Below are 163,697 nucleotides of genomic sequence, written 5' to 3' on the forward strand. Positions count from 1 at the left end.
TAGTTTGAAAGCTCATTTGCTTTGCTAGCGATTTAACTTAATTAAAAGTTAAAATCTATTGTTTGCTTCATTTAAGAAGCTTGTTTCATTAACGTTGCTTGTTCAGTTTTCAAGGTTCATTGTGTTTCGTTTGTCGCGTCATCTCTTGGCGACTCACTTATAGTAACATCCGCTTGTTATATCCGTCAACACTTTTTCATAAGTTTTTAATAGAATCATGTTTAAATCAATCGGAAAGTGGGTAATAAATCATGTTCAAAACGTTGGTATCACTAATTTTATGCTTATTTCTAGTATTCATTTATTTTGATGAAAAAAGTAGTGTTTTGCCTGTATTTCAACTAACAGAAACCCCAGCCATCATCACAAAAGGTCAGTTTGGGAAGAGTGTAATCATAGAACTCAGTTATTCTCATAAAGGGATGGAAGAATGGGTTACAAACCTTAAAGAACCTTATCCACTTATTTTAGCGGATAGTGACTGGCTATTACGAAGTCCCGATTTAGTAAAAATATTAAGAGAAAAGAATATTCGAGTTGGGTTGCTTGGTTCGATGAGTGATGAATACGTAGATGAATCGCTCTTAAAAAAGCAGCTCGCTATTTACGAAAAAACCTTTTACAAAAAGCCTCTCTGGTTTGCGACCGCCGATTACAAAGTGGATAACGCTATGCAAACAGCTTTACATGAACTTGGTATTAACATAATTGCTCCAACAGAAACCTTTCCTATAGTAGAAAGTAAAATTCCTGAAGGTTCATTTGTAAGTATTCCTTTACATCGTGAGGAGAAGGTTTCCTTTGATGCCATTAATCAATTTATAAATGAGCATATTTTTGTTTCAATTGAGCAAAATATATTTGGTTATGAAATTTCTACAAAACGCTTTCCATAATATTTATGAATCTATTATATAAAAAACAAAGGCGGTCACAAAAGTTATATCTTTTGTGATCGCCTTTTCTATTTAAGCTTTTGCCGTAGTAGTCGATTCTTTTCTTGCTTTGCGGCGTTCTTCCAATTTTTTTCGATCTGCTTCTGATTGTGAATTATATTTTGGCAACATTAAAATTTGGTATGCATTAACTGCCACTAGTGGGAACAATAATAATGCAACATATACATCAATATTATCTTGGCGTCCCATTAAAGCGATAATCCACTCTAATGAAGTTACAACAACCATAAAGAACATTGTGGAGATTAATACATGTGGCTTTTGCGTCATTTTTATTTTCTTTACTGCTGTTAATATGGCCGCTCCGACTAAAACTACAAGTAAAAATCCATAAATCAACCAATCACCCATTGTACTAGCACCTGGGGCAAAGCGGAAAATAACAATGTCGACTAAAACAATAATGATCAATAACATCTGTATCCAATTCCATAGCGTTAATGATCTAAATATATTAACACCAACTTGATGTAACGTTAAATAAGCAAAAAACCCTGCTTGGGCCATCACACTCATCGTCATGCCTAAAACGATATTCCAAATAATCGCAGCCAAAAATTCTGAAATTTCCCCGTTAGCTAAATATGGTTGGTAAAAGTCCCAACGAATAATTAACGAGGCAACTGCATTAACTAAACCACCAATTAACAATGCCCAAAAAGCAAATTTAACCCAGTTTCTTATCGTCACGAACAAATTCCCCCATTTTTTAATATACTTGTATATTTTATCAATTCACTTTGAAAAAAGCGACCTCTACTAAAAGTTGTTACATATATTTTGTTAAATTGTGAACAATAATCGAAAGCGCTTAAGTGAAGAAAGGAAGGAAGAAATAGTGAAACGTTTAATGATACTTGCCTTTTCCATCATTCTAATTGCTGGTTGTAGCGATTCAAAAGCAACGACACTTTCGTACGACGAAGTAAAGAAAATTATGGTTGATGCTATTCAAACAGAAGATGGAAAAAAGGCAATCAGACAAATATTTGAAGATAAGAGCTTCCGGGAGCTACTTATTTTAAATACCGAGGAAGTGAAAAAAGCGACCGAGGAAACAATGCTGTCAAAAGAAGCCATGGATTTTTGGGTAAAAACATTTGAAGATCCTAAGTTTAAAGAAAATTTTGCAAAGAGTATGGAGGATCAACAAAAGGATTTAATGAAAAATCTATTAAATGATTCTGCTTATCAAGAAGCATTAACATCATTTTTTGGTCAGCCAGATATGCAAAAGCAACTGGAATCGATTATGAAAGGTGCTGTAATGCGCAAGGAGCTAGAAAAAGTAGTGACGGAAACAATTGAAAATCCTCTGATGCAATCAAAATGGGAGGAACTAATTAAGAAAAGCGGTGAAGGTTCGTCTGAAAAAGAATCCGGATCTGGTGGTGGTGGGTCAGAGAAAGAAAGTGGTGGAGAAAAAAGCGGTGGCGGATCATAATAAAACAACCAGTCGTTCCATTTTGGGACAACTGGTTGAAAATATACACTTATTTATTTAACGCCGAAATAATTTCTTCAGCAATTTTTAAGTAAATCTGACCTGTTGGATGATTATCTGCATAGATGGATGGCGCAAAATCTTCTTCTGTCCAATCTGGTTGACCTAATGGAATTTGGCCGAGTAACTTTGTACGTAATTCATCAGCCAGCTTTGGACCGCCGCCTTGGCCGAATACAAATTCCTTTTCACCAGTTTTGCTTTCGTACCAAGCCATATTTTCAATTACACCTAAAATTTCATGGTTAGTTTGTAATGCCATGGCACCTGCACGAGCAGCTACAAATGCTGCTGTTGGGTGTGGAGTTGTGACAACAATTTCTTTTGAAGCCGGTAACATCTGATGAATATCAAGTGCTACATCTCCTGTTCCTGGTGGTAAGTCTAATAGTAGATAATCCAACTCGCCCCACTCTACATCACGGAAGAACTGGTCTAGCACTTTTCCAAGCATTGGACCGCGCCATACGATTGGTGCATTGTTTTCTACGAAGAAGCCCATTGAAATAACTTTTACACCAAGTCGATCAACTGGATAAATACGATCATCTTTTACGACCGGCATTTCTGTTACACCCATCATATCTGGAACAGAGAAGCCATAAATATCCGCGTCGATTAAACCAACTTTTTTTCCTAAGCGTGCTAAAGCAACTGCCATGTTGACAGATACAGTAGATTTCCCTACGCCACCTTTACCGGAAGCGATTGAAATAAATTGTACACTTGATAATGGTGATAAAATATCTTGTGCTTGTGATTCCGTCGCTTGTCCACGGAATGATTGTAAAACTTCCGCCGGCAATTCTTCAAATCGAATTCCCACCGAAGCAGCGCCATTTTCTTTTAACACTTCTACAATCTTCATTTGAAGTGTCATTTGTTCCGGTGTATTTACTTTCGCAATTGCAATACGAACACTAACATGTTCTTTTTCTGCTTTAATAGAAACGTTTGTTACACCTTTTGTTTCTGCTAATGTTTTATGTAAAAACGGATCCTGTAATTCGCCCAATAGTTCTCGAACTTGTTGTTCATTTAGCATATCAAACACTCCCCTGAATGAAATATCCATTGTTAGTATATCATACTAGTCCCGTATTGCTATTACATGTTGCCTAGTCAAATTTTACATGTATATAATTTTCAATTCCACGCGCAATGGCAAATGCCATCTTATCCTGATAACTTTCGGATGCCAGCAAGTCCCTTTCTTCTTCATTGCTTAGAAAACCCGTTTCTACCAATACTGCAGGTATTTCCACCTTCTTTAACAAATAAACATTTTTAATCGATAAAGCTTCCCTGTCCGTATTTTCCATTGTGGTACGAATTGATTGTTGAACTGCCTGTGCAAGTGCTTCACTCTTTTCATGACCTTCATGGTGATAAAACACTTGGGCTCCTCTCCATTTACTATTTGGAATTGCATTTGCATGAATCGTAATAAATAAATCCGGCTCATGTGTTTCCACTAATGTTTCGCGTAAAAAAATGTCCTGCTTCTTACGCTCACGCAGTGTTGGAAACTTCTCATTTGGTGCATGTTCACTTAATACATCTCCATCTGTTGAACGCGTTAATACTACATCTGCCCCTAAACGTGTCAATTGACGAGCTACTTTTTTTGTAATTGCCAGTGTCACGTCTTTTTCGACAACCTCACCATTTGAAGCACCACCATCAATTCCTCCATGACCAGCATCCAATACAATTTTCAACCCGCCTAATGGCTCGGGTAAAAAAAATCGCCGGTCGGAAGCATTTGTTTCATATACAACGACTAGCATTGAACAAAAAATAACGAATACAAGTGCAAGCCAACGCTTCAAAAAAACACCGCCCTTTTTGCCTACTATACGCAAAAGGGGCGGTGTTTATTACCTCATCAATTTGCCATTAATTGATTTTGAAGAGTTGCATAAAATCCTTGAGCATTTATTAAAGAATCGTGATTACCTTGTTCTAAAATTTGTCCATCTTTAATTACAAGAATTTGATCGGCATTTTCTATCGTTTTTAAACGGTGTGCAATCACGAAGCTTGTACGGCCATTCATTAAATTGTTCAGTCCTTTTTGGATATGCACTTCCGTCATCGTATCAACGCTCGATGTTGCTTCATCTAAAATTAAAATATCCGGATCTTCCAAAATTGCACGTGCAATGGCGATAAGCTGACGCTGCCCTTGACTTAAGTTTAAGCCGCCACTGGATAATACCGTATCGTATTGCTCCGGCAAGTACTTTATAAAATTATGTGCATATGCAATTTTGGCTGCTTGTTCTACTTCTTCATCTGTAGCACTCAGCTTGCCGAAACGTATATTTTCACGTACTGTCCCTGAAAATAAGTACGTATCCTGTAACACTACCCCTACGTGATCCCGTACATTATTCATTTTATAATGTACAAGCGGCTCATCGTCCAATAGTATTCGTCCTCCTGTAGCATCGTAAAAGCGCGTTAATAATTGAATAATGGTCGTTTTCCCAGAGCCGGTAGGACCAACAATAGCAATCGTTTCCCCGGCTTTCGCTTTAAAATTAATGCCGCGCAGCACTGGCTTCCCTGATTCATAGGCGAATTCGACATTTTCAAATGTGACATCCCCCTTAAATCGGGATTTTTCTATGGCATGTTCGATATCTTCTATTTCCCTTACTTCATCTAATACTTCAAATACACGTTCCGAACCAGCAATTGCCGACTGGAATGTGTTTAATAAGTTTGATAGCTGATTGATCGGACGGAAAAATTGGCGTGTATACGTAACAAACGATGCAATGACCCCAATTGTAAGTCCGCTTGTTACGGCCATGACCGCACCTGTACCAATCACTAAACTTAACCCTAAGTTATTCATGAAGTTATTAACCGGTCCCATGAATCCAGAAATAATATCCGCGCGCATTGCAGAACCACGAAGTCTTTCGTTCGCTTCTTTGAATTCTACCAGTGTTGATTTTTCTTTACCGAAAAGTGTAATAATGTCTGCATTTGAGATTGTCTCTTCAATATAGCCATTTAAATTCCCCAGATCCCGTTGGCGTGCTTTATAATTTACACTGCTTCTTTTAATAATCTGTTTCGTAGCGTATACGATAAGCGGGATAATAATAAGTGTGACAAGTGCTAAACGCCAATCTAAATAAAATAGCGCAAATGCCGTACCTACAATCGTTAAAAAGCTCGATACAATTTGAATAACACTTTGTGACAATGCTGCATTTAAGTTTTCAATATCATTTGTCATTCGACTCATTAAATCACCCTGTTGCTTTTTATCATAAAAAGCTAATGGCAGTGACTGATATTGCTCAAAAAGCTGTTGACGTAAACGGCGAATCGTCTTTTGCGATACACGTATCATTACAAATGTTTGAATCCATGTAAGTACTGAGGATGCTATATACACTCCCGCTAAAATAAGTGCCATGCGAATTGTACCTGATATATCAAGCTTTACAATATAGTCATCAATCGTCTTCCCAATTAAAAATGGACCAACTAAACTTAAAATCGTACTTATAATGACAAAGATAACAACACTAATTAGTTCAACCTTTTGAATACGTAAATAACTCCATATACGGAGTAACGTCTCCTTTTGATTTTTCGGCTTTACAATCGGACCAGTAAACCGTCCTCCTGGATGTCCAATCGGATTTGGTGGTCTGCCTTGTTGTTTATTCACTTAAGGTCACCCCTTTTTCCGCTTGTGTTCTTGCCATTTCATTAAATAATTCGCTCGTCTTTAGTAATTGCTCATGCGTCCCTTTGGCAATTATCTTTCCGTCATCCATTAGGAAAATTTGATTGGCATGGCGAACTGAGGAAATTTTAGAAGAAACGATAAATTTAGTTGCCCCATCAAACTGTTCATCAATTGCCCGTTGTATGGCCTTTTCAGATATATTATCAACAGCACTCGTTACGTCATCCAAAACTAAAATATTTGGTTTGCGTATAAATGCACGTGCCATTGCCAGCCGCTGCTTTTGTCCACCCGATAAATTCGTTGCCCCTTGTGTTAGCACATGCTCTGTCCCTGCCTCAAGTCGATCAACAAACTCTTGCGCATTCGCTGTTTGCAGTGCTTGTAAAATTTGTTGCTCCGTTGCATCTGACTTTCCATAACGGAGGTTGTCAGCTATTGTTTTTGAAAACAATGTCGCTTTTTGAGGAGCAAAACCTATGGACTGGCGTAGATGTTCAAGCCCGTAATGTCCTATTGGTAGCCCATCAATTTTTATCACACCACTATCGACATCAAACAATCTTGGAATCATCTTGACCAAAGTGGATTTGCCGCTCCCAGTCATCCCAAGAATGCCAACCGTTTCACCGGCATTTACATGGAAACTGATGTTTTTAAGTACTGATTCTGTTCCTTTTAAATAAGAGAAGCTAACATTTTCAAAACTTACACTTCCTTGAATCTTTTTCGACTCGGATACTGAAGAATTCGTTAATTCAGTTTTTTCTTCTAACACTTCTACAATACGCCCTGCACTTGGAACTGCACGGGCAAGCTGTACAAGTACCATCGAAGAACTCATCAGCCCTTGCATAACCATCATTAAATAGTTGATAAAGGCTAAAATAACCCCAACTTGCAAGGTGTTATTATCAACCTTGATTGCCCCCATCCATAATGCTGCAACAATTCCCATATTTACGACAAACATCGTCAATGGGGCTAGCACACCGATAATTTGGTCTGCTGACATAGAACGTTGCATTAATTGTGTATTTATATCAGCAAACTGATCAATTTGATGATTTTTTCGGTTGTACGCCTTAATAACACGGATACCAGCTAGATTTTCCTGTACTTTCGTATTTACTACGTCAACTACCTTCTGAACTTTATGGAAAAGCTTACCTGACAATGCTGTGAAGTAATACATACAAAACGCTAAAATCGGGACTACTACTAATAAAATGGGGAACAGCTCCCGCGCTGTAAAGAATACAATTACAATAGCCCCGACAAACATCATTGGACCACGAACAAATATTTTAAGCAGCATCGTTAATGCACGTTGAAGCATTTCAATATCACTCGTTAAATTCGTAACAAGCTTTCCGAGCGTAAATTTATCTTTACTGCTATTTGAAAAATACGTAATTGTTTCATATAAATCCTGCCGAAGATCGGTAGAAAAGTTAACGGCTGTCCGGGATGCATAAATCGAACACCCTATACCGCCGATTAAGCCGATCAAGGATGTTGCTATCATTAAGCCAAACATTTCCACTATATATGTCGTATCATTTTGAGCGATCCCATCATCGATAATATGCTGTAATATTGTAGGCTGTAGTAAGTCCATACTTACCTCAATAACCATCATTATGGGAGCTATGATTGCAAAAAGTATATATGGCTTAATATATTTTGAGAGTTTCCATACTGCTTGCATTAACCAAGTTCACTTCCTTATGTTGTGAAAAATTATTCTGCTTCTGTTGCTTGTGCTTCTTCCAACAATTCATTCAACTGAAATAAGCCTACAAAATCATTCATAATTGCTTCTGTTGCTTTCAACTCTCCAGCAATGACAGGATGAATCGATTGCAATTCTGCAGACTCCAACTGTTGTTTCAATGTTGAACGTTTCATTTCGAGTTGGCGATAAAACTCTAGTGCACGTCCGCGACGGAATGTTTGAGCACCCTTTGAACGGCGATTACTTTGTTCCTCTTCTCCTCGATGTCTCCCTCTACCTTCTGATCTCATACTTTTCATCCCACCTTTTTTGAATACCATTGTATACCAATGTATACAAAAATACTACTACTACTACCGAATCATTTTGGAGGGGGGACCGCTTTCCAAATCCTTTTGTTTTGTTTGTCTATTAAAAATCGTTACTATGGAAAAAGACAGTTCATTAAAGGGGTAAATAAAATGAAAAACGTGACGAGCGATATTATTCAATTTAGAGGATCGCATTATGAGTTTGGTATATACCAAGGGAAACTTTTAAAGAACTCCCCTCTTTTTTATAATAGAGAAGAACTTTATAAACAATTAGATCATAAATTTTCTATAGATAAATCATATGTTAAGCAACTTTTAAACCGGTTTGGTCCAGGAATTGAAGAGGAAATAGAAGGTCTTGCTTTTGCACTTGGTTATAAAGAAGAACAGGCTTTACTTCATTATGGTGGCTATTATGCAGTAAATAAAAAAAGCGGCTGTTCTATTACGACAAATCCGCTTTATATGATTCGCAACTATGACAATGACCCCCAAAGTTATGATGGGCGTTTCGTGTTATATGCCCCAACTGACGGTGGCTACGCGACAATCGGACCTTCCATGCAAATTACTGGCCGTATGGATGGAATGAATGAAAAAGGACTGGCCGTTGGTTATAACTTTGTAAATACGAAGAACAGGGCGGATGGCTTTGTTTGCAATATGATTGGGCGACTCTTATTGGAACATTGCTCAAATGTTGCCGAGGGGATTTCATTATTAGAAAACATCCCCCATAAGCATTCATTTAATTATGTATTACTTGATGCGGAGCAATTTATGGTGGTGGTAGAAGCATCTCCGCGCAATGTTGCCGTTCGGGATGCAACAGCCTGCACGAACCACTTTAAAGTTCTGACAGAAGAAAATCGTTACCGAATGGAAGATTCTTTAGCGCGCGAACACATTATTTCGAATGCCCAGGCAAATTCACTCTCTTTTGAAAATGCGTTTAAGTTACTGAATGGTATCGAAAATGGTGTATTTGCAACAAAATACGGCGCATGGGATGGTACACTCCATACGATTGGCTATATACCAACTGAAGGTAAATGTATTTTCGCTTTAGGTGGAGATGCGTTGCCTGTAGTCATTGATTTTAATTCGTGGCTAAGCGGTAATCATTTGCCTCTTACAAAAATTAAAGGAAAACTTCATGCGACAAATGGCTTTGCGAATGAATAAGAACAAAAGCGCTAAAGCGCCCTCTTAGCCCCGAGTGGGCAAAACGCCACATCCATGTGGCATGCCCCCAATGATTCACGTCGTGTGGAGTAAACGTTTCACCACTTTCGACGTCGGGATCTAATGATGCGAGAGGCTGGCGCTTTAGCCTAAACTTTACAAGAGTTTATTTCAAAGTTATTCACAATGCGATATTTTATAGTTTCCTTAACAAAGAAAAACCCTTTCTCGGAACATGTCCTGAGAAAGGGTTTTGTAATTTCGCAAAATAGTAATCGTAAAGATTAACGTTTTGAGAACTGAGGTGCACGACGAGCGCCGCGTAAACCTGGTTTTTTACGTTCTTTCATACGAGAATCACGAGTTAAAAGACCTGCAGCTTTTAAAGCTGGACGGAAGTCTGGATCAACTTGTAATAATGCACGAGCGATACCGTGACGGATTGCTCCAGCTTGACCTGTGAATCCACCACCGTTTACGTTAACGTGAACGTCATAAGAACCTTTAGTTTCTGTAGCTACTAATGGTTGGTTGATAATTAAATGTAAAGTTTCGTATGGTAGGTAATCTGCAATTTCACGATTGTTGATTACTACTTTACCTTCGCCTGGTACTAAACGTACGCGAGCAGTTGAGCTTTTACGGCGACCTGTGCCGATGTATTGTACTTGTGCCAAAGTTATTTCCTCCTATTATAGTTTATTAACCACGTAGCTCGTAAGCTTCTGGTTTTTGTGCAGCATGTGGATGTTCAGAACCAGTGTAAACGTTCAGTTTAGTGAACATTTGACGACCTAAAGAGTTCTTTGGAAGCATACCCTTAATTGCTAATTCAAGCATTTGTGTTGGGTATTTTTCTTTCATTTCTCCAGCTGTACGTTGTTTTAAACCACCAGAGAATTGAGTGTGACGGTAGTAAATTTTCTTTTGTAATTTGTTACCTGTTAACTCAATTTTATCAGCGTTGATGATGATCACATGATCTCCTGTATCAACGTTTGGTGTGAAAGTTGGTTTATGTTTACCACGTAAGATAGAAGCTACTTCAGAAGCTAAACGACCTAATGTTTGGCCTTCTGCGTCAACTACTAACCATTTACGTTCTACTTCTTGACCTTTAGCCATGAAAGTTGTGCGCATGTTTGTATCCTCCTAATCGATATGAATTACCGTTATTTTTCATTATATACACTTTATAAGTTTCGGGGCTTATTATTGTGGTGGTAATGAAAATACCATACATCATCATATAATGTATCGCGTTTAAAGTCAAGATATTTAATTGAACACCTGGAGAGGTTGTTAATCCTTTTCACAAGGCTATTTCTCTCGTGTTTTTACAAAAATCATACAAATTTTTTTAGAAAATATATAAATTATTCATAAAAAACTTGTTCCAAATATAAACCATGCGCTGGGGCAGTCTTACCTGCCTGGGAACGATCCTTCGAAGCAATCATTTGGGATAAAGAACTTATTTCCCTTTTCCCCGTGCCTACCTCCCATAACGTACCCGCTATAATCCGTACCATATTGTACAGGAAGCCATTCCCGCTTATTGTCATATGCAATTCCTCACCATGCCAATTTAGCTCCAATGCATTGACTATACGCACCTTATCAATAACACTCGTATTCGCCGCGCAAAAACAACTAAAATCATGCTTCCCTATAATTGCCTGAGCCGCTTCTTGCATTGCTTCAACGTTTGGTTTTACTCCATTGGTCTCAACTGCATAATGACGTCTAAAAGGGCTTTGAATCATGCTGCAATCCCAAATATACCGGTAACGCTTACCTAGTACATCATAGCGTGCATGAAAATTATCCTTTACTTGCTCTACTTTCATTACTCGAATATCACGTGGTAACTGAACATTTAAAGCCTTTTGATATTTTTCTCTCGGAATGGATAAAGGTGTATCAAAGTGAATCACTTGGCCTGTAGCATGGACTCGCGCATCCGTACGTCCACTCGCTGTAATTTTCACCTGATTTCCTTTATGCATTGTAGCTAATACTTTTTCAATTTCAAGCTGGACTGTGCGCTCTCCCGGCTGAACTTGATAACCAGCAAATGCTGCACCGTCATAGCTTATCGTTGCTTTTAATCTGACCATCTCTATACCCCTTTTAACCTCTTAGCATCCATAGCAGGATCGCCATTATTACTAGTGCGACTAAAATAATCGTATCCTTCGCATGCCATTTCAACAAACGATATTTCGTACGCCCTTCTCCTCCGCGATAGCCACGTACTTCCATAGCCGTTGCAAGATCATCTGCCCGCTTAAATGCGCTTATAAACAACGGTACTAGCAATGGTACCACGGCCTTTAAACGATCCTTAATCGGACCAGCACTTAAATCGGAACCTCGTGCCATTTGGGCCTTCATAATTTTATCTGTTTCATCCATTAGTGTTGGGATGAAACGTAGTGAAATAGACATCATGAGTGCAAGTTCATGCACAGGAAGCTTTATCTTCTTAAATGGGTTTAACAGTACCTCTAAGCCATCAGTAATGGAAATAGGGGAAGTTGTTAGCGTTAAGATGGAAGTCATAAAGACAAGCATTAAAAAGCGCATTGAAATATACACACCTTGGCGTAGACCTTCTTCATAAATTTTCATAAAGCCAAGATCAACCAGTACAGGCCCTTCTCTTGTCATAAATAAATGCAATATGAGTGTAAAGAGCATTAAAAAAATAACCGGCTTTAATCCATTAATTAAAAAGTAAAGTCGAATTTTTGATAGCAAAATAACGATTAAGGTAAAGGCTAATAATATTCCATACGTCAACGTATTATTGGCAAAAAAGACAACAATAATAAATGCAAATACAAAGAGTAACTTTGAGCGTGGGTCTAGCTTATGAACAAATGAATTCCCCGGAATATATCGTCCAAAAATCATTTTCTCCATCATTGTCCTTCACGCCCCTTAAGAATCGCTTGTCCAATTTCAAATGCGAGTTCTTCTTCAGTTAAGCAAACTTTCGATAAGGATTTATCTATCATTTTTTCAATCTGTCGCTGGAAACGGACAATGCGTGGTGGTTCTAAACGAAATTGTGCAAGTGTCTTGATATCACCGAAAATGTCTCGTGGATCCCCATTTAACACACAGCGACCTTCATGCATGATGGCAATTGAATCTGCATAACGGGCTGCATCTTCCATACTATGTGTAACAAGAATAGTTGTTAAGCCACGTTGTTTATGTAACTCATAAAATAAGTCCATAATCTCCTTTTGCCCTCGTGGATCTAAACCCGCAGTAGGTTCGTCCAACACAATTACTTCCGGATCCATTGCTAAAACCCCTGCAATCGCCACTCGACGCATTTGTCCACCTGACAAATCAAACGGAGACTTTTCCAAAATTTCTTCCGGCAGTCCCACAAGCGAGATTAACTCACGTGCACGCTTTTCCGCTTCTTCCTCTGACACACCGAAATTCATCGGACCAAACATAATATCCTTTAATACAGTCTCCTCAAACAGCTGATGCTCGGGAAATTGAAAAACGATTCCAACCTTTTGCCGCACTGATTTCAAATCTTTCGCCTTTTTCCCTGCTTCAATTAACCGGTCTCCAATCTTTACTGAACCGCTCGATGGCTTTAATAACCCATTAAAATGAAGAAGGATCGTTGACTTACCTGAGCCGGTATGTCCAATAATGGCTTGAAACGTTCCACTTTTAATCGTTAAATCAACTTCATGTAATGCAAATTTTTCAAATGGTGTGCCTTTTGCATAGGCATAGCTTACTTGTTGAAGTTGGATGTCCATAAATCATTCACCAGCTCTTCTTCTGTCATATGTTGCCCTACAAGCTGAACTCCCTGTGCTTGTAATAGCTTAGTCATCTTCATGGCAAAAGGCATATCAAGACCAAACTGAAGAAGTTTATCCCCTAATGAAAAAATTTCTGCAGGAGTACCTTCTTCATATTTCTTACCATCGTTCATAAAAATAATGCGGTCTGCCAAAAGTGCCTCTTCCAAATCATGCGTAATCGCCAAAACGGTTAAGTCAATCTCTTTTCTTAATGTTTCAACAAGCGTCAACACTTCTTCACGGCCTTGAGGATCCAACATCGAAGTTGCTTCATCCAATATCAGAATTTGTGGATGCATTGCCAATGCCCCAGCAATCGCTACACGCTGCTTCTGCCCACCTGACAAATGATGTGGCTCATGATTAATGAATGTCTCCATCTTAACTTGTTGAAGGGCCTCTTGTACCCGCTGAACCATTTCTTTATGTGGTACACCATTATTTTCAAGAGAGAAAGCTACATCATCCTGCACAGTAGCACCAACAAACTGATTGTCCGGATTTTGAAAGACGATACCAATTTGCGAACGAATCTCCCATAAATTTTCTTCTGTTAATATATTATGTTTTATGCGGACTTCCCCTTGCTGAGGTAATAGTAGCCCGCTCATTAATTTTGCCATTGTCGATTTTCCAGAACCATTGTGACCAACTATTGCAATCCATTCGCCTTTGTTAATTGCAAAGGAGACGTCCTCTACAGCATTTCGTGCATCTGGTTCTTCGGGCGTATATGAAAATGTTACATGATTAAATGATAAAATCTCATTCATCTCGGCTATTCTCCCCTTTGCCTTGAATGTATTACACCTATATATTAGGTAGTTTAAATTTCCCAGGAAATTATACATATATAAAAATAAAGCACGTTCTCAAACAAGTTCAGCTTTATGCCACCTATTTAAACGTACTTTATGTTTGCATATGTATGAGGAACATAGGGACTCAATCCTAGTATTCCATAAATAAAAAAGCGCGCACCTCATTCAGAGAAATGCGCTTGTCGTTACATTTACAAAATTTACGGGTGCTCAAGCCCGGAAATTCATTGAATGAGGTGCGGAGAGCTAAACGAGACGCCAGTAGTTGACTACTCCGCTCATCATAACGCTCAGCTTAATTATTGTCGTATAAAATCACAAAACCTATGAAAAAAGAGGGGTGCATGGGTTCAACCGGTGAACCGGACACCCCTCTTCACCTATTTCGTCAGAATTAAACTAATTCGATAACTACTACTGGTGCGCCGTCTCCACGACGAGGACCTACTTTAAGAATACGAGTGTAACCACCTTGACGCTCCGCATAACGAGGTGCGATATCATCAAATAATTTTTGAAGTGCGAAAACAGTTTTTTCTTCTTCGCCTTCTCCAACTGTTACTAACTCACGACGGATGAATGCTGCCGCTTGACGACGAGCGTGTAAATCACCGCGTTTACCTAAAGTAATCATTTTCTCAACTGCTTTACGTGTTTCTTTAGCGCGCGCTTCAGTTGTTTCGATGCGCTCGTTGATGATTAAATCAGTAGCTAAGTCGCGTAGTAATGCTTTACGTTGAGAACTTGTACGACCAAGTTTTCTGTAACCCATGGACGTTTCCCTCCTTTTAAATATATCTGATCTAGCTAAATTTTATAATTATTCGCTTAGTCTTCTTTACGTAATCCTAAACCAAGCTCTTCTAACTTATGCTTAACTTCTTCAAGAGACTTACGACCAAGATTACGTACTTTCATCATATCGTCTTCAGACTTATTAGCTAACTCTAATACCGTATTGATACCAGCACGCTTTAAGCAGTTGTAAGAACGAACAGAAAGATCAAGTTCTTCGATAGTCATCTCTAATACTTTTTCTTTTTGATCTTCTTCTTTTTCGACCATGATTTCAGCAGTTTGTGCCTCGTTCGTCATGCCTACGAAGATATTTAAGTGTTCAGTTAAAATTTTCGCTCCAAGTGAAATCGCCTCTTTAGGACCGATGCTTCCATCTGTCCATACATCAAGTGATAACTTGTCGTAGTCAGAATTTTGTCCAACACGAGTGTTCTCTACTTGGAAGTTGACGCGTGAAACTGGAGTGTAAATAGAGTCGATCGGGATCACGCCGATAGGAAGATCCTCACGTTTGTTTTGATCAGCAGGAGTATAACCACGGCCGCGTTGTGCGTACATACGCATACGTAAATGACCGTTTTTTGCGATTGTTGCGATATATAAATCTGGGTTTAATATTTCTACATCACTGTCATGTGTAATGTCAGCTGCAGTAACCGATCCGTCACCCTTTACGTCAATCTCAATGACTTTTTCTTCGTCAGAGTAGATTTTTAAAGCTAGCTTTTTCACGTTTAAGATAATTGAAGCAACATCTTCTACAACGCCTTCTACAGTTGAGAATTCGTGTAATACGCCGTCAATTTGAATTGACGTTACAGCAGCTCCAGGTAATGAAGACAGAAGGATACGACGTAGAGAATTTCCCAAAGTATTACCATAACCACGTTCAAGCGGTTCTACAACAAACTTGCCGTATTTGGCATCTTCGCTAATCTCCACTGTTTCAATCTTTGGTTTTTCAATTTCGATCATTCCAATTTACCCTCCTTCAAAACATCTAATGTATAGGTTCTTATCATCATAGTTGTTAATCTGAGATAGACTATAAAATGCACAAGACTTTTGTACAAAGTAACATGATGTACATAGAAGTACGTAATTATACCTCTAAGCAGCACCCATTACACGCGACGACGTTTTGGCGGACGGCAACCGTTATGAGGAACTGGAGTAACGTCTTTAATAGCAGTTACTTCTAATCCAGCAGCTTGAAGTGCACGAACTGCAGCTTCACGACCAGAACCAGGACCTTTAACTGTTACTTCAATGCTTTTTAAACCATGTTCCATTGAAGTTTTAGCAGCTGTTTCAGCAGCCATTTGAGCTGCGAATGGAGTTGATTTACGTGAACCACGGAAACCTAAAGCACCAGCTGAAGACCAAGATAATGCGTTACCTTGCATATCAGTGATCGTTACGATTGTATTGTTAAATGTAGAACGGATGTGAGCAACACCAGATTCGATGTTCTTTTTCACACGACGTTTACGAGTTTGTTGTTTACGAGCCATGTTAAGAAGGAACCTCCTTTACTTAATTATTTTTTCTTGTTCGCTACTGTTTTACGAGGACCTTTACGCGTACGCGCATTGTTTTTCGTATTTTGACCACGAACAGGTAAACCACGACGGTGACGGATACCACGGTTTGAAGCGATTTCCATTAAACGTTTGATGTTTAAAGAAACTTCACGACGTAAGTCACCTTCTGTTTTGTATGAATCTAATTGTTCACGAATTTGGTTTAATTGATCTTCTGTTAAGTCTTTAACGCGAGTATTTTCGTCAATACCTGCACCTGCTAATACTTTTTGAGAAGTAGTTTTACCAATACCGTAAATGTAAGTTAATGAAATTACAACGCGTTTGTCGCGAGGAATATCAACACCAGCAATACGTGCCATTCGTTAGTGCACCTCCTTGATTAATTATCCTTGTTTTTGTTTGTGTTTAGGATTTTCACAGATTACCATTACTTTACCGCGTCGGCGAATTACTTTACATTTTTCGCAGATCGGTTTCACAGATGGTCTCACTTTCATCTAACCTAACCTCCTTAATAGTCCGGAGTGCAAAAGATTATTTAAAACGGTATGTGATACGACCGCGAGTTAAATCATAAGGAGATAACTCAATAGTAACCTTATCTCCAGGTAGGATACGGATAAAGTGCATACGAATCTTTCCAGAAACGTGTGCTAGCACAGTGTGCCCATTTTCTAATTCTACCTTAAACATCGCGTTTGGCAAAGTCTCAACAACTGTCCCTTCGACTTCAATTACATCGTCTTTCGCCATCTTCTCGTCTCCCTTCTATATGCTAATATCAAAAAACTCATGCGAGCTCTTGCAACTGTTTCTCCTGATTAAGAAGCAACTCGTTCCAACATATGTTTTGGATTGCATGAGAGATGTACAATAAGACGCTCGTCTGGTTTCGCTTCACACAATCCATGGAAACAGTATCCTTATTAAGGAACCGCATTCCTTATGTTAACACGATAGCCGGAATGTCTTGATGAGAGATTCAAACCCGTTACACAGATGCTTCCACGAAACCCATTATACGTTACAAAGATGTCATCACACGAATTTAGTGCTCAACCCTTATAGTATATACCGGGCATAATATGCTTTTGCAACTCTCAAAAAATTATGTTTCGTTGTTGCCTCCGCATGAATACCGCGGAAGCTGTCTAGCGCCCGGACGGATATCAGCTGCGGCTGCCCTGCAATAGAGCATCAAGATCAGCAAATACTTTAGAAATTTCTTGCTGTCCATTAATATTTTTAAGTACTCCCTTTGCTTCATAAAAATCAAGTAAAGGTTGTGCTTGGTTCATATTTACTTCAAGACGGTTTGTAACAGTTTCAGGATTATCGTCCGCACGTGTATATAACTCGCCGCCATCTTTATCACATTTGCCTTCCTCTTTTGGAGGATTGAACACTAAATGATACGATGTACCACAAGTCTTACATATACGACGTCCACTTAAACGTGCGATTAATTCTTCTTTTTCAACTTGAACATTAATTGTATGCTCAACTGGACGACCTAATTCATCAAGAATGCTATCTAAAGCTTCTGCTTGAGGAACTGTACGTGGGAATCCATCTAATAAGAATCCTTTTTCACAGTCATGTTGTGAAAGACGTTCACGAACAATACCAATCGTTACTTCATCCGGCACTAATGCGCCTTGATCCATAAACGATTTTGCCTTTAAACCTAATTCAGTACCATCTTTAATAGCGGCACGGAACATATCGCCTGTAGAAATATGAGGGATTGCGTACTTCTCAACAATTTTGTCAGCCTGAGTGCCTTTACCAGCACCTGGAAGACCCATTAAAACGATATTCATACGTAATGTTCCCCTTTACAACATAAGCCGGCAAGGAAACGTAAATGTTTCCTAGACCTGCATTATTTCATAAATCCTTTATAATGGCGTTTTACTAATTGAGACTCTAACTGTTTCATCGTTTCAAGTGCAACACCAACTACGATAATCATACTTGTTCCCCCGATTTGAGCCGAAGCTGGCAGGTTCATAAAGTTGATAAATAAAATTGGCATAATTGAAATAACTACTAGGAATAGAGCTCCAACAAATGTTAAACGATAAAGAACTTTTGTTAAGTAAGCTTGTGTGTCATTACCTGGGCGAATACCCGGAATATAAGCACCTTGCTTTTTCAAGTTATCTGCCACATTTTCCGGATTCACTTGAATGAATGCATAGAAATATGTGAAGGCGATAATTAACGCAACATAGATGATCATCCCAACAGGTTTAGTATAGTCAAACGTGTTAGTTATGAACGCAGTTACATTATTATCTCCAAAGAATGTTGCTAAAGTTTGTGGTGTAACAATAAACGCTATTGCAAAGATTACCGGAATAACCCCTGCAGCATTTACTTTTAACGGTAAATGCGTTTGCTGTGCCCCTACTTTAGGTGAATTCCCAGCAACTCGTTTTGCATATTGAATTGGAATTTTACGCAACGCTTGTTGAATATATATAACTCCAACTACAACAGCTAGTAGCACTAAAACTAGTAAAGCTAAGATAACAATATTAATAAATAATTGGTCTCCAGCTCCATCAATTTGTTGTGCATACACTTGGTTTACTGCGTTAGGAATCGCAGCTACGATACCAGCGAAGATAATGATTGAAATACCATTACCAACACCATATGCAGTAATTTGTTCAGATAACCACAGTAGGAATGCTGTACCTGCTGTTAACACAACAGAAATCGTTAAGTACGATTGAATACTAGTATCCGTAATCAATGATCCTCCATAAAATTGGTTAAAACCAAAACTCATAGCGAAAGACTGAATAAATGCTAGTACAATTGTGAAGTAACGAGTGAATTGAGCCAACTTACGTCGACCTACATCACCTTGTTTCGCCCATTCTGCAAACTTAGGAACGACATCCATTTGAAGTAACTGGACAATAATTGAGGCTGTAATGTATGGCATAATCCCCATCGCAAAGATAGAGAAGTTTGCTAATGCACCACCGCCAAACGTATTAAGGAAACCTACTAAGCTAAACTCATCAGTTGCCTTTAATACATCTGCGTTAACATTTGGTACCGGGATGAATGTCCCGATACGAAAAATGATTAACATTAATAGTGTGAAGATGATTTTATTTCGTATATCTCGAACGCGCATAAAGTTAGAGATTGTCTGAAACATTAGATCACCTCAGTTGTTCCGCCAGCGTTCTCGATTGCTTCTTTTGCAGAAGCTGAGAATTTGTGAGCTTTGACATTAAGCTTAACGCTTAACGTACCATGACCTAGAATCTTGATTCCAGCTTTTTCGTTGCTCACGATACCAGTTTCTAGTAATAATGCAGGTGTTACTTCTGCACCATCTTCAAAACGGTTTAACGCATCAAGGTTAACGATCGCGTATTCTTTACGGTTAATGTTCGTAAAGCCACGTTTAGGTAAACGACGGAAAAGTGGGTTTTGACCCCCTTCAAATCCTGGGCGAACGCCGCCGCCAGAACGAGCGTTTTGACCTTTATGACCTCTACCAGAAGTTTTACCGTTACCAGAACCGATACCACGACCAACGCGGTTACGTACTTTACGTGAACCTTCTGCTGGTTTTAACTCATGAAGTTTCATTTGGGTGGCACCTCCTTGTTCGTATAATTGAAATTAAATTTCTTTAACAGTAACTAAGTGAGCTACTTTTGTAATCATCCCACGGATAGCAGCATTATCTGCTTGTTCCACAGTTTGGTTTAATTTACGTAATCCTAAAGCCTCAACAACTTTACGTTGGTTTGGTTTAGTACCGATGACAGATTTATTAAGGGTAATTTGTAATTTAGCCATTATAATTCCCCCCCTTATCCTAATAACTCTTCCACTGATTTACCGCGTAGTTTTGCTACATCTTCTACACGTTTTAATTCAGTTAAACCTGCTACAGTTGCACGCACCATGTTAATTGGTGTGTTTGAACCAAGAGATTTTGAAAGAATATCAGTAATACCAGCTAGTTCTAGTACGGCACGTACTGGACCACCAGCGATAACTCCTGTACCAGGAGCTGCAGGTTTAATTAAGATTGAACCTGCACCGAAGCGACCTTGCACTAAGTGTGGAGTAGTTCCACCCACGCGTGGTACTTCGATTAAGTTTTTCTTCGCGTCTTCAACAGCCTTACGGATTGCATCTGGAACCTCTTGGGCTTTACCAGTACCAAATCCTACATGACCATTTTTATCTCCTACTACTACTAGAGCAGAGAAGCGGAAGCGACGACCACCTTTAACAACTTTAGCAACACGGTTAATTGTAACTACGCGTTCTTCAAGTTCTAATTTGTTTGCGTCAATGCGACTCATGAAGTATGTCCCTCCTTCTTATTAAAATTCTAAGCCGTTTTCACGTGCAGCTTCTGCTAAAGCTTTTACACGTCCGTGATATAAGTAACCGCTACGGTCAAATACTACTGTAGTAATATTTTTTTCAGCAGCGCGTTTAGCGATTGTTTCACCGATTTTAGCAGCAGCCTCAATGTTTGCGCTCATACCTTCGAAAGCTTTTTCTTGAGTATTAGCAGAAACTAAAGTTACGCCAGCTACATCGTCGATTAGTTGTGCATAAATGTTCTTGTTAGAACGGAATACGTTTAAACGTGGACGTTGTGCAGTACCCGAAATTTTAGAACGAACACGCCCATGACGTTTTTTACGAACTTGATTTTTATCTTGTTTCGTAATCACAGTGGTCACTCCTTTCAATTATTAATGCGATTTAAGCCGCATTATTTACCTGTTTTACCTTCTTTACGACGAACGAATTCGCCTTCGTAACGAATACCTTTACCTTTGTAAGGCTCTGGTGGACGAACGTCACGAATGTTAGATGCTAATGCACCAACACGCTCTTTAGAAATACCTTTTACGATAATCTTAGTGTTTGAAGGAACTTCGACCTCTAAACCTTCTTCAGGTGTGAACTCTACTGGATGAGAGTAACCTACGTTCAATACAAGCTTGTTGCCTTGTAATTGTGCACGGTAACCTACACCGATAAGTTCTAGAGAACGAGTGAATCCTTCAGAAACACCAGTTACCATATTAGCTAATAACGCACGAGTTGTACCGTGGTTAGTACGGTGTTCTTTAGAATCAGAAGGACGAACTACAGAAAGAATGTTGCCTTCTTGCTCGATTTTCATATCTTGGTTGAATTGACGAGTTAATTCGCCTTTAGGACCTTTAACAGTAACAACGTTGTCAGTACCGATTTCGATAGTTACGTTTGCAGGAACCTCGATAACTTTTTTACCTACGCGAGACATTTATATTGCACCTCCGTTCTTTTCTTACTAATTACCAAATGTATGCTAAGATTTCTCCGCCAACTTGTTTAGCGCGAGCTTCTTTGTCAGTTAATAAACCGTTTGAAGTAGATACTAAAGCGATACCAAGACCGTTTAATACTTTAGGTACTTCGTTTGTTTTAGCATATACACGTAAACCTGGTTTAGAAATACGTTTAAGACCAGTAATAACACGCTCGTTCTCTTTACCATATTTTAAGAAAATACGGATGATACCTTGCTTGTTGTCTTCTACATATTCTACATCACGTACGAAACCTTCACGCTTTAAAATTTCAGCGATCTCTTTCTTTACGTTAGAAGCAGGAACTTCTAACTTCTCGTGACGTACCATGTTCGCATTACGAATGCGTGTAAGCATATCTGCAATCGGATCAGTCATTGTCATGAAAATTTACCTCCTTCCCAAATTAGGGGATTACCAGCTGGCTTTTTTAACGCCAGGAATTTGTCCCTTATATGCAAGTTCACGGAAACAAATACGGCAAAGTTTAAATTTGCGGTATACAGAGTGTGGACGGCCACAGCGTTCACAACGTGTATATTCTTGAACTTTAAATTTTTGCGTGCGTTGTTGTTTAACGATCATTGATTTTTTTGCCACGTCTTCGCCCTCCTTATTTAATTACTTTTGGAACGGCATTCCGAACTGTGTTAATAACTCGCGAGCTTCTTCGTCAGAATTCGCAGTAGTTACGATCACGATGTCCATACCGCGTACTTTTGAAACTTTATCGTAATCGATTTCTGGGAAAATTAACTGCTCTTTAACACCTAATGTATAGTTACCGCGACCATCGAATGCTTTTTTAGAAACACCACGGAAGTCACGTACACGTGGAAGTGCAACAGAAATTAATTTATCCAGGAATTCATACATACGCTCACCGCGTAATGTAACTTTAGCACCAATCGCTTGACCTTCACGTAAACGGAAACCTGCGATAGATTTTTTCGCTTTAGTTACAACTGGTTTTTGACCAGTAATTGTTGTTAATTCTTCAACAGCTACATCAAGAGCTTTAGAGTTTTGAACTGCGTCACCAACACCCATGTTAATAACAATTTTGTCTACTTTAGGCACTTGCATTACTGATTTATATTCGAACTTGCTCATAAGAGCAGGTGATACTTCATTTAAATACTTTTCTTTTAGGCGGCTCATGTGTGTACCTCCCTTCTCATTTTACTTATTAGTCGATTACTACACCTGATTTTTTTGCAACACGAACTTTTTTGCCTTCTTTGATCTCAATACCTACGCGAGTCGGCTCGCCAGATTTAGGATCGATTAGCATTACGTTCGAAACGTGGATTGCAGCTTCTTGAGATACAATTCCACCTTGTGGGTTAAGCTGGTTAGGTTTAACGTGTTTCTTAACGATGTTTACACCTTCAACAAGAACGCGGTCTTGTTTAGGGAAAGCAGCTAAGATTACGCCTTCTTTACCTTTGTCTTTACCAGTATTTACTTTTACTTTGTCGCCCTTTTTAACATGCATTATGTGTCGCACCTCCTTGATTGGTACTGTCATGAAATTAAAGAACTTCTGGAGCTAAAGAAACGATTTTCATGAAGTTGCCATCACGTAATTCACGTGCAACTGGTCCGAAAATACGAGTTCCGCGTGGTGATTTATCATCTTTGATAATTACGCAAGCATTCTCATCAAATTTAATGTAAGTACCGTCTTTACGACGAGCACCTGATTTTGTGCGAACGATAACAGCCTTAACAACGTCGCCTTTCTTGACAACGCCACCTGGTGTTGCTTTCTTAACTGTACAAACAACGATATCACCGATGTTAGCAGTTTTACGTCCAGAACCACCAAGAACTTTAATTGTTAAAACTTCACGTGCACCTGAGTTGTCAGCAACTTTCATACGACTTTCTTGTTGAATCACTTAGGTTACCTCCCTTCGGAAATTTTATTTTATTCCGAAATGTGTTATTAAATAATAACCGCTTTTTCTACAACTTCAACTAAACGGAAGCGTTTAGTAGCTGATAGCGGGCGAGTTTCCATGATACGTACGATATCACCGATATTCGCAGTGTTTAGCTCATCATGAGCCTTAAACTTTTTCGAGTATTTTACACGCTTGCCATAAAGCTTATGCTTTTTATGAGTTTCAACTAATACAGAAATTGTTTTATCCATTTTGTCTGAAACGACACGGCCCGTGTAAACTTTGCGTTGGTTACGCTCAGTCATACATAAAACCCTCCTTTATCAGTTATTTGCACTGATTTCTCTTTCACGAATCACAGTTTTCATACGTGCGATCGCTTTGCGAACTTCACGGATGCGAGCTGTGTTTTCTAATTGACCAGTCGCCAATTGGAAGCGAAGGTTGAAAAGCTCTTCTTTCAGTGATTTTACTTTTAATTCAATTTCATTAGTGGCAAGGTCACGGATTTCATTAGCTTTCATTAGATTCACCACCAGTTTCTTGACGTTTTACAATCTTACATTTCACAGGAAGCTTGTGTGATGCTAAACGAAGTGCTTCACGTGCGATCTCTTCAGATACACCAGCGATTTCGAACATTACTTTTCCTGGTTTTACTACTGCTACCCAACCTTCAGGAGAACCTTTACCAGAACCCATTCGGACTTCTAGAGGCTTTTTCGTGTAAGGCTTATGTGGGAAGATTTTGATCCAAACTTTACCGCCACGTTTCATGTAACGAGTCATTGCGATACGAGCAGATTCGATTTGACGGTTAGTAATCCAAGATGCAGTTGTAGCTTGTAAGCCAAACTCACCAAAAGATACTTCTTTACCGCCCTTCGCTTCTCCACGCATGTTACCACGGTGTTCACGACGATATTTTACGCGTTTAGGTAATAACATTTTATTTGCCTCCTTCCACAGAGTTCTTTTTAGTAGGAAGGACTTCACCACGGTAGATCCAAACTTTTACGCCTAGTTTACCATAAGTAGTGTCTGCTTCAGCATGTGCATAATCAATGTCAGCACGTAATGTGTGAAGCGGAACAGTTCCTTCGCTATAGTGTTCAGCACGCGCGATGTCAGCGCCACCTAAACGACCAGATACTTGTGTTTTAATACCTTTTGCACCAGCGCGCATTGTGCGTTGGATTGATTGTTTTTGAGCACGACGGAATGATACGCGGTTCTCAAGTTGACGAGCGATGTTTTCAGCTACTAATTTAGCATCAAGATCTGCACGTTTAATTTCAATAATGTTAATATGCACACGTTTAGCAGTTAAATCAGTTAAATGTTTACGTAAGTTTTCAACTTCCGTACCACCTTTACCGATAACCATACCTGGTTTCGCAGTGTGAATAGTAATGTTTACGCGATTTGCAGCGCGTTCGATTTCTACTTTAGATACAGATGCATCTTTAAGTTTAGTTTCGATATATTTACGTACTTTGATATCTTCGTGTAATAAGTTTGCATAATCTTTCTCAGCGAACCACTTAGATTCCCAGTCACGAATAATACCAACACGTAGTCCTATTGGATGTACTTTTTGACCCACGGATTAAACCCCCTTCTTCTCAGATACCACAATAGTAATGTGGCTAGTACGTTTGTTAATTGCCGATGCACGACCTTGGGCACGTGGACGGAAACGTTTTAATGTTGGACCTTCATCAACAAAGATTTCAGATACAACTAAGTTATTAATATCTAACTCGTAGTTGTGTTCAGCGTTAGCGACTGCAGATTTTAATACTTTCTCAACGACTGGAGACGCCGCTTTTGGAGTATGACGTAAAATTGCAACTGCTTCACCAATTTGCTTGCCTCGAATTAAGTCTACTACTAGACGAACTTTACGAGGAGCGATACGAACTGTACGAGCGATAGCTTTAGCTTGTGTCATTAGGATTTACCTCCTCTCAAAATTAGCGTCTTGTTTTCTTGTCATCTGCACCGTGACCTTTATAAGTACGTGTCGGTGCGAACTCACCAAGTTTGTGACCTACCATATCTTCTGTCACGTATACAGGAACGTGTTTACGTCCATCATATACAGCGATTGTTAAACCGATGAAGTTTGGGAAGATAGTAGAACGGCGAGACCAAGTTTTAATAACTTGTTTTTTCTCAGAAGCCTCTTGTGCTTCCACCTTTTTCATTAGGTGGTCATCAACAAAAGGTCCTTTCTTTAAGCTGCGACCCATTTAGGAACCTCCCTCCGTGATACGACCACGGCTCTCGAACTGAACCGTAGTATTACCACTTTATTTTTTACGTCCGCGAATAATAAATTTAGATGATTTATTTTTCTTTTTACGAGTTTTGAAACCAAGAGTTGGTTTGCCCCATGGTGTCATTGGTGATTTACGTCCGATTGGAGAACGTCCTTCACCACCACCGTGTGGGTGATCGTTAGGGTTCATTACAGAACCACGAACTGTTGGGCGTTTACCTAACCAACGAGAACGACCTGCTTTACCGATGTTGATAAGTTCGTGTTGTTCGTTACCAACTTGACCGATTGTTGCACGGCAAGTAGCAAGAATTAAACGTACTTCACCAGATTGTAAGCGAACGATTACATACTTGTCTTCACGACCTAATACTTGCGCAGAAGTACCAGCTGAACGTACTAATTGTCCACCTTTACCAGGTTTCATTTCGATATTATGGATTGTTGTACCCATTGGAATGTTTGCTAATGGTAAAGCGTTACCTACTTTAATATCCGCTTCTGGACCTGAATAAATAGTTTGACCTACTTCAAGACCTTTCGGAGCTAAGATATAACGTTTTTCACCGTCAGCATAGTTAATTAAAGCGATGTTCGCAGAACGGTTTGGATCGTACTCGATTGTAGCAACGCGTCCTGGAATGCCGTCTTTAAGACGTTTAAAATCGATAACACGGTATTGTTTCTTGTGACCGCCACCGTGATGACGAACAGTAATTTTACCCTGGTTATTACGACCAGCTTTGCGTTTAGTTGGTTCTAATAAAGACTTTTCAGGTTTATTAGTAGTGATTTCAGCAAAGTCAGATGATGTCATGTTACGACGTCCATTTGAGGTTGGCTTATACTTTTTAATCGCCATTTGTTTTCCCTCCTTCTTAAAGGTTCTTTATAAATTAGAAATTAGATTTCGAATAATTCGATTTCTTTTGAATCAGCAGTTAATTTAACAATCGCTTTACGACGTTTGTTAGTGTATCCACCGAATTTACCAACGCGTTTGAACTTACCTTTGTAGTTCATAACGTTTACTTTCTCAACTTTAACGCCGAAGATTTCTTCAACAGCATCTTTAACTTGAGTTTTGTTAGCGCGAGTGTCTACTTCGAAAGTATACTTTTTCTCTGCCATAATTTCTGAAGAACGCTCAGTAATGACCGGACGTTTTAAGATATCACGTGCTTCCATTATCCAAGCACCTCCTCAACTTTTTTTACAGCATCTTGAGTGAATACAACTTTATCGTGACCTAATAAGTCTAATACGTTGATTCCTTCAGCTGTTAACACTGTAACACCAGGGATGTTACGAGCAGATAAAATAGCGTTTTCGTTAACTTCAGAAGTTACGAATAATGCTTTTTTGCTGATTTCTAGTGCAGCTAATACTGCTTTGAAATCTTTAGTTTTTGGTGCATCAAATGATAATGCATCAAGTACTACTAAGTTTTGCTCTAATACTTTCGTAGATAAAGCAGACTTAATCGCTAAGCGACGAACTTTCTTAGGTAGCTTGTAAGCGTAACTACGTGGAGTAGGACCGAATACAACACCACCGCCACGCCATTGTGGAGAGCGGATCGAACCTTGACGAGCACGACCAGTTCCTTTTTGACGCCATGGTTTACGACCACCACCAGCAACTGCTGAACGGTTTTTAACTTTGTGATTACCTTGACGTAGTGATGCGCGTTGTGCAACAACTGCGTCGAATAATACAGCTTCGTTTGGTGTGATTCCGAAAATCGCATCGTTTAATTCGATTTCACCAACTGAAGCACCTGTTTGACTAAGTACTGAAACCTTTGTCATTCCTGTTTCCTCCTTTCTTGAGAAAATTATTTAGATTTAATAGCAGTCTTAACTGTTACTAATGCTTTTTTAGAACCAGGAACATTACCTTTAACAAGTAGTAAGTTGCGCTCTGCATCAACCTTAACGATTTCAAGGTTTTGAATAGTAACAACTGTGCCACCCATTTGACCAGGTAATTTCTTTTGTTTGAATACGCGGTTCGGAGCTACTGGACCCATTGAACCTGGACGACGGTGATAACGAGAACCGTGAGACATAGGGCCGCGAGATTGACCATGACGTTTAATAACACCTTGGAAACCTTTACCTTTTGTTACACCTGTTACATCGATTACATCGCCTTCAGCGAAAATTTCTACCTTGACTTCTTGACCAACTTCGTAAGCTGCAGCATCTAAGTTGCGGAACTCACGGATGAAGCGCTTAGGAGCAGTGTTTGCTTTAGCTACGTGTCCTTGCTCTGGTTTGTTAGAAAGCTTAATACGCTTGTCTTCAAAACCAAATTGGATCGCTTCGTAACCATCAGTTTCAACAGTTTTCTTTTGTAAAACTACGTTTGGAGCAGCTTCGATAACTGTTACTGGGATTAAATCGCCGTTTTCAGCAAAGACTTGAGTCATGCCAATTTTTCTACCTAAGATTCCTTTAGTCATTTGTCACACCTCCTGTAAATTTTGAAAAAAAGATTTTATATTGTGTTTTTACCATTAAAGTTTGATTTCGATATCAACGCCAGATGGTAAATCAAGCTTCATTAACGCATCAACAGTTTGTGGTGTCGGGTTAACGATGTCGATAAGACGTTTGTGTGTGCGCATTTCAAATTGCTCACGAGAATCTTTGTACTTATGAACCGCACGTAAGATCGTGTATACAGATCTTTCAGTTGGTAGTGGGATCGGACCCGATACTCCAGCACCTGAACGTTTCGCAGTTTCAACGATTTTCTCAGCAGATTGATCAAGGATACGGTGATCATACGCTTTTAAACGAATACGAATTTTTTGTTTTGCCATTACTTTCCCTCCTTCTCGCCTATTTTCTAGACATTCTCCACGAAAATTTCTCCTACACACCGCCATGGCAAAGCGGCCGGGTGTGTCGGCAACCTCTCGCTTCATCGCAGTCAAAGACCAACATTCAACATTATATACAATAAAAAAGAAGTTCGCAAGTCTTTTAGCAAAATTCTTTTTAATAATGTTTCGTTCTTTAGTTTATTTAAATGCGTTCGCTCTTTTTGAGCCGTTTTCTAGTATATAAGAGTATTAACTTGAAAGCAACTATTATGAGTGTAAACTATTTTAAATAAAATATTCAGAAAATAAGTCGACTGTTTTTAATTAAAAAGAAGCCACCTTCATTTATTTGAAAGTGGCTACTTACTATAGGAAGAAAACGACTGCAATCCATCCAAAAATGATTTGCGGTATATTATAGAACATGAATGTCGGAACACACGTATCCCAAATGTGATTGTGCTGACCATCTACATTTAACCCTGCTGTCGGTCCTAGTGTTGAATCGGAAGCAGGTGAACCAGCATCTCCTAATACCCCTGCTGTTCCAATTAAACAAATAATCGCTAGTTCGCTTAAACCTAGTTCTAAGGCTATAGGAACAAAAATTGCCGCGATGATTGGTATCGTAGCAAATGAAGAACCAATTCCCATTGTTACGATTAAACCGACAATTAACATAGTTAAAACAGCAATACTTACATTTCCATTAAAAACGTCCATTGCTCCGGAAACTAATGTTCCAACATCTCCTGTTGCATTAATTACTGCTGAGAAACCGTTTGCCGAAATCATAACGAAACCGACAAATGCCATCATGCGCATTCCATCTGAAAGAACCTCATCAGCTTCTTTCATCTTCAAAGTTCCTGTTATATATAAAATCATGATTCCGGCAATCGAACCTATAATCATTGAATCTGTTATTACTTGTATTATAATAGAAGCAATTAATGCGATTACAGCAAATACTAAGTGTGATATTTTTACTTCTTTATTTAAGTTATTCGTTGCTTCTACTTTTACATCTTCATATTGTCTTGGTTTACGGTAAGCAATAAATGCACCGACTAACCCTACTGCCATCCCAACTGCTACGATGGCCATTGCTTTTGGAACATCATTTAAAGCGATATCCATTCCGGCTAAAGCCATTTGTTCCACAATAATATTCTGATATATTAAACCGAAACCTGCAGGAATGAACATATAGGGCATAATTAAACCAAATGTTAAGATACATGCAATTAAACGACGATCAATTTGCAGCATATTCATTATTTTAATCATTGGTGGGACAATTAATGGAATAAAAGCAATATGCACAGGAATTAGGTTTTGCGACATAATTGCCATTGCTAGTAATACTAAGAAGATTAGTGCTTTTGCAGCACCTTTCTTTTGTGAATCGCCATCACGCTGTACTATTTTTAAAATAGCATTTACTAGCACTTCTGGTATGCCTGTACGGGAAATGGCCAATGCAAAGCCTCCAAGTAGTGCATAGCTCAAAGCAATAGTTGCACCGCCTCCTAGCCCCCCTACAAAGGCATTTATTGTTTCCGTTAAATTTAATCCTCCAGCAAGGCCACCGATGATCGCCCCTACTGTTAAAGATAAAACGACATTTATACGCAGTAAGCTCAAAATAAGCATGACCCCTACCGCTATTAAAACAGCATTCATGTTGTACACTTCACTTTCGTCTGCTAAATTACTAATGTGTTAAAGTTACAAGAAATCTACTATTGAGTCAACGTTTTAGGACAAAATAAAACCGTCAATTAAGAAAAAAATGACGGTTTGAAGGATTATAAAGCTTGTTTAATTATTTTTTTGTAATAACTGATTGTTAATGAGGCAAATACAATATACATCACAATATATAAAGTCATTGTAATCAGGAGTGGTGTTGTCATTTCTGTACCGAATAAAAACCATCCCGATCTAACAGCAAAATAGCTGTGCAGTAAGCCAATAAGCAATGGAACACCAAAATTAAATAGCTGCTTCATCATAATGCCTTTTAATAATTCATCTTGTGTGAAACCAATTTTACGGAGAATCCTATATGATTCTGCCTCTTCATCTGCCTCAGACATTTGTTTAAAGTAAAGAATACTACCTGTTGCAAGTAAAAAAGCCAAGCCTAAAAATGCTGTTGTAAAAATTGTTGTACCGAAAAGATTTAAATTGTATTCAACCGTTGACCGCTGTGAACTTAATTTATTCACTGTACTGCCTTCATGAGATTTAAATAATACATTCGCACCTGTCTGTTTATAAAGCTTTTCCACCTGCTTATATGTTTCCTCATCGGCATTAGTTAAATTAATCGATGTTTGCTCTTGTGTTGAATAACCAATTGCGTATTCACTATTTAATCGTTGCAGCTGATTAAAAACACTATCCTCAACAATAACAATAAATCCACCTGCCGTAACCCGCCAAGCTAGTACAGCAGTATCATTCACTTCTTTAATACGTAACGGGATTTCACTTTCCTGATGTAAAAGAGTTAAGTCAATCGGTGCTTCAATTGGCATTATATTTGATTGAAAGCCGCTAAAGCCTGTAATAATAGCCTCTCCTTTGTTGAGCTGTACCTTAGAATTAAGCTGATGATAATCCGAAAGCGGAATTATTAAGGCATCTGATAATGTATTACCTTGAAACATACCTATTACATCACCTGAAAATATTGTAGCCAAATCAAATTGTGCACTTGTTAATCTAAACGTTTTTTGTTCAAATGCGATACCTTCCTGCTTAAGCGCCTGAATGAATGGTTTTTCACGCCCATCTACCGCTATATAATCAGCCGGCATCTCATCTTCTGCAGAACTACTAGCTGAATAATAGCTAATATACGAAAGTGTTGTAATCGCAAGAGACACCGCTGTTAGTACTGTAATAAGCGTTAATGATTTAGCATTGCCCTTCATACGATGCATTATTGGTGTGAGTGCCAGTACATCCGTTAAATTTAGATGACCCTTTTTTGTAAGACGGAATAAATTCAACAAAAATGCTACCGAAAAACGGAAAACAAGATATGTGCCGCCAATTGTAGTTGCTAAAATAATGACCATACTTAAAAATAAATTTGTCGTTTGCCCTGTAAACAACACAGTACTTCTATAATATCCATAAATAATTAAGCCGAGGCCAATCGCCCCCATCATCATCGGAAATACACTAAAGCTTTTTACCCGCTCATCGGCTTGCTTTGATGCATTAAATAAAGATAATAAGGTTGTTTTACGAACCATAAACGCCATTTGAACTAAAATAATAACTAATAAAACCCCAAATACCATCAAAGTATTTACAACCGCTACTTTACTAAAAGTCATTGTCACTACTGCATCAAATTGCAAAAGTTTCAGCAAAATCATTGCGAACAATCGTGAGCTCAGTAACCCTAATACCATTCCGATACTTACTGCTCCGATAAATAGTAATATATTTTCAAAAGCAATTAAGCGTGTTACAAGTCCTTTTGTCATACCAATAAGCTGGTATAGTCCGATTTCCTTGCTCCTGCGCTTAATGAATAAGTGATTGGCATACAGCACAAAGAATAACACAATAAAATACAGCATATACGAAGCAGCTTCAAAACCCGATGATGCTGTGCCGCTCACTTTTGTCGCTGCAATGATGGATTCATTGTATTGTAATGTTACAAAAGAGAAAAAAAGCGTCACACTAAAAATTAGTGCAAAAAAGTATAAATAATAGTGACGCATGTTTTTTTGCATGCTTTTAAAAACGAGCTGACTAAGCTTCACCTTGCTCACCGCCTAAAACACTTTGCGTATTTAAAATTTGCTGGAAAAATTCTGTGCGGGATTTATCGCCCTTATACAACTCTGTATAGATTTGACCATCCTTTAAAAACAGTACACGTGAACAGAAACTTGCCGCGACTGCATCATGTGTAACCATCATAATCGTTGCATTTTTTGCTTGATTAATTTCCGATAAATTATCGAGCAGCGCAGTAGCTGTTTTTGAATCAAGTGCTCCTGTTGGCTCGTCGGCAAATACTAACGAAGGATTAGATATCAGTGCACGCGCAGCAGATGTACGTTGTTTTTGACCACCTGAAATTTCATTCGGATATTTCGATAAAATATCCGAGATACCTAAAATGGAGACGAGATCCTGCAATCGTTTTTCTGCAGCCGCTTTTGGGATAGTACTAAGCGATAACGGTAATAGAATATTTTCCTTCACTGTTAATGTGTCGAGTAAGTTATAGTCCTGAAATATAAAACCGAGCTCATCGCGACGGAATTTTGCTAATGTACGCTCTTTCATCCCTTGTAACTTTTGCCCATTAATCTCCACAAATCCATCTGTCACTTGATCTATTGAACAAAGTACATTTAATAACGTTGTTTTCCCCGAACCTGAAGGACCCATAATGCCAACAAATTCACCTTTTTCAACTTCTAAGTCAATTCCTTTTAGTACTTCCTGTGCAAGCGAACGCTTACCATATGTTTTTCGAACTTTACGTGCGATTAGAATACTCATTGTCCCCATCCTTTCTTGATATGTTCATTTTACAAGTTCTGCCCTATTTAATCGTTTGATTTACATGACAAAAACGCTCGGTAAATGACAAGTTCGTCACATTCCAAGCGTTTTATGATAACTATTCGGCTTTGGGAAAGTAATTTTTACGGAAGTACCGATATTTTCGGTTGATTCAATTGTGAGAAGAACGTGCAGTGAGTCGGCTGCCTGCTTAGCTAAATACAACCCCATTCCCGTTGCCGCACTTGTTTCCCGACCAATAGTTCCAGTATAGGATTTACGGAAAACACGAGGCAAATCTTCACTTTTTATTCCGATTCCGTCATCTTGAATTTCCAATACAACTTGTTCATCTATCATACGTGCTAGTACCCTGATTTCTCCTCCGACGTCACTATACTTTACTGCATTGGATAAAATTTGCCGTACGATAAATCCAAACCACTTTGCATCAGATTGAACTGTCATCTTTTCAATATCAAGCTCTATAGCTATTTGTTTTTCAAAGCACCAGCTACGAAGTGCTTTTATTTCTTGTATAATAACACTTTTCACGTCAACTTTTTCGATTCGATTGTCGAGTTCGATTGTCATCAGACGGGTTGCATGGAGCTGTTGATCTAATAATAAGTAAAGACGTAGCCATTCATTTTCAATACGTTCCTTTAATTCGCTATCCTCAACTTTTTCCATCAATAATTGCATAGCAGTTAAAGGCGATTTCATTTCATGTACCCATGCTAAAAACTCATCCTGTCGTTCAAGTACTAGCAGCTTTTGCTCTTGCACTTGAGCACTCCTTCTTGCTAGTTGTTCTTCATACTCTTCATGAATAACTGCCATGTAATTACCCTTGCGTTTTGCATAGGCCTTCATCGTTTGTCTATCTTTCATAAAACGCCAGCTAAAATAAACAGTTACTAGTGCAAGCCATACAATGTTTACATAAAAAAAGGAAACACCTTCGAAACCTTTATCGACAAATATAATTAAATTTATGATTAGCTGAAGTACAGTAACAAACAGTATGCTCGAAAAGTATTGTCTTATAAACAGTGGAATCATGCATCCACCGCCATGTAGCCCAGCCCTTTTTTAGTAATAATGCCCCCTAAAAGTCCAATATCCTCTAAACGTTGCCTTAACCGGTTTACATTCACAGTTAATGTATTATCATTTACGAATCGTTCATCATCCCACAATTTACGCATCAATTCATCTCGAGAGACAATCTGTCCTCTAGCCTTTACTAGTACCTTTAAAATAAACAATTCATTTTTTGTTAGCTCAACACGTTCACCCATATAATGAACCATCGCACGATCATAATGGATTTCCGCTCCATTCCATTTCTCCACATCACTCTGTATTGTTTCCTGGTAGTTATAAGCCCGACGTAGTAATGCTTGTACTTTAGCAATTAAAACTTCTGTATGAAATGGTTTTTGCACAAAGTCATCAGCACCCATTTGCATAGCCATAACCATATCCATTGGGTGGTCACGTGAAGAAAGAAACAAAATAGGAACATTTGATACTGCCCGAATTTCGCGACACCAATGAAAGCCATCAAATGCCGGAAGTTGAATATCAATAATAACGAGCTGTGGTTCCTCTTTTTTAAAAGTCCCCATTATATGCTGGAAATCTTCTGGACCGATTACTTCTATATTCCACTGGGCAAACCGCTCACAAATTACATCAAAAATTGAAACATCGTCTTCAATTAGTAGTACTTTCATCCAATTCACTCCTTTTACCTACTACCATTATACAAAAACTAATACACCACTACTTCTAAACTTTGCTATAATCAATTCAATTACACCAGAAGAGGTGAAGCTATGGATATACGCCAAATCGAATACTTTGTGGAAGTAGCAAAACATTTAAGTTTTACAAAAGCAGCTACTACTTTGCATGTATCGCAGCCATCTATTAGTAAAGCAATTCAAAATTTTGAGGCTGAGCTTGGTGTTCCGTTATTTTACCGTTCATCAAAACAGCTCGAACTAACAGATGCCGGTCAAGCAGTCCTCATTAATTCGATGCAAGTGCTCGAATCCTTTCAAAACTTGCGCTCAGAACTAACCGATTTAATGCAACTAAAAAAGGGGCAAATTCGCATCGGCATTCCACCAATTGTCGGCGCAGAATTTTTCTCGAGATTAATTAGCTATTATAAGGAGCTTTACCCATACATTGAAATCTTATTAACTGAAGTAGGAACAAAGAGGATTCGGCAGGAAGTTGAATCAGGCGAGCTGGATATTGGCCTAGTATGTAGTGTGACATCGTCGAATGAAAATTTGGAAACAATTCGGTTTTTAAAAGATCCGCTACTTTTAATCGTACATGAAAGTAATCCACTGGCTCAAAAGAAAAAAGTACAACTAAGTGATTTAGCTAAAGAAAATTTTATTATATATCGGAAAGATTTTATTTTATACGACCGGATTATTGAGGAATGTTCAAAAAACGGCTTTTTCCCGATGATTGCATGCGAAACGACCCAAAAAGATTTTTTTATAGAAATGGTTCAGGCAAAGCTTGGCATCGCTTTACTTCCAGAAAAGCTTGCCGAAAAAATTCCTTACACATCCATAAAACGTATTCCCTTTCACGAGGAAGCAATTCATCTAGAACTCGGTATCACGTGGAAGAAAAATAAATACTTACCTTTTTCAGTACGCGAATTTATTAAACTTGCACATGAATATGTTTTACAATAAAACGGTTGCCTAGAAAAGTTCAAAATCTAGGCAACCGTTTTATAGTTTATTGGCATAATCATTTAACTGGGTAGACATTTCTTGAATTTCCTTCACAAAATCTGAAACTTGATGAATCGACTCTGTCTGTGAAGTACCAATACTGGAGATTTGAGCAATTGAATGGGCAATTTTTTGTGTTGCCTCATTAATTTGCGTCATCGTTTCTCTAATCTTTTGCGTAGATTCAATTGTCTCTTTTGAAAACTTACGGATTTCAGTTGCAACAACTTCAAAACCTTTTCCCTTTTCGCCTGCACGGGCAGCTTCGATAGCCGCATTTAAACCAAGCAAATTTGTTTGATCAGCCATCCGCTTCAATAACATTAGAATATCTGAAGTCTGTCGTACATTTTCTTCGGCTAGCTTAGATTGTACCAATAACTCATTTGCTGATTCTGTCAGTTTAGAAGAACCGTTCGCAATCTTACTAATTTGATTATTTGCCTGTGCTAAAGAACCGGTCATCGTGTTTGAGATTTCTATTAACTCGGTCTGTTTACGTACTTGTACTGCTATCCCACCAATTACCTTACCTGTTAGATCATGCAGTGGTGTAGCGGTGCCAATAAATTCAAAGCCATAAAAACCAGCAGGTATTACAGCCTCTAAACGGCTATTTTTCTTTAATGCAATCATTAATGGCTCTTCCATATGTAACTGTTGACCAACTTTTATTTTTAAGTTTATGTTTTTACCTGGAAAATACGCAACGAACTTTTCCAAATTGCATACGGCAATCGATAAATCGATTGGAATGGCTTTATTCATAACCTCTATCATTGAAATAAATGTCTCTAGTGATGTAATTTTATTTAACATTTCAAATCGCTTCTTTCATTATCTCTATATCGTGACTATTATACCACTTTTTTACTTTTAAATGTGTAGATTTTCCATTAATCTTTAACTAATAAACAAAAAAATACTGCTATTTCGTTAAAAATAGCAGTAACTCAGAAAATATTATGCGTTTACTTTTTGCTTTGCTTTTGCTTCAATGCGTTTTTTGTGTAAAATTGGCTCAGTATAACCGTTTGGCTGTTCGTAGCCTTTAAACACTAAATCGCTTGCTGCCTGGAAAGCTACAGATTCTTCATAGTTTACTGACATTGGCGTACATGACGGATCATCTGCATTTTGCTCATCTACTATTTTTGCCATGCGTCTTAATGTTTCTTCCACTTGCTCTTTTGTGCAAATACCGTGATGTAACCAGTTAGCAATATGCTGACTTGAAATACGTAAAGTTGCACGGTCTTCCATTAAGCCAACATTATTAATATCCGGCACTTTCGAGCAACCAACGCCATTCTCCACCCAACGTACCACATATCCTAAAATTCCTTGAGCATTGTTATCTAGCTCTTGCTGAATTTCTTCTGCTGTCCAGTCCGTATTTTCAGCAACCGGAATTTCTAAAATAGCATCTTGTAAATCTTCTGAAGTCGAAATACCTTTTTGAATGTCTTTTACATTTACTTCATGATAATGTGTGGCATGTAAGGTAGCTGCTGTAGGTGATGGTACCCATGCCGTATTCGCACCTGCTTGTGGATGATTAATCTTTTGCTCAATCATTTCCGCCATTAGATCTGGCATTGCCCACATTCCCTTACCAATTTGCGCACGACCTTGTAATCCCGTATTTAAACCAACGGCAACATTTGATTTTTCATAAGAAGTTAACCATGTAGATGTTTTCATTTCACCTTTGCGAATCATTGGTCCCGCTTCCATCGATGTATGAATTTCATCACCAGTCCGATCTAAGAAGCCTGTGTTAATGAATACAATACGATTTTTCACTTCACGGATACATGCTTTTAAGTTAAGAGACGTACGGCGTTCTTCATCCATTACACCAATCTTTAAAGTATGGCGTGACAGACCGATTAAATCTTCAATACGATCAAATAATTTATTAGCGAAAGCAACTTCTTTAGACCCATGCATTTTTGGTTTTACAATATAAATAGAGCCTTTTTGTGAGTTTTTAAATGGACCATTCCCTAGAATTTCATGCTTGGCAATTAAGCTCGTCAAAACCCCGTCCATAATTCCCTCAGGTACTTCGCCACCATCTTTATCGAGAATAGCTGGATTCGTCATTAAGTGACCCACGTTCCGAATAAACATTAATGAACGTCCATTTAAAGTAACTGTATCACCGTTTAAACCTGTATATTCACGGTCTGGATTTAAAGTACGCGTCACTGTTTTTGTACGTTTTTCAAATGTTGCCGATAAATCACCTTTCATTAAACCTAACCAATTTGAATATACTTCAACTTTATCTTCTGCATCTACTGCTGCAACAGAATCCTCACAGTCCATAATTGTTGTAATGGCAGACTCTAGGAAAATATCCTTTACACCAGCGGCATCATCTTTTCCTATTGGATGGTTACGGTCGATTTGAATCTCTATGTGTAAATCATTATTCTTAAGTAAAATTGCAGTTGGTTCTTCAGCAGTACCTTGGTAGCCAACTAATTTTTCCGGATTTGCTAATGTTGTTTTTTCGCCGTTATTTAATGTTACTCGTAATGTGCCTTCTACAATTGCATAATGAGTTGCTTCTTTATGTGAAGCACTATCTAATAACGGAACAGCCTGATTTAAGAAATTTTTTGCATACTCTATAACTTTGTTCCCGCGAATCGGATTATAGCCTTTCCCTGCAGTTGCACCATCTTCATCACTGATAACATTAGTCCCATATAATGCATCATAAAAACTTCCCCAACGTGCATTCGCTGCATTAATGGCGTAACGTGCATTACTTACCGGAACTACTAATTGTGGACCCGCTTGGAAAGCAATTTCTTCATCTACATTTTCTGTCTCTACACGGAAATCCTCAACCTTTGGCTCAACATAACCGATTTGCTCTAAGAAAGTTTTGTAACTAGCAAATTCAAAGTTTCCCTTGTTTTCTTTATGCCACTGATTAATTTTATCCTGCAATTGATCACGGTGTGCAAGTAACGCTTTATTTTCTGGTGCCAGCTCGTGAATTAGTTGATCAAAACCTTCCCAAAACGCTTGTTGCTCAACGCCACTGTCTGGTAACACCTGTTCATTAATAAACTGAAGCAATACGTCTGCTACTTGTAAATTCCCCACCTGTACATAATTTGTCATAAATATATCCCCCTTCATATCTAAAATTAAATAAGAATCCCCTGTTCTTGTTTTCATTATAATAGAAAGAGTGGGTATAAATGAAATACATAATTCGAATAAACATTATGCTTTTAAGTTATAATGCAAATAAAAAAACACCTTGCAAGCGTCCCTACAAGGTGTTTTAGAAATTAGCAATTAGCTAAAATTATTTTTGGATAGAAGCTACTACGCCAGCGCCTACAGTACGGCCACCCTCACGGATAGAGAACTTAGTACCTTCTTCTAAAGCGATTGGAGCGATTAGCTCTACAGTCATTTCGATGTTATCACCAGGCATAACCATTTCTACGCCTTCAGGTAACATACAAATACCAGTTACGTCAGTTGTACGGAAGTAGAACTGAGGACGGTAGTTAGAGAAGAATGGAGTATGACGTCCACCCTCTTCTTTTGATAAAACATAAACTTCAGCTTTGAAGTTTGTGTGTGGAGTAATTGAACCTGGTTTAGCTAATACTTGACCACGTTGGATATCTTCACGAGCAATACCACGTAGTAAAGCACCGATGTTGTCACCAGCTTCAGCGTAATCTAATAATTTACGGAACATTTCTACACCAGTTACAGTTGTAGTTTTAGCTTCTTCTTCGATACCGATAACTTCTACAACGTCACCAACTTTAACTTGACCACGTTCAACACGGCCAGTTGCAACTGTACCACGACCAGTAATAGAGAATACGTCCTCTACTGGCATCATGAATGGTTTGTCAGTTTGACGTTCTGGAGTTGGGATGTAGTTATCAACAGCGTCCATTAATTCAACGATTTTTTCTTCCCACTCTGGCTCTCCTTCAAGAGCTTTAAGAGCAGAACCTTTGATTACTGGAAGATCGTCGCCTGGGAAGTCGTACTCAGATAATAAGTCACGGATTTCCATTTCAACTAATTCTAATAATTCTTCGTCGTCTACCATATCACATTTGTTCATGAATACTACTAAGTAAGGAACACCTACTTGTTTAGAAAGTAAGATGTGCTCACGAGTTTGTGGCATTGGACCATCAGCAGCAGATACTACTAAGATACCGCCGTCCATTTGAGCAGCACCAGTGATCATGTTTTTAACATAGTCAGCGTGTCCTGGGCAGTCAACGTGTGCATAGTGACGAGTTTCAGTTTCATATTCAACGTGTGAAGTATTGATTGTGATACCGCGCTCTTTTTCTTCTGGAGCGTTATCGATGTCAGCGTAAGATTTAGCTTCTCCACCCATTTTTTTAGAAAGAACTGTTGCGATAGCAGCAGTTAATGTAGTTTTACCATGGTCAACGTGTCCGATTGTACCAACGTTAGCATGCGTTTTTGAACGGTCAAATTTTTCTTTAGCCATTAGAAAATGCCTCCTCAGAGATATGTTTTATTTTTTAAAATTTATTCTAAGATTGCTGACTATAAACGGGCCCCATCTATAGTCAGTCAATCATAGCTTACAAATTATTTATACTTGATGCAAGGTGAAATTTCAATTATTCACCTTTATTTTTTTTAACGATTTCTTCTGCAATTGATTTTGGTACTTCTTCATAGTGATCAAACACCATTGAGAATACACCGCGACCTTGAGTTGCAGAACGTAAAGTTGTAGCATATCCGAACATTTCAGATAGTGGAACCATAGCACGTACTACTTGTGAGTTACCACGAGCTTCCATACCCTCTACGCGACCGCGACGAGCAGTAATGTTACCCATAATATCACCAAGGTACTCTTCTGGAATTACAACTTCTACTTTCATCATTGGCTCTAAGATTACTGGGTTACATTTTTTAGCTGCTTCTTTAAGTGCCATAGATGCAGCGATTTTGAACGCCATTTCACTTGAGTCAACGTCATGGTAAGAACCGAATACTAATTTCGCTTTAATGTCGATTAGTGGGTAACCAGCTACTACACCGCGGTCAAGAGAGTCACGTAGACCCGCTTCTACTGCAGGGATGTATTCACGAGGTACAACACCACCAACGATAGCGTTTTCGAATTCGAAACCTTTACCCTCTTCGTTTGGAGAGAACTCGATCGTTACGTCACCGTATTGACCTCGACCACCAGATTGACGAGAGAATTTACCTTGAACTTTAGCTTCGCTACGGAATGTTTCACGGTAAGATACCATTGGAGCACCCACGTTAGCTTCAACTTTAAATTCACGTTTCATACGGTCAACTAAGATATCAAGGTGAAGTTCACCCATACCAGAGATGATCGTTTGTCCAGTTTCTGTGTCAGTGTGAGCACGGAAAGTTGGATCTTCTTCTTGTAATTTTTGTAAAGCTTGACCCATTTTATCTTGGTCAGCTTTTGATTTAGGCTCTACAGATAAAGAGATAACTGGCTCTGGGAAGTCCATTGACTCTAAGATAACAAGGTTTTTCTCGTCACATAGAGTATCACCTGTTGTAGTATCTTTAAGACCTACAGCTGCAGCGATATCACCAGCAAATACTTTAGCGATCTCTTCACGAGAGTTAGCGTGCATTTGTAGGATACGACCTACACGCTCACGTTTACCTTTAGAAGAGTTTTGTACGTAAGAACCTGCATCTAATGTACCTGAGTACACACGGAAGAATGTTAACTTACCTACGAATGGGTCAGTCATTACTTTGAATGCAAGAGCTGAGAATGGCTCTTCATCAGAAGAATGGCGGATGATTTCTTCTTCACCGTCAACATCTGTACCTTTAATTGCAGGAACGTCTGTTGGAGCTGGTAAGTAATCAACAGCAGCATCTAGCATTTTACGAACACCTTTGTGTTTGAATGCTGTACCACAAAGTACTGGGTAGAACTCTACCGCGATAGTAGCTTTACGGATAGCCGCTTTTAATTCTTCATTTGAAATTTCTTCGCCTTCTAAGTATTTTTCCATAAGCTCTTCATCAACACTTGCAACAGCGTCGATTAGCTTCTCACGGTACTCTTCAGCTTGTGCTTTATGAGATTCTGGAATCTCACCAACAGTTACATCAGTACCCTCTTCATTACCGTAGAACGTAGCGTTCATTTCGATTAAGTCGATGATAGCTGAGAACTCGTCTTCAGCACCGATTGGTAACTGGATTGGGTGAGCGTTCGCTTGTAAACGATCGTGTAAAGTTCCTACAGAATATAAGAAGTCTGCACCCATTTTATCCATTTTGTTGATGAATACGATACGAGGAACCCCGTACGTAGTAGCTTGACGCCATACTGTTTCAGTTTGAGGCTCAACACCAGATTGAGCATCTAATACTGTTACAGCACCATCAAGAACACGTAAAGAACGTTCTACTTCTACAGTGAAGTCTACGTGTCCAGGAGTATCGATGATGTTAATACGGTGACCGTTCCATTGAGCTGTTGTTGCAGCAGAAGTGATTGTGATACCACGCTCTTGTTCTTGCTCCATCCAGTCCATTTGAGAACCGCCATCGTGTGTTTCACCGATTTTATGAATCTTACCAGTGTAATAAAGGATACGCTCAGTTGTTGTTGTTTTACCAGCATCAATGTGAGCCATGATCCCAATATTACGTGTATTCTCTAGAGAGAATTCGCGTTTCATAGGAAATTTCTCCTTCCATATTGGGTTAGCTGTATAGGTGGTTAAAAAACCTAAGCTCTAGCAAGCTAGAGCATAGATCAAATTACCAACGGTAGTGAGCGAATGCTTTGTTCGCTTCTGCCATTTTGTGCATATCTTCACGTTTCTTAACTGAAGCACCTGTGTTGTTAGATGCATCTAAGATTTCGTTAGCTAAACGCTCTTCCATCGTTTTTTCTCCACGAAGACGAGCGTAGTTTACTAAATAACGTAAACCTAAAGTTGTACGACGTTCTGGACGAACTTCTACTGGTACTTGATAGTTAGAACCACCAACACGACGAGCACGTACTTCAAGTACAGGCATTACGTTGTTTAATGCAGCTTCAAATACTTCTAAAGCATTTTGACCCGAACGCTCTTGAACTAATTCAAAAGCTCCGTATAAAATCTTTTGAGAAGTACCTCTTTTACCATCAATCATCATTTTGTTGATTAAACGAGTTACTAGTTTTGAATTATAAATTGGATCTGGTAACACGTCACGTTTGGAAACAGGACCTTTACGAGGCATGTGTTTTCCTCCTTTCGAATCGTTGTTTATTTAAACTTAAATTATTTTTTTTCTTTTGGACGTTTAGTACCGTATTTAGAACGAGATTGTAAACGACCGTTAACACCAGCTGTATCAAGTGCACCACGAACGATGTGGTAACGTACTCCAGCTAAGTCTTTTACGCGTCCGCCACGGATAAGAACTACACTGTGTTCTTGTAAGTTGTGACCTTCACCTGGGATATACGCAGTAACCTCAAGTTGGTTAGTTAAGCGTACACGAGCATATTTACGTAAAGCCGAGTTCGGTTTACGTGGTGTCATTGTACCAACACGAGTACAAACTCCGCGTTTTTGAGGAGACTTAACGTCAGTTAAAGATTTTTTAAATGAGTTATATCCTTTGTTTAACGCTGGAGATTTTGATTTCGTGTTTTTAGATTGACGAGGCTTACGTACTAATTGGTTAATTGTAGGCATCGATTTGTCCTCCCTTCATTTTTTCCTTGTTTCAATACCACACATCCAGGTGGTTCATTTTTTGGGTAAAAACAAAGTCTTTGTGTATTTTACACAAAAACTACATCGCAGTAATCGCAACAACTGCAGCTCCAACATGAATGCCGCAAGCTTTACCAAGTTCTTTTCTTGAATCGACGTAATAAACTGGTACACCGATTTCTTTCGCGAGAAGAATGGCCGGATCGGTAACCCACTTGTCTGCATCGACTGCGACAAAAAGAGCTGATACTTGTCCAGCATACATTGCTTTCACTGCTTGCTTTATACCTATGATTGTTTTACTGGCCTGTTTTACTTGATCGTAAGACATTTACATATCCTCCTAAGTACAGACAGTTAACTATCAACCTTCAATATATTATCATTCCAAACTTATACTGTCAACCAATTTCTCATGAAAGAATATTGATTATTTGTTTGTTCGGGAATATTTATTAGAAAAACCCCGGCAGAGTGTGACCTCTACCGGAATCCATTGTTGATAGATTATTATTCCGCTGTTACAACGTCAGCTGAACCTTCTTGATCCATGCGAATTTGACGGTAACGTTGCATACCAGTACCAGCCGGAACTAGCTTACCGATAATTACGTTTTCCTTCAGACCTAGAAGTTCATCACGTTTACCTTTAATTGCAGCATCCGTTAACACACGAGTTGTTTCTTGGAATGATGCAGCAGATAAGAATGATTCTGTTTCAAGTGAAGCTTTTGTAATACCTAAAATGACTGGACGGCAAGTTGCTGGTGTTTTTCCGTTAAGAACGGCATCAACATTCGCCTCAGAGAATTGGTGAATATCAAGCAGTGAACCTGGTAATAGCTCTGTATCACCTGCTTCAATTACACGCACTTTACGAAGCATTTGGCGAACCATTACTTCGATATGCTTGTCACCGATTTCTACCCCTTGCATACGGTATACTTTTTGTACTTCTTTTAATAGATATTCTTGAACTGTCGATACGTCTTTAACTTTTAGTAATTGTTTAGGATCGATCGAACCTTCTGATAATGTTTGACCTGCAATAATTGTATCGCCTTCAGCTACCTTTAGGCGTGCATTATAAGGTGCTTGATATTTACGTGTTTCCACGTCACCTTGGATCGTAATTTCTTTTAGACCTTCACGAATTTCTTCGATTTCGATAACTGTACCAGTAATTTCAGAAATCACTGCCTGACCTTTCGGGTTACGAGCTTCAAAAATCTCTTGGATACGTGGAAGACCTTGTGTAATATCGTTACCTGCTACCCCACCTGTATGGAATGTACGCATTGTTAACTGTGTACCTGGTTCACCGATAGATTGAGCTGCGATAATACCTACCGCTTCACCAACTTCTACCTCTTCACCAGTAGCTAAGTTCATACCGTAACATTTTTTACATACGCCATGTTTTGTATTACATGTGAATGCTGAACGGATTGTAATTTCTTCGATGTTTGCATCTTCAATTGCACGAGCAACATCTTGTGTTACTAAACCATCACGCTCTACGATAACCGCTCCTGTTTCTGGGTGGCGAACTGTTTTCTTCACGTAACGACCAACAATACGTTCGTCTAACGCTTCGATCATTTCATTACCTTCCATTAAAGAACCGATTAATAAACCGCGATCTGTGCCACAGTCGTCTTCACGAACGATAACATCTTGGGCTACGTCAACTAAACGACGTGTTAAGTAACCTGAATCGGCAGTTTTTAGTGCTGTATCGGCAAGACCTTTACGCGCACCATGTGTAGAGATGAAGTATTCTAATACTGTTAAACCTTCACGGAATGAAGACTTGATTGGTAATTCGATAATTCGACCAGCCGGGTTGGCCATCAGACCACGCATACCTGCTAACTGAGTAAAGTTAGATGCATTACCACGGGCACCAGAGTCAGACATCATGAAGATTGGGTTTGTTTTTTGTAAAGATTTCATCAGCTTACCTTGAATTTCATCTTTGGCAGCTGTCCATACGTTAATAACACGGTTATAACGCTCTTCCTCTGTGATTAGACCACGGCGGAATTGGATCATTACTTTATCTACTTTACTTTGTGCTTCTTCTAAAATACCACCTTTATCAGGTAATACAACGATATCAGATACACCTACAGTAATACCTGCACGAGTAGAATATTTGAAACCTAAGTTTTTCATGCGGTCAAGCATCTTAGAAGTTTCTGTAATGTGGAATTCTTTAAATACTTCAGCAATGACATTACCTAAGAATTTTTTGCGGAATGGATCTACTACAGGAACATTCGTAAAGTGCTTCGCCAATATAGCACGACGTTGCGCTTCGATTTGTTCTGCTTCAGATAAATCTGCATATCCTTCAGTTGCTTCTATTTCTTTTAGTAATTCTTCATCAATTGTTAAATTTACGAAGTATTTCTCAGGCGTTTTTTGCTCTAAGTTAACTGAAGTTGGCTCATTAATATAAGGGAATGAGCTTGGTAAAATTTCATTGAAAATAACCTTACCTACAGTAGTTAATAAGAACATTTTATTTTGTTCTTCTGTAAATGTTGGGTTATTTAAAGAGCTCGCTTTAATCGCAATACGAGAATGTAAATGTACATGACCATTTTGGTAGGCAATTAACACTTCGTTTGAATCAAAGAATACAGAGCCTTCACCACGAGCACCTTCACGCTCAAGTGTTAAGTAATAGTTACCTAATACCATATCTTGAGATGGTGTTACTACTGGTTTCCCGTCTTTCGGGTTAAGGATGTTTTGAGCTGCCAACATAAGTAAACGAGCTTCCGCTTGTGCTTCAGCTGATAGTGGAACGTGCACGGCCATTTGGTCACCATCGAAGTCAGCGTTGTAAGCTGTACATACTAATGGGTGAAGACGGATTGCACGACCTTCTACTAATGTTGGTTCGAATGCTTGGATACCAAGACGGTGAAGCGTCGGTGCACGGTTAAGTAATACCGGATGCTCACGAATAACGTCTTCTAAAACGTCCCAAACTTCATTGTGTAAACGCTCAATTTTACGTTTTGCTGATTTAATGTTGTGTGCTAAGCCACGCTCAACTAGTTCTTTCATTACGAAAGGCTTGAATAATTCAATCGCCATTTCTTTTGGAAGACCACATTGATACATTTTTAAATTTGGACCTACTACGATAACCGAACGACCAGAATAGTCTACACGTTTACCAAGTAAGTTTTGACGGAAACGACCTTGTTTCCCTTTCAGCATGTGTGAAAGTGATTTTAAAGGACGGTTACCAGGACCTGTTACCGGACGACCACGACGACCATTATCGATTAATGCGTCGACCGCTTCTTGTAACATACGTTTTTCGTTTTGAACTATGATGCTTGGTGCACCAAGGTCAAGTAAACGTTTTAAACGGTTGTTACGGTTAATTACACGACGGTAAAGGTCATTTAAGTCAGAAGTGGCAAAACGACCACCATCTAATTGCACCATTGGACGAAGCTCTGGTGGAATTACCGGTAGTACATCTAAAATCATCCACTCCGGTTTGTTGCCAGAGTTACGGAATGACTCTACTACTTCAAGACGTTTAATTGCACGTGTACGGCGTTGCCCTTGTGCAGATTTTAACTCTTCTTTTAAAACTTGTGTTTCGTCTTCTAAATCGATCTTCTCTAAAAGACGTTTAATCGCTTCAGCACCCATTGCCGCTTCGAACTCGTTACCATACTTTTCACGGTATGCACGATATTCTTTTTCGGAAAGTAAGTCTTTATAGCCTAGAGACGTTTGACCTGTCTCGATTACTACATAAGAAGCGAAGTAAATTACTTCTTCCAGCGCACGTGGAGACATATCTAAAATAAGACCCATTCGGCTTGGAATACCTTTGAAGTACCAAATATGTGATACTGGTGCAGCAAGCTCAATGTGACCTTGACGCTCACGACGAACTTTTGCACGTGTAACTTCTACTCCACAACGGTCACAAACGACACCTTTGTATCGTACACGCTTATATTTACCACAGTGACATTCCCAGTCTTTTGTTGGTCCAAAAATACGTTCGCAAAATAGACCATCTTTTTCCGGTTTTAATGTACGGTAGTTAATTGTTTCTGGTTTTTTAACCTCTCCATATGACCAAGAACGGATCTTGTCAGGTGAAGCTAAACCAATTTTCATATATTCAAATTCATTAACATCGATCAAGGAGCCTACCTCCCTTTAGTTATAAGTCTTTCGTGACTTTATTGTAGCTCTGCACTTACAAATTTTCATATTAGGCCATAATGAAATTTGTATTTTCAAATAGTTATAAGAAAAATCGGGCAGGGCATATACCTGCCCGATTCAATTTGAAATTATTCAAATGATTCTACTGGGTCTTCTTCTTTATCATCAGATGGGCGTCCAGCTTCTGAAGCTGGTGGAGCTACTTCTTCCTCATCGTCAAGGTCGCGTAATTCTACTTCCTCGTCATTGATTGTAAGCATCTTCACATCCATACCTAATGATTGAAGTTCTTTAATTAATACTTTGAATGACTCTGGTACACCTGGTTCTGGAACACTTTCACCTTTTACAATAGCTTCGTATGTTTTCACACGACCTACAACGTCATCTGATTTTACAGTTAAAATCTCTTGTAACGTGTAAGCAGCACCGTATGCTTCAAGTGCCCAAACCTCCATCTCACCGAAGCGCTGACCACCGAATTGTGCTTTACCACCAAGCGGCTGTTGCGTTACTAATGAGTAAGGTCCAGTTGAACGTGCATGAAGTTTATCGTCAACCATGTGCGCTAGTTTAATCATATACATGACACCAACAGAAACACGGTTATCGAATGGCTCACCTGAACGTCCATCATACAGAATTGTTTTACCATCACGGTTCATACCAGCTTCTTCCATAGTTTCCCAAACATCGGCTTCGTTGGCACCATCGAATACTGGTGACGCCATATGAATACCTAAGTAACGAGAAGCCATACCTAAGTGTAGCTCAAGTACTTGTCCGATGTTCATACGTGAAGGTACCCCTAGTGGGTTAAGCATGATATCTACTGGTGTTCCGTCCGGCATGAACGGCATATCCTCTTCCGGTAAGATACGTGAAATTACACCTTTGTTACCGTGACGTCCGGCCATTTTGTCACCAACGCGGATTTTACGTTTTTGAACAATATAAGCACGAACTAATTGGTTTACACCTGGTGGTAATTCATCGCCGTCTTCACGGTTGAATACTTTTACATCTAAAATGATACCGCCAGCTCCGTGTGGAACACGTAGAGACGTATCACGTACTTCACGGGCTTTTTCACCGAAGATAGCATGTAATAAACGCTCTTCCGCAGTTAACTCTGTAACTCCTTTAGGCGTAACTTTACCTACTAGAATATCACCATCGCGAACTTCTGCACCTATACGGATAATTCCGCGGTCGTCCAAGTTACGAAGTGCATCTTCACCTACGTTTGGAATATCACGTGTGATTTCTTCAGGTCCAAGCTTTGTATCACGAGACTCTGATTCATATTCTTCAATATGAACAGAAGTATATACATCGTCTTTTACAAGGCGTTCGCTCATAATTACAGCATCCTCGTAGTTGAAGCCGTCCCATGTCATGAACGCAACAAGTACGTTTTGGCCAAGTGCTAATTCGCCTTTTTCCATTGAAGGACCATCAGCTAAAATATCACGAGGTTTTACACGGTCGCCAACTTTTACGATTGGGCGTTGGTTATAAGATGTACCTTGGTTAGAACGAATGAATTTTTGTAATTTATATTTAGTTAAGTCACCCTTAACTTCTTTACCATCTACTAACTCAATACGACGTACATGAATTGAACGTGCTTCTACATGTTCTACAATACCGTCATATTTTGCTACAACAGCAGCGCCTGAATCACGCGCGTCTACGTGCTCCATACCTGTACCAACGAATGGTGCATTAGGATATAGTAATGGAACAGCTTGGCGTTGCATGTTCGCTCCCATTAACGCACGGTTTGAGTCGTCGTTTTCTAAGAACGGGATACATGCTGTGGCAGCAGATACTACTTGTTTTGGTGATACATCCATATAGTCGATGCGATCTCTTGTAAATACTGTGTTATCGCCACGGAAACGTCCTACGACTTCTTCGTTAGCGAATGTACCATCATCATTTAAAATAGAGTTTGCTTGTGCAACTACATAGTTGTCTTCTTCGTCAGCCGTTAAATAGTGGATTTCTTTCGTTACAGCACCTGTTTCCGGATCAACACGGCGGTAAGGTGTTTCGATAAATCCAAATTTGTTAACTTTTGCGAATGAAGATAAAGAGTTAATAAGACCAATGTTTGGCCCCTCTGGTGTTTCGATTGGACACATACGCCCGTAGTGAGAGTAGTGAACGTCTCGTACTTCCATACCTGCACGCTCACGAGTTAAACCACCCGGTCCTAATGCAGATAGACGACGTTTGTGCGTCAACTCTGCCAACGGGTTTGTTTGGTCCATGAACTGAGATAATTGAGAGCTACCAAAGAACTCTTTAATTGATGCAATAACCGGACGAATATTGATTAACTGTTGCGGTACGATTGCTGCTGTATCATTAATTGACATACGCTCACGTACAACACGTTCCATACGAGATAAACCGATACGGAATTGGTTTTGTAATAACTCACCAACAGAACGTAAACGACGGTTACCTAAATGGTCAATATCATCTGTGTTACCAACGTCATATAATAAATTGAAGAAGTATGATACAGAAGCCAATACATCAGCTGGTGTAATATTTTTAACTTCTTCATCTACATAAGCGTTTGAAATAACATTAATTTCTTTTTGTGCTTCATCATTTGGTGCAAAGATTTTAACCGATTGAATCGTAATGTCATCTTCCAATACGCCACCAACTTGGTTTAACGTACGGAATCCTACACCACTTTCTAAATAAGGGATTAGCTTATCTAGATTACGACGGTCTAATAATGTACCTGCTTCAACAATAATTTCCCCTGTATCAGGATCTACTAATGTTTCTGCAATCGTTTGGTTGAATAAACGATTTTTGATGTGAAGCTTTTTGTTCATTTTGTAACGACCGACATTCGCTAAATCATAGCGTTTTGCATCAAAGAAGCGAGAATATAATAGATTCTTCGCAGATTCAACTGTCGGTGGTTCACCTGGACGTAAACGTTCATAGATTTCAAGAAGCGCCTTTTCAGTACCTTCTGTGTTATCCTTTTCTAACGTGTTACGTAAGTACTCATTGTCACCAATGATATCTAAAATTTCTTGGTCCGAGCCGAAACCTAATGCACGTAAAAGTACCGTTACTGGTAATTTACGTGTACGATCGATACGTACATAGACAACGTCTTTTGCATCTGTTTCATATTCTAGCCATGCACCACGGTTAGGAATAACTGTTGCGCCAAAGCCTTTTTTACCGTTTTTATCCGTTTTTTCGTGGAAGTATACACTTGGAGAACGAACTAACTGAGACACGATAACACGCTCAGCACCATTAATAATAAATGTGCCTGTTTCTGTCATTAACGGGAAATCACCCATAAAGACATCTTGCTCTTTAACTTCGTTTGTTTCTTTGTTGTGCAAACGTACTTTCACGCGCAGTGGCGCAGCATAAGTAACGTCACGTTCTTTACATTCGTCCACTTCATACTTAGGTTCACCTAAAGTATAGTCAACGAATTCTAATGAAAGATTACCTGTAAAATCCTCGATTGGAGAAATGTCGTGGAACATCTCGCGCAACCCTTCTTCAAGGAACCACTCATAAGATGCTGTTTGGATTTCGATTAAATTCGGAAGTTCCAGCACCTCACTAATACGCGCAAAGCTTCTACGCTGGCGGTGTTGTCCGTACTGAACTAGTTGACCTGTCAACTCATTCACCCCTCAATAAAGCGATAATAGGTCTTTGCAAAAACATACAAATGGTGTATGATTTCGAAAGACAAAAAGAAAACGAGACTTTTTTAAAACCTCATTTTCGGTTAAACTTAACTTATTCTTAGCAAGTATACCCGTAAATTTGATTAAATAATGCAAAAGGGCATACTACCTCAAAATAATAATTTTGCATTTTATTATGTTATCACACTCAATTTGTCAAGTCAATATTTGATATAGATCTTACTTATTTTTTTGCACGAATGATCCAATATCCTTTTTTCTTCTCAACAACATCTACTTCTGAAAACATTTCTTCTAAATGGCTCATTGTCGATGGAGCACCTTGCTTCTTCTGAATAACAATCCATAGCTCACCATTCTCCACAAGCAGCTCATATGCGCGGTCATAAAACTTAAAAACCGTTTCTTTTCCTGCACGGATTGGTGGATTTGTTAATACTGCCGCTACTTTTGAATTAGTATTTACAGCATCCAATCCATCACTTTCAAAAATACGTACATTTTGAACCCCGTTAAGTTGGGCATTTTTTTGAGACAAACTAACTGCACGCGAATTAATATCCATCATGAATACTTCACGGTCAAGTTTGTTTTTTGCAATCGACAATCCGATCGGTCCATAGCCACAGCCTACATCAAGTAAAACACCTTCAACTTCAGGCATTTCAAAAGCATCGATTAGCACACGGGAACCAAAATCTACTTCGCTTTTACTGAATACACCCGTATCCGTTTCGAATGTAAATATATTGCCTAATAAAGTGAATTTCCATTGGCGTGGTTTACTTTCAGATTGAGGCTTATTTGAATAATAATGTTCAGACATCGATACGCCCCCTTAGAAAAACACATTTGCGCCAAACAGTGCGAAATGCTGTCTTTTTTCCTTATGTGGATTTCTTCTAAAAATTATACATTCTCATCCACTAAAAGTTAAATAAAGAAAAGCCCGCCGCAAAATTGTGACGAGCTTTCCTTATTAAGCTAAGCAATAGGCATAGCTATTAAATATAGTTAAACTAAAATTATTTAACTTCTACTGAAGCGCCAACTTCTTCAAGTTTAGCTTTGATAGCTTCAGCGTCATCTTTAGAAACGCCTTCTTTAAGAGCTTTAGGAGCGTTGTCAACAACCTCTTTAGCTTCTTTTAAACCTAATCCAGTGATTTCACGAACCACTTTGATTACTTTGATTTTTTCTTGACCAGCAGATGTTAATACTACGTCAAATTCAGTTTTTTCTTCAGCTGCAGCAGCACCGCCAGCAACTACTGCTACTGGAGCAGCAGCTGTTACACCGAATTCTTCTTCGATTGCTTTTACTAAGTCGTTTAATTCTAGAACTGTCATAGCTTTGATAGCTTCTAAGATTTGCTCTTTGTTCATTTTAATTTCCTCCTATGGAATGTTTTATTAGTTTAGGCGATTTGCCTGATTGTTGAAGTTAAGAGGCTAATATTAAGCGCCTTGCTCTTCTTTTTGATCTGCAACAGCTTTTGTTGCAAGTGCGAAGTTGCGCACTGGAGCTTGAAGTACAGATAAAAGCATTGATAATAGACCTTCGCGAGATGGAAGTTCTGCAAGAGCTTTAACGTCTTCAACTGATGCCACAGTACCTTCGATGATACCAGCTTTAATTTCTAACGCTTCATTTTTCTTAGCGAATTCGTTAATAATTTTAGCAGGAGCTACTACGTCCTCGTTAGAGAATGCGATAGCATTTGGACCAGTTAAGAATTCATTAATTCCTTCTAAACCAGCAGTTTCAGCAGCACGACGAGATAAAGTATTTTTATATACTTTGAACTCAACACCAGCTTCACGTAATTGCTTACGTAATTCTGTTACTTGCGCTACAGTTAAACCACGGTAATCCACTACTACTATAGAAGCAGCAGCTGAGAATTTATCAGCGATTTCTTGAACTTGAACTTTTTTTGTTTCGATTGCTTTGCTCATGATGACACCTCCTATTAGAATGAGTCATTTATACCGACAAAGAAAAGCCTCTATATCAAAATAGACATAGAGGCTGAAAGTACATCATCTTAAAAAGAATCCGAACTCCGATGTCCTCGGTAGGCTCATTAAGTGCAATATTGGCACCCCTACTGTCTACGGTACAAATGGATGATTCACAACAGCATTCATCTTATCAAGTAAGAGATGCGTTGTCAACAAATTTTATTGAACGATTTTAAAAAATCGGAATGAATTATTTGATAGATACGTTAGCAGCGTCAACTTTTACAGCAGGACCCATTGTAGTTGTAACATTTACAGACTTCATGTAAGTACCTTTTGCTGCAGCTGGCTTAGCTTTTTGAACTACTTCAAAAACAGCTAAGAAGTTTTCTACTAATTTGTTTGTATCGAAAGAAACTTTACCGATTGGTGCGTGGATAATACCAGACTTTTCAGCACGGTATTCTACTTTACCAGCTTTAATTTCTTCGATAGCTTTTGTTACGTCAAATGTAACTGTACCTGTTTTAGGGTTTGGCATTAAACCTTTAGGACCTAATACACGACCTAATTTACCAACTTCACCCATCATGTCAGGAGTTGCAACGATTACATCGAAATCAAACCAACCTTGTTGGATTTTTTGGATGTATTCTGCATCGCCTACATAATCAGCACCAGCAGCTTCTGCTTCTTTAATTTTTTCGCCTTTAGCGAAAACTAAAACGCGTTGAGTTTTACCAGTACCGTGTGGTAATACTACTGCACCACGGATTTGTTGGTCATTCTTACGAGTGTCGATACCTAATTTGAATGCTACTTCTACAGTTGCATCAAAGTTTACTGAGCTTGTTTTTTGCGCTAATGCTACTGCTTCTTCAACAGAGTATAAAGTTGCGCGGTCGATTAATTTAGCTGCTTCTTGCAGTTTTTTACCTTTTTTAGCCATTATAATTTCCTCCTTGATTGTGGTTGTAACGGATTTGGACCTCCCACGAATAAAGGTTGCGCACTCATCAAACTAGTATCAGAGTGCAGCAACCTTCCAAAAAACAAAAACATCATCAAGTGTTGAAGATGGGATTAGTCTTCGATCGTAATGCCCATGCTTCGTGCAGTACCTTCAACCATTAACATAGCAGCTTCAACTGAAGCAGCGTTAAGGTCTGGCATTTTTTGTTCAGCGATTTCGCGAACTTTATCACGTTTAACCGTTGCAACTTTCTTACGGTTTGGTTCACCAGATCCAGATTGGATACCAGCCGCTACTTTAAGTAACACTGCTGCAGGTGGAGTTTTCGTAATGAAAGTAAATGAACGATCTTCGAATACTGAAATTTCAACTGGAATAATAAGACCAGCTTGATCAGCAGTACGAGCGTTAAATTCTTTACAGAATCCCATGATGTTAACACCTGCTTGACCTAATGCAGGACCAACCGGTGGCGCTGGGTTTGCTTTACCAGCAGGGATTTGAAGTTTTACAACTTTAATAACTTTTTTAGCCACGAGACACACCTCCTTAAGTCCGTGATGTGGTAATAGGGTTGCCCCTCCCACTCAATATCTGTTCGTCAGCTAAGCCGATAACATTAAAACTAATTAAAATCAAACATCATAAGTAAGACAGTCTGACCTATGAAATGATAACACTTTTAAATTGCTTAATCAAGTCTAAATAATTCTATATTTTTTGTACTTGGTTGAAATCTAGTTCCATCACTGTTTCGCGACCAAACATATCTACTAAAACTTTTAGTTTTGCTTTGTCTACATCTACTTCTTCTACGCGACCTTGGAAATGTGCAAAAGGTCCTTCAAGAACTTCGACAACCTCACCAACAGAAATTTCAACTTCACCTAATTGAGATTCGTTCATGCCCATTTGTGCAAGTAAACGTTCTGCTTCTTCCGGCAATAACGGCGTCGGTTTAACCCCACCGCCTGAAGAACCGATAAATCCAGTTACACCCGGTGTATTACGAACTACATACCAAGCGTCATCCGTCATAATCAATTCTACTAGAACATAACCTGGGAAGATTTTACGCATTACCGCTTTTTTCTTGCCGTCTTCTTTTACATCAATTTCCTCATGCTCGGCTACAATTACTCTGAAAATCTTATCTTGCATGCCCATTGTTTCAACACGTTTTTCAAGATTAGCTTTCACTCGATTTTCATAACCAGAATACGTATGAACTACATACCAATTTTTCTCCATATAGGTAGGACTAAATCGTCCGTCCCTCCTTTACATTATTGTGTTAAGGTTATATTTCCCCGTTCACAAAACTTCAATAATCTATTTCTTTAAACAAGCTATTAGATATTTTTTAACAAATGAAAAAACCCGTTATTTGAAATTGACGGGCTATTTCGAAATATTAACATGATATAGCTTATAGAGACAAGAACCAACGCAATAATTCTGAGATTCCTAAATCAGTCACCGTAAAGAATAATGCCATAACGATAACTGTTGAAATTACTACTACTGTATATTTCGTTAACTCTTTGCTTTTTGGCCAGCTTGTTTTACGCATTTCCGAGCCGACTTCTTGAAAAAAGTTTGTTACCTTACTCATTTTTGCCCAACCCCCGAACAACGAATTAATCTATTTTTTATTTATAACGTTTGTTTATGCGTTGTATGCTCATTGCAATGCGAGCAAAATTTCTTCAATTCTAAGCGCTCGGTCGCTCCATCTTTTTTCGGAACGCTGTAGTTTCTTGAACCACATTTTTCACAGCTTAAAACGACTTTCTTTGCCATGTATATCACCTTTTCGGCAGTTTGTCCTTTAAAGACTAACACCTAAATTTCCCACTGTCAATAAAGGCTGTCAGTGTTTAAGTTATTTCTTTTAGTTCAAGATGCCGCTCCAATTTACGCTTTACCCGTTGCAGAGCATTGTCGATTGATTTAACATGGCGGTTCAATTCTTCAGAAATTTCATTGTAGGATTGACCCTCTAGATAGCGGACCAATACTTGCTGCTCAAGCTCACTTAATACCTCTCCCATCTTCTGTTCGAGATAAACGTAGTCTTCACGGTTAATCATCAAATACTCTGGATCATCAGAAATCGGACTCGTAATAATATCCATTAATGTCCGCTCGGATTCTTCATCATAAATCGGCTTATCCAAGGACACATAAGAATTTAGAGGGATATGCTTTTGACGTGTAGCCGTTTTAATCGCTGTAATAATTTGCCTTGTTATGCACAGCTCAGCAAATGCACGGAACGAAGCAAGCTTATCCTCTTTAAAATCCCGGATGGCCTTATATAATCCAATCATACCCTCTTGAATAATATCTTCTTTATCGGCCCCAATTAAAAAATATGACCGTGCTTTTGCTTTAACGAAAAGCCGGTATTTCGAAATCAAAAAATCTAACGCATCTGTATTGCCTAGATGCACTTGCTCCACAAGCCCTTCATCTGTCAAACGTTCTAAATGCAGTACCATTTGTAACTTCTCACTTTTAAGCAACGAAAATCACCTCAGCTACGCTAGAATTATTAGGAATAGTATAACTTAATTGGAAATTGCGGGCAAACTATTACTTAATCCCTCGTCTCCACTTTTCAAATTGTAGTTCTACTTCTTTCGATAATTTAATTCTTGAGGCTGGCTTTTCGTCAGTCGATTCTTTTACTTTGGAGGAGATTTTCGACTGAATGATTTGCATCTCAATTTCAAGCTCACGTGCGGACTTCCTTAAAGCTCCGTGACCGAATACGACATTTTGCTCTGTCATATCGGAAGTTGCCACATGGATTTGAATTTTACGCCCTTTCAACTCGGTTGAAAGCTTTTCAATGCGCTCATCTGCTGTTTCGTTTTTACGCGTGTAGATTACTTCCACAGCATGCTGAATATAAAGCTGCTCTGTGCCTGGTACAAGATGTGCGTCAAACACAACAATCACACGCCAACCTGTATGTGCTTTATATTCAGCCATTCTTTCAATTAAGCGATCGCGCGCATCTTCAAAATGAGGTTCACGCAATGGACGCAACTCACTCCATGCGCCTATCATGTTATAGCCGTCTACTAGCAAGATGTTTTGCATAACCTCATCCGTTAGCTTCTTGTCGTTTACGGTACACTTCATACATAAGCAGTGCTGCTGCTACGGAAGCGTTCAATGATGTAACATGACCAACCATTGGTAAGTGATATAAGAAATCACATTTATCTTTTAAAAGACGGCTCATCCCTTTACCTTCACTACCAATAATTAATGCAAGCGGTAATGTTGCATCCATTTTACGATAATCGGCCGAACCTTTAGCATCTGTTCCCGCAATCCAAACGCCACGCTCTTTTAACTCGTCCACAGTCTGAGCCAAATTTGTTACACGCACAACAGGCACATGCTCGATAGCGCCTGTTGAAGCTTTTGCAACAACCGCTGTTAAACCGACGGCACGACGCTTCGGTATAATGATACCATGTGCACCGATTGCATCTGCTGTTCTCATAATCGACCCTAAGTTATGAGGATCCTCTAGCTCATCTAAAATAAGGAAAAATGGATCTTCATTTTTAACTTTCGCTACTTCAAATAAATCATCGAGTTCTGCATAGTCATATGCTGCAACAGATGCAACAATCCCCTGATGATTTTCTGCCAGTTTATCTACTTTTTGCTTTGGTACAAATTGAACCAACACACCCTGCTCTTTCGCTAAGTCCATTAATTCCTGTACCCCGGTTTTCTTAACACCTTCAGCAATCCATAATTTATTGATTTCACGACCCGCACGAAGCGCTTCCAATACTGGGTTTTTCCCGGCAATCATTTCTCCGATTACTTCCTCTTGAGCAGTCTGCGGGTTTTCCTGTTGTTTTTTATCGTGAGCTTTAAAGGTATCCGCTTTTTTGTCGCGACTTTTTCCATCTCGCGGCTTACGACCTTGTTGTCTTTTTTCTGCCATAGTTACTCTCCTTTTGATTGTTCTACAATTTCTATTGCGTAATCTATAATTTCATTTGCTCGGGCATGCTCTTTGCTTAAAAACAAATAGCCTAAAACGGCTTCAAAGCCTGAACTATTTCGATATGTGCGCACATCTGTATTTTTGGGAACAGAACCTGATTTTGCATTGCGTCCTCTACGGAAAACTGCTTGTTCTTCTTCGGTCAAATAATTTTCATCAATCATACGATGTACGATGTTTGACTGAGACTTGGCAGAAACATATTTTGTCGCTTCTTTATGCAATGTATTTGGCTTTGCGCGACCAGATAAAATTAAATATTCACGAATTCTTTGTTCAAGCACGGCGTCCCCCATATAGGCGAGCGCCAGTGCATTTAGCTGTATGACATCATGTGGTGTTAAGTTTTGCATCTATTGTCCTCGTTTCCAGCGTGTTCCTTGACGAGTATCTTCCAGCACAATATCCATACTTAACAATTGGTCACGAATTTCATCTGATCGTGCAAAATCTCTGTTTTTACGAGCTTGGTTACGTTCTTCAATTAATGCTTCTATCTCTTCGTCCAATAAACCAGCTTCAATTTTTACTTTAATTCCCAATACTTCCCCAATTGCATCAAACATACTTAATATCGCTTGCAACACTTCTTTATCTGTATTGGTTTCTTTTAAATAAACATTGGCAATATGCGATAGTTCAAACAATGCCGAAATCGCATTTGCTGTGTTGAAGTCATCATTCATCGCATTTTCAAAATCAAGTTTCACTTGATTAATTTTCTCAAGCCATTGTTCGCTGTCGTCGCCTAAGCTTGCCGATAATGCCAAACGGTGCTCAACATTTGCATAAGAGGTACGAATACGATCCAATCCGTTTTTCGCCGCTTCCACTAAATCTTGCGCAAAGTTGATTGGGTGACGATAATGCACCGACAACATAAAGAAACGTAGTACTTGCGGATCGATTTGCTGACGGATATCATGCACCAATATAAAGTTGCCGAGGGATTTTGACATCTTTTCATTATCAATATTAATATAGCCGTTATGCATCCAATAACGTGCAAATGTTTTATCGTTATGTGCTTCTGACTGCGCAATTTCATTTTCATGGTGAGGGAATGTTAAATCCTGACCACCTGCGTGAATATCGATTGTATCACCTAAATGCTCACGCGCCATAACAGAACATTCAATATGCCAACCTGGGCGCCCTTCTCCCCACGGTGAATTCCACTTTATTTCCCCTATTTTTGCTGCTTTCCATAAAGCAAAATCTAGCGGGTCTTCTTTCTTTTCGCCTGCTTCAATACGAGCCCCTACCTTTAAATCATCGATTGATTGATGGCTTAACTTTCCATAGCCATCGAATTTACGCGTACGATAATAAACATCGCCTTGAGATTCATATGCATAACCCTTCTCGATTAGCACTTTAATAAATTCAATAATATCGTCCATATGCTCTGTTACACGTGGATGGGCATCCGCTTTTTGGCAACCCAATGCAGTAATGTCTTCAAAATAAGCAGCAATGAAACGGTCTGTTAAAGCCGACGTCTCTTCTCCTAGCTCGTTGGCAGCTTTAATAATTTTGTCATCAACATCGGTAAAATTCGATACGAATTTTACTTCATAGCCTGCATACTGGAAATAGCGTCGTACCGTATCATATACGATGACTGGACGTGAATTTCCAATATGAATGTAATTGTATACAGTAGGGCCGCATACATACATTTTCACTTTGCCATCCTCTAATGGAATAAAAGGCTCTTTTTGTCTCGTTAATGTATTGAAGATTTGAATACTCATTTTGCCGCTCCTTTTTATATATGTTCTTTTTTTAATTAACTGCTCACTTTTTATTTCTACAAAAAAAGCGTCTCCATCACCTAGTTGAAGGTGACAGAGACGCTATACGCGCGGTTCCACTCTGGTTGAAAAAATATAAATACAATACTTTTTCCGCTTGAAAGTCCTATAACGGGGACAAATCGATTTAACCTACTACAATTTCAGTTAAATACTCAAAGGTGCATTTCAGCTTTGCCTTGACCTAGATCACTTTCAGCCGGTGATGATCCTCTCTAATAAGGTATGCGCCGCGTACTTCTCCTTCTCAACGCGCTAACAATATATACAATTTAAATTCATTTTACATTTATTTTCTGAAAAATCAATCATTAAAACTATTCTTAGAATAATTACTCAGCAAACTTCTCGACACGAGCAATTGTTTTTTCTTTGCCGATTAAAGCAATAGAATTTGGCAATTCTGGACCATGTGTTTGACCAGTCGTCACAACACGGATTGGCATAAACAGATTTTTGCCTTTTACACCTGTTTCTTTTTGCACAGCTTTAATCGCCGCTTTAATCGAATCTGCATCAAAGGATTCTAAAGCTTCTAATTGAGTTTTAAATGAAGCCATAACAGCTGGCACTGTCTCACCTGCTAATACCTCATTTGCTTCTTCATCATATGCAATTTCTTCTGTGAAAAATAGGCTCGATAATTCTACAATTTCTGCCCCGAAGCTCATTTGCTCATGGTAAAGCGCGATTAAATCAGAAGCCCATACAAATTGCTCTTCTGATAGCTCTTCTGGAAGTAAGCCTGCTTTTTGTAAGTGTGGTAATGCTAGAGCAACCACCTCTTCACCAGACATTTTTTTAATATATTGATTGTTCATCCAAGTAAGCTTTGTTTTATCAAACATAGATGGTGATTTTGATAAACGTTTTTCATCAAAAAGCTTAACAAGTTCATCGTGAGAGAAGATTTCCTCTTCTCCTTCTGGAGACCAGCCTAGTAATGCAAAGAAGTTAAACATTGCTTCCGGTAAAAAACCAAGTTCTTTATATTGAGTAACAAATTGAATAATCGATTCATCGCGTTTTGATAATTTTTTGCGTTCCTCATTTACAATTAATGTCATATGGCCATATTGTGGGTATTCCCAACCGAAGGCATCAAAGATCATCATTTGTTTTGGCGTATTCGATAAATGCTCTTCCCCTCGGAATACATGCGAAATTTCCATAAAATGATCATCTAATACGACAGCATAGTTGTATGTTGGAATTCCATTTGCCTTCACAAGAACCCAGTCACCGATATCCTTTGATTCAAATGATACTTCACCGCGCACTAAATCAACGAAGTTATATGTTACATCTGCTGGTACACGCATACGAATTGTATATTGTTCGCCCGCTGCTTCTTTTGCTGCAACTTCATCTGATGTTAAGTGACGGCATTTTCCGCCATACATTGGAGCAGCAATACCCTTCGCTTTTTGAGCGTCACGCTCTGCTTCCAGCTCTTCTGATGTACAGAAACATTTATATGCTTGACCAGATTCTAACATCTTTTCTGCATGTTCTTTATAAATATCCAGGCGCTCCATTTGGCGATATGGCGCATAAGGACCACCAATATCTACTGACTCATCTGGTGTAATACCCAACCAACGCAGGTTATCAAGTTGAGAAGCTTCTCCACCTTCTACATTACGCTCGATATCTGTATCTTCAATACGTACTACAAAAGTTCCGTTATGATGTTTTGCATATAAATAGTTAAATAAAGCTGTACGTGCGCCACCGATATGTAAAAATCCTGTTGGCGATGGTGCATAACGAACTCGTACTGTTTTCGTCATAATATTGCCTCCTAATTTTAGCGTTAAAACGCTCGACCATTTTCAATATAAAAAGTATACATTTTTTTATATGTGTAAGAAAGGACATTATATTGCACTATACTTTCACAATAAGTGTCTTTTTAAACCTTGTCCATTCTACCACTGTCAGATAGTAAGTTAAAGTAGCATGTGTCAATTTTGACACCCGTTGCTGCCTTAAGCTTTCACTAAAAGAATTGTTGCCATTGCCGCAATACCTTCTTCACGACCAACAAACCCCAATTTCTCAGTTGTTGTTGCTTTTACATTTACTTGTGAAGGCTCTGCGTTTAATAATTGTGCGATACGGTTTTGCATTTGCGAAATATATGGAGCCATTTTTGGACGTTGGGCCATAATCGTGCAATCTACATTGCCTAATTTATAGCCATGTTTTTCAACTATTTCCCAGATGTATTCAAGTAACTTCGCTGAATCTGCATCTTTCCACTCAGGATCTGTATCAGGGAAGTGACGACCAATATCCCCTTCACCAATTGCCCCCAATGCTGCATCAGTCACCGTATGCAAAAGTACATCAGCATCTGAATGGCCTACCAAACCACGCTCATGCGGAATTGTAATCCCACCTAAAATTAATGGACGTCCCTCTGCAAATTCATGAACGTCAAATCCTTGTCCAATTCGAAACATAACAATGCTAGCTTACAAAGTAAACTAGCTTTCACCTTCTTTCTGCTAATCTCATTACACATAGTATAATCAACTTCTACAAAAAAAGCCTTGAAAACCTTTTACTTTTCAAGGCTCTTTCTCAAGTTTCGTTTTTCTAAAATAGCTTCCCCGAAAATCAAATCTTCCTGGGTTGTCATTTTAACATTTTCGTAGCTACATTCTACGATGTGAATATCATGGCCTAGCCGTTCTACCAGCATCGCCTCATCCGTACCTAAGAAACCGACCTTTTCAGCTACATCTTCCGCTTCAACCAACAAATCATAACGAAATGCTTGCGGTGTTTGCACCATCCATAGAGACTCACGGTCAACGGTTTCTTTAATGAGTCCATTCTGCACGATTTTCATCGTATCTTTTGCACGAACGCCTGCAATGGCTGCCCCTTTTTCGTAAGCAACCTCCGCAAGTTCTGTAATCTTCGGAATCGTAATAAAAGGTCTTGCTGCATCATGAACAAGAACAACCTCAACTGCCTTCATTTCTTTAATACATGAGTGTACGGAATGCTGTCGTTCTTCCCCTCCTGTAGGCAGCCCTTTTACTTTTGTAATATTATAATTTTCGATGAGCGTCTGTATAAATGATCGTTCCTCATCCTTTACTGCTAGCCAAATACCTGTACAGTTTGCATCCTGTTCAAAAACAAGTAAGGTATGCACTAAAATGGGCTTATCTGCTAAGTTCAAAAATAATTTATTTTGCCCAGCACCCATACGTTTTCCACTACCTGCTGCTGGCAAAACGACTTCATACCGCAAAATACTTCACTTCCTAATCCTCTTTTGGCTTTGCGAAAATCATGCGCCCGGCTGATGTTTGTAGTACGCTTGTTACCGTTACTCTAATCGCTTGACCGATATAACTTCGCCCGCCTTCTACAACAATCATCGTTCCATCATCTAAATATGCTACCCCTTGATTGTGTTCTTTTCCATCTTTAATCACAACAACTTGCATATCTTCACCAGGAATGACGACGGGCTTTACCGCATTTGCCAAATCATTAATATTCAACACTTGTACGCGATGCAATTCGCAAACTTTATTTAAGTTAAAATCATTCGTTAAAATTTGTGCGCTCATGTTTTTGGCTAAACGGACCAATTTTAAATCCACTTCTGCCACATCTTCGAAATCGACTTCAGTAATAAGGACTTTGGATGCCCGTTCATCTTGAAGGCGCTTTAGAATATCCAAACCTCTGCGACCACGCGTCCGTTTTAATGTATCAGAAGAATCTGCAATATGTTGAAGCTCTGTTAGCACAAACTGAGGCACTACTAAAATTCCTTCAACAAACCCCGTCTCGGATATGTCTGCAATACGTCCATCAATAATAACGCTCGTATCAAGCAATTTATATTGCTCCTGTTCTTGCGCTTCCTTTTCTGATGCCTCATTAATTCGTTTCTTTGTAGATTTCCCTGTAAAAATCTGCATGAGCTCGTCACGCTTACTAAATCCTAATCTGAAGCCTAAATATCCTAGGACAATCGATAAAATTGCAGGTACTACCGCGGTAATTACAGGTATATTCATTTGATTAATGGCTACACCAACTAACGTTGCAACACATAGCCCTACAATTAAGCCAAGCGTCCCAAACAATAAATCTGCTGCAGGTAATTTAAATAATACTTCTTCTAACCAAGTAATCAATTTTACAAAGTAATCGGATAACGCAAACGATAGGACAAATAATAAAGCAGCACCTATCGCAACACTAAAGTACGGATTATTAAGCCACGGATTGGATGATAAATTCATAAATTCATATAATGGCGGTAAGAAAATGAGACCTAATGCTCCACCGATAAATAAAAATGCTACTTGAATAATTCTTTTCAACATTACTTTCACCTCCAACAATAATTATACATATAATGCCCTGTTCATGCGAAGGACAACCATCAATATTGAAACAAAATAGAAATATTAGTCAAGGTCTATATTTAAGTAAGGACAATGTCCCCACTTCCACGTAAAATTCCACCCTTTATATTTGTTGAATTTACATCATATCTTTTCGATTATTACAGAGTTCATTCAAAATTATACTCATACATAGAATTTAGATATTATTTTAATATAATAGAAAAATGACAACATAGAATAGGAGAATACGTTTTGGATACAACAAAAGAAGTGAAAATTTCAACCGCTGACCCATCTGCAATCGGGTTATTCGGTTTAGCAATTGTAACATTTGTCGCTTCAACTCAAAAGTTGGGATGGACAGAAGGTTTAGGATTAGTCATTCCCTGGGCAATTTTCTTAGGTGGAATTGCACAATTTTATGCGTCAGTATTAGATTCAAAGCATAATAATACATTTGGTACGACAGCATTTGGAGCATACGGTCTATTTTGGATGGGTGTAGGTATGAGCTGGTTCGTTCAAGCCGGTGTGTTTGGTGAAGTATTGCAAGCATCTGTAGATACACGTCAGCTTGGCGTTGTGTATCTAGGGTATTTAATCTTTACCCTATTTATGACGATTGGTGCAGCTGAAACAAATAAAGTTTTATTTTCTATCTTCGTAATGATTGATTTCCTATTTATCGGCTTAGCATTAAGCTCATTTGGGATAATGGAACATGGGATGCACTTATTAGCCGCTTACTCTGAATTAATTATTGCGCTTTTATCATTCTACGGTGCAGGTGCAAATGTTCTAAACAAACATTTCGGTTTCAACTTCCTGCCTATTGGAAAACCATTTGGCATTTTCAAAAAAGAAGCATTTGAAAAGAAAGATAAAACTGTAAAAGCATAAGTTAAAGAATTGAACAAAATAAAGCGTCGCAATTTGGTTCCTACCATTTGCGACGCTTTTTTATCTACATTGTTCCCCGCTTTACAGTGAGGATAACTTATACTCTTTGACGGATGCTCATCAAGGCACAAGAGGTGTACCTATAAATTTTGAAAAGATTCTCGTAGTGCATCACTAATTGTTTCAACACCGACTACTTGAATATCTGCAGGGAACTCCCATCCTCCGATATTTGAAGCCGGTATGAATGCGCGTTTAAACCCTAGCTTTGCCGCTTCCTGCACACGCTGCTCAATTCTAGAAACACGACGAACTTCACCCGTTAACCCCACTTCACCAATAAAGCAATCAGTCGGACGTACCGTTTGATCTTTAAAACTCGAAACAATACTCGTTAATACAGCTAAATCAATTGCTGGCTCATCGAGTTTTACACCACCGGCAACTTTAATATAGGCATCCTGTGCCTGAAGCATCATACCCATACGTTTTTCCAAAACTGCCATTAAAAGCTGCACACGGTTTTGATCAACCCCCGTAGCCATCCGCTTTGGATAATTAAAACTTGTTGGGGTAATAAGAGACTGTATTTCCACCAAAATTGGTCGTGTCCCCTCCATTGAAGCCACTATCGTTGAGCCTGGTGCACCTTGTGAACGCTCCTGTAAAAACAGCTCTGACGGATTTAATACTTCTTTCAATCCTCCATGGAGCATTTCAAAAATCGCAATTTCATTTGTAGATCCAAAACGGTTTTTCTGACTACGTAAAATCCGGTGGTTATGATGACGTTCCCCTTCAAAATAAAGTACCGTATCAACCATATGTTCTAAAATACGCGGACCGGCAATTTGCCCTTCCTTTGTAACGTGGCCAACTAAAAAGATTGCGATATTTTTTGTTTTCGCAATACGCATTAATTCTGCTGTACATTCACGTACTTGAGAAACACTTCCCGGTGCACTCGTTACTTCTGGATGATGTACTGTTTGAATCGAATCGACAATGACAAATTTAGGTTGGACTTCATCAATTGTTTGATTTAGAAATTCGAGATTCGTTTCCGAGTAAATATAAAGCTCCGGCGTATGTACACCTAAACGTTCAGCTCTTAGTTTCGTTTGACGGACAGATTCCTCGCCCGAAATATATAACACACGTTTCCCTTGATTGGAAAGAAGCGCAGATACTTGTAGTAATAATGTAGATTTCCCGATACCTGGATCACCGCCTATCAGCACAAGTGAACCTGGGACAATACCGCCTCCAAGAACGCGGTTGAACTCACTCATTTCTGTAGCGATACGCGTTTCTTCCTGTACTTCCACATGAATAATAGGTGTTGCTTTTGTAGCGGTTGTAGAATGTTGGAACGCACCACGTGGCCCTTTTGTGATGACTTCAACTTCTTCATTCATCGTATTCCATTCACCACAGCCAGGACAGCGCCCCATCCATTTTGCCGCTTCATACCCACAGCTGCTGCACATAAATTTAGACTTCTTTTTTGCCATTTCACTAGCTCCTTCGAATGTTTGTTCCTATAATTGTACACGAAACAAAATCGAATACCCAATAAACAGCTGAAAAATTCTTTTTTAGCTGTTTATTCATATAAGAAATTGTAATGCCCGTTTTAGCATGAGCTCATATAGAAAGTTTTTTAATAAAAGTTTTTGATATTAAAAAAGACGAAGCAGTAATGATTCCTGCTTCGTCAACTTTAGTTAATTCGTTGATACTTTTTCTTGCGTACGGACGATGAACTCATCACTTACATAATCAAGCACAACTGTTTGCGACTTATCTAATGTACCTTTTAACAGTTCTTCAGATAAACGGTCTTCCACATGTTTTTGCAATGCACGACGTAATGGGCGTGCACCGTATTGTGGGTCATAACCTTCTTCAGCGATCTTTTCGAGTGCAGCATCTGTAAGATGTAACTCAATTTCTTGCTCCTGAAGACGTTTTGTTAAAGAGTTTGCCATTAATGATACGATTTCTTTTAAATGATCCTTCTCTAATGAGTGGAACACAATCATTTCGTCAATACGGTTTAAGAATTCTGGACGGAATGCTTTTTTCAGTTCTTCCAACATTGTACCCTTCATGTCTTTATCTTTTGATTCATTTAGTGCTGCGCCAAATCCAACATGCTTACGGTATTTCAATGCATCTGCACCAACGTTCGATGTCATAATAACTACCGTATTACGGAAATCTACAACACGACCTTTTGAATCAGTTAAACGACCATCTTCCAACACTTGCAATAAGATGTTGAATACATCTGGGTGCGCCTTTTCAATTTCGTCGAGCAAGACTACCGAATATGGCTTACGACGAACTTTTTCTGTTAATTGTCCACCATCATCAAATCCTACGTATCCTGGAGGAGAACCGACTAAACGAGAAGTCGAATGTTTTTCCATGTACTCGGACATATCAACACGGATCATTGCATCTTCATCACCGAACATTACTTCAGCTAATGCTCGCGCAAGTTCCGTTTTACCAACCCCTGTAGGACCAAGGAAAATGAATGAACCAATTGGACGCTTTGGATCTTTTAAGCCTGCACGAGCACGACGGATAGCTCGTGAAATTGCCTCAACCGCTTCACCTTGACCAACGACACGCTTGTGTAATTCTTCTTCAAGATTCAACAGCTTCGCTGATTCTGCTTGTGCGATTTTAGAAACAGGAATTCCAGTCCACATCGCAACTACTTGGGCAATATCATCTACATATACTGTAGACTCTTCTTTACCTTGCTTTTCTTTCCATTCCTTTTTCATTTGCTCAAGCTCTTGTTTTAGCTTTTGCTCCGAATCACGTAACGCTGCTGCCTTTTCAAATTCCTGACCTGAAACAGCCGCATTCTTTTCGGATTTTATACCCTCTAGCTTATCTTCTAATTCTTTTAAATTCGGTGGAACTGTATATGAACGTAAACGAACTTTCGAACCGGCCTCATCAATTAAGTCAATTGCTTTATCCGGTAAGAATCGGTCTGAAATGTAACGATCCGATAATTTTGCTGCCGCTTCTACTGCTTCGTCTGAAATTTTCACACGGTGATGTGCTTCATAACGGTCACGTAAGCCTTTAATAATTTGGATTGTTTCATCAACAGATGGCTCATCGACTTGGATAGGTTGGAAACGACGCTCCAATGCTGCATCTTTTTCAATATATTTACGATATTCATCAAGTGTTGTTGCACCGATACATTGTAATTCTCCGCGGGCTAAAGATGGTTTTAAAATGTTGGATGCATCAATTGCACCTTCTGCACCACCTGCACCGATTAATGTGTGAAGCTCGTCGATGAACAGAATGATATTGCCGGCTTGGCGAATCTCATCCATTACTTTTTTCAGACGGTCCTCAAATTCACCGCGGTATTTTGTACCTGCTACAACAGTACCCATATCAAGTGTCATAACACGTTTGTCACGAAGCGTTTCAGGTACTTCATTATTAATGATTTGCTGAGCCAAGCCTTCAGCAATGGCTGTTTTACCGACACCTGGCTCCCCGATTAGTACTGGGTTGTTTTTTGTACGGCGTGACAATACTTCCACGACACGTGTAATTTCTTTAGAGCGTCCGATTACAGGGTCAAGTGAACCTTCTCGTGCCACTGCTGTTAAATCACGCGCTAAACTATCCAATGTTGGTGTATTCACAGTTTGCGCCATATTTGACGTTCCACTAGTGTTGGCATCATTGTTTCCTAATAGTAATAAAACTTGTTGGCGTGCTTTATTAATACTTACACCCGTGTTAGCCAGTACGCGTGCTGCAACGCCTTCACCTTCACGAATTAATGCCAATAATATATGTTCTGTTCCTACATATGCATGACCTAGTTTGCGTGACTCATCCAACGACAGTTCGATTACTTTTTTAGCACGCGGTGTGTAATGAACGATAGGGCCAACTTCCTCCGTACCCTTTCCTACCAATTCCTCTATGCCTGTTTCGATCATCTGAGGGCTAATATTAATTGCTTCCAATGCTTTTGCAGCAATCCCGCCACCTTCACGAATTAAGCCAAGTAAAATATGTTCTGTTCCAATTTCTTTATGCTTAAGGCGAATTGCTTCTTCTTGAGCAAGTTGTAATACTTTTTGAGCACGTTGTGTGAATCGATTGAACATCATAAAAAATCCTCTCCTTTTTCCCCATTGTTTATAGCTTCATCTTGCTCATTTAACTTATCTTGTAAAAGCTTCGCACGATACATATCGCGCTCTGCTGGTTGCAACGTAGTACCAATATATTGCTGAATGAGTCCAGGTTGCATTAAAAGCATGCACTCATTTAATTTACGCTGTGAAATAGGTTCTAATAATCCTAAACTTACCCCAAGACGGACATTGGATAAACAGCTTGCGGCTTCCTCACTCGGTAAAATTTTTGCAAACTTCAATGTGCCAAGTGCACGACTTAAGCGGTCTTCTAAAATTGAAGGAGCACGCATCAATAAATTTTTCCGGGCAAGCTGTTCTTTTTGAATGACTTGCTCTACTACTTCTTGAAGCTCATGCAAAATTGTTTCTTCGGATTTCCCTAAAGTGATCTGATTAGAGATTTGATAAATATTACCTAAGTTTTCACTTCCTTCTCCATATATACCCCTCACTACCATTCCTAACCTTGTCATCATCTGAATCAGGGCATTCATTTGTTTAGTCATAGTAAGTGCTGGTAAATGAAGCATGACAGAGGCTCTAAGTCCCGTTCCAACATTGGTCGGACAACTTGTTAAGTAGCCATATCGGTCTTCATATGCATAGTTGATTGACTTACTCAAGTAGCGGTCAATCGTTCTAGCCTCCTTAAAGGCTTCTTTTAAGTTCATGCCTTGTGTCAGGCTCTGAATCCGAATATGGTCCTCTTCATTTACTAATATGCTAATGGATTCATCTTTTGTTAAAAAAAATGATCCTATTTTTTTTCTCCGTGCCAAGTTAGGGCTTATAAGATGCTTCTCTACTAGGATTTGACGCTGTAATACAGGCATATCTTTTATTTGGAAGTAGGAAAATTGATAAGGGTTTACATCTGTAGATAGTAGAACCTTCATCATTTTTTCTTCGACTACCTGTGCCTCTTCTTCTGTAAAACTTATTGGAAATCGAGTATTGGCAATATTACGAGCAAGTCGAATGCGTGTACTAATGACGATATCCGATTCGCTTTCATGTTGCATCCAGCTTGGACTAGCATTCGTTAGAAAATGCTCGATGTTCATGCGTTCCCCTCTCCTTCCTGTTTGATTTTATTTTCTAATTCACGTACTTCATCACGAATTGAAGCTGCATCCTCAAAGCGTTCCTCAGCAATCGCCTGATGTAATAATGTACGGAGTTCGTTAATTTGTTGTTCAACTTTTTCTTTTGATGGGGCATTTTTTTCGTACCCTACATGCTGTGTACCTGCTTGAATGCGTTCGAGCAGCTGTGGTAATTGTTCACTAAATGTTTCATAACACTGACCACATCCAAATTTTCCTTGCTTTAAAAATTGCCGGTACGTAAACCCACAAGAAGGACATGCTTTTGGATTGGTTGTCTGTTTCGTTGTGCTTTCTTTTTTAGCGTTCACTGGTACAAAATTGAACCAATTCGATATAAGCTGCTGAAGAGATGTTGGCTCTTCACTCACATCAAATTGAAATGGATGAAATTGTGTAGCACATACTTCACAATAATGACGTTCCACTTTTTGACCATTGTGAACTTGTGTTACCGTTACATTTGCATGACGCTGCTTACAATGCTCACATATCATATATTTACACCTCTACTTTTCAAAAGAAATCGTTTGTAGCATTGCATGCATAATACGTGCCCTTAACTGATCACGGAGTGGTAAACCTACCTGTAATGTGACACGATCTAGGGCCACTTTCATAATGCTTGCTTCACGCTCAGTAATAATATCCTCTTCCAACAATCGATAAATAATATGCTCTGCATTCGTCTGTGCAATGGCATTCCCTATTTGTGTTTCCATTTCATCTAATAAATTTTTCTTTGAGTGGATTGTTACTCGCAAAATCCGAATATAACCGCCACCTCCACGCTTACTCTCTACATAGTAGCCATGTTCGGTCGTGAAACGCGTATTGATGACGTAATTGATTTGGGAAGGAGCACAGGAAAATTGCTTCGCTAATTCATTGCGCTTTATCTCAATATGTCCCTGCCCATCTAATTCAATAACTTCCTTCAAATACCCTTCAATTATGTCAGATATATTCCTCATGCTGTTTTCACCTCTCATCAACTGACTTTGACTATCTTTGACTTAAATATACAATATTTATTTTTTGCAATGCAACTATTTGCTCTTACTTAGGTTTCCCCTAAATCGCAATAAAAAATCCCTATTTATGTAAAAAAACGGCCGAGTTTGTTTTATACAAACTCGACCGCTTTTATGTTAGACCCAACGACCAACAATCGGATAATTCCAGTCTTGGTCTGATAATGCTTTTATAATTCCGATTACCGGAGCAATCCAGAATATTAATACAAAGACAAATAAGAATGGTAAACCGATTAGCAGAATTGAAAAGATTCCTGCAATTGCAATTAAAATACCAAATACTACTTGGAATAGTAATGCTTGAATTGAAGTCCGTTTTACTTCAGATTCAGTACTTATTAAGAAAAATAGAATCGGTACTAGGAAAGGAGCAAAAAAGGCACTAGCATGAATAATAATTTTTGACCATTTTGATTCCATTTGTTATCAACCTCACTTTATATTGTTAGCTTATTTACGGATAATATTCACAAAAGTTTCATAGAGGGAATAAAAAAATCCCGATTTTTTTTATCGAGATTTCTACGAGAAGCGATTTCCCATTAATATGGTCCTCTATCATTCGGGTTATCCCCTTCTTGAGGAAATAAAAAATACGAAATTATTGCTGTTAAAATGGCAGCTCCTATGACAATCAATATTCGATCACGGTCGCCTACTTCTGCATAATTATTAACTAGCATAATATAAGAAGCAATTGCAACCCCTAATGATATTGGTATAACAAATTTTAAACGACCTTTATGAAATTTCATTTTTTCTACGCCCTTTAAATCTATTTTTGTTAATTTCTATCATACCTTGTTTAATTTTAAATTACAAATTCTTCAATAATAAGAATTTATACCGAAATAATACTGATAATCCCTGCAAAAAATAGTAAGATTGTAGTAGTAAAAAATTTAATGAGATGAGGAATAGTATGGGCATTCTATTTACAAAAGCAACTAAAGTTTCAAAAAAACCTTACTTTGACATAGCTAAATATTCTCAAGAAGTTTCTTTAGATGTTTCAAAGTATCCTGATTTAAGTAAACAGCTTCAATTATTAAAATTAACTAATGAAGATTTAGCCATTATAAAACAGCTGGAGCCCTTTGCTCAGGAAATTATTCCTAATATGGTAGAGCAATTCTATGAAGCAATTAGTTTAAGCACAGAACTTACTGATATTATAAATAATACAAGTAAAATAGACCGTTTAAAAGTCACTCTATCCAATCATTTAGAAAGTATTTTTAAAGGTTCGATTGATTCACATTACATAGAAGAGCGCCAGACAATTGCGCATGTGCATGTAAGAATTGGGTTAAAATCAAAATGGTATATCGCCTCGTTCCAATCATTAATCACGACATTTATTGAATTTATCGAAAAAGTCGATATGTCGAATTCCGAGATGGGCAAAGCCGTTAATGCTTTCTCGAAAATTATTAGCCTCGAACAGCAGCTTGTTATCGAAGCATACGAAAAAGAAGAACAGCGCATTCGTATGGAAAATATAGAATTGAAAATAAAACTAATTGACCGAATTCAAAATACCGCGCAGGAATTGTATAGCATTAGTGATGAAACAAATGATTCCTTACAGAAAATAGCCAGCCAATCTGAAGAAATCGCTTCTAATACAGAGCAAGGTTTGAATTTAGTAGCGGAGACAGAAGACAAATCAACAACTGGTACAACATATTTAGTGAGTCAAACTGCGATTATGTCGACGATTTTAGACCGAGTGGACACATTGGAAACTTCAATGGTCACACTTCGTCAATCCTCTCAAAAAATTGCTGACATTGTAGGGTTAGTAACAGGTATTGCTGACCAAACAAACTTACTAGCCTTAAATGCTTCTATTGAAGCAGCCCGTGCCGGGGAACATGGTAAAGGTTTTGCTGTCGTAGCTGATGAAGTAAGAAAACTTGCAGAAGAAACGAAAAAGGCTGTTCAAAATGTATCGCAATTAATTAAAGAAACCGAGCTCAATATTACACAAATGTCCCACTCTGTATCAAGTGTAGATGAGCAGGTGAAAATGAGTGTAGATACGCAAAAGAATTTAGCGGATTCCTTTACATCGATTACAGAAGCTGTATCAGGTATTAAAAAGAAATATGAAAATACAAATGAAGACATTCATACAATTTCTTCCGTTATTACAGGGTTAACACATACAACAAATCTTGTCTCAACTTCTTCTGATTCGTTGTTGCGTATAGTTCATGAACTAAATAATTAACATCCCGTTAGCTCCGGGAGAATAAGAAGAGGCAGTGTGCAAAATAAAATTTTACTGTGCACACTGCCTTTTTGCTTATTACTTAAGAATTTAAGCTCGGCGATTTTTTGATAAGACTCGCTTTTGCTTTCGATGTTCTTGGCGAATAGGACCTGTTTCAAATAAATGACGTTCAAAATCTGTTTCTGGCTCTACGCCTGGTACTTCTTTCGGATTGCCGTTTTCATCAATTGCAACCATTGTCACGAAAGATTCTGTCGTTAATTTTTTGGCTCCAGTTTTAACATTTCTCGAAACAACACGCACATACACTTCCATTGAAGTTCGCCCTGTCCCAGAAACAACTGCCTCCAGCTCTATCATATCCCCTGCATAAGCGGGTGAGACAAAATCTACGGAGTCAAATGATGCTGTAACGACCTCTCCCTGAGAATGTTTCATTGCTGCAATTGCTGCAATTTCATCAATATATGCTAATACTTTTCCCCCGAATATAGATTGATGATGATTTGTATCAGGAGGTAGCACTAATCGTGTTTGGATAGATTTTGAATAACTCATTGGTAAAGTTGTTTTCATAAATATCCTCCTTTCTAACTACACTCCATGTTACTATTCGATAGGGCAAAGTGCTAGTTTGAATTTTTAATATGTCAGCTTCATTGTTATAAATTTCAGCTCCGTCATTTCTTCCACAGCATACTTAATACCTTCTTTGCCATAGCCGCTCATTTTAACACCACCATATGGCATATTATCTACGCGGAATGTAGGAACATCATTAATAACTACCGTTCCTGCTTCAATCTCCTCTGCAGCTTTCATGGCATCTGTGAAAACGTTTGTATAAATACCCGCATTTAAGGCTAAATCTGATTCGTTTACGAGCGCTATCGCCTCGTCCAATGTTTCATATGGAACAATCGATACAATAGGCGCAAAGGTTTCTTCACATACAATTTTCATATCCGGCTTCACATTTGTCATGACAGTTGGCGAGCAAGTACGATCCGTAAATTCTGCCCCTGTTGCAACAATCGCACCTTGTTGTTTTGCTGCTTCAATCCAACTCTTAATACGCTTCACTTCATCAGGGTGAATCATAGCACTCACATCTGTCTGTTCATCATGAGGATCTCCAACAACTAACTTTTCAGTCTCTTCCACAAACAACTTCGTGAATTGCTCGTAAATAGAACTGTGAACATATACACGCTGTAGAGAAATGCATACTTGTCCCGCAAAGCCAAATGCCCCGCCTACACAGCGTGCTATAACTTTTTCAATTGGTGTTGAAGGCTCTACAATTAATGCAGCATTTGAACCTAGCTCTAATGTAATTTTACGCAAGCCGACCTTTTCTTTAATTTTCAGTCCAACCGCTCCACTACCAGTAAATGTAACTTTTTTCACAAGTGGATGTGTCACAAGGGTATCGCTTAAATCGCTACCACCGCCAGTCACAATTTGCAGAGCCCCATCCGGTAATCCAGCTTCTTTAAAAATTTCTGCCATCGCAAGTGCGCTTAATGGTGTTTGTGATGCCGGTTTTAAAACGACTGTATTCCCTACAGCAAAGGCCGGCCCTAACTTATGCGCCACTAAGTTAAACGGAAAGTTAAACGGTGTTATGGCAGAGACTACGCCTAATGGTACTCGTTTTGTATAGCCCATTCGATCTTTAACACCAGGTGTAGCATCCATTGGAACGGTTTCTCCTGTAATTTGTTTTGCCGCTTCTGCTGCAAATTGATACGTAGTAATTGTACGATCTAGTTCAGTAAGTCCTGCTGATAGCGGTTTAGATGCTTCATCTGCTAAAATTTTTGCAAGCTCCTGTTTACGGTCACGCATAATTGCCGCAACTTTATATAAAATCTCAGCACGTTCATATGCTGTTGTCTTCTTAAATGACAGAAACGCTTTATGTGCTCCCTCAATTGCTCTTTCCACATCAGCAACAGAGGCCTTTGCAACTTTCGCAATTACTTTTCCCGTATAGGGTGCTGTTAGTTCGCTTGATTCCTCCGTACTTTCCCATTTGCCATTAATCCATAGTTTTGTTTCTTTCATAATAAATCCCTCCTCTATATTATCTACCCGATTTAAATAAATATATCGAGAATATCAAATGCTAAAAAAAATGTCATATCATTTATAAAATCACTCATATTAATGGCTTGCATAAAAAGTAGGCTATCGTTAAAATCAGCTAATTGATTATTTTCAATTAAGTGGTGCAGCACATAGTGAGTTGCAGTCATTAATGCATATTCCTTTTCTCTTGCATACATAGATAAGCTCATTAATTCCTGAGATAGCTCAATAATTTCATTCACTACTTCAGAAGTTGCAGCTACTAAAGCGAGCAAGGCCAAATATGGATAAAATTTCTTACCTACCTTTACCTTTTTGTTAGTAAATGATTGTTTAATCGCAACAGTATATTCGATTAAAGTTGGCTGAAACTCCTCTTGATATAATGTCAAAAGCTGTGTCATCGCCTGTAATGAATCACCAATTTTAAAACCTTCTTTCTGCAATCCATCATAATATTGCCGCATCGTTTCAGCCATCGTTCCATAGTTACTGGATTGATTTGTTAATAATACTGCGTAAGGAATGTCATCTTTGCCAGTTAAAAAATAGTGATATTTTTTCATTTCGTTATGTAATTTCTTTGCTCGAAATGCATGTTCTTCATCTGTTAAAAATAATGCAGCAATATTTTGATAGGCACTATTTTTAAATCCCGCCTTTATAAGCAACTTTTCATTTGAGATTAAGCGTTTCAGCTCTTGCTCGGGTTCTGGATGTAATACAAGATGCACTAAAATTCTATAAGTTAATGCAGATATATTATTGGATGATGATAAAATATCCAGCAACTTTTTCTTTGGTTTTTGTTTATGTATTTTTTTAACACTATCCTCAAATTTTGGTCCATTAAATGTTTCACGTGAAAATGTAAACTGACTAGCTAAAGGTATTCGAATATTACTGGTTTCATTTGTTCCGAAAAAGAGCTCCATCCGCTCATAATTTTGGCTAAGCAATTGAATAAAAGATGACTTTTCCATATCTTCACACTCCTAGCCATTATTATACGCCTAATTTATTTGAGGTGAAAAACAATGTATTTTATCGGCCCAAAAAAAGTAAACGCCAATGGTATTGGTATTCCCATCAGCGTTTACTCTTCAATTTATCCTTGAAGCTGTTCAAGCTCCGCTTTTGTAAATGCACGTGACCTTGATAAAAAGCGTTTACCCTCGACACCTTCCAATGAAAACATACCGCCCCGACCATCAACAACATCAATTATAATTTGTGTATGCTTCCAATAATCATATTGATTTTTATGCATATAAAAAGGACTGTCTCCAATATGACCTAGCAACACATCCTGATTGCCAATTATTAAATCTCCATCTGGATAGCACATAGGCGATGAGCCATCACAGCACCCTCCTGATTGGTGAAACATAACCGGCCCATGGCGGTCTTTTAACTTCTCGATTAATTGTAGTGCTGCATCGGTTGCGGTTACACGTTCAACCAAAACCGTACCCCCTCTCTTAGAAGAAGCCTAAACGGTTTTCATCATAGCTTACTAAAAGGTTTTTCGTTTGTTGATAATGGCTTAACATCATTTTATGATTTTCGCGTCCAATACCACTCATCTTGTACCCACCAAACGCTGCATGTGCCGGGTATGCATGATAACAATTTGTCCATACACGACCTGCTTCAATGCCACGTCCAAAGCGGTAGGCTGTATTCATATCTCGCGTCCACACACCCGCTCCTAAACCATAAAGTGTATCATTTGCGATTTCTAAAGCATCTTCTTTCGTCTTAAATGTTGTTACTGCAACGACTGGACCAAAAATTTCTTCTTGGAAAATACGCATTTTATTATGACCTTTAAATACAGTTGGTTTAATATAGTAACCGTTTGCATAATCGCCGCCAAGATCATTTTTCTCGCCACCGATTAAGCATTCAGCACCTTCTTCTTTTCCAATTTGTAAATACGATTGGATTTTTTCCATTTGCTCAGAGGAAGCCTGAGCACCCATCATTGTATCTGTATCTAAAGGATTTCCTGTTTTAATCGCTTCAACACGCTTCAATACACGATCTATGAATTTCTCATAAATCGACTCTTGAATAAGCGCACGGGATGGACAAGTACATACTTCCCCTTGGTTTAAAGCGAACAATACGAAACCTTCCACGGCTTTGTCCAAAAATGCATCGTCTGCATCCATAATATCTTCAAAGAATATATTTGGTGATTTACCACCTAACTCTAATGTAACGGGGATTAAGTTTTGTGAAGCATACTGCATAATTAAGCGCCCTGTCGTCGTTTCCCCTGTAAAGGCGATTTTTCCGATGCGTGGACTAGATGCCAGTGGCTTACCTGCTTCTAAACCAAAACCATTCACAACATTCACTACACCAGGTGGCAGTAAATCTTCAATTAACTCAACTAACACTAAAATCGACGTTGGCGTTTGCTCAGCCGGCTTTAATACAACACAGTTTCCTGCAGCAAGTGCTGGCGCCAACTTCCATATTGCCATAAGTAAAGGGAAGTTCCACGGTATAATTTGTCCTACAACTCCGATTGGCTCATGGAAATGATAAGCAACTGTATTATCATCAATCTGACTAATCGATCCTTCTTGTGCACGTAATACCCCCGCAAAATATCGGAAATGATCAATACCAAGTGGTAAATCTGCATTCAATGTTTCCCGTACAGCTTTACCATTGTCCCATGTTTCTGCAACCGCTAACATTTCTAGGTTTTGTTCCATACGATCAGCAATCTTCAGTAAAATGTTTGATCGCTCTGCGGCAGATGTCTTACCCCAAGCATCCTTTGCTGCATGCGCTGCATCTAATGCAAGTTCGATATCCTCCTCAGTTGAACGAGCAACTTGCGTAAAAATGTTTCCAGTAACCGGTGTTATATTATCAAAATACTCCCCTTTTACTGGAGGTGTCCATTTACCACCAATAAAGTTGTCATAGCGCTCCTTAAAATTCACTAATGCGCCATCTGTGTTAGGATTGTGATACACTGCTGCCATTGAATTCTCTCCCCTTTGCAAAAATTGTTGTGACCATACCCTCATATGCAGGCACTTGGCAATTTCCATTTCATAACTCACCTGGTTGCGAGAGGTATCTCTAACTATTATATTGTCAGAAGAATCCAATAATTTCAAATATTAAACTACAATTTTAAGAATATTTTATTTTAAATATTCTGCTATACTGGTAATTATTACTATCAATCAAAAGGAAGTATACAAATGAAACATTTTAGTACTCTTTTTATTTCATTATTTTTCTCATTTTTTTTTATAAATGCCTCATACGCTTCATCACAAGAAACAGTAAAAATTAAAAAAGATACAACAGCTAATTTTTATTTGCATAATAACCAAGAAGTAAAGTACATTACTTTAAAAAAAGGGGAAACATACCTCGCTACTTCAGAAGATCTAAATTGGATGATCGAGATTGGCAATGCAAAGGTTCATATCGATAAACAAGATGCGAAAAGCACAAACGAAAAAATTACTCCTGCGCAAAACAATAATAAGATACAGATTTTAACCAATGAATCCACGCCGGTTTATAATTCCCATCGTAATAGTAGTAAACAAATTGCTACATTAAGCGCTAATACGCGTATTAGCTCTAATGGTGTGAAAGGATATTTTTATGAGGTTGTCATCGGTGGGAAACTTGGATATGTGCCCATTAAAAAAATGCAGATTGATGCTGGGGTTCCCACTTTAATTTATCACCACTTTGTAGAGAACATTGATAAATCCTATTTCCGTAATAATATCTCGGTCGTTGATATTGGAGATTTTGAACAGCAAATGACATTTTTGAAGAATGAAGGCTATACAACTATTTCATTAAAGGATCTAGACTTATGGATGCAAAAAAAACAGGCACTCCCTGCAAAAGCAGTCGCCCTAACTTTCGATGATGCCAATTTATCACTGGAGAAAATGGTATATCCAATTTTAAAAGAAAGAAATATGCATGGTACTACCTTTGTCATTGGTAATCGGGTAAAAGAAGAAACTCCCCCATTTAACAGCGAAGCAGAAATAGTACAATTTGCAGGATTTAATGAACTACACAGTATAATGGACCTTATTGAAATCGAGCATCATACTTATGCGCTCCATGTTTATAATGATACATTACAGAGAAGTCAGCTCCAGCTTACATCGGCTCGGGATTTACATTACGATATTCAGCAAATGAATGAAGTGCTAAAGCAAATCGACCCTAATATACAAGCACAGTACTATTCTTATCCATATGGGAAGTTTAATAAAAATCACGAAGCTACATTTATAGAAAATAATATTTCATTAGCATTTTTGAATAAAGGTGGCAAAACCAAAATAACTAGTCCACGGTTATATGTACCTAGGATTCCTGTTCAAAATTCTATGCCGCTCGAACAATTTAAATCATTAGTTCAGAATTAACGACAATTATTTAAAACTACGTGAGACGAATTTATAGGTCATTTCATGTATACTGGAGATATTCTATTAGTAGGTGAAAAAATTATGCGTATAAATAAATATTTAGCAGAAACTGGCATCGTATCTCGTCGCGGTGCAGATAAATGGGTAGAAGATGGACGGGTAATGATTAATGGCGTCATTGCAACAAATGGCAGCCAAGTAGAACCAGGTGACGAAGTATTTGTAGATGGCAAACTTGTAAAAAGAGAAGAGCAGTTAGTGTATATCGTTCTAAACAAGCCTGTTGGAATTACAAGTACTACGGAAAAACATATTCAAGGCAATGTCGTGGATTTTGTAAACCATCCATTGCGTATTTTCCATATTGGCCGTTTAGACAAAGACTCTGAAGGATTGCTCCTTCTTACAAACGATGGTGACATTGTAAACGAAATTTTACGAGCAGAAAATCACCATGAAAAGGAGTATGTCGTACAAGTCGATAAACCGATTACCGACAAATTCATCCACGACATGAGTGCAGGTGTGGAAATTTTGGATACCACGACATTACCTTGCCGTGTTGAAAAGGTTTCTTCGCAAGTGTTCAAAATCATTTTGGAGCAAGGTTTAAACCGCCAAATCCGTCGTATGTGCTCGGCACTTGGCTATTCTGTCCAAAGACTTCAGCGCATTCGCATCATGAATATTCATATCGGTAATTTGAAGGTTGGACAATGGCGAGATCTCTCAGAAAAAGAAAAAAATGAACTATTTAAGTTACTAGATTATACACCAAAATAATAAGTAATCCTCTCCCTTAACCGGGAGAGTTGCTTACTTGGCATGGGGAGCATCGTTATGCTAACAATACAGCCAACTGAGAATTTAACAGGATTAACGGTAAGTGGTGACTATTGGGATTTGGATGATTTAATCCATGCAATTTATGAAGTCGTCGGGTTTGGTAACAATAGTTTATAGATCTATACATAAAGAAGGCTATGTTAAAAGTATTTTTGACTTTTAACATAGCCTTCTTCAATTTTTATAATCCACCTAAATAAGCGGCTCTTACTTCATCACTTTCCTGCAGTTCCTTTGCTGATCCTGCCAGTACGATTTTACCTGTTTCCAAAACATAGGCGCGATGTGCAACGGATAATGCCATATTCGCATTTTGCTCCACTAGTAAAACAGTAACCCCTTCTTTATTAACCATCTCGATAATATTAAATATGTTTTTTACCATTAGTGGTGCCAAGCCCATTGAAGGTTCATCCATAATGATTAGCTTTGGCTTAGCCATTAAAGCGCGCCCCATCGCAAGCATTTGCTGCTCTCCACCTGAAAGTGTTCCTGAAAGCTGTTTGCGTCGTTCTAAAAGGCGAGGAAACAACTCAAAGACATGGGCCATATCCTTTTTAATCCCGTCACGATCCGATCTTAAATAAGCCCCTAGCTCTAGATTCTCCTCCACTGACATATTGGAAAATACACGTCTTCCTTCAGGTACATGGGAAATTCCTGATTTCACAATAGATTGCGCCGGCTTTCCGTCAATTGCAGATCCTAAATATTCGATTGATCCACGCTTTGGCTTTAGTAATCCAGAAATCGTTTTAAGTAATGTGCTTTTCCCTGCCCCATTCGCACCAATTAATGTAACAATTTCACCTTTATTTACTTCGATGGAGATTCCTTTCAATGCCTGAATATTACCATAAAACACATCAATATCATTAATTTTTAGCATATTATTCTGTAACCTCCTCACCTAAGTAAGCTTCAATTACTTTCGGGTTTGAACGAATTTCTGCAGGTGTCCCGCTTGCAATTAATTGACCGTGATCAAGCACGTAAATACGTTCACAAATACCCATAACCAAGTTCATATCATGCTCGATTAATAAAATTGTTAAATCAAATTCCTTGCGGATGAACGCAATAAGCTCCATTAAATCATGTGTTTCCTTTGCATTCATCCCGGCTGCTGGCTCATCCAACAATAGTAGCTTTGGAGCTGCTGCCAATGCACGAGCAATTTCCAAACGACGTTGCATCCCGTACGGCAAGTTTTTTGCAAGCTCATCACGGTAAACATCCAGTCCGAATATTTTTAAAAAGGCTAAAGATTCCTTTTCCATTTTTTCTTCGCCATTAAAATGACTTGGTAAGCGAAAAATGCTTGAAATTAAGTTGTGCTTCGCTAAACCGTGGTTTGCCACCTTTACGTTATCCAGGACGGTTAACTCTTTGAATAGACGAATGTTTTGGAATGTACGGCTAATTCCTTGACGCGTTACTTTATAAGGATCAAGACCGCCAATGGATTTGCCATCAAACATAATTTTTCCTTCTGTAGGCGTATAAACACCGGTTAGCATATTAAATGTTGTTGTCTTACCTGCTCCATTTGGACCTATAAGGCCTATTAATTCGCCTTGATTCATATACAGTTCGACGTTTTGTACAGCCTTTAATCCTCCAAATTGAATACCCAAATTTTCAACCATTAGAAGTGCACTGCTCATACGCGTGTACCTCCTTTTTTACCAAACTTAAAGTATGCTGTGATTTCTTTTGAACCTAGTAATCCAGTCGGACGATATAGCATAACTAAAATGAGAATTAATGAATAAATTATCATTCGTGTTTCCGGGAATTCCTGTAAATATGTTGAAACGATTGTCAATAAAATTGCTGCAATCACGGATCCGGATAAACTTCCTAATCCCCCTAAAACAACGAATATTAAAATATCAAAGGATTTTAAAAATCCAAATGCAGTTGGCTGAATTATATAGTAGTTATGGGCATAAATTGCACCCGCAACTCCGGCAAAGAATGAGCCCATTGCAAATGCAACTACTTTGTAATAGGTCGTGTTAATGCCCATTGCATCAGCAGCAATTTCATCTTCACGTATGGATATACATGCGCGGCCATGTCGGGAATTCGTAAAGTTGGAAATAACTAATATAGTGATGAATACTCCAAAGAATGCATATGTCCATGTTGATTGGTGGGTCACTTGCAAACCTGCAGCTCCCCCTACATAGTCTGTATTAACAAATACAATTCGAATAATTTCTGCAAACCCAAGTGTTGCAATTGCTAAGTAGTCCCCTTTTAAACGAAGAGAAGGAATACCTACCAATAGTCCAGCAAGGGCGGCAACAATTGCACCAATTAAAATCGCTGTAATAAATGGCATGCCAAACTTCATCGTGCAAATTGCCGATATGTAAGCTCCAACTGCTAAAAAACCTGCATGCCCTATCGAAAACTGACCTGTAACTCCGATTATGACATGTAAACTGACTGCTAAAATAATATTAATACACATTGCAATAAACATATTTTGATAGTAATTCTGAATAACACCATTTGAGATTAATAATTGAACAACTGCATAAATAACAAGTGCTAGGACGGCATAACCCCAAAAGATTTTTGATTTTTTCATGCTGTTCACCTACACTTTCTCGCGTGTATTTTTACCGAAAATACCCGCTGGACGTAATATTAGAATTAAAATAAGGATGACGAATGCTGCTGCATCTCGCCATAAAGAATAGCCTAGTGCAGAAACAACGGTTTCTACCACTCCAAGAACGAGACCGCCTACCATCGCGCCCGGAATAATTCCTATACCACCTAAAACGGCTGCTATAAATGCCTTGATACCCGGCATAATTCCCATTAATGGGTCGATACGAGTATAGTAAATACCAAAAATTACACCGGCTGCTCCTGCTAAAGCAGAGCCAATTGCGAATGTTGCAGAAATTGTATTGTCAACGTTAATACCCATTAAGCGGGCTGCATCAGCGTCATGTGATACTGCGCGCATCGCTTTTCCGATTTTTGTTTTGTGAACAATGAATTGTAGAAGAAGCATTAAAAAGATCGATACAGATAAAATGAAAATGGCTAGTGTACTAATTTGAACACCGAAAATTTCTATGTTCTTTGTTGTAAACACTGTTGGATATGCCTCAGGAGATGAACCACGGAAGAAAATCACTGTATATTCGATTAACAGCGATACCCCAATGGCTGTTATAAGTGCTGCTATACGTGTTGCATTTCGCAGTCGCTTATAGGCGACACGCTCAATAATTACTCCGATAACTGCACATAAAATCATTGCTAAAATAAGAGCTAAAAATACATTCATTTCCCAACGTGCAATAGCATAAAAACCGATAAATGCACCTAGCATGAAAACGTCACCATGGGCAAAGTTGATTAATTTAATAATCCCATAAACCATTGTATAGCCTAGAGCGATGAGCGCATAAATACTACCTAGCGAAATCCCGTTCACTAATTGTTGAATCCACTCCATAAAGTTCACTTCCTTTTCAACTATTAACTATGAAAATACGAAAAGGGGAGGCAAGTTCCGCCCCCCCTTACTTGAAAAAAATTAAGGATTAACTTTAGAGTTGAACTGTTGTTTGCCGTCTACGAATTCTAGAACTGTTGCTGATTTTACAGGGTTGTGGTTTTCGTCAACTGTGAAAGTACCTGTTACTAAGCTTAAATCCTTTGTTGATGCTAGCTGTTTTTGAATTGCTTCACTCGTAACATCTCCGTCTACACGTTTAATAGCATCTACGATAAAGTAAATTGAATCATATCCTAAAGCGTGGAATGCGTTAGGCGCCTGACTATATTTATCATTGAAGGCTTTAACGAAATCCTGGATTTTCGCATCTGGATCTTCAGATGAGTAGTGATTTGTAATGAAAGTATTATTTAAAGCATCTGCTCCGGCTAATTCAATTAATTTCGGAGAATCCCAACCGTCAGCGCCCATTAACGGTACTGTAATACCTGCTTCACGCGCTTGCTTAACGATTATTCCAACCTCTTCGTAATATCCTGGAATGAAGATGAAATCAGGATTTTTCCCTTTAATATTCGTTAATTGCGATTTGAAATCGACATCTTTTGCAACATATGCTTCTTCAGTAACAACTGTACCGCCGTTAGCTGTAATTGTTTCTTTAAATGATGCAGCCAAACCTTTCGCATAATCAGATGCATTATCTGCGAAAATCGCTACATTTTTAGCACCTAATTCATTTGTCGCAAAGTTTGCTGCTACTGTACCTTGGAATGGGTCGATGAAACATGTACGGAATGCATATTCATTTACTGTTCCGTCATCATTCACTGTTACATTCGGAGCTGTACCAGACCCCGTAACCATCGGAACTTTATGGTTATTTGCAATTTGAACTGTTGCAACAGAGTTACCTGAAGTTGCAGGCGCTAACATTGCCACTACTTTTTCCTGTTCTGCTAGCTTTATCGCCGCAGAAGTTGCCTCGGCTGTTTCCGACTTATTGTCGATTGGAATATATTCAATTTGCTTGCCATCAATACCACCTGCTGCATTGATTTCATCAATCGCTAATTTCGCTCCATCATTAATTGATGACCCATAAGAACCAACCGCACCGGATAATTCTAAGTTTGCACCAATTTTTATAGTGTCCCCTGCTGTATTGCCACTTCCTTTTGACCCAGAACCAGAACCTGATCCAGAATCATCAGTCCCACATCCAGCTAAAATCCCAGTTAATAGTGCTGTTGCCATGAATAATGACCCGTATTTTTTTGTTTTGTTGTGTTTTGCCATTATTATTTCCCCCTTAGTAAACTTGAAATATTTGATATTTCTGATAATTATACTCAATCTTCCAAGTTCCTACAATCTTATTTTTAAATATTCAGAATAGAATAAGTTGCAATAAAAAATACATTTATTCCAACTTCTGTATTGTATACGATACTAAATTATTAGTCTAGTATGATTTTTCTGTATATTTTGTATATTTAGAGTACATAGAAAACTATGCATTATAGAAAAAAACCGTCATTATTCGTTTATTCGAAAAACGACGATTCGTTCATTTTCATTTTTTTCATAACGGAGTTTTATATTTAAATAACATTCCAGCATTTTTTCTTCTACTAAAAAATGCATATAGTCGGGGGAAGGATAGTATAAGATTATGTCAATAGTTCGTGGGTATAGTTCAAATGACTCAAAAAGAAGATTTATAAACTCGCGAAAAACATGAATGGAAAATGGATTGAAAAAGAAAAATACATTATCATGCTTTTTAATTTCATAGGTTTCTGCAATGATGTTCAAAAATTGAATAGGCGCTTTCTTCTTTTTGATTTTCCTCAAGTATTGTTCGGCATTGTGTTCTGCTTCAGCAAAAAATTTCTGATCCATTTCAATCCCTATAACAGGAATACGAAAACGATCATATATATAAATCGGAACGCGGCCTTTCCCACATCCGATATCAAGAAATCGTGTACTCGGTGGCATTTCATACTTTTCAAATAATTGTTCAAGTCCACTATACGGGGTAGGTTCATAGCGATGATATTTCGCTAGCTTTGGAAAACCATATTGAAAGCCTACTGTTTGAATATTTAGTAACTTATCATATTGTTGCTCGTTCATTCATTCACCTCGTATCTTCATACAATCTTTACGTATTTACGTTAATTATATCGATATATTTTATTACGATAAAATCAGTTGATGTTTCAATTCATGATTCAGCAACCATTCTTTACGCCATAAACCGCCTGCATACCCTGTCAGTTTGCCATTTGCTCCTATAATTCTATGGCAAGGAACGATAATGCATATTCTATTTCTACTATTGGTCATACCGACAGCACGTACCGCTTTTTCATTTTCTATTAGCTGAGCGATTTCTTTATACGAAGCAGTTTGACCGTATTGTACATTTTTTAATGCTTCCCATACGGAAACTTGAAAAGCTGTACCTTCAAGTTTATAAAGTACAGAAAACTCTAGACGATGCCCATTAAAATATTCATCTAGCTCTTTATAGCAATTGAGTAACAGTGCAGGTGTAACATTCGTTTGTAAAAATTGAATTTCTTCGCGATCTGCAAATAATACCGATGAAATAAAGTATTCTGTTCCGACAATCTCAATAACCCCTATTGGTGAAGCAAAATCCAACTTATACATAGTATTCCTCCTCTTCCCCTATATATTTACTATAGCGCAATTGCTCCATTGAAAAAAGAACCTTTAATCCGACAATGATTAAAGGTTCTTTCTATTAAAAACTATGCTTTTTGTAAACCTAGTGCCTTAGTTGTTGTTTCGTGTACTTCTTTAAGAAGTGCTGTATTTTCAACAAGGTTTTCGCCATAAGAAGGAATCATTTCCTTGATCTTAGGCTCCCAAGATTTTAATTCTTGTGGGAAACATTGTTTGATTACTTTTAACATTACAGATACTGCTGTAGAAGCACCTGGAGATGCACCAAGTAATGCTGCAATTGATCCGTCGTGTGCAGTTACAACCTCAGTACCGAATTGTAAAGTACCTTTACCAGCGTCTGTGTCTTTAATAACTTGTACACGTTGACCTGCTACACTGATCTCCCAGTCTTCTGATTTTGCAGTAGGTATGAATTGACGTAATTCATTCATACGAGCTTCTTTTGAAAGAACTAATTGAGAAACTAAATATTTGCTTAACGCCATCTCTTTTGCACCACAAGCAAGTAATGTCAATAAGTTATGCGGTTTAATAGAAGCAAATAAGTCCATATTTGAACCTGTTTTCAAGAATTTCGGAGAGAAGCCTGCAAACGGTCCAAATAACAATGACTTTTGACCATCGATATAGCGAGTATCTAAGTGAGGTACTGACATCGGTGGTGCACCAACTGCTGCTTTACCGTATACTTTTGCATGGTGTTGGTTAATAATTTCTTCATTTGTACAAACTAGGAATAAACCTGAAATTGGGAATCCACCGATGTGTTTTGATTCAGGAATGCCAGACTTTTGCAGTAACTCTAGGCTACCACCACCAGCTCCTAAGAACACAAATTTTGCCGTATGGTATTCTACTTTACCACTTTCCTTGTCATGAACCTTTACTTCCCAAGAACCATCTTTTAAACGTTTTACGTCAGTAACATTATGATTGTAGTTTACATCTACATCTTGTTTTTGTAAGTTTGCGATTAAAGTACGAGTTAATGCACCAAAGTTTACGTCAGTTCCAGAGTCAATTTTAGTTGCAGCGATTGGCTCATTTGATTTACGCTCATTCATAATTAATGGAATCCATTGTTTCAGTGTTTCAGGATCATCAGAGAACTCCATACCTTCGAATAATGGATTAGCAGTCATTGCTGCATGACGCTTTTTAAGATACTCTACATTGCTAGCACCTTGTACCATACTCATATGTGGTAATGGCATAATGAAGTTTTCTGGTTTTTCGATTTGCTTTGTGTTAACTAGATGAGACCAGAATTGTAGTGAATCCTGGAATTGTGTGTTAACGTTAATAGCTTTTGTAATATCGATTGTTCCGTCTTTTTTCTCGCTTGTATAGTTAAGCTCACATAAAGCTGCATGCCCAGTTCCGGCATTGTTTAATTCGTGAGAGCTCTCCTCACCCGCTTTTGCTAAATTTTCAAAAACTTTGATTTTCCAATCCGGAGCCAATTCTTTAAGCATTGTACCTAAAGTTGCACTCATAATTCCGGCACCAATTAAGATAACGTCTGATTTTATATGCTGGTTACTCATTTTTACCTTCCCTTTATATATATTAAGATTTTTAGAATAATGTAAGCGCTCTAATTTACTATCGACAATCTAAAAAAGGAAGCGTGTCCATTCATTCTAGATCTGTTATTACCTTATTGTAGTGTAACACAATTGCGAAAAGATTAAAATATATACAGATTGCTGTAAGTACGCATGTGAAAAGGTTGACATTTGCGAGAAAAGTTTAAGCATTTTTAAGCAATTTCCGTATTATAGGAAGATAAATTATTTTTATTTTCTAACAATTACAGCGTGTTTTTTCAATATTTTTAAGTTATATTTATTAAGAATGTTCTTTTCCTTCTATTGTATACTCATAAATCCATTATAAATAATAAGAATATTTTGTGAGAATGTTAATCATCATTCTTTGCATATAATAGGGAAATAGGATAAATATTATAAGCAAGACATGACAAATATAAATAGTTCATTACAGAAATTCAAGTTAAAATTAGATTTGAATGAGATTAGGGGGATGTTTATGAAAATTTTTGCAGATAGTGGATCAGACTTATCAAAATCTTTTTTTGATAATGAAGATGTTCATCTTTTCCCACTACGCGTATTAGTAAGAGGCGTTGAGTATGATGATATTATTGGCATTTCGACAGACCAAGTATACGCTGCCATTGGTGAAGGTGAACAACCAAAAACATCACAAGTTTCATTGGAAGTTTTTTTAAACACATTTGAACAATTAGCAAAATCAGGAGAAGAAGGTATCTATTTAGCCTTTTCATCTGAGTTGTCTGGTACATGCCAAACAGCCATACTCGCAAAAAACCAGGTAATGGAAAATTATCCTGATTTGAAATTGGCTATTATTGATACAAAGTGTGCTTCCTTCGGCTTAGGTTTAGTTGTAAAAGAGGCAGTTCGATTAAATAAATTGGGCATGGAATTTGAAGAAGCTGTAGATCAACTAACAGCAATGGCGAATTCAATGGAGCATTTGTTTACTGTTGGGGATTTAAATTATTTGGCAAAAGGTGGACGTGTTTCGAAATCAAGTGCTTTTATGGGTGGGTTACTAAATATTAAACCGATTCTAAATATGGAAGATGGCAAACTTATTCCTCTTGAGAAAACACGTGGCTTTAAAAAAGCTACTCAACGAATGATTGCACTGATGAAAGAACGCGGTGGCGACTTTACAAATAAAGTAGTGGGTATTTCCCATAGTAATGATGAAGAATTAATGCTTGAAGTAAAAGCTGCCATTCAAGATGCACTACAACCAAAGGCAATTGAAACGACAACAATCGGTGCTGTAATTGGTGCACATGTTGGTCGTGGCACTATCGCCATTTTCTTTACAGATAACAAATAAAATACAGTAAGAAAGCTGTCTGGAAATTAATCCAAGACAGCTTTTTCCCTTATATGAAGAATAGTCCCGCTAGCGCAATACCAGTAATTGCTCCTAATGCAATACCATAGCCAAAGCCGGCGCCACCAAAGCCCCAAAAACCTATACCATACCCATTATTGTCCGGCATAAGCCAAACTTGCCGATTATCAACCTTTGTAATCCGGCCAACATGTGTATTTCCGCAATTATCGTTTATTCTTACCCGTTTCCCCTGATATTGACAGCATAAATTATATGCATCTCGTGGATTCATCGTTGTACCTCCCTTCCATACTTTTTTCTACTATATGTTTAAGCTTTAAGCACATACGAGCCTATCGTCTAAGTCATATACTAAAGAAAAGGGAGGAAATCATGCCAATTCTCGATACAAAACTGTTATTTGAAAAAAATGATCAGCGTGAACAACTTGCCTATCACTCTGTACAGTCCATCTTTCCTCAGCAGTCACCCGAGGCTGTTCAATATGAGCTGTTACAACAAGGATTGCTTCAAAATGGTGAATTGCCCTTAACATTAGATGTTTGGCAAATCACTGAGAGGTTGCTTGAACAACTTATGCAGGCATGGGATGGACCGGATGTGCCCATCGCTATTTTGCCTATTAAAAATGGCTTTGTAAAAAATGGCGTCGCCTATCCATTCGGTATTTGTTTATTTATTTCATCACGGGTCACGATAAAGGAACTGCATGCCCTATTTGCCCATGAGTATCATCATATTTGTAGGCGACGCTTCATTACGGAACCTCCCACATTGCTTGATTCGGTAATTCTGGAAGGTTTAGCGGAGCATGCAGTTGAAAGTTTATTTGGAGAGTACGCTATAAGTTCATGGACGAAGCGGTACTCTATGGTAGAAGCAATTAGCTACTGGAACTCCTACTTTACCCCTGCACTGCATATACGGGGATTACATGAACATAGAGCTTATTTGTTTGGAGATATGACTTTAAATTTACCGCCTTGGGTTGGCTATTGTATAGGTTATAGAATTGTGGAAGCCTTTCAAAAAAACAAGGGATTTCACGATATAAATCAACTACTAACATTACCCTCTGAATACCTAATAGCTGGGGCTGAATTTAAAAAGAAGTAACCGACTAAAATTAATCGGTTACTTCATTGCTATTTTTGTACAACTGGCTCTGGATAATCAAAACCTTTTGTATCTACTTCTACAGTTTTCATTTTTTGATCTTCTATAGGTTTATCGCTACCATCCCGCTCGACTGCAACGATTTTATCGATAACTTCCATTCCTTCAATAACCTCACCGAATGAAGCATAATCGCCATCTAAATGGGATGCTGGCTCTACCATGATAAAAAACTGGGAACCTGCTGAATCCGGCTGGTTTGTTCGCGCCATTGATAAAACACCACGGTCATGAGTCAGTGTATTTTCAAAGCCATTTGATGAAAATTCCCCTTTAATTGAATAGTCGGGACCTCCCATACCTGTTCCGTCTGGGTCTCCACCTTGTACCATAAATCCTGGAATAACACGGTGAAAAATTAACCCATCATAAAAGCCGTTCTCTACTAGAGAAATAAAGTTGGCCACTGTATTTGGGGCAACTTTCGGCTCTAATTCAATGACGATTTTTTCGTCATTTTCCATCGTAATCGTCACGATCGGATTTTCTGTTATAGCAGCTGTGTAGTCTTCCGCGCTTCCTTGCTCGGTATTATCTGTTGTTTCAGTACCACAAGCAGTTAAAACCAACATTATACTAGCCATAAAAAGCATCCAATAAAACTTCTTCATTAAAAACTCACTCCTCTTCCAATATAATTCCATCATACTATGGAAGCGTGATAAAGAGCACTGAATCTTATAGAGTTTTTATATAAAAATCACCTAATCATTGCTATAGCAATGATTAGGTGATTCATAAATTATAAAGCTATTTATTACGGTTTTAATATAAACTTAATGCTTTGATCTTCATGATCGTGGAACTTTTTATAGGCATCACTTGCTTCAGATAATGGCACTTTATGCGTGATAATCTCTGTTGGATCAATCTTTCCTTCAGCAACCATTTCATACAGCATTGGACTATAGTGTATTGCTGGTGCTTGACCCATTTTCACTGTTACATTGCGTTCAAATATATTGCCTAATGGGAACATGTTGTACTTTGAACCATATACACCTGTCAGCTGAATTGTACCAAACTTTCGAACAGCTTTTATACCCACATCAATCGCACTTAGTGTCCCACCCTGCAATTTCAGTTTTTGCTGTGCCTTCTCTACCAACGACATTTTACCGTCCATTCCTACACAGTCTATTACCACATCTGCTCCTCCATGTGTTATTTCATGAAGGTGATTACCAACATCATCAAAATCATCAAAGTTAAATATTTCAACATTATTTGTTCGTTTTGCATGGTCTAGACGATATGAAAGAGGATCTACTACTAACACTCGTTTAGCACCTTTCATCCAGGCAAACTTTTGCACCATTAAACCAATTGGTCCTGAACCTAATACAATGACTGTATCGCCCTTTTTCACTCCTGAATGCTCTACACTCCAATAGGCAGTAGGCAATACATCCGATATAAATAGGAGTGCCTCATCCTCTAACTCACAGTTATCTGGTACTTTAAATGGTATGAAGTTCCCGTATGGTACACGCAGGTATTCCGCCTGTCCACCTGGGAAATTGCCGTAACGCTCTGTATATCCAAAATAGGCACCGGAGTCAATAGCCGGATTTTCATTGGCATTGTCACATTGGCTTTCCAACTGATTTTGGCAGTAGAAGCATTCGCCGCAAGCAACATTAAAAGGAATAACGACTCGATCTCCTTTTTTAACTTTCGTCACATCAGGTCCGACTTCTTCCACGATTCCCATAGGTTCATGTCCAATAACAAAATCCTCTCGTGCCGGAACAGCGCCGCGATAAATATGGAGATCTGACCCGCAAATTGCCGTTGAGGTAATACGTACAATAATGTCATCTGGCTTTTCAATTTTTGCATCCGGAACTTCTTTTACTTCTACTTTTTTGGCACCTTGATATGTTACTGCTTTCAAAAAGATCCCTCCTGCTGGATAAAGTATTAGAATTAAACTTCAACAAAGTCATTCTGTAAGTTATTTACCCTGATGTAAAAAAATTATACATAAAAATAAAAATACACTAATTCAAAAGAGAATTAGTACTTGATTGTTAGCGCTTTTTAAATTAGGTTTAACGACTACCATAGTCTGTTACTTCTTTTAAAGCTTTTTCCTCTAATGGAATACGAATGGAGAGAATGATTAAATTTAAAATAGTAAAACAGATTGCTGTAAAATACGCTTGAAACATGAGTGGTATTACAGCAATTTCTAGGCAGACAACTAGGTAATTGGGATGTCGAATATAGGAATAGGGTCCTTTAACAACAACGTTTGCTCCTGGTAATATTATAATTTTTGTATTCCAAAATGGTCCTAGAGAAGCTAAACACCATACTCTTAGTAGTTGTAATAACAAAAAGATGAACAATAAAATATAATGTGGTGTAAGTTGTCCATTAAAGTATATTACCTCTACAATAAGGCTTATGAAGAAACTCACATGGAGTAAAATCATGAATGGATAATGGGAAGCACCAACCTCATATGCCCCCTTCGCCAGCATCGACTTTTCATTTCTTTTGGCTATAAGCAGTTCTACTAATCTTTGTATAATAATAAAAGCTAGTACTAAATAAAAAAACAGTTTACTCCCTCCATTCTAATAAAACTACTTCTCCACTAAAGCCAGGACCTAAAGCTACTAAGAGACCAAGTGTGTTTTGCTTATTTTTCTTTAGCATATATTCCTCTAACACATAAAGTACCGTTGGTGATGACATGTTTCCATTTGCCTGTAATATTTCACGTGAAACATTTGTATGCTCTGATGTGAGCTGAAGTGCTTCTTCATATGCTTGTAACACTTTTTTCCCACCAGGATGTGCAACAAAATTAACTATTTGCTCGGGTAAAACATCATGATTATTTAAAAACTCATGAATAAACGGACCAAGCCATTTTGAAATAATAACGGGTATGTTTTTGGAAAATACTACATGCAATCCACTATTTTTTACATCCCACCCCATTACATCTTCAGAATCCGGCATCCATTTGGAGCCTCGTCCAATAATATGAGGGACTGCTATATCCTGTCCAAACTCCACATTGTCCCCACATACGAGAGCACATGCAGCACCATCTGCAAATAACGATGCTCCTACTAAATTACTTTTTGAATAGTCTTCTTTTTGGAATGTGAGACTGCATAGTTCCACACATACGACGAGCACTTTGGCATTTGGATAAGCTTTGCAATAATCAAATGCTCTACTAATACCCGATGCCCCACCAGCACAACCTAAACCCCATATCGGAATTCGAACAAGTTGATTGGAAAATGGGAGGATATTCATTACCCGCGCCTCTATGCTAGGCGTAGAAATGCCTGTACTACTAATAAAGAATATGGCATCGATATCTTCAGTAGAGATATCCTCTTTTAAAAACGCCCGATTTGTTAAACATTTCTTAATTACTTCCACACTATATTCTGTAGCTAATTGAATATAAAGCTCATTACGTTCTTCAAAAGTATGTTCTTCTCGATACCAATCAGGTGGAACACAGAAATTACGCGTCTTTATTTCACCATTTTCAAAAACCTTCAATAATCGATCTAGTCTTGAAATCTTATGTTGAAAAAGCTCTTTCGTTAGTTGCTCAATATTAGATTGAGCTAAAGTGAATGGCGGTTTATATGAACTAACTGAAGCGATTTTTGGAATAATAATTTCTCCTTATATGAGTTATTTTCTTTCAATGTATTTATAAAGTGAAAAAAATATACAAAATATGGTGGAATTTATAAAACTGAAAAATAATAGCACTATCCTTAATTTGGACGGTGCTATTATATATTTTTTTCAATAAGCATTAAATGTCTATACGACATTTACTCTTGAAGCAGGTTTTATTACCAACCTCTGCGTTTTGAACAACCACAGCCACCCGGTCTAAATGGCGTTCCACACATAGTATGAGTTTCATAGCATTCATTTCTTACGGATTCCGTATGTGGGAAATAATGCTGATTATGAATATGCTGTTGGTTAACCGTTGTTAAATGGGACGGATGAACATGTGGTACCACCATATTCGATACATTTCTTTGAACATATTGTCTTGTAGGTGACATTTGTGGTGACCCAAATTGAGTTGGAGCTGTTTGAACCGGTAATTGCTGCCCATAATTTTGGAACCCTTGAACTCTTTCTTCATCAAATGATTCAAACCAGTTTCTATTAACCAATTATATCCTCCTTCCATATTGTTGATGTTTCTTTACTAACGTATGAAAGGATTCCACTCGTACCTATTTAATTGCCTATAGTTCAAAATAATTTTTTAATATAGAAGAACTACAAAACAATCTTAAATGGGTTTTTATAATAAAATAATTGTTTACTAACAAACTTATTTAATCTTCTGAGTTACTGGGTCGTAAATTTTAGTCCATACTTCCTTAACACCCGCCGCTGCATGTTCAGTAGCAAAATGGATGTGCTGTGATTCTGGCAGCTTTAAAATGGCGTCACAGGCATTTCCAACTGCAATGGCTGGATAGCCAAGTTTGAATAAACTGAGGTCATTTTCGGAGTCACCAGCTACAACAACTTTTCCTTTATATTGACACTTATTAAGTATATATGTGAGGGCAGCCCCTTTATTAATATCAGCAGGAAGGACATCAACATCTTTGTCACTACTAAACACAATGTCCACTGCCAAATTAAGCTGTTGGACAGATTTTTTAAGTATTTGAACTTGCTTACTTTCTGCGAAATAAGCAAGGCGCCAAGGTGTAACTATAGGCTGTTGGGCAATTCCAATGGAAGCGGCTATTGTTTTAACCTGTTCAAAATCATTTTGCTTAATATTGCTTGCCCAATCCTCGTCAAGCTCATATGTTGGACCAATATAAATAGAAGCCCCGACATCACATATTAAAATATCTGGCTTTGGCAGTTGTTCACGTTCAATTAAATCCAACGCGGACTGCTTATATCTTCCTGTAATATATATAAGAGATGTATTTTCCAGTGCTAACGTTTCCCACAGCTCTTTGTGGGATACTTTTTCACTAACAATTGTATTATCTAAATCTGTAGCTAAAATATGAGGTTTAAGGTAAGGATACGTAGGCATTTTTGCGTTCATACAGCTCCTTTACTTTGCGGGTAATAAGCGTCCAGTTAAATTCTCGTTTTGCATACTCCTTAGCATCTCGACGCATTTTTAATATCTGTTGAGAATTCTTTAAGAAATAGACCATGCTTTCACTTAACTTTTGCATATTGGCTTTTGGTATATGGAAGCCTGTTACTCCTGATTTAACAACGTCTTTCAGTCCACCCACATGTGTCGCAATTACAGGACAGCCACATGCCTGAGCTTCTGCTGCTACCATACCAAAAGATTCATAGTGTGACGGCATAATCGTAACTAATGCACCTCCATAAAGGCTTTTTAACTGTTTCTCGGTTTTTGGTCCAAGGAATAACACACGATCTTCCATTCCCTTTATTGCTTCTTTTAACTTTTCGTCTTTTGGACTGAAATTCTTCAAATCAACCGATTCTGGACTGCCACCTGCAATAAGCAGCTTCACATTATCTGGTATATCGTTTTTCTTTAACATATGTCTGTATGCATTTAAAAGATCAAAAATTCCTTTTGATGTTTCAAGACGCCCTGCATAAAAATAATATGGAAATGTAAATTGTTGCGTATCTTCTGATGCCGCTAAATAAACCGGTGATACTCCAACCGGCACGACAGATACTTCGCTTACATGTTTTGTGAAAACTTCAATTTGTTTTTTCTCGTTCGGAGTTGTGGCGAGGACAACATCGGCTTTTTGCATAATTATCTTTTCAAAATGCTTGCGCTTTTGATCATTAAAACCTGTACCTTGCTCTTTTGCAATTGCAAGTGAGTGATTTGTGTGGCACCAGTAGAAAGAATATTCTTTTTGAAGATAATATGCGAGCACACCGGACAACCAGTAATGAGTATGAACAACGTCATAGCTACTTATATCTAATGTCTCTGTCATTTCTTCATAAATGCTAGGGAGTAAGGCAAACATCTGTTGCTTATCCACGAAGCCCTTTTGGCCTCCAGCAAATCTGTACACTTTACTACGCTCACCTAACTGCTCAACAGCCGGCTTTTGTTCATTGCTCCAATGAGTAACAATATCTACACTGTACCCAAGCTCGTCAAGCTGCAATGCTAAATGTTTCACATAATTATTCTGTCCGCCTGCCTGTTTACTTCCAAGCGGAATTAAAGGATCGCCATGATCAGAAATAAATAGTATTTTTTGCTTCAAATGAATCGCATCCTTTCGTTCTTAAGCAGCAAATCAGAGCTGTAATACTTACTGCTGTCTTGCTGTTATTCAATGAAATGACGGTTATTTTTCATAAGAATACTGTTTTTAGCTAAGCTAGTTTGTAATTTCTTTAAGCTTCGCTTGATTCCTACTTTTGTACAAAAGTTTCCTAACTCTATCTAGCAAGTACACTAATAGATTATGGTTTTTACCTTTTAAACATCTTTTCCATAACTAAAAAAGCGCTCCTCTACTAATTAGGAACATTTGTAAGAAATTTAGAGTCGCTTATTCTATTCCCTAAATGACATATCATTAAACTAAATATTCAAACAAAAATGTTAAAAACCTAAATATTAACTTAAAATTCTTTTCTCAATAGGTTAAAAAGAACTAATTATTATAGTGACTATTATTTTTGGGTGGAGAATAAAGTTTTTGAATTCAAAAAAGCTATTCTGAGCATTTCGCCTACAGAATAGCCAATTAATTCAAATAATCTCAAGTGTTACCTCTATATTCTTTCTTGTTGCTTTTGAATAAGGACATACTTCATGTGCTTTATGCACAAGCTCTTCTAATTTTTCGCGCTCAATGCCAGTCCCCTTTACCTGTAAAACAACACCAAGCTTAAAACCTTGATCCTGCTCGTCCTTTAACAGACTGACATTAGCTGTCACTTCAGAGGTAAATTTAATACGGGCTTTACTTGCAGTTGATTGGAGAGCACTATCAAAACAAGCGGCATATCCAGCAGCAAATAATTGTTCAGGGTTTGTTGCATTTTCAATCTTCTTCGCACGGGGTGTGCCTGGCATTGCAGTATCGAATTGAACCACCCCATCATCTGATTGTACTTTACCTTCACGACCTCCTGAAGCAGTAGCAATAGCAGTAAATAATTTTTCAGACATTAACACTTCAACACCTCTCAATATTGGTTACAACCTATCTCTACCCTCTTTTTCCTTTTTAATGCATTTATTATTTTTTTATTTAAGTATTATTGAATATGCTGCAAATATTAAAAAATAGAGTGAAATACATAAGGAGCTACAGGGCGAGATAATTAAAAAGAGTAATGACTTAGTTTTGAATACATAAGGAGGGGTATCAACATAGTATTTATGGGGAGGGATAGTAAATTATGTTTGGAATATCTGACCTCATTTCACTGATTATTTCTGCGTTTATTATATTACCTGCTGTTGTATTTCTTCGGGAAATGGGCTATATAATTATAAGTTGGCTATTTGGTGTACGCGAGCCAAGAATAACAATCGGGTCTGGACCAAGAATTATTAAACTTGGGATGGTCGATATTCGTAAATACTATCATGTGTATAGCTGGTTTTCGTATGATGAGTTAAAATATGAAAATAAGTTTGCCTATATTTGTATGTATTCAGGGCCTATTTTAATCAATCTCTTCTTTGGTCTTACAATCAATTTTTTAATCGCCAATGGATGGGCTGAAGAATACAAAACATTTTGGGATCGGTTTGTTTTTTATGCTTTTTATTATGTACTATTCGATGCAGTCCCAATGATTACGTTCAACGGAAAGCCCAATAATGGAATGATTATTTATCAAATGATTCGGTATGGGAAACGTATTGATTCAGCTAAAGAGCCCTTCCTCCCAGCGACTTCAGATGTGGAGAAAGAATATCAAGAGTACATGAAGGAATCTGAGGAAATTAAAAAACAACATAAAGAAGAAAAACCATAACTAAACTAATAATAGATGTTATATAAACTAGGTCCATGCAGGCCGTTTGTTATAAATTTTAAATAATCTATAGGAAAAATAGCTTGGTGGGTGCAGCACCGCATTAACCAAGCTCTTTTTTTCTTTTAATTCTATACGCCTCTTTTATTTCCCCAGATTAGGGTATGCAGTTGCGGTAATACCTTCACATTTTTTAATTCTGTATCCATCATAACTTTATGGATTAACCTTTGATAATTTTCCAATAAACGCTTAACCAATTCAGAATTATCCTTTGAATTAATATCATCATTTCCAACCTGAAGATAAAAATTGATACTCGGAAATTGAAGATGTACTTGTTTTGCATAAGCATAATCCTCTTGATTAAAGACCACAATTTTGAGAGAAATATGCTGATTGTTGTTTCTCTCTCTAAGTTTCTCAAAAATATATGAGAGCATAGAAAAGTCGGTCGTCATGCCAGAACTTGGGGGCTTAGGTGAAATGGTTAATTCATCAATTTGATACAACCAGTCTTGCCACTTGCTTCCCTGGGTCTCCACGCCAATCTTTATATGATTCTCTTTTAAAACTCTAACAACCGATTCCAGATTACGAAGAAGGGCTGGATTTCCCCCTGAAATTGTGACGAATGAAAAGCTGTTGCCTCCAAGGCGTTTTAACTCTGACCAAATCTCTTCTGCTGTCATTTGTACGATAAGATGTTTGCCACTACCATCCCATGTAAATGATGAGTCACACCAGGAACAAGAATAATCACACCCAGCTGTGCGTACAAACATTGTCTTCTGACCTACTACCATTCCTTCCCCTTGAATCGTCGGACCAAAAATCTCTATAACAGGAACTTTATTCAAATTCCATCCACTCCCTTCTCGCTTCAGCATAGCTTGTAGGAGTTTCATATAACTTAATAAATTCTACTCGTGCCCCATTAAATGTTTGTTCATCAAGCAAGGCTTCATTCATTTTTTCAAAGATCCAGACAACAATATTTTCTGCCGTCGTGTTCATCGGTGGTAGAGTCTCGTTTAAATAGTGATGATCTAAATATACCTCTATTTTTTGTTTCCAAATCTCCTTGATGTCACCAAAATCAAGCACGAGACCACGTTCATCTGGATAACCACTTAACCCTAAGACTGCACGATATGTATGACCATGTAGGTTTTTACATTTGCCCTCATAGTTATGTAAATGATGAGCCGCATCAAAGGTAAATTCTTTACTGATGAGAACACGTTTTGAATGATACTTTAATTGATTTCTTTGAATATCTTCATCGACTTTTTGTAGTTTCTCAACAATTCTAAAGTTAGACATTTAATAAGATTCCTCCCTGAAAATTTTCCCGACAACTTTCAAGAGAGGCCTTGTCATTCATCCTATTAAAACATATGTATAAATAAAAAAAAGCCACGTCCTTTATGGACATGGCAAGTTGTCATGTATCCATAGTTTTTTATAGAGGGTATAAGCTATGAACCTCTCCCGTTCAATTCCGGGTATTCTTTTATAAGAATATAATATACAAAGTATTAGAAAATTTCAAATTTATTATTTCACTAAAAATACCCAATGTCATTTTTACTCCATACTTTCTAATAATTTATCGTACTTAAGGTATTAGCTTATCTTTCTGTTATTCCCTTCAAAAGAAACCTATGGGAAAACAAAGCAATTTTTTTGTTGATACTTATTGTAAAACCCAGATGAAAAGTTAATATATTAAAAAAGATAGCCGAGACTATATGGTAAAAGCTATACTTTTTCAATCTTAATATTACTATTTTAAAAAAATTTTAATAAAATCATATGACTTTAATACAATTACCCCTCACTTTACTCGGGTGAAGACATTCTAATTTTAATGCATAAAGTTCTACTTTTTTATTAAATTCCTAGGCAGATAGATTTAACATATTTTTGAAGAAATGATACTAATTATCAATATTTTAAAATATTTAAAATTTTCAATATTCGAATTGATTCCCTTGTGATAAATTGGGAATATCATACTAGACTGAAAAGTATGACAATTAAGAGTGAAGGGGAAATGAGATTTGAATAATTTTAAATTTACGAAGTTCTTTAGTAGTATTCTAGCTATCGTTATGGTGCTGTCTTTATTGATGCCATTCTCGAGTGCAAATGCTGAAGAACTGAAATCATTCAAGCAGAATAGTCAAAGTGAAAGTATGATTCAACTAAAGGCGGCTATTGCTGAACAGCTAAGCTTGTCTAAGGATGGTCCAACTCTTCACGAAAGCTTACAAAGTGTATCTGGCAATCAGGATATTGCAGTCATTGTTCATTTATCTGAAAAGCCTGTTGCACTAGAGCAAGGGATGAGCCAAGTTAAAGGCAAAAAATTCTCCAATGCTAGAGCAAATGAAGTTCGTTCAAATGTAAAAGCTCAGCAAGCAAAAGTAAAAAAAGAGTTAGCTATTAAAAAAGTACAGATGACTCAAGGGTATACGTTTGATACAGTTTTAAACGGTTTCGCAGCAACTATTAAAGCAAATGATCTTCCGAAACTGCTTTCAGTAGACGGAATCACACTAATTGAGCCTGATGCAACGGTTTATGCATCAGAAGATCAAAACATGAAATCATCGGAGCTTATTAAAGAAGAAACATTAGAGGCTTATATGAATACAAGTAATTCCTTCCTTGGCATCGAACAGCTATGGAACGAAGGTATTGAAGGACAAGGAGTTAAAGTAGCAGTACTAGATACAGGTATTGATGCAGATCACCCGGAATTTGCCGGAATTTATAAAGGTGGTAAAAACTTTATTCCCCACTCATCAACTTACAATAAGCCTCGTGCAGATGACGATGCATCGGAAACATTACCTTCAGAGCGCCCAGCTGGGACACCTGAATTTAATGCAAATGGTAGCTCGTTCTATACTTCTCACGGTACACATGTTGCTGGGACAATTGCAGCAATCGGAGCTAACGAATTTGGCATCAAAGGAATTGCTCCAAAAATAGACCTTTATGCTTATCGAGTTCTTGGAGCATATGGTAGTGGCGCTACATCAGGTATTGTTAAAGCTATCGAAACTGCCGTTTTAGAAGAAATGGATATTATCAATCTTTCACTTGGCGGCGGAGCTAACTCTGAAACGGATGCTGGTTCATTTGCAATTAACAACGCAATGATAGCGGGAACAATCGGAGTCATTGCAACAGGTAACTCTGGTCCAAATCGTGGAACAATGGGAACACCAGCAACTGCTCGTCTAGGGATTGCTGTTGGTAACACAACAAATCCAGAAACAATGTATAACGGAGAAGTTAATATTACAATTGGTGATTACAACTTAACAAAACAGCTTCCATTAATGGGAACAACTTTTGGTAAAGATTTAGCAACACAGCTTCAAGGTGAATTCGACCTAGTTGCGATTCCTGGAAACGGAGAAGTAAAAGATTTTGAAGGAATTGATGTAGCTGGTAAAGTAGCATTAATATCTCGTGGCAATATTGCATTCGTTGATAAAATTGCAAATGCAAAGGCCAATGGTGCAATTGCAACAATTATTCATAACTTTGCCGGTGGATCGAATGCACCGGACATCTCAGGAACTTTCCTTGGTGATTCATTCGAATTCCTACCAACTTTTGATATGTCAGTAACAGATGGTAATGCAATCCGTGCTGCATTAGCAGGCGGAACTGGAAAAGTAAGTTTTGGTAATTTTGCTTCCACAACAACATCTGGAGATGATGTAAACTCTTCAAGTTCACGCGGGCCATCTACACCGAACTTTGACATTAAACCAGATGTAACGGCGCCTGGAACAAATATTATGTCAACAATTCCGATGTACAAAGCAGATTTCCCTGATGCAGATTACGCGGAAGCATATGCTCGTAAAACAGGAACTTCTATGGCAACACCACATATTGCAGGTATTGCTGCATTAATAAAGCAAGCAAATCCTAATTGGAGCGCCTTCGATGTAAAAGTAGCGCTTTCCAATACAGCAAAAGTTTTAGATAAAACAAAATATGATGTGTTTTCTCAAGGTGCGGGACGCGTAAATGCTTATGCAGCGGCTCATCCAGAAATTCTTGCATATGCACTTGATAACGCTATTTTAGATGGCACAGGTGCTGTTGTAGAAAATCTGAAAGGTACTGTTACTTTCGGTCCTCAATCACTGAAAGACGGTAATATTTCTGTAACGAAACAAGTTTTAGTAAAAGATATTAAAGGTAATGGCGGTAATTATAATGTTTCCGTTGATGTAACGAAAACTTTCGGTGATGCAACGATTACAGTAGATCAGCCAACATTTAATTTAGCTGGTGAGCAGCTTTTAAATATTACATTAACCGCTTCACAAGCTGTGGCACCAAATGGCTCTGAAATCTTAGGTTTTATCCACATTAACGGTGGCGCTACAGAAGCTTCATTGCCATTCGCGGCTGACTTCGGCAGTGCAGCAACAACGGAAATTAAAGATTTTAAAATTACGGAAACAGACTTATCGTTTAACGGTGATGGTGTGAAAGACTCAGCAGTACTTTCATTCACATTAACTGGAGATGTAACAACGAACTATATTGAGCTTTGGGATATTATGAATCCTGAAGGCGGAGAATATGGAGACGGGTATATTGGTTATCTTCATTCAGGTACTTCACTTGGAAAAGGTTCATATACACTGAATGTTGGCGGTCAGTATAAACCATGGGGCAGTGCACCTGCAACAACGATTCCAGATGGTCTATATACAATTGATTTCACAGGTCTTGCAGCTACTGGAGTAGTTTCGGATTACGTTGGACCAATTGTCGTGAAAACAACTAAACCGGAAATTACAGGTACAGCAGCTGAAGGTATCGTTACTGGACAAGTAACAGATAAGTATATTGACTATAATGAAGAGTTATATTTATACGGATTAGATTACAACTTAAATGATAAATTAAAAGCTTCATATGTTGCGACTGTAAATGGTGAAGTACAAGCTCCGGTTTCTTTCGACTTAAATCAGGACGGTAGCTTCACATTCCCGGTAACAGCAGAAACGAACGCTGTAACAGTGGTAATTAATGATGCTGCAGGAAATGTTGGCGAAGCGATTATCTTTGAAAATGAAATCGTTGAACCGGTAAAAACACTTTCTGTTAACCCTACTCAACTAAGCTTAACAGCTGGCGAAACGGCACAGCTTACAGTAACAGAAACATCAACACCTGCTGAAGGTGATGCAACAGAAGAAGATGTAACCTCAAAAGCTACTTATGTTGTTGCAGATGAAAATGTAGCAACAGTAGTTAATGGATTAGTAACTGCAGTAGGAGAAGGTACGACAACAATTACTGCTTCATACGGTGAAAATGAAGTAACTGTAAATGTTACAGTTACAGCACCAGTTGTGGAGGTACCAGTCGTAACACTGGAAATTGACCAAACTCACGTTGAAACGAGCATCGGTAAAGAAGTGAACGTTACGATTACTGAAGTAACTACTTTAAACGGTGAAACGACAGAAAAAGATGTTACAAAGCTAGCGAATTACAAAGTTCAAAATGACAAGATTGCTACTGTAAAAGCCGGTACTGTAAAAGGTAAAGGCCAAGGTACTACATCTGTTACAGTAACTTATGGTGAACATACACTGACGTTCGATGTGACTGTTGTTAAGCCTGGCAATGGCAATGGTAACGGTAACGGTAACGGCAACGGCAATGGCAATGGCAACGGCAATGGCAATGGCAACGGCAATGGCAATGGCAACGGCAATGGCAATGGCAATGGCAACGGCAATGGCAATGGCAATGGCAATGGCAATGGCAATGGCAATGGTAATGGTAACGGCAATGGCAACGGCAATGGCAATGGCAATGGCAACAGCAACGGCAATGGCAATGGCAATGGTCCTAAGCACAATAATGAAGTTACCGAGTCTGAACTATAATTAATTTTAGTTAAACAAAAAGAGAAATTGCACAGTGCAATTTCTCTTTTTTACTTTTATATTTATCTTAGACCTACCCTATTACCATTTCTTCTTTCTTAATAAACTCTTCATTTTCCAAGTTTACTTTTTCAGGCTTTACAACGAATATACTAATTAAAGTTGCAAGTGTGAACAAAGCCATAATTACGTATAATACCATGTCATAGGATTGTGTCTTTTCCAGAATAAATGCACTTAGCTGGTTCCCTGACAATCCTGCAAATGCCCAAGCTGATAAGGCTAATCCATGCACAGTTGAAATACTGTCTAAACCAAAACGGTCAGATAACAGTGGCGGTAAAGATGAGAACCCACCACCATAACCTGCATTTACGATACACAGTAAGGCAATAATAAGAATTGCCATAGAATTATTAATCCCATTAGACACAACCGTACATAAAATAATCCCAATGGAAGAAATGAATATAATTTTATAGATGGAGTTACGATCTTTTAAACGGTCACCCCATGAAGAGAAAGCAATTCTTCCACCTGCATTGAAAATAGCTGTTAATGAACTAACTAAACCAATTGCTCCAAATCCAATGAATGCTAAGATACCTTTTTCTTGTGAAATTAATGCTAAGCCGCATGTAATATTGATATAGAACATCAACCAAATACCGATAAACGTTTTATTCGTTAATACTTTTCTATAACTAAAGCTTTGCATTTGTATACTTTCTTCTTCATATCCTGCTGGTTTCTTTAAAATTAAGTGTCCAATAATCATCATTACTAAATAGATTCCTGCCAAAACGTAAAACATTGTATAGATATTTGTTGGATTTACTAAAATCCCCTCATTGTTTCTTTCACCAAGTAACCTTTCCATTAACGGACTAGCAATGACCTTTGCTAAACCAAAACCGGCAACAGCAAGACCAGTCGCCAATCCTTTTTGCTCTTTAAACCAAAGCATCAGGGTTTTTACTGGTGTTAAATAGCCTATTCCAAGTCCAATCCCCATAACAACTCCATAAGAAATATAAATACCAATTAATGACTTTTGATAAATAAAAAAACCTGTTGCAGCCATCCCAACGACAAAAAATATGGCAGCCAGCAATGACGACTTATGAATATCTCTTTCAACAAATTTTCCTCCAAAGGCCGCAGACATTCCCAAAACAAAAATGGCTATGCTGAATGCCCATTCCACTTCACCAACAGAATTTCCAATGTAAGAGGCAATATCTGCCTTGAACAATGACCAGCAGTATACCGTACCAATACTACAGTGAATCAATAAAGCTGGAATTACAGCACGCATCCACTTATTTTCAAACTTCTCCACAATAAAAACTCCTTCATTATCCCAACAACCTAAAAACACGAACATTAAAAACTAAATTATATTATACATTCGTGTTTCGTTTAAAAATATCGTTATAATAATTAGTTTTTAGGATAAATGTTATTTAATTACGAAAATTAATAAAATGATTATATAACATCTTTACACATAAATGAATAGTAATTGTTATATTAAAAACATTTTTTCTAAGAAAATTTAGAAAAGTCACTTTAAATACTCTTTTTTATTCGCAATAAAAAACAGCCTAATTATATTAATTAGACTGTTAAGAAGTGTTTTAAGAAGTTCCATTATTTGAAGTACCACTTTAATTAAACGTTATTTTCACAGTATAGCCTAGGTTGCTAAAGAAACCCTTGAGAACTTTCTCCGCACTTTTTTCTGCTGATTCTAATAAGCCTATTTCAATAGCCTTATCTTTAATCTCCTTCTGCGCTATTGCTGCAAGGTCAAATCCTTCATTCCATTTTACTTCTCCACGAAATAGTCCTTCGTCAGAGAAAGTTTTAACTTGATCCATCTGGATTGCTGGATCATGTATAAGCGTTGCCCGTGGCAGAACGATTTCTAACTCTTTTTTATCATCATTCACCTTTATATCGTCTGAAGTTATACCTTTAAGATCCACTCCTGCAATGACTGTAGCAGGAACAATTAATAACAGCTCTCTCTTTGTACCTGGCAAATTGATAGCAATGTTATTTCCGAAGAGCTTATTATCCTCTTCCTCAATAGTTACTGTTACATGAGCTTCAGCAGTTGCAAGCGTTGCTAATTCCTGGACTTGTTCTATAAACACTGTACTTTCATTTTTAAATGTACTTCCAAAAAACAACCAAGTACTTCCAAACGTGAGGGCTATGAGTAGCAATGCAATCAAGAACATCTTTAATCCCCAAAATTTAAATAGGATCCTAAATAATGTTCCTGAAATATTGGTGTTTCCTCTATTTTGCCCTACAACGGCAGTAGCTGCACTTTCTTCATCGCCCTTTTTTAGTTCCTCTAATACTCGCTCAATTTGTATTAATGCTTCATCTTTTTTACTCATAGCATTTCCCCCTACTCTTTTACCCTAATGATGTATGTATAGTAATCTCATATTTTTAAGGTAGGTGAATTTTATGAGTTTAGCAAGTTATATCCATAAAATCCATTCAAATCCTATAAAGGCTAAAAAGCATAGGCTTATACACAGAATACATAATTATTTAAGATTTCACAGATTACTATGCTATATTGAATAAGTAGAAACATTACTAATAATTGTTGACACTGAAAATGTTAATTTATGATAGCCAAATAAGCATTATTGGGTGCCAAACCCATTAGAGTTCTTCAGGAACAAAGAATTCTACCGCAGCATCTCCTTGTGAGATGCTGCCTTTTTTATTTCCGCAAGAATTTCTTATAGCTATCAATAAAGTAGGTTAATGACATACATATTCCCGGGTGCTAATCTCCAAGTTAATCAGTCTATAAAAACGAGGTTAGGCAAAACCAAAAAACACCATTTTTCTCAAAGAGAAAAATGGTGTTTTTTTACTGTCATAAAATTGATTTCCATTCCAGAGACGCTTTTCACGGGTGTGGCCTAAGCCTGTAATCTCAGGCCTCACGGTATTCCCGTAGGAGTCCCCCTTCATTCCAATCAATTTCATAAGATATCAGTTTCTTATTAAGAGATTTCGACTATTCTAATGGAATTTCCACTTCTGTCCTAGCCTCATTTTGAAATTCTAGCAATTCTGTACAAAAGGTGATGAACTGCCCCCCTCTGATTTTATTGATCTTTCGATGAGCCATCGTTTAAATAAACTTCACCATCTTTATAAGTCATTTGTTCAGGATAACGTAGGTTTATAACTGCATCCTGAAGTTCTTGTGAAGGTGGACGGGTTGAAAGTGACACAATGATATTAGTAGCGAAAGCAGCTATTGCCCCGAAAATACCAGCACCTGTATCGATAATTCCTAATATCGTAAATCCACCATACTTCGCACTAAAAATGTAAACAAGTGTCACAGTTAAACCGACAAGCATACCAGCCATAGTTCCTTTTGCATTCGCTCGTTTCCACCAGACGCCCAATACAAGTGCAGGGAAGAAAGTACCTGTAGCAAGCGCAAATGCCCATGCGACAATTTGTGTAATGGCACCAGGTGGGTTCAATGCAATAATTCCAGCTAGTAATGTTGCAACGACAATTGAAATACGACCTACAAGTAGACGTTTTTGTTCAGAGGCTTGAGGATTGATGATCCGATAATAAATATCATGTGCAAACGACGAGGAAATTGAGATCATCAAGCCACCAGCAGTAGATAACGCAGCCGCCATTGCACCTGCAGCCACTAATCCAATAACAAATACACCTAGATTTGCGATTTCAGGAGTAGCCATTACGACAATATCATTAGCGATTTTAAGTTCAAGCCACTGAAGAATGCCATCACCATTCGTATCGACTATCCCTAATTTTCCTGTATCAATCCATGATTGAGTCCAGGCCGGTAACTCCGCAATCTTTTTACCAGCGATTTCCGTCATTAAAATGAAACGGGCAAAGGCTGCATAAGCTGGTGCACTAAAATATAAAAGTCCGATAAACACTAGTGCCCATGCACCTGACCAACGCGCTGCCTTCATAGTCCCTACCGTATAAAAACGGACAATAACATGGGGAAGTCCGGCTGTACCACACATTAATGTAAACATGAGCGCTAAAAATTGCCACTTGGTTCCATTTGTAAATGGCGCAAAGTATTCTGAGATTCCGAGCTCTCGGTCAAGTTCGCCCATTTTTGTTACAATTTCACCATAGGAAATCCACGGTAAAGGATTACTCGTTAATTGTAATGACATAAAAATAACTGGTACTAAGTAAGCAATAATTAAAATAATGTATTGTGCTACTTGTGTCCAAGTAATACCTTTCATCCCACCAAATGCTGCATAAAACGCAATTAACACAACGCCAATCATTGTTCCTATTTTTGCATCAATTTCAAAAAGGCGTCCGATTACTACACCAGAACCTGATAGCTGTCCAATGGAATACGTGAAGCTTATTATTATTGTACATATAGCCGCTATTATTAGTGCTGCCTTACTATTAAATCGGTCTCCAATAAATTCAGGTACAGTAAAGCGCCCGAATTTACGAAGCTGTGGTGCAAGTAATATCGTTAAAAATAAATACCCACCAGTCCATCCCATAATATAAGCTAATCCATCATAGCCAAGTAGCATGATCGTACCGGCCATTCCGATAAAGGACGCGGCACTCATCCAGTCTGCTCCGATTGCCATCCCATTAAAAATAGGAGGAACTCCACGGCCAGCAACATAGAAATCAGATGTTTGCTTTGCAGTATTAAATACTGCTATCCAAATATATAAAGCGAATGTACTTAATATAATCACCAGTGACACTAAAAATTGACTATCCATTATTCAGCCCCCTTCCATTAGTGATCTATCATATTTTTTGCGCCTATTTCTTTATTGCGTTCATCATCAATCCCATACTTTTTATCAATTTTGTCACCGACAATCGCATTTACAAACAGTAAAACAATGAAGGTAAACAATGCTCCAATTGCTCCCATAAAATAGTGGAATGGGAATCCTAAAAATTGAATTTCAGTCAATGAGTCTGCAAACGCTACCACGACATAAGACACAAGAAACCAAATAGCAAAATAAACTAGCATGTACCTATTTTTCTCACGGAAATAAGCATCAGCAACTTTTTGATCAACCTTTTTCATTCGGACCACCTTTCTTCATAAATTTATTTCAGATCAAAAATGAATTGAAGCGTTTCCATTAAAGGAAGCGGGACCAACAGTACTTTGACTATCATTAAAATAACTAGTGCAGCTACAGGAAAGCTAAGTGCAATAAAACGTTTTTTTATTAGTGCATAGGTAAGGCAGCAAATAGTAAATAAAATAAAGAACAGCAGCAACTAAACACCTCCTATAATCTCAACGTTTTCTAATATATGTTGGAAATGATCCGGATAAAACGAATATGAAGTAAAAAACTCCTAGACAATTGGCTCAAAAAAAATAAAAAGATTACTTAAGACAAGTAACTAAGTAACTATTGACAATATGAAAACCACCTGAAACGATGACAAATCAACGTCTTAGATGGTTCTTTTAAAAACTACACTTATTTATGATACGGTTCACCTTTCCTAGTTTAAGTGCAATTATTATTTATCCTTAATCCCTCTTAAATTCACTAAAAAAAGGATTAATGCTACCTGGTAAGCTGCCATGCCAGCCATTCAAGTAGCATTCTTTGTTGTGTGCATAATTAGTAACTTACAGTTATTTTTTAAATCTAATAACCTTTAAAAATAAAGAATAAAATTAGCCGTTCTGAACAAATTAAATTTGACTCTGTCGCATAGTTTTGACTTATAAAATGGAGGTGAATGATTGATGGCTAAGAAGAGTAAAACAAGTTTTACAAAAAGAAAAAAGCCGAAAAAAGATATTAATCATCGTGAAGAGTATTCCAAAGAGTTTAACCAAGTGATTCATAATAATCCTCCACAAGAAGTGACAAAGCACAGAGGCATATAAGAGAAGCTTTAGTCCGATTCGACTTAGAACTTGGACTAAAGCTTTTCTCACATCGAAAAAAAGGTTTGGGATTCTAATGGACCTGAACTTTCTTAGTTCTCTAGAGGAAACAGGCTGTTTGCATTTTAATGGTCCTACAACAATTTGCTATTTAGGTCACGACTAAGGCAACACCGATATTTTTTTTCAAATAATAAAATACTTGTCATTTCCTCTCTTATTTCAATAATTTAAATTAACAGAGCTGTTAATTTAAATAAAAAAACCTACGTTTAAGTAACGTAAGTTTGATTAACTATTAATTTTGCTGAATTTTATATTTGAAAATAAAAATCGAAAGACTAAAAAGGACAGCTCCATAAACTACCACAACATATAAATGGGGAAACATTGCGCTAAAGTCTTCTGCTACAATTGATCGAACTAAATCAACAGCGTGGACGAATGGTAGAGCATAAGCGACTTTTTCAAAGGCCCCCCCAATTAACGATACATCGAACCATGCGCCAGATAATAGTGCTGTCAAGTTCGTTAACAAAGCTCCACATAAGCCTACTGCTGCCTTTTCGCTAAATAAGGTGCCGCATAATAGTCCGATTGCTATGAAAATAGTAGATGTAATTAGTAAGGCTATAAATGCAAATACATGGTTGAAAGATAGTTCCAAACCTAAAAAGTAAGCTGTTATAAAACAAGTAATACTTTGAAGCACAACAATTATCCCTAAAGGAAGCGTATAACCAATAATAAAATCACTTGCTCTCATAGGAGTAGTTAGCAATCTTATTAAATAGGAAGTAGAACGGTCTTTCGCTAACGTTTGTGCTGCAAATAAAGCAATAAAAGAAAGGCTAAATACTGCGATGCCAGGTGTTAAATGTTCAATATTAAAAAGTGCTTCTGGAACATTGCGATTAATCGCAGTTAAAAGCAACAGTAAAATGATTGGAAAGGCTATACCAAAAAATAATGAAATCGGGTCGCGTACAATTTCTTTCGTACAACGTCCAGCAAAGACAAGAGCCCTCATTATAATTCGCCTCCTGTTACGAAATGCACAAATGCATCCTCAAAGTTTTCTTTACTTGCTGTTATAATGAGCTCGTCTACTGTACCAAGTGCCTTTATTTCGCCATCCTTCATAATACAAATGCGATCGCACAAGCTTTCTGCTTCTTCTAAATAGTGCGTAGTGAGTACAATTGTAGTCGTATCTCTCAGTTTATTAATCATTGCCCAAAGTTCACGGCGGCTAATGATATCTAACCCTAAAGTTGGTTCATCTAAAAATAAAATTCGAGGATCTGCAATTAGAGCCATTGCAATGCTTAACTTTCGTTGCCAACCACCGGATAAATTCTTACCACGTTGATGTTCGTAAGGCTGTAGTGAAAACTGGCTAATTAAAGCCTCCGTTTTTTCAATGGACTTCTCCTTTGAAAAACCGTGAATGCGTGCCATTAATAGTAAATTTTCACGTACAGATAAATTTGGTGCAATGGACGTTTCCTGAGGGGAAACAGCGAGTAATTTTCGAATACTTGGTAACTCTTTACTAAGCGAATGCCCAAGGACAAGCGCATCTCCTGTAGACGGTTTTGCTAGGCCACTTAGCATATTTAGAAGTGTCGTTTTACCAGCGCCATTTACACCAAGGAGTCCGAATAGTTCACCTTGGTTAATCGTAAGTGTCATAGGAGAAACGGCAACTTTTTCTTTAAAGCGTTTTGATAAACCTTGAAGTTCAATTGCAGCATTCATTAATTTATTCCTCCTCTTTTTGCTGAGCTTTCACCATATCTAAAAACTGTTGAATCATTTTTTCAGGTGCTAACGCCAACCCACGATCCTCATCTCCTATAATAACGACTGAATCACCTGGGTTAATTTGAAAAATTTCACGGGCTTTTTTCGGAATTACAATTTGGCCGCGTTCCCCTACTGTTGCTGTCCCAAAAAAATGCTGGCCTTTCGGTGGAATATCTACACCCGTTTCTTCTGAGTTATGGTTTACTAATGCATCTAAGGTTACTCCGAAGAAATTGGCAATATTCATACTATGGTGTAAATCTGGTGTCGATTCGCCTTTTTCCCATTTTGCAATTACTTGACGTGAAACATTTATTTCTTGGGCTAATTGCTCTTGAGTTAGATTACGACGTTTTCTCAACGAGCATAAATTCAAATTAATCATACTTTTCATCCTCTCATAATTAATTATAAACACTACTTTGATAGTAAATCTACCAACGGAGCATAACATTAATGTTATCATTCGTAGCGTAATGTGATATGAAAGTAGATGTGATGGATAAATAACATATTCTAACAAATCGCAAAATTTTTAGACATTAGCTCTGTTAAAACTGAATGTTGAAATAAAAAGCGCTAGCCTCCGTTACGGCTAGCTACAACTATTTAATAAGATGAGTAATACTACTACACCTGAAATACTGAATAAACATCATCTCAGATGGCCATTTTATAGATCCATACTTACTTAAAGCACAACCTTTGTTTCGTTAATCGCCAATGTATTACCTTTGAAATTTTTACTTTGCGAAGGTGGATTTTTCTAATTTTTAGAGGTGGAAATTTTTGATGAAAAAAAGCCATCAAAACATTCATTTTTCAATGCTTTGATGACTTTCTTAAAAACTGCACTTATTTATGGTACGGTTCACCCTTAATAATTCTGAAACTTCGATAAATCTGTTCTACTAATACTAGCTTCATCAATTGATGAGGTAACGTCATCTTCCCAAAGCACAACTTTTCATCCGCCCGTTTCAGTACATCGGAGTGAAGTCCTAACGATCCTCCAATGACAAAAGCCACTTTACTTTTTCCATATGTCATGAGGGATTCTAAATCAGCGGCCATTTCTTCACTAGTTTTCATTTTGCCATCTAAAGCGAGCGCAATAACATATGTCCCCTCATTAATTTTCGCAAGGATGCGCTCACCTTCTTTACGTTTGACGATTTCCATATCAGCTTCGCTCAACTGTTCTGGTGCCTTTTCATCTGGTACCTCTACTAAGTCCACCTTTGCATATCCGCCTAAGCGCTTTACATATTCTTCGATACCCATCTTCAAATACTTTTCTTTTAATTTACCAACTGAAATGATTGTTATATTCACAGCTTATCCACCTTTACACTCCATTTACAAACAAGTTATCCACAAAAGTTATGCACATATCCACAACAAAAACCTATATATTGTGTAAAGTTATTTACTTGATACTATATATGTTGCTTGCTCTTCACAATAAGAACAAGTTGTTGATAACTTTTCATCTTCTGTTAAAAAATCCATCGTTGGAAATTGTTCGGTCTCTGCTACAAGCATATCTAAAGCGTGATCTATATGGGTTTCACAGCTAAATTTTTTCATATTCAATCCTTCTTTCTTTTCTGAAATTTCTAGAAACTTATTCACAATTTTTAAATGTTATCCACAATCCATTGTAACAAACAAAAATTGGGTAGAAAAGAAAAGCCTTTTCTTCTCTACCCATTGTGTATAAAATAATTCTAATTTTTAGTTATCCACAATTTATAATTGTGCATTTTCTACCAATTCTAATTGTGCTTCAACAATTTTTCCTTCACGGTACACTTTAATCTGCAATGTATCCCCAATTGTTTTCTCGTTATATAAGTGCTTTCGCAGCTCAATTGAATTTTCAATTGTTTGTCCATCCATCTCAACTATGACATCATATTGCTGTAAGCCCGCTTTATCCGCAGCAGAACCGCGCACAACTTGTGAAATGACAACCCCATTCTTCACTTCTTCTGGCAATTGTAATGTTTGTTGCTGATAATAAGCAGGTACTTCAGTTAAATCTACCAATGAAATACCCATAGTCGGGCGTTGAACTTCCCCGTGCTTCTCTAATTGTTCGATAATAGGTAGTGCCGAATTAATCGGAATTGCGAACCCTAAACCTTCTACAGAAGATTGTGCAATTTTCATCGAATTTATTCCTATTAAATCTCCCGCGATATTAATTAGAGCACCGCCGGAGTTACCTTGGTTAATCGCTGCATCTGTTTGTAAAACTTCAGTAGACCAGTCTTCTACACCATCTTCATTTAGATCGACTGGTACAGAACGATCCTTCCCTGAAATAACACCTGTTGTTACCGAGCCATAAAATTCTAAGCCTAATGGATTTCCGATTGCAATAACTGTCTCACCTTGTTTTAATACATCGGAATCACCAAATTGCGCCACTGTTTCAATTCCTTCACTCGGAATAGAAATAATCGCCAGGTCTGTCCAAATATCCGCCCCTACAAGCTGAGCTTCAACTTTTTCGCCATCTTCCAATGTTACTTCAATTTGCTCTGCACCATCTACAACATGGTGATTCGTAACAATAAATGCAAATTTCTCTTCTACTTTATAAACAACTCCTGAACCACTACCCACAGCTTGAGCTGTGCCGGTGCTTTGGTTCCAGAAGTTTGGTGCAACTTTTTGGATATTTGTTATCCCTACTACAGCACTCGATACTTTTTCAACTGCATTTGTAACATCGGTCGTTACTTCAGTTGCAGTTTGATTAATTGTTGAACCGGATGATTCATTTGAAATGGAGTTTATTTCATTTGAACCTGGCAACTGATTAGCAAGAGAAGGTAAGAGGAGCCATAATAATAAAGCACCGACAACAACACCGCTCAGTCCCGATATAAAGTAGCCAAATTTACTGCCACTTTTATTTCTTTTATTTTTTAGACGTTGCTGTCTTTCTTCCTCTTCTCTTTTTAAACGAGCTTCAAGCTCTGAAATATGATTATTTTGGACTTCTTTTTTTTCATCGTCAGGAAAATATCCCATCGTATTCATCCTTTCATTACTTTTCTTACTCATAGCATACACATTTAACATTAAAATTAGATGAAAATTGCATAAAACCTCCTTAAAAAATTGCAAAGTTCCATTAAAAAAAGGTGTGCTGAAAGTATTCACTTTCAACACACCTCTTTACTCATATTTATACCATCACAAGCTTGGTAGGTTCATTTGCATCAGTATCATGTAAGTGCAAATATTCTCCCGTTATAATGCCACAAGACTGTAATGTTTGTTCGACACTCATACGAGCTAAATCTTTCATATTATTGTCTTTACTTAAGTGGGCTAAATAAATCTGAGTCTGTTTTTCCGCAACAACATCTGCCATTGCTACAGCAGCATCCTCATTCGAAACGTGACCGACATCAGATAAGATACGTCGTTTAATGTTCCAAGGGTATTTACCCATTTGCAGCATACTCACGTCATGATTACTTTCAAATACATAGGCATCTGCTGCTGCAATATATCCTTTCATACGGTCACTTACATAGCCCGTATCAGTAATGACAACAAGTTTACGGCCATTATCATGGAATGTATAGAACATTGGATCCGCAGCATCATGTGACACGGCAAACGATTGAATATCAAGACTGCCAAAAGTTTTTATTGTTTCCATATCAAAATCGAAGCATAAATCTGTTGGAATTGTACCAACTAAACCATCCATTGCAGTCCATGTTTTTGCATTAGCATATACCGGTATATTGTATTTACGTGCAATGACTCCAAGACCTTTAATATGGTCACTATGCTCATGCGTTACTAAAATACCTGATAAACTTTTCATATCACGATCTATATTAGCAAACAGTTGCTCCATTTTTTTTCCGCTTAAGCCTACATCAATCAAAAATGAATGTTCATCATTTTCTACGTAGACTGCGTTCCCTGTACTGCCACTTGCTAAAACGCTAAATCGCATTGTTAAAACTCCCTACTCTTCCAAATCCTCTGTCTCTTCGACGATTTCGGATAAATCATTTTGTAATTCCACAATCTTTCCTTGTACTGCATTTACAAAATGTATTTCTTCTTGTCCATCTTTTAGCTTCACACGTACTTCCCAAGTAGGCGCAAAAACCTGAGTTTGTGTTAATTGGACAATTGTGGAATAGCCAATATTCATCTCTAAAATTTGAGAATCTGGTTTTAATAAATTTTTATTATCTAAGATCTGCAAAACTTGTATTGCCGTTAGTAAATTTTGTTGTTTATCTAACTTCTCATGTTTTTCCAGCATTGTTTGCTCATACGCATACACACGATTTTCATCATCCCAGTAAATTTTTACATAACCACGTACATTGTAATACAGTGTTAAGTTATTTACCTTCTGGAAAAATGTAGCCTCTCTTTTTTCTTCATCAACATTCCATAATACATAGGAGTCGCCTTCTTGTACATTATTGTAAAGAAATTCAAGAAATGGATTCCTGCCACCGTTTTCCTGAAGCTTAACTGGCTTTTCCATCGTCACAATTAGCTTATTTTCATTTTCAATTTGTGTAAATTGATTTGCGGAATACGGTATTTCTGCCGGTGAGAATTTTTTGATTTGCCCAGAATAGTAAGCTGCACTTTCATTGTTATTTGGAAGTGCTATATACGTAATATTATCTTCTTTCAAACGCGCTTCAATTTTTTTCGTCGTTTCTCCTAAAACCTCAATTAGTTGACCTTCGTTATAGCTTTCTAGATATTGCGTATATAAAAAGAGATTCAATATTAAAAACACCCATATAAAAATAGATTTCGTTCTACTCCAATCCATCTATAATCCCCCCTGTACGCTCGGGTGATATGTGTGTCCACTCATTGTTCGAAATGGTAAACCAACTAGGTTCTAAAATGAACGCTTCATCTTGCGCGAAATAATAGCCAACAACAACTTCATCAATATCTTTAAATGAGTCATCCGTATTTCGAATATACTCGATTACTTCCTCACCAGATACCAATTCTTTCTGTTCTCTATAGACTTCGCCTTCTGTTGCGATAGAATAATAAGGACGTCGATAGCGGAAAATGCGATTTTCACCCCATGTTGTTATAATGCGGGTTGGGGTTGTCGTCATATTACTATAAATCGGCAATCCATGTAAAAACAGTTGATATTCCGTTATATGCTTTTCTATATTCATCGAAGAGAATCGATAGTCTCCTGTAAATCCACCATGATCATTTATATAATCAAAGCTATCTTTAAGTAATTTCGATGATGGAATGGGCACAATACTTTCTGCAGGCGGGTACACATAATTAAGAATGCGATTCTTAGTATCCACCGTCATTAATGATGTATCATCTGTATACCTATCCGAATATTCACTTTCAATATTTCGCTGTACAATTTTCGGTTGTGTAAAAACAATTGATTTAAATAAATTTGGGGAAATCTCCTGTATTAAATACGTATAGCGTGTCGATTGAATCGGATTTTTTGAGACATACAATGAGCGTAATGAATCTCGTTCTATTTCTACATATGGACTATAATCTTTAGCAGGCTCAATTACTTCTGTCAAAAACTTGTCTGTATTTACTATATCTGCATATGTTCTATATAATATCCGTTTTTCTGTATTCAAAAAGAGCAGTTGTAACTGATTGTTCGTTTCTAATGTTGACCAGTCCAAAATTAGGCGAGTAAAGCTTGCTCCCGGTATAGCCTTATCATTAAACGATACAACATTTGAAAAAACCTGTAACGGTAACTCCTCATTGAAAAACATCGTGACACGATTATTTGTTCTTATAATTCCATTCATTTTTTCATCAGATAGATTGGTATTAATTAAATCAAGCTCACTCGTTTCCCAAGTTCGTAAATAGCTGTAGAGTTCATTTAAAACACTTGGAGATACCGTACCGAAAAATTCGTCATTTTGCCGGTACAGCAGTCGATAAGGCTTTAATACATCATTCAATTCCTTTTGTTGACCGACCATAACTTCCTCAATCTGTGTTTCTTCTATTAACCCATAGTCGGGCTTGTAGTTCCAAATAAGAAGCGTAAAGATAATACTGAGCAAAACGAGGAATGTTAATAAAATTGATTTTACTTGTTCAACATATTTCATTCCCAATCCCCCGCTTCATCCAATTCGTATGGCAAAGTGAAGAATATCGTAGTACCTTGTCCTTCCTCACTTTCTGCCCAAATTTTCCCGCCATGTGCTTCAATCATTTCACGCGCAATTGCAAGTCCTAAACCAGTTCCGCCCATCGATCGTGCACGTGCTCGGTCTACACGATAGAAGCGATCAAAAATCCGTGCTACATTTTCCTTTGGAATTCCCATCCCGTCATCCGAAATCATGACGCGAAGCATATTATCATGTACAGTAAACCCGAAACGGATATAACCACCGTCTGGAGAATATTTCAATGCATTTGAAATAATATTATCGATTACCTGTGTCAGCTTATCGGTATCAATATCTACAAAATAACTTTTCTCTGGAAGTAAACGGATAAACTCTACATTTTGTGACTTCGACATTTCAAAGCGATCAATAATTTGTGTGAAAAACTTATTAAACTCTACAAATCCTAAATTCAATTCATACTCTTGGCTATCCATTTTAGAAAGCTGTAATAAATCATTTACTAAACGAATCATACGCTCAGTTTCTGTTTGTGTAACATTTAAAAACGTTGGGGCAATATTTTCATCACGCCAAGCTCCTTCTGCCAATGCTTCTAAATAGCTTCGCATTGTTGTAAGTGGTGTCCGTAGCTCATGTGATACGTTCGCTACGAATTCCCGCCGTTCCAGATCAATTTTCTCCTGCTCAGTAATATCATGCAATACGGTAATTAAGCCATTCACAAAGCCCGTTTCTTTTTGAATAACAGAGAAGTTGGCTCGTAAAATATACGGTGCATCACTCATGCTAAAATCAAGATTTACAGGCTCTTTCATATGAATTAAATCTTCAAAACTATATTCCTGATCCAATCTTAAAACAGAAGCAATTGGACGGTTTAAAGTAGATTCCCGTGTATCATGAAGTAAATCCAGAGCAGGCTCATTAATTAATATAATTTTCCCTTTGCGATCTGTTGCAATAACCCCATCTGTCATATTACTAAGAACACTTGCCAATTTCCGACGTTCAGCTTCTGTCGTAGACTGTGCTTCTTGTAGGCGATTAGTCAAATGGTTAAAAGCAATCGCTAATTGACCAATCTCATCTGTTCCGTATACACGTACTTTTCGGGAATAATTTCCTTTTGACATCGCTTGCGCCTGTTTTCGCATATCGGAAATGGGTCTTGTAATCGTTCGTGCAACAAGTATTCCTAAAATGATTGTAATAGCCAGAGACATTGCAATACCAGCAGCAAAAATACGGTTTATTTCATTTAGTTGTTCATATACTTTTTCAATATTAGATTCGACATATATAGCACCTCTTACTTCCCCATTTGGTCCCACTGTATCGGTTATGGGGAATGCAAGCAGCCAGACTCGCTGCCCTGTATCACGGTCCAGCGAAATACTATCCCATAACGTTTCGGCGGACATCGCTTTACTTATATTATCTTCATTTGCCCGTTGCCCCACAAGCGCCTGATTATTAGCGTCCGAAATAGCTAGAATACGACTGCGATTATTAACAACAATAATTTTGTTAATATCCTCGGTAGAGACTTCCTGTAAAATCGTTTTTAATCTCAACTCTATTGAAGGTGCCATATCATCCACTTCTTTAATCATTTCTTCGCGGATACTGTAGTGAACAAGCTCAATTCTTTGACGGATGGAATCTTGGAAATTCGTTTTTAAATTCGTCTCAAGCTGCTTAGAAAAATAGATCCCAATAATTTGAAGAGCAATAATTATTAAAAGTACATAGATTAATACAAGCTTTACATGAATCGATTTGAAAAAGCTTACTTTTTGCATGTAGTCTACTCCTGTTCAGGATTTCGTAAGTAATAGCCGACTCCCCGTCTTGTTACAATCCATAATGGATGACTCGGATTATCTTCTATTTTTTCTCTTAGACGGCGAATTGTTACGTCTACTGTACGTACATCACCAAAGTAATCGTAACCCCATACAGTTTGTAGCAAGTGTTCACGCGTCATTACTTGACCGATATGTTTTGCTAAATAGTGCAATAATTCAAATTCACGATGCGTTAGCTCTATTGATTCATCACGCTTTAAAACTAAGTATGCATCAGGCTGAATTGTCAATGAACCTACAACAATATCATTTGATTCAGCTTGCGCTTCCTCTACTTGAGCAGGTACATTTAATCGGCGCATATTTGCCTTCACACGGGCGATTAGCTCCCGCGTACTAAATGGCTTCGTTACATAATCATCTGCTCCCATTTCAAGACCTAACACCTTATCAATCTCCGAGCCTTTTGCCGTTAGCATAATAATAGGAAAATCATATTTTTTACGGACTTCACGACATACTTCCATTCCATCACGCTTTGGAAGCATTATATCCAATAACATTAAATCTGGCTGCTCTTCTTCTACTCTTTGTAGAGCCTCGTCTCCATCGTACGCACAAATTACACGATAGCCTTCTTTAATTAAATTAAACTGCAAAATATCTGCAATTGGTTTCTCATCATCTACAACTAAAATTGTTTTATCAATCATCTATATACCTCTTTCCTAAATAAATTCTATATAAAATGAAAAGTAATGTTTATTTTTACTATCATTACTCTATCACGGTTTGCGATTTGATGCATTATACAGATGTTTTCCATAAATTATTTTCCAGGAAATATTTTTAAATTTTTTCCGTATTTTAGTTCTATTCTCTGAAAGTGCTGTAATAATTGAAAAAAGTGTGCTAAAAGTCAAAGCTTTTAACACACCTCCCTAAATTAATTTAAATATGATAATGGATTTACTTCAGAACCATTTTTATGAATTTCGAAATGCAGATGAGTTCCCGTTGAACGACCTGTGGACCCCATTTGTCCAAGAGCAGATCCTTGTTCTACTACTTGTCCAACTGATACTTCAATACTTGATAAGTGTGCGTATAGTGATTCAAAGCCATTATTATGGTCGATTACAACATAGTTCCCATATGTTGAATGACTTCCAGCTGTTTTAATAACCCCATTATCTGAAGCTTTAATCGTATAATTGGATGGTCGCGCAATATCGATTCCATAATGATAGCGTCCCCAACGATGTCCCATATTACTTGAAACATAACCTCCAACTGCTGGCCAAGCGAAGGTTCCTGTTCCAATAGAAGGAATTACCTTCGTTCCTACGATTACTATACGATTTTCAGGTTCTATTAATACATTTTCCACAGATTGACGTCGCTCTGTTCGGACGCCATTTTCTTCTGTAATTAAATAAGAAACTTCTTTCTTACCTTTTTTGCCTTCTTGCTTAACAATTTTTTCACCTTTTAACATTGTTGGATCTTCTTCAACAACTTTAGCGAAATCAATTTCCTCGATTTTTTTCTTCTCATAAACGGCCTTAACATTAACGAATGGTTTTTCTATCGTAACATTTAGCTCTTGACCAATCTGCAGTAATGTATTTTCTGTAAGAGAAGGGTTTAAAGATAATAATTGTGCTATTGTTAAATCATGTGCAGATGCTATAGAGCCCAACATATCTCCTGGTTTTACTGTATAGGTTTCTTGCTGTACTGAACCTGTTTGTAATAACTGGATCGCCTCTGATACAGAAACAATTTCATCTGGCTTTGCTAAATCTTCCTGTCCTGTAATTGGAGCTGACAGTGCAACATCAATTAGACGGGTTTCATCTTTTTTTAATTCGGGTAAAGAATCACTAGTTGAATTGTTTTTCAATTTATTCAATTGATATTGAGTAATATAGCGAAGCTTTAATCCATCAATTACAGCTTCAAAATCCGCTTTGTCCTTCAATGAAGCAACGACTGTATCTTCTACTTGTAGGGAATAAACTTGTGCTTGAACTGTCAATGCTTCTTGAAGGTTTTTTATCGTTTCTTCTTCATTTGCATCTACTGTAAATACTTGCTCTGGAATAATCTTAAGTTCGCTACTAGCATCGACCTTTAAATTATCATACTTCTTGCTAGCTTCTAGTTCTTTATTTAGTACAACTTCTTCTACTGTTGCTTCATCTGCAACAGATCCAACATATGTATCAGCTACATAAACGTGGTAAATTTTAGCGAATTGTTCTTTATCTGTTTCATTCGCGAAACCTAGATTGAATGTCACCGTAGAAACGAGTAACGCAAAAATTGCAGTAATTTTTAATTTTCCATTATGACGATTCATTAGACTTTGTTTTAAATTGCCTAAGTCTAACTTGTTTCCTTTTGAACTCATGATAAAGCCCCTTCCAACTATGTCTAATCTATAATATTTAGTGCTTCTATTTATCTTCAAGTGTTAAAACACACTTTGCTACTGTACCATATTTCTCATTCCAAATGAACTACTTCATTATTTTTGTAATGAAATTGTATTATTATCTAAAAAATTGTTACATTCTAATTGATAGAGTGATTGCCTTTAATTGTTCTTGTTTGTATATTTTCTATTTGCCTATTAAATAGAAAAAGAGTATTAAAAGCCTTACGACTTTTAATACCCCCTTTGAAGTTCTTCTACTATTGCCAAATAGCATTTACAATATTCGTTTGTTCACGAGATGGACCAACTGAGAATGTTGTTAATGGGATCCCTGTAAGTTCTACAATGCGATTAATATAGTTACGTGCATTTTCCGGCAACTCTTCCATTGTACGAACATTTGTTACATCTTCTGACCATCCAGGTAACTCTTCATACACTGGCTTACATTGTTTAATGATTTCAAGGTTGGCTGGGTACTCAGTAATTTGCTCTCCATTATACTCATACGCTATGCAAATTTTTACTGTTTCTAATCCTGACAATACATCGATGGAGTTTAATGCCAAGTCAGTTATCCCTGAAACACGGCGCGAATGACGAACTACTACCGCGTCAAACCAGCCAACACGGCGTGGACGACCTGTCGTCGTACCATATTCACGGCCAACTTCACGAATTTGATGACCGATTTCATCGTGAAGCTCTGATGGGAATGGACCATCTCCTACTCGGGATGTATAAGCCTTACATACACCTACAACACGTTCTACTGCAGTGGGACCTACACCTGACCCAATCGCAATACCTCCCGCAACAGGATTTGATGATGTCACAAAAGGATATGTTCCCTGATCGACATCAAGCATAATTCCTTGTGCCCCTTCAAATAACACCTTTCCACCTTCATCAATTACATCATTCAGCACTTTAGAAGTATCTGTTACATATTGGGCTATTTCTTGTCCATACGCGTAATACTCTTCAAATATATCTTCAAAATTTAAGCCTTCTACTTCATAGAATTTCGTAAATAAGCGGTTTTTTAAATTTAAGTTTTCTCGTAATTTCTTTTCAAAAGTTGGTCTATCCATTAAATCGGCAATACGTATGCCGATTCGGGCTACTTTATCCTGATAGCATGGTCCAATTCCTTTTGCCGTTGTCCCAATTTTCTCATCGCCACGGCTTGCTTCCTCTACGATATCTTGATGAATATGGTATGGCAAAATTACATGCGCACGATTTGAAATTCTCAAATTCGATGTATCAATACCTCTTGCCTGTAAACCTTTTAACTCAGTTACAATGGACTTGGGATTGATAACAACACCATTGCCGATTACCGACAATTTATCAGAATAAAATATCCCAGATGGAATTAGGTGAAGCTTATACGTTTCTTCCCCAATTTTTATTGTATGACCTGCATTATCGCCACCTGCAAAACGAGCTATTGCATCTGCCTTTTTAGAAAGGAAGTCTGTAATTTTACCTTTTCCTTCGTCTCCCCATTGTGTACCTACTACAACTACTGCTGTCATATACGAGCACCTCCGACGAATTGAATCCTTAAGAAGTATAAGTATCCTATTCATTTTAATAAAATTTACTTTTAATTCCTTAATGATGAAGCATGAACATTTTAACAATTCTGAAACACAAAAGTCAATAAAAAACACGAACATACACATGACAAGCATGTTAAACGTTCGTGTTTTAATGGTCATTCCTCACGTGGAGGAGGGGTAAACTCTAAATTTAAAAATTTATTGTATTCTTTACGGAATGCTAAACTCACTGTACCTGTTGGACCATTACGTTGCTTCGCGATAATGATTTCGATAATATCTTTACTTTCGGATTCTTTATCGTAATAATCATCACGGTATAAAAACGCAACAATATCCGCATCTTGCTCAATGGAACCTGATTCACGCAAGTCACTCATCATAGGACGCTTATCCTGACGTTGCTCTACACCACGTGATAGCTGTGATAGGGCAATAACCGGTACTTTTAATTCCCGGGCTAATCCTTTTAATGAACGAGAAATTTCCGATACTTCTTGCTGACGGTTTTCGCCCGGTTTACCGCTACCTAAAATTAGTTGTAAGTAATCAATTAAAATCATGCCTAAACCGTTTTCTTTTGCCAATCGTCGGCACTTGGCACGAATATCCGCCATACGAACACCTGGTGAATCATCAATATAAATTCCCGAATTCGATAAACTTCCCATCGCCATCGTCAGCTTGCCCCAGTCCTCATTTTGTAAATCCCCTGTACGAAGGCGTTGTGCATCGATATTGCCTTCTGCACATAACATACGCATGACAAGTTGGTCGGCACCCATCTCTAGAGAGAAAATCGCGACATTTTCACGCGCCTTTACCGCAACACTTTGTGCTACATTCAGTGCAAAGGCTGTTTTACCTACCGAAGGACGGGCAGCCACGATAATTAAATCATTGCGTTGGAAACCAGCTGTCATTTTATCTAAGTCACGGAAACCGGTTGGAATACCTGTCACGTCTCCGGCACGTGATTGGAGCTGTTCAATATTATCGAAGGTCTGAACTAATACATCTTTAACATGCTTAAAGTCGCCCGCATTTTTCCTGTTTGAAACTTCAAGCATTTTTTTCTCAGCTTCAGCTAAGAGCACTTCTACTTCATCTTCACGCGTATATCCATCATCCGCAATCTTAGAAGCGACGCGGATAAGGCGACGTAAAATCGCCTTTTCTTCTACAATCTTTGCGTAATGTGCAATATTGGCAGCAGTCGGTACTGCATTTGCCAGCTCCGTAATATAGCTTAAGCCACCGATATCCTCTAGCTCTTTTTTCGCTGATAATTCTTCTGTAACAGTTACAACATCAATCGCTTTCCCCTGATCGCTTAAATTCAGCATCGTTTGGAAAATCTTTTGGTGTGCAATATGATAGAAATCATCTGCAATAACAATTTCAGATGCTGTTATTAGAGCTTGCGGTTCAAGGAAAACTGCGCCAATAACCGATTGTTCGGCTTCATTATTATGCGGCGGAACGCGGTCCATCATGGATTCGTTCATTGTTGTCGCTCCTTATTCTTCAATTACATGTACTTTTAGCGTTGCCTTTACATCATGATGTAACTTAACAGGAACATTTGAAAAGCCTAATGAACGGATTCCATCATTGCAATCCATTTTACGCTTATCTACTTTAAATCCATGCTTTTTTTGTAATGCATCTGCTATTTGCTTTGTAGAAACTGAACCAAATAAACGTCCACCTTCACCTGATTTTGCCTTTACTTCTACTGTAATAGCCTCTAACTGTTCTTTTAAATCTTTCGCTGCTTGTAGTTCCGCAGCTGCATTTTTTTCTTCTAAACGCTTTTGACCTTGAATTTCGCTCAATGCTTGATTATTTGCTTCTTTGGCATAGCCATTTTTAATTAAAAAGTTACGTGCATAGCCTTCAGCAACTTCTTTAATTTCACCTTTTTTTCCTTTACCTTTTACATCTTTTAAAAATACTACTTTCATGATTCCTTGCTCCCTTCGACTATTTCGCTAATAGCTTTATATAAATGATTTTTTACTTCTTCAATAGATTCTGCTTTCATCTGTGTTGCAGCATTAGTTAAGTGCCCGCCACCGCCAAGCTTTTCCATGACAAGCTGTACATTGATTTCTCCTAAAGAACGTGCACTAATGCCAATTAGTCCATCATTGCGATGTGCAATAACAAAAGAGGCACCAACATCTTTCATCGTTAGTAAAATATCCGCAGTTTGTGCGATTAATACTGAATCATATACTTTAGTATCTTCACCCTGCGCAACTGCAATTCCTGTATAAGGAAATTGAACCGTCTGTATAATTTTTGATCGCTCGACGTATATTCCCACATCTTCTTTCAGCAATCGTTGAATTAAAATCGTATCTGCTCCAAATGTACGCAAATATGAAGCTGCTTCAAATGTACGTGCACCTGTTCTAAGTGTAAAGCTCTTTGTATCCACTATAATACCAGACAACAATGCTGTTGCTTCAAGCGGAAGTAATTTTTCATTTTGTGGTTGATATTCCAATAGCTCTGTAATGAGTTCTGCAGTAGAGGAAGCATATGGCTCCATATACACCAAAGTTGGATTATTAATAAATTCCTCACCACGACGATGATGGTCAATAACAACAACTTTATCCGTTCTACTTAATAATCGACTATCAATTACCATACTAGGCTTATGTGTATCTACAATGACTACAAGAGACTTTGGTGTTATTTTCGATAAAGCCTCATCTGGTGTAATAAAACTATTGTAAAAATCCGTTTTCTGCTCCAATTCGGTCATCAACCGGCCTACACTGCCACGCACTTCATCAAAGTTTACTATTACAAATCCTTCGACCCCATTCATTGCGACCATTTTACGTACACCGACACTAGCCCCTATTGAGTCCATGTCTGGATTTTTATGCCCCATTACAAATACTTGATCACTATCTTGTATTAAATCACTAAGTGCATGCGAGATTACACGGGCACGTACTCTCGTTCGCTTTTCTACAGGGTTTGTTTTTCCCCCATAAAAGCGAATTTTACCATTTGATTGTTTGATTGCAACTTGGTCACCGCCACGCCCTAGCACTAAATCAAGACCTGATTGTGCTAATTGACCAAGCTCCACTAATGATTGAGAGCCTGCTCCAATTCCGATACTTAAAGTTAATGATAGGTTTTTCTGCATCATCGTTCGCTCTCGTATTACATCTAATATTGAAAAACGCTTTTGCTCAAGCTCAGCTAATATCGATTCATTTAATACGGCCATAAAACGATCGGATGCTATTCTTTTTACAAAAATACCGTAATGCGCGGCCCATTCATTTACAATAGAAGTCATCATTGTATTCGTTACGCTTCTCGCTTGGTCATCCATACCTGATGTAAGCTCATCGTAATTATCGATAAATAGTATAGCCAACACTGTACGATCTGCCAAATACTGTTTTTCTATTTGAACTTGCTTTGTAACATCGAAGAAGTAAAATAACTTTTCCTCTTCTTTATAATAAATATGATATTTTCGGTCATGTATTGCAACAACCGTTTCATTCTTCTGTTCTTCATTTATAAGTATAGGTAACTCTTCTGAAATCGTATCCAACTCTACTCCGACTAATGTTTCCTGCTGCAATACCCGCAGCATAAATGGATTTGCCCATGCCACCTTAAAGTCATCATTCAATAATAGAATTCCGAATGGCATTTCCAGAAATGCCTCTTTTCCCACATCATCCAACCGATAGGAAAGTGCTTCTATATGTTGTTCTGTATCTTTGTACGTCAATAATTCAATCTTTAACGTATAGTAAACAACTCCTAAATATACTATTATAAATGCGACCCCAATCCATACATTCCATATCATCATAAGGATAGCTGCCACTACACCTAGTAAAAATAATACTGCTAGTGGATATCGAATTGGTCTTTTACGAAAATTGCCCATTTCAATCAGCTCCTCACTTTTGACTTTTTTCTCGAATGTAATCTCTTGCATTAAAGCCTAAATCAATAATACCAATTAATATAACAAAAGAATAAAGCGGTATAGCCACAATAGTACTTAGTACTTTTATAAACTTAGGATAACCAAATGCATCTATAGCAAAATGGATAAAAGAGATCCCTTGTAACGTAAGCAATATCCATAAAATCATTGAAACATTTAACATGATAATCGCCAATGAAGAATTTGGTTCAGGCTGAACAAATAAATTAATGGATAATGCAATCAGATAATACCATAGGACCGATCTTGGTAAGCGTAACTCACTAAACTTCGCAAACTTCGGTACATCTACTTTCAATCGCTTTAAAATCGGTAAGTTAACAGTAATGATAATGAATGATACAAACAGCATTGCCAACGTAATGGAAGCAGGTAAAGTCATTTCCAACGTATTCAGCATATTGTTCATATTATCCATTACTTCTTTTGGTGTTGCTTGTCCTGTCAGCTTTTCCGTCATTTTTATTGATTCAATATAGCTTGTCTTCATAAGTTCCATCGAATCGCGAATAAAATCCACTTCAAACAAACGCAATGATATGACATATTGAATAGCAAATGTGACGAGTAAGACAATGCTTGTAGATATAAACATAAATACTTTGCTTTTTTTATTGTAAATGGCATCCCCGATTGCCACACCTGCCGCTGCAAAAATTAGTGAAGCGGGTATTAGCAGTAAACCGCCGATAAAAAATGTGACGATTACAGCAATAATTGCAATTAAAAATGATGACCTTCGATCGTAATTCGCACTATACCAAATCATCGGTAAAGGCGCTATGATCGCTGCAATAATATTCGCCATGGGAATATAAAATACGATAGCCATCAGTACTGTAAAAATAGCTATCATCATAGCACCATGTGCTAACTTTCTTGTTTGATTATTTTGCATGGAGAACCTTCCTTATCTGTTGTTGGAAAGACACTATGGTGCATGTAGTTTACAGACCATTGCTACCATCTTTTGCCGATGTTTCGACTTGTCTACTTTCAACTTTTCTCACCTTCCCATTGTACCATTTTTGGATGACCAAACAAACTAACGGTTACGATAAGAGGTACGAATTAACCTATATATTATTGCATTTAGCTTCTCCTCCGTGTAATCGGTGGGCTGAATTACCCCACAATTCAAAGATACTAATTGAAATTTTGCCTGATTAACCAAGTAGCGAAATGCAAATCAAAATAATAGTATGTCATTTTAATTTTTTTAGTATAACTTAATATGGAGTATTTTTCGTTTGAATAACTAGATTCTAAGTATAAAATGCTATTTTCCTGTCTTTTATGTCCTTTATTTCGTTGACAATTTTTATTGTATAGCATATATTATGTAACCGATAACATATTTCGATTTAGGAGGGCATATTGATGGTTAACATTAAAGATGTAGCAAAGAATGCGAAACTTTCTGTGGCGACAGTATCGCGCTACCTAAACAAAAATGGTTATGTAAGTAAAAAATCATCAGAACGTATTGAACAGGCAATTCGGGAACTGGATTATAAGCCAAGCAGTATTGCACGTTCATTAAGTAAGAAACAATCTAATATAATTGGTCTGATTGTCCCTGATATAAAAAATCCATATTTTCCAGAGTTGGCTCGTGCAGTTGAAGACATGGCCTGGTCTTATGGTTATACGGTTGTTCTTTGTAATTCAGACGAACAAACGGAAAAAGAATTGTTATATATAGAGCGCTTATCACAAACATATGTAGCAGGTTTAATTGTGACTACAAGCTTAATGGACCCCTCTGTTTATATGTCCATCAATACTCCAATCGTTGCACTTGATCGAACAATTGATGTGGCAATACCAACTGTGGCGACTGATAACCGAAAAGGAGCCAAGCTTGGGACCAAGTATTTGCTCACAAATGGCGCGGAAAATTTATTATGTATACGTGGGCCACAAGGTTTAAAAACCGCAGATGATCGCCTTACAGGATTTCTTGAAGCCACTGATGAACAAGGGCTAGATCCAATTGTTGTAACAACATCATTTGATTTCAAAGATGCTGCTAAGGTGATTGAACAGACCTTAATGTTACACCCTCAAGTTGACGGTATTTTTGCAAGCAGCGATACATTAGCAATTGCTGCTCTTCATATTGCACACAAACTTGAAAAGCGCGTACCAGAAGAACTACAAATCGTAGGCTTTGATGGAATTGCGCTCGGTGAAATGGTATCACCGGCATTAACAACGGTCGGTCAAGACTTATATAAAATGGGTGCTGCTGCTGCAACCATGTTAATTGAGCAAATTGAAGGCAAAGAAATAAAACAAACAGTATTAAATTTAGATGCACAATTAATTGTACGTGGTACGACGAGAAAGGAAGCTGCAAAATGATTACGGTAATAGGAAGTATCAATATGGACTTAGTTGTTCAAATGGATGTATTTCCAAAACAAGGAGAGACCGTTTTAGGTAACCTATTTACAACGGTTCCAGGCGGTAAAGGAGCAAACCAGGCAGTAGCTGCTGCGCGCTTAGGCAGTCAAGTTAAAATGTTAGGTGCTGTTGGCTCAGATAGTTTCGGTACAGAACTTCGTGCGAATCTAAATGAAGAAAATATAAACACTAGCTTAGTTATGAATACGAATGGAGCAACAGGCATCGCGAATATTTTGCTTCATGAATCAGACAATCGTATTATCGTTGTACCAGGTGCCAATTCTAAAGTAACTCCAGAAGTGATTGCTTCTGCAAAAACTATTATTGAAAACAGTCAGTTAGTTGTAATGCAGCTTGAAATTCCAGTGGAAACGATTGAATACAGCTTGAAATTATGTAAAGAACTTCAAGTACCAGTATTATTTAACCCTGCTCCAGCAGCAAACTTCAATATTAAATGGATGCCGTATATAGATTACTTAACACCGAATGAAACCGAGTGTGAACTATTATTTGGAAACGATATAGAAGCAGCACTAGAGAAATACCCGAATCAATTAATTGTGACATTAGGCGATAATGGTGCGCGCTACTTTGATGGAGAAAGACATGTACATGTAAAAGGATATAAAACGACAGCTGTTGATACAACAGGTGCTGGTGATACATTTAACGGTGCATTCGCGCATGCTGTTACAAATGGGCAATCGATTGAAGAAGCAGTATCTTTCGCAAATATTGCAGCCTCATTATCCGTTGAAAAATTTGGCGCTCAAGGTGGTATGCCAAAATTAGAGGAAGTGATTGCTCGAAAGGAAGGCAAAAAATGAAAAAACAAGGCATTTTAAATCGTGAATTAGCAGGTATATTTGCACGCTTAGGTCATACAGATAAAATTGTCATTGCAGATTGCGGCTTACCAATTCCAGAAGGTGTCACATGTATAGATTTAGCTTACAAACTAGGTGAACCCGAATTTACGTCTGTTTTAGAAGCTGTTTTAGAGGATTTAGAGGTAGAACATAGTTACTTAGCTGAAGAAATAAAAGCTGCAAACGAAACAATTCATTCATTTATTTTGAAAAATGTGGAACCGGTTACATATTTATCACATGAACAATTCAAACAGATGTCGAGCGAAGCAAAGGTCATTATTCGTACAGGTGAAATGACGCCATACGCTAACATCATGCTACAAAGTGGCGTAATTTTCTAAGGTAGGTGACGGAATATGATTGAAATGAAGGGCATAAAAAAAGCTTTCAACAGGAACGTCGTATTAAACAATGTTGAATTCACGCTTTTAGATGGTGAGATTCACGCGTTAATGGGTGAAAATGGTGCCGGTAAATCTACAATGATGAAGATTTTGGCTGGCATCTACTCACGTGATGAGGGTGATGTGTTAGTAGACGGGCAGTCCTATACCTTTACTTCTGCAAAGGATGCGGAAAGCTTAGGTATTCACGTGATTCACCAAGAATTAAATATTCTACCCCACCTATCTGTTGCGGAAAACTTATTTCTAGGAAAAGAGAAAACAATAGGTCGTACAGGATTCCTACGTACTCGTGAAATGAATAAAGAAGCACAGACACTGTTAGCAAAGCTCGGCTTACATATTGATGTGCGTCAGCCTGCTGGTTCCTTATCAGTCGGAAAACAACAATTAATTGAAATTGCCAAGGCTATTAATTCAGAAGCGAAATATATCGTAATGGATGAACCGACAGCTGCTTTAACAGACCGTGAAATTGAAACACTTTTTGATACGATTCGTGAACTAAAAGCGAAAGGGATTTCCTTTGTTTATATTTCTCATCGTATGGAAGAAATTTTTGCAATTTGTGATCGTATTACGATTTTGCGTGACGGTGAATATGTTGGTGTCCGTGAAATTTCAAAAACATCCTTTGATGAAATTGTAAAAATGATGGTCGGTCGCGAGCTAGGTGAACGTTACCCAAGTCGTGATGCAAAAATCGGTGAGGTTGCTTTAGAAGTAAAAGGGCTAACATGTCCTGCGGTATGCAAAGATATTAACTTCCAGATTCGTAAAGGGGAAATCTTAGCATTTGCAGGTTTAATGGGAGCAGGCCGTACAGAAGTGGCACAAGCAATTTTCGGTAACCTTAAAAAGTCCAAAGGTGATATTTTCATCCACGGGAAAAAGGTGACGATCAAAAGCCCAATTCAAGCAATGAAATACGGAATCGGATTTGTAACGGAAGACCGTAAAACAGAGGGTCTCGTATTAGATTTTTCAATTAAAGAGAATATGTTTTTAACAAATTTGAAATCAATTGCAAAGGGTAGTTTTATTCAAGCACAACAAGAGCAATTACAGGCTACAAAATATATTGAACAGCTGAATATTCGCTGCAGTGACGCGACACAGTCTGTCGGCTCATTGAGTGGTGGAAATCAGCAAAAAGTTGTCATCGCGAAGTGGTTAAGTACAAAACCGGATATTTTAATCTTAGATGAACCTACTCGCGGTGTTGATATCGGCGCTAAAAAGGAAATATATTCTATTATGAATAAATTGGCTGAGGAAGGTGTAGCCATTTTAATGATTTCATCAGAGCTTCCGGAAGTTTTAGGAATGGCGGATCGTGTAATAGTCATGCATGAAGGTCGTCAAACAGCTATTTTAGATAACGTTGATTTAACACAAGAAACAATTATGAATTACGCAACAGGAGGAGAAGAAGTTGTTAAAAACTAGCTCAAAAGAAATGTTAGGAAAGCTAGGTCCTCTTTTAGGATTATTTTTAATTGTAATTGTTATTACGATTTTAAATCCAAGCTTTATGACAACAGATAATATTTTAAATATTTTACGTCAAGTATCGATTAGCGCGCTTATTGCATTTGGTATGACTTTTGTTATTTTAACCGGCGGCATCGATTTATCGGTCGGCTCGACATTAGCCCTTACAGGTGCAGTAGCTGCCACAATGCTCGCTTCAGGAATAGATCCTGTGTTAACGATTCTCGCTGCCTTATTGTTAGGGGCTATTCTTGGTGCTGTAAATGGTATCATTATTGCAAAAGGAAAAGTCGCACCATTCATCGCAACATTGGCAACAATGACGATTTATCGTGGATTAACGCTAGTGTATACGGATGGTCGTCCTGTTTCAGACTTAGGAAATGAAATTACATTCCAAATGTTAGGTAAAGGATATTTCTTCGGTATTCCGGTTCCAGTATGTACAATGATTCTAGCTTTCATTGTGTTATATGTAATTATGCATAAAACAACATTCGGTCGCCGTGTTTATGCAGTAGGCGGCAATGAAGCGGCTTCTAAATTGTCAGGAATCAATGTGGATCGTGTAAAAATAGCAGTATACTCGTTAACTGGTATGTTAGCTGCTTTATCAGCACTGATATTAACGTCTCGTCTAAACTCTGCACAGCCAACAGCTGGGACATCTTATGAATTGGATGCAATCGCAGCAGTTGTTTTAGGAGGGACAAGTTTAACAGGCGGTAAAGGTTGGATTTTCGGTACATTAGTAGGTGCCTTAATTATTGGAGTGTTGAATAACGGTTTAAACTTAATCGGCGTTTCTTCATTCTTCCAGCAAGTTGTAAAAGGGATTGTTATTTTAATAGCGGTGCTAATTGACCGTAAAAAAACAGCGTAGAAGGAGGTCATTAGCGTGAAGAAACAATTAATATTATTAATGGCACTTTTGGCCACTGTAATGCTATCGGCTTGTTCAGTAAAACCTGGCTTTTCTTTGGAACCTTCTTTCGGAACATCTGCTACATCTACAGAAAGCAATAAGGATACATTGACAATCGGTTTATCTATTTCAACTTTAAATAATCCATTCTTCGTGACGTTAAGCGAACATGCAGAAGCAAAAGCAAAAGAACTTGGTCTGAAAACAACGGTTGTAGATGCGCAAGATAATGCGTCAAAGCAAGCTTCCGATATTGAAGATTTAATTCAACAAAACGTTGATTTAATTATTATTAATCCAGTAGATTCTGTTGCTGTTGCCACTGCTGTTGAATCTGCAAATGCTTTAAATATTCCTGTCATTACGGTAGACCGCTCCTCTGAAGGGGGCGAAGTCGTATCACATATCGCCTCTGATAACGTAGCTGGCGGAAAGCTAGCAGGAGAATATATTATAGAGTTAGTTGGTGAAGGTGCCAAAGTCGTCGAATTGGAAGGTGTGGCAGGTTCATCTGCTGCGCGTGATCGTGGACAAGGTTTCAATGAAGCTGTCACAGGTATTTTAAATGTCGTTGCTAAGCAAACCGCAAACTTTAACCGTTCAGAAGGATTAACGGTAATGGAGAATATTCTGCAGTCAAATGCGGATGTCACAGCCGTATTTGCTCACAATGACGAAATGGCATTAGGCGCACAGGAAGCAATTTCGGCTTCGGGTAAGAAGATTGTAGTAGTTGGCTTTGATGCAACTGACGATGCGGTGGCTGCTGTAAAAGCAGGGAACCTAGCTGCAACGGTTGCACAAAAACCTGATGAGATTGGAAAGATCGCGATGGAAACAGCAATTGCTTATTTAAACGGTGAAGAAGTTGAAGAAGTTATTCCGGTAAATCTTGAGTTAATTACAAAATAATAAAGCATGTAACATTCCATAATAGGTTGTTGCCCTCCTGCAGGCTGTCACAAGAAGTTTTTGTGGCAGCTTTTGTTATTGGAAAAAGCGTGCGCCTATACCGTGCAGAAGAATGCAAAGCATGCCGTTCTCTATTTAAGCGCTTGAAAACAAAAAAAGTACAACAGAGGCAAATTAAGCCTATGTTGTACTTTTAAAAAATCTTATTTTTCTTCAGCAACGAATGGTAGTAATGCCATAATACGTGAAACTTTGATTGCATTTGTAAGTTTACGTTGGTATTTAGCAGAAGTACCAGTTACGCGACGTGGTAAAATTTTACCGCGCTCAGAGATGAATTTCTTTAAAAGATCTACATCTTTGTAGTCGATGTGCGTAATGTTATTTGAAGTGAAGTAGCAAACTTTACGGCGTTTGCGGCCTCCGCGACGTGGTGCCATTATCGTGTTCCTCCTTTTAATTTTTAATAATAGATGCCAAGTTCTTAGAACGGTAAATCGTCTTCAGAAACTTCGATTGGTCCTTTGCTATTCGCAAATGGATCTTCATCTACTCGTGTATAATTTTGCTGATTTTGAGATGGCTGTTGATAAGAACCGTAAGAATCCTGTGATTGTTGCGAGCCCCCAAATTGTTGGTTTGGCTGATTATAAGATGGCTGACCACCATAATTTTGCCCACCACTATATTGTTGACCTTGTGAACCTTGAGATGCATTTGCATTTGCTCCTCCGCGCGGTTCTAAGAACTGCACTGCATCGGCAACGACATCTGTTGTGTACACACGCTTTCCATCTTGTCCTTCAAAGCTACCTGTTTGAATACGACCTTCTACACCAATCAAACTTCCTTTTCTCATGAAGTTTGCTAAGTTTTCAGCTTGTTTTCTCCAAGCAATACAGCCTATGAAATCTGCTTCGCGTTCACCTGACTGGCTCGAAAATGTACGGTTTACGGCAACCGTAAAACGTGCCATTGGAACTCCACTCGGCGTATAACGAAGCTCTGGATCCTTCGTAAGTCTTCCGACTAAAACTACACGGTTAATCATCAATGCACCCTCCTTTTTTCAGCATTTAAGTTAAAAATTATTTTTCTTCTTCGCGTACTGCGATGTGACGGATGATGTCTTCGCTGATGTTTGCTAAACGAGTATATTCGTTGATAGCCTCAGTACCAGCGTTAACTTTCACGATTTGGTAGAAACCTTCGCGGAAGTCATTGATTTCGTAAGCTAAACGACGCTTACCCCAATCTTTTGCTTCTGTGATCTCTGCACCATTTGAAGTTAAAATCTCGTTGAAACGCTCTACTAAAGCTTTCTTCGCTTCATCTTCAATGTTTGGGCGGATGATGTACATTAATTCGTACTTTCTCATTTGTGTTTGCACCTCCTTATGGACTTGGGCTCTCCTATTAAATAGGGAGCAAGGAGTAAGTAAATTCTTATTACTCACATCAATGAATTGTAACATAGTTCCCTATTAGACGCAACCTAATATAACTCTAATGTTTATTCAATTTTTGTTATACTCATTAGTAAGGGAGGGATTTTATGTGTGATAAACAGCCAGTAGTAATTGAATTGAATATGAAAAAGATAGCACGCGATAATATGATATTGACTGTCGTTTTAGTTGTTTTACTAGTGGGTTTAAATGCCATTATACATCAACGTTTTACTGGTGAATTTACCTTGCTAGATTTTTTCTATTTTTTTGCAGCATATATATTACTCATTATCCTTCATGAAGCATTTCACTTAATTGGCTTTATGCTATTTGGTGGTGTTCCTTATAAAGAACTTGATTACGGTATCAATTTACAACTTGGTGTCGCCTATGCCACTACAAAAAAATCGCTAACAAATGCTGCAATGAAAAAAGCTTTATTACTCCCATTTTGGACTACAGGTATTGTGCCCACAGTTATTGGTTTAATGCTTGATAACTTTTTGATAGTAATTATCGGAGCGTTATTAATAGCAGGGGCAATGGGTGATTTTTATATGTATAAGGAATTGCGCAAATACCCTAACGAAGCAACTGTAAGGGACGATTCGAAAGAGCCAAAATTATATGTTTATCTCTAAGTTGTATTTGTAATAAGCCGTATGTCCAGTGATGCACTCTCCAAGATTTATAATTAAAAAGAAAGCGAAGGAATTGCCTGGTAAATCACTTCCCGGTCAATCCCTTCGCTCATATTTTATACGTTAAATAAGAATTCCATTACGTCGCCATCTTGTACAACGTATTCTTTACCTTCTGCACGTACGCGTCCTGCTTCTTTAGCAGCAGGCTTCGAACCGAATTCTACTAAATCCGTATATGCTACGGTTTCAGCACGGATAAAGCCACGCTCAAAGTCAGAGTGAATAATACCCGCACATTGTGGAGCTTTCATCCCTTTACGGAATGTCCATGCACGAACTTCTTGCACACCAGCAGTGAAATAAGTTGCTAAACCTAATAAGCTATATGAAGCTTTAATTAATTGGTCTAATCCTGATTCAGCAATTCCTAATTCTGCTAAAAATTCTTTTTTCTCTTCATCTTCCAACTCAGAAATTTCTTCTTCAATTTTCGCACAGATTGTAATTACTTGGGCACCTTCAGTTGCTGCGTATTCCTGTACCATTTTCACATATTTATTTTCAGATGGATCAGCTACCTCATCCTCTGAAACATTTGCAACGTAAAGCATTGGTTTAATCGTTAAAAGGTGTAATCCTTTGATGATCTTTTTTTCATCATCCGAAAGGTCTACCGCGCGAGCTGGTTTTTCAGCTTCTAATACTTCTTTAATTTTTTGAAGAATTGGTTCTTCCACCATTGCTTCTTTATCTTTTTGCTTTGCCATTTTTGCAACTCGAGCAATACGCTTGTCCACTGATTCCATGTCCGCTAAGATTAATTCTAAGTTAATAACTTCAATATCATCAATTGGATTTACTGTACCGGAAACATGTGTAATATTTTCGTCTTCAAAGCAACGAACAACTTGGCAAATTGCGTCTACTTCACGAATATGAGCCAAAAATTTATTCCCTAGACCTTCACCAGTAGAAGCGCCCTTTACGATACCCGCGATATCGGTAAATTCAAATGTAGTTGGAACTGTTTTTTTCGGTACAACTAATTCTGTTAATTTGTCTAAACGCTCATCCGGAACAGTTACGCTACCTACGTTTGGTTCAATTGTTGCGAACGGGTAGTTAGCCGCAAGAGCACCTGCTTTTGTAATTGCATTGAATAAAGTCGATTTCCCTACGTTCGGTAAACCTACGATACCAGCTGTTAATGCCATTTTGACACAACCTTTCTATATTCACTTCATTTTTATTTGAAATCATAAATTATATGGATTTTTCTGTCCATTAAATTTCTATAACCTTGTCTATTATATTGATTACACACTTAAAAGTCTATTTTGCTTTTATACTTCTTCTGCTGAACGTAAAACTTTCTTCATTTTTTTCTGGAATTCTCGACGTGGAATCATAACACTATGTCCGCAGCCCTCACATTTTATGCGAATATCAGCACCTAAACGAATGACCTTCCATTCGTTTGTACCACAAGGATGTTGTTTCTTCATTTCTACCACGTCATTAAGACCGTATTGCTTTGCTTCCACCTTTTATTCTCCTCCTTGATTTCGCTCATAAAACATCATTTTCGGTACCGCAAGAGGGATACCGTTACGTGTTAAGATATCCATTACATCTTTTCGAATAATACGAGAAATTGAATACTGCTGTAATGGCAACGTTTCGAGTGTAATACCAATTGTGGCTTCTGTACTTGTCGTATTTGTTATACCTAAAAAGACAGGGGCTGTGACAAGCTCTTCGTGTCTTTCAGGTAACGTATCCAAATAGTTTTGAATAATCATTTGAACTTTTTCAATATTTGTCTCAAGCGGAATTTGCATACTAATCGTAGCTTTTGAGTTGTTGATGGAATAGTTAACAACGTCTACAATGCTTCCATTTGGAATAATGAATTGTTCCCCTGTTACGCCCTTTACTTTCGTTGTACGAAGACCAATTTCCATAACGGTACCTTCTGCCGTATTAATTTTCACAAAATCCCCTACACCAAATTGATCCTCTAAAATAATGAAGAACCCTGTAATAACATCCTTCACTAGGTTTTGAGCTCCAAAAGCAATGGCCACAGAAGCAATACCTGCCCCTGCCAGTAACCCGGCAATTTGTATATTCATAGCGGATAAAATCCCCATAATGGCAGAGAAGTACACTAAATAGCTCAATACGCTTTGCAGCAGCTTTACAATCGTAAGCTGTCGACGTTCATTATTTCTTACACGCAGCATAAACACTCGGTGAATGACCTTCTTGCCGATAAAAACAACAAGATACGAAATAACGATAATCGCTAGAATCTTCGCGCTGGCTACAATAATCTTTTCCAAAAATTCCGCACTTGTGAAGTATTCCCAAAGTTTTGTCGTATAGTGTGCGAGCCCTTTAATATCCGTTTCAGCAAATTCCTCTAAATCTAATTTCAAATCTTCTTCCAAATTTACCACCTCTTGTATAACAAACTTTAAAAATGAATATACTGCATAAATATATCGTATTTCACGCTATTTCTCGAGTAATCTAATCTACTTAAATTTGAAGGAGTGACTACATGTGACACAAGCCTGTCCGCAAAATTATAGCGTCCATTATGAACAGACAAGCGCTGTTTGGGAGCTAAGTGAAATCTTTTTAAAAATGGTTCCTTTTGAACATGAAAAACTTATTTTCTGCTGTATCGGTACCGACCGCTCTACTGGGGATGCGTTAGGTCCAATTATCGGTAGCCAGTTGCATCAAACCTTTTCATTCCCATTCCCGGTTGTTGGAACTTTAGAAGCGCCACTTCATGCATTAAATATCGTTGACCGTTACGAACAGCTCATAAAAGAGAATGAAAATGCATTCATCATCGCCATTGACGCTTGTTTAGGAGAGTCTAATGCAATTGGTTCAATTTTAATACAGCATGGTCCTCTTTTTCCTGGAAAAGCTGTAAAAAAGGAATTGCCTCCAATTGGGAATGTTTCTATTAAGGGAATTGTTAATGTAGGAGGTTTTATGGAAGCAAAAGTACTTCAAAATACAAGGCTTCATGTTACCTATTCTATGAGTGATAAAATTGTACGTGCACTCGTTTTAGCATGGCAGCGTCATTTACTGAAACAGAAAAATAATCGTTACGAGTATTCCGACCAGCAAAATCGCTGGCAGCAAATTGGCTATACGAATTTTCGTTAAACCAGCAATATTTAAGCCTATTGCTATAATCATAACACCACCTGTAGCTGTCATCTCTTTAATAAATAGATTAAGCGCTTCTGTTGGAATATATGTACTAATGACACCTGCAAACAATGCAATACTTCCCTGATATATTAATACAGATATTGCTGACAATATTACGCCAATGCCTAACGTAGAGGCTAAAATGATCGACATAAAACCATCAATTATTCCTTTCGTAATTAATACATTATGATCATTACGTAAACCACTATCAAGGGCACCGATAATTCCCATGGAACCTATAACAAAAATGAGCGATGCAGTAATAAACCCCTCTGCAATCGTTCCTTTTTGTGCACGTTTTCCGAAAAGGGATTCAATCCATACACCAAAGCGGTTGAACTTTCCCTCTAGGTTGAGCCATTCTCCGATAACAGCTCCCACTATTAAACTAATTACTAATAGAATGAAGTTATCACCCTCTAATCCCATTTGAATTCCTAAGAGAGCAACAACTAAACCGATAATTGACATAACAGTTTGTTGCATTGATTCCGGAATATTTCTAAATAATCGGCCCACTAATGTCCCAATTACAATAAATAGTGAGTTTAATAAAGAGCCTAATAATACCATGATCTTTCCTCTTTCTAGTTGCTATCTGTTTATTCTTTTTTAGCCTATACTAAGATAATCATCTTTACATTCACAGTAAAAAATGCGCTGAAACGTAATGCTCAGCACATTTTTTACTGTTCTTCTATATTTAATATTTCTAAAATGCGGTGTAAATCGTCCTCTGAATAAAATTCAATTTCAATTTTCCCTTTATTTTTTGCTTTTCTTATTTGCACTTGCGTTCCAAAATATTCACGTAATTGGGATTCTGTTGCTTCCGTATGAATATCCTTATTTGGAGTCTTTGTTTCACGTGAAACGGTTTCATTTATATCTTGAATATACTTTTCCAATTGACGAACATTTAAATGATCCTTAATTACTTTGTTAGCCACTTCTGGAATGCGCCGTTTGTTTTTTAAACCAAGCAATGCTCGGCCATGTCCCATCGTCAACTTTCCTTCATTGACAAGTTCACGAATTTCATCGGGTAATTGTAATAAACGAATTAAGTTCGCAATATGTGGGCGACTTTTCCCTAATCGCTTCGCTAAATCTTCCTGTGTGAAATTGAGTTTTCCAATTAAACTATTGTATGCTTCTGCTTCTTCAATTGGAGTTAAATCTTCCCGCTGCAAGTTCTCCAAAATAGCTACTTCCATCATTTGCTGCTCAGTAAAATCTTTTATAATGACTGGTACTTCTGCTAACCCAGCAAGCTTTGCAGCACGGTATCTTCGTTCCCCTGCAACAATTTCAAATTTTTTACCAGCTTTTCTAACAACAATAGGCTGAATAATACCATGTTCAGTAATGGAACTGGCCAGTTCCTCAATAGCTGTTTCATCAAAAATTTTACGTGGCTGAAATGGATTCGCCAATATTTTTGTAACGGCAATTTGCTGTACTTGGTCTTCCTTATGTACGGCTTCTTCTCTAAAAAGCGCGTCAATTCCTTTACCTAACCCTCTAACCATTTTTAATCACTTCCCTTGCCAACTCTAAATATACTTCTGCCCCGCGTGATTTAGAATCATATAAAATTACGGGCTTTCCATGACTAGGTGCTTCACTTAACCGCACGTTGCGCGGAATAACAGAACGATAAACCCTATCTTGGAAGTAGCGTTTTACTTCATCTATTACTTGAAGACCTAAATTTGTACGGGCATCCAACATCGTTAATAGCACACCGTCTATCATTAATTCCTTGTTTAAATGCTTTTGAACAAGACGAACAGTAGAAAGCAGTTGACTTAACCCTTCTAATGCATAGTATTCACATTGAACAGGAATAATCAGTGCATCAGAAGCGGTTAACGCATTAATAGTTAATAAGCCAAGAGACGGTGGACAGTCAATAATAATAAAATCAAAATTATTTTTAATTTCCTGAACCGCCTTTTTTAGTCTTACTTCACGTGAAATGGTCGAGACAAGCTCAATTTCCGCCCCTGCTAATGAAATAGTAGCGGGGACAATATATAAATTTTCTACATCTGTCTGTTGTATAACTTCTTTTATATCTTCATCATTAATTAATACATCATAAATACAGCTTTCTAAGTCTCCTTTTCGTACACCTAGTCCGCTTGAAGCGTTTCCCTGTGGGTCGATATCGATTAATAATACTTTCTTTCCTAAAAAAGCTAAACATGCACTTAAGTTTACAGAGGATGTCGTTTTTCCAACGCCACCTTTTTGATTGGCAATCGCAATTATACGTCCCAATATCCGCACCTGCTTTCATCACTTCAATTTAGGTATTTTTTCAAAGTTTAAAAAACTTAGAATATTTCTCTATTATGACACATCTACTTTTATATTAACAAAAATAGTGACAAAGCGATGCTATGAAAATAAATTTATTTTTAAAATTTGATACTTTCTATTCACTAAAAAAAACTGCCTGGAAAGGTATAATCTTTCGGGCAGCTAAATAATTTATTTTCTCTTCGGAATTTTAACAGTGATTTGATAGTAATCATCTGTATCCTCTTCCTCCGTTTTCACATCGATTCCACTTTTCGTCACCATTGTTAACGATTGCTTAATTGTATTCAGGGCAATACGCACATCTTTACTAATCGCTTTACGAGTAGGTTTGCGCTTTTTCACTTCTGGTTCTTCTGGATGAAGAAGTTTTTTAATCTGCTCTTCTAGTTGTCTTACATTCCAATCATATTCTTTAGTAGCAGCAATAAGCTGCATTTGCAACTGCTCATCTTTTATAGCAATTAAAGCACGCGCATGACGCTCTGAAATTTCACGATTTAAAATAGCATCTTGGACAAACTGAGGTAATTTTAGTAAACGTAATTTATTAGCTACCGTAGATTGGCCTTTCCCAAGACGTTGTGCGAGTGCTTCTTGTGTGAGCGAATGCAAGCCTAATAATTGTTGGTAAGCAAGCGCTTCCTCAATTGCTGATAATTCTTCACGTTGTAAGTTTTCTATAAGTGCAATGGAAGCCGTTTCACGATCATTTAATTGGCGAACAATAGCAGGAACTTCAGTCCATTGTAGTGATTTCATAGCTCGATAACGACGTTCCCCTGCAATGATTTCGTATTTATCTGAATCACCGCTCATTGGACGGATAACAATCGGTTGGATAACACCATGTGTATGAATTGTTCTTGCTAATTCTTCAATCTTCTCATCATCAAAAACTGTACGTGGCTGATAACGGTTCGGAATGATTTTGTCTATTGGAATTTTAACTACTTCTTCTGAAGCCATCGAGATATTCTCTATTACTTCTTCTGAAGCCATCGAGATATTCTCTGTGACTTCTACTTCACTTTTTACTTCTGGCTCTTTGCTCCCGCCTCCGAAAAAACGTGAAAAAGTACTTTTCATCCGTGTGGCACCACCTTTAGGAAACTATCTATCTCTTATACCATATTATTTCTGATTCATACGAAAATGTACAGTATTCAATGAACAGTAATTTTTTTAAAAACAACATAAATATAAATATGTATGCTTCAAAAGGTGAAAACATTTCATATTTTATATTTTTATTTTATTTTTATTTAAATTTTATATAATTGGTGTCTTATTTGGTACACCTGGTTTACGGGGATATTTTTTTGGTGTTGACTTTATTTTATCAAATACATAGAGCGAGCGTTCACTTTCTTCAACAGGTAGGTGGAACGCAAATTCTTCTTTTAGTTTGCCCCCTAAAGTAGAAATAGCCTTCGTCGCATCTTTTAATTCTTCTGCACCTGCAGCGGCTTTTAATGCCACAAAATATCCGCCCTCTTTTGCCATTGGCAGACATAATTCAGATAAAACAGAAAGACGTGCAACCGCGCGAGCAGTAACAACATCGAATTTTTCACGATATGCAGTATTTTGTCCAAACTCTTCTGCACGGGCATGTACAAATGTCATACCTTCCAGATTTAACTCATTTGTTAAATGATTTAAAAATGTAATTCGTTTGTTTAATGAATCCACAATCGTAATTTTTAAATGCGGGAAACAGATTTTAATTGGAATACTTGGGAATCCAGCTCCTGCCCCTACATCACATACCGATGTGACTTTCGTGAAATCAAAATAAAATGAGGCACTAATGGAATCATAAAAATGCTTTAAATATACGCCTTCTAAATCTGTAATGGCAGTTAAGTTCATTTTTTCATTCCACTCAACTAATAGCTCAAAATATTTATTAAACTGTGCAATTTGCTGCTCTGAAAGCTCAATACCCTTTTCCTTCAATGCTTCAATAAACTGCTTTTCGTTCATAAAATGCACTCCTCCATATTCAAAAGAATGAGCGCCTTTCTGAATAAAGACGCTCACATCATTCAGTTCGTACTTACTTTTGCAATTTTCCCTTGCTCAATATAAACAAGTAAAATCGATACATCTGCAGGATTTACGCCAGAAATACGTGAAGCCTGTGCAATGGAAAGTGGTCGAACACTTTTTAGCTTCATACGAGCTTCTGTCGCCAAGCTTGATATCGCATCATAATCAATATTTTCAGGGATTTTCTTATTTTCAAGCTTCTTCATTTTTTCTACTTGTTGAAGTGCTTTTTGAATATAACCCTCATATTTTAGCTGTATTTCAATTTGTTCTTTTATATCGTCTGATAGTTCAATTTCTGAAGGTGTTAATGAAGCAACTAAATCATACGTCATTTCTGTACGTTTTAAAAGATCTGCACCACGAATACCATCTTTAAGCTCGGCACCGCCAGCAGAGCGGATTACTTCTTGTGTTGTCGAATTTGGTTTAATAATAACTTCACGCAAACGAGCAACTTCCTGTTCAATTTTTGCTTTTTTCAACTGGAATTTTGCATAACGTTCTTCTGAAATCATTCCTGCTTTATAGCCCACTTCTGTCAAACGTAAATCTGCGTTGTCATGACGTAAAAGTAAACGATATTCTGCACGAGATGTTAATAAACGATAAGGCTCATTTGTACCTTTCGTCACTAAGTCATCAATTAATACACCGATATATGCATCAGAACGATCTAAGATAATTTCTTCACGCCCTAAAACTTTTGCTGCTGCATTCATACCTGCCATCAAACCTTGACCTGCTGCTTCTTCATAACCTGAAGTACCATTAATTTGACCAGCTGTATAAAGACCCTGAATTTTTTTCGTTTCTAGTGTTGGCCATAATTGTGTTGGAATTACTGAATCATACTCAATAGCATAACCCGCACGCATCATTTCCGCGTTTTCCAATCCTGGAATAGAAGCAAGTAATTTTTTTTGAACATGTTCAGGTAAGCTTGTCGATAACCCTTGGACATATACTTCACGTGTATTGCGTCCTTCAGGCTCCAAGAAAATCTGGTGACGAGGCTTATCGCTAAAACGTGTTACTTTATCTTCAATTGAAGGACAATAACGTGGGCCAGTCCCTTTAATCATCCCTGAAAACATTGGAGATAAATGTAGATTTTCCTCAATTGTACGATGTGTTTCCTCTGTTGTATAAGTTAACCAGCAAGGTAACTGATCCATAATATATTCTGTTGTTTCAAAGCTAAATGCACGTGGTACATCATCACCCGGCTGAATTTCCGTTTTTGAATAGTCAATTGTACGGTTGTTTACACGTGGTGGTGTTCCCGTTTTAAATCGGATTAAATCAAACCCTAATTCTTTTAAGTTATCCGCTAATTTAATGGATGGCTGTTGGTTGTTTGGACCTGAAGAATACTTCAGATTCCCTAAAATAATCTCTCCACGCAAAAACGTACCTGATGTAATAATGACAGCTGGTGCACGGTAAATGGCTCCAACTTGTGTAATTACACCTTTTACTTCCCCATCTTCTACAATTAGTTCATCGACCATTGCTTGATGAATTTGCAAGTTTGGCTCTTCTTCCAATACACGTTTCATCTCATGTTGATATTGGAATTTATCCGCTTGTGCACGCAATGCTCGTACTGCTGGACCTTTCCCCGTATTTAACATACGCATTTGGATATGTGTTTTATCGATGATACGTCCCATTAATCCGCCCAGTGCATCGATTTCACGAACAACGATTCCTTTTGCAGGTCCGCCGACTGAAGGGTTACATGGCATAAACGCAATCATATCTAAATTAATTGTAAGCATGAGTGTTTTAGCACCCATTTTTGCGGCAGCATATGCTGATTCCACACCAGCATGTCCTGCACCAACAACGATTACGTCAAAATTACCTGCTTCATATTGTAATGACATGTTGTTCTTCCTTTCCTTTACTTAAATTTATTTCCCTAAACAGAACTGAGAGAATAGCTGATTAATTAAGCTTTCCTGAACAGTATCTCCTATAATTTCACCAAGGATTTCCCACGTGCGCGTAACATCTATTTGAATCATATCAACCGGCACCCCAGCTTCAGCTGCAGCCAATGCATCTTCAATTACTTGTTGAGCTTGATGCAATAAGGCAATATGACGTGCATTTGAAACATATGTTAAATCGTTTGCTTCTACTTGTCCTTCAAAGAATAACGCTGCAATCGCTTCTTCAAGCTCCATTACACCTTCTTCTTTTAATAGCGAAGTCGTTACGACACGATGTTTACCTGCTAATTCATGGACACGATTTAAATCGATTTTGCGCTCGATATCTGTTTTGTTAACAACGACGATATAATCCATTGCCTGAATCGTTTCAAATAACCGCTCATCTTCAATCGTCAATGCTTCTCCATAATTTAAAACAAGTAATATTAAATCAGCGTCTTTTAACGCTTCACGAGAACGTTCAACACCAATTCGCTCTACGATATCCTCTGTTTCACGAATACCTGCAGTATCGACTAAACGTAAAGGTACGCCGCGTACATTTACGTATTCTTCAATAATATCACGAGTCGTGCCTGCAATGTCGGTTACAATCGCTTTATTTTCTTGAACTAAACTATTTAAAAGTGAAGACTTCCCTACATTTGGTCTACCTAAAATAACTGTTGATAAGCCTTCACGCAAAATTTTCCCTTGTGATGATGTTTGAAGCAATTTAATAATTTCTTCTCGTACCCAACCGCATTTTTCAAGCAGTACTGGAATTGTCATTTCTTCTACATCATCATATTCCGGATAATCTATATTGACTTCCACTTGTGCTAATGTTTCCAATAATGCTTGGCGTAAAGACATAATAAGACGTGAAAGCTTCCCGTCCATTTGACCGAGTGCAACATTCATAGCACGATCTGTTTTTGCACGAATTAAATCCATAACAGCTTCTGCCTGTGATAAGTCAATACGACCATTTAAGAAAGCTCGCTTTGTAAACTCCCCAGGTTCCGCCAGACGTGCACCATATTGCAATACAAGCTGTAAAACACGATTAACTGACACAATACCACCATGACAGTTTATTTCGACAACATCCTCACGCGTAAAAGTTTTTGGTCCGCGCATTAGTGACAACATAACTTCCTCTACGACCTCATCCGTTTTTGGATCAATTAAATGCCCGTAGTGAATCGTATGTGACGCCACTTCGTTTAGACGCTTATGATTTGGTGACTTAAATATTTTATCTGCAATCGCTACTGCCTCATCGCCGCTTAGACGAACTATGGCAATGGCTCCTTCTCCCATTGGTGTGGATATCGCAGCAATCGTATCGAATTCCATCTTATATCCTCCTAATTTTGTGTTATCCACATGTGGATAAATCACATCCGTGCTACACTTTCTAACAATTTAGACTAACATATTTTAAATAAAATCTAAAGCAATGTTGTTTTTTATAAGTATTATTTACATAAAAAAACGGCCTATCCAAAAGAATAGGCCAACACGTCTGTATGCTTTTATTTTACTGGCTCAATGACTAAATAGCGATTTGGCTCGGCACCTTCTGAATATGTTTCAATATCCAAACGGTTAGCCAATGCATTATGAATGATTTTTCTTTCATAAGAAGCCATTGGTTCCAATGAGACCGATTTTCGGGTGCGTACTACCTTGTCCGCCATTCGTAATGCTAACTGCTCAAGTGCAACTTGACGGCGTTCACGATAATCTTCTACATCCATTTGTAAAATCATAAATGATTTGGCAGTTTTATTAAGCATGAGCTGTGTTAAATGTTGAAGCGCATTTAAGGTAAGACCACGCTTCCCTATCAATAATGCTGCTTTTTCACTCGATAACTTAAAAGAAACATATTTGCCATCTGATTCATGTTCAATTATTAAATCTGTAATCCCCATTCCTAAAGCAATATTCGTTAAATACGACTTTGATTCTTCAATAGGGTCCACTTGTTGTTGTTCATGGTGAATTGATTGATCTTCATTAACTAAAACCGGCTCATTTTCAAAGGTTTCTTTGATAAATGACTGTTCTTCTACTACAGGTGTAGGTTGTGAAGTAGTTTCGTTATTCACTTGTTGCTGAACAATTTCTTTTACAGTAACACGAACTTCTGCATTTCGTGCACCAAAACCTAAAAATCCTTTTTTACCTTCTTGTAAAACTTCTACATCAACTTGTTCCCGAGTATGGCCAAGCTTTTGTAACGCTAATGAGATCGCTTCTTCTACTGTTGCGCCTATTTGCGTAGTTTGTTTCACTTATTTCGCTCCTCCTGCATCGGTAGCATCCGGTTTATTTTTATTCCAAGGTTTGTAAATAACAAGGTTTTGTAATACAGATACAAAGTTTCCGACTACCCAATATAATGATAAAGCGGCAGGTAAAATAATACCGAAACCAACAATCATTAATGGCATGATGTACATCATAATTTTCATTTGCGGGTTATCTACTGCTGGTCCAGTCATTAATACAACATACTGAATAAGACCTGCGATAACAGCAAATACAATACTTGGCTCTGCTAACGGAACCGCTAAAAATGTTCCTAATTCAAATGCGTCCGGTGTTGCATTCATACGGCTTATTGCATGATAGAAACCAATTAATATCGGCATTTGAATAAGAATCGGTAAACATCCAGCTAATGGGTTAACGCCTGAAGTTTGCATTAACTGCATCATTTCCTGCTGGTATTTTTGTTGAGTTGCTGCATCTTTAGAGCTGTATTTTGCTTGAAGCTCTTTTAACTTCGGTTGCATTTCCTGCATTTTTTTAGAGCTTTTAACTTGTTTGATTGTTAAAGGTAAAATAATTAGACGAATAATAACAGTTACGATAATAATTGCAAAAGCATAATTCGCAGCATTGCCTTCGAACATATCAGCAAAAAGCTTGATGAATGATACTAATGGCCAAACGATATATTCATTCCAAAAGCCATCACTTTCAGATGAAATCGGCTGGTCAAATTCTGTACAGCCTGAAAGTAGCAATACTACTGAGACAAGCGACAGCATTATCCAAAGATTTTTCTTCAACCTTCTTCCTCCTAAAGCAAACCTATTCAATTTTTTATGACAACAGTTTACCATGTGCAACGTTTGTACACTACTAATTGTTCCGATAATTTAAATTTTATCGTATCTTTATTTCAAACTATCGTAAAAATTTATAGTAAATTTTAAGTGTAATATCAACCTTTATAAACTCTTGCAACTTTTAATACATGCTGCAAGCTTTTTTTGGTTTCATGAAAATCTATTGTGGCCGCCTGCGTTCTGGCGATAATAACATAGTCCATATCTTGTCTTACTTCATCTTTTATTTCCAGAAAAGCCTGGCGAATATAGCGCTTCACTTGAACTCGTGTGACCGCATTCCCCACTTTTTTACTTACTGATAAGCCAATACGAAACGCCTCTTGTTCTTCCTTTTTCAAGCAATAAACAATAAATTGGCGATTCGCAAAGGACTTACCTTTTTTAAACACCTTTTGAAATTCTTCATTTTTCTTTATTCGTTGGCGTTTATTCATGATCCATTCACCTGCTCCATCTAATCATTGGTACTTTTTTTGCTTCTGTCGAAACAATCAATTACACCTAGGCGTAATTGCGTCCAGATTTTTTGGTAATAAAAAATCTGAGCATCTGCCAGAGGCTTATCTTCATTCAGCGGGTGTATAAACACCTGATGGAACTGATAAAACAAGCATGCATCCCTTACCTATACAGGTAAGTATTTTCTACTGAATGAAGATAAAAGAAAAAAAAGACCACTGATGTGGCTCAGTGGACTTATGCTGATAATACTTTTCTTCCTTTTTTACGACGGCGTGCTAATACGTTACGGCCGTTTTTTGTGCTCATACGAGCGCGGAAACCGTGAACTTTAGAGTGCTTACGTTTTTTAGGTTGGTACGTGCGTTTCATTTATATACACCTCCTGAATTCGAGTGTTACTATATCTATTTCTACATACAGACCATGATATTATATAAATAATGAAACCCATTTGTCAATCCTTCTATTTTTTTTTCTATTTTTAAATTATATTTCATAATCTATTCCCTCTCCCTTCCCAATATTCAGTTATCCACAATTCATAAATATTTTTTTACCTAAGCCTGTTAGTAGTTTTTTTTTTCAAAAAATTATCCACAACGTTTATCTACAGCTTTTTCACATATAACTTCCCTGTGGACAACCATTACTCGAATAACATATGATTATGTGGATAAGATTGATTAAGTATTGAAATAGCTCACTTTATTTGATACGATAACTGTGTTTTACTTTGTGGAATTCTTTTCTGGGAAATATTTTATCCACAATTGTTGATAATCTGTGGACAATGATTTCCCTAACTATTGTATAACATTTATCCACAGCGTGTGGTTATGTGTATGAACATGTTTTTTATTGATAAAATTCATATTTTATAGCTCTGTTTTTCTATTAAATATCTAACAGGGCGTTTCTTTTTTTTGTGAATAAGAACGAAACTGTCTCAAAAAAATCACATAAAAAAAAATCTCATTCTATGTTGAACGAAATAAATCTCTTCTAATATATGAATTAATATGTGAAATGAAATAACGAAAGGAAGAACAAGCTTGGAACATTTAGAAAATTTATGGAATGCCGTCCTTGCCCAAGCTGAACAAAAAATTTCAAAACCGAGCTTTGATACTTGGCTAAAATCGACAAAACTTTTGGCTCATAGTGGCACAAAAGTAACGATTTCAGCACCTAACTCTTTTGCCCGTGATTGGCTTGAACAATACTATATTCATATGATTACAGGAATATTAAATGAGTTAACTGGCGAAGATCTGGTCATTAAATTTGTCGTTCAGAAAGATCAAGTGGCAGACGACTTTGAACTACCACCACCTATTACCCAAGCAAAATCGAGTGATCACCATGATATTACACCTGGTATGCTCAATCCAAAATATACATTTGATACGTTCGTTATCGGCTCTGGAAACCGCTTTGCTCATGCAGCGAGTTTAGCTGTAGCAGAAGCACCAGCAAAAGCCTACAACCCCTTCTTTATATACGGGGGGGTAGGATTAGGAAAAACCCATTTAATGCATGCTATTGGTCATTATGTAAAAGAACATAACCCAACAGCAAATGTCGTCTATCTATCATCTGAAAAATTCACGAATGAATTTATCAACTCGATTCGTGATAACAAAACAATAGATTTCCGAAATAAATACCGTAATGTCGATGTACTGTTAATTGACGATATTCAGTTTTTAGCTGGGAAAGAGTCTACGCAAGAGGAATTTTTCCATACATTCAATACATTACATGAAGAATCAAAACAAATCGTCATTTCAAGTGACCGACCACCAAAGGAAATCCCTACATTGGAAGATCGTTTGCGCTCTCGATTTGAATGGGGTTTAATCACAGATATTGCACCACCTGATTTAGAAACACGTATTGCTATTTTACGAAAAAAGGCCAAAGCAGACGGATTGGATATACCAAATGAGGTTATGCTTTATATTGCCAATCAAGTTGATACAAATATTCGTGAGTTAGAAGGCGCATTAATCCGTGTAGTTGCATATTCATCTTTGGTCAATACTGATGTGTCGCCTGAACTGGCTGCAGAAGCTTTAAAAGATATTATGCCGAACTCAAAACCGCGTATGATTTCAATTTTAGATATTCAAACTGCAACTGGGGAGCACTTCAATATACGATTAGAAGATTTTACGGCAAAACGCCGAACAAAGTCGATTGCTTTTCCAAGGCAGGTCGCGATGTATTTATCGAGGGAACTAACGGATTTTTCATTACCTAAAATTGGCGAAGAATTTGGGGGACGAGACCATACGACAGTCATCCATGCACATGAAAAAATATCTTCATTAATTAAAACAGATCAACAGCTCCAACAAGATATTAAACAAATTCGAAGCATGCTAGGTAAATAAAGCTGTGTATAACTAATCCTTTTTCACACAGTGATATACACAGCTTGTGCACATGTGGATAGCTTACATGCAGTAAGAAAAAGTTAGGTTATCCACAAATCCACAGGGCCTATTACTATATCTATTAATATCTTTAAATAAATAATTAATTATATAAGAGAGGTAAACTAATGAAATTTAATATTTTACGTGATCATCTTTTAGCTGGATTAAATGATGTAATGAAAGCAGTTAGCTCCAAAACAACGATTCCTATTTTAACGGGAATTAAGATTGATGTTACAAATGAAGGCATGACTTTAACAGGTAGTGATGCAGATATTACAATTCAAACATTTATACCAGTAGAGGAAAATGGCGAACAAATTATAAACATTACACAAACAGGCTCCATCGTATTACAAGCACGTATGTTCAATGAAATCGTTCGCAAATTACCTACAAACGAAGTAGAAATTGAAGTTACAAACGGTGTTGCAACAATTATTCGTTCTGGTAAATCAGAATTCCATCTAATTGGATCTGATGCAACAGAATATCCACAACTACCTGAACTTGCAGCTGATCGTCAATTTACAATCCCTACAGATCTATTAAAGTCAATTATTCGTGAAACAGTATTTGCTGTAGCAACTTCTGAAAGCCGTCCCGTGTTGACAGGTGTAAACTGGAAAGTTGATGGCGATGAATTAATATGCGTTGCAACGGATAGTCATCGTTTGGCACGTCGTAAAGTGAATCTTGAAAATTTACCAACTGATGTTACTTCAGTTGTTATTCCAGGAAAAAGTTTAAATGAATTAAATAAAATTTTAGAAGATACGAATAATCCGGTACAAATTGTATTAACGAGTCAACATGTATTGTTTAAAACAGATGACGTTCTTTTCTTTTCACGTCTTTTGGAAGGGAATTACCCAGATACATCCCGTTTAATTCCTGAAGAATTTAAAACAATGATTACGATTAACGGAAAATCACTTCTTCAAGCAATTGATCGTGCATCGCTGCTTGCACGTGAAGACCGTAATAATGTTGTTCGATTTGAGACACTTGAAAATCAAACTGTAGAAATTTCATCAAACTCACCTGAGATTGGAAAAGTGGAAGAGCAAATTCAAGTGGAAAGCTTGGAAGGTGAAACTTTAAAAATTTCATTTAGTGCGAAATACATGATGGAAGCTCTAAAAGCTATTGATGGTCAAGATGTAGTAATTGAATTTACTGGGGCAATGCGTCCGTTCATTCTGCGATCTGTAGCAGATGATGCGATTTTACAACTAATTTTACCGGTACGTACTTACTAAAAAAATACAATTTTCAAAAGGAATGGTCTTTAAATTATTATTGAGACCATTCCTTTTTTACTTATGGGCAAATTTTAGGTATGATAGAATGATAAGACTTTATTTAAGTGGAGGATGAATTACGTTGAATGATTTAGTTATTGATACAGAATTTATTACGCTTGGTCAAGCGTTGAAAATGACAGATACAATTAGCTCTGGTGGCATGGCAAAGTGGTTTTTAAGTGAACATGAAGTGTTTGTGAATGGAGAAGCAGAAGGTCGACGTGGGAAAAAATTACGTCATGGCGATGTTATCAATATCCCAGGTGTTGGCCGATTTAAAATTGTGGATGCGTTTATTGAAAACGGAGAAAGCTGATTCATGAACATCGAGCGCTTACAGCTAACGAATTATCGTAACTATGAATCGTTAACACTAGATTTTTCAAATAAAATTAACGTTTTTATTGGGGAGAATGCTCAAGGAAAAACAAATGTTATGGAATCAATCTATGTACTAGCGATGGCCAAATCTCATCGTACTGCGAACGATAAAGAATTAATACGTTGGGATGCGGATTATGGTAAAATAGAAGGTGTGGTAAATAAGCGTTACGGTGGCATTCCTATCGAATTAACGATTTCAAAAAAAGGGAAAAAAGGCAAAATCAATCATCTTGAACAAACTAAATTAAGTAATTACATTGGACAGATGAATGTTGTCATGTTTGCTCCTGAAGATTTGAATATCGTGAAAGGTAGCCCACAAATTCGCCGAAGATTTATCGATATGGAAATCGGGCAAATATCGCCAGTCTATTTACATGATTTACTAACATTTCAAAAGATATTAAAACAACGTAATCATTTACTAAAAAAAAACCAAGGTAAACAAGCATTTGCATCCGATGTAATGTTTGATATTTATACAGAGCAATATGTGGAGGCAGCTATACAAATAATTCGTAAAAGATTTCAATTTATGGAACTTTTGCAGGAGTGGGCTGAACCAATTCATTTTGGCATTTCGCGCGGGCTTGAAAAGTTGGTAATTAAATACCGTCCTGTGTCAGGGATGGAAGCAAATTGGCCAACTGATCGCATGAGAGAACATTTAACGGAAAAATTAAATGAGGTCAAACAGCGTGAAATTGAGCGAGGAGTAACATTAATCGGTCCACATCGTGATGATTTGCAGTTTTTTGTGAATGACTATGATGTACAAGTATATGGCTCACAAGGTCAACAGCGTACAACAGCGTTATCATTAAAGCTTGCTGAAATAGAGCTCATTAAACAAGAAACAAAGGAAACACCGATTTTATTGTTAGATGATGTTTTATCTGAGTTGGATGATTATCGTCAATCACATTTATTAAATACAATTCAGGGTGAAGTTCAAACATTTGTTACAACGACAAGTGTAGAAGGTATTCACCATGAAACGATACAGCACGCAAAATTGTTCCATGTGAAAAAAGGAGCAATAGAATAATAAATGCATGAAAGTTAATATTAGAGAAGCATACTGAAAGTTATGAAAGAGTAGGTGACCAATAGTGACTTTAGAAGATAATAAAGTCCAGCAATCTTATGATGCGGATCAAATACAGGTATTAGAAGGATTAGAAGCTGTACGAAAACGTCCTGGTATGTATATTGGTTCAACAAGTTCAAAAGGATTGCACCATTTAGTGTGGGAAATTGTAGACAATAGTATTGATGAAGCTTTAGCTGGATATTGTACAGATATTTCAGTAACGATTGAAAAAGACAATTGGATTCGCGTAGAAGATAATGGTCGTGGTATTCCCGTTGATATTCAGGAAAAAATGGGTATGCCTGCTGTTGAAGTTATTATGACAGTTCTGCACGCTGGTGGTAAATTTGGCGGTGGGGGCTATAAAGTTTCCGGTGGTCTTCATGGTGTAGGTGCTTCAGTAGTAAACGCTTTATCGAGTCAAACAATTGTTCAAGTACACCGTGATGGCAAAATTCATGAAATAATTTTTGAACGAGGCCATACTGTACAAAAAATAACTGTTATTGGTGAAACTGATTATACAGGTACAACTACACGTTTCAAGGCAGATAGCGAAATTTTTAAAGAAACAACAATATATGAATACGATATTTTAGCAACTCGTATTCGTGAACTGGCTTATTTAAATCGTGGAATTAGAATCACTATTGCCGATGAACGAACTGGGCAGGAGCGTTCGGAAACATTCCACTTTGAAGGCGGTATTCGCGAATATGTTGAGCATATTAACGTAAACAAAGAACCGATCCACGTACCAATTGATGTATTTGGCGAAAAAGAGGGCATTTCAGTTGAAATTGCTATGCAATATAATGCAGGCTTTAGCTCAACAATTATGTCGTTTGCAAATAATATTAATACGTATGAAGGCGGTACACATGAATCAGGCTTTAAAACTGCTTTAACGCGTGTAATTAATGACTATGCACGAAAAGCGAATATAATTAAAGAAGCAGATGCGAACCTTACAGGGGAAGACGTTCGAGAAGGATTAACAGCTATCGTATCGATTAAACACCCGGACCCTCAATTCGAAGGTCAAACAAAAACAAAATTAGGTAACTCTGAAGTGAGTCAAATTACTAACTCATTATTCTCAGAAGGCTTTGAACGTTTCTTGTTGGAGAATCCTTCAGTAGCGCGTCAGGTTGTTGAAAAAGGAACTATGGCTGCTCGCGCACGTGTTGCAGCGAAAAAGGCACGTGAATTTACACGCCGTAAATCAGCCCTGGAAGTTTCAAGTTTACCTGGTAAGTTAGCAGATTGTTCTTCTACAAATCCTGCTGAATCGGAAATTTATATCGTAGAGGGTGACTCTGCGGGTGGTTCTGCAAAATCGGGTCGTGATCGTCACTTCCAAGCAATTTTGCCATTACGCGGTAAAATTCTAAATGTTGAAAAAGCCCGATTAGACCGTATTTTATCTAATGCTGAGATTCGTGCAATGATTACGGCATTTGGTACGGGGATTGGTGAAGAGTTCAATTTAGAAAAAGCACGATATCACAAAATCATTATTATGACGGATGCCGATGTCGATGGTGCGCATATCCGCGTACTATTGTTAACCTTCTTCTTCCGTTTCATGCGTCCATTAATCGAAGCTGGATATGTTTATGCAGCAAAACCGCCGCTTTACCAAGTGAAACAAGGTAAACATTTGGAATATTGCTATTCAGATCAAGAATTAGAAGAAATTTTACAGCGTCTACCAAAGCTACCAAAGCCAAATGTACAACGTTACAAAGGTTTAGGAGAAATGAATGCAACACAATTATGGGATACAACAATGGATCCACAGCACCGTACGTTAATTCGAGTAGAATTGGACGATGCGATTGAAGCCGATAGAATTTTCGATGCATTAATGGGTGATGAAGTTGGTCCACGTCGTGACTTTATCGAAGAAAATGCTGTCTATGTACAAGACCTGGATATTTAATTAGTTCAATTGGAAGGAGGTCCTTATTTTGTCTGACATTCAACATGGACATATAGAATCAAAAAATATTACAACAGAGATTAAATCATCTTTCTTAAGCTATGCGATGAGCGTTATCGTTTCTCGTGCATTACCGGATGTACGTGATGGGCTTAAACCCGTACACCGTCGTATTTTGTATGGCATGCAGGAGTTAGGTAATACTTCAGATAAACCATATAAGAAGAGTGCACGTATCGTTGGGGATGTAATGGGTAAGTTCCATCCACACGGTGACTCTTCCATCTATGATGCAATGGTTCGTATGGCACAGGATTTCAGCTATCGTTACATGCTAGTTGATGGTCACGGTAACTTTGGTTCGGTAGATGGTGATGGCGCTGCAGCTATGCGTTACACAGAATCTCGAATGTCAAAAATCGCAATGGAAATGCTCCGTGATATCAATAAAGATACAATTGATTATGGACCGAACTATGATGGTAGTGAAAACGAGCCGTTAGTTTTACCAGCACGTTATCCAAACCTTTTAGTAAATGGTGCTTCGGGAATCGCTGTAGGTATGGCGACAAATATCCCACCACATCAATTAGGAGAAACAATCGATGGAGTATTGGCAATAGCAGATAACCCAAGCATTACAACTGAAGAGCTGATGGAAATTATTCCAGGACCTGATTTCCCGACAGGCGGTATTCTTTTAGGCCGCTCTGGAATTCGCCGTGCTTACGAAACAGGCCGGGGTTCTTTAACAATTCGTGCAAAAGTTGAGATTGAACAAGCTACCAATGGTAAAGAGACAATTTTAGTTCATGAATTACCTTACCAAGTGAATAAAGCAAAACTAATCGAAAAGATTGCAGAGCTAGTACGTGATAAAAAAATCGATGGTATTACAAATTTACGCGATGAATCAGATCGTAATGGTATGCGTATTGTTATTGAGGTTCGTCGTGATGCCAATGCAAACGTTGTACTCAATAACTTATTTAAACAAACAGCGATGCAATCAAGCTTCGGTGTGAATATGCTTGCATTAGTGGATGGACAGCCAAAAGTATTAGGTCTAAAAGAAGTGCTATATCATTACTTAGAACATCAAAAGGTAGTTATTAAACGTCGTACTGCATTCGAACTTCGAAAAGCAGAGGAACGTGCACATATTTTAGAAGGTTTACGTATCGCGCTGGATCATATTGATGAAATTATTGCGATTATTCGTGCCTCTCGGAGTGGGGAAGAAGCAAGACCTCAATTAATGGAGCGCTTTAATTTATCTGAACGTCAGGCACAAGCAATTTTAGATATGCGACTTGTACGTTTAAGCGGATTAGAACGTGAAAAAATTGAAGCAGAATATCAGGAGCTTTTGAAATTAATCGATGAATTAAAGGCGATTTTAGCAGATGAAGCGAAGGTAATAGAAATTATCCGTACAGAAATGACGGAAATTAAAGAACGTTACAATGATACACGCCGTACAGAAATAACTGCCGGCGGTTTAGAAATGATAGAAGACGAAGATTTAATCCCAAGAGAAAACTCAGTACTGACATTGACACATAACGGTTACATTAAACGTTTAGCAGCGAATACATATCGCTCGCAAAAGCGCGGGGGACGTGGTGTACAAGGTATGGGTACGAACGAGGATGATTTCGTTGAGCATTTACTATTTACATCTACGCATGATACGATTTTATTCTTTACTTCAAAAGGTAAAGTTTTCCGTGCAAAAGGGTATGAAATCCCAGAATTCGGTCGACAAGCAAAAGGTTTACCAATTGTTAACTTACTGAATATCGATAAAGGTGAACATGTAACTGCAATGATTCGCGTTACGGAATTTAAAGAAGATGCATACTTTATCTTTACGACAAAAACGGGTGTAACGAAACGTACACCAGTTGACCAATTCGCAAATATTCGTACAAACGGTTTAATAGCTATTACATTGCGAGAAGATGATGATCTAATTTCAGTTCATTTAACGGATGGTACGAAGGAGATTATTATCGGTACTCGTGAAGGAATGCTGGTCCGCTTCAAAGAAGATGATATTCGTTCAATGGGTCGTACTGCTGCAGGGGTTAGAGGTATAAAACTCCGTGAAGGCGATTTTGTAGTCGGGATGGAAATTATTGAACCGGGTCAGGAAATATTAGTTGTTACTGAAAAAGGGTACGGTAAACGTACGCCTGAATCAGAGTACCGTTTACAAAGCCGTGGCGGTTTAGGTCTGAAGACGATGCAAATTACCGATAAGAACGGTAAGATGTGTGCCGTAAAAGCGGTTGATGGTACAGAAGACATTATGTTAATCACTATTAACGGTATGCTGATCCGAATGGATGTTAAAGATATTTCTATTATTGGACGAAGTACGCAAGGTGTTCGTTTAATTCGTCTAGCAGATGAAGAAACTGTGGCAACAGTGGCACGTGTGAAAAAAGACGATGATACAGATGAAGACGAAGCAGAACTAGAAGTGGATTTAGAGGCTGATTCAACTTCTGAAACAGAAGAATAAATTAAAAAGTAATCTAGTAGGTTTTTACTATCTAGATTACTTTTTTTATTTGTATTTTTTTCTCCATTCGTTATAATTAATTGTAAAATAGTAAAGGTTTGTAAGTAGTAAAATAATTCTGGATTAGCTAATCTAAATAATTCAATTAAACCTAAATACCTATACTAACGAAATGAAGGGGTTGTGAAGTTGGAAGCAATAGTTATGAGATCAGAAGAATTAAAATTAGATAAAGTAATTGCAGAAGATATATTTGCCAATACACAATATCCAATCATATATAAAGATACAAAAGTAAAATCAGAGCATCTACGAGTGATCGACCTTTTTAATTTAAAAACAGTATTAGTTTATAACGACTTAGAAGAAATTAAATCAAATGCAGTGAATACTGAAAAGGATTCAATAACTGTTCCGGTGCCTAAGTATATAAGTTTTCAAAAATATTATAATGATGGCATTACCGAATTGAAAAAGGAATTTTTGAATTGGTCGGCAGGTGGGAAAATTGATCTTACAAAAGTTAGAGGCATTATGATTCCGTTGATAGAAAAAGTATTAGAGGATCGTTCGTACATATTTAACTTAAATAATTACTCAAATCCAAAGGACTACTTATACCATCATTGTATTGCAACTGGGTTAATAGTAGCTGTTATTGCAAAAAAAATGGGCTTTGAACGTGGGGATATTATTCAACTAGCTATTGCTGGGGTGTTAGCAGATAGTGGGATGTCGCGTATTCCAGCTCGTATTCGTGATAAGAAAAATTCATTAACTGAAGCTGAGTTTGGAGAAGTACGAAAACATCCTTATTATAGTTTTATGTTAATAAAGAACAATCCTGCTATTAAAGAGATTATGAAAGTAGCCATTTATCAGCATCACGAACGATTAGATGGGAGCGGGTATCCGAATGGAGAGCGTATTGGTAATATATCCAGCTTTGCACAAATCATTGCAGTTGCAGATGTATTTCATGCGATGACTAGTGAGCGGTTATATCGTTCAAAACAATCGCCTTTTAAAGTAATGGAAATGATTAAAGAAGAAGAGTTCGGAAAATTTGATATTAAAGTTGTTCAAGCTTTAATTGATATAGTCGTGGATTTACCGATTGGGACAAAAATAGAACTATCGAATTTGGAGTTAGGTGAAGTAATGTTTATTAATAAGTATGCACCTACACGCCCATTAGTGAAATTAAATCGTACGGGAGAATTATTAGATCTTTCTACAAATAGAAGTTTCTATATATCACGTGTCCTTACAAATGATTATTAGATTAAAGTTGTTTATGGAAGAGAGCTGTTATTCATGGGATGGATATGGCTCTTCTTATATGAATAATAAAAAATATATCTATTTTTAAAAAACTATTGACGGTTAGATTTTGCAATGATATTATATTAAGAGTCCTTAAGAGAAACCAATTATAAATTATAAAAATTTATTAACAGTTGACTTAAGCGAGAAACTAATATAAAATTATATAAGCTGTCGAATCAGTTATTACTTTTTAAAAAAACTTTTCAAAATCAGTTGACAAACAACGATAAGAGATGTTATGATATAAAAGTTGTCACCAAAACGACACGATGAACCTTGAAAACTGAACAAGCAACGTTAATGAAACAAGCTTCTTTAATGAAGCAAACAATAGATTATAACTTTTAATTAAGTTAAATCGCTAGCAAAGCAAATGAGCTTTCAAACTACTTTTATGGAGAGTTTGATCCTGGCTCAGGACGAACGCTGGCGGCGTGC

Annotated in this window: 169 protein-coding genes, 1 pseudogene, 1 riboswitch and 2 other annotated features; of the genes and pseudogenes, 29 read left to right on the forward strand and 141 right to left on the reverse strand. The window is 37.7% G+C overall.

The annotated features are described in order from the left end of the window. Positions 1-263 precede the first annotated feature (263 nt). Entirely contained in the window at positions 264-896 is a 633-nt protein-coding gene (locus SNE38_RS09345; protein WP_336046387.1) for a hypothetical protein, read from the forward strand. Positions 897-968: 72 nt separating this feature from the next. Here SNE38_RS09345 and SNE38_RS09350 read toward each other — a convergent pair whose 3' ends face one another. Next, on the reverse strand, positions 969-1,649 hold the full coding sequence (locus SNE38_RS09350) for a KinB-signaling pathway activation protein (protein ID WP_191704065.1): 681 nt from the start codon (positions 1,647-1,649) through the stop codon (positions 969-971). Positions 1,650-1,797: 148 nt separating this feature from the next. On the opposite strand from SNE38_RS09350, the gene gerD reads away from it, so the two are divergent. Next, positions 1,798-2,403, forward strand: coding sequence for a spore germination lipoprotein GerD (gene gerD / locus SNE38_RS09355; RefSeq protein WP_191704066.1), 606 nt, complete (start codon positions 1,798-1,800; stop codon positions 2,401-2,403). 49 nt (positions 2,404-2,452) lie between these two features. Here gerD and SNE38_RS09360 read toward each other — a convergent pair whose 3' ends face one another. From SNE38_RS09360 to SNE38_RS09380, 5 genes are all read right to left on the reverse strand, one after another. After that, complete coding sequence (locus SNE38_RS09360) at positions 2,453-3,508, reverse strand: P-loop NTPase (protein WP_191704067.1); 1,056 nt, start codon at positions 3,506-3,508, stop codon at positions 2,453-2,455. A gap of 73 nt (positions 3,509-3,581) precedes the next feature. Further along, positions 3,582-4,295 carry an N-acetylmuramoyl-L-alanine amidase gene (locus SNE38_RS09365; protein WP_191704068.1) on the reverse strand — a complete coding sequence of 238 codons (714 nt, stop codon included), beginning with the start codon at positions 4,293-4,295 and terminating at the stop codon, positions 3,582-3,584. A 56-nt stretch (positions 4,296-4,351) separates the two neighbouring features. After that, positions 4,352-6,160, reverse strand: coding sequence for an ABC transporter ATP-binding protein (locus tag SNE38_RS09370; protein ID WP_336046389.1), 1,809 nt, complete (start codon positions 6,158-6,160; stop codon positions 4,352-4,354). Further along, positions 6,153-7,892 (reverse strand): ABC transporter ATP-binding protein, encoded by a 1,740-nt coding sequence (locus SNE38_RS09375; RefSeq protein WP_336046390.1) that lies wholly within the window; start codon positions 7,890-7,892, stop codon positions 6,153-6,155. The genes SNE38_RS09370 and SNE38_RS09375 overlap by 8 nt, the downstream gene beginning before the upstream one ends. Before the next feature lie 32 nt (positions 7,893-7,924). After that, positions 7,925-8,209: a 2-keto-3-deoxygluconate kinase gene (locus SNE38_RS09380; RefSeq protein ID WP_191704071.1), complete on the reverse strand. Its 285-nt coding sequence runs from the start codon at positions 8,207-8,209 to the stop codon at positions 7,925-7,927. A gap of 171 nt (positions 8,210-8,380) precedes the next feature. Between SNE38_RS09380 and SNE38_RS09385 the strand changes: the two genes are divergently transcribed. Continuing rightward, positions 8,381-9,418 (forward strand): C45 family peptidase, encoded by a 1,038-nt coding sequence (locus SNE38_RS09385; protein ID WP_336046391.1) that lies wholly within the window; start codon positions 8,381-8,383, stop codon positions 9,416-9,418. Between the two features lie 284 nt (positions 9,419-9,702). On the opposite strand, the gene rpsI is transcribed toward SNE38_RS09385, so the two are convergent. The 40 genes from rpsI to SNE38_RS09585 all read right to left on the reverse strand — a co-directional run bounded on the left by rpsI (position 9,703) and on the right by SNE38_RS09585 (position 35,106). Then, positions 9,703-10,095 (reverse strand): 30S ribosomal protein S9, encoded by a 393-nt coding sequence (rpsI, locus tag SNE38_RS09390; RefSeq protein ID WP_191701174.1) that lies wholly within the window; start codon positions 10,093-10,095, stop codon positions 9,703-9,705. Between the two features lie 25 nt (positions 10,096-10,120). Continuing rightward, positions 10,121-10,558: a 50S ribosomal protein L13 gene (gene rplM, locus SNE38_RS09395; protein ID WP_191704073.1), complete on the reverse strand. Its 438-nt coding sequence runs from the start codon at positions 10,556-10,558 to the stop codon at positions 10,121-10,123. 236 nt (positions 10,559-10,794) lie between these two features. Further along, the gene (truA, locus tag SNE38_RS09400; RefSeq protein WP_191704074.1) at positions 10,795-11,538 is read right to left on the reverse strand and encodes a tRNA pseudouridine(38-40) synthase TruA; all 744 of its coding nucleotides are present in this window, start codon (positions 11,536-11,538) and stop codon (positions 10,795-10,797) included. A 13-nt stretch (positions 11,539-11,551) separates the two neighbouring features. Further along, positions 11,552-12,349, reverse strand: a complete 798-nt coding sequence (locus tag SNE38_RS09405; protein WP_336046393.1) for an energy-coupling factor transporter transmembrane component T family protein — start codon at positions 12,347-12,349, stop codon at positions 11,552-11,554. Further along, positions 12,346-13,218, reverse strand: coding sequence for an energy-coupling factor ABC transporter ATP-binding protein (locus SNE38_RS09410; protein WP_336046394.1), 873 nt, complete (start codon positions 13,216-13,218; stop codon positions 12,346-12,348). The genes SNE38_RS09405 and SNE38_RS09410 overlap by 4 nt, the downstream gene beginning before the upstream one ends. Further along, entirely contained in the window at positions 13,194-14,039 is an 846-nt protein-coding gene (locus tag SNE38_RS09415; protein ID WP_336046395.1) for an energy-coupling factor ABC transporter ATP-binding protein, read from the reverse strand. The genes SNE38_RS09410 and SNE38_RS09415 overlap by 25 nt, the downstream gene beginning before the upstream one ends. Positions 14,040-14,481: 442 nt before the next feature. Further along, positions 14,482-14,859 (reverse strand): 50S ribosomal protein L17, encoded by a 378-nt coding sequence (rplQ, locus tag SNE38_RS09420; RefSeq protein WP_008406715.1) that lies wholly within the window; start codon positions 14,857-14,859, stop codon positions 14,482-14,484. Between the two features lie 56 nt (positions 14,860-14,915). Further along, positions 14,916-15,860: a DNA-directed RNA polymerase subunit alpha gene (locus tag SNE38_RS09425; protein WP_336046396.1), complete on the reverse strand. Its 945-nt coding sequence runs from the start codon at positions 15,858-15,860 to the stop codon at positions 14,916-14,918. A gap of 149 nt (positions 15,861-16,009) precedes the next feature. Next, the gene (rpsK, locus tag SNE38_RS09430) at positions 16,010-16,399 is read right to left on the reverse strand and encodes a 30S ribosomal protein S11 (protein ID WP_191704078.1); all 390 of its coding nucleotides are present in this window, start codon (positions 16,397-16,399) and stop codon (positions 16,010-16,012) included. Between the two features lie 26 nt (positions 16,400-16,425). Beyond that, positions 16,426-16,791 (reverse strand): 30S ribosomal protein S13, encoded by a 366-nt coding sequence (rpsM, locus tag SNE38_RS09435; RefSeq protein ID WP_008406720.1) that lies wholly within the window; start codon positions 16,789-16,791, stop codon positions 16,426-16,428. Between the two features lie 24 nt (positions 16,792-16,815). Beyond that, complete coding sequence (gene rpmJ / locus SNE38_RS09440) at positions 16,816-16,929, reverse strand: 50S ribosomal protein L36 (protein ID WP_000868344.1); 114 nt, start codon at positions 16,927-16,929, stop codon at positions 16,816-16,818. Between the two features lie 37 nt (positions 16,930-16,966). Continuing rightward, a complete protein-coding gene (gene infA, locus SNE38_RS09445) occupies positions 16,967-17,185 on the reverse strand; it encodes a translation initiation factor IF-1 (RefSeq protein WP_016839390.1) in 219 nt (72 codons plus the stop codon). A gap of 416 nt (positions 17,186-17,601) precedes the next feature. Beyond that, positions 17,602-18,255, reverse strand: coding sequence for an adenylate kinase (locus SNE38_RS09450; RefSeq protein ID WP_191701168.1), 654 nt, complete (start codon positions 18,253-18,255; stop codon positions 17,602-17,604). A 62-nt stretch (positions 18,256-18,317) separates the two neighbouring features. Beyond that, a complete protein-coding gene (gene secY / locus SNE38_RS09455; protein ID WP_336046406.1) occupies positions 18,318-19,613 on the reverse strand; it encodes a preprotein translocase subunit SecY in 1,296 nt (431 codons plus the stop codon). Next, positions 19,613-20,053, reverse strand: a complete 441-nt coding sequence (gene rplO, locus SNE38_RS09460; RefSeq protein ID WP_191701166.1) for a 50S ribosomal protein L15 — start codon at positions 20,051-20,053, stop codon at positions 19,613-19,615. Before rplO ends, secY begins: the two co-directional genes overlap by 1 nt. Before the next feature lie 33 nt (positions 20,054-20,086). Then, entirely contained in the window at positions 20,087-20,266 is a 180-nt protein-coding gene (gene rpmD / locus SNE38_RS09465; protein WP_008406936.1) for a 50S ribosomal protein L30, read from the reverse strand. Positions 20,267-20,280: 14 nt separating this feature from the next. After that, positions 20,281-20,781: a 30S ribosomal protein S5 gene (rpsE, locus tag SNE38_RS09470; RefSeq protein ID WP_191701165.1), complete on the reverse strand. Its 501-nt coding sequence runs from the start codon at positions 20,779-20,781 to the stop codon at positions 20,281-20,283. A gap of 21 nt (positions 20,782-20,802) precedes the next feature. Continuing rightward, positions 20,803-21,162, reverse strand: a complete 360-nt coding sequence (rplR, locus tag SNE38_RS09475; RefSeq protein WP_191704081.1) for a 50S ribosomal protein L18 — start codon at positions 21,160-21,162, stop codon at positions 20,803-20,805. Between the two features lie 41 nt (positions 21,163-21,203). Then, positions 21,204-21,743, reverse strand: coding sequence for a 50S ribosomal protein L6 (rplF, locus tag SNE38_RS09480; RefSeq protein WP_191704082.1), 540 nt, complete (start codon positions 21,741-21,743; stop codon positions 21,204-21,206). Between the two features lie 31 nt (positions 21,744-21,774). Continuing rightward, positions 21,775-22,173, reverse strand: a complete 399-nt coding sequence (gene rpsH / locus SNE38_RS09485) for a 30S ribosomal protein S8 (RefSeq protein WP_008406947.1) — start codon at positions 22,171-22,173, stop codon at positions 21,775-21,777. Between the two features lie 30 nt (positions 22,174-22,203). Then, positions 22,204-22,389, reverse strand: a complete 186-nt coding sequence (gene rpsN / locus SNE38_RS09490) for a 30S ribosomal protein S14 (protein WP_008406949.1) — start codon at positions 22,387-22,389, stop codon at positions 22,204-22,206. A gap of 21 nt (positions 22,390-22,410) precedes the next feature. Further along, the gene (rplE, locus tag SNE38_RS09495) at positions 22,411-22,950 is read right to left on the reverse strand and encodes a 50S ribosomal protein L5 (RefSeq protein WP_191701162.1); all 540 of its coding nucleotides are present in this window, start codon (positions 22,948-22,950) and stop codon (positions 22,411-22,413) included. A gap of 28 nt (positions 22,951-22,978) precedes the next feature. Next, positions 22,979-23,287 carry a 50S ribosomal protein L24 gene (rplX, locus tag SNE38_RS09500; protein ID WP_336046407.1) on the reverse strand — a complete coding sequence of 103 codons (309 nt, stop codon included), beginning with the start codon at positions 23,285-23,287 and terminating at the stop codon, positions 22,979-22,981. A gap of 37 nt (positions 23,288-23,324) precedes the next feature. Further along, complete coding sequence (rplN, locus tag SNE38_RS09505; protein ID WP_008406955.1) at positions 23,325-23,693, reverse strand: 50S ribosomal protein L14; 369 nt, start codon at positions 23,691-23,693, stop codon at positions 23,325-23,327. Between the two features lie 47 nt (positions 23,694-23,740). After that, on the reverse strand, positions 23,741-24,004 hold the full coding sequence (rpsQ, locus tag SNE38_RS09510; protein WP_008406957.1) for a 30S ribosomal protein S17: 264 nt from the start codon (positions 24,002-24,004) through the stop codon (positions 23,741-23,743). A gap of 18 nt (positions 24,005-24,022) precedes the next feature. Further along, positions 24,023-24,223, reverse strand: a complete 201-nt coding sequence (gene rpmC / locus SNE38_RS09515; protein ID WP_008406958.1) for a 50S ribosomal protein L29 — start codon at positions 24,221-24,223, stop codon at positions 24,023-24,025. Next, positions 24,213-24,647 (reverse strand): 50S ribosomal protein L16, encoded by a 435-nt coding sequence (gene rplP / locus SNE38_RS09520; RefSeq protein WP_191704084.1) that lies wholly within the window; start codon positions 24,645-24,647, stop codon positions 24,213-24,215. The genes rpmC and rplP overlap by 11 nt, the downstream gene beginning before the upstream one ends. A 1-nt stretch (position 24,648) precedes the next feature. Further along, positions 24,649-25,305 (reverse strand): 30S ribosomal protein S3, encoded by a 657-nt coding sequence (rpsC, locus tag SNE38_RS09525; protein ID WP_191704085.1) that lies wholly within the window; start codon positions 25,303-25,305, stop codon positions 24,649-24,651. A 3-nt stretch (positions 25,306-25,308) separates the two neighbouring features. After that, positions 25,309-25,653 (reverse strand): 50S ribosomal protein L22, encoded by a 345-nt coding sequence (gene rplV, locus SNE38_RS09530; RefSeq protein ID WP_191701159.1) that lies wholly within the window; start codon positions 25,651-25,653, stop codon positions 25,309-25,311. A 22-nt stretch (positions 25,654-25,675) separates the two neighbouring features. After that, a complete protein-coding gene (rpsS, locus tag SNE38_RS09535; RefSeq protein WP_004233637.1) occupies positions 25,676-25,954 on the reverse strand; it encodes a 30S ribosomal protein S19 in 279 nt (92 codons plus the stop codon). Between the two features lie 60 nt (positions 25,955-26,014). Next, complete coding sequence (gene rplB, locus SNE38_RS09540; protein WP_191704086.1) at positions 26,015-26,845, reverse strand: 50S ribosomal protein L2; 831 nt, start codon at positions 26,843-26,845, stop codon at positions 26,015-26,017. Positions 26,846-26,886: 41 nt separating this feature from the next. Next, positions 26,887-27,171, reverse strand: coding sequence for a 50S ribosomal protein L23 (gene rplW / locus SNE38_RS09545; RefSeq protein WP_008406966.1), 285 nt, complete (start codon positions 27,169-27,171; stop codon positions 26,887-26,889). Then, positions 27,171-27,794, reverse strand: a complete 624-nt coding sequence (gene rplD / locus SNE38_RS09550; RefSeq protein ID WP_191701157.1) for a 50S ribosomal protein L4 — start codon at positions 27,792-27,794, stop codon at positions 27,171-27,173. Before rplD ends, rplW begins: the two co-directional genes overlap by 1 nt. A 26-nt stretch (positions 27,795-27,820) precedes the next feature. Beyond that, on the reverse strand, positions 27,821-28,450 hold the full coding sequence (gene rplC / locus SNE38_RS09555) for a 50S ribosomal protein L3 (RefSeq protein ID WP_191701156.1): 630 nt from the start codon (positions 28,448-28,450) through the stop codon (positions 27,821-27,823). A 54-nt stretch (positions 28,451-28,504) separates the two neighbouring features. Then, a complete protein-coding gene (rpsJ, locus tag SNE38_RS09560) occupies positions 28,505-28,813 on the reverse strand; it encodes a 30S ribosomal protein S10 (protein WP_008406970.1) in 309 nt (102 codons plus the stop codon). A gap of 369 nt (positions 28,814-29,182) precedes the next feature. After that, complete coding sequence (locus tag SNE38_RS09565; protein WP_191704087.1) at positions 29,183-30,502, reverse strand: Na+/H+ antiporter family protein; 1,320 nt, start codon at positions 30,500-30,502, stop codon at positions 29,183-29,185. A 125-nt stretch (positions 30,503-30,627) separates the two neighbouring features. Then, on the reverse strand, positions 30,628-32,580 hold the full coding sequence (locus SNE38_RS09570; protein WP_336046408.1) for an ABC transporter permease: 1,953 nt from the start codon (positions 32,578-32,580) through the stop codon (positions 30,628-30,630). A gap of 19 nt (positions 32,581-32,599) precedes the next feature. Continuing rightward, complete coding sequence (locus SNE38_RS09575) at positions 32,600-33,361, reverse strand: ABC transporter ATP-binding protein (RefSeq protein WP_336046409.1); 762 nt, start codon at positions 33,359-33,361, stop codon at positions 32,600-32,602. Between the two features lie 96 nt (positions 33,362-33,457). Then, positions 33,458-34,429, reverse strand: coding sequence for a sensor histidine kinase (locus SNE38_RS09580; protein WP_336046410.1), 972 nt, complete (start codon positions 34,427-34,429; stop codon positions 33,458-33,460). Next, positions 34,426-35,106 carry a response regulator transcription factor gene (locus tag SNE38_RS09585; RefSeq protein WP_191704091.1) on the reverse strand — a complete coding sequence of 227 codons (681 nt, stop codon included), beginning with the start codon at positions 35,104-35,106 and terminating at the stop codon, positions 34,426-34,428. The genes SNE38_RS09580 and SNE38_RS09585 overlap by 4 nt, the downstream gene beginning before the upstream one ends. Before the next feature lie 102 nt (positions 35,107-35,208). Between SNE38_RS09585 and SNE38_RS09590 the strand changes: the two genes are divergently transcribed. After that, positions 35,209-36,096 (forward strand): LysR family transcriptional regulator, encoded by an 888-nt coding sequence (locus tag SNE38_RS09590; RefSeq protein ID WP_191704092.1) that lies wholly within the window; start codon positions 35,209-35,211, stop codon positions 36,094-36,096. A 39-nt stretch (positions 36,097-36,135) separates the two neighbouring features. Here the strand turns inward: SNE38_RS09590 and SNE38_RS19285 are convergent. The 26 genes and pseudogenes from SNE38_RS19285 to SNE38_RS09720 form a co-directional block, all read right to left on the reverse strand. After that, positions 36,136-36,447 (reverse strand): annotated as a pseudogene (locus tag SNE38_RS19285) (methyl-accepting chemotaxis protein); the annotation flags it as partial. A gap of 654 nt (positions 36,448-37,101) precedes the next feature. Next, positions 37,102-39,282 (reverse strand): malate synthase G, encoded by a 2,181-nt coding sequence (locus tag SNE38_RS09600; protein ID WP_336046411.1) that lies wholly within the window; start codon positions 39,280-39,282, stop codon positions 37,102-37,104. A 190-nt stretch (positions 39,283-39,472) separates the two neighbouring features. Then, positions 39,473-40,660 (reverse strand): elongation factor Tu, encoded by a 1,188-nt coding sequence (tuf, locus tag SNE38_RS09605; RefSeq protein WP_191704095.1) that lies wholly within the window; start codon positions 40,658-40,660, stop codon positions 39,473-39,475. A gap of 136 nt (positions 40,661-40,796) precedes the next feature. Then, entirely contained in the window at positions 40,797-42,875 is a 2,079-nt protein-coding gene (gene fusA / locus SNE38_RS09610) for an elongation factor G (RefSeq protein ID WP_191704096.1), read from the reverse strand. 82 nt (positions 42,876-42,957) lie between these two features. Next, a complete protein-coding gene (gene rpsG / locus SNE38_RS09615; protein WP_191701146.1) occupies positions 42,958-43,428 on the reverse strand; it encodes a 30S ribosomal protein S7 in 471 nt (156 codons plus the stop codon). Between the two features lie 41 nt (positions 43,429-43,469). After that, positions 43,470-43,889, reverse strand: a complete 420-nt coding sequence (rpsL, locus tag SNE38_RS09620; protein ID WP_191701145.1) for a 30S ribosomal protein S12 — start codon at positions 43,887-43,889, stop codon at positions 43,470-43,472. 100 nt (positions 43,890-43,989) lie between these two features. Further along, on the reverse strand, positions 43,990-44,241 hold the full coding sequence (locus SNE38_RS09625) for a ribosomal L7Ae/L30e/S12e/Gadd45 family protein (RefSeq protein ID WP_191704097.1): 252 nt from the start codon (positions 44,239-44,241) through the stop codon (positions 43,990-43,992). 179 nt (positions 44,242-44,420) lie between these two features. Beyond that, the gene (rpoC, locus tag SNE38_RS09630; RefSeq protein WP_191704098.1) at positions 44,421-48,101 is read right to left on the reverse strand and encodes a DNA-directed RNA polymerase subunit beta'; all 3,681 of its coding nucleotides are present in this window, start codon (positions 48,099-48,101) and stop codon (positions 44,421-44,423) included. Between the two features lie 152 nt (positions 48,102-48,253). Next, positions 48,254-51,811 (reverse strand): DNA-directed RNA polymerase subunit beta, encoded by a 3,558-nt coding sequence (gene rpoB, locus SNE38_RS09635; RefSeq protein ID WP_191701142.1) that lies wholly within the window; start codon positions 51,809-51,811, stop codon positions 48,254-48,256. 253 nt (positions 51,812-52,064) lie between these two features. Then, the gene (locus SNE38_RS09640; RefSeq protein WP_336046413.1) at positions 52,065-52,667 is read right to left on the reverse strand and encodes a class I SAM-dependent methyltransferase; all 603 of its coding nucleotides are present in this window, start codon (positions 52,665-52,667) and stop codon (positions 52,065-52,067) included. Between the two features lie 199 nt (positions 52,668-52,866). Continuing rightward, positions 52,867-53,226, reverse strand: a complete 360-nt coding sequence (gene rplL / locus SNE38_RS09645) for a 50S ribosomal protein L7/L12 (RefSeq protein WP_191701140.1) — start codon at positions 53,224-53,226, stop codon at positions 52,867-52,869. Between the two features lie 72 nt (positions 53,227-53,298). Further along, complete coding sequence (gene rplJ, locus SNE38_RS09650; protein ID WP_191704100.1) at positions 53,299-53,799, reverse strand: 50S ribosomal protein L10; 501 nt, start codon at positions 53,797-53,799, stop codon at positions 53,299-53,301. 32 nt (positions 53,800-53,831) lie between these two features. Continuing rightward, positions 53,832-53,979, reverse strand: a sequence feature (ribosomal protein L10 leader region). Between the two features lie 76 nt (positions 53,980-54,055). Continuing rightward, complete coding sequence (gene rplA / locus SNE38_RS09655) at positions 54,056-54,754, reverse strand: 50S ribosomal protein L1 (protein ID WP_191704101.1); 699 nt, start codon at positions 54,752-54,754, stop codon at positions 54,056-54,058. A 134-nt stretch (positions 54,755-54,888) separates the two neighbouring features. Then, on the reverse strand, positions 54,889-55,314 hold the full coding sequence (gene rplK, locus SNE38_RS09660) for a 50S ribosomal protein L11 (protein WP_008406998.1): 426 nt from the start codon (positions 55,312-55,314) through the stop codon (positions 54,889-54,891). Positions 55,315-55,489: 175 nt separating this feature from the next. Continuing rightward, positions 55,490-56,029, reverse strand: coding sequence for a transcription termination/antitermination protein NusG (nusG, locus tag SNE38_RS09665; protein ID WP_191701137.1), 540 nt, complete (start codon positions 56,027-56,029; stop codon positions 55,490-55,492). Positions 56,030-56,207: 178 nt separating this feature from the next. After that, complete coding sequence (gene secE, locus SNE38_RS09670) at positions 56,208-56,393, reverse strand: preprotein translocase subunit SecE (protein ID WP_191704102.1); 186 nt, start codon at positions 56,391-56,393, stop codon at positions 56,208-56,210. A gap of 41 nt (positions 56,394-56,434) precedes the next feature. Beyond that, entirely contained in the window at positions 56,435-56,581 is a 147-nt protein-coding gene (gene rpmG, locus SNE38_RS09675) for a 50S ribosomal protein L33 (RefSeq protein ID WP_191701135.1), read from the reverse strand. A 77-nt stretch (positions 56,582-56,658) separates the two neighbouring features. Further along, entirely contained in the window at positions 56,659-57,282 is a 624-nt protein-coding gene (gene sigH, locus SNE38_RS09680) for an RNA polymerase sporulation sigma factor SigH (RefSeq protein WP_191704194.1), read from the reverse strand. 94 nt (positions 57,283-57,376) lie between these two features. Next, positions 57,377-57,889, reverse strand: coding sequence for an NYN domain-containing protein (locus SNE38_RS09685; RefSeq protein ID WP_191701134.1), 513 nt, complete (start codon positions 57,887-57,889; stop codon positions 57,377-57,379). Positions 57,890-57,893: 4 nt separating this feature from the next. Next, positions 57,894-58,622: a 23S rRNA (guanosine(2251)-2'-O)-methyltransferase RlmB gene (gene rlmB, locus SNE38_RS09690; protein ID WP_191704195.1), complete on the reverse strand. Its 729-nt coding sequence runs from the start codon at positions 58,620-58,622 to the stop codon at positions 57,894-57,896. A 137-nt stretch (positions 58,623-58,759) separates the two neighbouring features. Then, positions 58,760-59,173 (reverse strand): Mini-ribonuclease 3, encoded by a 414-nt coding sequence (locus SNE38_RS09695; protein ID WP_191704103.1) that lies wholly within the window; start codon positions 59,171-59,173, stop codon positions 58,760-58,762. Beyond that, the gene (cysS, locus tag SNE38_RS09700) at positions 59,174-60,577 is read right to left on the reverse strand and encodes a cysteine--tRNA ligase (protein WP_191704104.1); all 1,404 of its coding nucleotides are present in this window, start codon (positions 60,575-60,577) and stop codon (positions 59,174-59,176) included. 92 nt (positions 60,578-60,669) lie between these two features. Further along, positions 60,670-60,897, reverse strand: a binding site (T-box leader). A gap of 72 nt (positions 60,898-60,969) precedes the next feature. Beyond that, complete coding sequence (gltX, locus tag SNE38_RS09705; RefSeq protein WP_191704105.1) at positions 60,970-62,430, reverse strand: glutamate--tRNA ligase; 1,461 nt, start codon at positions 62,428-62,430, stop codon at positions 60,970-60,972. Positions 62,431-62,628: 198 nt separating this feature from the next. Beyond that, on the reverse strand, positions 62,629-63,105 hold the full coding sequence (ispF, locus tag SNE38_RS09710; RefSeq protein WP_191704106.1) for a 2-C-methyl-D-erythritol 2,4-cyclodiphosphate synthase: 477 nt from the start codon (positions 63,103-63,105) through the stop codon (positions 62,629-62,631). A gap of 101 nt (positions 63,106-63,206) precedes the next feature. After that, entirely contained in the window at positions 63,207-63,908 is a 702-nt protein-coding gene (gene ispD, locus SNE38_RS09715; RefSeq protein WP_191704107.1) for a 2-C-methyl-D-erythritol 4-phosphate cytidylyltransferase, read from the reverse strand. 13 nt (positions 63,909-63,921) lie between these two features. Beyond that, entirely contained in the window at positions 63,922-65,001 is a 1,080-nt protein-coding gene (locus SNE38_RS09720; protein WP_191704108.1) for a PIN/TRAM domain-containing protein, read from the reverse strand. A gap of 276 nt (positions 65,002-65,277) precedes the next feature. Here SNE38_RS09720 and SNE38_RS09725 point away from each other — a divergent pair, with 276 nt between their 5' ends. Beyond that, positions 65,278-65,925, forward strand: coding sequence for an acetate uptake transporter (locus tag SNE38_RS09725; RefSeq protein ID WP_191704109.1), 648 nt, complete (start codon positions 65,278-65,280; stop codon positions 65,923-65,925). A 140-nt stretch (positions 65,926-66,065) separates the two neighbouring features. Here the strand turns inward: SNE38_RS09725 and radA are convergent, their stop codons facing one another. From radA to SNE38_RS09760, 7 genes are all read right to left on the reverse strand, one after another. Beyond that, entirely contained in the window at positions 66,066-67,439 is a 1,374-nt protein-coding gene (gene radA, locus SNE38_RS09730) for a DNA repair protein RadA (RefSeq protein WP_191704110.1), read from the reverse strand. Positions 67,440-67,652: 213 nt separating this feature from the next. Further along, a complete protein-coding gene (locus SNE38_RS09735) occupies positions 67,653-70,097 on the reverse strand; it encodes an ATP-dependent Clp protease ATP-binding subunit (protein ID WP_191704111.1) in 2,445 nt (814 codons plus the stop codon). Beyond that, positions 70,094-71,191, reverse strand: coding sequence for a protein arginine kinase (locus SNE38_RS09740; protein WP_191704112.1), 1,098 nt, complete (start codon positions 71,189-71,191; stop codon positions 70,094-70,096). Before SNE38_RS09740 ends, SNE38_RS09735 begins: the two co-directional genes overlap by 4 nt. Next, on the reverse strand, positions 71,188-71,730 hold the full coding sequence (locus tag SNE38_RS09745) for a UvrB/UvrC motif-containing protein (protein ID WP_191704113.1): 543 nt from the start codon (positions 71,728-71,730) through the stop codon (positions 71,188-71,190). The genes SNE38_RS09740 and SNE38_RS09745 overlap by 4 nt, the downstream gene beginning before the upstream one ends. Before the next feature lie 12 nt (positions 71,731-71,742). After that, a complete protein-coding gene (locus tag SNE38_RS09750) occupies positions 71,743-72,207 on the reverse strand; it encodes a CtsR family transcriptional regulator (protein WP_191704114.1) in 465 nt (154 codons plus the stop codon). Between the two features lie 177 nt (positions 72,208-72,384). Then, complete coding sequence (locus SNE38_RS09755) at positions 72,385-72,690, reverse strand: DUF4870 domain-containing protein (protein WP_191704115.1); 306 nt, start codon at positions 72,688-72,690, stop codon at positions 72,385-72,387. Between the two features lie 122 nt (positions 72,691-72,812). Then, on the reverse strand, positions 72,813-73,025 hold the full coding sequence (locus tag SNE38_RS09760; protein ID WP_191704116.1) for an acyltransferase: 213 nt from the start codon (positions 73,023-73,025) through the stop codon (positions 72,813-72,815). Between the two features lie 167 nt (positions 73,026-73,192). Here SNE38_RS09760 and SNE38_RS09765 point away from each other — a divergent pair, with 167 nt between their 5' ends. Continuing rightward, a complete protein-coding gene (locus tag SNE38_RS09765) occupies positions 73,193-74,506 on the forward strand; it encodes a globin-coupled sensor protein (protein ID WP_336046416.1) in 1,314 nt (437 codons plus the stop codon). Between the two features lie 90 nt (positions 74,507-74,596). Here SNE38_RS09765 and SNE38_RS09770 read toward each other — a convergent pair whose 3' ends face one another. The 5 genes from SNE38_RS09770 to adh all read right to left on the reverse strand — a co-directional run bounded on the left by SNE38_RS09770 (position 74,597) and on the right by adh (position 79,611). Beyond that, positions 74,597-75,085, reverse strand: coding sequence for an acyl-CoA thioesterase (locus tag SNE38_RS09770; protein ID WP_191704117.1), 489 nt, complete (start codon positions 75,083-75,085; stop codon positions 74,597-74,599). A gap of 66 nt (positions 75,086-75,151) precedes the next feature. Further along, on the reverse strand, positions 75,152-76,579 hold the full coding sequence (locus SNE38_RS09775; RefSeq protein WP_336046417.1) for an aldehyde dehydrogenase family protein: 1,428 nt from the start codon (positions 76,577-76,579) through the stop codon (positions 75,152-75,154). Positions 76,580-76,611: 32 nt separating this feature from the next. After that, a complete protein-coding gene (locus SNE38_RS09780; RefSeq protein WP_191704119.1) occupies positions 76,612-77,586 on the reverse strand; it encodes a DUF4003 family protein in 975 nt (324 codons plus the stop codon). Positions 77,587-77,711: 125 nt separating this feature from the next. Continuing rightward, complete coding sequence (locus tag SNE38_RS09785; protein ID WP_191704120.1) at positions 77,712-78,068, reverse strand: DUF779 domain-containing protein; 357 nt, start codon at positions 78,066-78,068, stop codon at positions 77,712-77,714. 16 nt (positions 78,069-78,084) lie between these two features. Beyond that, positions 78,085-79,611, reverse strand: coding sequence for an aldehyde dehydrogenase (gene adh / locus SNE38_RS09790; protein ID WP_336046418.1), 1,527 nt, complete (start codon positions 79,609-79,611; stop codon positions 78,085-78,087). Between the two features lie 225 nt (positions 79,612-79,836). Here adh and SNE38_RS09795 point away from each other — a divergent pair, with 225 nt between their 5' ends. The 3 genes from SNE38_RS09795 (at position 79,837) to SNE38_RS09805 (ending at position 82,008) form a co-directional block, all read left to right on the forward strand. Beyond that, on the forward strand, positions 79,837-81,042 hold the full coding sequence (locus SNE38_RS09795) for a polysaccharide deacetylase family protein (protein ID WP_336046420.1): 1,206 nt from the start codon (positions 79,837-79,839) through the stop codon (positions 81,040-81,042). Between the two features lie 84 nt (positions 81,043-81,126). Beyond that, complete coding sequence (gene rluF, locus SNE38_RS09800; RefSeq protein WP_191704123.1) at positions 81,127-81,828, forward strand: 23S rRNA pseudouridine(2604) synthase RluF; 702 nt, start codon at positions 81,127-81,129, stop codon at positions 81,826-81,828. 57 nt (positions 81,829-81,885) lie between these two features. Beyond that, positions 81,886-82,008: a DUF6904 family protein gene (locus SNE38_RS09805; RefSeq protein WP_263618327.1), complete on the forward strand. Its 123-nt coding sequence runs from the start codon at positions 81,886-81,888 to the stop codon at positions 82,006-82,008. A 64-nt stretch (positions 82,009-82,072) separates the two neighbouring features. Here the strand turns inward: SNE38_RS09805 and SNE38_RS09810 are convergent, their stop codons facing one another. From SNE38_RS09810 to SNE38_RS09845, 8 genes are all read right to left on the reverse strand, one after another. After that, the gene (locus SNE38_RS09810) at positions 82,073-82,780 is read right to left on the reverse strand and encodes an ABC transporter ATP-binding protein (RefSeq protein ID WP_191704124.1); all 708 of its coding nucleotides are present in this window, start codon (positions 82,778-82,780) and stop codon (positions 82,073-82,075) included. 1 nt (position 82,781) lies between these two features. Next, positions 82,782-83,558: an ABC transporter ATP-binding protein gene (locus SNE38_RS09815; RefSeq protein WP_191704125.1), complete on the reverse strand. Its 777-nt coding sequence runs from the start codon at positions 83,556-83,558 to the stop codon at positions 82,782-82,784. Then, the gene (locus SNE38_RS09820; protein ID WP_336046421.1) at positions 83,555-84,493 is read right to left on the reverse strand and encodes a branched-chain amino acid ABC transporter permease; all 939 of its coding nucleotides are present in this window, start codon (positions 84,491-84,493) and stop codon (positions 83,555-83,557) included. The genes SNE38_RS09815 and SNE38_RS09820 overlap by 4 nt, the downstream gene beginning before the upstream one ends. 9 nt (positions 84,494-84,502) lie before the next feature. Continuing rightward, positions 84,503-85,378 carry a branched-chain amino acid ABC transporter permease gene (locus SNE38_RS09825; RefSeq protein WP_191704127.1) on the reverse strand — a complete coding sequence of 292 codons (876 nt, stop codon included), beginning with the start codon at positions 85,376-85,378 and terminating at the stop codon, positions 84,503-84,505. A gap of 81 nt (positions 85,379-85,459) precedes the next feature. Next, positions 85,460-86,680: an ABC transporter substrate-binding protein gene (locus tag SNE38_RS09830; protein ID WP_191704128.1), complete on the reverse strand. Its 1,221-nt coding sequence runs from the start codon at positions 86,678-86,680 to the stop codon at positions 85,460-85,462. 240 nt (positions 86,681-86,920) lie between these two features. Further along, positions 86,921-87,523, reverse strand: a complete 603-nt coding sequence (locus SNE38_RS09835) for a class I SAM-dependent methyltransferase (protein ID WP_191704129.1) — start codon at positions 87,521-87,523, stop codon at positions 86,921-86,923. Positions 87,524-87,586: 63 nt separating this feature from the next. Then, positions 87,587-88,066: a methylated-DNA--[protein]-cysteine S-methyltransferase gene (locus SNE38_RS09840; protein WP_191704130.1), complete on the reverse strand. Its 480-nt coding sequence runs from the start codon at positions 88,064-88,066 to the stop codon at positions 87,587-87,589. Positions 88,067-88,167: 101 nt separating this feature from the next. Beyond that, the gene (locus SNE38_RS09845; protein WP_336046443.1) at positions 88,168-89,673 is read right to left on the reverse strand and encodes a malate:quinone oxidoreductase; all 1,506 of its coding nucleotides are present in this window, start codon (positions 89,671-89,673) and stop codon (positions 88,168-88,170) included. A gap of 484 nt (positions 89,674-90,157) precedes the next feature. On the opposite strand from SNE38_RS09845, the gene SNE38_RS09850 reads away from it, so the two are divergent. Next, entirely contained in the window at positions 90,158-91,006 is an 849-nt protein-coding gene (locus SNE38_RS09850; RefSeq protein ID WP_191704132.1) for a DegV family protein, read from the forward strand. A 49-nt stretch (positions 91,007-91,055) separates the two neighbouring features. On the opposite strand, the gene SNE38_RS09855 is transcribed toward SNE38_RS09850, so the two are convergent. Further along, positions 91,056-91,301, reverse strand: a complete 246-nt coding sequence (locus SNE38_RS09855) for a hypothetical protein (RefSeq protein ID WP_191704133.1) — start codon at positions 91,299-91,301, stop codon at positions 91,056-91,058. A 101-nt stretch (positions 91,302-91,402) separates the two neighbouring features. Between SNE38_RS09855 and SNE38_RS09860 the strand changes: the two genes are divergently transcribed. Beyond that, positions 91,403-92,146 carry a DUF2268 domain-containing protein gene (locus tag SNE38_RS09860; RefSeq protein WP_336046422.1) on the forward strand — a complete coding sequence of 248 codons (744 nt, stop codon included), beginning with the start codon at positions 91,403-91,405 and terminating at the stop codon, positions 92,144-92,146. 29 nt (positions 92,147-92,175) lie between these two features. On the opposite strand, the gene SNE38_RS09865 is transcribed toward SNE38_RS09860, so the two are convergent. From SNE38_RS09865 to SNE38_RS09900, 8 genes are all read right to left on the reverse strand, one after another. Then, a complete protein-coding gene (locus SNE38_RS09865) occupies positions 92,176-92,817 on the reverse strand; it encodes a peptidylprolyl isomerase (protein WP_191704135.1) in 642 nt (213 codons plus the stop codon). Between the two features lie 146 nt (positions 92,818-92,963). Next, entirely contained in the window at positions 92,964-94,103 is a 1,140-nt protein-coding gene (locus SNE38_RS09870; RefSeq protein ID WP_191704136.1) for a zinc-dependent alcohol dehydrogenase, read from the reverse strand. Between the two features lie 157 nt (positions 94,104-94,260). Next, on the reverse strand, positions 94,261-94,776 hold the full coding sequence (locus SNE38_RS09875) for an isoprenylcysteine carboxyl methyltransferase family protein (RefSeq protein WP_404829022.1): 516 nt from the start codon (positions 94,774-94,776) through the stop codon (positions 94,261-94,263). A 1-nt stretch (position 94,777) separates the two neighbouring features. After that, a complete protein-coding gene (locus tag SNE38_RS09880) occupies positions 94,778-95,860 on the reverse strand; it encodes a type III polyketide synthase (RefSeq protein WP_191704196.1) in 1,083 nt (360 codons plus the stop codon). Positions 95,861-96,048: 188 nt separating this feature from the next. Then, positions 96,049-96,384 (reverse strand): CotD family spore coat protein, encoded by a 336-nt coding sequence (locus SNE38_RS09885; protein ID WP_225223793.1) that lies wholly within the window; start codon positions 96,382-96,384, stop codon positions 96,049-96,051. A 164-nt stretch (positions 96,385-96,548) separates the two neighbouring features. Then, a complete protein-coding gene (locus tag SNE38_RS09890) occupies positions 96,549-97,280 on the reverse strand; it encodes an HAD family hydrolase (RefSeq protein WP_336046423.1) in 732 nt (243 codons plus the stop codon). Further along, a complete protein-coding gene (locus tag SNE38_RS09895; RefSeq protein ID WP_191704139.1) occupies positions 97,258-98,469 on the reverse strand; it encodes a glycosyltransferase in 1,212 nt (403 codons plus the stop codon). The genes SNE38_RS09890 and SNE38_RS09895 overlap by 23 nt, the downstream gene beginning before the upstream one ends. Before the next feature lie 494 nt (positions 98,470-98,963). Continuing rightward, complete coding sequence (locus tag SNE38_RS09900; protein ID WP_191704140.1) at positions 98,964-99,386, reverse strand: organic hydroperoxide resistance protein; 423 nt, start codon at positions 99,384-99,386, stop codon at positions 98,964-98,966. 233 nt (positions 99,387-99,619) lie between these two features. Between SNE38_RS09900 and SNE38_RS09905 the strand changes: the two genes are divergently transcribed. Further along, positions 99,620-100,204 (forward strand): hypothetical protein, encoded by a 585-nt coding sequence (locus tag SNE38_RS09905; protein ID WP_191704141.1) that lies wholly within the window; start codon positions 99,620-99,622, stop codon positions 100,202-100,204. A 131-nt stretch (positions 100,205-100,335) separates the two neighbouring features. Here SNE38_RS09905 and queE read toward each other — a convergent pair whose 3' ends face one another. Next, positions 100,336-101,064, reverse strand: coding sequence for a 7-carboxy-7-deazaguanine synthase QueE (gene queE, locus SNE38_RS09910; RefSeq protein WP_336046424.1), 729 nt, complete (start codon positions 101,062-101,064; stop codon positions 100,336-100,338). Then, positions 101,057-101,530 (reverse strand): 6-carboxytetrahydropterin synthase QueD, encoded by a 474-nt coding sequence (gene queD, locus SNE38_RS09915; protein WP_336046425.1) that lies wholly within the window; start codon positions 101,528-101,530, stop codon positions 101,057-101,059. The genes queE and queD overlap by 8 nt, the downstream gene beginning before the upstream one ends. Positions 101,531-101,655: 125 nt before the next feature. Then, a riboswitch (PreQ1 riboswitch) is annotated at positions 101,656-101,702 on the reverse strand. Between the two features lie 568 nt (positions 101,703-102,270). On the opposite strand from queD, the gene SNE38_RS09920 reads away from it, so the two are divergent. Beyond that, the gene (locus tag SNE38_RS09920) at positions 102,271-106,149 is read left to right on the forward strand and encodes a S8 family serine peptidase (RefSeq protein ID WP_336046426.1); all 3,879 of its coding nucleotides are present in this window, start codon (positions 102,271-102,273) and stop codon (positions 106,147-106,149) included. A gap of 73 nt (positions 106,150-106,222) precedes the next feature. Here SNE38_RS09920 and SNE38_RS09925 read toward each other — a convergent pair whose 3' ends face one another. From SNE38_RS09925 to SNE38_RS09940, 4 genes are all read right to left on the reverse strand, one after another. Beyond that, positions 106,223-107,491: an OFA family MFS transporter gene (locus tag SNE38_RS09925; RefSeq protein ID WP_336046427.1), complete on the reverse strand. Its 1,269-nt coding sequence runs from the start codon at positions 107,489-107,491 to the stop codon at positions 106,223-106,225. 328 nt (positions 107,492-107,819) lie between these two features. Beyond that, positions 107,820-108,563 (reverse strand): DUF4230 domain-containing protein, encoded by a 744-nt coding sequence (locus SNE38_RS09930; protein WP_336046428.1) that lies wholly within the window; start codon positions 108,561-108,563, stop codon positions 107,820-107,822. 732 nt (positions 108,564-109,295) lie between these two features. Beyond that, positions 109,296-110,966 (reverse strand): sodium:solute symporter family protein, encoded by a 1,671-nt coding sequence (locus SNE38_RS09935; RefSeq protein WP_191704147.1) that lies wholly within the window; start codon positions 110,964-110,966, stop codon positions 109,296-109,298. Positions 110,967-110,983: 17 nt separating this feature from the next. Then, the gene (locus SNE38_RS09940) at positions 110,984-111,286 is read right to left on the reverse strand and encodes a DUF4212 domain-containing protein (protein WP_191704148.1); all 303 of its coding nucleotides are present in this window, start codon (positions 111,284-111,286) and stop codon (positions 110,984-110,986) included. Between the two features lie 684 nt (positions 111,287-111,970). Here SNE38_RS09940 and SNE38_RS09945 point away from each other — a divergent pair. Beyond that, positions 111,971-112,114 (forward strand): hypothetical protein, encoded by a 144-nt coding sequence (locus SNE38_RS09945; protein ID WP_191704149.1) that lies wholly within the window; start codon positions 111,971-111,973, stop codon positions 112,112-112,114. A 298-nt stretch (positions 112,115-112,412) separates the two neighbouring features. Here the strand turns inward: SNE38_RS09945 and SNE38_RS09950 are convergent, their stop codons facing one another. The 17 genes from SNE38_RS09950 to SNE38_RS10030 all read right to left on the reverse strand — a co-directional run bounded on the left by SNE38_RS09950 (position 112,413) and on the right by SNE38_RS10030 (position 130,825). Next, positions 112,413-113,144: an ABC transporter permease gene (locus SNE38_RS09950; RefSeq protein ID WP_191704150.1), complete on the reverse strand. Its 732-nt coding sequence runs from the start codon at positions 113,142-113,144 to the stop codon at positions 112,413-112,415. Then, the gene (locus SNE38_RS09955) at positions 113,144-113,875 is read right to left on the reverse strand and encodes an ABC transporter ATP-binding protein (RefSeq protein ID WP_336046429.1); all 732 of its coding nucleotides are present in this window, start codon (positions 113,873-113,875) and stop codon (positions 113,144-113,146) included. Before SNE38_RS09955 ends, SNE38_RS09950 begins: the two co-directional genes overlap by 1 nt. 4 nt (positions 113,876-113,879) lie before the next feature. Then, a complete protein-coding gene (locus SNE38_RS09960; protein ID WP_336046430.1) occupies positions 113,880-114,284 on the reverse strand; it encodes a helix-turn-helix transcriptional regulator in 405 nt (134 codons plus the stop codon). A gap of 494 nt (positions 114,285-114,778) precedes the next feature. Further along, positions 114,779-115,258: a 23S rRNA (pseudouridine(1915)-N(3))-methyltransferase RlmH gene (gene rlmH, locus SNE38_RS09965; RefSeq protein ID WP_191704153.1), complete on the reverse strand. Its 480-nt coding sequence runs from the start codon at positions 115,256-115,258 to the stop codon at positions 114,779-114,781. Between the two features lie 90 nt (positions 115,259-115,348). Beyond that, positions 115,349-115,513 carry a CxxH/CxxC protein gene (locus SNE38_RS09970; RefSeq protein WP_191704154.1) on the reverse strand — a complete coding sequence of 55 codons (165 nt, stop codon included), beginning with the start codon at positions 115,511-115,513 and terminating at the stop codon, positions 115,349-115,351. A 162-nt stretch (positions 115,514-115,675) separates the two neighbouring features. Then, the gene (locus SNE38_RS09975) at positions 115,676-116,968 is read right to left on the reverse strand and encodes a S1C family serine protease (RefSeq protein ID WP_191704155.1); all 1,293 of its coding nucleotides are present in this window, start codon (positions 116,966-116,968) and stop codon (positions 115,676-115,678) included. A gap of 157 nt (positions 116,969-117,125) precedes the next feature. Continuing rightward, positions 117,126-117,914 (reverse strand): MBL fold metallo-hydrolase, encoded by a 789-nt coding sequence (locus tag SNE38_RS09980; protein WP_336046431.1) that lies wholly within the window; start codon positions 117,912-117,914, stop codon positions 117,126-117,128. 12 nt (positions 117,915-117,926) lie between these two features. Beyond that, positions 117,927-118,763: a two-component system regulatory protein YycI gene (locus tag SNE38_RS09985; RefSeq protein ID WP_191704157.1), complete on the reverse strand. Its 837-nt coding sequence runs from the start codon at positions 118,761-118,763 to the stop codon at positions 117,927-117,929. Then, positions 118,750-120,072, reverse strand: a complete 1,323-nt coding sequence (locus SNE38_RS09990) for a YycH family regulatory protein (RefSeq protein ID WP_191704158.1) — start codon at positions 120,070-120,072, stop codon at positions 118,750-118,752. The genes SNE38_RS09985 and SNE38_RS09990 overlap by 14 nt, the downstream gene beginning before the upstream one ends. Then, a complete protein-coding gene (gene walK, locus SNE38_RS09995; RefSeq protein ID WP_191704159.1) occupies positions 120,069-121,904 on the reverse strand; it encodes a cell wall metabolism sensor histidine kinase WalK in 1,836 nt (611 codons plus the stop codon). The genes SNE38_RS09990 and walK overlap by 4 nt, the downstream gene beginning before the upstream one ends. A gap of 5 nt (positions 121,905-121,909) precedes the next feature. Continuing rightward, on the reverse strand, positions 121,910-122,620 hold the full coding sequence (gene yycF, locus SNE38_RS10000; RefSeq protein ID WP_191704198.1) for a response regulator YycF: 711 nt from the start codon (positions 122,618-122,620) through the stop codon (positions 121,910-121,912). A 236-nt stretch (positions 122,621-122,856) separates the two neighbouring features. Continuing rightward, positions 122,857-124,326 carry a M23 family metallopeptidase gene (locus tag SNE38_RS10005; RefSeq protein WP_336046432.1) on the reverse strand — a complete coding sequence of 490 codons (1,470 nt, stop codon included), beginning with the start codon at positions 124,324-124,326 and terminating at the stop codon, positions 122,857-122,859. A 284-nt stretch (positions 124,327-124,610) separates the two neighbouring features. After that, positions 124,611-125,897 (reverse strand): adenylosuccinate synthase, encoded by a 1,287-nt coding sequence (locus tag SNE38_RS10010; protein ID WP_336046433.1) that lies wholly within the window; start codon positions 125,895-125,897, stop codon positions 124,611-124,613. 182 nt (positions 125,898-126,079) lie between these two features. Continuing rightward, positions 126,080-127,432, reverse strand: a complete 1,353-nt coding sequence (gene dnaB / locus SNE38_RS10015; protein WP_191704162.1) for a replicative DNA helicase — start codon at positions 127,430-127,432, stop codon at positions 126,080-126,082. Positions 127,433-127,444: 12 nt separating this feature from the next. Further along, a complete protein-coding gene (gene rplI / locus SNE38_RS10020) occupies positions 127,445-127,891 on the reverse strand; it encodes a 50S ribosomal protein L9 (RefSeq protein ID WP_191704163.1) in 447 nt (148 codons plus the stop codon). Beyond that, entirely contained in the window at positions 127,888-129,864 is a 1,977-nt protein-coding gene (locus SNE38_RS10025; protein WP_191704164.1) for a DHH family phosphoesterase, read from the reverse strand. Before SNE38_RS10025 ends, rplI begins: the two co-directional genes overlap by 4 nt. Before the next feature lie 13 nt (positions 129,865-129,877). Further along, complete coding sequence (locus SNE38_RS10030; protein ID WP_191704165.1) at positions 129,878-130,825, reverse strand: YybS family protein; 948 nt, start codon at positions 130,823-130,825, stop codon at positions 129,878-129,880. A 482-nt stretch (positions 130,826-131,307) separates the two neighbouring features. Between SNE38_RS10030 and SNE38_RS10035 the strand changes: the two genes are divergently transcribed. Genes SNE38_RS10035 through rbsB form a run of 6 tightly spaced genes read left to right on the forward strand, consistent with a single transcriptional unit; the run spans position 131,308 to position 136,949 of the window. Further along, positions 131,308-132,294, forward strand: a complete 987-nt coding sequence (locus tag SNE38_RS10035; protein ID WP_336046434.1) for a LacI family DNA-binding transcriptional regulator — start codon at positions 131,308-131,310, stop codon at positions 132,292-132,294. Beyond that, positions 132,291-133,169: a ribokinase gene (rbsK, locus tag SNE38_RS10040; protein ID WP_191704167.1), complete on the forward strand. Its 879-nt coding sequence runs from the start codon at positions 132,291-132,293 to the stop codon at positions 133,167-133,169. The genes SNE38_RS10035 and rbsK overlap by 4 nt, the downstream gene beginning before the upstream one ends. Further along, entirely contained in the window at positions 133,166-133,555 is a 390-nt protein-coding gene (gene rbsD / locus SNE38_RS10045) for a D-ribose pyranase (RefSeq protein WP_336046436.1), read from the forward strand. Before rbsK ends, rbsD begins: the two co-directional genes overlap by 4 nt. A gap of 15 nt (positions 133,556-133,570) precedes the next feature. Beyond that, the gene (locus SNE38_RS10050) at positions 133,571-135,067 is read left to right on the forward strand and encodes a sugar ABC transporter ATP-binding protein (protein ID WP_336046437.1); all 1,497 of its coding nucleotides are present in this window, start codon (positions 133,571-133,573) and stop codon (positions 135,065-135,067) included. Next, entirely contained in the window at positions 135,054-135,995 is a 942-nt protein-coding gene (rbsC, locus tag SNE38_RS10055; RefSeq protein ID WP_191704170.1) for a ribose ABC transporter permease, read from the forward strand. The genes SNE38_RS10050 and rbsC overlap by 14 nt, the downstream gene beginning before the upstream one ends. A 15-nt stretch (positions 135,996-136,010) precedes the next feature. Beyond that, positions 136,011-136,949: a ribose ABC transporter substrate-binding protein RbsB gene (gene rbsB, locus SNE38_RS10060; protein ID WP_336046438.1), complete on the forward strand. Its 939-nt coding sequence runs from the start codon at positions 136,011-136,013 to the stop codon at positions 136,947-136,949. A 203-nt stretch (positions 136,950-137,152) separates the two neighbouring features. Here rbsB and rpsR read toward each other — a convergent pair whose 3' ends face one another. The 3 genes from rpsR to rpsF are packed head-to-tail and all read right to left on the reverse strand — an operon-like array spanning position 137,153 to position 138,328. Next, positions 137,153-137,392, reverse strand: a complete 240-nt coding sequence (rpsR, locus tag SNE38_RS10065; protein ID WP_191701183.1) for a 30S ribosomal protein S18 — start codon at positions 137,390-137,392, stop codon at positions 137,153-137,155. A 41-nt stretch (positions 137,393-137,433) separates the two neighbouring features. Beyond that, complete coding sequence (gene ssb / locus SNE38_RS10070) at positions 137,434-138,000, reverse strand: single-stranded DNA-binding protein (protein ID WP_191704172.1); 567 nt, start codon at positions 137,998-138,000, stop codon at positions 137,434-137,436. A gap of 37 nt (positions 138,001-138,037) precedes the next feature. Continuing rightward, entirely contained in the window at positions 138,038-138,328 is a 291-nt protein-coding gene (gene rpsF, locus SNE38_RS10075; RefSeq protein WP_191701062.1) for a 30S ribosomal protein S6, read from the reverse strand. A gap of 176 nt (positions 138,329-138,504) precedes the next feature. Here rpsF and SNE38_RS10080 point away from each other — a divergent pair, with 176 nt between their 5' ends. Next, positions 138,505-139,041 (forward strand): DUF3267 domain-containing protein, encoded by a 537-nt coding sequence (locus SNE38_RS10080; RefSeq protein WP_336046439.1) that lies wholly within the window; start codon positions 138,505-138,507, stop codon positions 139,039-139,041. Positions 139,042-139,157: 116 nt separating this feature from the next. Here SNE38_RS10080 and ychF read toward each other — a convergent pair whose 3' ends face one another. The 3 genes from ychF to SNE38_RS10095 all read right to left on the reverse strand — a co-directional run bounded on the left by ychF (position 139,158) and on the right by SNE38_RS10095 (position 141,497). Continuing rightward, positions 139,158-140,258 (reverse strand): redox-regulated ATPase YchF, encoded by a 1,101-nt coding sequence (gene ychF / locus SNE38_RS10085; protein WP_191704174.1) that lies wholly within the window; start codon positions 140,256-140,258, stop codon positions 139,158-139,160. Between the two features lie 129 nt (positions 140,259-140,387). Then, a complete protein-coding gene (locus SNE38_RS10090; protein WP_191704175.1) occupies positions 140,388-140,588 on the reverse strand; it encodes a DUF951 domain-containing protein in 201 nt (66 codons plus the stop codon). Positions 140,589-140,591: 3 nt separating this feature from the next. Beyond that, on the reverse strand, positions 140,592-141,497 hold the full coding sequence (locus SNE38_RS10095) for a mechanosensitive ion channel family protein (protein WP_336046440.1): 906 nt from the start codon (positions 141,495-141,497) through the stop codon (positions 140,592-140,594). A 115-nt stretch (positions 141,498-141,612) separates the two neighbouring features. Between SNE38_RS10095 and yyaC the strand changes: the two genes are divergently transcribed. Further along, entirely contained in the window at positions 141,613-142,239 is a 627-nt protein-coding gene (gene yyaC, locus SNE38_RS10100; RefSeq protein ID WP_191704177.1) for a spore protease YyaC, read from the forward strand. Here yyaC and SNE38_RS10105 read toward each other — a convergent pair. The 11 genes from SNE38_RS10105 to rpmH all read right to left on the reverse strand — a co-directional run bounded on the left by SNE38_RS10105 (position 142,156) and on the right by rpmH (position 152,599). Then, positions 142,156-142,863 carry a DUF554 domain-containing protein gene (locus SNE38_RS10105; protein ID WP_191704178.1) on the reverse strand — a complete coding sequence of 236 codons (708 nt, stop codon included), beginning with the start codon at positions 142,861-142,863 and terminating at the stop codon, positions 142,156-142,158. The genes yyaC and SNE38_RS10105 overlap by 84 nt on opposite strands. A 113-nt stretch (positions 142,864-142,976) precedes the next feature. Next, positions 142,977-143,822 carry a ParB/RepB/Spo0J family partition protein gene (locus tag SNE38_RS10110; protein ID WP_191704179.1) on the reverse strand — a complete coding sequence of 282 codons (846 nt, stop codon included), beginning with the start codon at positions 143,820-143,822 and terminating at the stop codon, positions 142,977-142,979. Then, positions 143,815-144,576: a ParA family protein gene (locus tag SNE38_RS10115; RefSeq protein ID WP_191704180.1), complete on the reverse strand. Its 762-nt coding sequence runs from the start codon at positions 144,574-144,576 to the stop codon at positions 143,815-143,817. The genes SNE38_RS10110 and SNE38_RS10115 overlap by 8 nt, the downstream gene beginning before the upstream one ends. Positions 144,577-144,789: 213 nt before the next feature. After that, the gene (gene noc, locus SNE38_RS10120) at positions 144,790-145,707 is read right to left on the reverse strand and encodes a nucleoid occlusion protein (RefSeq protein WP_336046441.1); all 918 of its coding nucleotides are present in this window, start codon (positions 145,705-145,707) and stop codon (positions 144,790-144,792) included. 183 nt (positions 145,708-145,890) lie between these two features. Next, positions 145,891-146,607 carry a 16S rRNA (guanine(527)-N(7))-methyltransferase RsmG gene (gene rsmG / locus SNE38_RS10125; RefSeq protein ID WP_191704182.1) on the reverse strand — a complete coding sequence of 239 codons (717 nt, stop codon included), beginning with the start codon at positions 146,605-146,607 and terminating at the stop codon, positions 145,891-145,893. 62 nt (positions 146,608-146,669) lie between these two features. Next, positions 146,670-148,565, reverse strand: coding sequence for a tRNA uridine-5-carboxymethylaminomethyl(34) synthesis enzyme MnmG (gene mnmG, locus SNE38_RS10130; protein ID WP_336046442.1), 1,896 nt, complete (start codon positions 148,563-148,565; stop codon positions 146,670-146,672). A 27-nt stretch (positions 148,566-148,592) separates the two neighbouring features. Then, positions 148,593-149,978 (reverse strand): tRNA uridine-5-carboxymethylaminomethyl(34) synthesis GTPase MnmE, encoded by a 1,386-nt coding sequence (gene mnmE, locus SNE38_RS10135; protein WP_191704184.1) that lies wholly within the window; start codon positions 149,976-149,978, stop codon positions 148,593-148,595. A gap of 179 nt (positions 149,979-150,157) precedes the next feature. After that, entirely contained in the window at positions 150,158-150,922 is a 765-nt protein-coding gene (jag, locus tag SNE38_RS10140) for an RNA-binding cell elongation regulator Jag/EloR (RefSeq protein WP_191704185.1), read from the reverse strand. Next, on the reverse strand, positions 150,923-151,705 hold the full coding sequence (gene yidC / locus SNE38_RS10145; RefSeq protein WP_191704186.1) for a membrane protein insertase YidC: 783 nt from the start codon (positions 151,703-151,705) through the stop codon (positions 150,923-150,925). A gap of 155 nt (positions 151,706-151,860) precedes the next feature. Continuing rightward, on the reverse strand, positions 151,861-152,202 hold the full coding sequence (rnpA, locus tag SNE38_RS10150) for a ribonuclease P protein component (protein WP_191704187.1): 342 nt from the start codon (positions 152,200-152,202) through the stop codon (positions 151,861-151,863). 262 nt (positions 152,203-152,464) lie between these two features. Next, positions 152,465-152,599 carry a 50S ribosomal protein L34 gene (gene rpmH, locus SNE38_RS10155; protein ID WP_008408389.1) on the reverse strand — a complete coding sequence of 45 codons (135 nt, stop codon included), beginning with the start codon at positions 152,597-152,599 and terminating at the stop codon, positions 152,465-152,467. Between the two features lie 683 nt (positions 152,600-153,282). On the opposite strand from rpmH, the gene dnaA reads away from it, so the two are divergent. From dnaA to SNE38_RS10190, 7 genes are all read left to right on the forward strand, one after another. Further along, entirely contained in the window at positions 153,283-154,626 is a 1,344-nt protein-coding gene (dnaA, locus tag SNE38_RS10160) for a chromosomal replication initiator protein DnaA (protein ID WP_191704188.1), read from the forward strand. 170 nt (positions 154,627-154,796) lie between these two features. After that, on the forward strand, positions 154,797-155,933 hold the full coding sequence (dnaN, locus tag SNE38_RS10165) for a DNA polymerase III subunit beta (RefSeq protein WP_191704189.1): 1,137 nt from the start codon (positions 154,797-154,799) through the stop codon (positions 155,931-155,933). A gap of 124 nt (positions 155,934-156,057) precedes the next feature. Next, positions 156,058-156,294 (forward strand): S4 domain-containing protein YaaA, encoded by a 237-nt coding sequence (yaaA, locus tag SNE38_RS10170; RefSeq protein WP_191704190.1) that lies wholly within the window; start codon positions 156,058-156,060, stop codon positions 156,292-156,294. A 3-nt stretch (positions 156,295-156,297) separates the two neighbouring features. Beyond that, positions 156,298-157,410 carry a DNA replication/repair protein RecF gene (gene recF / locus SNE38_RS10175; protein WP_191704191.1) on the forward strand — a complete coding sequence of 371 codons (1,113 nt, stop codon included), beginning with the start codon at positions 156,298-156,300 and terminating at the stop codon, positions 157,408-157,410. Between the two features lie 64 nt (positions 157,411-157,474). After that, a complete protein-coding gene (gene gyrB, locus SNE38_RS10180) occupies positions 157,475-159,400 on the forward strand; it encodes a DNA topoisomerase (ATP-hydrolyzing) subunit B (RefSeq protein ID WP_191704192.1) in 1,926 nt (641 codons plus the stop codon). Positions 159,401-159,428: 28 nt separating this feature from the next. Then, complete coding sequence (gene gyrA, locus SNE38_RS10185; protein ID WP_191704193.1) at positions 159,429-161,930, forward strand: DNA gyrase subunit A; 2,502 nt, start codon at positions 159,429-159,431, stop codon at positions 161,928-161,930. 204 nt (positions 161,931-162,134) lie between these two features. Further along, a complete protein-coding gene (locus SNE38_RS10190) occupies positions 162,135-163,214 on the forward strand; it encodes an HD-GYP domain-containing protein (protein WP_191704199.1) in 1,080 nt (359 codons plus the stop codon). Positions 163,215-163,697 lie beyond the last annotated feature (483 nt).

The organism is Solibacillus ferritrahens (assembly GCF_037027585.1).
GTDB classification, from domain to species: domain Bacteria; phylum Bacillota; class Bacilli; order Bacillales_A; family Planococcaceae; genus Solibacillus; species Solibacillus ferritrahens.

What these genes read in the sequence shown, in the direction of transcription:
- adh (WP_336046418.1), bottom strand. Translation starts at nt 79,611, where the DNA reads ATGGCAGCAGTGTATCACAATCCTAACACAGATGGCGCATTAGTGAAT.
- SNE38_RS09850 (WP_191704132.1), top strand. Translation starts at nt 90,158, where the DNA reads ATGAAAATTTTTGCAGATAGTGGATCAGACTTATCAAAATCTTTTTTT.
- SNE38_RS09360 (WP_191704067.1), bottom strand. Translation starts at nt 3,508, where the DNA reads ATGCTAAATGAACAACAAGTTCGAGAACTATTGGGCGAATTACAGGAT.
- SNE38_RS09425 (WP_336046396.1), bottom strand. Translation starts at nt 15,860, where the DNA reads ATGATCGAAATTGAAAAACCAAAGATTGAAACAGTGGAGATTAGCGAA.
- rpsJ (WP_008406970.1), bottom strand. Translation starts at nt 28,813, where the DNA reads ATGGCAAAACAAAAAATTCGTATTCGTTTAAAAGCGTATGATCACCGT.
- SNE38_RS10110 (WP_191704179.1), bottom strand. Translation starts at nt 143,822, where the DNA reads ATGGTTAGAGGGTTAGGTAAAGGAATTGACGCGCTTTTTAGAGAAGAA.
- SNE38_RS09890 (WP_336046423.1), bottom strand. Translation starts at nt 97,280, where the DNA reads ATGCCTACGTATCCTTACCTTAAACCTCATATTTTAGCTACAGATTTA.
- rplV (WP_191701159.1), bottom strand. Translation starts at nt 25,653, where the DNA reads ATGACACAAGCTAAAGCTATCGCTCGTACAGTTCGTATCGCTCCTCGT.
- SNE38_RS10190 (WP_191704199.1), top strand. Translation starts at nt 162,135, where the DNA reads ATGAGATCAGAAGAATTAAAATTAGATAAAGTAATTGCAGAAGATATA.
- SNE38_RS09720 (WP_191704108.1), bottom strand. Translation starts at nt 65,001, where the DNA reads ATGTTGAAAAGAATTATTCAAGTAGCATTTTTATTTATCGGTGGAGCA.
- dnaN (WP_191704189.1), top strand. Translation starts at nt 154,797, where the DNA reads ATGAAATTTAATATTTTACGTGATCATCTTTTAGCTGGATTAAATGAT.
- rplX (WP_336046407.1), bottom strand. Translation starts at nt 23,287, where the DNA reads ATGCATGTTAAAAAGGGCGACAAAGTAAAAGTAAATACTGGTAAAGAC.
- rlmB (WP_191704195.1), bottom strand. Translation starts at nt 58,622, where the DNA reads ATGATTGCCGGGAAAAACCCAGTATTGGAAGCGCTTCGTGCGGGTCGT.
- mnmG (WP_336046442.1), bottom strand. Translation starts at nt 148,565, where the DNA reads ATGTCATTACAATATGAAGCAGGTAATTTTGACGTAATCGTTGTTGGT.
- SNE38_RS09815 (WP_191704125.1), bottom strand. Translation starts at nt 83,558, where the DNA reads ATGAGCAGTGCACTTCTAATGGTTGAAAATTTGGGTATTCAATTTGGA.
- ychF (WP_191704174.1), bottom strand. Translation starts at nt 140,258, where the DNA reads ATGGCATTAACAGCTGGTATCGTAGGTTTACCGAACGTAGGGAAATCG.
- rpsL (WP_191701145.1), bottom strand. Translation starts at nt 43,889, where the DNA reads ATGCCTACAATTAACCAATTAGTACGTAAGCCTCGTCAATCTAAAAAC.
- rpsF (WP_191701062.1), bottom strand. Translation starts at nt 138,328, where the DNA reads ATGAGAAAGTACGAATTAATGTACATCATCCGCCCAAACATTGAAGAT.
- SNE38_RS09795 (WP_336046420.1), top strand. Translation starts at nt 79,837, where the DNA reads ATGAAACATTTTAGTACTCTTTTTATTTCATTATTTTTCTCATTTTTT.
- rplW (WP_008406966.1), bottom strand. Translation starts at nt 27,171, where the DNA reads ATGGAAGCACGTGATATCTTAAAACGTCCGGTCATTACTGAGCGTTCT.
- rluF (WP_191704123.1), top strand. Translation starts at nt 81,127, where the DNA reads ATGCGTATAAATAAATATTTAGCAGAAACTGGCATCGTATCTCGTCGC.
- SNE38_RS09585 (WP_191704091.1), bottom strand. Translation starts at nt 35,106, where the DNA reads ATGAAAGTACTACTAATTGAAGACGATGTTTCAATTTTTGATGTAATT.
- SNE38_RS09410 (WP_336046394.1), bottom strand. Translation starts at nt 13,218, where the DNA reads ATGGACATCCAACTTCAACAAGTAAGCTATGCCTATGCAAAAGGCACA.
- secE (WP_191704102.1), bottom strand. Translation starts at nt 56,393, where the DNA reads ATGAGTAAGGTAACAAACTTTTTTCAAGAAGTCGGCTCGGAAATGCGT.
- rpsH (WP_008406947.1), bottom strand. Translation starts at nt 22,173, where the DNA reads ATGACAATGACTGATCCGATTGCAGATATGCTTACACGCATTCGTAAT.
- rpsK (WP_191704078.1), bottom strand. Translation starts at nt 16,399, where the DNA reads ATGGCTCGTAAACAACAAACTCGTAAACGTCGTGTGAAAAAGAACATC.
- SNE38_RS10050 (WP_336046437.1), top strand. Translation starts at nt 133,571, where the DNA reads ATGATTGAAATGAAGGGCATAAAAAAAGCTTTCAACAGGAACGTCGTA.
- SNE38_RS09865 (WP_191704135.1), bottom strand. Translation starts at nt 92,817, where the DNA reads ATGAAGAAGTTTTATTGGATGCTTTTTATGGCTAGTATAATGTTGGTT.
- SNE38_RS09775 (WP_336046417.1), bottom strand. Translation starts at nt 76,579, where the DNA reads ATGAAAGAAACAAAACTATGGATTAATGGCAAATGGGAAAGTACGGAG.
- SNE38_RS09765 (WP_336046416.1), top strand. Translation starts at nt 73,193, where the DNA reads ATGGGCATTCTATTTACAAAAGCAACTAAAGTTTCAAAAAAACCTTAC.
- radA (WP_191704110.1), bottom strand. Translation starts at nt 67,439, where the DNA reads ATGGCAAAAAAGAAGTCTAAATTTATGTGCAGCAGCTGTGGGTATGAA.
- ssb (WP_191704172.1), bottom strand. Translation starts at nt 138,000, where the DNA reads ATGATTAACCGTGTAGTTTTAGTCGGAAGACTTACGAAGGATCCAGAG.
- rplI (WP_191704163.1), bottom strand. Translation starts at nt 127,891, where the DNA reads ATGAAAGTAGTATTTTTAAAAGATGTAAAAGGTAAAGGAAAAAAAGGT.
- rplD (WP_191701157.1), bottom strand. Translation starts at nt 27,794, where the DNA reads ATGACAAAGGTTTCAGTACTTAGTCAAACAGGTGCTTCAGTTGGTGAA.
- SNE38_RS09900 (WP_191704140.1), bottom strand. Translation starts at nt 99,386, where the DNA reads ATGTCTGAAAAATTATTTACTGCTATTGCTACTGCTTCAGGAGGTCGT.
- SNE38_RS09565 (WP_191704087.1), bottom strand. Translation starts at nt 30,502, where the DNA reads ATGAATGCTGTTTTAATAGCGGTAGGGGTCATGCTTATTTTGAGCTTA.
- rpsS (WP_004233637.1), bottom strand. Translation starts at nt 25,954, where the DNA reads ATGGGTCGCAGCTTAAAGAAAGGACCTTTTGTTGATGACCACCTAATG.
- rplA (WP_191704101.1), bottom strand. Translation starts at nt 54,754, where the DNA reads ATGGCTAAAAAAGGTAAAAAACTGCAAGAAGCAGCTAAATTAATCGAC.
- SNE38_RS09755 (WP_191704115.1), bottom strand. Translation starts at nt 72,690, where the DNA reads ATGGAATCAAAATGGTCAAAAATTATTATTCATGCTAGTGCCTTTTTT.
- SNE38_RS09375 (WP_336046390.1), bottom strand. Translation starts at nt 7,892, where the DNA reads ATGCAAGCAGTATGGAAACTCTCAAAATATATTAAGCCATATATACTT.
- SNE38_RS09830 (WP_191704128.1), bottom strand. Translation starts at nt 86,680, where the DNA reads ATGGCAAAACACAACAAAACAAAAAAATACGGGTCATTATTCATGGCA.
- SNE38_RS09570 (WP_336046408.1), bottom strand. Translation starts at nt 32,580, where the DNA reads ATGCAAAAAAACATGCGTCACTATTATTTATACTTTTTTGCACTAATT.
- SNE38_RS09950 (WP_191704150.1), bottom strand. Translation starts at nt 113,144, where the DNA reads ATGAGGGCTCTTGTCTTTGCTGGACGTTGTACGAAAGAAATTGTACGC.
- SNE38_RS09580 (WP_336046410.1), bottom strand. Translation starts at nt 34,429, where the DNA reads ATGATTCCACTGTTTATAAGACAATACTTTTCGAGCATACTGTTTGTT.
- SNE38_RS09990 (WP_191704158.1), bottom strand. Translation starts at nt 120,072, where the DNA reads ATGAAATATGTTGAACAAGTAAAATCAATTTTATTAACATTCCTCGTT.
- SNE38_RS10030 (WP_191704165.1), bottom strand. Translation starts at nt 130,825, where the DNA reads ATGCAAAATAATCAAACAAGAAAGTTAGCACATGGTGCTATGATGATA.
- mnmE (WP_191704184.1), bottom strand. Translation starts at nt 149,978, where the DNA reads ATGGAATTCGATACGATTGCTGCGATATCCACACCAATGGGAGAAGGA.
- SNE38_RS10105 (WP_191704178.1), bottom strand. Translation starts at nt 142,863, where the DNA reads ATGGTATTATTAGGCTCTTTATTAAACTCACTATTTATTGTAATTGGG.
- rplJ (WP_191704100.1), bottom strand. Translation starts at nt 53,799, where the DNA reads ATGAGCAAAGCAATCGAAACAAAAAAAGTTCAAGTTCAAGAAATCGCT.
- rplO (WP_191701166.1), bottom strand. Translation starts at nt 20,053, where the DNA reads ATGAAACTTCATGAGTTAAAACCAGCAGAAGGTTCACGTAAAGTACGT.
- SNE38_RS10080 (WP_336046439.1), top strand. Translation starts at nt 138,505, where the DNA reads ATGTGTGATAAACAGCCAGTAGTAATTGAATTGAATATGAAAAAGATA.
- SNE38_RS09905 (WP_191704141.1), top strand. Translation starts at nt 99,620, where the DNA reads ATGTTTGGAATATCTGACCTCATTTCACTGATTATTTCTGCGTTTATT.
- rplQ (WP_008406715.1), bottom strand. Translation starts at nt 14,859, where the DNA reads ATGGGTTACAGAAAACTTGGTCGTACAAGTTCTCAACGTAAAGCATTA.
- SNE38_RS10010 (WP_336046433.1), bottom strand. Translation starts at nt 125,897, where the DNA reads ATGACAGCAGTAGTTGTAGTAGGTACACAATGGGGAGACGAAGGAAAA.
- SNE38_RS09810 (WP_191704124.1), bottom strand. Translation starts at nt 82,780, where the DNA reads ATGCTAAAAATTAATGATATTGATGTGTTTTATGGTAATATTCAGGCA.
- SNE38_RS09945 (WP_191704149.1), top strand. Translation starts at nt 111,971, where the DNA reads ATGGCTAAGAAGAGTAAAACAAGTTTTACAAAAAGAAAAAAGCCGAAA.
- SNE38_RS09405 (WP_336046393.1), bottom strand. Translation starts at nt 12,349, where the DNA reads ATGATGGAGAAAATGATTTTTGGACGATATATTCCGGGGAATTCATTT.
- SNE38_RS09575 (WP_336046409.1), bottom strand. Translation starts at nt 33,361, where the DNA reads ATGAGTATTCTAATCGCACGTAAAGTTCGAAAAACATATGGTAAGCGT.
- secY (WP_336046406.1), bottom strand. Translation starts at nt 19,613, where the DNA reads ATGTTTCAGACAATCTCTAACTTTATGCGCGTTCGAGATATACGAAAT.
- rsmG (WP_191704182.1), bottom strand. Translation starts at nt 146,607, where the DNA reads ATGAACGAAAAGCAGTTTATTGAAGCATTGAAGGAAAAGGGTATTGAG.
- rplL (WP_191701140.1), bottom strand. Translation starts at nt 53,226, where the DNA reads ATGAACAAAGAGCAAATCTTAGAAGCTATCAAAGCTATGACAGTTCTA.
- SNE38_RS09930 (WP_336046428.1), bottom strand. Translation starts at nt 108,563, where the DNA reads ATGAGTAAAAAAGATGAAGCATTAATACAAATTGAGCGAGTATTAGAG.
- SNE38_RS09685 (WP_191701134.1), bottom strand. Translation starts at nt 57,889, where the DNA reads ATGCAAAACATCTTGCTAGTAGACGGCTATAACATGATAGGCGCATGG.
- rpsE (WP_191701165.1), bottom strand. Translation starts at nt 20,781, where the DNA reads ATGAGTCGCATTGACGCAAACAAATTAGAACTTGAAGAACGCGTAGTT.
- SNE38_RS09745 (WP_191704113.1), bottom strand. Translation starts at nt 71,730, where the DNA reads ATGATATGTGAGCATTGTAAGCAGCGTCATGCAAATGTAACGGTAACA.
- rpmD (WP_008406936.1), bottom strand. Translation starts at nt 20,266, where the DNA reads ATGGCTAAATTACAAATTACCCTTAATAAATCTGTCATCGGTACTAAA.
- recF (WP_191704191.1), top strand. Translation starts at nt 156,298, where the DNA reads ATGAACATCGAGCGCTTACAGCTAACGAATTATCGTAACTATGAATCG.
- SNE38_RS09590 (WP_191704092.1), top strand. Translation starts at nt 35,209, where the DNA reads ATGGATATACGCCAAATCGAATACTTTGTGGAAGTAGCAAAACATTTA.
- SNE38_RS09820 (WP_336046421.1), bottom strand. Translation starts at nt 84,493, where the DNA reads ATGAAAAAATCAAAAATCTTTTGGGGTTATGCCGTCCTAGCACTTGTT.
- rplE (WP_191701162.1), bottom strand. Translation starts at nt 22,950, where the DNA reads ATGAGCCGCCTAAAAGAAAAGTATTTAAATGAAGTATCACCTGCTCTT.
- SNE38_RS09380 (WP_191704071.1), bottom strand. Translation starts at nt 8,209, where the DNA reads ATGAGATCAGAAGGTAGAGGGAGACATCGAGGAGAAGAGGAACAAAGT.
- noc (WP_336046441.1), bottom strand. Translation starts at nt 145,707, where the DNA reads ATGAAAAGTACTTTTTCACGTTTTTTCGGAGGCGGGAGCAAAGAGCCA.
- SNE38_RS09855 (WP_191704133.1), bottom strand. Translation starts at nt 91,301, where the DNA reads ATGAATCCACGAGATGCATATAATTTATGCTGTCAATATCAGGGGAAA.
- nusG (WP_191701137.1), bottom strand. Translation starts at nt 56,029, where the DNA reads ATGGAGAAAAATTGGTATGTAGTTCATACGTATTCTGGTTATGAAAAT.
- rbsD (WP_336046436.1), top strand. Translation starts at nt 133,166, where the DNA reads ATGAAAAAACAAGGCATTTTAAATCGTGAATTAGCAGGTATATTTGCA.
- SNE38_RS09835 (WP_191704129.1), bottom strand. Translation starts at nt 87,523, where the DNA reads ATGAACGAGCAACAATATGATAAGTTACTAAATATTCAAACAGTAGGC.
- SNE38_RS10005 (WP_336046432.1), bottom strand. Translation starts at nt 124,326, where the DNA reads ATGAGTTCAAAAGGAAACAAGTTAGACTTAGGCAATTTAAAACAAAGT.
- dnaB (WP_191704162.1), bottom strand. Translation starts at nt 127,432, where the DNA reads ATGAACGAATCCATGATGGACCGCGTTCCGCCGCATAATAATGAAGCC.
- tuf (WP_191704095.1), bottom strand. Translation starts at nt 40,660, where the DNA reads ATGGCTAAAGAAAAATTTGACCGTTCAAAAACGCATGCTAACGTTGGT.
- SNE38_RS09740 (WP_191704112.1), bottom strand. Translation starts at nt 71,191, where the DNA reads ATGAACATCGAGCATTTTCTAACGAATGCTAGTCCAAGCTGGATGCAA.
- SNE38_RS10035 (WP_336046434.1), top strand. Translation starts at nt 131,308, where the DNA reads ATGGTTAACATTAAAGATGTAGCAAAGAATGCGAAACTTTCTGTGGCG.
- SNE38_RS09640 (WP_336046413.1), bottom strand. Translation starts at nt 52,667, where the DNA reads ATGTCTGAACATTATTATTCAAATAAGCCTCAATCTGAAAGTAAACCA.
- rpmC (WP_008406958.1), bottom strand. Translation starts at nt 24,223, where the DNA reads ATGAAAGCTAATGAAATCCGTGACCTTGCCACTAATGAAATTGAATTA.
- SNE38_RS09955 (WP_336046429.1), bottom strand. Translation starts at nt 113,875, where the DNA reads ATGAATGCTGCAATTGAACTTCAAGGTTTATCAAAACGCTTTAAAGAA.
- rpmH (WP_008408389.1), bottom strand. Translation starts at nt 152,599, where the DNA reads ATGAAACGCACGTACCAACCTAAAAAACGTAAGCACTCTAAAGTTCAC.
- truA (WP_191704074.1), bottom strand. Translation starts at nt 11,538, where the DNA reads ATGGTCAGATTAAAAGCAACGATAAGCTATGACGGTGCAGCATTTGCT.
- SNE38_RS09385 (WP_336046391.1), top strand. Translation starts at nt 8,381, where the DNA reads ATGAAAAACGTGACGAGCGATATTATTCAATTTAGAGGATCGCATTAT.
- SNE38_RS09450 (WP_191701168.1), bottom strand. Translation starts at nt 18,255, where the DNA reads ATGAATATCGTTTTAATGGGTCTTCCAGGTGCTGGTAAAGGCACTCAG.
- SNE38_RS09600 (WP_336046411.1), bottom strand. Translation starts at nt 39,282, where the DNA reads ATGACAAATTATGTACAGGTGGGGAATTTACAAGTAGCAGACGTATTG.
- rpsG (WP_191701146.1), bottom strand. Translation starts at nt 43,428, where the DNA reads ATGCCTCGTAAAGGTCCTGTTTCCAAACGTGACGTGTTACCAGATCCA.
- rbsK (WP_191704167.1), top strand. Translation starts at nt 132,291, where the DNA reads ATGATTACGGTAATAGGAAGTATCAATATGGACTTAGTTGTTCAAATG.
- SNE38_RS09975 (WP_191704155.1), bottom strand. Translation starts at nt 116,968, where the DNA reads ATGGGATATTTTCCTGACGATGAAAAAAAAGAAGTCCAAAATAATCAT.
- SNE38_RS10025 (WP_191704164.1), bottom strand. Translation starts at nt 129,864, where the DNA reads ATGGGCAATTTTCGTAAAAGACCAATTCGATATCCACTAGCAGTATTA.
- rplC (WP_191701156.1), bottom strand. Translation starts at nt 28,450, where the DNA reads ATGACTAAAGGAATCTTAGGTAGAAAAATTGGCATGACTCAAGTCTTT.
- SNE38_RS09625 (WP_191704097.1), bottom strand. Translation starts at nt 44,241, where the DNA reads ATGTCTTACGATCAAGTAAAACAGGCCAGTAAAACAATCATAGGTATA.
- SNE38_RS09770 (WP_191704117.1), bottom strand. Translation starts at nt 75,085, where the DNA reads ATGAAAACAACTTTACCAATGAGTTATTCAAAATCTATCCAAACACGA.
- sigH (WP_191704194.1), bottom strand. Translation starts at nt 57,282, where the DNA reads ATGGTACTGCATTTAGAACGTTTGACAGATGAAGGGCTTGTGGAGCAA.
- SNE38_RS09805 (WP_263618327.1), top strand. Translation starts at nt 81,886, where the DNA reads ATGCTAACAATACAGCCAACTGAGAATTTAACAGGATTAACGGTAAGT.
- SNE38_RS09840 (WP_191704130.1), bottom strand. Translation starts at nt 88,066, where the DNA reads ATGTATAAGTTGGATTTTGCTTCACCAATAGGGGTTATTGAGATTGTC.
- SNE38_RS09780 (WP_191704119.1), bottom strand. Translation starts at nt 77,586, where the DNA reads ATGGAAAAGTCATCTTTTATTCAATTGCTTAGCCAAAATTATGAGCGG.
- SNE38_RS09935 (WP_191704147.1), bottom strand. Translation starts at nt 110,966, where the DNA reads ATGGATAGTCAATTTTTAGTGTCACTGGTGATTATATTAAGTACATTC.
- rpmG (WP_191701135.1), bottom strand. Translation starts at nt 56,581, where the DNA reads ATGGCAAAGAAAGTCGTTTTAAGCTGTGAAAAATGTGGTTCAAGAAAC.
- SNE38_RS09735 (WP_191704111.1), bottom strand. Translation starts at nt 70,097, where the DNA reads ATGATGTTCAATCGATTCACACAACGTGCTCAAAAAGTATTACAACTT.
- rpsM (WP_008406720.1), bottom strand. Translation starts at nt 16,791, where the DNA reads ATGGCACGTATTGCTGGTGTTGATATTCCTCGCGACAAACGCGTTGTA.
- SNE38_RS09825 (WP_191704127.1), bottom strand. Translation starts at nt 85,378, where the DNA reads ATGGAGTGGATTCAACAATTAGTGAACGGGATTTCGCTAGGTAGTATT.
- fusA (WP_191704096.1), bottom strand. Translation starts at nt 42,875, where the DNA reads ATGAAACGCGAATTCTCTCTAGAGAATACACGTAATATTGGGATCATG.
- SNE38_RS09695 (WP_191704103.1), bottom strand. Translation starts at nt 59,173, where the DNA reads ATGCAAAACTTAACACCACATGATGTCATACAGCTAAATGCACTGGCG.
- cysS (WP_191704104.1), bottom strand. Translation starts at nt 60,577, where the DNA reads ATGAGTATTCAAATCTTCAATACATTAACGAGACAAAAAGAGCCTTTT.
- infA (WP_016839390.1), bottom strand. Translation starts at nt 17,185, where the DNA reads ATGGCGAAAGACGATGTAATTGAAGTCGAAGGGACAGTTGTTGAGACT.
- SNE38_RS09985 (WP_191704157.1), bottom strand. Translation starts at nt 118,763, where the DNA reads ATGGATTGGAGTAGAACGAAATCTATTTTTATATGGGTGTTTTTAATA.
- SNE38_RS09415 (WP_336046395.1), bottom strand. Translation starts at nt 14,039, where the DNA reads ATGAATGAGATTTTATCATTTAATCATGTAACATTTTCATATACGCCC.
- SNE38_RS09760 (WP_191704116.1), bottom strand. Translation starts at nt 73,025, where the DNA reads ATGAAATTTCATAAAGGTCGTTTAAAATTTGTTATACCAATATCATTA.
- rpmJ (WP_000868344.1), bottom strand. Translation starts at nt 16,929, where the DNA reads ATGAAAGTGAGACCATCTGTGAAACCGATCTGCGAAAAATGTAAAGTA.
- rnpA (WP_191704187.1), bottom strand. Translation starts at nt 152,202, where the DNA reads ATGAATAAACGCCAACGAATAAAGAAAAATGAAGAATTTCAAAAGGTG.
- gltX (WP_191704105.1), bottom strand. Translation starts at nt 62,430, where the DNA reads ATGACGAAAACAGTACGAGTTCGTTATGCACCATCGCCAACAGGATTT.
- ispF (WP_191704106.1), bottom strand. Translation starts at nt 63,105, where the DNA reads ATGTTTCGAATTGGACAAGGATTTGACGTTCATGAATTTGCAGAGGGA.
- SNE38_RS09750 (WP_191704114.1), bottom strand. Translation starts at nt 72,207, where the DNA reads ATGAGGAATATATCTGACATAATTGAAGGGTATTTGAAGGAAGTTATT.
- rplB (WP_191704086.1), bottom strand. Translation starts at nt 26,845, where the DNA reads ATGGCGATTAAAAAGTATAAGCCAACCTCAAATGGACGTCGTAACATG.
- rplP (WP_191704084.1), bottom strand. Translation starts at nt 24,647, where the DNA reads ATGTTATTACCTAAACGCGTAAAATATCGTCGTGAACACCGTGGTAAC.
- rpsQ (WP_008406957.1), bottom strand. Translation starts at nt 24,004, where the DNA reads ATGACTGAGCGTAACCAACGCAAAGTTTACACGGGCCGTGTCGTTTCA.
- walK (WP_191704159.1), bottom strand. Translation starts at nt 121,904, where the DNA reads ATGCAAAAAGTAAGCTTTTTCAAATCGATTCATGTAAAGCTTGTATTA.
- SNE38_RS09980 (WP_336046431.1), bottom strand. Translation starts at nt 117,914, where the DNA reads ATGCGATTTAGCGTTTTAGCAAGTGGCAGTACAGGGAACGCAGTCTAC.
- SNE38_RS09970 (WP_191704154.1), bottom strand. Translation starts at nt 115,513, where the DNA reads ATGAAAAAATTTAGCTGTGAAACCCATATAGATCACGCTTTAGATATG.
- SNE38_RS09940 (WP_191704148.1), bottom strand. Translation starts at nt 111,286, where the DNA reads ATGAAAAAGGTTGATCAAAAAGTTGCTGATGCTTATTTCCGTGAGAAA.
- rplF (WP_191704082.1), bottom strand. Translation starts at nt 21,743, where the DNA reads ATGTCTCGCGTAGGTAAAAAAGTTATCGAGGTTCCTGCAAACGTAACT.
- SNE38_RS09860 (WP_336046422.1), top strand. Translation starts at nt 91,403, where the DNA reads ATGCCAATTCTCGATACAAAACTGTTATTTGAAAAAAATGATCAGCGT.
- rplM (WP_191704073.1), bottom strand. Translation starts at nt 10,558, where the DNA reads ATGCGCACAACTTTCATGGCTAAAGGTCAAGAAGTAGAACGTAAATGG.
- queD (WP_336046425.1), bottom strand. Translation starts at nt 101,530, where the DNA reads ATGTCTAACTTTAGAATTGTTGAGAAACTACAAAAAGTCGATGAAGAT.